The following is a 230686-nucleotide window of genomic DNA, read 5'->3' as shown; positions in this document are numbered from 1 at the left end:
GTTGGTCTTGTTGATGACGCCGGTGAGCTTGCGCAGCGCCTGACTCATCAGGCGTGCGTGAAGGCCCACAAAGCTGTCGCCCATCTCGCCCTCGATCTCAGCACGGGGCACCAGCGCGGCCACGGAGTCCACCACCACCACGTCGATGGCACCGGAGCGCACCAGCGCCTCTGTGATCTCCAGCGCCTGCTCGCCGGTGTCGGGCTGGGAGATGAGCATATCCTCCACGTTGACCCCCAGCGCTTTGGCATAGGTGGGGTCCAGCGCGTGCTCGGCGTCTACAAAGGCCACCTCGCCGCCCATCTTCTGGGCCTCCGCCAGCACATGGAGGGCCAGCGTGGTCTTACCGGAGGACTCCGGTCCGTAGATCTCCACGATACGGCCCCGGGGCAGACCGCCGATGCCCAGCGCCAGATCCAGCGACAGAGATCCGGTGGGGATAGCCTCCACGTTCAGGGCGCTCTCCGCGCCGTAGCGCATGATGGAGCCCTTGCCGTACATCTTCTCGATCTGCTGCATGGCGGTTTCCAGCGCCTTTTTCTTGTCGGACGCCGCCGCGGGCTGGACCGCAGGTTCTTTCTTCGCTGCCATTGTTCCGTCCTCCTCTGTTGGTTTATACCTATTTTATTGGAACTGCTGTCCCGAAAAACGGACAGTTCAGATCTCCGTATGCAGAATGCCCCAGACCACACGGGGGATGCCGTTGAGATCGGGGATCACCTCGATGTCGCCGAAGCCCACGGCACGCATAATGCGCAGCACGTCATCGGCCTGGCCGATACCCACCTCGAAGTACAGCCGTCCGCCGGGACGCAGGGCGCCGCGCCAGTTCTCGCAGATGGCGCGATAGAAGTCCAGGCCGTCGGCGCCGCCCTTCAGCGCCAGATGGGGCTCATAGTCCCGCACCGAGGGGTCCAGCCCCGCGATGTCGCCGTCAGGGATATAGGGTGGGTTGGACACGATGCAGTCGAACTCCCCCAGACGCGGAGGCGCTTTTTCCAGCGCGTTGAGCTGCATGGACACCACCTGACCGGACAGACCGGTACGGCGGATGTTCTGGCGGCAGACGCGCAGCGCGCCCTCGTCGATCTCCCCCAGCACCATATGGCTGCCGGAGACGTGCTTGGCCACGGCAAGACCGACGCAGCCGGAACCGGCGCACAGATCCAGTACACGGGGCGACTCAACGCCCTGCAGGCCCTCGATGGCGGCGGCGGCCAGCACCTCCGTGTCCGGGCGGGGGATCAGCACCCGCTCCGAGATGTCCAGCGGCAGGCCGTAAAACTCCCACTCGCCGATGAGATAGGCCACCGGCTCGCCCTCCAGATGGCGCTGCACCAGCGCTCTGGCCTGCTGCTCCACGGCATCGGGGACGTAGAGACGGCTGGCGCGGCTCAGTTCCTCCCTGCTCTTACCGGCGGCGCAGCACACCAGTTCACGGGCCTCCAGCGTGGCGGCGGGCAGGCCCGCCTGGTGGAGCTGCTGGCGAATATCCAAATACAGATTGTTATATGTAATTGCCATAATACGATGCGTTATCCCCTTTTACCACTGATCCTTGCCTTTTTCGGCAGGGATCACCAGCTTCATGGCCTCGATGGCTACCTCGATCATGGAGTCGTCGGGCTCGTTGGTGGTGAAGTTCTGCATCCACATGCCCGGGGCGGACAGAATGCGGGTCACGGCGTTGTCATGGGCCCCCACGAAGCGGTTGAACTCGTAGGTCACGCCCACTACGGGAATCAGCAGCAGCAGCTTGACGCCGATGCGGACCCAGATGTTCTGCCAGTTGATGTAGGGGAACACCAGACTGGACACCAGAATGGACACTATGATCACCACAAACAGAAAGCTGGTGCCGCAGCGGGGATGGTGCTTGGGCTGGGGACGGACGTTCTCCACCGTCAGGGGCAGGCCCGCCTCATAGCAGAAAATGGTCTTATGCTCCGCGCCGTGGTAGCAGAACACGCGGTGAACGTCCTTCTGCTTGGAGCAGAGGATCAGATAGCCCAGGAAGATGGCCACCTTCACCACGCCCTCGATGATGTTGTGGACCGCAGCGCTCTTAGCGTGAAACAGTCCGGCGATGAACGTGGGCAGCAGCATGAACAGCACCAATGTCAGGGCCAGGCTCAAAATCACGGAGAACGCCACCACCAGGGATTGCAGCTTCTCTGCGGGGATGTGCTTTTCCAGCCACTGGTCGAATTTGCCGGGCTGGGCATCCTCCTCATCAGGGAAATAGTCCGCCGAAAACATCAGCGCCTTGACGCCGGTGATCATGGAGCTGATGAACGTCACGGCGCCGCGGAGGATAGGCACGCCCAGAATGGGGTACTTGCTCCTGATGAACTTCCGCTCTGTGACCTTGGTGACCAGTCCCTCCGGAGAGCGGACCACGATGGCGTCCTTCTCCGGTCCGCGCATGAGGATACCTTCGATCAGCGCCTGCCCGCCGATAGTGGTGCGGAACGCGCCCTGTTTCTTTTCCATATGCCTGAATGATCCTTTCTGAAAGCAAGCATATCACAGCTTGCCGAAAAATGCAACAGTTGTTCGATTATTTACAGTTCTTTTTCTGTCTCCCGCTTCAGCGGCAGTCGGATAGTCACCACAGCGCCGCCTCCGGCGGCATTGGCGATGTCAAACTGGCCGCCGTGGAGGTGGACGATCTCATCGCAGACCGCCAGGCCGATGCCGCTGCCGCGGGCGCGGGAGGAGCCCTTGTAGAATTTCTGCTTCACGTAGGGCAGCTCCGCCTCGGGGATGCCGGGGCCGAAGTCGCGGATGGAGATGATATACTCCCCCTCCTGCTGGGTGAGGTGGACCACGATGCGCTTGCCGGAGCCGCCGTGCTTGGCGGCGTTGTCCAGCACGTTGCAGAACACCTGCTTCAGCCGCTCAGGGTCGCCGGTGATAGGCTCGTCGTACAGAGCCTTGTCGCTGCCGTACTCCAGGGAGATGCCGTCCTGGCGGAACAGCTCGCGGTAGGTGTAGACCGCGTCCTCCAGCTCTGCCTGTATGTCGGTGTCCTCTACCTGCAGGGTGAAGCGGCCATCGGTCATCTTGGAGAAGTCCAGCAGCTCCTCCACCATATTGGTCAGGCGGCGGGACTCCTTGAGGATGATCTGCACGCCGCGGCGCAGCTGCTGCACGTCGCCGGACTCGTCCTCCAGCAGCGTCTCACCCCAGCCATTGATGGCCGTCAGGGGCGTTCGCAGCTCGTGGGACACGGAGGAGATGAACTCCGACTCCATCTTCTCGCTCTGGCTGATCTTCAGGGACATGTCGTTGATGTTGTCCACCAGCACACCCATCTCATCGGTGTATTTGTTGGGGATCTGGATGCCGTAGCTGCCGGCGGAGATGCGCTTGGCCGTCTCCGACACGGCGGAGACAGGGGCCACCACGTTGTTGATGAAGATGGAGCTGGACAGGAAAATCAGGCAGATCACCGCGGTCATGACGCCGCAGACTACCAGCACCGTCAGAAACACCTGACGGTCCAGGTTCCCGATGGCGGTGACATAGCGCATGACGCCCACCACCTGCCCGTTGAACTTCAGCAGGCTGGAGGCGGCGATGATCCGCTCGCCGGTGGTCTCATCGCGGCCCACGTAATCCTGCACCGTGCCGCTCTCCACGGCGCGGGCCACCTCCGGTGTGCTGGGATAGGTGCCCGCCGTCAGGCCGCGGGTGGTGACCTCCACGCGGCCTGAGCTGTTGAGAAATTGCAGCTCGATGTGGTCTCTGTCGTCAAAGGTGGCGGCGTACAGTGTGGCGCTGCGGTAATACTCCTTGTAGCCGATCATGACATAGGTATTGAAGTAGTCGGCGCCGGCGGCCGCCTTGGCCCGCAGGGTGGAGCGGGCGCTGTTGTAGTAGTTGCTGGCGAAGCCCACAGAGATGAGGGCGCCCACCAGCAGCAATATGGCGGCCACGGGGCCGATGCTTCCGGCCAGCCAGCGGCGGCGCAGGCCCTGTACCCGCGGCAGCTTGGGGGACATGTTCCTCAGCTCCTTTCGTGGTAAAGTCAAAATAAGCGGCGCGGCCGATCCTCATCAGGACACTGACAGCAAAAGATTTTTTGTCAGGACGCGGCGCGGCGGCACAGCCGTACTTTGTGTACGGCACGCCGCCGCAACAAAGTACTGGCGAAAAAGATTTGCTGTCAGAAGCCCCACTTGTAGCCGTAGCCCCAGATCGTGGTAATGTACGTTGGATTCGTGGCGTTGTCCTCGATCTTGAGACGGAGGCGGCGGATGTTGACATCCACGATCTTCAGCTCGCCAAAGTAGTCGTGGCCCCAGACCATATCCAGGATCTCCTCGCGGGAGAGGGCCTTGCCGGGGTTCTCCATAAACATCTTCATGATGGAGTACTCCACCTGGGTGAGCTTAATGCGCTGGCCGTTCTTCTCCAGGGTGCGGTTGCGGGTGTTCAGCAGGAAGGGCGGCTGGTCGATCTCACCGGCATCCACGGCGGCGCCGCCGGAGCGGCGCATCAGGGCATCCACGCGGGCGGTAAGCTCGGCGGGTGAGAAGGGTTTGGTGACATAGTCGTCGGCGCCGGTCATAAGGCCGGTGACCTTATCCATCTCCTGGGAGCGGGCGGTGAGCATGATGATGCCGATGGTCGCATTGGTGGCGCGGATGCGGCGGCAGACCTCGAAGCCATCGATGCCGGGGAGCATGATGTCCAGAAGGGCCACGCGGACATCGGCGTGCTCCTTCAGCTTCTCCAGCGCCTCCTCGCCGGTCTCCGCCTCAATCACCTCGTAGCCGGCGCGGCGGAGATTGATGACGATAAAGCTGCGGATGCTGGATTCGTCCTCCAGGACCAGTACTTTTTTCATAGTGCGCTCCTTTCTGACGTCAGGAATTGTTCCAGGTACCCTGGATGAGACTGAAGCTGCGGCGCAGCAGGTCCTCATCCATGCCGTAATAGGGGGCGATCTCAAAGACCTCGCCGGCGTAGACTGTGGTAGTCTGTCGGCGGAGAACCAGCCGGCGGCCCATGCGGCTGCGGGAATCACGGTTCTCACCGGTGATGGTGTAGATGGACAGCACGGAGTCGCCGTTGATGCGGAGGGTCATCTGGTTCTCGTTGGAGATGGCGGTGACAAGAGCGTCCACGCCCCAGTTCCACCAGCTCAGAGGGATGGTGAAGTACCATCCGGCGGAGAGACAGTGGTAGGTCTTGGCGGACTGCTCAAAACGGCCGTCGGACTTCCAGCTCATCCAGGCCACGAAGCCGTCGGTCTGCTCGGCGGCGCTGTCGGCGTCGGGGCAGGGCAGCTCGATGATGCCGTCGCCGTCGATGTCCTGGGGGGAGAGCTGGCGGTAGGGGTAGACGGCGGCGGACACGCCGCTGTTTTTATCCAGCGCCACGTTGACAAGGCCCGCTTCCTGACGGTAGATAAGGATGTCGGTGACGGCCATGCTTGTGATATCCACGCCGGTGATGAACACGGCGGGGGTATCCTTATCCACCATACCGGTGACGACGCTGCCGCGGTTCAGGGCGGCCATGGAGGTGGACAGGCGGCAGCGGTAGGACACGCCCATCTGTTCCTCCTGCCAGCCGTAAAACTCCGCCACGGGACCCAGCTCGCCGTCGCTGCGGAGCACCAGCAGGCTGGGTACGCCGTCGCCGTTGAGGTCCTGGACGCTGAACTGGGTGTAGCCGCTGGACATCAGGGCTACCGGCTCCGACTCCACGGTGTAGGCGGCCAGAGTCTGAACATCGGCGCTGATGCGCCAGCCCACGATGATCTCGCGGCATCCGTCGCCGTTGAGGTCCTGATAATAGACGCTGTCCACGGCGGAGCCGCTGCTCTCAATGGTGCAGAAACAACGGTAGGTGTCGCCCTCCAGCCGGAACACCATGATCTTCAGGGGCTTTTCATCGCTGCTGCGGCGCAGGAACACCAGCGCCTCCTGGATGCCGTCATCCTCCAGATCCACCATCTGGACAGACTGGATGTTCCGGCCGCCGGAGGGCGAGGCGTACTCGTAGCCCTGGTCGATGAGGCTGTCGATCTGCTGGGACAGGCCGGTATACTCCTCTGCCATACGGGGCAGGGTGAACAGCTGCTCCACGGAGGAGTCGAAGAAGGTGCAGCCGGACAGCACGGCGGCCAGCGCCAGTCCTGCCAGCAGCAGGATACACTTTTTCGCGGTATGCTTCACAGCGGTCCCTCCGTTCGCCTATAATTGCATCCTATATCATACCACAGGGCGCGGCGTTTTGGTAGTGCTTTTTTGCGTTTTCCTGCGGAAAACGCAAAGTACGGACCGCCTTTCAGCGGTCCGTACAGAAATGGTGGGGGATGTGCCGCGTCAGCGGATGCGGATGATGGCCTTCACCGTGCCGCCGCCCACGGTGCCCACAATGGTGGCGTAGCGGCCGCTGCTGGTGCCGGTGACGGTGACCTTGGCGCCCTCCAGCTTGCAGACGCCGTTGCTGTCGCCGTCCATGGCCCAGGTCACGGAAGCGTCGGTGCCCTTGAGCCCCAGGGTCCAGACCTCGCCGGCCTTGGCGCTCATCTCGAATACGCCGGTCTCGCTGGTGGAGGCCAGATCGCCCTCGTAGCCGCCCTCAGACGTGGCGGTGATGGTCAGCTTGCTGATATCCACCGTGGCGGTAGTATTGCCGGTGGTGCTTCCGGTGGTGCTGCCAGTGGTGCTGCCGGTAGTGCTTCCGGTAGTGCTTCCGGTGGTGTCGCTGCCCTCGGCGGCCTTGACGGTGACGCTGCACGTGGCCTCGGCGCTGCCCACCTTGGCGGTGATAACAGCGCTGCCCGCGGCCACAGCCGTGACCTCGCCGGTATCGCTGACGGTGACGACGGCGGGATCGCTGCTGCTCCAGGCGCAGGTCTCCGTGGTCTCCTCATTGACCTTCAGCGTCTCCTTGCCGCCCACATCCAGCGCCAGCACCGCGCGGTTCAGGGTAATGGTATCGGCGGGCTTCACAGGGTCGGGATCCGGTGTGGGGGTAGGCTCGGGGATCACGTCCTCCACAGGCGGCTTCTGGCCGCCGATGGCGGTTTTGATCTGGTCGTCGAACAGCAGCCATACCACCAGCAGCACCAGCAGGATCAGCACCAGCACCACCACGGGGCCCAGGATGCTGGGCGCCTTGCGGCGGGGGGTCTCCGCTCTGCGGCGGCGCTTGGTGGCACGGCCGCCGTAATAAGCATCGTCTTCTTCGCAGAACGGGCAGGTCTTATAGCTATCGGAGAACATCTCTCCGCATTTCTTGCACTTGATGAGACTCATGTGGATACCTCCGAGAAAAAATCTATTTTACATAATACCCATTTCACCCCCTCACGTCAACCGTCTATCGCCGAAATTCATTCTTTTTTTACATGATGCGCCCTGTGCCGCTTGCTTTTCTCCGTCACATTTCCTATAATGGCGGCAGAGATCACTTGGGAGGACCCGTGACATGAACACCATTTTCATCGGCATCGCAGGCGGCACCGTCAGCGGCAAGACCACGCTGACGGAGCATCTGGCCGCCCGCTTCGGCAGTGACATCAGTGTGGTACACCACGACAACTACTACAAGCGGCAGGACCGCCCCTTTGAGGAGCGCTGCCAGCAGAACTACGATCACCCGGACGCCTATCTGATGATCGCGGACCTGAAGGCGCTGAAGCGGGGCGAGACCATCCACTGCCCCGTGTACGACTACGCCATCCACAACCGTACCGCGGAGACGGTGGAGGTGAAGCCCACCAAGGTGGTGATCGTGGAGGGCATCCTCATCTTCCAGAACAAGGAGCTGCGGGACCTGCTGGACATCAAAATTTTCGTGGAAACGGACGCCGACGTCCGCATCCTGCGCCGCGCCCTGCGGGACGTGGAGGAGCGGGGCCGGTCGCTGGAGTCGGTGGTGAACCAGTATCTCACCACGGTGAAGCCCATGCACGAGCAGTTCGTGGAGCCCACCCGCAAGTTCGCGGACATCATCGTGCTGGAGGGCGGCCACAATCTGGTGGCGCTGGACATGATCATGCAGCGCATCGCCAACCACATCGCGGAGAGCTGACATGAAACGCGCCCTTTTCCGTATCGCCGCCGTACTGTGCATCGCGCTGGCGGCGTTCTTCCTGATGCCGGTCTTTGGCGGCATCCTGCACTTCGGCATGATCTGGCCGGCGGCGGTACTGCTGTCGGCAGCGGCGGTGCTGCTGCGGCCGGACTTCTTCCGCCGCCTGCTGCGGCCCCGATGGCTGCGGCGGGCCGTGAGCCTGCTGGCGGCGGTGTGCGCCGCGGCGGTGCTGGTGACGCTGGGTATGATGGCCGGGGCGGCAGAGAATCGTCCGCCGGAGGACATGCCCTGCACCGTCATCGTGCTGGGCTGTCAGGTGCTGGAGGACGGGCGGCCCAGTCTGATGCTGCAAAAGCGCATCGACGCGGCCTACGGCTATCTCTCCGCCCACCCCGATGCGGCCTGCGTCGCCTCCGGAGGGCTGGACGACAGCGAGACGGTGACGGAAGCCCAGTGCATCCGCAGCACGCTGGTATCCATGGGCATCGACGAAGGCCGCATCTATCTGGAGGACCGGTCCCGCTCCACCGAGGAGAATCTGTCCTTCTCCGCCGCCATCATACGGGAGCAGGGCCTGCCGCAGCAGGCGGTCATCGCCTCCGACAACTTCCACCAGCTGCGCGCCGCCATCTGGGCAGAGCGGGACGGGCTGACGCCCTACGCCGCAGGCTGCGCCAGCCCCTGGTTCCTCACTGCGGGCTACTGGGCGCGGGAGGCGGCGGCGCTGCTCTGCATGGCGGTCACCGGCATGTAGAGCCATTGTTGCCAGATTTTAAACCTTTGGAAAATGTCCTTGCATTTTTCAATTTTCATGATAGAATAGGCTTACAAATCTTTATGGAGGTGCTACTATGGCTTATCAGATCGGTTCCGCTTGCGTCAGCTGCGGTGCTTGCGCGGACGCATGTCCCGTGGGTGCTATCTCTCAGGGCGATGATCGTTACGTCATCGACGCCGGTGCCTGCCTGGACTGCGGTTCTTGCAGCGATACCTGCCCCAATGGCGCTATCAGCCCCGCTGAGTAATTTACATACGAGCGGTAAAGTGACCGGCCTTCTGGCCGGTCACTTTTTTGTTGCGGACGGCGGCTGTTTATATTACAATAGGGGCAGTTTATGGCAGGAGGACATTGTATGGAGCGATGGGACACCCTGTGGGACGGCGGCTGGACGTTCTGCTTTGACGACGGCGCATTCAAGCCCTCCACAGACTCCTTCCTGCTGGGCAGCTTTCCGCCGCTGCGGCGGGGCTGGCGGGTCTGCGATCTGGGCTCCGGCACGGGGCTGCTGGGTCTGCTGCTTCTGGCGCGGGAGCCGTCCCTCACCGTCACGGGACTGGAGCTGTCCCCCGCCGCCTGCGCCCTGGCGCACCGCACCGCCGCAGCCAACGGCCTGACGGACCGGCTGATCACGCTGCCCTGCGACCTGCGGGACCGCAGACAACTGCCGTCGGCGGGACACTTCGATCTGGCGGTGTCCAACCCGCCCTACTTCCCTGCCGGAGGCGGGAAAACAGCGGCCGGCAGCCGCGGCATTCACCGTGCCGAGCTGGCATGCACCATGGAGCAGCTGTGTGCGGCGGCAGCGTACCTGCTGCGCAGCGGCGGGCAGTTCTGTCTTGTGTACCGCACGGAGCGGCTGGCGGAGCTGATGGAGACGCTGCGGCGGCACCGGCTGGAGCCGAAGGTACTGCGGTTCGTCCAGAAAAACGCCGCATCCGCGCCATCGCTGCTGCTGATGGCCTGCCGCAAGGACGGAGGCACCGGCCTGACGGTGCAGCCGCCCCTGCTGCTGCAAAACGACGATGGCACGGAGACGCCGGAGCTGCGGCGCATCTATTTTAAGGAGAAGGGATAACACTATGGCTGGTATGTTATATCTGGTGGCCACGCCCATCGGCAATCTGGGAGACTTTTCCCCCCGTGCCGTGGAGACGCTGGCCCGGGCGGATTTCATCGCCGCCGAGGACACCCGCGTGTCCGTAAAGCTGCTGAACCACTTCGACATCAGGAAGCCGCTGGTCAGCTACCACGAGCATAACCGCGCCGCCGCAGGGCAGGCCATTCTGGCCCGCCTGCTGGAGGGTGAGACCTGCGCACTGGTGACGGATGCGGGCACCCCCGCCATCAGCGACCCCGGCCAGGATCTGGTGGCCCTGTGCGCCGCTAACGGCGTGACGGTACAGGCCATCCCCGGCTGCTGCGCCGCCATCGCGGCCCTGGCTGTGTCGGGGCTGGACACGGGGCGGTTCACCTTCGAGGGCTTCCTGCCCTCCGGCAAAAAGGAGCGCCGCGCCGCGCTGGAGGAACTGACCGGCGAGGTACGGACCATGGTGTTCCACGAGGCGCCCCACCGGCTGCGGTCCGCGCTGGCGGACATGGCGGAGGTTCTGGGCGACCGCCCCGTGGCTCTGTGCCGCGAGTTGACGAAGCTCCATGAGGAGACGGTGCGTACCACGCTGGCTCAGGCCGCCGCCTACTACGCCGCCAATGAGCCTCGCGGCGAGTACGTGCTGGTGGTGGCGGGACGGCCCCGTCAGTATCTGCCCCAGCTGACGCTGGAGGAAGGCGTGGAGCGGGTGCTGCGCCTGCGGGAGGGCGGCATGAAGATGAAGGACGCCGTGCGGCAGGTGGCCGATGATACGGGCCTGAGCCGCAACGAACTGTACAACGCGGCGCTGCAGCGCTGAGCCTCCCCGAAAAAATGCAGAAATACCTGCGAAGCTTACGGCTTCGCAGGTATTTTTATATGTTTTTGCGTCATTTCATTTGTTTCAGCAGTAGAAAAGCGCCGGTATGGTCTCCGGCGCTTTTCGGCTGTCAGTTGTCCCCGCGAAGCTCCCTCAAACACTTCGCGCAGACATTTTTTCCGCGGAACACCGACACGTCCTTGACACCGTCACAGAAGATGCAGCTGGGCCGATATTTCTTGAGAATGACCGATGATCCCTCAACATATATCTCCAGCGCGTCCCTCTCCGTGATGTCCAGCGTCCGGCGCAGCTCGATGGGAAGTACGATCCTTCCCAGCTCGTCCACACGTCTGACGATCCCCGTCGCTTTCACTTGTGGTATCCCCCCTATTCAGTTGTCCCAAATATGCGGTTGACAGGCGGTTTCAGTATGACATATTTTGCAAATTCTGTCAACTGCTCTTCACCAAAAGCCCTGTCGTTTCCACAAATATTGCGCTGTGGCGGCGCATATTCTCCCTGCACAAGGAAAAATACGCCCCGCAGCGGGCGCGGGAGAGGAGGCACATCTCATGGCGATGGGTCTGGTGTGGACGCTGATGGTGACGGCGGCGCTGGTGTGCGGCGCGGTGCAGGGAATGCTGCCCGCTGTGACAGCGGCGGCCATGAAGGGTGCGTCCGCCGCCGTGGAGCTGACACTGTCCATGGCAGGGGCGCTGTGCCTGTGGTCGGGGGTCATGACGGTGATGGAGCGGGGCGGCCTGACGCGGGGGCTGGCCCGCCTGTTCCGCCCTCTGCTGCGTCGCATCCTCCCCCGCGCCAGCCGGGATGCCGACACGCTGGCGGCGGTATCCGCCAACGTATCCGCCAATCTGCTGGGACTGGGCAACGCCGCCACGCCGCTGGGTATCCGCGCCGCACAACGGATGGCAGCAGGCTGCGGCGGCACCGCCAGCGACGAGCTGTGCCGTCTGGTGGTGCTGAACACCGCGTCCATCCAACTGCTGCCCACCACCGTGGCCGCCGTCCGCAGTGCCCAGGGCTGCGCCGCGCCGCTGGACATCCTGCCGGCGGTCTGGCTGTCCTCGGCGCTGTCCGTCACGGCAGGGCTGCTGGCCGCCCGCCTTTTGCAGCGGGTCTGGAGGGCATGACCGTGGATATCGCCTCCCTCCTGATCCCTCTGCTGCTGACGGCGGCGGCCCTGTGGGCCCTGGGTCGTCGGGTAGACGTGTACGACGCTCTCACCGCCGGTGCATCGGAGGGACTGACGGTGCTGCTGCGCATCGTGCCGTCCCTCATCGCGCTTTTAACGGCGGTGTATATGTTCCGTGCCTCCGGTGCGCTGGACCTGCTGACGGAGCTGCTGGCGCCGGTGCTGGAGAAGCTGGGCATCCCGCCGGAGACGGCGGCGCTGCTGCTCATCCGGCCGGTGTCCGGCTCCGGCGCGCTGGCGGTGGGCAGCGAGCTGATGGCCGCCCACGGGCCGGACAGCTACATTGGCCGGTGCGCGGCGGTGATGCTGGGCTGTACGGAGACCACATTCTACACCATCGCCGTGTATTTCGGCGCGGCGGGCATCCGCCGCACCCGCTACACCATACCGGCGGCGCTGACCGCTGATCTGGCGGGCTTCATGGCGGCGGCGTGGAGTGTGCGTCTGTTCTTCGGAGCATAGAAAAAGCGCACCCCGCGGGGTGCGCTTTTCGCGGCTTTTTTACATCTTCTCCGGTGCGGAGCAGCCAATAAGGGTCATGCCGTTTTTCAGCACGGCCCGGGCGGTATCCGCCAGCTTCAGGCGGGCCAGCAGCACGTTCTTCTCCTCGCCCTTGATGCGGCAGGCGTTGTAGAACTTGTGGAACGCGGCGGCCAGCTCGGACAGATAGCGATTGATAAAGCTGGGGTCGTAGTCCCGGGCAGCCAGACGCACCACCACCGGGTACTGGGCCAGCTGCTTGATGAGCGCCTTCTCCTCGTCGGCGGTAAGCAGTGCCAGATCGGCCTGCGCCGCGGCGGGCACGTCGAAGCCCTCCGCCGCCAGCGCCTTCAGCAGGGTGCAGATGCGGGCATAGGCGTACTGCACGTAGTACACGGGGTTCTCGCTGTCCTCCCGCACGGCCAGGCCCAGGTCGAACTCCATCTGAGTGTCGGGCTTGGCGTTGAAGAACCAGCGGCAGGCATCCACAGGGATCTCGTCCAGCAGATCGGTAAGGCTGATGGCTTTGCCGGTGCGCTTGGACATACGCACTACCTCGCCGTCCCGCACCAGCTTCACCAGCTGCATCAGCACGATGTCCAGCCGGTGCTCACCGTCCAGCCCCAGCGCGTCCATGGCGCCCTTCAGACGGGCCACATGGCCGTGGTGGTCGGCGCCCCAGATGTTCACCACCTTGTCAAAGCCGCGGACGGCAAATTTGTTCCGGTGGTAGGCGATATCGGCGGCAAAATAGGTGTAGAAGCCGTTGGCGCGGCGGAGCACATCGTCCTTCAAGGCCAGCTTTTCGATGTCCTCGTCGGACTTGCCGACGGCGCGGAGCTTCTCCGCCAGGATCTCGGAGGTCTTGAGCCACAGGGCGCCGTCCTTCTCGTACGTCCAGCCCCGGTCGGTCAGCAGCTGCACGGAGTCGGCCACGTAGCCGCTCTCGTGAAGGCTGGACTCGAAGAACCACTGGTCGTACTGGATGCCGTAGCGGGCCAGATCGGTCTTCATCTTGGGGATGTTGCGGCTCAGGCCGAACTGGGCCAGCGCGTCGTGGCGTACCTGCTCCTCGCAGTTCAGGTACTTATCGCCTTCCTGCTCGTAGAACGCCTGGGCCAGCTCGCGGATATCGTCGCCGTGGTAGCCGTCCTCCGGGAATTCCACCGCGTCCTCGCCTTGGATGATCTGGAGATAGCGCGCCTCCAGACTCTTGGCGAACTTCTCGATCTGGTTGCCGGCGTCGTTGACGTAAAATTCGCGGGTCACATCGGCGCCGGACTTCTGCAGCACACTGGCCAGCGTGTCGCCCAGCACGCCGCCGCGGGCGTTGCCCATGTGCATGGGGCCGGTGGGGTTGGCGGACACGAACTCCACCATGTACTTCTTCCCCGCCAGCATATCGTTCTCACCATAATGCTCGCCGACGGACTCGATGCCGGAAACAGTGTCGGCATACCACTTGCCGCCCAGACGGAAGTTCAGGAAGCCGGGGCCCGCCAGCTCCACGGAGGTGAAATAGCTGCCCTCCAGTGCCATGTTGTCAATGAGGGTCTGGGCCACCTGACGGGGGTTCATCTTCATGGCCTTGGCCGCGGCCAGGCAAAACGTGGTGGTATAGTCGCCGTTGGCGGTGTCCTTGGGGATCTCCACCGCCGGGGTCACGGTAATGCCGGACGGTAAAACACCGGCGGCCGCCGCCTTCTCGTAGGCGGAAACGGTCAGCTGCAGCACCTGATCCTTGGCGCTCTGTATCATGTTCATGTTCTGTTCTCCTCTTTCGTTAAAGTCAGCTCCACCCGCAGCACCGACAGGGGCTGCGTGCCGATGAGCAGTGTATACGCCAGTGTAATAAAGCCGTGGCCCTGTCGGGACAGCTGCCACGCCACCTTCTGAGTGACGACATTCAGCGTCAGGCTGCCGCCGTCGCCGCCGTCGATGCGGGTGGCTGTGGGCGTCTTGGGGTCCAGCAGCAGGCCGTAGCCCCCGCCGTCCGCCTCGTTGATGACCACCGCGCGGTGGGTGGCCGTCTCCAGCTTCACATCGGAGACGATGGCACTGCCGTCGGCCTCGTTGGCCGCCTCATACCGCAGGTGCCACCCCTCCGGCAGCTTTTCCAGCGTGCCCGTGCCGCGGAAGATCAGCTGATCCTCCTGCCCGCCGAAGCGGCTGGTACTCCGGACCGTGATCTGTACATGCTCTGCCATGGCTCACCTCAATATTTCTCGATATCCACAGGCCGCACCGCCCCCTGCAGGGGCTGGCCCAGGAACATGCCCGCCAGCGCGCCGAAATCCTCCGGCCGGTCACTGGCGTACAGCGTCATCTCGCCGCCGCGCCGGTCTGCCAGCAGCTCCCGCTCCGTTAGCTGCCGCTTCAGGCTGCGGGCCGCCTCGGCGCCGGAGTCCACCAGCGTCACATCCGGCCCCATGATGCCGCCGATGACCTCCGCCAGCAGCGGATAGTGGGTGCAGCCCATGATGAGGGTGTCGATGCCGGTATCCCGCAGCGGTTCCAGATACTCCCGCGCCACCGTTTCAATGACGGTATCGCCCGGCTGGAACCGGCCGTTCTCCACCAACGGCACAAACAGGGGGCACGCCTTACTGATCACGGTGATATCCCCGTCCAGTCCGGCGATGGTGCGCTCATAGGCGCCGGAGCGCACGGAGGCGGCAGTGGCGATGAGCCCCACCCGCTTGTTCCGCGTGGACGCCGCGGCGCGGCGGCAGGACGGCTCCACCACACCCAGCATGGGCAGGTCGCCGTTCTCCGCCTGTAATTGGGGCAGCGCCGTGGTGGATACGGTGCCGCAGGCCACCACCAGCGCCTTGATGTCGAAGGTCCGCAGGAAGCGGACATCCTGCTTTGCAAAGTGCAGCAGGATTTCCGCCGAGCGGCTGCCATAGGGCACACGGGACGTGTCTCCGAAGTATATAATGTTCTCAGAGGGGAGGATGCTGCGGATCTCCCGCACGGCGGTGAGCCCGCCGCTGCCGGAGTCGAACACCCCGATCGGACGCAGATCCATAGAAACGCTCCTTCTCGCAGTTTTCAACTTTATACTGTAACCAATATATTCTACTATGAACCGCCGCCCGACACAAGCTAAATTTTGGCGGACCTTCCCACTTTTTCTATGGCATTCCGCGAAATGCCGTGTTATAATCAGGGAAACAAAGTGCTGACCGCGAAACGGAGGTGGCCTGATGGAACTGAAAATGACGGAGAAGCAGTTCCGGCGTCTGCTGGATCTGGTGTATATCGGCAACTGGGTGCTGAACTCCACCCGCGGTGATGACCGCATCAAGGAGTATGACCAGGTGGAGAGCCTGGTGTTTGCCCACTGTCTGGACCACGGCATGGCCCCGCTGACGGAGCTGTACCAGGGGGAGCTGATCCCCTCCCGTGCCTTTGCCGACGGCGGCATCCACGAGGCTATCATGGCCTACGAGGACACCACGTTCTTTGAGATACTGGCGCAGGAGCTGGCCCTGCGGGACATGGACGATCCCCCCATCACGCCGGAGAACTACGATGAGGTGATGGCGCGGATGGAGACGTATCTGGGAGAGTTCGAGCAGCACGGCACCGACAACATCACCGTGGATATGGACGAGTAAACGCGCGGAAGCGCTCCGGCAGTGCCGGAGCGCTTCTTTTTTTGTTACGCCTGCTCCGCCAGATAGCGGGCCACATAGACGCCGCTGGCGCTGGCATGGGACAGGGAGTGGGTGACGCCGCTGCCGTCGCCGATGACGAACAGGCCCTTGTGGGGCGTCTCCAGATTCTGGTCCAGCGCCACCTCCATGTTGTAGAACTTCACCTCCACGCCGTAGAGCAAGGTGTCGTCGCTGGCGGTGCCGGGGGCGATCTTGTCCAGCGCGTAGATCATCTCGATGATGCCGTCCAGGATACGCTTGGGCATCACCAGACTCAGATCGCCGGGGGTAGCCGCCAGCGTGGGGGTCATGAAGCCCTTTTCGATGCGCTTGGGGGTGGTGCGCTGGCCGCGGATCAGGTCGCCGAACCGCTGCACCATCACGCCGCCGCCCAGCATGTTGGAAAGGCGGGCGATGCTCTCGCCGTAGCCGTTGCTGTCGCGGAACGGCTCGGTAAAGTGCTTGGACACCAGCAGGGCGAAGTTGGTGTTCTCCGTATGCAGGGTGGGGTCCTCATAGCTGTGGCCGTTGACGGTGACAATGCCGTTGGTGTTCTCGTTCACCACCGCGCCCCGGGGGTTCATGCAGAACGTGCGCACCTTGTCCTGATACTTCTCGGTCTTATACACGATCTTGCTCTCGTACAGCTCGTCGGTGATGGGGGCGAACACCTCGGCAGGGAGCTCCACCCGGACGCCGATGTCCACGCGATTGGACTTGGTGGGGATATCCAGCGCCTCGCACACGGACTCCATCCACTTGCTGCCGCTGCGTCCCACGGAGATGATGCACTTGCTGCCGCAGAACGTGCCCTTATCTGTCTCCGCCTGATAGCTGCCGTCGTCCAGAATGGTCAGTGCCTTCACCGGCGTCAGGAAGTGGAAGTCGATATGCTCCTTCAGCTGGGCGTACAGGTTCTCCAGTACCTTGTAGTTGATATCCGTGCCCAGATGCCGCACGGAGGCGTCCAGCAGGTGGAGGTTGTTTTGCAGGCACAGACGCTTGAAGCCGCTGTCCGCCGTGGAGTACAGCTTGGTGCCGGCGCCGCCGCAGGCCACGTTGATCTCGTCCACGTAGCGCATGAGCTCCATGGCCTTCTGCTTGCCGATGTACTCATACAGTGTGCCGCCGAACTCGTTGGTCAGGTTATACTTGCCGTCGGAGAAGGCGCCGGCGCCGCCGAAGCCGTTCATGATGGCACAGGTCTTGCAGTGGATGCAGGACTTGACCTTATCACCGTCGATGGGACAGTGCCGCTTCTCCAGCGGGTTGCCCGCCTCCAGCACCGCCACCTTCCACTCGGGCTTACGCTGCATCAGCTCATAGGCGGAGAAGATGCCGCCGGGGCCCGCGCCGATAATCAGAACATCATATTTCATAATAGAAGAAACCCTCCTTCGTTTGGTATCATGTCACGTGGTAAACCATTGTACAGTATACCCGAAGCGGCGGCGGGACACAATTCTTTTTTCCTTATCTCTCCTATTATCCATCATATTTGCATTTTCAACTTTTCAATTCCGGCTGAATCTGGTACAATGGAAAAAAACTCTCAGGGGGTACAGCCATGAGCCGTGCAGACCAGATCTTCAAGCAGAATTGCCGCGACATCCTGCAAAACGGGGTGTGGGACACTGACCAGCAGGTACGTCCCCACTGGGATGACGGCACGCCTGCCCACACCGTGAAAAAGTTCGGTATCGTCAACCGCTACGACCTGCGTCAGGAGTTTCCCATCCTGACGCTGCGCCGCACCTACTTCAAGACCTGCATCGACGAGCTGCTGTGGATCTGGCAGCAGAAGTCCAACAATATCCACGACCTGCGTGGCCACATCTGGGACAGCTGGGCCGATGAGACCGGCTCCATCGGCAAGGCCTACGGCTATCAGCTGGCAGTAAAGCACCAGTACCCCGAGGGCGAGATGGATCAGGTAGACCGCGTGCTGTACGACCTGAAGCACAACCCCGCCAGCCGCCGCATCCTCACCAACATCTACAACTTTCAGGACCTCCACGAGATGGCCCTGTACCCCTGCGCTTACTCCATGACGTTCAACGTCTCCGGACATACCCTCAACGCCATCCTGAACCAGCGCAGCCAGGACATGCTGGCCGCCAACAACTGGAACGTGGTGCAGTACAGCGTGCTGGTCCACATGATGGCGCAGGTGTCCGGTCTGGAGGCTGGCGAGCTGGTCCACGTCATCGCCGACGCCCATATCTACGACCGCCACGTGCCCATCATCGAAAAGCTGCTGGAAAAGGACGAGCGTCCCGCTCCGCAGCTCGTGATGGACAAGTCCGTCACTGATTTCTACCGGTTCACACGGGACAGCTTCTCGCTGGAGGGCTACGATCCCCAGCCCTTTGACGACAAGATCCCCGTGGCCATTTAAGGAGGAGCGCCCATGTACGCCATTGCAGCCGTAGACCAGAACTGGGGCATCGGGCGGGACAACGCCCTGCTGTTCCATATCCCCGCCGACATGAAGCGCTTCCGCGCCCTGACGGAGGGCAAGACCGTCCTCATGGGCCGCAAGACCCTGCAATCCCTGCCCAATGGCAGGGGGCTGCCCCACCGCCGCAACATTGTCCTCACCGGCGACCGGGACTTTGCCGCGGAAAATGCGGAGATCGTCCACTTTCCCGTGGAGGCGGTGTTTCAGGCCGGAGAGGACGCATGGATCATCGGCGGTGAGAGCATCTACCGCCGGTTTCTGCCCCTGTGCGACCGCGTGTACCTTACCAAAATTTTCGCCGACGGTCACGCCGACGTTTTCTTCCCCGATCTGGACAGCGATCCCCACTGGCAGGTGGACACCGAGAGCGAGATCATGGAGGACAACGGCCTGCGCTACCAGTTCGTGGAGTACGTCCCCGCCGCGCCGGAGGAGGACGATCTTCTTCTATCAGAGGAGGAAGCCCCCCAGGAGCCGCCCCAGTTTGCGCCGCCTGCCGACTTCTCCGTGTTCAGTGGGTTTTAACGCCATGGCACATCCGGACACCGACATCCGCTATATCAAGGGCATTGGCGAGACCCGCGCCAATGCCCTGAACAAGCTGGGCATCCGCACACTGGAGGATCTGCTGTCCTACTTCCCCCGGCGCTGGGAGGACCGGACGCTGGAGCGCCCCATACGGGAGCTGGCCGTGGGCGAATACGCCTGTGTGCGGGCCATGCTGGCGGGTGACCCCACTGCCAGCCGCATCTCCGGCGGCCGCACACTGGTGAAGGTGCGTGCCGTGGACGACAGCGGCGCGCTGGATGTGGCCTTCTTCAATCAGGACTACCGCCGCACCAGTCTCCACAAGGGCGAGACCTATATCTTCTACGGTAAGGTGGAGGGCGACCTGCTGCGCCGCCGCATGACCAATCCGGTGGTGGAGCCGGAGGGTCGGCAGCTGCTGACGGGCCGCATCATGCCCATCTATCCCCTGGCCGCCGGTGTCAGCCAGACCCTGCTGGCCAAGGCCATGCGGCAGGGGCTGGACGCCTGCCGCGACCTGCTGCCGGACGTACTGCCGGATGAGGTGCGCCGCACCTACCACCTGTGCTACACCGGCTATGCCTATGAGAACATCCACTTCCCCGACTCGCCGGAGGCGCTGGACATCGCCCGCCGCCGTCTGGTGTTCGAGGAGCTTTTCGTGCTGGCCTGCGGCCTGCAGCTGCTGCGCTCCCGCCGGGAGACAGGCCGCGGCCCCGCCTGCAAAAATCTGAGCCTTACGCCCTTTTACGACGCCCTGCCCTTCGCCCTCACCGGCGCCCAGCGCCGCGCCGTGGAGCAGGCCGTCTCCGACATGACCTCCGGCCGCGTCATGAACCGCCTGTGTCAGGGCGACGTGGGCAGCGGCAAGACCATGGTGGCCGCGGCCTGCGTCTGGTTCGCCGCCCGGAACGGCTGGCAGTCGGCACTGATGGCTCCCACGGAGATCCTGGCCCGCCAGCACTACGAGAATCTGGCCCCCCTGTTCGCCCGCTTCGGGCTGCACTGTGCCCTGCTCACCGGCTCTACCCGCGTCAGGGAGCGCCGTGCCATTCTGGCAGGGCTGGCCGACGGTACCGTTGACCTGTGCATCGGTACCCATGCCCTGCTGACGGAGGACGTGCAGTACGCCCGTCTGGGACTGGTCATCACCGACGAGCAGCACCGCTTCGGCGTGGACCAGCGGGCCGCCCTGTCCAAAAAGGCGGACTCGCCCCACATGCTGGTGCTGTCCGCCACCCCCATCCCCCGCACGCTGGCCCTCATCATCTACGGCGATCTGGACGTGTCCATCATTGATGAACTGCCCCCGGGCCGCCAGAAGGTGGACACCTTCGCCGTGGGGGAGTCCTACCGTCAGCGGCTCAACGGCTTCATCCGCAAGCAGGTGGCCGAGGGCCATCAGGTATTCATCGTCTGCCCGCTGGTGGCGGAGGACGACCAGCTCCCCGATGAGCGGAAGGCGGTGACCGCCTATGCCCAAAAATTGCAGAACGAGGTGTTTCCTGACCTGCGTATCTCTGTGCTCCACGGACGCATGAAATCCAGGGAAAAGGAGTCCGTCATGGCCGCCTTCGCCGCAGGGGAAAGCGATATTCTGGTATCCACCACTGTCGTGGAGGTAGGCGTGGATGTGCCCAACGCCAATCTGATGGTGGTGGAGAACGCCGAACGCTTCGGCCTCAGCCAGCTCCACCAGCTGCGGGGCCGCGTAGGCCGCGGCAGCGCCAAGAGCTGGTGCATCCTGCTGTCCGACAGCGGCAGCGACGACACCCGCCGCCGTCTCAAAGTGCTGACGGAGACCAACGACGGCTTCCGCATCTCCGAGGAGGACCTGAAGCTCCGCGGCCCCGGCGACTTTTTCGGCCAGCGGCAGCACGGGCTGCCCACCCTGAAGGCTGCGGATCTCAGCTGCGACGTGCAGCTGCTGGACGAAGCCCAGTCCGCGGCCCGCGCCCTGCTGACGCAGGACCCCCAGCTGGCCGCACCGGCCCACGCTCCGCTGCTGCGCCGCATCCGGCGGCTGTTTGCCGCCAGTGAAGGCGGCCTCAACTGAATCGGCATAAAAAACGGGCGGAGCGCCTTTCGGCGCTCCGCCCATTTGAAAGTCGGGCAAAAGGGGGGTGCCCGACAGGGGGAAGAGCAATATCATCTGCATAGCGATCTTACGCGTGGCCACTATGCTGAGAGCATATGTATTCTACTGCACGGCTCATCCGTTGTCAATGTTTTTCTGCCGGTATTTTCTTGTATTTTCCACGGTTTTCCAGTCGCCGCTCCCTCTTGCCTGCCCTGCTGCGGCGTGCTATACTGAGGGAAAAACGCGCCGGAAAAGGAGGTGCCGCCATGACGAAGGATGAGCTGCGGGCCAAGGCCAATGAGCTGCCGCTGCTGCCCGGCGTCTATCTGATGATGGACAAAACGGGGCAGGTCATCTACGTGGGCAAGGCCATAAAACTGAAAAATCGGGTGAGCCAGTACTTTCAGGACACCGCCTCCCACAACGACAAGACCCGCCGCATGGTGTCCCAGGTGGACCGGTTCGACACCATCATCGTCCGCACCGAGTTTGAGGCTCTCATTCTGGAGAACTCCCTCATCAAGCGGCACATGCCCCGCTACAACATTCTGCTGAAGGACGACAAGGGCTACCCCTTCGTCCGGTTGGACGAAAAGGCCGACTACCCCCGCTTCACGCTGGTGACACGGCCTGCGGAGGACGGCGCCCGCTACTTCGGTCCCTTCGGCGGCCGCAGCGAGACGCGGCAGGCCATCGACGCGGTGTGCGCCGCCCTGCGCCTGCCTACCTGCTCCCGCCGGTTCCCGCGGGACATCGGCAAGGAGCGTCCCTGCCTCAACCACCACATCGGCCGGTGCGACGGCTTCTGCCGTCCTGACGGCCCCGATGCCGCCGAGTACCGTCGCCGCATCGCCCAGGCGGTGCGGCTGTTCGAGGGGCGGCTGCGGCAGGTGACGGCGGAGCTCACCGCACAGATGACCGCCGCCGCCGAAGCTCTGGACTTCGAGCAGGCCGCCGCCCTGCGTGACCGCATCCGCGCCCTGTCGGTGCTGTCCAAGAATCAGAAGGTCATCGCCGGCATCTGCGCCGACACCGATGTCTGGGGCGTATACACCGGCCCGGCCCGTGCCGGCTGCGCCGTGCTGCACATCGAAAACGGCGACCTGCTGGGCCGCCGCGTGGAGGTGCTGCCCGCCGCCGAGGACGATGCCGCCCTGCTGGGTGCCGTGGTGCCCCAGTACTATCTGGACCGCGAACTGCTGCCCCGTGAGATCCTGCTGCCTTTGCCGGTGGAGGATATGGACACCCTGTCCGCCCTGCTGACGGAGCGCTGCGGCCACACCGTCACCCTCCGCGTCCCACAGCGGGGCCAGCGGCGGGAGCTGCTGGACATCGCCTGCCGCAACGCCAAAGAAGAGGTGGAGCGCGTCACCTCCGACGCCGAGCGCACCGCCGGTATCCTCCGGCTTTTACAGGAGCTGGCCGGCCTGCCGGTGCTGCCCCGCCGCATGGAGAGCTACGACATCTCCCACACCGGCGGCGCCGATCAGGTGGCCAGCATGGTGGTATTCGTGGATGGACGGCCCCTGAAGCGGGACTACCGCCGCTTTCAGATCCAGAGCTGCGGCGGTCCCGATGACTACGGCGCCATGGCGGAGGTACTGGAGCGCCGGTTCCGCCGGTATCTGGACGGCGACGAAAAATTCTCCCCCCTCCCCGACCTGCTGCTCATCGACGGAGGCGTCCAGCACGCTCGGGTGGCCGAGGAGGTGGCGGCCAAGCTGCACCTCTCCGTGCCGGTTCTGGGCATGGTGAAGGACGACCGTCACCGCACCCGCGCGCTGGTAACGGCGCAGGGCATGGAGATCGGCATCCAGACGCCCCCCGCCCTGTTCGCCCTGATCGGTCGGGTGCAGGAGGAGGTCCACCGCTTCGCCATCGCCTACCACCACCAGAAGCACGCCAAAAACGCCTACCGCTCCCAGCTGGACGGCATCGCCGGCGTGGGCGAGGCCCGCAAGAGGCTGCTTTTGCAGCGGTTCGGCACCGTCAAGGCCATTCGCGCCGCAGAGCTCCTCCAGCTGGAGGAGGTGCTGCCCAAGCCCGCCGCCCGCGCCGTCTACGACCACTTCCATCCGGAAAATATGCCAAAGGAGAACACCCCATGAGATATTACGCCACACTGGGCCCCACCTGCTGCGAAGCGTCCGCGCTGGCCGCACTGCTGCGCCGCGGCGTCTCCGGCTTCCGGCTCAACGTGTCCCACACGATGCTGGCCGCCCGCCGCGACTGGATCGACGCCCTCCACGATGCGGAGCGCTCCACCGGTCTGTCCGCCCAGCTGATGATCGACCTCCGCGGGCCGGAGGTGCGCATCGGCGCTCTCCCCTCCCCGCTGACGCTGACGGTGGGCGAGGCCGTGACGCTGGGCGCGGATATCCCTGTGGAAAAAGATGTGCTGGCGGCGCTGGTGCCCGGCATGACCGTCCTGCTGGACGATGGAACTATGGCCCTGACCGTGCTGGACGGCGGGCGGTGCCGCGTCACCCGCGGCGGCGTCCTCACCGGCCACAAGAGCCTGACGCCGGAGGGCACGGAGCTGCACCGCCCCGCCCTGTGTGAGGCAGACCTCGCGGATCTGGCCCAGGCCGCGGCGCTGGGCGTCAGCGCCGTCATGCAGCCCTTCGTCCGCAGCGCCGATGACCTCCGCACTGTGCGGCAGGCCATGGCGGAGAACGGCCTTGCCCACGCGGAGCTGTTCGCCAAGGTGGAGGATCAGACGGGGCTGGACGCCCTTCCGGACTGGATGGACCTTTGCGACGTGGTCACCATCGCCCGGGGCGATCTGGGCAGCAGCCTTCCTCTGGAGCAGCTGCCCGCCGCCCAGAAGCACATCGCCGCCCTGTGCCGCAGCCGCCGCAAGCCGTTTCTGGTGGTGACTCAACTGCTTCACAGCATGATCGACCATCCCACCCCCACCCGCGCCGAGGTGCTGGACATCTACAACGCCGTACTGGACGGTGCGGACTGCCTGATGCTCACCGGCGAGACGGCCCAGGGCCGCTATCCGCTGGCGGCATTGGACTGGCTGATGCGCGTGGCCCAGGAGGCGCAGCGCGCCCGCTGACTTGAACTGAAAACACGCAAAGACCGCACCGGCCTCCTGCCGGTGCGGTCTTTGTTCTATCCCTCCCAATGGCTCGGTATCAAAATTTGCCGGGCGCTCACTCCGCGTGCCGCCGCCTGCGGCGGATGGCAGCGCCTGCCAGGGCCATCGCCGCGCCACTGGCCGCAGCGATCCACAGGCCCACGGCGCCCTCATCCGCGGTCCGCGCCGACCGCACGCCGCCGGAGGCGCCGGCAGCCTCTGCCTTACCGATGCTGGCGTCCTCCTTGCGGATCTCCTGGGTGCCCGCCGCGTCGCGGAAGTACCGGCCGCAGTCCTCACATGTCCAGCAGGTGACATATCCCACCTGTGTCGGCGTGGCCGGACGGCCGTTCACCTTCACCAGCGCCGTATGGTTCTTGCTGTCCACCGCGCCGTAGGCCGCCCCGCAGGCGGCGCACACCGCCCGCTCCACGCAGGTGGCCATACCGCCGCTGCACCTCGCCGTCTCCGACTGCCGGCAGCCGTTCACGGTACACCTGCGGGTGTGCCGGTCGTTCCCGTCGGATGTCCACGCGCCCCACGTATGGCCGCTCTTTGCCGCCGTGACGGTATCGCCGCACACGGCGCACACCACCGCCGTGGTGCAGTCGCCGTCATCCGCCGCGCCGCTGTGCAGGCAGGCGTAGCCGCAGTCGCGGCACGCGCCGCCGGCCCAGTCATGGCCGCTCTCCGCCACGGTCACAGCGCCGCAGCAGCTCCACTTCTTCAGATGGCTGTCCGCCGTGGTGATCCACTACTCCTCCCCGCCTGACGCATGGTTGTCGGGATCAATGTCGCCGTAGCTCCTGCCGCAGTAATCGCACGCCGCCGGCTCGAGGCAGGTGGCCGTACCGCCGGAATGCACCGTCTCCAGCCCCTGCCACGCCAGCACCGGAATGCGCATACCGTTCTCCGCCAGCCGCTTGCTGCCGCAGTCGGTGTCCCACGGGTGCACGTCGTCACCGCGCCCCGCGATCAGCGCCTGCAGCACCGTGCCGTCGGCAAAGGCCGCGGCGGCCTTGGCTGTACCGCTGCCGCTGCCGCCCGTCAGATACCAGCAGTTCTCCACGATGCCCTCATTGGAGATGCTGCCGCCGGTGATCTCACCCACGTTATAGCAGTTCCGGATGGTGGCCGTGGTAAAGCCGTCCCGCATGTCGCCGACGATGCCGCCCGCCACATTGACGCTGCTGCCGTACCGGTCCTCCTCCTGGATGCTGCCCGTGTTATAGCAGTCCTGGATCAGGGACGCGTCGAAGCTCACGCCCAGAATACCGCCCATGCCATGGCGGCCCTCCGGACCTCTGCTGATGCCGCCGCTGATCGTCCCGGTATTCACGCAGCCCCGTATCGTTCCCTTGTCGCTCATGCCCACGATGCCGCCCACGCGGCCCATGGTGCCGATGTCGTCGTTAGGCGCGATGGTGCGGAGGGTACCGTCATTCCGGCAATTCTCGATGGTCCCGCTGCTGGAACCGGCAATTCCTCCGGCATTGATCTGGACCCCGCCCAAGGAGCCGTCCACCTTATTGAGGAGAATATCGCAGAGGTTCCGGCAGTTCCGGATCGCCGCGCCATTGGCCTCGCCTGCGATACCGCCCACATTGCCTCCGCCGACACCGTGGACATAGATATAGCCCGTCACGGTGACGTTCTGCACAACGGCGCTGCCCGTCAGCTGGGCGAACAGCCCGCTTGCGTGGGTATTCTCGGCATTTGTCGATACATACAGCCCCTTGATGGTATGTCCCTGCCCGTCAAACGTGCCGCCGTAGCCTTCCGGCGCCGTGGATGTCCGCTCATACTGCCCCATGGGTGTCCACTCAGACAGCCACATGCCGCTCTCGCCCCTGGTATACCTGCCGTTTTCATCGAAGGTGCCGTCGTTCAGTACGATGTCCGCCGTCAGCACGGCGCAGGCATCGCTGTTCAGCTTCCGCCCGTTGGCGCCGTTGACGATATCCCTGAACACCACCAGCTCCTCCGCATTTCCGATCTGATAAGGCTCCTCCGCCGTACCGCTGCCGCTCAGGCTGCGGCCCCACCACGCCATTAGGATCAGATCCCCCATCACAGGGGCGGAGAAGTCATACACGTCGGCACCGTTCAGCCGCCAGCCCAGCAGCTCGTGTCCCTCGCTGGTAGGGTCGGCGGGACGGGAGACTGCCTGTCCCCGCAGCACCCGCCGCGTCCCATCGGTGCTGCCGTACATGGTCAGGAACGTGACCTGGCACTTGGCGCTGGCCTTGATGGTGCCTCCGCTGCTGACGCTGGTCAGGAACACCGTGCGCTCGGCGTTGTAGCTGGCGTCGATGGTGCCCTCGTTGACGACACCGGCGCTGCCGCCGCAGTCCCGAATGGTGCCGCCGTCGGCGTACATGGTTCCCTCGTTATACACGCCGCCCGCGCCCAGCAGACCTCCGGCCGAGCAGTCGCGGATGGTGCCGCCCTTCATGGTAAATATACCCCCGTTATACACGTACACGCCGCCCGCGTCTCTGGCGCCGTAGAAGGGGCTGGAGCAGCCCATGATGGTGCCGCCGTTCATGGTAAATCTGCCGCCGGCGTTCACCACCACGCCGCCGGCGAAGCCTCCGCTGCCCATGGCGGGGACCTTACCGCCGGTGATGATGCCGCCCTTGACGGAGAAGTCGCTGTGCGTGCTCTCCGGATCGCTGTCATTCAGCTCCAGATAGCCGCCGTTCCCGATCCAGAACACGATGTTGCTGCCGTCGCTCCGGAGCACGTGGCCGTTCAGGTCCACGGGCACGTACCGGCTGACATTCAGTCTACTTCCCGTGAGCTGCACGTCCGCCGTCAGGATCACCTTGCTCACCTCGCTGTCCGCCAGTGCGGCGGCCAGTCCCTGCGCCGTGGTGACCTCGCGGTCAGCAGTGCCGAGGAAATGCGCGCCGTCCTCCCTGGTCACGCTGTTCACGATGCTGTCCATCACGCTCACATGTCCCTCGGACTTGATGATCAGGCTGTCCACCGCGCCGCCCCGCAGCTGCAGCGTGCCGCCGGTCTCCACCGTGACCTTGCCGTACCGGCCGCCGGTGATGGTGACATTGGCGTCACCGGCGATGATAAGCTCGCTCACCCGTTTCCCGTCAACCGCGGTGATGCTTTTCGCCGCCTTGTGGATGGTCAGAGGCTTCGAGACGTTCTGATAGATGGTCAGATCGCCTCCCACGTATTTCCCACTGGTATCCGCCAGCACCACCGGCAAACGCTCCTCTGTGTGGATGTATACCGTGACGGTCCCATCGGCCAGTGTCAGCGTAGCGCAGTTCTCCTCCGGGATTAGGCTGCCGCTGTAAAGCCGGACCTTCGCCCGGGTGTCCTCGCCCACGGTGTAGGCGTCGTCCGCCGCCAGCGCCTGCACCGGCAGCAGGCTCACCGCCATGCACAGTGCCATCAGGATGCTTACCAATCGTTTCCTCATGTGTTCTCCTCCCTTTCGCCGCAGGACGCGGCCCCCAGTTGAAAGTCGTAGCGCATCTCCAGCGCGTGAAACAGTCTCTCTATGGTACGCTGGCCCACGGCCCGCAGATCCATGGTCCGCAGGAAGGCCAGCGCCTGCTGGATCTCCTGCTCCGGCACCCCGTAGCCCCGCAGGCTCAGTGTCAAAAAGCACTCCAGCTTCTTCTCCAGCGTCAGCGCCCCGCCGCAGGGCTGGGCCATATAGCCCCGCATCAGTCCCGCCGACCCCAGCTCCAGCATGTAGAAATCCTCTGCCGTCAGCTGCGGCTGGTACGGTCCGAAGATGTCGTACAGCTCTCGGGCTGTCTCGCGGAAGATGTACTCCGACGCCTCCTTCTGGGTATAGGCCTCGATGTAGATCTCCCGCAGGTTCTCGTTGAGCTCCGTCAGCGTCAGCTGGATGGCCGTCTCCGCCGCGTACACGAACACCGGCGGCAGCGTGCCGCCGGCCACGCTGCGGGCCGCCCCGAACTGGCCGGAAAACATGAACGCCACCAGCTCCGACAGTACGCCGTCCTTGGCGCGGAAGATGTTCTGGAAGCTGCTGTTGGAGACCCCTGCCTTCCGGACGATCTCCGCCACCGTGGTCCGTTTGTAGCCCTGTTCCAAAAACAGCTTGACACATACGGCCAGTATCCGGCGCTTGGCCGGCAGACTGGCGTTGGTCAGCGCCATGGAGACCACCCCCCCCTTCTATTTCTGGCATATATGCCATTATAGTAACATGCCGCCCCCCGCCTGCGCAAGCACTTTCTAATGGTTTTTTACTTTTCGGCAAAATCACGGTCCTTTTTTCAAAAATTGGATATCCGTCCCCTGTTCGCGCACAAAACGCTCTCCCCCCCCTGCGTAAAAAGAGTACCGGCGCACCCTGCGGTGCGCCGGTACTCTTTCCCTTTTTTCTCTCACTCGATCTCGAAATCGTCTGTCTCGATCACGTCCGGCTGCTGATGCCGCACCACCTTCACGGCGCACAGCGCCACGCTGAGGTTCAGTGCGCCGTCCAGCAGCAGCGACACGCCCATCAGCATCACCAGTGCCTGAGCCCCCTCGGTGGGCCGCAGCACCAGCAGCAGTCCGATGACGCCTGTGAGCACTGCCAGCGCCAGTACCAGCCACCACTGGGGAATACCGAATCGCCTGGCGTCCACGGCGATCTGGATCTTGAACAGGCCGTCCGCCAGCACGGGGATACCAAACATCACGCACAAAAAGCTCATGGCCTCCCCGGGGTGGCACAGGGCGATGATGCCCACAGCGATGAGCAGGCTCCCGAAGGCCAGGTCGTACTGAAACGCCAGCCGGAACAGATCCTTGGAGAAGTATCCGCCCAGCTTGATGGCCCCGCACACCACCATACCGATGCCCAGCGCCCTGCCGATCCACGGCACGCACCGCTCCGACATCACCAGCAGCACCGCGCCCAGCACGCAGAACAGCACCGACACCACGATATATCCGGTTTTCACGGCCCACAGCGGCCCCGTTGATCTCACATTCCGCACAACTTGCATCTCCCTTCGCGCGTTCCGCGCCTTTCTTTTTGTCATGCCCCATGATACCGCGCCGCCGCGCTCTGCGGTACGGGCAGAAAAAAGAGATGCCCGAAATTCGGACATCTCCCTGTATACGTCTGATTTTTGGGCAAAGCGGACCGTTTGTCTGTCGCCGCTCACAGCTGCCGGTTGTTGCTGTGAGCCACGATAAGCTCCGGCACGCCGCGGCACAGCTGGAGCATCCGCTGCAGGTCGCTCAATGACTCCTCCTTCATGCCGCCGCTGACCCAGTCGATCCACACGCCGAACAGCTGGCACTTCATGAACTGCACCACCACCCGCCGGTCGCCGCCGGAGATGCTGGCATCGGAGAACACGGTGGTGAGATACGTATCCACCACGTACTCGCACAGCCGCATGGTGTCCTGCAGGAACATATCCCGATTGGCGGAGTTGAAAATGTGCATCACAGCGCGGCGGTTCTCCCGTGCCGTGTGGAACGCCACGGAGAAGCATTCCTCCATGGAGGAGATGGTCGGGTACTGCCGGATCAGCTCATCGGTCTGCTCCGTCACGATCTCCCCCAGCAGGGAGGGAATATCCTGAAAGTGGTAGTAGAAGGAGTTGCGGTTGATACCGCAGTCCTCCACGATGTCGCGGACGCTGATCTTACTCAGCGGCTTCTGGTTCAGCAGCTTCATGAACGACGCCTTGATGGCCTGCTTCGTGAAATTCGCCACGGTGCTCCTCCTGTTCTCAGCGGTACAAAGCCCGCCCTACGGCTGTTCGCCGAGGGCGGGCCGTATGTAGTCCCTTTTATTTGGCGCTCAGGTACTCGTCGATGGACTTGGCGCCCAGCTTGCCTGCGCCCATGGCCAGAATGACGGTAGCCGCACCGGTGACGGCATCGCCGCCGGCGTACACGGCCTGACGGGAGGTAAGGCCCTCCTCGTTGACGATGATGCCGCCCTTCTTGTTGACCTCCAGGCCCTTGGTGGTGGACTTGATCAGCGGGTTGGGGCTGGTGCCCAGAGACATGATGACAGCGTCCACCGGCAGGTCGAACTCGCTGCCCTTCTTCTCCACGGGACGGCGGCGGCCGGAGGCATCCGGCTCACCCAGCTCCATCTCCACGCAGGTCATGGACTTCACGCAGTCCTGCTCATCGCCGTTGATCTGCACGGGATTGTTCAGCGTCTTGAAGATGACGCCCTCCTCGATGGCATGCTCCACCTCCTCATGACGGGCGGGAAGCTCCTCCATACCGCGGCGGTACACCACGTACACCTCGGCGCCCAGGCGCTTGGAGCAGCGGGCTGCGTCCATAGCCACGTTGCCGCCGCCCACCACGGCCACGGTCTTGCCCTTCAGATCCATGATGGGCGTGTCGCTGTCGGGCAGGTACGCCTTCATCAGGTTGATGCGGGTCAGGAATTCGTTGGCGGAGTAGACGCCCTTCAGGTTCTCGCCGGGGATGTTCATGAACATGGGCAGACCGGCGCCGGAGCCGATAAACACGGCCTCAAATCCGTTCTCCTCCATGAGCTCGTCGATGGTGATGGTGCGGCCCACCACGGTGTTGGTCTCCACCTTCACGCCCATGGCCTTCAGACCGTCCACTTCCTTCTGGACGATAGCCTTGGGCAGACGGAACTCGGGGATGCCGTACACCAGCACGCCGCCGGCCAGATGCAGTGCCTCAAATACCGTGACCTCATAGCCCTTCTTGGCCAGGTCGCCGGCGCAGGTCAGGCCCGCGGGGCCGGAGCCGATGACCGCCACCTTGTGGCCGTTGCTCTCGGGCTTGGCAGCGGCCTCGGTGCTGTGGGCGTTGTGCCAGTCAGCCACGAAGCGCTCCAGACGGCCGATGCCCACGGGATCGCCCTTCTTGCCGCGGACGCAGTGCATCTCGCACTGGCTCTCCTGGGGACATACACGGCCGCACACGGCGGGCAGGGAGCTGGTCTGATGGATGACCTGATATGCGCCCTCATAGTCCTTCTCCACGATCTTCTGAATAAACTCGGGGATGCGCACGTTGACGGGACAGCCGTCCACGCAGGGATGGTTCTTACAGTTCAGGCAGCGGGCGGCCTCGTCCAGCGCCTGCTCCTCAGTGTAGCCCAGCGCCACCTCGAGGAAGTTCTTGTTGCGGACCTGAGGGTCCTGAGAAGGCATCTCGTTCTTATCCAAACGCATGTTGATCTTGCCAGCCATCTTACTTTACCTCCTGCTTGAACAGATTGCAGACTTCCTCGTGCTTATGCACCTCGAAGTCGTGGTACATCTGGTTGCGCTTCACGGCCAGATCCCAGTCCACCTTGTGGCCGTCGAAGTCGGGGCCGTCCACGCAGGCGAAACGGGTCTCGCCGCCCACGGTAAGGCGGCAGCCGCCGCACATGCCGGTGCCGTCGATCATGATGGGGCTCATGGACACGGTGGTGGGCACGCCGTAGGGCTCGGTGGTCTTACAGACGAACTTCATCATGACCATGGGGCCGATGGCGAAGATCTCGTCATACTGATTGCCCTCGTCCAGCAGCTGCTTCAGCGCCTCGGTAACAAGGCCCTTCTGGCCGTAGGAGCCGTCGTCGGTGCAGACCTTCAGCACAGAGGAAACCGCCTTGAACTTATCCTCCAGAATGACCACGTCCTTGCTCTTGAAGCCCACCACAGCGTGGACCTCTGCGCCGCAGTCATGGTACTTCTTCAGCACGGGGTAGGCGATGGCGCAGCCCACGCCGCCGCCGACGACACAGACCTTCTTCTTGCCCTCCGTCTCGGTGGGGCGGCCCAGGGGACCCACGAAATCGTGGAGACAGTCGCCCTGCTGCTTGTGGCTCAGCTTCTCGGTGGTAGCGCCCACGGTCTGGACGATAATGGTCACGGTGCCCTTTTCGCGGTCATAGTCGTGGATCGTAATGGGGATGCGCTCGCCCTTCTCATCCACACGCAGGATAATGAACTGGCCCGGCTCCGCCTTCTTGGCGACCATAGGCGCTTCGATCTCGTACAGGATCACAGTGGGCTTCAGCGCTTCTTTTCTAACGATGCGATACATACATCACGGCTCCTTCTTCTCTAATGTTCGGTGTCCGGCATAGTGGATCACTGTCACGGCATACCCGTTCTCCGCTTTATTGTAACACCAACCGGCAGACCCGTCAATCTTCATTTGCCGGAAAACGGCTCAGACCCTCTGCTGCAGCAGGACTTTCCGGCCATGGACATCCACCAGTTCCTCCTGCCGCATCTTCTTCAGCTCCCGCATCATGGCGCTGCGGTCCGTGGAGATATAGTCCGCCAGCGCACTGAGGGAAAACGGCAGCAAGAACTCCCCGCTGCGGTTTTTGGCGGCCATCAGCGAGAAATAGCACATCAGCTTGTCCCGTATGCTGCGGCGGCTCAGCACCTCTACCCGCTCATACAGAGACGTGGCCTTCTCTGCCACCAGCTGGAACATGTTCTCCACCACCTGTGTGTGGTGGGTGCAGGCTTTTTCGCACCGCTTCGTCACCTGGTCGGCGGCCATGAACCACACGCGGCAGGCGGTCTCCGCCACCACGGTGATGCTGTCGCCGGCCACATTCTCGAACATCAGCATCTCCCCGAACACGCCGCCGCTCTCCAGCCGCTCCAGAATGGTGCGGCTTCCCTGCTGGTCGATGCGCTCGATGACCGCTGCGCCCTCCGCCAGCACGCCCACCATGTTCCGCCCCGCGCCAAAGTCGTATATCACCTCGTCGGCGCGGAAGCTGACCTCCCGCATGTCAAAGCAGGTACGCATGGCCTGCTGGGACTCCTCGCTGATCCCGCGGAACAGCGGGGATGCGCCGATCTCCATTGCTTTTACGCCTCCCTTCTCAGGCGGCGGGACCGCCGCCTGCCTATGATACCGTATACGATATAGTTGCCCAGAAATCCCACCACAAGGCCCGCCAGCACGTCGATGACCGCATGCTGCTTGATGAACACGGTGGATGCGATGATCAGAACGCCGTACACCGCAGTGCTCCACCGCCACGCCCGCTTCTTCAGCCCTCTGGTGTGCCATATGGCGAACCATGCGTCAATGACGCCCACCACGTGGACGCTGGGGAACACGTTGGTGTTGGTGTCCAGCGAGTAGGTGTAGGCCACCAGGTCGCAGAAGATGTTGTCCCTGGGCATCACAGCGGGCCGCAGGTCCTGCCCGTTGGGGATCAGGGCGCAGATGAGCGTGCTGAACAGAAACGTGATCATGATGCTCCACATGTACCGCCGGAAGCCCTCGCCATCCTTGAGGATGAGGTAGATTCCCAGAATAAACAGCAGTACGCTCCAGCTGGCGTAGATGGGGGCAAAGCCCTCCAGAAACGGGATCTTGTAGTCGATGGGCAGCTGGGTAGCCCAGTAGTTGTCGGTGATAAAGTGCTCAATGGTGAAGAATATGCCCAGATAGACAGGCAGAAACAGCCCCCACCATATGTGCGGATGGTCGTGGATAAACGTCTTGATGCGCTGCATAGAAACCTCCCACAGGATGATAGTCGTGTCCCGTATTGTAGCAGATGCCCCCGCCGCAGGCAACCGTTTTGTGATAAATGTCACAATAATTTTACAAATCCGTCATTCTCCCGGAAGTGTCTGACAGGCTTGCCATCCGCCGGTGGGTATAGTATACTGATGATAACAGGCAGCTTTTGCCGAAAGAAGGAGGACCTCCCATGGAGATCAAAAAACGCGAGAACATTCCGGAAAACCGCCAGGTGCGCCTGACCGTAGCCGTGGACCGCGGCACATGGCAGGACGCGCTGATGCACTGCTACAACGGCATCAAGGCCCTGTGCCCCGTGGAGGGCGAACCCACCCGCGAGAAGATCGAGGCCGTCTACGGCAGCGATTTCCTGTATCAGGAGGCCGTCAACGAGACGTATCCCCAGGCGCTGGTGGATGCCATCGGACAGGAGGACATCTCCATCGCCGGCACCCCCACCCTGACGGTGGAGGACATTGGCCCGGATGGCTTCACCTTTACCGCTCTCATCGACCTGTACCCCGAGGTAAAGCTGGGCCAGTACAAGGGCCTCAGCGCCGTGTACCCCCAGGCGGAGCTGTCCGAGGAGGACACCCAGGCCGCGCTGGAGGAGTACGCCCGCGCCCACATGACCGAGGAGCATCCCGACCGTGCCGCCATGGGCGACGAGGTGGTGCTGGACTTTGAGGGCTTCGTGGACGGTGTGGCCTTCGAGGGCGGCAAGGGTGAGAGCTATCCCCTGCTGCTGGGCAGCGGCTATTTCATCCCCGGCTTTGAGGAGCAGGTGGCCGGCGCCCGTACAGGCGAGGAGCGGGATATCCATGTGACCTTCCCCACCGCCTACACGCCGGAGCTGGCGGGCAAGGACGCCACGTTCCACATCAAGGTCCATGAGATCACCCGCCGCTCCATGCCCACGCTGGACGACGCATTTGCCAGGGCGCAGGGCTTTGAGGAGCTGTCCCACCTGCGCCGCAGCGTCATGGAGCAGGCGGTGGCCAAAAAGCAGTCGGAGGCCGCAGAGCAGTTCGCCAACGACCTGATCGGTCAGGTGCTGGCAGGCATGGAGGTCGAGCTGCCCGACGCCATGGTGGAAAACCAGCTGGACGGCCTTATTCAGGAGCTGCGCGGCCATCTGGAGAGTCAGGGTGTGCAGCTGGAGCAGTATCTGGAGTCCAGCGGCACCTCCATGGAGGACCTCCGCGCCCACGCGCGGGAGCAGGCCGCCGGCGCCGCCCGCTTTGAGCTGGCCATGACGGAGATCGCCCGTCTGGAGGGTATTGACGTCACCGACGACGACGTGGAGCAGAAGTACGCGGAGCTCTCCGCCCAGTACCAGCTGTCCCGCGACCTGCTGCGCCAGCAGCTGCCGCCCCTGCGCCTGCGCCACGACCTGAAGCTGGCCCGCGCCCAGGCTGTGGTGGTGGACTCCGCCCGCCGCAAATAACATCTCCGCCACACGCAAACAGCACCCCGCAGACACACGCATCATCCCGCACGAAGCAAGCACCCCGCAGGCAATGCCTGCGGGGTGCTTGCTTCTATCTTCCTTATGACGCGTGGGTCACGCCGCCGAAGTACCAGTTCCCCAGCCCGTCGGGCACCGCGCCCAGCACACCGTCGCGGATGACGCAGGGCTGCGTCCTGCCGTACAGCGGGATGACGTACCCCGTCTCCAGCAGCAGCTGCTCTGCATCCCGCAGGTAGGCGTCCTCCGCCTCCTGGGAATTGCTGGTGGCCGCGATCTTCATCAGAATGTCGTAGGCGTTGAGGTACAGCATGCCGTAGTTTCGCATGTCCGTACTGCGCCAGGGGTCCAGATAGGCAGCCGCATCGTTGTTGCAGGCCGTCATCTCCATCAGCGCGATCACGAACTCGCCGTTCGCCAGCCGCTGCTTCAGCTCGAAGCTCTCCAGCCCCACCAGCTGCACCTTGATGCCCAGCCGTGCCTCCCAGAGCTGCTGGAGCTGCTGGGCCGCCTGAGCCTGGGTCGATGTCCGGTCATATGCCAGCGTCACCGTGTCCAGCGCGCTGAGGCTCACGGCGTTGCTGTACCCCGCCTGCCGCAGCAGCGCCAGCGCACCCTGACACCGCTCCTCGTACTTGTCCGGATCGTTGTCGATCCGTGTGCCGTTGACCACGCGGAACTCCTCCCCGCTGGCGGTAAGGATGCCGTAGGGCACCAGTCCCTCCGCCGCCGTGTAGTCCTGCCCCATGGCCTCCGCCACCGCATTGCGGTCGATGACCAGACTCAGCGCCCGCCGCAGCTCACTGCGGCTCATGCTGGTGGCCATCTGGTTCAACAGCAGGATGCCCACCGTGGGGTCGCCGCCCTGCTGGGCGTCCTCCCCGCCGGCCCCGATGACGATATCCACCTTTCCGGCACTGGCGTCCGCCGCCTGCCGGTCCTTCAATTGGATGTCGATGCGATCCGGCCCCAGCCGCTTCACGTCGTAGTACGCCGCACGGGTGTGCAGCGTCAGCCGCGTACTGTCGCTCCAGTCGCCGGTGCGCTCGTAGGCGCCGTTGCCCATGAACCACAGGCTGCTGACGCTCCAGTTGTCGTGGCCCGTCACCGCCTTCTCCTGCACCGGCATGGTGACTGCCGACGTGCAGGTGCTCTCGATGAACGACGGGTAGCTGCCGCTGAGCACCACCACCAGCGTGTGGTCATCCGGTGCCGACACCTGCAGCGCCTCGGTATCGCCCAGCACCGCCTTGTCGTACCCCGCCACCATGGCCAGCGCATCGGCGTTGGGGCTGTTGGTCTCAGGGTCCACCAGCCGCCGCCAGGCGTACACGAAGTCGCCGGCCGTGACGGCGCTGCCGTCAGACCATTTCGCGTCGGTACGCAGCTGGAACGTATACGTCACCGTGCCGTCCAGCGCCGTCTCCTCGGTGTAGCTGCGGGCCACGGCGTGAACCGCGCCCTCGGCGCTGGGCCGCATCAGGTTCTCAAACACATGCTTGACCACGGTGCGCTCCGCCGGCGTCACCGCCTGAGCGGGGTCCATAGTCCGCACCGTGCCGGTCATCACCACCGACAGCTTCTCCTCATCGTTGGGGTCCTCGCCGCAGGCTGCCAGCAGCACCGTCATACAAAGGGCCAGCAGCAGCGCCGCCGCCCGTCTCCAATTTCTCATAGGCTGTTCCTCCGTGGGGTCGTTTTCTGCCATTATATCCGGTTTCGCCGAAAAAGTAAAGCTGTCCCCCCAAATGTGCATCCGGCCAGAGGTCTCGGAGGGAAGGATCGTGTGAAAGGGAACCGTCAGGGTTCCCTTTCGCGTTTCGTCACCCGCCGCAGCGACCAAAATCGCAAAATCAGCAATTGCCCTGATTTTGCGATTTTGCAAGCAGCAAGCCGGGAAGCCCATGCGGACTTTCCGGCTTGCTGAGCCGCCCGAAGGCGGCTTTACTTTCGATGTCCGATATTCCCTTACTCCTGCACCAGCAGCTGGGCGATCTGCACGGCGTTGGTGGCCGCGCCCTTGCGCACCTGATCGCCGCAGCACCAGATGTTCAGACCGTTGTCGCTGGTGAGGTCGTCGCGGATGCGGCCCACGAACACCAGATCCTGATCGCTGGTCTCCAGCGGCATGGGATAGCGCTTGTTGGCCAGATCGTCCACCAGACGGCACCCCGGTGCCGCCGCGATCAGCTGCCGCGCTCGCTCCACGGAGATCTTCTCTCTGGTCCGCACCACGATAGACACGCTGTGGCTCCGCACCACCGGCACCCGCACGCAGGTGCAGCTGACCTTCAGCTCCGGCAGGTGCATGATCTTGCGCCCCTCGTTCTGCATCTTCATCTCCTCGGAGGTGTAGCCCTCGAAGGCCTCGCCGCCGATCTGGGGAATGACGTTATAGGCGATCTGGTACTGGAACACCTTAGGCTCCACCGGCTCGCCCTGGCCCAGCCGCTCCACCTCGTTCAGCAGCTCGATGGGGCCGCCGGCTCCCGCACCGGACACCGCCTGATAGCTGGAGGCGATGATGCTCTCGATGGGGCTGTCCTGGTTCAGGGCGTTGATGGCCACCAGCGACACGATGGTGGTGCAGTTGGGGTTGGCGATGATGCCCTTATGCTTCCTGGCGTCCTCGGGGTTGATTTCAGGAATGACCAGCGGCACATCGGGGTCCATGCGGAACGCGCTGGAGTTGTCCACAAACACGGCCCCCGCCTTGACGATGGCCGGCGCAAACCTCTTGGCGATGTCGTTCTCCGCCGCGCCCAGCACGATGTCCATGCCCTTGAAGGCCTCATCGCAGGCCAGCTCCACGGCGATGTCCTGTCCCTTCCAGGGCAGCAGCTGCCCCACGGACCGTTCCGACGCCAGCAGGTGCAGCTCTGCCACGGGGAAATCCCGCTCCGCCAGGATCTTCATCATCTCGCGGCCCACCGCACCGGTGGCGCCCAGGATCGCAACTTTATACTGTTTCATGGATAGCTCCTCCTTTTTTATTTCACAAAGCTGTCGTACAGCGTGCGGATGGCCTTCTCAAAGTCAGCTCCGTCCACGCCCACGATAATGTTCAGTTCCTCCGGCCCCTGGGTGATCATGCGGATGTTGATGCCGTTTTCACCCAGCTTGCCGAAGATCTTGCCGGAAGAACCGGGCTGGAACGCCATCTTCCGGCCCACGGCCGCCACGATGGCCATGCCGTCGGTAAGGTGCAGGCTGTCGGGCTTTATCTCCTTCTCCAGGTCGCCCATGGCCTGATACAGATACGGTGAGGACTTGCCGGTCTCCACCACCAGCGACACGCTGTCGATGCCGGAGGGCAGATAGTCCACATTGATGTTGTACCGCTCCAGCACCTCCAGGATGCGGCGCACCGCCCCCAGCTCCGAGGACATGCCGTTCTTGGTGAGGGTGATGACGGAGAAGCCCTTCTTCCCGGCGATGCCGGTGATCATGCTGCCGGAGGTGCGCTCCGTCTCCGACTCCTCGAAGGTCTCCCGGATCATGGTGCCCGGATGCTCCGGCTGGTTGGTGTTGCGGATATTCAGGGGGATGTTCTTCTCCCGCACCGGCGACACCGTGCCTTCGTGGAGCACCTGTGCGCCGATATAGCTGAGCTCGCGGAGCTCGGCGTAGGTGATGCGCTCGATGGGCTTGGGGTCCTTGACGATCTTGGGGTCCGCCATCAGGAAGCCGGACACATCCGTCCAGTTCTCGTACACGTCGGCGTCCAGCGCCGCCGCGGCCAGTGCGCCGGTAATGTCGCTGCCGCCGCGGGAAAACGTGTGGACGCTGCCGTCGGGCATGGCCCCGTAGAATCCCGGAATGACCACCCTCCGGCCCGACGCGGCGCGGCGCAGGTTCTCATAGCTGGCCTCCTGGTCTACCGTGCCGTCCAGCTTGAACTTCAGCCACAGGGAGCTGTCCAGAAAATCAAAGCCCAGATAGTCCGCCATCAGCTCCGCCGCGAAGTACTCGCCGCGGGATACCAGCTCATCGGCGCTGATGCCCTTGTCCATCTTCTCCCGCAGGGCGGCAAACTCCGCCTCCAGCGGAGTCTTCAGCCCCAGCGCGTCGCGGATGGCCACATAGCGGGAGCGGATCATATCATAGATACCGTCGCAGCTGACGCCGTACTGCAAATGTGCGTGGCACAGATACAGCAGGTCCGTGATCTTGTGGTCGTTCTTCTCCCGCTTACCGGCGGCGCTGACCACCACCACGCGGCGGCTGTCGTCAGCCCTCACAATGTCCCGTACCTTGGCGAACTGTTTTTCGTCCGCCATGGACGAGCCGCCGAATTTCAATACTTTCAACATATTTTTGCCTCATACTTCCGGAATTTTTGCAGCAGCACTTTTATCATGGCGACAAATTGTTTGCATTTGTCCGCGAGATAAAAACACTTGCTTTTTTGTTGGCGACAGTGTATCATAGCGTCATCAGAAATGCAAGAGAAATTTTGGAGGACTTTTCCTATGCTGTACCATAGTACCCGTAACGCCGACCTGACCGCTCCCTCCACCCACGCGGTGCTGGAGGGCATCGCCCCCGACGGCGGCCTGTATATCTGTGATCCCGCCCAGCTGCACTTTGACTGGCAGGGCGCTCTGAAGCTGGACACCATGGACATGGCCGCGAAGATCCTGTCCGCACTGCTGCCGGACTTCTCCGATATGGATGACATTGTCCGTCGGAGCTATGCCGGCAAGTTCCCCACCATGGACCTGACCCCGCTGGTGCCCGTGGGCGGCAGCTATGTGCTGGAGCTGTACCACGGTCCCACCTCCGCCTTCAAGGATGTGGCCCTGTCGGTGCTGCCCCGCCTCATCGGCGCCGCCGCCAGGGCCGAGGGCATGACCGGCGACGTGGTCATCCTCACCGCCACCTCCGGCGACACCGGCAAGGCCGCGCTGGAGGGCTTCCACGACGTGAAGGGTACCCGCATCATCGTGTTCTACCCCGAGGGCGGCGTCTCCGCCGTCCAGCAGGCCCAGATGGCCACCCAGACAGGTGACAACGTGAAGGTCTGCGCCGTCCGCGGCAACTTCGACGACGCCCAGACCGGCGTGAAGCAGGTGTTTGCCGCCTGTCAGGGCAAGGACCTTCACGGAGCCATGCTCTCCTCCGCCAACTCCATCAACATCGGCCGTCTGGCCCCCCAGGTGGTGTACTATTTCCGCTCCTACGCGGATCTGGTCAAAAGCGGCCGCATCCGGGTGGGCGACAAGGTAAACTACGTGGTGCCCACCGGCAACTTCGGCGACATTCTGGCGGGTTATTTTGCCAAGTGCATGGGCCTGCCCGTGGGCCGTCTGGTCTGCGCCAGCAACGCCAACGATGTGCTGACGGAGTTCATCTCCACCGGCCGCTACGACCGCCGCCGCCCCTTCTACAAGACCACCTCCCCCTCCATGGACATTCTGGTGTCCAGCAATCTGGAGCGTCTGCTGTTCCTGCTGTCCCGCGACCCCGCCTATGTGGCGGAGCTGATGCGTCAGCTGCGGGAGGACGGCGTCTACCAGCTGTCTGACCGGCTGCTGGCCCAGCTGAAGCAGGACTTCTCCTGCGGCTGCTGCGACGACAAGGGCGCCGCCGATGTCATCGGCCGCCTGTGGCGGGAGCAGCACTATCTCTGCGACCCCCACACCGCCGTGGCCTGGTCCGTGGCGGAGCAGCTCAGCGAAGAACTGCATGATACCGGTGCCCCGACGGTGGTGCTGTCCACCGCCTCGCCCTACAAATTCCCTGCTGCGGTGCTGTCTGCGCTGGGCCGGGAGACGGGCGAAAATGAGTTCTTCATGATGAACGAGCTTTGCCGCATTTCCGGCGTCCCCATCCCCCGGAATCTGGCAGGGCTGGAGGGCCGTCCCGTGCTGCACAAGGACGTGATCGACAAGGATGCCATGCTGGACTATGTGCTGGCAGAGGTACTGAAAAAGTGAGAAAGGAGCCGCTTTTATGAATATTGTATGCTTGGATATGGAGGGCGTTCTGGTTCCCGAGCTCTGGATCGCCTTTGCTGAGGAGAGTGGCGTCCCCGAGCTGCGACGCACCACCCGCGACGAGCCGGATTATGACAAGCTCATGCGCTGGCGCATCAGTCTCTTGCGCGAAAAAGGTTTGAAATTGCATCAGATTCAGGACGTTATCGCCAAAATCGACCCCCTTCCCGGCGCAAAAGAGTTTCTGGACGAGCTGCGCAGCGTGGCCCAGGTGGTGATCCTCAGCGACACGTTCGATCAGTTCGCTATGCCCCTGATGAAGAAACTCGGATACCCCACTTTGTTGTGCAATACCCTGGAAATTGACGAAAACAGATACATTTCCCGTCATCTGATGCGGTGCGAGCACTCCAAGCTCACCACCGTCAGGGCCCTTCAGTCCATGGGCTACGACACCATCGCCAGCGGCGACAGCTACAACGATATGGAGATGATCCTCCACAGCAAGTACGGTTTCCTGTTCCGCACCACGGACAAGATCAAGGCTGAATATCCCCAGCTGCCCGCTTTTGAGCACTACGACGACCTGCTGGCCGCCATCAAAGCAGTCCTGTAACGCCCCCTGAAGCAAAAAGAAAGTCCTCCGCGCAGAGCGCGGAGGACTTTCTTTTTGTGATAGGTCACTTTTTCTCCGTAGGGGTCACATGGCCGTTTTCATCCACTGCGGCAGGCGTGATCTGGCTGCGGGTGTTGCGGGCGATGTCGTCCAGCCGCATACGGCTGGGGAAGTCGCTGAGCAGCGTGTACGCCACGCCGTGCTTTTTGGCGCGGCCCGTCCGGCCGATGCGGTGGACGTAGTACTCGTTCTCCTCCGGCACCTCGTAGTTGAACACGGCGTCCACATCGTCCACGTCGATGCCGCGGCTGGCCACATCCGTTGCCACGAACACCCGGAGCTTTCCGTCGCGGAACCGCTGCATGACCTCCTCCCGCTTGCGCTGGGGGATGTCGCCGTGGATGCACTGGGCGTCCACGCCCCGCATCTGCAGGAACTTGGTGAGCCGCTCGGTGCTGCCCTTGGTGTTGCAGAAGCAGATGACCCGCTCGTAATTCTCGCAGTTCAGGATACGCACGATGGCGTCCACCTTGCCGTCGGACGGCACCTCCAGCCGGTACTGGAGGATGTCGGGCTTATTCTCCTTGGTGGCCTGGACCGTGATCTCCTCGGGGTCCCGCTGGTACACCCAGGAGATGTCCATGACTTCCCGGGAGATGGTGGCGGAGAACATACCCAGATTCCTGCGGTTGGGGATCTTGTCCAGAATGCGGGTAACATCGTGGATAAAGCCCATATCCAGCATCCGGTCCGCCTCGTCCAGCACCACGGTAGTCACATCCTTCAGCGTCACGGTACGGCGCTTCATGTGGTCGCTGAGGCGGCCCGGGGTGGCCACCACGATCTGGGGACGGCGCTTCAGGGCGTCGATCTGCTTGCCGATGGGCTGGCCGCCGTAGAGGCAGACCAGGCGCACGCCCTCGTGGCACACGGCGATATCCCGCATCTCGTCGGTGATCTGCATGGCCAGCTCGCGGGTGGGGGCCAGGATGACGGCCTGCACCGCCTCGCTCTCGGGGTCGATGCGCTCAATGATGGGAATGCCGAAGGCCATGGTCTTACCGGTACCGGTGGGTGCTTTTGCGATGACGTCCTTCCCGGCCAGCATGGGCGGGATGCAGCCGGCCTGCACCGGCGTACTGACGGTATAGTGCTTATTGCGAATGGCGCGCATGGTGGCCTCTGACAGGCCAAAGCTCTCAAACGGTGCGCCCTGTGTGACTTCCATATCCGTATCCTCGTGTTTCCATATAATCTCCATGTTAGTATACCATGCCTGTCAAGTGACAGAAAAGAGGGGACCGCGGCGCGGTCCCCTCTCCGGGCTTTATTTCTTATACGGCACGTGCCAGATGGTATCGGCATACTGGGCGATGGCCCGATCGGCGGCGAAGATGCCGCTGCGGGCGATGTTCAGCAGGCTCATACGGTTCCACTGTGCGCGGTCGCCGTAGGTGCGGCTCATACGCTCCTCGGCGTCGCAGTAGGCGGCGAAATCCGCCAGCACCATATACTGGTCAGCGGGGCCGTCCCCGCCCATTACCAGCCGCTGCCAGATGTCCTCGTAGGTGACACCGTCGCCGAAGCCGGTCTTGAGCTGATCCACCACGCGGCGCAGCACAGGGTCCCGCTGGTACAGCAGCTGGGGATCATAGGTATGGCGCAGGTGGGCCACCTCATCGGCCTTCAGGCCGAACAGGAACATATTCTCATCTCCCAGCACCTCGTGCATCTCCACGTTGGCACCGTCCAGCGTACCCACAGTCAGGGCGCCGTTCATCATGAACTTCATATTTCCGGTGCCGCTGGCCTCCTTGCCGGCGGTGGATATCTGCTGGCTCACCTCGCTGGCGGGCATCAGCATCTCCGCCAGAGAGACGCGGTAGTTCTCCAGGAACACCACCTGCAGCTTGTCCTTGCAGATGGGATCGCGGTCGATCTGGGCGGCCAGGGAGTTGATAAGGTGGATGATGCGCTTAGCCACGGCGTAGCCCGGAGCGGCCTTGGCGCCAAACAGGAAGGTCTGGGGCCGCATATCCATGTTGGGATCATCCTGAAGCCGCTGGTACAGATAGATGATGTGCAGCACGTTCAGCAGCTGGCGCTTGTACTCGTGGAGCCGCTTCACCTGCACGTCGAAGATAGCGTCGGTGTTCAGCACCACGCCCTGCTGCTTCCTGGCGTAGGCGGCGAAGGCCAGCTTATTCTGGTGCTTGATCTCCTCCAGCCGCCGGAGCACCGATGCGTCGTCGGCATAAGCCTCCAGCTTTTTCAGCTCCTGAGGACGGGTGAGGTAGCCATCGCCGGTGAGGTCGCAGATCAGGTCGTTAAGGCCGCGGTTGATCTGGGGCAGCCAGCGGCGGTGGTCGATGCCGTTGGTGACGTTCTTGAACTTGTCGGGCATCATCTGGCAGGCTTCCTTGAACACGTCCTTGCGCAGGATCTCGGAGTGCAGGGCCGATACGCCGTTGACGGCCATAGTACCCGCCAGGCACAGGTTGGCCATGCGCACGTGGCCGTCCCAGATAATGGCCAGCTTGGCGGTCTTGGCGGGATCGTGGAAATAGTCCTCCACCTGCCGCTGCCAGCGGTGGGCGATCTCCTGCAGGATCTGCCAGATGCGGGGCAGCAGCGTCTCAAACAGCTGCTGCGGCCAGACCTCCAGCGCCTCGGCCATCACCGTATGGTTGGTGTAGGCCACGCAGTGGGTGACGATGTGCCACGCCTCGTCCCAGTCCAGGCCCGCGTCGTCCACCAGGATGCGCATCAGCTCAGGGATCACCAGCGCGGGGTGGGTGTCGTTGATCTGGATGACGTTCTTCTCGTGGAAGTTCTTCAGGGTGCCGTAGTTCTCGATGTGCTTGCGGGTGATGGACTGCATGGTAGCGGAGACGAAGAAATACTGCTGCTTCAGGCGCAGGGACTTGCCCTCGTAGTGGTTGTCCTCGGGATAGAGCACCTGGCTGATAGCGTCCGCCATGGCTCGCTCCTCCGACGCCTGCAGGTACTGGCCCTGACTGAACAGCTTCATGTCGATGGGCTTGGGGCTGCGGGCCTGCCACAGGCGCAGGGTGTCGACGTGGTCGGTGTCGTAGCCGGCGATCTCCATGTCGCAGGGCACGGCCATAACGCGGGTATAGTCCTCGTGGACCACCATCAGGTGGCCGTTATCCCAGCGGGTGCGGACCTTGCCGCCGAAGTGGACCTCCTCCGCCTCCTGGAGCTTGGGCAGGAGCCAGGCGTCGCCCAGCTGCATCCAGTCGTCCGGAAGCTCCACCTGCTGGCCCTCCACGATCTTCTGCTTGAAGATGCCCAGCTCGTAGCAGATGGAGTAGCCCGCGGCGGGGATCTCCAGCGTGGTCATGCTGTCCAGATAGCAGGCGGCCAGACGGCCCAGACCGCCGTTGCCCAGGCCGGCATCCGGCTCGATCTCGAAGATATCGGCGGCCTTGAAGCCCAGCTCGTCGATGGCGGCGGCCAAATCGTCCAGCAGCTCCAGATTGTAGGCGTTTTTCATGAGGCTGCGGCCCATCAGGAATTCCATGGACAGGTAGTGTACCTTCCGCTGGCCCTCATGGGCGGCCTTCTCGCGGGTCTGCACACCGTGCTCGGCCATAATGTCCCGCAGCACCATAGCGCAGGCCTTCATCATCTCGCCATCGGTGGCCTGCTTCTCGGTACAGCCGTAGTTCAGGCGCAGCTTCTGGATAATGGCTTCTTTCAGGGTATCTTTGGTATACGTCATAAACAATGATCCTCCGTATGAGCAGCCGGGCGTCAGCCCAGCAGTTTTTCGTAGATATGGCGGTATTCGCCGGCGCTGCGGGCCCAGCTGAAGTCCGCCGTCATGCCCCGCCGCCGCACGGTGTCGAAGCCGGCGCGGTCGCCGCGGTACAGGCCGGTGGCCTGCCCGATAACATCCAGCATGGCGCCGGCGTCATAGCGTTCGAACAGGTAGCCGGTGCCGTCCTCCTGCCCTACCTGACAGGATCTCACCGTGTCCGCCAGCCCGCCGGTGCGGCGGACGATGGGCACCGCGCCGTAGCGCATGGCGATCATCTGGCTCAGGCCGCAGGGCTCGCTGCGGGAGGGCATCAGGAACAGATCACAGCCCGCGTAGACGCGGCGGGCCAGATCCTCGGCGTAGGTGATCTGGGCCGACAGGCGGCCGCCGTACTCCCACGCCTTGCCGCGGAAGAAGTCCTCGTAGCGGCTCTCGCCCTTGCCCAGCACCACCAGCTGGCAGCCGGTGGCCATGATGCCGTCCAGCCCCTGCTCCACGATATCCAGGCCCTTGTGGCCCACCAGACGGCTGACGATGCCCATCAGCGGTGTGTCCGGCTCCTGCGCAAGGCCCAGCGATGCTTGCAGAGACGCCTTGCAGGCGGCCTTGCCCGCCATGTGGTCCACGCCGTAATTCTCCGGCAGGGCGGGATCATGGGCGGGGTCGTAGCCCGCCACGTCCAGCCCGTTCACCACGCCGGAGAACTTTCCGTCGATCATGCGCACCACACCCTCCATGCCCTCGGCATAGGCGGCGTCGTGAAGCTGGGCGGCGTAGGTGGGGCTGACGGTGGTAACAGCGTCGGACACCAGCATGGCGCCCTTCATCAGGTTCACATCGCCGTCCATCTGGAGGGTGCCGTCGTTGTACCAGCCGCGATCCAGCCCGAACAGCTGGTCCACGGTGTCCGCGCCGTAGCGTCCCTGATACTCGATGTTGTGGATCGTGAACACCGTGCGGATGCGGCGCACCGCCTCCCAGCGGGTGCAGACATCCTTAAGATAGATGGGCACCAGCGCCGTCTGCCAGTCGTTGCAGTGGAGGATGTCGGGCATCCAGTCCAGACTGGGCATCAGGTCGATGACCGCCTTGCAGAAAAAGGCGAAGCGCTCGCCGTCGTCGTACTCGCCGTACAGCGCGCCGCGGCAGAAATAGTGCTCGTTGTCCACGAAGTACCATGTCACGCCGTCCTTCTCCAGCGAGAACAGGCCGCAGTACTGATGGCGCCAGCCCAGGTCCACGTAGATGTAGCGGCGGAAGGTCATCTGCTGCCGCCACTGCTGGCCGATCTGGCCATACAGCGGCAGGATCACCGCCACCTGGTCGCCGTTTCGGGCCAGTGCAGGGGGCAGGCTGCCCGCCACGTCCGCCAGTCCGCCGGTCTTGCAGAAGGGGAATGCCTCGCTGGACACATACAGGATCTTCATACCGCAGCTCCTTTCTCCGGCAGCGCTCAGACTGTGCTGCCCTTGGCGATAACGATGGGATAGTGCTCGTGACCCATCAGCGTCACATTGTCGCTCACGGTCACGTGTTTGTCGGTGATGACGCTGCGCAGCACCGCGCCGCTTTTCACCACCGTATCCTTGAACAGGATACAGTTTTCCACGCTTGCCCCCTTTTCAATGCGCACATTCCGGAACAGAATGCAGTTTTTCACGCTGCCCTGAATGTCGCAGCCGTCGGCGATCAGGGAATTGACACAGGGGCCGCTGGGGTCGATATAGCTGGAGGGGGAGTCGTTTTCCTTGCCGTACACCGGACGCTCAGGGCAGAACAGGGCCTGCCGCAGGGTGGGGTCCAGCAGCTCCATGCTGCGCTGGTAATAGCTCTGGACGCTGTTGATGCGGGCGGCGTAGCCATCGTAGACATAAGCGTGGAAGTGATAGCGCTTCCCCATCTCCCGCAGGATGCTGCGGTGGAAGCTGAACTGATTGCGGCTGGCGCACTCCGTCACCATTTGCAGCAGCAGTTCCTTGCTGAGAACGAACATATTCAGGCAGCGGCAGCCCATGGGGGCGAACACGTCATAGACGGTGTCGGTGATGCGGCCGGAATCGTTCACCGTGAAGTAGGTGTCCGACACGTCGCCCGGAACGGTGGTACACACCGCCGTCATGTCCGCGCCGCTGTCGATATGGCGGCGCAGCACGTCCTCCAGCGGCAGGTTGATGACCAGATCGCTGTCCGACAGCAGCACGTAATCCTGCCGGATGCCCTTGAGGTAGTTCATGACGCCGGCCAGGGCCTCCACCTTGCCGCGGTACTGGCCGCCCGCGCCCCGCTTTTCGTTGTAGGCAAAGGCGGGCAGCAGCGTCAGGCCGCCGTGGTTGCGGCTGAGATCCCAGCTCTTGCCGGAGCCCAGATGATCCAGCATGGACTGGCACTTGCCGTGCATGATGACGCCCACGTCTGTGATACCGGCGTTGACCATGGCGGAGAGCACGAAGTCGATGACCCGATAGTCTCCGGCAAAGGGGATGGAGCCGTGGATGCGGTCGGCGATGAGCTCCCGCAGGTCCGTCCGCTTTTCATAGGAGAAGATGATCCCGTGCATACCTTTCATGGCCGTACCTCCTTGCCGTTGGCTCCCAGCATCATTTTCGGCTCCACCACGCCGCCGTCGGGGACGGCGGTGTGGGGTCCCAGCACGGCAATGCCCCAGCGGTCGAAGTCCACGCTGCCCGGGGTGCCGCCCACCACCGCATTCTTCCCCACATGGCAGCCCTCGCCCACGATGGCATAGGACACCCTGGCTCCCGCCTCGATGACGGCGTTGGGCATCACCACGGAGTAGGACACCTGCGCCCCCTCCGCCACGGAGGAGCCGTAGCTCAGGACGGTGTTCTTCACCTCGCCCAGAATGGTGCAGCCCTTGGCCACGGCGCTGTTGCCGATGTCGCCCTCCGGCCCCACGAACGTGGGCGGGCAGTTGGGGGTGCGGCCGTAGATGGGCCACTTTTTGTCCAGCAGGTTCAGGCCCGAGCCCGGGGACAGCATATCCATGTTGGCGTCCCACAGGGAGTCCAGCGTGCCCACATCCTTCCAGTAGCCCTCGAAGCGGTAGGCCGCCATGGTCTCTCCCGCCGAGAGCATGGCAGGGATGATATTCTTGCCGAAGTCGTTGTCGCTGTTGGGGTCCGCCTCATCGGCGGCGAGGTACGCCTTCAGCTTGCTCCAGGTGAAGATATAGATGCCCATGGACGCCAGATTACTCTTGGGCTCCTTGGGCTTTTCGGCGAATTCGGTGATGCGGTCCTGCTCGTCCACGGACATGATGCCGAAGCGGCTGGCCTCCTCCCAGGGCACCTCCATGACAGAGATGGTGCAGGCAGCTCCGGCCTCCTTGTGGCGGCGGAGCATGTCGGAATAGTCCATCTTATAGATGTGGTCGCCGGACAGCACCAGCACGTACTCCGGATCGTACAGGTCCACAAAGCCGCGGTTCTGGTAGATGGCGTTGGCCGTGCCCTTATACCAGACGGCGCCGGTGGCGGACTGGTAGGGCGGCAGGATGTGGACGCCGCCGGACATGCGGTCCAGCTCCCAGGGCTGGCCGCTGCCGATGTAGCTGTTCAGCTCCAGCGGGCGGTACTGGGTGAGCACGCCTACCGTGTCGATGCCGGAGTTGGTGCAGTTGGACAGAGGAAAGTCGATGATGCGGAACTTGCCGCCGAAGGGGACGGCGGGCTTGGCCATATTGCCGGTCAGGACGTAGAGTCTGCTTCCCTGTCCGCCGGCCAGCAGCATGGCCACACATTCTTTCTTCATGCTTGCGTACCTCCTGCTTCCTCTTTTTTCCGTTTCCGTTTGCCGTGGCCCCGCAGGATCACCGCGCCCAGCGGCGGGATGGTCAGAGCGATGGACTGCTCCCGCCCGTGGGACGGGACAGCCTCCACGGCGATGGGGCCGTCGGCGCAGACGCCGCTGCCGCCCCAGCGGATATCGTCCGTGTTGAAGATCTCCTCATAATACGCATGGTCCGGCACGCCGAAGCGGTAGTTTTCCCACGGCACCGGCGCGAAGTTCACCGCGCAGATCAGCTCGTGCCCCCTCCGGTCGCGGCGCAGGAACACCAGCACGTTGTTGTGATTATCGTCGGCCACCAGCCACTCAAAGCCCTCCCAGCTGCGGTCGTTCTCCCACAGGCTGCGGTTCCGGCGGTACAGCCGGTTCAGCTGGCGGATGCACTCGTGGGTGCCGCGGCAGGCGGGGTCGTCCAGCAGATACCAGTCCAGCTGGCCCTGAAACGCCCACTCGTGCCACTGGCCCAGCTCCGTGCCCATGAACAGCAGCTTCTTTCCCGGGTGGCACAGCATGTAGGCGTAGAATCCCCGCACGCCCGCCAGCTGCCGCCAGTCATCGCCGGGCATCTTGCCCCGCAGGGAGCCTTTCATGTGTACTACCTCGTCGTGGGACAGGGGCAGCACGTAGTTCTCGGAAAAGGCGTAGATCATGGAGAAGGTCACGTCCTTGTGGTGGAACTGGCGGAAATAGGGGTCCATCTTCAGATAGTGGCACAGGTCGTTCATCCAGCCCATGTTCCACTTCAGGTTGAAGCCCAGTCCCCCCTGCTCCGGCGGGTACGTCACCAGCGGCCAGGCCGTGGACTCCTCCGCCACCATCAGGGCGCTGCCATCTACGGCAAAGGCCGTGCGGTTCAGCGCCCGCAGGAACTCGATGGCTTCCAGATTCTCCCGCCCGCCATGGCAGTTGGGGCGCCACGCGCCGCCCTGCCGGTCGTAGTCCAGATACAGCATGGACGCCACCGCGTCCACCCGCAGGCCGTCGATGTGGTACTCCCGCAGCCAGTAGGCCGCGGAGGACAGCAGGAAGCTACACACCTCGGGCTTGCCGAAGTCAAACACCCGCGTGCCCCATCCGGCGTGCTCCCATTTCAGGGGATCGCCATACTCGTACAGGCAGGTGCCGTCGAACTCAATGAGCCCGTGGCTGTCCTTGCAGAAGTGGGCGGGCACCCAGTCCAGAATGACGCCCAGCCCCGCCTGATGCAGGGCATCCACCAGCGCCATGAAGTCGTGAGGCGTTCCGTAGCGGCTGGTGGGAGCGAAGTAGCCGGTACACTGATACCCCCAGCTGTCGTCCAGCGGGTACTCCGTCACCGGCAGCAGCTCCACAAAGTTGTAGCCCATGCTCCTGACGTAGGCGGGCAGCTGGCGGGCCAGCTCACGGTAACTGAGGCTGGTGCCGTCCTCATGGCGGCGCCAGGAGCCCAGATGCACCTCGTAGATCAGCAGCGGGCCGTTCACCGGCGGCTCCGCCGCGCGCTTCTCCCGCCACGCCCCGTCGTGCCAGCCGTAGTCCGACAGGTCGTACACCTTGCTGTCGGTGCCCGGGCGGGTCTGGGCGTGGAACGCGAAGGGGTCAGCCTTCCACACGGTGCGGCCATCCGCGCCGGTGACGACGTACTTATAGGCATCGTACACGGCGGCGTTCTCCGCCGTCAGGGACCACACGCCGTCCTCGTCGCGGTGCATGTCCGCGCCCTGCCAGCCGTTGAAGTCGCCGGCCAGCGCCACATGGCGGGCATGGGGCGCCCAGACGCGGAAGGTGTAGCCCTGCGGGGCGGGGTGCGCGCCCAGATATGTATACGCGCTGTCCCAGCTCCCGCCGCGGAAGCGCTCCATCTCCTTGGTCATGACCTCTCTCCTTTTCCCGCACCATATCACATCCGCCGCGCCGATGGCGGCGAAACAGGGCGGAGATGTCTCTCTGCTGTCTGCATTGTACCCTTTTTGTGTATCTCCGTCAATAAACACAGCCTGCCTTTTTGCGAAACCCGTTACCGGTAACCTCCGGAAAAGCGCGAAAGGGAGCGCAGTCCGCAGACTGCGTCTCCCCTGTGTATTATTCTTCCTCCGACTGGCGCTGCACGGCGGCGCCGCCCAGACCGAAGTCATCGGCTGCGCTGGCGGTGTCGCGGCGCAGCATGGTCTCCATGACGCGGATGTCGCTGTCCACGTCCATGGCATCGGTGCGGTACAGCTCGTCCAGCTGGTGCTCGAAGCCCGCCACGATATTGTCCATGGTGGCCGCGATACGGCTTTTGGCCTGGGACAGATTCTCGCCGCTGACCCCCGCCTCCTCAAAGTCGGCGTAGTTCTCCAGCAGCTTCAGCGTGGTGGGCAGGTAGTAGTTCAGGAACGTACCGGCGGCATCCTTTTTTCCGGGATCGTCCTCGATGGCCTTGAAGATGCGGCCGGATACCCGCTCGATCCGGTCGATCTTGAGACTGAGCGTCTCATCGGCGATGCGGTCGTTAAGCTGGCGGATCTGGCGCAGGATACCGGTGTAGCCCTCCGCCGCCTCCGGCTGCACCTGAGACTGCTCCTGTTCCTCCTTCTGCTGGCGGGTCCTGTCAAAATAGGCGGTGGCGGCGGCTTGAGACCGGAACAGCATGCCGCTGCCCATGTCGATGTACGCCTCGTCGCCCCACAGGCCCTTCTCCAGCATGAGGCTCAGGTCCTTCTCTACGCGGCGGCGGGATACGTCCGCCGCACGGGCCAGATAGTCCAGCGGCACGGCAGGCTTCTGCCCTGCGGTGCGCAGGTATGTGGCGAACCGGCGCTGACGGCGCTTCATGGCGCCGCTGCCCAGCAGCAGGGACACGCCGCCGGCCATCATGCCCATGGGATAGAACACCTGCCGCAGCAGGTCCATCCAGTCATGCCATTTGATGGCGTAGCGCAGTTCAAAGTAGTCCACCTGCTGCACCAGAAAAAACGCGCCCAGAATACCCACCACCGCGCCGATGATCTTCATGGTTTTGGCGCCCTTGTCGGAGTAGTCCGGCGTCTGCGTCACCTGCTTCACGGCGGTGCGGGCCTTCTCCGCCTGGGCGGTCTGCCCCACCCGCTGGGACGTGCGCTGTCCGCTCTGCCCCGTTGTCCGCTGGGCATTCTTCTTTTTGTTGCCGCTCTCGCTGAGCTTGATGAGCAGCAGGATCAGGCCGATGGGCCACGCCACGGTAAACATGACGGCGATGAAGATCCACGCGCCGATGTCGTTGTCCTTCTTAGGCGGCTGGGGCCGCTCCGGCCGGAATCCGTTGTCGTTGTCGTATTCGTATGCCATCAGGACTTGAACCCCTTTCCCTGCAGCTTCCGCTTGTTGCCGTGTTCGTCTACGATATAGGTGTTGTCCAGCTCCCGCCGCAGGTTACCCATGATCGCGTCCAGATACTCCTGGCGCAGCACCTCCCGTTCCTTCTGTTCCTCCTCGGTGAGGCCCTCGGCCTTGGCCTTGCGGGCCAGCTCGTTGATGCGGTCGATCTTCTTCTGATCCATAACAGCTACTCCTTATACAAAGCGCCGGATGACCACCGGCAGGCGTCCCTTTTTCGTGGGGCCGCCCACACTGTCCAGCACGCATTTTCCCAATCCGCGGCAAGTGATGGTATCCCCCGCCGCCACCGGCTTATCCGGCTTCTGGCAGACGGTCCAGTTCACCTGCGCCGCACCCTTTTCCACGGCCTCCGCCGCCTTGCCGCGGCTGATGGAGAATCCCGCCGCCAGCACGTTGTCCAGCCGCAGGGAGGACACGGTGTCCCGCACCTCTCTGCACTGCTGGGCAGGCGGCGTCAGCTCCTCCAGCGGCAGCGGCGACGTCTTCAGCTTCACGCGGCCCGCCGACTCCCAATCCGTCAGCAGAAAGGCCGCCGTTTTCGGCTGGGCCAGCACCTGGCACCCGCCGTCTGTCATCAGTATATCGCCGATAGTGCCGCGGGTCAATCCCAAGCCCATAAGGCTGCCCAAAATATCCCGATGGGTCAGGCTGTCGCCGCCGTACCACGATGCCGCTACCGCCATCACGGCGTCCGGCTCCGGCTCCTCCGCCCAGTCCGGCAGGAAGAACAGCCGCTGCCGCTCCGCCCCGTCGTAGCCGCCGAAGAACACATAGCCGTCCTGCACGCCAAGCATGTGCAGCAGCCGCTGGGCCGACGCCTGTTCCTGGGGCGACAGGAAGTCCGTGGCCGCCGGCACATTCCGCAGGCGGCACTGCTCCCATTTGTCCCACACGCGGCTCAGAAGCATCCGTTCCTCGGCGTCTCTGGCCGCCTTATCCAGCAATTCACGCCTGTCCATAAGCGCCTCCCCCAAGATCCTGGGTATGGTACAGCTTGGCGTAGGCGCCGTTCAGCGCCAGCAGCTGCGCGTGGCTGCCCTCCTCGGCGATACGGCCGTTCTGGATGACCAGGATGCGGTCCGCCGCGCGGATAGTGGACAGACGGTGGGCAATAATGAGGGTGGTGCGGCCCTGGGACAGCCGGTCGAAGGCCCCCTGTATCTTCGCCTCCGTCACGCTGTCCAGCGCCGAGGTGGCCTCGTCCAGAATGAGGATGGGCGGGTCCTTCAGGAAGATGCGGGCGATGGACACTCGCTGCTTCTGGCCGCCGGACAGCAGGGTGCCCCGCTCGCCCACGTAGGTGTCGAACCCGTCGGGCATAGCCATAATGTCGTCGTAGATCTCCGCCCGCTTCGCTGCGGCCTCCACCTCCTCATCGGAAGCCTCCGGCCGGCCGTAGCGGATGTTCTCGCGGATGGTATCGGCAAACAGGAACACGTCCTGCTGCACGATGCCGATGGTGCGGCGCAGGGAGCTTTGGGTCACATGCCGCACGTCCAGCCCGTCCACGCGGATGCTGCCCGCGTCCACGTCGTAAAAGCGGGGCAGCAGCTGGCACAGGGTGCTCTTGCCGCCGCCGGAGGGACCCACCAGCGCCACCGTCTCCCCTGCGGGGACGGACAGAGACACATCGTGGAGCACCTCCGTCTCGCCGGTGTAGGTGAAGGACACGTGGTCCACGTCCACCTGCCCCCGCACGTCCTTGAGCTCCACGGCGTCAGGCGCGTCCTGAATAGACGGCTCCGTGCGCATCAGCTCCACGAAGCGATTCAGGCCCGCGAAGCCGTTGGAAAACATCTCGGCGAAGTTGGCCAGCTTTCGGATGGGGCTGACAAAGGACGTGACGTACAGGGAGAATGTGATAAGGTCCACATAGTCCATGCGCTCCTCCATGATGAGCCAGCCGCCCACCGCGATCACCGCCACCGGCAGGATGTTGGTGAAAAACTCCATGACGGCGGTGAAGAAGCCCATCTCCTTATGGAAGCCGCGCTTGGCGGTCTTGAACACCTCGTTGGCCTCGTCGAACCGCTCCTGCTGGGCGTCCTCGTTGGCGAAGGCCTTGGTGGTGCGGACGCCGGACAGACCGGACTCGATGGCGGCATTGATGCTGCCGGTTTTCTGCTTGGCGGCGCGGGAGGCGGCGCTCATCTGCTTGCGGCGGCGCAGAGCCGCCAGCAGCAGCACCGGCAGCAATATCAGCAGCACCAGCGCCAGCTCCCACCGGATGCAGAACATTACGATCAGCGCGCCCACGATGGTCACCGCAGAGATGAACAGGTCCTCGGGGCCGTGGTGCGCCAGCTCCGTCACCTCAAAGAGGTCGCTGGTCAGGCGGCTCATCAGCTGGCCGGTGCGGTTCCGGTCGTAGAAATCGAAGCCCAGCTCCTGCATGTGGTGATAGAGGTCCCGCCGGATATCGGCCTCCACGCGGATGCCAAAGGTGTGGCCCCAGTAGGCCACCACGAAGTACAGCCCCGAGCGCACCGCGTAGGTCACTACCACCGCGGCCATGACGATGAAGAACACGCGAAACTGCTTTTCCGGCAGCCACGTATACATGGCGGTGCGGGACACCAGAGGAAACGCCAGGTCCACCAGCGCGATAAGGAACGCGCAGGTCATGTCCAGCGCAAACAGCCGCCGGTGCGGCTTGAAATAGGACAGGAAGATCCGCAGCAGGCTGCGCTCCTGGAATTCTTTTGTGGTCATGGTTCTCCTCGCTTGTTTCGATTATATTCTGACGGATAATTATACCACATTTTTGCCGCTGTTGCAAGAGTTCGGCGCCGGGAGTCCTTGACGATCCCCGTCCCGCCCGTTATGGTGGACACGCCGTCCGTCGCCGCCGGATAACGGGCCGGCGGCGACGCACCGGGTGCGGTGATCGCGGGCATCGCGGCGTTCCGCGAGCCGGTGGCGGCGGCGCGTCTCATCTTCGCGGGATTGCTCCCGGCGGGCATCATCGGCCCGAGTCTTACGGCACAAAAAGCAGCGGTGTGACGCGCGTCACACCGCTGTTTTTTTATGCTTTGGGCAGGCTCCAGCGGAACGCCGCGGCGCAGATGCGCAGCGCCAGCGTCACACCGCAGCCGGTCATCATGGCCGCTCCCGCACCCATAGGCCACAGCAGCAGACACACCGCCGCGCCGGCCAGCGACGCGCAGGCGTACACATGCTTGGTGAAGATATAGGGCCGCTCCGCGCTGCACACATCCCGCAGCACGCCGCCGCCCACGCCGGTGAGCATCCCCATGAACAGCACCAGGAACCAGTTAGCCCCGTACCCCGCCTGGATAGCGATGGCGGCGCCGTGGGCGGAGAAGATGCCCAGGCCCAGCGAGTCCGCCAGCAGCAGCACTGTCTCCGCATATCTGTTGTGCAGCTCCGCTTTCCGGCGGTGCCACACGAAAAACACCAATATGGACACTGCGATGGCTACCAGCGCCTGCACGGGGTCCCGCAGGGCCGTCGGCGGCGTCAGCCCCAGCATCGTATCCCGCAGCATACCGCCGCCCACCGCCGTGGTCATGCCCAGCATGGCCACACCAAACAGATCCATCTCCTTGCGGATACCCAGCGCCGCGCCGATCAGCTCGAAATAAAATTGGAACGTCTCCATGTCATCTCTCCTTCCCGCCCGCCACTATACACCATCCGCCCCGCTGCGGCAAGAGGCGGGTCGTTTTGCCGTCCCTCCCCTGCATACACATGAAGCGCCTTGCCTCCATTCTGCATGCAGCCCTTCCCTTCCCGCAGGCATAGAAAAAGGGCAGGGATCGCGCCCTGCCCTTTTTCTTGGGATTATTGGGGATTTGGGAGAGAAAAAAGAAAGAAAAGTAGAGAAATAGCATATCTCTGTACATCGGACGCCCCGCGACGGCGGTCTATCCTTTGTGATTTTTACTATACTGCAAAAATTCCTACTTGTAAAATTAAAATTATCCGCGTAAAATATAGTCAAATGCTGATATATTTTAGGAGTATTGCCATGACGAATCTGGACATCGAGACATTCTGGGCCGTGGTGCAGCACGGCACCATGACCGCGGCGGCAGAGGCGCTGTATATCACCCAGCCCACACTGTCCATGCGTATCCGCGCCCTGGAGGAGCGGGTGGGCACGCCGCTTTTCATCCGCGGCAAGGGCCAGCGCCGTATCCGGCTCACCGCCGCAGGCCAGAAGTTCCTGACGCTGGCGCGCCGGTGGCAGCGCCTGCTGTCAGAGACGGAGGCGCTTGCGGAGCTGGAGCAGCGCACCTACCTCCGCATCGCCGCCACCTACACCACCAACCAATACATCCTGCCGGCGGTGTACCAGAAGTTTCTGGCCATGCATCTGCCGGTATCCCTGTGGATACACACTCTGCGGGACGTGGACTCGGCCCAGGCCCTTCTGAACCACGAGCTGGACTTCGCCCTCATCGACAGCAACACCGTGTTCAACAGCCAGCTGGAGGTACGGCCCATCTGTCGGGAGCGGTTTCTGCTGCTGTCCGCGCCGGACAGCGATTACCCCGTAGAGGTGGACCCCTCCGCGCTGGACCCCGCCAATGAGATCCTGGTCACATGGGATCCCGAGTTCATCCGCTGGCACGACAGCGCCTTCGGCCCCGGTGCGCGGCCCCTGCTGTACGCCGACACTTTGCAGGCGGCGGACTTCTTCCCCCGCACGGAGGGGCGGTGGGTGGCGGCCCCCGCCATCGCCGCCGCGTCGCTGGACCGGACGCAGGCTCGAGTCAGCCGCCTCACCCAGGCGCCGCCGGATCGGGTGAACTATCTGGTGACGCGGCAGGGCGAGGAGCTGTCGGAGCACGCGCTCATCTTTCTGGACGGTCTGCGGAAGCACCTGCTGGGCCGCGACAATGTGCAGGTTTATTTGTAAAAAACCGGCGAAAGCGGGTTGACATCCCCTGCTTTTTGGCATAGGATAGGTGCATACAACAAAATCTGTCCGGTAGGTAAGGCTACCGCGAGGGATATGGGCTGCTGCCGCGAAATGGTGGAGACACCATAAGATGGTTTGAGCAGGTACTATCGAAACCAAGGTAGTATCTAACGCAGCTTCACCGCCCCGCGATGCTAAAGCTTGTTACGGTACGCAGGCCGCCATTTTTGCGGCCACATTATGGTACGCAGCAGGCATTTCCGCCGGCTGCGTGTTATTTTTTCCAGAAAGGAGGGACAGGCCGTGATCGACTATCAGGAGGAGCTGGACCGCTATTTAGAGCAGATCGGCGAGCTGGCGCACAACAAGGAATACGCCAGACTGCGGGACCTGTTCCTGCCCATGGAGCCTGCCGACGTCGCCCTGCTGCTGGAGGAATCCGGCCCTGAGCTGATGCCCCTGCTGTACCGTCTGCTGCCTAAGGAGACGGCGGCGGAGGTGTTCGTGGAGCTGGAGCCGGAAAGTCAGGAGATGCTCATCAACGGCTTTTCCAACACCGAGCTGAAGGAAGTTCTGGACGAGCTGTATCTGGACGATGCCGTGGACATCGTGGAGGAGATGCCCGCCAGCGTGGTCATCCGCATTCTGGATAAGGCCACGCCGGAGATGCGCAAATCTATCAACGAGATCCTGAAATATCCCGAGGATTCCGCCGGCTCCATCATGAACATGGAGTTCCTGTCCCTGAAGAAGGATATGACGGTGGAGGATGCCTTCAAGCGCATCCGCCGCATCGGCGGCGAGTTGGAGACCATCAACATCCTGTACGTCACCGACCCCACCCGCCGTCTGCTGGGTGTGCTGTCTGTCCGTGACCTGCTGCTGGCCAACGAGGACGACATCATTGAGGACATCATGGACCCCGACGTGGTCTGGGCCCGCACCATGGACGACAAGGAGGATGTGGCCCAGGCCCTGAACAAATACAACTTTCTGGCCCTGCCCATCGTGGACATGGAAAACCGTCTGGTGGGTATCGTCACCGTGGACGACGCTATGGACGTCATCGAGGAGGAGACCACGGAGGACTTCGAGAAGATGGCCGCCATGCTGCCGTCGGACAAGCCGTATCTCCGCACCGGCGTCATCGCCACGTGGAAGTCCCGCCTGCCATGGCTGATGATCCTGATGCTGTCCGCCACGTTCACCGGCATGATCCTGAACCACTACGAAAACGCACTGGCCGCGTGCCTGGTGCTGAACGCCTATATCCCCATGCTGTCCGGCACCGGCGGCAACTCCGGCACGCAGGCTTCCGTGGCCGTCATCCGTGCCCTGAGTCTGGACGAGGTGGACTTCTCCGACGTGCTGAAGGTGCTGTGGAAGGAGCTGCGGGTGTCGCTGCTGTGCGGCCTCTGCCTGGCAGGCGCCAACTTTGTGAAGATGCTGGTGGTGGACCGCACGCTGCTGGGCAACGCGGAGGTAACGCCCATGGTGTGTCTGGTGGTATGCCTGACGGTGCTGTTCGTGGTGGTCTTTGCCAAGTGCGTAGGCTGCTCCCTGCCGCTTCTGGCGGAAAAGGTGGGACTAGACCCCGCCGTCATGGCCAGTCCCTTCATCTCCACCGTCGTGGACGCCACCAGTCTGCTGATCTACTTCCGGTTTGCGTCATGGCTGCTGGGCATCTGAAAAAATCCCATTTCCGGCAGGCATAGCGCCGCGGTTTTCGGACAAGATAGAGTTGGGTCGTATGGCCTGACTCTATTTTTCTTTTACGGGAGGAAACGCCATGAATCGCGCTTGTACCAACGACGGGTGCAGCTGCACCCCCAATTCTTCCATCAAGTGTACCGTCACCAACTGCGCCCACCACTGCAAGGACGTGAACAACTGCGGTCTCAGCTCCATTCAGGTGGGCACCCATGAGAGCAACCCCTCCATGGACCAGTGTACCGACTGTCAGAGCTATCAGAAGTGCCAGTAAACCCCGCCGCCCCGCGTGCCCTGCGCGCGGGGTACATATCCCAAGGAGGTGACGCCCTTGCGCATGCCGGTAAAATACGCCGTGGCCTCTATCCTGGCCGGCGCCGCCAACGGCTGCTTCGGCGGAGGCGGCGGCATGGTGCTGCTGCCCCTGCTCACCCGCTGGTGCCGTGTGGAGGAAAAGACTGCCTTTGCCACCTGCGTGGCGGTGATCCTGCCCTTCTGCGTGGTATCCGCCGCCGTATACCTGCTGCGCACACCTTTTGACTTTACGCAGGCCCTGCCCTACCTGCTGGGCGGACTGGCCGGTGGATTCGTGGGCGGGAAGCTGTTCCCGCGGGTGCCCGCCCCGTGGCTGCGGTATCTGTTCGCTGCCTTCCTCGTGTACGGCGGCATCCGGTACCTTCTGTGACGGCGTGGCTCCTGCCGGTGCTGGCAGGCTTCTGCACCGGTATCCTGTCGGCCTGGGGCGTGGGCGGCGGCACCCTGCTGTTGCTGCTGATGACCCTGTTTTTCGGCGTGGCGCAGGCGGACGCCATGGCCATCAACCTATTGTACTTCCTGCCTACGGCGGCCATGGGTCTGCTGTACCACCGGAAAAACGGCCTGCTGGACCGCGCTGTTCTCCGCTCCGCTGTGCCCTGGGGCACGGCGGCAGCCGCCGCCGGCGCACTGGCCGCCACCGCCGTGGACACGGACCTGCTGCGCCGTCCCTTCGGCATCTATCTGCTGCTGGCCGCAGGGAGCCTGCTGCTCCGGACGAAAAAAACGGGAAAGACCTGAGCGGTCTTTCCCGTTTTCGCGTATGTCGTATCAGTCCGCGCTGGCGTACAGCGGCACGTCCACATCGAACGTCTGCCCGGCCCGCAGCACCGTCAGCGTGATGGTGTCGCCCACCAGATGGGTGCGCCGCACCGCCATCAGATCGTCGATACTGCCCAGTGCCTGCCCATCGGCCCGCAGCAGCACGTCATCGGGCCGGATGCCCGTCTCCGCCGCGCCGTAGCCGTCGCTGACGGTGTAGACCACCACGCGGCCGTCGTCGCTGTTCATCACGGTGATGCCCAGCACAGGGATGCCGCGGAACCGGCCGTTGGCGATGAGATCGTTCACCACGAAGCAGAAGCTGCTGCTGGGCAGAGCAAAGCCCAGGCCCTCCACCGTGGCCTCCTCCGCATTTCCGCTGCCGCTCATCTTCAGGGTATTGACGCCGATGACCTGCCCGTACTCATTGATGAGAGGACCGCCGGAGTTGCCGTTGTTCAGGGCGGCGGTGGTCTGGATGAGGGTCATGATGCGCCCCTCGATCTGCACGTCGCGGTTGATGGCGGAGATGATGCCCTCGGTCAGGGTACCCCGCAGCTCCACGCCCAGCGGGTTGCCGATGGCGTACACCGTGTCGCCCACGCGGCACTGGTCGCTGTCGCCGAACTCCGCCGTGGGCAGGTCCTCCGCGTCCACAGCCTTCAGTACCGCCAGATCCTGATCTTCATCATAGCCCACCAGCTCCGCATCGTAGGTGTAGCCGGTGTCCAGCGCGATCCAGCAGCTCCTGCCGCCGGAGATGACGTGGGCGTTGGTGACGATGTACCCATCGGAGGTCATGATGATGCCGGTACCCACGCTGGCGTTCTCGCCCTGATCCGCCACCACCAGCACCGTGGCAGGGTTCACCTTTGCGTAGACATCCTGAATGGTCAGCTTCTCGCCGCCGGCCTCCTCACAGACAAGGGACACGCCCGCCTCTCCCTTGACACGGGGGATGGTGGTCTTTTCCGTCTTGAAAATATTCACGATGCTGCTGGCGTCGCTGTCGCCGTCCCCGTCGCCGTCCAGCGGCGGCGTCTCGCCGCTGCCCTGCGTCAGAGACCAGATGACCCCTGCGGCCACCGCCAGCATCAGCATGCCCATGGCGATGAGGAATATCCACAGTCCCTTCCTGCTCCGCTTCCCGGGCGGAGGGGGCGGGGGCGCGGCGCCGGCGGGCATGGGGCGGGGCTGCACGTAGTAGTCCACCACCTCGCGTCCCTCGGGGCGGACGTACCACTGTACGACCTCCCGAGGCTCCTCTGTCAGCTTTTCTCTGTTTTCATCCTGCATACGGTGCTTCCTCTCTGCGCGGCTCAACGAGCCATCTGCATGGTAAACGTAAAGGCGGTGACGCCGTTTTCACTGGTGACGGTGATCTGCTCCTTGTGCTGGGCCAGAATGGTCTTGACGATGTACAGTCCCAGGCCGTAGCCGTCCTTGTCCTCGCTGCGGGACTTGTCCGACTTGTGGAACCGCTCGAAAAGCAGAGGGATCTCCTCGGCGGGGATGGTCTGCCCCTGATTGCGCACGGTGACGTAGGCCTTCTCGCCGTTGACGGCCAGTCCCAGATACAGGGTGGACTGGGGCGCGGCGAACTTGGCCGCGTTCTCCAGCAGGTTGTAGATCACCTGAGTGATGAGATCCCGGTCTCCCTGCACCATCACGGAGTCCTCGGGGATCTCCGCATCCACGTCCAGCCCGCGGATCATGATCTTCTGCTCCATGGACAGCAGGGCGATGCGGGCGGATTCGCACAGGTCGAACTCCTCCTTTTTCATCTCCTGGTTCTGGATCTGGGAGATGTCCAGCATACGCCGCACCAGACGGCTGAGCCGCCGGCTCTCGTCAGAGATGATCTGCAAATACTGCCGTTCCTTCTCCGGTGGGATGGTGCCGTCCAGAATGCCATCGGTATAACCGGCGATGGTAGTCATGGGCGTTTTCAGCTCGTGGGACACGTTGGCGATGAAGTCGCGGCGCTGCCGCTCCGTCTCCTGCAGCGAATCTGCCATGGCGTTGAATGCCGTGGCCAGCTCGCCGATCTCGCCGCCGCTGCTGGTCTCCTGCATCCGCACGTCAAAGTTGCCGCCGGCGTAGGCCCGGGTGGCCTGCACCATCTCGGTGATGGGCTTGATCTGCTGCATGGATGTAACGGAGCTGGTGACGAAGGCAATGAGCAGGATGATGGCGCTGAGCATGAAAAACAGGCCGATGAACGACCGCCACATCTCCATCAGCGCCGTGCCGTCCATGACGGCCAGCACCAGGCCCAGCACATTCCCGCTCTCGTCGGTCATGGGCACGCCCACCACGAACTTCTTCTGCTCGTAGACGCCCACGGTACTGCGCCCCTCGTAGCCGTTTTCGTTGGAGAACGTCGTTTCCACGATCTCCTCCGGCACCCGGACGGACTTGCCCACCAGCCCCGCATCGGATGTCAGGAGCACGTCGCCCTTCCTGTTGCAGATCAGGAAGTCCACGTCCGTCATGCGGGACGCCACGCCTGCCAGCGACCGCAGCGCGTCCTCCTGTGTATTCTCCGTGTCGTCGCCGGCCAGCAGGTAGTTCACCGACAGCTGAGAGATCAGGTTGGCCCGATCCCGCATCTCGCTGCGCTTTTCCTCCACGGTGTAGTTGTAGCTCAGGGCGTAGAACGATACGCCCAACAGTACCATGGTCAGCAGCACCATACCGGCGCTGAGCATGAACTGCCGCCAGTACAGGCTGTCCATGGCCCGCTTGATCCTCTCCCGCATGGCCTTACTTCACTTCGAACTTGTAGCCCACGCCCCACACGGTCTTGAGCTCCCACTGATCCGAAACGTTCTCGATCTTCTCCCGCAGGCGCTTGATGTGTACGTCCACGGTACGGCTGTCGCCAAAATAATCGAAGCCCCACACCTCGTCCAGCAGCTGATTGCGGGTGTAGACGCGGTTGGGCGTGGCCGCCAGGTGGTACAGCAGCTCCAGCTCCTTGGGAGGCGTGTCCACCTTCTTGCCGTCCACCAGCAGCTCATAGCTGTCCAGATTGATCTCCAGCTTGTCGAATACCAGCTTTTTCTTGGTGTCATCGGGGATCTCGCTGCGGCGCAGCACCGCGTTGATGCGGGCCATCAGCTCCTTCATCTCGAAGGGCTTCACCAGATAGTCGTCGGCTCCCATCTCCAGGCCGGTGATGCGGTCGCCCACGTCGCTCTTGGCCGTCAGCATGATGATGGGCGTCTTGCCCTTTTCGCGGATGTGGGCGCATACGGCCCAACCGTCCATGACGGGCAGCATGATGTCCAACAGCACCATGTCCGGCGCCCGCTTGTCGTACTCCTCCACGGCTTTGCCGCCGTCGTAGGCCAGCCGGACCTCGAAGCCCTCCTTCTCCAGATACATGCGGATCAGCTCCGATATGTTGCGGTCATCCTCCACCACCAGAATGTTGCGTGCCATGGCCGTCTCCTCCTAACGGTATATTCTTACCTGTCATTATACCGGCCAACCTTAATTTTTCCTGAACGTTTTGTAAATTCGCCGGTTATTCGATGCATTGTACCACATTTCACGACGTTTGTACAGTCTCCGGTACGGGCCCGATGGTGATGCCCGCGTAGTACCACGTCAGGATCTCCTGCCACGTTTTGCCCTGCCGCGCCAGCTCATTGGCGCCGTACTGGCTCATGCCCACGCCGTGGCCGTAGCCGGTGACGCGGAACGTTACCCCATCCGCCTGCGCGTCGATGGTAAAGCAGGCCGACCGCAGTGAGAAGATGCGCCGCACCTCCACGCCCCGCAGCGGCGTACCGCACACCTCCACGGCGCCGACCCGTCCCGACTCGTCCCGCTCCGCTTCGCCGAACCACTTGTCCGGCCCGCCGCTGTATGTCAGCTCCGGATGGGCCGCCGCCAGCAGGGCCTTTGCCTCTGCCGCCGTGAAGGACACCGTGCTGTAATAGTTGGGCACCGTCTCCTCCCCCTCGGGGCTGTCCACGCTCCGGAGATACGGCACATCGCCGCTCCACACGTCTCCGGCCTCCGCCGTCCGTCCCGAGGAGGAGGAATGGAACACCGCCAAAATAGGCTCTCCCCGGTACAGCGCTACCTGCCCGTCCGTGGCGGCCACTGCGTCCTCGATGCGCTCCTCCCACGCCGTAAAGTCATCGCCCCACTTCTCCTGCGCCGCCTCCTCAGAAAGCCACGCACTGCAGCAGCCGGGGTCAGTGCAGACGTCCGCGTCGAGGTGGGCCTCCTTCCGTCCCGCCGCCAGCTGATGGTACACATAGGTGCGCTCCGCCGCCGCCTGCGCCCGCAGGGCCTCTGTCTCGAAGCTGGCGGGCATCTCGCCCCGCACCACGCCCCGCAGATATGCGTCCAGCGCCATCTCCTCCGCCGTATCGCCGTCCTGCACCGTCAAAAGCACCGTACTGTCCCGCCTCCCCTGACCGGACGGCTCCTGTGCCGTGTCGTCCCCGCTCTCCGGCTCCTGCGCCGCGCTGCCGCCTGTCGTCAGATACGCACCGCCGAACAGCAGTGCCGTCAGGATCAGCGCTGCCGCCATGGATCGCCGCATACGATCACCTCCCGTCCCAGTCTATGCACGGGCCTGTCCGCCGTATGCGCGGAAATCGCCTGCGCCGCGTTTTCCGCTGCACCCTGACGGATACGCCCGTAGGGGACGGCGTCCCCGACGGCCCGTTCGTTTTTCCTCCAAAGGAAGGGATATTTCGCGCTCCGGCGCGACATCCTTTTGCCCACGGCGGCAAAAGGGTGCAAAAACGCCGCCAAAGACCCATGGTCTTTGGATTTCCCTTTGTTCCCCTGTGACCACGCCGCAAAAAGGCCCACAAGGAATTGCCTCCGCGTCCCATCCCCGCTGCCGCTCCCACGTCCCGCGTTGATAGTGCGCTGTTCTAAAAATGGCGGCCCAGCGGGCCGCACCTACACTTGCCGACGGTGGCGGCAAGTGCGCGATTTGATAATCGCCAAAATCGGTAGGCCCACCAATGTTCTCTGCCCACCACGTCAGCGGCAGCGAGGGCAGACCCATGGCCGATTCCCCGCGGAACCTTTTTCTGCCGCATCAAAATCGGCCCAAAGGAAATCCAAAAACCATTGGTTTTTGGCGGCGTTCTTTTCCCCATTTCTTCCGCTGTTGGAAGAAATGGGGCCGCCGGAGGCAAAAGCCCGAAAAAAGTGACCCGCGCTCGGAAGCGCGGAATATTCCTTTTGCCGCCGGAGGCATAAATCGCAAAATCGGCGGGGCAGAGCCCCGCCGATTTACCTCCTATTTCTCCCGCATGGCCGCGAAAAAAGCGCTCAGCAGTGCGCGGCTCTCCTGACCGCAGATGCCTCCCACCAACTGAGGCCGGTGGGGGAACGCCTCCATAAAGAGGTTCAGCACCCCGCCGCAGGCGCCCATGGCCGCGTCCCGTGCGCCGTAGAACACCCGCGCCACCCGCGCGTTGATAATGGCCCCTGCGCACATGGGGCAGGGCTCCAGCGTCACGTACAGGTCGCACCCCTCCAGCCGCCAGGAGTCCAGCGCCGCGTTGGCCTGGGCCATGGCCTCCATCTCCGCGTGGGAGTACACGGCCTGCTTCTCCTCCCGCCGGTTCCGGCCCCGTCCGATGACCTTACCGTCCTTCACAATGACGCAGCCCACCGGTACCTCGCCGTGGACCGCCGCCTCCCGTGCCAGGGCCAGCGCCTGCTCCATATAGTCCTGATGCTCCATGTCTGTCCTTTCCGGGGGAACGCTGTCGCCCCTGATTAACGCCGGTCATATTTGTCCAAACTATCCGTACACTGTACATGACGGGAGGAATCACCATGGCCAAACGACCCACCACCGATCCTGCGCTCCGCGATCTGAAGCAGGAGCTGCTCCGCACTACCGACGCTCTGAAGGACGCCTACACCCGCTTCAACTGCGTCTGCGACTCGGAGCTCATCGAAGCCAGTATCTACGAGATCAGCGCCCTGAAGGCCCGCTGCAACTACCTGCTGCGCCGCATCAAGGAGCTCAGCGGTGAGGCGGTGCCCTCCGCCATTCCCCGCGCCCGACCGGTACAGGCTGCTGCGGCGGCCGCCTCCGCGCCGGAGGAGGCCCCCTGCATGGCTGCCGGCGCCATGAAAGGAGGGGACACATGTCGCTCATAGAGAAATGCGCGCTGGGGCTGGTGCTGCTGTTTCTGCTGGTAGCCTGCCTGCGCCTGCTGCGTCAGCCGCTGAAGCTGGCGCTGCGTGTACTTATCAACAGCGCCCTGGGCTTCTGTGCCCTGTGGCTGCTGAATCTCACCACCGCCGTCACCGGCATGTCCCTGGGCCTGAACCTGTTCAACGTCCTGACCATCGGCGTACTGGGCGTCCCCGGGCTGGGCCTGCTGCTGCTTTTGAAGTGGGTGCTGATATAGCGCCCCCGTCAGAGCTTCAGCTTCCCGTTGATGCGCCGCATCCGGTCCGCGTCGGGCTTGCACACCCGCCGGTCGAACGTCAGAAGCCCGTTGACCTCATCCTCCACATCGCTGACCTGGGTATAGACTGCCGCTGACAGCCCCTGGGACGCGATGAGGGGGATGACTTCGTTTTCGTACAGCTTTTCCACCGCGTCCATCCAGCTATCCGCATCCTTATACGCCCGATAGCCGAAGGACTTCTCCGTGGTATAGTGCCCCGCCACCGGCAGGCTGTACCCGCCGAACTCCGTCAGCGCCAGAGCCCGGCGCCCGTCGTGCTTCATCCGCACAGGCTTGTAGTACACGTGATAGGAACGCAGGTCCCCCGCGCCCTGATCGTGCCAGCCGGAGGCGTGGTCGATGAGTCTCGTGGGGTCCAGTGCCCGCACCTTCTCCGCCATCTGCGCCGCGTTGAACTGGCCCCAGCCCTCGTTGAACGGTACCCACAGGCACAGGCTCACGCAGTTTCGCAGCAGCTCCACGGTGCCCTCCAGCTCCCGCTCGTACTGCCTCCGCCCCGCTTCACCGGCCCTGCCGAACCGGCGGGAGGGCGCGTCCTTAAGATGGACGCCGAGAAACGGCAGCACCTGGGTGTACAGCGGCTCAAAGCTCTCGAAGCCGGACACCATGTCCTGCCACACCAGCACCCCCAGTCGGTCGCAGTGGTAATACCACCGCAGCGGCTCGATCTTGATGTGCTTGCGCAGCATGTTGAAGCCCAGTTCCTTCATGGTGCGGATGTCGCAGACCATGGCCTCGTCCGATGGTGGGGTGTACAGTCCGTCGGACCAGTACCCCTGATCCAGCAGCCCCGTCTGGAAATACGGCTCGTTGTTCAGGGCCAGCACCTGCCGCCCCCGCTGCTCCACGAGGGAGAATTTCCGCATGCCGAAATAGCTGGCGACACGGTCCTCTCCCAGCGTGATGTCCACGTCGTACAAAAACGGGTCCTCCGGCGACCAGGGCCGCAGGTGCGCCGCCAGAATGACGGACACGCCATCGCCGTTTTCATCGGCCCGGCCCTCCGCGATCACCGTATCGCCGGCCCGCACCGTGACGCGGGCGCCCTCCGCCGCGTCCGCCTCGATGTGCCAGCGCAGCACCCCCGCGTCCAGATCCGGCGTCAGCCGGAGGCTTTTCACATAGTTCTCCGGTACGCTCTCCAGCCACACCGTCTGCCAGATGCCGCTGGTGGCGGTGTACCAGATGCCGCCCCGCTGATAGCGCTGCTTGCCCATGCCGTACACGCCGCCTGCGGCGTCGTCGGTGACGGCCGCCGTCAGCCGGTTCTCGCCGTCATTCAGCAGCGCCGTCACATCCAGGCAGAACGGCAGATAGCCGCCCTCATGGCAGCCCGCCTCCTGCCCGTTCACCAGCACGCGGCAGCACTGATCCACCGCGCCGAAGTGCAGCAGCACCCGGTTCCGCCGGAAGCCCTGCGGCAGGGTGAACGTCCGCTCGTACCGCAGCGTCTCACCGCTTCGCAGCTGGAAGCCGCAGCCGGACAGCAGGCTCTCCGGCGCAAAGGGCACCAGTATCTTTCCGGTGCCGCGGCGGGTATGCCCGTCCCCGTCCTCCACCGCGTAGTCCCACAGGCCATTGAGGCACAAATAGCTGCTGCGCACCAGCTGGGGCCGCGGGTACTCCGGCAGGGGGCACGTCTTATCCACCGTCTCGCCCCAGGGCGTATAGAGCCGCTTCATGTCACCGCTCCTCCTTCGTCAGATCCCAGCCGTACAGCGGATAGCGCTGCACCGCGCCGAACAGCTTCTTCTTCAGGTCGGGGTACCGCTCCTCCAGCGATGCGATAAGCTCCTTCACCTCCTGGCGACGGCTGTGCCCGTCCATAGGGCAGGTATTTTTCACCACCGGCAGACAGAGCTTTGCCGCCATGCGCCGAATGTCCGCCTCCTGGCAGTACAGCAGGGGCCGGATCTGGGTGATGCCCGTCCGGTCCAGATACGTCACCGGCTGGAAGCACCCCAGCCGTCCCTCGAACAGCAGGTTCATCAACAGGGTCTCCACCGCATCGTCGTAGTGGTGGCCCAGCGCGATCTTATGGATGCCCCGCTCCGTCAGGGCCGTATTCAGGCTGCCCCGCCGCAGCTTGGCGCACAGGGAGCAGGGGTTCTTCTCCTGCCGCTCCTGAAACACGATATCGTACACCGGCACCGCGATGCGGATGTACGGCACGTGCAGCTTTTCGCAGTAGTCCGCCACCGGCTCAAAGCTCATGCCCGGCATCCCCGTCTCCAGCGTGATGGCCTGCACCTCAAACGGCTTGGGGTAGAATTCCCGCAGCCGCGCCAGCGCCGCCAGCGTCAGCAGGCTGTCCTTGCCGCCGGATACGCCCACGGCCACGGTCTCTCCCGCCTCGATCATGTTGTAGTCCTCCACACAGCGCCGGACCAGGCCCAGGATATGCTGCACGCGGCATCCCTCCCGTAAAAAATGAATTTGCGTTTTAAGAAAACAAGAGAAAAGCGGAGCTATTAAGAGAAAACAGCAGATGTTCTCGCCGTAAATCAAATCAATATTGACATTCTCCCCGCGCTATGCTATAAATATCATTGCGCGTTCAGTGCGCTTTCTCTGTCCCGATTTTAGCAAGGGCACACGGAAATGTAAAGCATACATTATAATAAATTGGAGGAAGAAAACCATGTCCACTTTCATGGCAAACAAGGCCAACATCGAGCGCAAGTGGTACGTCGTTGACGCCGCCGGCAAGCCTCTGGGCAAGACCGCCGTCATCGTGGCCGACCTGCTGCGCGGTAAGGGCAAAGTCACCTATACCCCCCATGCCGACTGCGGCGACAACGTCATCGTCATCAACGCCGGCAAGGCCATCCTGACCGGCAACAAGATGGAGCAGAAGTACTATCGTACCCACTCCGGCTGGGTGGGCGGTCTGAAGGAGACCAAGTACCGCATCCTGATGCAGGACAAGCCCGAGCTGGCCATGCGCGTGGCCGTTCGCGGCATGATGCCCCGCAACATCGTCACCAAGGACTCTCTGAAGCGTCTGCACATCTATGCCGGCGAGCAGCACGATCATGCCGCTCAGAAGCCCGAGCTGGTCAAGTAAGGAGGAAAAAGAGAATGTATCAGTCCAAGAACCCCTACAAGTACGGCACTGGCCGCCGCAAGTCCTCCGTTGCCCGTGTGCACCTGTTTGAGAACGGCACCGGCTCCATCACCATCAACGGCCGCGACATCGATGAGTACTTCGGTCTGGAGACTCTGAAGATGGTGGTCCGTCAGCCCCTGAACGCCACCAACACCCTGGGCAAGGTGGACATCGTTGCCACCGTCGAGGGCGGCGGCGTGTCCGGCCAGGCCGGCGCTCTGCGTCACGGCATCAGCCGCGCCCTGCTGCTGGTGAATCCCGAGTACCGCGCCATCCTGAAGAAGGCCGGTTTCCTGACCCGCGATCCTCGTATGAAGGAGCGCAAGAAGTACGGCCTCAAGGCCGCCCGCCGCGCACCTCAGTTCAGCAAGCGCTGATCGAGTACGTTTTTACAACTCAAACGCTCAGAAAGCCCCGGAAAACTTCGTTTTTCCGGGGCTTTCTTATAACTTTTTCCTTTGATCGGCTTTGCTTTTTCACGAATTTTGGCCAAGTAAGCCGTGTTCTGCTCCTTTCAGGGAGACAAAACCCGGTTGAACCGCAGAAAAGGTACTCATCTCCGATGAAGCTTCGCTGATTGCCGCCCCGTTCTGACCTCTGTCTCTTTGTGCGCGCTTTGGCCAGCGCCGCAGAGCAGCGCGCAAGTACCTCTCCCGGTTTGGCCGTGATCAGATCCCCTGCCGGAAATACCGTCTTACTCCCTGCCGGCGTCCGCAGTCGGCGCGGACAACGGAAATGTTACGGCCAGTACGCTGCCGCTGTCAGTGCTTCTCTCCACCCAAACGCGGCCGCTGTGAAGCCGCGCGATCTCCCACACCAGCGGAAGGCCAAGCCCCGCTCCGCCAAGCTCGCGGCTGAGGGACTTGTCCACGCGGAAAAAGGGCTGGAAGATACTCTGCCAGAACTCCTGTGGGATGCCGCGGCCGGTATCCGCTACATGGATGACCACCTGCCCGTCCTGCTGCTGCACATCCACCTTCACCGTGCCGCCGGGACGGTTGTATTTGACGGCATTCTCCACCAGATTGAAGAACATACGGCAAAGCAGCATATCGCTGCCCACAACGGTAACATCCTCCCCCTCACGCAGGAGGGAAATCCCATTGCGTTCGGCCAGCGGGGCAAGGTCGGCAAAGACCTCATCGATCATGGGCGAGAGCAGAATGACATCATCGCGCGGAACGGACTGAAGATCGCTCATGTCCAGCAGCGCATGCGTGAGCCGGCTGAGCCGCTGGACTTTGTCCTGCAGGGAGGCGAGGAACGCCGCGCTTTCCGGCAGAATATCCGGATGCTCATCGGGGAAAAGCTCCAGTTGTATTTGCAGCAGCGTCAAAGGCGTGCGCAGTTCATGGGCGGCGTTGCCGACGAACTGCCGCTGAGCGTCAAAGCCGCGGCTCAGGCGCTCCAGCATTTCGTTGAGAGCGTGGGTGAGGGAGCGAAGCTCCGGCAGCGTCTCTTCGTCAAGCCGGATCTCGGAAAGGTTGCTTGTCTCCACCTGTTCTGCCTGCTGCGCAAAGCGGCGCAGCGGACGCAGCGCATGGCCGCTGACGAAATAGGCCACCATACCGCCGAGGAGCGCGATCGCCGCTGTGATGTACCAGTTCGTTGTGCGGAAACGCGCCTGCGCCCCGCTGACAACGATCGTCAAGCCTTCACCGGGCGGGATAAGCTGCGGGTCAAAGCCGGCAGTTTCTCCGCTCTCAACGGCAATGTGGTCGTAGTCCTGAAGCGAATCTGCAATGGAGTCCATATAATATACGCCGGATGAGCAGAGCAGCAGATTCATGGAAACGCAGGTAACACCGATAAGCAGGACGGTCATCAGCGTAATGCGCCATTGAAGCGACAGCACCTTCATTCTTCCGGCCCTCCCAGCAGATACCCTTCTCCGATGCGGTTATGAATAGGATCATAGCCCATCGCAGCGCGCAGCTTTTTCCGCAGCGCGGAGATGTGGACGCGGATAGAGTTGCTGAAGCCGTCCACGCTATTGTCCCAAACATGGTCGATCAGTTCCTCCTGACTGACCGGGCGGCCCTGATTGAGCAGCAAATACTCTAAAATACCGCTCTCTTTTTTGGTGAGAGAGACCGTCTTTCCATTCACCGCGGCGATGCGGCTTCTTGTGTCGAAGCGCAGCGTACCGAAGGAGAGACACACATCCGGCTGAATGAACTGCCGCTGGGTCAAGCTGCGGATCCGCGCCTCCAGCTCGGCCAGTGCAAAGGGCTTTGAGAGATAGTCGTTGGCGCCTGCGTCGAGGCCGTCCACCTTGTCGGCGGTGCCGCTGCGGGCGGAGAGGATCAGCACCCGCGTTTCGCGGTCGGTCTGCCGCAGTGTGCGCAGCACGCTCATGCCGTCCAGCTTGGGCAGGTTAAGATCCAGCAGCACCAGATCGTAGCGCTCCACCTCCAAAAGCTGCAATGCCCGCTCGCCGTCGTAGGCGAGATCTACGCTGTACCCTGACCGGCGCAGCCGGCGCGCAACGGCATCGCACAGTGTGCGTTCATCTTCAATGAGCAAAAGGCGCATGGTATGCCCTCCCTTTCCCGTGTAAGTTATCCGTAGTATAGCACATTGCAATAAAGTCTTTGTTAATTTTCCGTTCTCAACATCCGCCCCATGGCCGAAAGCGTGTCACAGGCCCCGTCCCGCTTTCGGTGCCGGATACCGGCGGCGGCAGGCTCGTCCAGATCCAGCTTCTTTTATTATACCACAGGTTTTCTCATTCTGCCGGCAATGATCGTGCTGCGTATCATATTTTTCCCTCCCTTTTGCAGGCGCTGTGCCCGCCGGCGCGTTTTACGCGCTGTTTCACAGAGTGTCCCCGTTCCGGATAACGTCGGGCCGGAACAACTGCGCCTGCGCCAAGACCCGCAAAATGGATGCGGACACGCCCAAAACGCCAAATTCGGAACACTCGATCGCCGGAATAGCTTGACTTTATGCGGATGATGTGTTAGAATTTTCCCGGCTTTTAAGGTGACTGTCTGCGGATAGTCCGCTGGGAAATCCATTAGAATTTAACAGATCGGAGATACATGTCATTATGGAAAGAATCAAGACTCTCGAGACTCGTAGCCTGTGCGACAGCGCCAAGAACGGCGGCTGCGGTGAGTGCCAGACTTCCTGCCAGTCTGCCTGCAAGACCAGCTGCGGTGTGGCAAACCAGAAGTGCGAGAACACCAGCAAGTAATCGAGCGCAATTTTCAAAAAGCTGCCGCCTGTTCAGGCGGCACTTTTTCTGTACGAGGAGAACGGAAGAATGGTACATCAGTATCAACTGAACGGCTACAACATTGTGCTGGACACCTGCTCCGGCGCCATTCATGCAGTGGACGAGGTAGCCTATGACATCATTGCACTTTACCCCGACCACACGGCGGATGAGATCGTATCGGCGATGATGGAGAAATACGGTGAGCGCGAGGATGTCACGGAGCAGGAGCTGCGGGACTGCATTGCCGATGTAGAGGCGCTGAAGCGCGCCGGGAAGCTCTATACCCCCGACACCTTCGCAGACATGGCCGGTACGTTCAAGGAGCGCTCCGGCGATGTGGTGAAGGCGCTGTGCCTGCATGTGGCGCACACCTGCAACCTGAACTGCTCCTACTGCTTTGCCAGTCAGGGCAAATACCACGGGGACCGCGCACTGATGAGCTTCGAGGTCGGCAGGCAGGCGCTGGACTTCCTGATGGATCACTCCGGCAGCCGCACCAATCTGGAAGTGGACTTCTTCGGCGGCGAGCCGCTGATGAACTGGGACGTGGTGAAGCAGCTGGTGGAGTATGCCCGCAGCGTGGAAAAGGAGCGGGGCAAAAATTTCCGTTTTACGCTGACCACCAACGGGATGCTCATCGATGATGACGTGATCGACTTCGCCAACCGTGAAATGAGCAATGTGGTGCTGTCGCTTGATGGCCGCAAGGAGATTCATGACCGGCTGCGGGTGGACTATGCAGGCAACGGCAGCTATGAGCGCATCGTGCCCAAGTTCCAGAAGCTGGTAGCGGCCAGAGGCAACAAGAACTATTACATGCGCGGCACCTTTACCCATGCCAATCCGGACTTCACGAAGGACCTGTTCCACATGGCGGATCTGGGCTTCACCGAGCTGAGCATGGAGCCGGTGGTGTGCGCGCCGGAGGACCCCGCCGCGCTGACGGCGGAGGATCTGGAGATCGTGAAGGATCAGTACGAGCTGCTGGCCAGGGATATGCTGCGTCGGGAAAAGGAAGGCAAGCCTATCACCTTCTACCACTATATGCTGGATCTGACGGGCGGCCCCTGCATTTATAAGCGGATCTCCGGCTGCGGCTCCGGCACGGAGTATATGGCCGTAACGCCGTGGGGCGACCTGTATCCCTGCCATCAGTTCGTGGGCGAGGAAGCCTACAAGCTGGGCGACATCTGGAACGGCGTGACCAATACGGCCCTGCGGGAGGAATTCCGCTCCTGCAATGCCTACGCCCGTCCTGAGTGCAATGACTGCTGGGCGAGATTCTACTGCTCCGGCGGCTGTGCGGCCAACGCCTTCCACGCTACGGGCTCGATCCGCGGCGTCTACGAGGCAGGCTGCGAATTGTTCCGTAAGCGTATAGAATGTGCCATCATGATGAAGGTGGCGGAGGATTCCTCCACGGCCAACAGCTGATGGAAACGCCCATTGCCGATTTTGTCCGGCGGTATGCGGATTCCGGGATGGTCCGTGCGCATGTGCCCGGTCACAAGGGGAAATCCCTTCTGGGCTGTGAGGCGCTGGATATCACCGAGATTCGGGGTGCAGACAGTCTGTATGAAGCGGACGGCATCATCCGGCGCAGTGAGTCCTGTGCGGGAGAGCTGTTCGGCTCCGGACGGACGGTGTACTCCACGGAGGGATCCAGCCAGTGTATCCGGGCGATGCTGTATCTGGCCCTGATCTGCGGAAACGGATCCCGGACGATCGTGGCCGCCCGGAACGTACACCGTGCGTTCCTGTACGCGGCGGCCCTGTTGGATTTTGAGATCGTCTGGCTGTGGCCGGAGCAAAGCACATCTCTCTGCAGCTGTCCCGTGTCGCCGGACGCATTGGAGCGGACGCTGACGGAGCTGCCTGCGCCGCCTGCGGCGGTCTATCTCACCAGTCCGGACTATCTGGGCGGCATGGCGGACATTTCCGCTCTGGCGGAGGTGTGCCGGAAGCACAGCACACCGCTGGCGGTGGATAACGCCCACGGCGCCTATCTGCGGTTTCTGGAGCCATCCCGCCACCCGCTGGATCTGGGTGCAGCTCTGTGCTGCGATTCGGCGCACAAGACGCTGCCGGTGCTGACCGGCGGCGCGTACCTGCACATCAGCCGTGCAGCGCCGGCGTCTCTGCGGGAGAACGCAAAAACGGCGATGGCCATGTTTGGCTCTACCAGCCCGTCCTATCTGACTCTGGCGTCGCTGGATCTGTGCAACCGCTATCTGTCGGATGGGTACCGGGAACGCCTGCGGGAGATGTGCGTGTATCTGGACGAAGCGCGGAAGGCGCTGACAGCTGCCGGATGGCAGATAGAGCCGTCAGACCCGCTGCGCCTGACTATCAAGGCGCCATCCGGTATGACCGGCGGACAGCTGGCAGACCGTCTGCGGGAGAATGGCGTAGAATGTGAATACGCCGATCTGGACTTTCTGGTGCTGATGCTGACGCCGGAGAATCGTGCCGCGGATATTGAACGGATCCTCCATGCTTTCGGAACAAACGATGCCGTTTATGTGCCGCAGCCGACGCTTCCGCCGGCCCGTGGGGAGCGGGTATGTTCCGTGCGGGAGGCACTGCTTGCCCCGCGGAAGACCATACCGGCGGCGCAGTCGCTGGGACGGGTCTGCGGTGCGCCTACCGTTGGATGTCCGCCTGCGATCCCCATCGCGGTGTCCGGTGAGCGAATTGGCCGGGAGGCTCTGGCGCTATTCCGCCGGTATGGCGTGGAGCAGGTGGAGGTCCTGTGCTGAAAACGTTTTTTGAAAGAAATCAAGACCGCAAATCTGAACACAGACAAACCGCAGACCCGGCAATTCTGTCGGATCTGCGGTTTTCCTTGATAGCGGGCCGCGCAGTAAAGAGGACGCTGACTTTTTGCAGCCTTACCCTCTTGAGCTTTCACGAACCTCGTCGTATTTTGTATTGTTCAGGGCCGTTATGTATGCATCGTAGGCATCTTCCAGTGTGAGATACTCCGTGCCGGCATCCAAAACCTTCTTATACTGGTCGGTGTACTGATTCACGAAGAGACTTTTTGAGATCGCAACATAACCGACTCCTTTTTTATCTGTTCGCTGACCCGTCGTGGTTTCGGAAACATAGTATTTTCCGTCACCGGTTTGAATGAGTACAGGGATCTGCTTTCCGGCGCCGACCTTGTTTGTGTTGAAGGAAGTCCAGAAAAGGTAACGCTTTGCATTCTGCCCCTCGCGCCCATCTCCCAAAAAGGCCCAGGTGCAGTCTCCCTGCTGCAGAAGGCTGTTATTCATCTTTGCAAGCTCAGCTTCAATGCCCGGGATATAGGCTGAGTTCGGGCAGCGGGAGTCCAGTTCAAAGTTCTTATTTTCGGCAAGCATGTCCGATTTCCAAAAATCCGTCGCATACAGTAACGGCGAAAAATAATCCCTTATGCTGGTATCAAACGGGTAATCCGGCTTGGACGGCGCTGCCGTGCCGCTCCATGTGAGCACCACGCCGCAGCTCTCATCGTAAGAAACGACACAGCTTCCTCCCGGCGTGGCCACGCCTATCCAGTTGTCCGTGTCGCCCTGCCCTCTGGAGTGAACGATGCCGCCGATGTTTACAGGGTCTACCGACTGCCAGTCGGCCTTTTTTTGCTTCAACTTGACTGTGACCGCAGCATCGGTGTCTCCCAACATAGCCTCTGCGGAGACCTGCGCATACGCGGCGCGCACATTGGCGAGGTCTGTCACTTCCCGGCCCTTTTCCAGTTGAGAGGAAAACATCGGGATCGCGATAGCGACCAGTACGGAAATAATCGCGATCACGATCAATAACTCCATCAAGGTAAATCCCCTGTCATTTTGCTTCATAGTACTCTTTGCCTTTCCCCAACGCATCGTACGGTATCCGATGCCGGCAAGGCGGGACGCCATGCCGGAGCAGCAGCCTGCGCCTTTATTCCGCGCGCAGCTCCTTCTTTTTCTCCGGCTTTTCCCGCAAATGCGCCGCCGTTCCGTTTTATAGATCTATAAACAACGATCCGTCCCGCCATTATAGTCGCTTTATCCGCAAATTTCAACGCATTTTCGAAATAGCTCGAACCCTTTTTCGCCGAATCGGGGAAATTCCGCGGCGATGGCCGCAGCAATATCGCGTAAATGGCACACCGAATATTGCTATTTGCCGGAATCAATGTATAATAACTTATGCAAATGATCGAAGGCGGAAATTGAGGGAATCGTACTGATGAAACACACCAAAACACTTATTTTACTTATTCTGTCCGTTCTGCTTGTGACCGGAGCGCTCTGCGGCTGCGCGGCGCAGACAGCAGGGCAGCCGGATGTATCGTCGCTGCCGCAGATCACCATCGGCAGCGACACCTATCCGCCCTTCGTCTATCTGGACAATAACGGCGATCCAACCGGTATCGATGTGGAGATCGCAGCCGAAGCTTTCCGGCGGATGGGCTATCAGGCGGTGTTTACGACCATTGACTGGGAGCAGAAAAGGGCGCTGCTGGATAGCGGGGAGATCGACTGCATTTGGGGCTGCTTCTCCATGGACGGGCGTGAGCAGGATTACCAATGGGCCGGCCCCTACATGGTCAGCCGGCAGGTCATCGCCGTCAATGCAGCAAGCGATATTTACGCCATGAGCGACTTGAATGGCAAGACCATTGCCGTACAATCCACCGGCAAGCCGGAGGAGATCTTTTTGGAAAGCGGAGAGCCGGATATCCCTCAATTCGAGGATATTATCAGTCTGGAAGATCGGAGCGTACAGTATGCGACGCTGGACTGCGGCTATGTGGATGCCATTGCCGCCCACGAAACAACCATTTTGCAGTATATGGCGGATTACGGCGCGGACTTCCGTATTCTGGAGGAGCCGCTGCTGATCACCGGAATCGGCGCGGCCTTTTCCGTCAACGATAACCGCGGTCTTGCGCAGGAGCTGACGGACACCTTTGCGCAGATGCGTCAGGATGGGACCATGCAGGAGATCGTCGGCAGATATCTGGAGCATCCCGAGACCTATCTGGAGGTGGAATGCCTTGAACAGTAATCATTTGCAGACTATTTTCGGCAAAAAATTCTGGCTCGTCTGCATTGCTGTGGGGATTTCCCTCTTTGGAGCCGTTTTCGCGCTTTCCAGGCGGGCGGATATGCAGAATTGCGAGCAGCGGCTGACGGGAGTAATGGAATTTATCAAGGCGCAGTCCGCCGACTATACGAAGTACAACGATACTGCCGTTGCGAAAAGCCTTGTGCGTGAGGCTGCCGCCATCAGCGCGCTGGAGGATCTCTCCCTCGACTGCGATGAGGCGGCGCTGTCGGAGTACGCCAGAATGCTGTGGCTTACGGGCATTTCTGTGCTGGACGCGCAGGGCGATCTGGTATGCGAGTACACGGAGAATGGCACCGGCTACGCGCAGCTTCAGTCCGGCATCAAATTGGAGCCGATCCTCAGCGTCATCGACTACCCGCAGAAGACCTATGTCAAGCGCGTGGAGCTGGGCGGGGACAATTTTGTCAATGTTGCTGTCCACGGCTGCGCTGACGGCACGGGTGTGGTGCTGGCCTATCGCTATATCCCGGCAGAGTTTTCAGAAAAATCCGTTCTGTCCATTCAGGACCTGTTAGATGGCTATGAGGTCAGCTCCACGGGGACTCTTCTGGTAGCGGAGGATAACCAGGCAGCGGCCTCCAACGATCCCACTCTGATCGGTATGAACATCTTTGAAAATGAACGGCTCATGTCGATCCGGAGAAGCGGCCATGCGGATAAGCTGATCCGCGTATACGCGCCGAAGGGCATCGAGCAATGCTATGGAATGTATAGCCACGGACAGGACTATTACCTCTATGCCTATGTTCCCGCCCGTCAGGTCTATACCCTCACCGTGATGAATCTGGTGATCACGCTGGTCATGTATATCCTGATCCTGGCGCTTGTGCAGGTCTTCCGCTGGAACTCCGCAAGGGATTTCTTTATACAGCAGGAGCACTCTGAGCAAGAATACAGGAAGTCTCTCGAACAGAAAAACATCGCACTCCAGCTTGCCGTTCAGCGTGAAACCAAGGCCAATCTCGCCAAGCGGGAGTTCCTGTTTAATATGTCCCACGACATCCGAACGCCCATGAATGCCATCATCGGCTTCACCGCGCTGGCGCAGACGCACATCGACGACCGCGGTCAGGTAGAGGACTATCTGAAAAAGATATCCGTTTCCAGCCAGCATCTTCTGTCCCTTATCAACGATGTGCTGGATATGAGCCGCATTGAGAGCGGAAAGGTCACGCTGGAAGCAAAGCCGGTGCATCTGCCGGAGCTGGTGCATGAGCTCAGGGATATCATACAGGCCGTTGTTTCCAAAAAGGATCTCTCCCTTACCCTCGATACCGTTGGCGTGGAAAATGAGGATGTCATTGCCGATCCGCTGCGGCTTGAACAGATCCTGATCAATGTTCTGGCAAACGCCGTGAAGTTCACGCCGGACGGCGGGCAGATCGGCCTGTGGATCGTGCAGAAGGATACGGCTCCGGCGGGCTATGCCGATTTTGAATTCCACATCAAGGATAACGGCATCGGCATGAGCGAGGAGTTCCAAAAGCACATTTTTGAGCAGTTTGCCAGAGAAAGGACCTCCACCGTCAGTAAGATACAGGGTACGGGGCTTGGCATGGCCATCACGAAAAGTCTGGTGGATATGATGGGCGGCAGGATCACGGTGAAAAGCGAACAGGGGAAGGGCTCGGAATTTACCATTTCTCTGCGCTTCCCCATCGGCGAGGCGAAAACAGGACAGACGCCGCCCGCCGCAAAAGCTTCCGCCTTTACCGGAAAGAAGCTTCTGGTGGTCGAGGATAACGAGCTGAATCTGGAGATCGCGTCAACGCTTCTTAAAGAAGCGGGCTTTGAGGTAGATACTGCGGAAAACGGAAAGATTGCCGTTGAAAAGGTCGAAGCAGCCTCTGCCGACCGGTATGATCTGGTCCTGATGGATATTCAGATGCCGGAGATGGATGGTTATGAAGCGACCCGCCGGATCCGTGCGCTTCCGGATGCGAAGAAGGCGGCGCTCCCCATTGTGGCCATGACCGCCAATGCGTTCGAGGATGATCGGAAAAACGCATTGCATGCCGGCATGAACGGCCATATTGCCAAACCGCTGGATATTCAAAAGCTGTTTCAGGTATTGTCGGAGCTGTTGAAATAAGCCATGGTCGGTATAGACGGCAAACCGAGCTATGCGGGCATGGGCAAAAAGGATAGGTGAACGAATGAAGATCATATATGAACTTTCCTGGCTGTGGGAAACGCTGGGCATCGCATTGATAGCGGCGGCTGTTTGTGTGGTCGGTGCTATGCTGATATGCAGGGCAAAAAAGAAAAAGCTCAGCAAGCGGAGCGCCGTAGTTATCGGAATTGCCGCCTTTATCATTGCCATCATAGCAGTTATTGAGATCGCCCGGATTCCGATGCCGCTTTGACGAAATGGGAGGCGTTGATATGGGCTATGCCGGCAGGGCGGGGTAAAATACCCCGCCCTGCCGGCATGTTATCCGATTTTCCCCGCGGGAGGGAATGGGTTATTCCTCTTCCTTCCGTCTGGCGCGGGTGGTGAGCATCACCAGAGCACTGCCGCTGACCAGCAGCGCCGCGGCCATGCCGCCCATGGGGAAGCCGTCGCCGGTAGCGGCGCTGGTCACGCCGGCCTTACCGCCGGAGGTAACGGCCCGGGCGCTGTCCCGTCGGAAGGAGACGGAGGCGCTGCCGTCGTCGGAGACGATGGTGATGGTGCGCTCGCCGAAGGCCAGCGTGCGCAGGAACTGTGCGCGGAACGTGACGATCAGCCTGCCGCCATCGGGATCAGCCGTCACCTCGTAGTTGGCGGGGTCCACCGTCACGCCGTCGATCTGCACGGTGAAGTCGCCATACTCCTGGCGGAAGGTAACGCCCAGCGTCTTGTCGCCGGGTCTCCATACCCTCACATCGCCCACGATGCGCAGACCGATGGCGGGCAGGATGGTGTCCCCACGGGTGATCTCTCTGCCGGCAGCGGCGTCCAGATAATACTTGCCGCAGCCGGAGCAGTACCAGTATTCGATGTTGCCGTCGGCGGTGGAGGTGGCGTTGACCTTGTCCACGCGGCGCAGCAGGCCGCCGTGGTTCCCGGGTGCCGGATCGCCGAAGCTTTCGCCGCAATATCTGCACACCGCAGGAGCCTTGCAGGAGGCGGGAGTGCCCACAGTGTGGCCGTTGTTGACCGTGATCTGCACCTGGGTGCTGTTGCCGGCCCGATCGGTGGCCACAATGGTGTGGAGCTGGCTGTCCGCCTCAATGATATAGGTACTCCCCGCGGCGCGGCCGGGGGCGCTGACAGCCGCTGTGCCGTCCACGGTGACGGTATCCAGATACGCATCGGTGACGGTGAAGGTCACGCTGCCGCAGTAGACCGCGCCGTCGTCCACACCGGCGATGACCGGCGCGGCGGCATCCAGCACCACGCCGTCGGACCGCAGATAGGTGACGTTGCCCGCCGCATCGGTGATCCGTGCATAGGCGATGAGCCTGTCATTGGGGGTGATGGCCACAGGCGCAGTGTAGGGCTGGAAGGTCATGCCGTCCAGCTGTGCCGCGGTATAGTCCTCCTCACTGAGCAGGTACTCGATGGCCGTCACACCGCTGGCCTCGTCCGCCGCCGTCATCGTCACGGTCTGCCGGCTCTTGTAGAACAGGTCAAAGCTGATGGTATTCCAGAAGCTCTGCCACGCGTTGCGCTGGTCAATGCGGATCTCGCCGGTGGGATCGGTCTTGTCGATCTTGTAGGTGAGGGTGACGGACTCGGAGATATAACCGTCCGCCGTGTTCTTCACATAGAAGGTCAGGCTGCCGGTGCCCGTCTCATCGGAGCGGGTCAGGCTGCCGCGCCAATCGCCGTTGGCGGTATTGGTGCCGGACACCTGCCAGCCGTCCGCCGCCGTCACCATGAAGTCCTGATTCGTCCACTGGCCGGTGCTGGCGGTATACTCCGCGCCGGTGGCGGTATACGCCTTGATGCTGGCGGTGATGCCGGCGGGCTGGGTCAGGCTGTAATTGCCGGCTTTGCCGTTGGCGCTGTCGGCGATGGTAAACTCGGTAAAGCTGACGGGAATGTTATCGCCCGCAGCCACCGTGTCGAAGGTCGGCGTGCCGCAGCGGAGCATCAGTGTCTCGCCGTCCGCCAGATTCACCAGCGTGGGCGTGCCCTCGATGGCGGCGGTGTTGAGCCCGTCATAGAGCTTGTCGCGGACGGTCAGACTGCCGATGCTCAGCGGACGCGCCGTGATGGCGGCGCTGCCGGAAATGGGCTGCGCGGCCAGACGATAGTTGGCCGCGTCGCTGCCCGCCAGAGCGAAGCCCGTAAAGGTCACGGTCCTTCTGCCCACGTCGGGACTGTCCGCCTTGGCCTGCCCCATCACCACGGACAGGTCGTCGCCGCTGATCTTGCCCACCATCGCCCTCTCGGGATAATAGTACATGCACACGATGGCCGTGCTGCCGTCGTAGGTCTTGTCCTCCAGTGCAGGGGTGTGGAGCTGTATATCCTTCTTGCTGATGGTAAAGGTCCCCGTCTTTTCAATACGGTCGTAGTGCTCCGTCTCCGCCACGGTCAGCCGCACGTTGTAGGTACCGGCGTCCTCGGGCGCTGCGGTGGTATAGGCGCCGGGGTCCGCGCCGTCGGGCTTGAACTCCCATGTCATGACGCCGTCGCTCTCCGTATTGGCGAAGGGCGTCACAGGCTCGCTGTCATAGATCTTGTCCATGGAGGCGATGTCAGCGTCCACAGTGGATCTGCCCACGGTCAGCACCACGGTGGTGGAGGCCGGCGCCTGATTGTCGCCGCCGGAGACATAGGTCTCGCCCAAGGGGTCATAGGACACGGTCAGGGTGTAGCTGCCCGCCGTCAGCGCCGTCAGGAAGCTGTTGGTCAGGGTGATGGCCAGCTGGCCGTTGGCGGATGCGCCGATCCGATACTCCGTATCCCTTACCAGCGCTCTGCTGCCCATGGTGATGCTTCTCACCGTGCTGCCGTTGTCCTTCACATGGAATACGCAGTCGTCCGCGGAGGCTTCAGCGAAGCTGACGCGCTCCGTGATCTGCTCCGCGTCGGTGTAGACCACCATGCCGTCGGCATTGACCACGGTAACGTTGCCCTCCCGGTCGATGGCCTTCACATAGAGAAAGCCCTTGCTGTTGGGAGCCACGGTAAAGCTGCCCCTGCCGTCGGTGTCCAGCGTCAGCGCCGTCCAGCCGTCGGCGGCTCCGGCGTCGGCTTCCTTGGTAAAAGCCGTGCCGCTCAGCAGGTACTCCGCCTTGTCCAGCCCCGCGCCCACATCGGCGGCGGTGACGCTGACCGTCTGTGTCTCCTTGAAGAACAGGCCGAAGGAAATACGGTTCAGGAAGTTCCTGAAGCTGCTGTTCCGGATGGTGATCTCCGCCGTGGGCGGCGTGTTGTCGTATGCGCCCACGATGCGCAGCAGGCTGTTGTTGAAGTCTGCCGTCACCTGAACGGTGTAGCCGGCGGCGTCGCTGCCGGTAAATCGCTGCTTTGTGGTCAGCGCACCCTGCTCCAGCTCCAGGCCGTCCTCGCCGGTGTAGCCCGGCAGCATGGTGACGCGGAGGGTGTAGGTCTGGCCGCTGCGCACCGCTCTTGTCAGGTCTGCCTCCTCCACGGCCACGCCCACATGGCTGGAAATACGCATATCTACCAGACGGTAGAGGGTGAACGTCACGGTGGCCACGTTGCCCGCTTCGTCGGCGGCGGTGATGGTCACCGGCTTGCCATCGCCCTCGCTCAAGGGCAGCTCATACCGGCCGCCCGCGTCGGGGCGCACCTCTGCGGCTGTGCCGCTGCCGTAGGACACGGTCACCTTTACCTCATTGGCGTCCGTCACGGTGTAGATCACGTTGTCCGTCACGTCCATGACCTGCCGTCCGTTCTCGGTCTTGAGCGCCGCGCCGTTCAGGAAGTCGATCACCGGCGCGGCAGTATCCGTTTCGCTGACGTCGCCGCAGCCGCACTTCTTCTCATGGGTAGCGGTGTCCCATTCATAGCTGTGGTTGGAATGGGGTCTCACCGTGTAGCCCTGGCTCATCAGGCTGTTCACATAACCGTTTTCCAGATGCTCGATCCCAAAGTAGGCATAGCCGGTCTTCAGCATATCCTTCAGCAGCTGGTCGCCGCCGCACTCGAGACCGCCATACTCGCCGCCGGACAGCTCACCCTTCGCGCCGATACCAAATTCCACGTTGCTGCGGAACTTACCGGCAGAGGCCACCAGCTTGCCGCCGTCCCCGACCATAACCGCATTTCGGAACTCAGGCTCGCCGCTCTGCGCAGTCACGGTGAGCACACCGCCGCTGAGCACTTCGGTCTGATTTTCAACGGTGACGCTGCCGGTCAGTCCGACCGTACCGGCTTGCATCGTTATACGGCTTATCGTACCGCCGGTCACCACCGCCGCCGGAGTGCCGTCCCTGGTCTGGAGATGCCCCATGGCCGCGCCGTTGGCGGTCAGCTTAGCGCTGCCGTACAGCTCCACATCGCGCAGCACGGTACCGTTGACGGTCAGGTCCGCCGTGTCCCTGACCTGCATATTGCAGGATACCTCGCCGCCCGAAAGGATCACCGCCGCGCTGCCGCCGGCTGTGAAGGCGGTATCGCCGGCCTTATGGCCGTTGAGGTCCAGCGTGAACTTGCCGCCGTTGATGCTTACATCCTCCGCCGCGTCCTGATACAGCCTGACGGTATACAGGGCGGCGTCCTGCACGCCGGCAGAGAGGGTCTTGACTGCGGCCAGCGCCTCGCTCAGTGTCTTGTACCAGTCAACGCTGGCGCCGCTGCTGACGGAGGCCGTGAAGCTCTCGCCGCAGGCGCAGGTGCCGTCGCCGCGGATGCTGTGGACGTGACTGATGACCTTGACGTTGGTCAAATTGTCGGTTTTCCCCTGAATGAACTCGCTTATGTCGGCCCTGTAATAGACATAACCGCTCTTCAGCAGCTCGCTCAGCGTGCGGCCGGCAGCGATGCCAAGCTTTTTGTATGTACCGCCTGCCAGCTCGCCGACGGCCTCCTCCGCAAATTCCAGCAGTCCGTTGAATTTGGCTGTGGAATTGGGAACGACCGTCATCCTGGCGCCGCCCCCGATGCGGACGTCCCCATCAAAGACGGGGGCCTCCCGCACGCTCAGCTCGCCGCCGTCCACGTTGACCTGACCGGTGACTTTCGCGTTGAAATGGACACGGACCTCACCGCCCGTCATATCGATGGTGCCCACGGTGCCGCCGTTCATGATCAGCAGCGCGTTGGCGCTCTCCACCTTGAAGGCCGACGCGCTGGCGTCGGGATAGAATTGCACGTTGGCGCTGCCCTGCAGCGTGATCCTGCCCAGCCCCTCCGCAGCGCTGACGGTCAGCGATGCACTGCTGACGGTCACGTCAGATACCAGCTTGCCGTTCTGGATGCCGATATCGGTCGTGCCGCTGATGGCCAGGCCGCTGGGCACGGTGGCCGTCTTGCCGTTGAGATCCAGCGTAAACTTGCCGCCGGTGATGCGCACATCCTCCGTCACATCCCGATGCAGCCTGACGGTGTAGCGGCTGGCGTTCTGCGCGTCGGCAGAGAGGGCCTTGACCTCGGCCAGCGCCCCGTTGAGCGTGTCGTATCCGGTGACCTCGCCCGCCGCGTCGGTCAGGGTAGCCACGAACTGGTACTGGCAGGTGCCGCATTTTCCGTTCGCATCGATGTCGGGGTGGCCGCAGGGCTCCAGCGTCACGTTGAAGACCCGGGACTCCGCCCGATAGCCGTGGAACGTCAGCTGGAGCTGGTACTGGCCGGTTTTCAGCGCGGTATTGCTGCTTACCGTAACGGTGCCGTTCCCGTCGCTGCTGACCTTAGGCGCATCCGCTGTCGACCACCCATCGATGGCGCTGGCGCGGTAATAGAGCTTGGCGTCGAATACCCAGCTCATGGCGCTGTCATACGCCGCCGTTACCTTCAGGCTGGGAATAGCGGGCGAGGTCTCGTAGACGGTCAGTGTGCCGCTCGCCGGTGTCTGCTGGATGATGCGCAGGGGCGCATCCACCACCTCGACCTCATGCAGCCGCTTCTGGCCGGCCACGGACGTCGTATCCGCGTTGCTGTCATCCTGCCAGGCATCTGTGCCCATCACCGACCGGTACGCTTTGCCCTCGCCCAGCAGATCCATCACGTTCTCATTCGGATCCATCAGGGTGATCATGCCGAAGTAGCCGCCGTTGAGCAGCAGCGTGCCGCCATCCCGCTGCACGATGCCGCCGCCGAATTTGCCGCTCTCAACGATGATCCTGCCGCCCTCTGCGGCGTTGGGCACGCACGGCTGCCCCACCTTGATGGACGCGCTGTCCGTCAGGGTCACCTCGGCGGTCTGTGCCGCGAAGAAGTTGTTCTCAGCCACCGTCAGCTTCCTGCCGTTGAAGTCGATGGTAAAGGTGCCCGCCGCGATGGTGTAGTTCGCTTCCACCGCCGCATCCGCCAGCATCCTCACGGTGCTGCCGTTCAGACGCGCCGCCGCGTTGACGGCTTCCTCGAAGGTCCCATAGCCGTGGTCACACCGGCGGCGTCCGTCACCGTTGCCGCCGCCACCTCCGCGCCGCAGTTGTTGCACTTGCCGTTGGTAACGCCCGCTCTGTGGTCGCAGACGGTGACCACCAGACTCTGCGCCGGAACGTCATTCCTGACATAGGTGCTGTTGAGGAACTTGTATCCATCGGTCACGTTGTCAAAGTCCCGATAGGCCTCGCTGCCCTTGATGGACACCGTGTCCGGTGTGAACGCCGCGCGGCTGGCAGCGGTGCCGCCGGCAGCCTTGAAGCTGGCGACTCCGCTGAGCCCGATGGTGAGCTCGCCCATGTCCGTATGGTTGACGCCGTAGCTTATGACCGTCCCACCGTCCAGCCGCTCGGGATTGCCGATAGCGGTCACGCGGCCCGTGCCGTTGACGAACAGATTCGCCTCGCTGGCGTCCATCATATTGATACCGGCGCTGAAGCCGTTGGTCTCATTGGCGGAGGACCCGTTTGTCAGCTGGCCGCCGTTGGCGTTCAGCACGCCGCCGCTGTTGACCGTCACCTCACTGCGGCTGGTCATCTGCAGGCCGACGCTGGCAAAGCTGTCGCCGCAGGGAGCCACGCCGCCGCTGGCGTTCACCGCGGCATTTTCAATGACCGCGTTATTGCCCAGATAGATACCGCCGCTGATGGGCTTGATGCTGGAATTGAGATCCTGCACCGCCGTGCCGCCGGTGGCGTTCAGCACGCCGCCGTCGGAGACGCTCACGCTGTTGCCGGACACGCCGTAGCTCTGGAGGCCGCGGCCGTCGGTGGCGGTGACGGTGCCGTTCTTCACGGTCACGTCGCCGAAGATGCCGTAGCTGATGCCGGCGCTTCCGGCGCTGCCGCCGTCCGCGACCAGCTCCGCGCCGCCGTCCACATAGACAGCACCCTTCACGCCGCAGCTGTCCTTGGCCTTTACGTTGCCGATGCCGCTGCCGTTGGCCGTCACCCTCGCGCCCTGCTCCACGCGCAGCGTATTGCCGCCCATGTAAATGGCCGCGCCGCTGGTGCCGTTGTCAGAGCTGGTACCGTAGTAGTTGACGGTCAGCTCGCCGCCCGTGTACGCATCATATGCATGCGCAACGGTCAAATTGCCTTCCGCGCGCCAGCCCAGACCGTTGACAGTCAGCGCGGCGTCCTGCCCCAGCCCCACCGTCACATCGCCCTTGGACCACACGGCGCACTCGTTGGCGCCGCCGCCTGTGATGCTGCACTCGCCCACCACCTCCACGGTGGCGCCGGCCGGCAGGATCAGCGCATTGGAGCCATCGGCCTCGATCTGCACCTTGTACAGATACAAATGGTTCGCGCCGGCGACCCATCGGTATCCGCCGTTGGCATCCAGGGAGACCTGGTTCTCTCCCGTGGTCAGGTCAAGGCAGGTGACCTTCTTCACCGCGCCTGTCTGCGCCGCCGCGACGCTTTTGACGTCCCGGGTCACGGTGTAGGTGTCGCTGCCGCCCCGCTTCTGCTCCGTCCGTGTCTGGCCGGACGCGGCGGGCAGGTTCTCCGCCATCGCCGCCCACGCCGTGGCGGGCAGCAGGGAAAATACCATCACCGCCGCCATCGCCACCGACAGGAGCCGTTTTTTCAAACTGCTGTTGTTCATCTCACTTCTCCTTCTTGCCCACTTGACTGCCTGCTCTTCACTTCTCTTTCTTGCTCATTTGGCTGCTTACGTCTCTCATCTGACCGATGCATCAGGTGCAAAATTTGTATCCGGCTGCCGGAAGGAATGATGATCGTCCAGATCGGTTAATTATCATTTTACCACGGGGATCGCGCAGAAGCAACATTTTTTAACGCATTATCTTCATAAACGGCAAAAAACCACGATAGATGCACATTTTTTAATGGCATTTAACGGCCCCCGCAAATCGCCCCTTGACATCCTCCGGCGCAGTCATGATAATATACATATTGCAGCTTTGCAGGATTTCTTTCGAAGACCGCGAGGAGGAACGGACCCCATGGAGAATTACAAATTTTCGACCTTACCCTATCAGCGCCCCGATCTGGAGGCCCGCCGCGCCCAGCTGGCCCGGTGGCAGGACGCCGTGGAGCAGGCGGAGAGCTTCGATGCGCTGCGTGCGCTGCTCTTTGAGATGGACCGCGCCAACGGTGAGCTGTCCACCCAGTGCGCCATCGCCCACATCCGCCACACTCTGGACACCCGCGACGCCTTCTATGAAGCGGAGATCCACTACCTGCAGGACACCCTGCCCACACTGGGCGCCGCCGAGGTGGCGCTGAGCGAGGCCATCGCCTCCAGCCCCTTCCGCCCCGACATCGAGCGGGAGTTCGGCAGGCAGTATTTCGTCGCCATCGACCTGCAGAAAAAGCAGTTCTGCGAGGCCAACGTCCCCCTGCGCCAGCAGGAGTCCCGCCTGACCAACGAGTATCAGAAGATCATGGCCGCCGCCGAGATCCCCTTCGACGGCAAGACCCTGAATCTCTACGGCGTGCAGAAGTACTTCGAGCACCCCGACCGCGCCGTCCGCGCCGCCGCGGTCAAGGCGTACTCCGCGTTCTACGAGGCCAACGAGCCCCGTCTGGAGGAGATCTGGGACGAGCTGATCCGCATCCGCAACCAGATGGGCAAAAACCTGGGCTATGAGAACTACATTCCCCTGGGCTACCTGGAGCAGGGCCGCACCGACTACGGCGAGAAGGAGGTGGCCTCCTTCCGTGAGCAGGTGCGCACCGTCCTCGTTCCGCTGTGTCAGAAGCTCTATGACGCGCAGGCCAAGCGTCTTGGCATCGACCATGTCATGTGGCACGATGAGAAAATGGTGTTCCCCGACGGCAACGCCGAGCCCGCCGGCGATGCAGAATTCATGGTCGAGACCGCCCGGAAGATGTACCACGAGATCAGCCCCGAGACCGGCGAGTTTATCGACTTCATGATCGACCACCAGCTGATGGACCTGGAGAACAAGCCCGGCAAGGCCTCCACCGGCTACATGACCAGCCTGCCCAGCCTGAAGGCCCCCTTCGTGTTCTCCTGCTTCAACCACACGATCTTCGACATGCAGGTCCTGACCCACGAGCTGGGCCACGCCTTCGCCGGCTACATGGCCATGCGCAGCCAGCCCATCTCGGACTATTACAGTGAGACCACCGACATCGCGGAGATCCACTCCATGTCCATGGAGCAGTTCGCCTACCCCTATGCCCAGTGGTTCTTCGGCGATCAGGCGGACAAGTTCCGCTTTGCCCATTTGCAGGAGGCGCTGACCTTTGTGCCCTTCGGCGTGGCTGTGGACGAGTTCCAGCACATCTGCTACGCCGATCCCCAGCTGACGCCCAAGGAGCGGACGTACCAGTGGCGCCTGCTGGAGGAGAAGTACATGCCCTGGCGCAGGTACGACAATGACGCCTTCATGGAGCGCGGCGGCTACTGGTATCACAAGCTGCACATCTACCTCTACCCGTTCTATTACATCAACTATACGCTCACCACCATGGGCGCCATGGAGTTCAAGAAGAAGTACGCCGAGGATAAGGCGGCGGCCTGGCAGGACTACCTGAAGCTCTGCAAGACCGGCGGCAGCCGCAGTTATCTGGAAACCCTGCGTTATGCGAATCTGGCAGATCCCTTTGAGGCTGGTTCCGTTGCGCGTGCCTGCGGCTACGCCGAGGACATCCTCCTCCGCCAGCTCGCAGAACAGGAGAAATAAGCGCTGTATCAACTGCAAAAGCTCCCCCTGCCGGCCTATGCCGGCAGGGGGAGCTTTTCATACGCTTCCGCCCAGCGGGGTCCTTATTCTTTCTTTCTGCGCTTGGACGCTGCGATCACCGCCGCACCGGCCGCCGCTGCGGCCGCCGCCACGACGATCCACACCACGGCGCCGTTCTGCGCCGCAGGCTCCTGCTCCTCCGCAGGCTCCTGCGCATCCGGCTCCGCCGGCGTGATGCCCGCGGCCAGGTCGGTCATGTCGTACAGTGCCGTCTGGCCGTTCAGCAGCCGCGCATAGGCCGTCAGGGCGCACAGTGCCTGCTCCGTGGCGATATCGTCCGCCGCGCCGTCCCGCGTGTGGCAGAATCCGCCGTCCTTATAGTAGGCGCACAGCGCATCCAGCAGGCTCAGGCCGTACTTGATGAACCGGCTGTCCTTGGCAGGATCGATGCCCAGCGTGGTCAGCGCGATGATGACTTGGGCGCAGGACTCGCTGTTCACCGTGCCCCAGCTGCTGTAACCGCCGTCAGAGAGCTGCATGTCGGACAGGGTCTGCACGGCCTTGTCCACCGCCGCCTGTACCGCCGCGTCGTCGCGGTACGCCGCCAGCGCCTGCACCGCCATGGCGGTCATATCGGGATCGGCGCTGTCACCGGACAGAGCCCAGCCGCCATCGGACAGCTGCTTGTCCAGAATGTAAGCCACCAGTGCCTCGCGGGAGGTCTGGTTGGCGTCCTCCGCCGCGGCGGGCACCTCATACCCGGCACTGTCCAGCGCGATCAGCGCGAAGATGGCGCCGTTAAGGCCCTGATACGTCACTTTGTCCATGTCTGCCAGCTTGGCCAGCAGATCATAGCCGCCCACGTCCGCAGGGTCCTTGCCGATGGCCGTCAGCGCCAGGATCACGCGGGAGTACTCGCTGAACTTCTTATCGCTGAGCTCGCCGCCCGCGTCCTGCACCGCCTTCACCACGCTGTCGTAGTAGCTGTCGGGCACCGTCCTGCCGCTGCGGGCCAGCGCGATGACCAGCCACTCGCTGCCGAAGGTCAGGTCGTTCTCGCCTGCCTTGTCCAGCGCCGTCTCATACTGGGTGCGCCACGCGGTGTTCTCCTTGACGCCGGAGGTCGCCTGCTGCGCCTTCACCAGCGCGGCATACGTCTCCTCCGCCGCCACCAACACCGCATAGTTGGTGACCAGCGCCTTCTCCTCTGCCGGCAGCCTGTTGTAGGCCGTCCGTGCCGCCGCGATGGCGCTGCCGCTGTCCAGCGTCACATTCCCGATGGCGTCGATGAGCTTGATGACATCCGCCGCCGTCAGGCTCTGGCCCGCCATGGCGCCGGCGTCGGGATCCTGCTTCCAGTCGGTGGTGTAGTACCACAGGATGTCGTCGCCGTCGGCCAGCTTCTTCTGGGTCAGCGCCACGTTGGGCAGCACACCGTTGACCTTGTACAGCCAGCCGGAGTTGTCGCCGTGGGTGAACTCGCCGTAGGTGACGCCTCCCTTGGTCATGGACCGGACGTAGCCGCTGGCCGCGCCGGACTGGGTGATGCCGCTGTCCCTCAGCGCCTCGATAAAGGCGTGGTACACGGTAGAGCCCTTCTTCACGGTGACGCTCTTACCGTCCATCCACATGCCCGCCGGCGTGCGGATAGACACGGTGACGGTAATATCCTCGTTCTCCTCGGGCGGGTTCACCGGCACATCCGGCTCACCGCTGCCGGTGGCGTGGCCCGGCTTCACCGCCGTCTTGCTGAAATTATAGATATTGTACGCCTTGCCGCCGTTGGCGCGGAACTGCGCCAACGCTACCAGGGCCCGGAAGCCCTGCTCCGTGGCCAGTGCGTTGTCCTCACCGGCGTACAGGAAGCCGTTGTTGGCGTCATTGGCATAGCGCAGCATGTCCTCCACCAGCGTGATGCCGCTGGCGCACAGCACCGTCTCGGGGTCCACGCCCGCGGCAATGAAGCCGATGATGAGCATGGCGTCGCTGTTGGCGTTGCTGTAATAGCCCGCGCCGGCCACATGGTTCGCCGCGCCCCGCACCAGCTTATCCAGCAGCGTCTTGGCGCTGCTGCGATCGGTGTAGGCGCTCAGCGCCGCCATGGCCGCACCCGTGGTATCGGGATCGGCGTAATACGCGCCGCCGTAGCTGCTGCCCAGAATGCCGTTGGACTCCGCCGCCGCGATGGTGGCGATCAGCGTCTCGATCTGCTGGTCAGTGAGCTTCACGCCGCCCTGCATATTGGCCAGCAGCACGTAGGGTGCCGCCCACACGGTGACGCTGCTCATATCCATGGCCTTCAGCAGTGCCCCGTTGTTCACGGCCTTGCCGCTGCCCTGAGGATACAGCTCCGTGCTGTCCACGCCCAGCGCCCGCAGCACCAGCTCGATGCGGCTTCTGGCGCCGGCGTCCGTCGTACCGGATGCCTCGGCGATCAGCAGATCCATGATGTTCTGCCGTGCCGCATCGGTGAGTCTGGCGGTCTTACCCGCCAGCTGGCCGTAGGCCGCCATGTCCATGGCGCTCCAGCCGTCCTTGGTCTCGGTGAGGGTAGCCGCGATGGAATCCATCAGGGCGGTATCATCCACGATCCACGGCAGAGATACGCCGAACAGCTCCATGAGCTTGTCGTTCACCTGCTGCCACGTGGTCAGCTTCATGCCCTCCACCGCGGCCTGCTCGCTGCTGCCGGTAAAGCTGTTGCCCGCGGCCTTCCACTGACCGTCCGGCTTCATGCAGTTTCCGTAGACATTCTTGACGGTGATCTGGTTGTCCAGACCCGCCAGCGTACCGCCCAGCCGTCCGGCGAAGCCGCCGGTATAGCCGTAGGTGGGCGTACCCGTCACCGACACCAGCCCGGCGCCCACAGCGTTCTCCGCCGCACTGATGCCTCCGGCGAAGCCGCCGGTGTAGTCCGTACCGGCAACGCTGCCCAGACTGTAACAATTCTTTACCGTGCCGTCGCTGATACCCACAAAGCCGCCGGCGTAGGACTTGCCCCGCACCTCGCCTTCGGCATGGCTGTCGTAGATGCCGCCGCTGTTGTCGCCGGCAAAGCCGCCCACCATCACGCCATCCGGCGCGGTGGCGCTGCCCTGCGCGGCACTCTTGGTGATGCTGCCGCTGTTCTCGCCCGCCAGGCCGCCCACCTTCTCCTTGCCGGAGACGCTGACCGCGGCGGTACACTTATCCACGGCGCTGGCCACGGAGAACATGGTCTCCTGATCGCTGAGCCCCTCGTTCAGGCCCACCAGACCGCCCACGGCGCGGCTGCCGCTGACCGTACCGGACACGGTGCAGCTGCCGACAAGGCCGGCCTTGCTGCCCGCCATATCCTGACGGTCCAGTTCTGCCCGGGCCCAGCCCACCAGACCGCCCACGCGGCTGCCGCCGGTGACGTTCACATCGCTGAGATGCAGGTTCTTGATGACCGCGCCCAGCGTCACATTGAAGAATCCGGCGTTGTCGCCGCCCTTCACCGTCACATGGGACACGGTGTGGCCCTGGCCGTCGAACATGCCCGTAAAGGGCGCGGACGCGCTGCCGATGCCGGAGAACGTCACGCCCGACAGGTCCAGATCCCTGGCCAGCTTGTAGTTCTTCGCCAGCACTGCGGGGTCCTTGGACGCCGCCAGCGCCTGAAGCTCCGCCACGGTGGAAATGGTCTCCCACTGGATGGTGCTGCCGTCCAGTTCCGCCCACAGCGGGCCCTGGAACTGGTTCTCGGTGGTGCCCTCGAACCACAGCACCCTGTCGCCGTCCTTCACCGACGCCGTGGAGGCGCTGACGTTGGACAGGGCGTCGTTGATGGTGAACATCCAGCCATCCGGCGCGTTGACTGCATGGCCGTTGATGGTGTGGATGAACCGTCCGAAGGTGGCGGTGGTGGAGTAGCTGTACGTCAGCTTGCCCTGCGCCTGAGCCGCGTCCATCACGTCCACCACGCGGGTGTTGCCCGTGCTCTCCACGGTGACATCCACCACGCTCTTGTGGTCGAAGTCGAAGGTGTACGTCTCCTTGTCATACGTCACCACGGCCACGTGTACGGTGATGTCCGCGGTTTTGGCCGTCTCCGGCGCCTTCACCGTGGTGAGATAGGGCAGGCCGCCGTTCACCGCGTCGTCGCGGGTCCAGATGCCGCTGCCCAGCTCCCGCACGAAGTCCGCCAGCCGCATCTGCATGCCGGTTCGCGGCTCCGCGCCGTAACCGTGAGCGCCGGTGTTCTCGCTGTTGTAGTAGCAGTTCCACACGCCCTCAGACTGGTCGTACTGGAAGCCGCTGTCCGGCTTGTTGCCGCCGATGAAGCCGTTGCCCTCTGCGCCCGTCACCGTGACGATACCCGCAGCGTAGCAGCTCTCATAGGCGTTGCCCTGGAATACGGAGCGTCCCACGAAGCCGCCGGAATAGCCGCGGCCCGACACGTTCCCCAGTGCGAAGCAGTTGCGGATGGTGCCGCCGTAGCCCAGACCCACAAAGCCGCCGGCGTAGTCGCTCTGGGTGCTGACGCTCATGGAGGTCCAGCACCGCTCGATGAGGCCGCCCTCCTCGTTGGCGCCCACGAAGCCCGCGTGGCCCGTGGAGGTAGTGGAGTTGGAGGTCAGCGTACCGCCCTCCACATAGCTGTCGCGGATGGTGCCGTAGTTCCGGCTGACCATGCCGCCCAGCACCGCGCCGGTGTCGGCGGTGATGTTGGTGTTCACCACGGCGCACTGCTCCATGAGGCCGTAGTTGTTGTGTACCAGCACCGCCGCGTTGTCGGAGAACAGCACGTTGGCGTTCTCCACCTTCAGATCGTAGATATAGCCGCTGGCCCCCACGTACCAGAACAGGCCGGAGTCATAGTTGCTCAATGTCAGGCCGCGGATGACGTATCCGTTGCCGTCCAGCACGCCGTTGAACCGGTTGGTGGTGTTGCCGATGGACTTGGTCTTGGTCTGATAGGCCGCCGACAGCTGGGAGAAATCCAGATCGTTGGCCAGATAGTATTTCTTGCTCCACTCCACCTTCTGCTGGCTGTCGGATCTGCTGTCTGCGGGATCGGAGGGCATATCCTCCACGTTGGCCAGGTCGATCCACTGCTGGGCGGAGGTGATGGCGACCCACGTGTCGTCGTGGTCGTCCGGTATCTCCGGCGTGCCGCTGCCGTCATAGATGACCGCCTGGGACGGGCGGCTGTCCGTCAGGCCCATTGTCTCCAGGATGTCCGCGTCGGAGTGGGCGATGACCTGCGCGGCATAGCGCCGCCCGGCGGCGAAGGTGTTGCCCAGATCCGCCATGCCCGCATTTCCCGACACCTCCACGGGGGTCAGGGTGCGATAGCTGCCATCGTCCTCTACAATGGACAGCAGGATGGTGTAGATCTGCTCGGCCGTGAAATAGGGCTTCTTGTCCCAGTGCAGGACCGTACCCTCCCACTTCACATTGGTGACGGTGGACATGCGGTCATAGGGCATCTGATAGCCCGCCACATGCTCGTCCACGTACTCCAGAGAGGGCTCGGTGTACGCGCCGTCCACCACTGCCGTCACCGTGGCGTAGTACACGCCCTCGCCCTGCTCCGCCAGCTCGGCGGCGCAGTCATAGTCGGTCTCAGTGCCGTTGGCGGTAAAGGCCGTGGCGCGGGCCAGCACCATCTGGGTGTAGTCCTCGCCCTCCACAAGCTCTGCGGTCTGCCGCCACAGGGTGATGACATACCCCTCCGCGCCGTCCACCGCGTCCCACGTCAGCCGGGAGGAAGCCAGCATGCCCACGCCATCCTCCACCTCCACGGCGGAGGAGCTGGTGAGATGCACCTGCTCCAGCCCGAACTCCACGTTCTGGGCCAGCACGGGCTCCTTGACCACCGGCGTCAGCTTCTGCCACTTCAGCACCGGCATGCCGCCGTTGCGGCCCGCCACATGCTCAAAGGCGTCGCTGATGGCCAGCTCCTGCAGCTGCTGGGCGGTCTGCGCCGCCGCGCCGCTGTTGCCGTCCGTGCCGCTGTCCAGATAGAAGCAGTTGCTGATTCTGCTGTTGGCGCCCGGGGCGATAGCGCCGGTATTGGTGCCGGTAACGGCGCCGCTGTTGTAGCAGTTGGCCACCGTGCCCTCGAAGCCGCCGTAATAGCCGCGGATACCGCCGCCTGCATAGCTGCCGCCGGTGATGCTGCCGGTGTTGTAGCAGTCGCTGATGTTTACCTCATGGGTGTTGCCGCCGCTGATGCCGCCGGCCCGCGCCTTGCCGCTGATGTCGCCGGTGTTGTAGCAGGCGCTGATGGTGACCACGGTGCTGCTGCTGGCGTTCTTGCCCAGGATGCCGCCGCCGTTGTTGCCGCCGCTGACGGCCACTTCGCTGCCGCACTCCGTGATGGTCACGGTGCTGCCCTTGGTGCGGGCCACAAGGCCCGCCGCGTCGCCGCTGCTGCTGTCGGTGCTGGCGGCGATGCCCTGCACCACCACGCCGCGGATCTCCGCGTCCTTCACCACGCCGAACAGGCCCGCGTACCGGGTCTCCGCCTTCATGCGGGACACCGTATGACCCTGGCCGTCAAAGCGGCCCGTGAACTCATGGGAATCTGCGCCGATAGGCGTCCAAACGCCATCGCCCAGGTCGATGTCCTCCGTCAGGACGGCGTATAGCCTGGTGCTGCCGTTCCCTGCGTTCACCGTCTGGGCCAGCCACGCCAGCTGCTCGCCGTTCTCGATCTCGTAGGGGCTGGCCTCCGTGCCGTCGCCCACCTCCGGCGCCGTGACGGTCTGACCGTCCCAGGCGGCGGAGGGCTCCAGCGTCACCGGCACCGTCACATCTCCGCTGACCTCCAGCGTCTGGCTGACCTTGGCGTAGCCCTTGGCCCGCACCGTGTAGGTGTAGGTGCCGTCGGGCAGCCGATAGCTGCCGTCCTGCTCCGCCGCCACGGTCTTGCCGTTCCACTGCACCGTCACCGCCGCGCCGGCGTCCTTGGGCGTCACGCTGAATCGGACGGTGCGCTTTTCCACCGGCGTCAGCGTGATATCCTTCCGGGCCGCGCCGCTGACCTCGATGTTGCCGCTCTCATCGGCATAGCCGAAGGCGAACGCCGTGTAGCTGTATGTACCCTCCGGCAGGCGGAACGTCCACACGTTTCCGTTCTGCTTGCCCTTTGCGCCGTCGATGCGTACCTCCGCGTCCTCCGGCATCACGGTAAATGTCACCTCATACGTGGTGATCTGCCACGTCAGGATGGGATAGCCCCCGTTGACGCTCTTGGCGTCCTGCATGAACGCCTCGCCCAGCGCCGCAGCGCTGTCCAGCGTTTTCAGCTGCTGCTCCGTCACCTTCACAGCCTTGCTGTCACTGACGCTCAGCGTGTCGGGGTAGTAGCAGTTGGCCACCACCGTCGAACTGTAGCTCACCTTGCCGAACACCGCGCCCGCACCGCTGCCGGTAACGCTGCCCGCGGCATAGCAGTTCTTCACCGATGCGTAGGAGCTGTCCACATACGCGCTGATGCCGCCGGAGTACCAGCCTCCGCCGGTGATGGTGCCGGTGCTGTAACAGTTCTCCACTGCCACCTGGCCGCTGATATTGGCCGCGATGCCCGCCGCGCGGTGGCCTTCGGAGGTCACATCCCCCACATTGCCGCAGTTCTTGATGAACTTTTCGTCGCTGCTGTACCCGCCGGCCACATAGCCCACGATGCCGCCCACATACTGGCCGCCCTTGACGGACGCCCTGTTCAGGCAGTTCTCCACGCCGCCCGTGGTGCCGTATAGCTGGCCCACGATGGCCGCGATGCCGTATCTGCTGGAATTGCTGGTGACCTCCACGCGGCCCTCCACCGTCACATTCCGGACGGTGCCGCCGTTGACGGTGCCGAACAGGCCGTAGTCCATGGGCGTACTGCCGGTGACGTACAGGTTCCGGATGGTGTACCCCTGCCCGTCAAAGGTACCCTTGTACGCTTTGCCGGTGCCATTTCCGATGGGCGTCCACGCCTCATCGCCCAGGTCGATGTCGTTGCACAGCACCGCGCTGAAGCCGGTGCCGTCGGACACACCGGCGTTCACCTGCTGGGCCAGCCACGCCAGCTCGCTGCCGCTGGTGATCTGGTACACGCCGTCCACTGCGGCGGGCTCGCTGATGTCGTCCGCGCCCTCCCAGGCGGACTTGGCCGTCATGGGGATGGTCACGGTCTGCGTCCCGCTCTCGCTGACGCCCGTCAGGTCCACGGTACCGCTCTGCTTGCCGTAGTTGGCGCTGCGGAAGCTCCAGTCGTAGGCGTAGCCTGCGGGCAGGCGGAACGCCATGCCGTCGGAGCCTTCCTCCGCCGCCATGTCCCGCTCACCGGTGCGCACCGTCAGCTTCCCGCCGTCCACATCGGTCTTGCCGTCCGCATAGGCGAACGTCACTGTGACCACCGGCTTCTCCGCCAGCACCACCGGCTCCTGTGCGTCGCCGCTGACGGTGACGCTGCCCTGCACCGCCGCGTAGCCGAAGGCGGAGACGCTGTAATAGTAGGTGCCCGCCGCCAGGGTATACGCCGTGCCGCTGTCCGCCGCGATCAGCGCCGTCCGCGCCTCATCGCCGTACAGCGAGAACTGTGCGTCCGCCGGCGTCAGCTGGAACGCCACACGGTACACCCGCGTCCACACGGCGTACAGGTCGGTATTCTCCGTAATGGTGATACTGTCCTTGTCGGCGTAGGCCACCGCGCCGTCCGGCGTCGTGGCCCAGCCCTCAAAGCGGTAGCCGTCCCGCTGGAACGTATTGGCCTGCAGCGTGCCGCTGCCGAACACGCCCTGCTGCACCGTGGTCTCCGTGCCGTCGTTGGCATGGAAGATCACCTGCGCCGGCAGCGAGGCCTTGAAATTGCTGAGCCACATGCAGTTGCTGCCTCTGCTGGCATAGCCGCGGTAATAGGAGATGGTGATGACGTCATCGGCGTTGGCCTGCACGGTGGCCGTGCCGCTGTCCTTCCCTTTGACGATCTCTGCCCCGCCGCCGCCGTAGCTGCTGTTCGTATACAGCGTCTTGCTGCCGTTCTTCACCTCCATACCGTTCTGGGTAGCGCCATCAAGCTGGTAATCGAAGGACAGTTCCGCCGCCTGCAGCATCGTCACCGTCAGGGTGGACCGCGTATACGTGTCGTCCCTCGCAGTGTTGCCAGACTTCAGCTTGTCGCCGTCCTTGACAAAGCCCAGCTTGGCCGCGTTGGCCACGGTGGCGATGCCCTCCCACTCGCCGAAAAAGCCCTCCAGCTCCGCGTCGGCGGCGCTGGCCAGCGTGGACACACCGTACCGTCCGGTGTCCTCGCTGCTGCGGTAGACGTCCTCCGCCCACACGCCGGTGGGCAGCATGCTGGTGAGCATCAGCACCACCAGCAGCCACGATACCACTCGTTTCTTCATGTCTCTGTCTCCTTTTATCTGTAAATTTTCTGTCTTATAAGAGAAGGAGGCGGAAGGGGTCGGCAAACCCCTCCCGCCCTTATGGAAAGCGGACGGCTTGCGCCGTCCCGACTTGACTGCGGGCGGATGACGCCCCTCCCGCGAAAAAACCGGCCTCCCTGACGGGACAGCCGGCGCATTTGCCGCAAAAAAAGGCCGGTCCGTCCCTGTCGGGATGGTCCGCGCCCACTTCTGCTCTCTGCCACAACGAAGAAGCGCCGCTGTGTACCTGTTCTCCGCCGTGCAATTCTCCTGCCCTAACGCCCCGAGGCTGCCGCCTCCCGTACATGACCTACCTTCTCAGGACATCCGTCCCAATGGCTGCTGTTCACCACACGGCGTCTCCGCCGCTTTGGTCACTTCCTTGCGTTTACAGTGCCGTCCGCAGAGGGTCTTGCCCCTATTTCTTCAAAACTGCCGCCTGACCGTTTCCGGCCGTTACGGCGCGCAGCCACACGTCGTCACAGAACACGTTATCCACTTGTCGGTCCGGCGTCTCCCGAACCATTTATACTATATACGGTTTTCCGCCTCTTGTCAACGGCGGCGCTCGCCAAAAGCTGCCAAAACCCGCGAAAAAACAGGACAGGGACGCACCTGCCGTGCGTCCCTGCCCTGTTTTCAGGAAGGAAACTTTTCGCTGTTATCTTATAATGTGGGCGCTCACTCCGCCAGGTACTTCAGCGCGATGGCGCTCATGGCCGCCGTGCCGGACTTGAGTACGTCCTCGTTGAACACGATCTTGCCATTGTGCAGGGAAACCATCTCCTTGCCGCAGCCCGCGTCGGTCATCATGAACGCCGACGGCGTATTGGTGAGCTTGCCGAAGAAGCTGAAGTCCTCGCTGCCGGAGAAGGGGCGGTCGAGGTGGGTCACCTTGTCCGCGCCCAGCTCCTCCGTGACCGCCTGCTCCACCAGATCGATCATGGCGCCGTCGTTGTACTGGAGGGCGTAGCCCTCCTCCAGCCGCACCTCGATGTCGCAGCCGAAGGCGAACCCGATGCCCTTGCAGATCCGGTCGATCTCCTCGATGGCGGTATCCCGTGCCGTGTCGCTGAAGCTGCGCAGCACCGCCACCATCCGCGCCTCGCCGGCGGTGATGTTCACCGCGTCGCCGCCGGACATGGTGCCCACCGTCAGCACGGCGGAGTCCATGGGGTCGATGCGGCGGGACACCACCGTTTGCAGCGCGGTGATGAGATATCCCGCGCAGGCAATGGCGTCGTGGGCGGTGTGGGGTGCGGAGCCGTGGCCGCTCTTGCCGTGTACGGCGATGTGGAACAGATCCACCGCACTGGTGAAGTACCCCTTATAGAGCTGCATCCGGCCCACCGTGTCATTCTCGGAGGGGCAGACGTGCTGGCCGAAGATGGCGTCCACGTGGGGGTTCTCCATGACGCCCGCCGCCACCAGCGCCCGTGCGCCGCCGGGCATGGTATCCTCGCTGGGCTCAAAGATGAACTTCACCGTACCCGCAAAGGAGTCCCGCATATGGCACAGGGTCTTGGCCGTGCCCAGCAGCATGGTGGTGTGCAGGTCGTGACCGCAGGCGTGCATGACGCCCTCCGTCTGGCTGGCAAAGGGCACGCCGGACTCCTCGTGGACCGGCAACGCGTCGATGTCGGCGCGGAGCGCCACGCACTTGCCGGGTCCCTTGCCGCCGTGGAGCAGACCCACCACTGCGGTGGGCAGGGGCTGCTGGATCTCGTCCATGCCCATCTTCTCCAGTTCCCGCCGGATCAGGGCGCTGGTGCGCACCTCCTGCATCCCCACCTCCGGATGGGCGTGGATGTCCCGTCGGATGGCCACCAGCTCGTCGAAAATACGATCTACATACGTCTTGATCTCAGACATCTTCACTACCTCACTTCTGAATATCCGCTTAGCTTACAGCCAGCCGCTCATCACGCCGGCCACCAGCACGGAGGTGATGGATACGGTGACCATACCGGCCACCAGCATCTTGGGCATGATCTGGGCGTTGATGGCCGCCCGTTCCTCGGCGTTGGCGCCGGTGGACTCGGACACCTCGTTGGAGATGATGACGGTTCCCGGGAAGCCGAACAGGCAGGAGCTGCCGATGGCCATGGACATCTGCCAGCTGTAACCGAAGATCTTGCCCACCAGAATAGACACGACGGAGAAGGCGATGGTGCCGATGACTACGCACACCAGCAGAGGCACCACCATGCCGCCCACCATCTCAGGGGTGGCGGAGGCCAGATTCGTGAAGATGGACAGGGTGATGATGGGCATCACGATGCCGGTGGCGTGGGCCTTGCCCAGCGCGTCCTCATCCAGGAAGCCCAGCTCCTTGCACAGCACGCCGAAGATCAGGCACCACACCAGCTTGTTGATGGCGTCGTGGAACAGGCCGGACACCCACACGGACAGCAGCGCCACCAGAATGACCTTGGCGATGATGGCGTTGGGGGTGTTGTACTTGTCGGGCAGCGCGGGGATCAGCTTCTTGCGGCCCGCAGCGGCAGCCTGCACGGCACCGGCGGCGGTGTCTACCTGCAGTTCACCGGCGTCGATCTGCGCCTTGATGCGCTTGGCCTCGCTCTTGAGGCACAGGGAGGCCACGGGGTAGCCCACGAAGCCCTGGGCGCACATGACCAGCGTGGCGAATACCGCCAGATCGGGGAGGTTTGCCTTGTTGGCCATATCCTGCATGGTCAGCGTGGCCACCACGCCGCCGGACAGAATGGGAGCGCCCACCAGCGCGAAGCCGCGGTCAACGATCAGCTGGCCCAGGAAGAATACCGCGGCGGAGATGGCGATGCAGGCCACGGCGGCAATGATGACGGTGCGCCACTGTGCGCCGAAGTCACGGAGCTTGATGGTGGTGCCCAGATGCACCAGCAGCATGGTCACCAGCAGGCCGGCCATGCTCAGCAGCGTGGAGTCGGCAAACATGGTGGTGGGGAAGATGCCTGTCCAGAAGCCGGCCAGGAACAATACGGACGCCACCAGCAGCATGGATACAATGGCTTTTGTTTTGGCGGAGATCATGTCTCCGATAGCGAACACCACGAAGATGACCGCCGCAGCTAAGATCGCATTCATTTTGATTTTCTCCTTTTCCGTTTGTGATTTCCGTTTATCTCTAAACTCTGCCAATAAAGAAAGCGGCCCCGCCTGAACGACGAAGCCGCTTATCGACCCTTGTGAGGAGATCGAACCACGTATGTCATTTCAGCCGGTATCCATTCTGGTCGCCGTAATAATAGGCGCACCAAAAGTAGCCCCGATAGCAGGAGCTGTTACCGGCATAGTTACAGGAGGCGGCCTGGATCTTGCCCATGCCGCTGCGGACCATATCCTGCTGCATCATGTGACGGGTCATGGCTGTCTCCTTTCCGCCGGCACCGGACCGGCATCACTCATTGTGCTGATTTTAGAACTTTAAAACGCAAAAGTCAATTGGGCACAGTCACAACATTCGCCCCCTATTTTTCGCCGTTTTTGTCGATACCGCACATAGACGCGCCGTGAATGGTCACGTATAATAATACGAAAGCGCGGACACCGTCAGGGCGAGGCTCTGTGTGTCCGCGGGAAGTGCCGAAGGAGAATCGTATGACCGTTCGCATCCAGACCAACTGTACCTGTTGTCTGCCCGCCTGCTGTGCGGGCCTGGTCTGCTGCGCCCATTTCCGTCATACGATCTCTGCCGAGTAACGCGGCTCCTGCCGCGGCCACACCGTATTCTTTGAGAACGGTGGGAGATGTGTGACATCTCCCACCGTCCTTTTTTATTTTGGAGGGTTCAACATGAGCAATACCGCAGAAATTGCACGCGCCATGGCAACGACCATGGAAAATGCGGCCATACCTATGTACGGGAAAAAGCTGCGTCTGCCGGACCGCAGCGCCATCATCGCCCTGCTCAAGGAGCTGCGGCGGCTGTTCTTCCCCGCCTATTTCGGCGACCCGCAGCTGATGGCCCTTCCTGCAGAGAACTATGCCGCGCTGCTGCTGGAACGCATCGAAACGGGGATGACGGCCCAGATCGCCCTGGCTCTGCCGGACGGCGAGGCGGCTCAGGCCGCCCAGATCACCGAGTCCATCATGGCGGAGCTGCCCCGCATCCAGCAGATGCTGCTGACGGACATCGAGGCCACGTTCGACGGCGACCCCGCCGCCGCCAACAAGGAGGAGATCATCTTTGCCTACCCCGGCCTGTTCGCCATCTTCGTCTATCGCATCGCCCACGAGCTGTACCTGCGCCACGTGCCCATGATCCCGCGGATCATGTCGGAGTACGCCCACAGCCGCACCGGCATCGACATCCACCCTGGCGCTCAGATCGGTCCCTGGTTCTTCATTGACCACGGCACCGGCATCGTCATCGGCGAGACCTCCGTCATCGGCAGCCACGTCAAGCTGTACCAGGGCGTGACGCTGGGCGCGCTGTCGCCTCGGGCGGGCCACGCCAGCCTGCCGGGCAAGCGGCACCCCACCGTCTGCGACGACGTGACCATCTACTCCGGCGCGTCTATTCTGGGCGGTCAGACCGTCATCGGCGAGCACACCGTGGTGGGGGGCAACGCCTTCCTTACCAGCTCTGTGGCCGACAACACCCACGTGGTCATCCATGCGCCGGAGATGGTTTTCAAGAACGCCTGAATGTATAACTATTCATTTTCCGCGCTTTTTCGTGCATAAATAATTTCCATCAGGAAGTATTTTACTTCCTGATGCGCCTCATCCGGAATTCATGAGGAAATCACCGGCGGACGCGGCCCTTTTGCGGGCGGTGCCCGCCGGTTTTCTGTCCATTTCGGCAAATCTGCTGCCGAATTTTTGTGTACTTCGCGGAGCGCCGGCGGACACACGTTTCTTGCCTTCGCCGCCGCATCTGTATTATAATGTGTACAGGAACATGTGAGGAGGCGCTTGTATGGAACGCATCAGTAAGGAAAACTACTATCTGGACATCGCCGAAACGGTACTGGAGCGGGCCACCTGTCTCCGGCGGGTGTACGGCGCCATCATCGTCAAGAACGACGAGATCATCTCCACGGGCTACAACGGCGCGCCGCGGGGCCGCCGGAACTGCGTGGACATGGGCTTCTGCACCCGCGAGGCCATGCAGGTACCCAGGGGGCAGCGGTACGAGCTGTGCCGCAGCGTCCACGCCGAGGCCAACGCCATTATCTCCGCCAGCCGGCGGGACATGGTGGGCAGCACCCTGTACCTGGTGGGCCGCGATGCCCGGACCGGCGCGCTGCTGGGAGACGCCACCAGCTGCGCCATGTGCCGCCGCCAGGTCATCAACGCCGGCATCAGCCGCGTCATCATCCGCCGGACGGAGGCGGAGTTTCAGGTGGTGGACGTGACGGACTGGGTCCGGCAGGAGGATGATGTGCCCGCTCTGTAAGGCGCGAAAAACCGTACATCCGGCCTGCGGCGCAAGTACCGCCTGGCCTGATCGCGCCAGTGCGCGGCGCGAAAGCGTCTGCGCTCCGGCGGCAAAATACAACTGAAAAAAGGAGAATGTGTGATGTTGAACGACTCTAAGATCGCCGCCTACACGGCGATCCTGCGGGAGGAGCTCCTGCTGGCTACCGGGTGTACAGAGCCCATCGCCGTCGCGTACTGTGCCGCAAAACTGCGCGAGGTGTTGGGCGGAAAACCGGAAAAAGTGCTGGCCGAGGTCAGCGGAAACATCCTGAAAAACGTGAAATCCGTGGTGGTTCCCAATACGGCGGGCCGCCGCGGCATCGACGCCGCCATCGCCGTGGGCATAGTGGCAGGCGACGCCGACGCGGAGCTTCAGGTCATCGCCAACGTGACGGAGGAGGACACGGCGGCCATCCAGGACTATCTGGACCGGACGCCCATGAAGATCACCTGTCCTGAAACGCCCTGCCTGCTGGACATCAAGCTGACAGGCTGGCTGGGCGGGCACAGCGCCTGCGTCCGCGTGGCCAACAATCACACCAATATCATTTACATGGCACGGGACGGGCAGGTCCTGAAGGAGCTGCCGGTGACCGGCAACGCCGAGGATCATCTTCAGGACAAGTCCGTGCTGAACGTCAAGGACATTATCACATTCGCTGAAACCATACCCATAGACGTGATACGGCCCACGGTGGGGCGGCAGATCGAGAAGAACACCGCCATCGCCGCCGAGGGCCTTCGAAACAGCTGGGGCGCTAACATCGGCTCCACCCTGCTGCAGGGCGGGACGGACTGGGCCACCCAGGCACGGGCCTGGGCCGCCGCAGGCTCCGACGCCCGCATGAACGGCTGCGAGATGCCGGTGGTCATCGTGTCCGGCTCCGGCAACCAGGGCATCACCGCCTCCGTACCCGTGTGGAAATACGGGCAGCTGATGGGGGCCGACGAGGAAAAGATCCTGCGGGCCGTGTGCCTCAGCGACCTCATCACCATCCACCAGAAAACCGGCATCGGACGGCTCAGCGCCTACTGCGGCGCGGTGTCTGCCGGTGTGGGCGCGGGCTGCGGCATCGCATGGCTGCGGGGCGCGGACTACGAGGGCATCTGCCACACGCTGGAAAACGCCGTGGCCATGATCTCCGGCTGCATCTGCGACGGGGCCAAGGCCAGCTGCGCCAGCAAGATCGCCATGGGCGTGGACTGCGGCATTCTGGGCTACGACATGTACCGCAACGGCGACAACTTCCGCTCCGGCGACGGCATCGTGGGCGACGATGTGGAGGACACCGTCCGCCACGTAGGTGTGCTGGCCGCGGAGGGTATGCGGGAGACGGACCGCGTGATCCTGAAGATCATGACGGAGTGAGGCCCGCCGCGCGGCGGCAGAAAGCGTGAAAAGGAGGACCACCCTGCGGGTGGTCCTCCTTTTTACCGGGGTGCGGGGGACGCGCCTGCGCAGCGCGGAATATTCCTTTTCCCCCGACGCGAGAAGAAAATTCCGTATCACCGGCGCAGAACGCTTTCCCAAGCCTTTTGCCTCCGGCGGCCCCATTTCTTTCAGCAGCGAAAGAAATGGGGGAAAGAACGCCGCCAAAAACCCGTGGTTTTTGGATTTCCTTTTGGTCGATTTCGATGCGGCAGAAAAAGGTTCCGCAGGGAATCGGCCATGGGCCTGCCCCCGCTGCCGCTGACGTGGCGGGCAGGGAACATTGGCAGTTCTACCGATATAGGCGATTATCAAATCGCGCACTTGCCTCCGGCGGCGGCATGTGCAGGTGCGGCCCGTTGGGCCGCGAAATTTGGCAGGCCAGCGCACCGCCGCGCGGTGCGTGGGAGCGGCAGCGATAAGAGGACAGCAAGCGATTCGTTGTACAGCGATGTGCGGCAAGTTGGGTTTCGCGGGGTACGCGGCGGCGCTTTATGGCGCAGTCAGCCGCGCAGGAAGTCTTGAAACCCGCGGTTTCAAGCAGACCTTTTGGTCACTTTTGGGGCTGCGGTCAAAAGTGGCCCGCGCTCGGGAGCGCGGAATATTCCCGCCGGAGGGAGCGATCCGAGCGCCGCCGGTGGCGGATACAGCGAGGTGAGCGAGTGGCCGCGGTCAAAATTTCAAGCGCCCGCCGTCAGGCAGCGCAGAAATTTCGGGCACCGCAGCAGTGTTCCTTTTCGAACATAAATCGGGCCGCCGGCCCCTACGGGGGGCGTCTATCTGGGTGCGCCAGTATTCGGGAAACCGCCGATATGGACGCAACAGTCCCGCTGCACGATAACAGACCGGCGCGTCTCCGCGCGGTACGCGGGAGCGGCAGCGATAAGAGGAGTACACGCGATTCGTTGTACGACGATCGGCATATATTTTGGTCTTCGCGGGGTACACGGCGGCGTTTTATGACGCGGCCAGCCGCGCAGGAAGTCTTGAAACCTGCGGTTTCAAGCAGCATTTTTGGTCACTTTTGGGGCTGCGGCCAAAAGTGACCCGCGCTCGGGGCGCGGAATACCCTTCGCCGGAAGCGTGGGGGAAAAGAAAAGCAACGGGCCGTCGGGGACGCCGGCACCTACGGGGTGCGTCTATCTGGGTGCGCCGGAAAATGCGGACGGGGTGCGGGACGAAAAAAGCGAGATCAGCCGTCGATAGAACGAGGTGCGCGATAGGCGTCGGGGGTGGTGAGAGCAGGAGATGCCATAGCGCGGGAACAAAATAGGAATATTCTGCTTTTCCACTTCTTTCATTCTCGGAAACGTTTTCGGCGCAAAGCACTATGTTTGCTGAAAAATGGCGATTTTTAACGGGTCTGTATGCGGCGTTAACGAAATCTGTACTTTTTAGAACGTTTATTAGCGCCAATTTTATGAAGATAGTGTTACCATATGAACATCAAGTTTCGACAATCCGGATGTCGAAAGGAAATCTCGTAAAGGAGTGTGTTTTTGTGACAACATTTATCATTGGTCTTGTCATCCTGCTGGGCGGCGCGGCCCTGTACGGCCGCTTCTGCGAAAAGGTTTTCGGACCGGATGACAGAAAGACTCCGGCGTACACCAAACAGGACGGCGTGGACTACGTGCCCATGCGCGGCTGGAAGAACAGCCTTATCAACCTGCTGAACATCGCTGGCACCGGCCCCATCCTCGGACCGATCCAGGGCATCCTGTTTGGGCCCATCGCGTTTTTGACCATCCCCATCGGCAACGTCATCGGCGGCGCCATGCACGACTATTTCTCCGGCATGATCTGCCTGCGCGACGGCGGCACCCAGATGCCCGAGATGATCCGCCGCTACTCCACCAAGGGTATCTATAAGTTCTACAACGTGTTCGTGTGCGTACTGCTGCTGCTGGTGGGCGCCGTGTTCATCTACACCCCCGGCGACATCGCCGCCACGCAGGTGTTCGGCTTTGACGGCAAGGCCACCTCTGTTTCCACGTGGGTCATCTACGGTGTCATCTTCCTGTACTATCTGATCGCCACCGTGTTCCCCATCGACGCCATCATCGGCAAGATCTACCCCATCTTCGGCGGTATCCTGCTGTTCTCCGCCATCGGTATCTTCATCGGCATCTTCGTCACCGGTATGCCCCTGATGAACATCTGGGACAGCTGGGCTGCTCCCGTGCTGAGCCTGACCGGCGCTGACGGCACCGTGGGTACCTTCACCTACGCGGACTACTTCGCCAACGGTCACTTCCTGCCCATCTTCTTCGTGACCGTGGCCTGCGGCATTCTGTCCGGCTTCCACTCCACCCAGACCGCTATCATCTCCCGTACCATGAAGAGCGAGCGTCAGGGCCGCAACACCTTCTACAACATGATGGTGCTGGAGGGCTTCATCGCCATGGTCTGGGCTGCCGGCGCTATGGGCGTGTACAATCTGGCTCTGCAGGAGCCCAAGGCTGCGCTGGCTACCGGCACCGTGGGCGTCGTCTGCAAGTACCTGCTGGGCCATGTCGGCGGCATCATCGCCCTGATCGGCGTGATCGTGCTGCCCATCACCTCCGGTGATACGGCACTGCGCGCTCTGCGTCTGAGCCTGTCCGAGACGCTGCACATCGACCAGTCCACCAACGGCAAGCGCATCAAGCTGGCTTTGCCCATCTTCGCACTGGTCATCGCCATCCTCGTGTTCGCCAAGGTCAACAACGACGGCTTCATGATCCTGTGGCGTTACTTCGCATGGGCCAACCAGACTCTGTCCCTGTTCGCCTTCCTGTGCATCACCGCGTGGATGTTTGAGAACGGCAAGGGTAAGTGGGCTTGGATCCCCATGATCCCCGGCTGCTTCTACGCCTTCATCTGCGTGACCTACATCGCCAACGCCCACATCGGCTTCAACATCCCCTGGACGCCGGCCTACATCATCGGTGTGGTGTGCGCCGCCGCCTATGTGGTGGGTTGCTGCGTGTACGGCAAGAAGCGCGCTGCCAAGCTGGCGCTGAAGTAACACATTTCCCCAGGCATTTCCGGATAAAGAGCAGCCCCGTCCATCGGACGGGGCTGCTTTTACGTCTGTGGAAAAGCTATGAAAACAGGCGGGTGAGGCGGGTCATGGGGATCTGGTCGGTGTCGTAGCCGTAGGTCCTGCCGCCGGGAAAGGTGCAGCGGAAAAATGGCCCTTCCGTCCAGTCGTTGGAGGGGTTTTCCAGCGGCACCTGCCAGATGTCCAGCACCGTGCCGTCGCCGTAGGTGATGGTGATGAGGGGCGGGTCGGTGGGAGCCGTCCCGGTACGGCCTGCGCCGGAGGCGGTGATGAGACGCAGCAGGTCGCTGAGATCATCGGCGCCGGCAGGGACGGCTGCGCCGTCCACGGTGACGGTGAAGTCACCGGCGCTGCGGGCGTGGCGGGTGGCGTCGGTGAGGGTGGAGACGCAGGAGCGGAATTGCAGCTGGTAGCGGCAGGCCCAGACGGCCAGCGCGATGACGGCGGCGATGATGGCCGCCGCGATGAGAAGCGGCTTGCGCAGCGTCTTTTCCTTTTTGCGGCCTACGCCGCCGCGGTCCACAGCGTCGTACAGTCCCATGGGAACACCTCCTGTTATCATTGTTACGTCTACCATCAGTTGACAAGGGCAGACACGGTTTTGACGGGCAGAAATGCGCCCATACTGCGTCAAGCCCCTTGGCAATACGGCAAGTATTCCCTGCGGGTCTTTTCTTGTCTGGACACATTTCTGCTCCGGCAAAACTGCTCCGCACCTGTCAGCGATGGATTTTCCAGGGATTTTTGGTTTTTGAGACGCAGGCGGGCGCGTGCCCGCCAAGGCGAAAAGGGCAAAAATCGCCGAAAAGGCGCGGTGACAGGCGTGTCTGCCCTTGTTAACTGATGGTATTATAGCAGGAGCTGCGGGGCGGCGTCCAGCAACTTCAGGTTGTCAGAGGGATATTTTTCTGCGCAACCTGAAGTTTACAAGGGCGAAAATGCGTGGTAAATGGAGGAAAAGGGGCGGTCGGGACGTAAAAAAAGACCTGCCTTACGGCAGGTCTTTTTGGTGCTGCAATGGCTTCGGGCCGGAATTACTCGGTCACGAAGGGCAGCAGCGCGATCTGACGGGCGCGCTTGATGGCCTCGGTCAGCTGACGCTGGTGCATGGCGCAGGTGCCGGTGGTGCGGCGGGGCAGGATCTTGGAGCGCTCGGAAATGAAGCGGCGCAGCTTGGCAGCGTCCTTGTAATCGATGCACTCGCACTTGTCCACGCAGAACTGGCAAACCTTCTTGCGACGCTTGCCGGCGCCGCGGGCGGGTCTATTTTCGCGTTCCATAGCCATGGAAGTATCCTCCTTTATAAAGTTTCATGTGCGCTGAGGGCACATCAGAACGGCAGGTCGCCGTCCTCCTCGTCGATCTCGGCAAAGCCGGAGGGACCGCCGCCCACAGGGGCGCTGTATCCGCCGGCGGGAGCGGTATAGGCCGGAGCCGCGTAGCTGCCGCCCATGTCGCCCGCGCTGTCGCGCTTGGAGTCGCCGAAATAAACGTTGTCCGCGATGACTTCCCAGGAAATGCGGTTCTGACCGTTGCGGTCCTGCCACTTGCGGGACTGCAGGCTGCCGGACACCACGATCATGCGACCCTTGGTGAAGTATTTGGACACGAACTCGCCGGTCTGACGCCACGCGACCACGTCGATGAAATCCGTCTCCTTCTCGCCGGACTGGGACTTGAAATCACGATCCACAGCCACAGAGAAAGAGCAGACCGCCGTGCCGCTCTGTGTGCGGCGCAGCTCAGGGTCACGGGTCAGCCGACCCATAATGATGATCTGATTCAGCATTGCTGTTCTCCCTTACTCGCCCTTGCAGACGATCATGGAACGCATAATACCCTCGGTAATGCCAAGGATACGATCCAGCTCCTTGGGGAACTCGGGGCCGCTGGTGAAGCTCATCAGCACGTAGTAGCCCTCGGTCTTGTAGTTGATCGCGTAGGCCAGACGACGCTTGCCCCACTCATCCACGACGACGTTGGACGCATGCTGCTCTGCCAGAGTCTGGAACTTTGCCACGGTGGCGGCAACTGCCTCCTCACCCTGTGCAGGGTCGATGATGTAGACGACCTCGTAGTTGGCGGAAATCTTTGCCATACTTTTGCACCTCCTTTTGGACAAATGGCCCTCATTCTCAGATGAGAGCAAGGATATGCCCGCAAATATGCGAGCCTATTTATTATACCGGTTTTTTCAAGTCAGTCAAGTACTTTTCCCGATATTTTTTCGGTTTTTTCCCGCATTCAGCGGTTTTGCAGGTAATTCTGCAGGGCCTTGCTCTTTTCCAGACGCCACAGCAGCAGCATGCCCAGGCCGTAGCAGGCCACGATCTCGCCGGCACCCACGGTCAGGGCGTTGAAGGCGTAGGTGGGCCAGAAGGCCGCGGTGGTACCGGCCTGCTCATAGGCCAGCACCAGACCCACCAGCACCATATTGGCCAGCACCGGCGGCAGCGGGGCCAGCCACTTCTTTTTACAGCGGGCGGTGAGCAGCGCGGCCAGCAGTGTGGCGGCGGAGCCCACCACGATGTCCAGCACGCCGTAGGGGCTGAGCAGGTTGGCGATGAGGCAGCCCACGCCCAGGCCCCAGGCCGTCTCCGGCAGCAGGAAGGGCAGGACGCACAGCGCCTCGGAAAAGCGGCACTGGATGGGGCCATAGGTGATGCCGAAGATGGAGCCGAAGATGCTCAGGACGGCATAGGCCGCGCCCACGATGGCGGCGCAGGTCAGTTGACGGGTGTGCAGTTTCACGAATCTGTTTCCTCCTTGGAATTCCCAAAAATATACCAATCGCCGGCGGCGGTGAAGCCCGCTGACTCCATGGTCTCGTCCAGCAGCGCCTGATCGCCGGATGCGCCGTCAGCGGCGGTGAGCGTCACCTGCACCGCATTGTCCTGACGATCCACCACGGTGAGGTCCCAGCCCTGCTCCCGCAGGGCTTCGGCGGCGCTGGTCAGCGCGTCCTCCATGGAAAGCGGATCGGACAGGGTCAAGTCCCCGCCGGCGTTATCCTGATCGCCGGCGTCCTCCCGCAGCTTCTGCTGGGTGTTGTCTCCGGCGGCCCCGTTATCGTCCGCAGAGGCGTCGGGCATGCTCTGCATGGAGAGTTCAAGGTTGGCGCTGCCCGCCACGGTATCGTTACCGGCGCTCCCCGCGCCGGTAACGCCGCCGCTGCGCGCCAGCGGGATCAGCGCCGCGGCCACCGCCAGGCAGGCCGCCGCCGATACCAGCCACTTGCGGTAGGGCGCAGGGGTCTTCTTCTGCTGCGGCGTCCGGGCCACGCGGGCCATGACGCGATCCGTGAAACCGGCGGAGGGCAGCGCCTCCAATGCCAGTGCTTCGCGCAGCTCCTGATCCAGTTCATCAAACATCGGGGTCATTGCTGTCCCTCCTTTCCTGTGGGTTTGACGGACGCGGCGGCGGAAAGGTTCCCGCCGGACAGCAGCTCCTTCAGGCGGGCCTTGGCCCGATTGATGCGGGATTTCACCGTGCCCTCGCTGATGCGCAGGGCGCGGGCGATCTCGCCGTAATCCAGCTCCTGCATATACCGCAGGAGCAGCACCTCCCGATGCTCGTCGGTAAGCTGGCACAGGGCGGCGCGGACGGCGTTCCGGGTCTCGCTGCGCTCCGCCGTCTCCTGAGGCGTGTCGCCGCCGTCCGGCAGATCCACGCCGTCCAAATCGTCTGTGCCCCGGTGGCGCTTCTCCCGCCGCAGGCAGTCGATGGCGGCGTTGGTGGTCAGGCGGTACAGCCATGTGGAGAACCGGCTGTCGCCGCGGAAGCGGGGCAGGCCCCTCCATGCGGCCAAGAACGCCTCCTGCGCCGCGTCCTCCGCCAGCGCCGCATCGCCGCCGCACATACGCAGCGCCAGACGGTACACCGGCGCCTGATAGGTTTCCACCAGCTGACGGAAGGCATCGCTGTCCCCCTGTCCGCCCCGGCGGATCAGGTCCTTTTCCTCTATCATCGCAAATCCCTCTTGACCCCCGCCGACACGCGGTAGACGTCCTCCAGCGTGTCCATGCGGACGATCTGCTCCTTATAATAATTGGCGTGACTCACGCCCTTGAGATACCAGCAAAGCTGCTTGCGGGCCTCCAGCACGGCGATGTGCTCGCCCTTATCCGCGGCGGCCAGTTCCACCTGACGCACCGCCGTGGCCCACCGCTCCGCCAGCGGCGGCAGGGGTGGGATGGGCTCCCCCTCCAGCGCGGCCCGGGCCTGTTGGAACAGCCACGGGTTTCCGAAGCAGCCGCGGCCGATCATGGCCATGTCGGCACCGGTGAACTCCAGGATGCGGACGGCGTCCTCCGGCGCAAACACGTCGCCGTTGGCGATGACCGGCACGGAGACGGCCTGCTTCACCTCGCGGATGGTGGTCCAATCCGCCTGACCGGCGTACATCTGGGTGCGGGTGCGGCCATGGACGGCGATGGCGCTGACGCCCGCCTGCTCCAGCATTTTCGCCAGCTCCACGGCGTTGATGCTGCCCTTGTCCCAGCCACGGCGCATCTTTACCGTCACCGGCACGGGGCTGGCCTTCACCACGGCCTCGGCGATGCGCGCGGCCTTCTCGGGGTCCTTCATCAGGGCGGAGCCGTCGCCGTTGGCCACCACCTTGCCCACGGGGCAGCCCATGTTGATATCGATGACCGCCGCGCCGGACACCTCCGCCGCGATCTGAGCGGCCTCGGCCATGCAGCCAGCGTCGCTGCCGAAGATCTGGGCGGCGGCAGGGCGCTCATTGTCCGCCAGCTTCAGAAGGCCGCGGCTCTTTTTATCCTGATAGCACAGGGCTTTGGCGCTGACCAGTTCGGTGCAGCTCATGTCAGCACCCAGCTCGCGGCAGATCTGGCGGAAGGCCAGATCCGTGACGCCGGCCATGGGAGCCAGGTACAGTTTTCCGTTGACGGTAACGCTGCCGATCTTCATGGCGCACCTCCCTATGGCAGTTTGACAGGGTATTATAGCACAGAAAACCGCGGTTGACAATCCGATTTGAGCGGCAATACGGCCCGGTCAAAAAAATGCGAAAAAGGTGTTGACATCCGCAAGCCTTCTTGCTATAATAATCACGCTTGAGTTCCAAGACGAAAGCGCACATGGCCAAGTAGTTCAGTTGGTTAGAACGCCAGCCTGTCACGCTGGAGGTCGAGGGTTCGAGCCCCTTCTTGGTCGCCACATTTGCTGCTGTAGCTCAGTAGGTAGAGCGCATCCTTGGTAAGGATGAGGTCGGCGGTTCGAATCCGCCCAGCAGCTCCAAAGAGCATCGAAAACTTCGGTTTTCGGTGCTTTTTTGTTGCATAAATGTTGAAAGAAGTGTGGGGCAAAATGTGGGGCAACCGCCTAACCTACACCGTGACCCACACGCGGGAAACATAGCCAAAACCTGCAGAGCCACCCGGCGGGAGCGTCGCCCTCCGCCCAGTGGCTCTATTTCTTCGTTTTGATACCTTTTTATTGTTTCCAGCAGCGCAAAATATGCGCCAATTTGCGTTGCCGCTTGGTATCTGCCGGGTTAATAGAACTTCATTGTAAATCATCCCGAAATGTGTTATCTTCTTCACGGAAATATACACGCGAAATTTTGCATTTTTCACGCGAAAGGGATTTTTTTATGCGCAAGATTCAATGCTGGTGCCGTACTAATGCTATGCTGGCCATTTCACTGCTGGCTGCGGCTGCAACGGCGTTCTTTGTTCCTCCCGACAGGGACTACTTAGGCTATTACGACCTCAAAACGCTTTCCTGTCTGTTTAGTGTTTTGGCGGTGGTAGGTGCTCTGCGAGACCTGCAGATCTTTTCTGCTCTTTCGCAGCGGATGGTGCGCACCTTTTCCACGGTTCGGGGCGTATGTACAGCACTGGTGGTCATCACCATGTTCGGGTCTATGCTTCTGACCAATGATACCGCCTTGCTGACATTTCTGCCGCTTGGCTGGTTTGTTCTTTCCTCTACCGGTCAGGAAAAGCACGCCGCACTCCTGTTCATTCTGCAAAACTGCGCCGCCAATCTCTGCGGAATGATCACGCCCTTCGGAAATCCGCAGAATCTTTATCTTTTCAGCTATTACGATCTTTCCGCAAGGATGTTCTTTTCGGCAATGCTGCCGCCCTTCATTCTGTCTACCGTTCTCATTCTCTTGTGTTGCCTGGCATTTCCCAAAGACCGTCTTTCCGTGCCGGAAGTGCAGGTCACAGTAGACTCCCGCCAGGCTGCCGTCTATGGCGGACTGTTCTGTTTAGCCGTTGCCGTGGTGCTGCGGCTGGTACCCTATGTTCTTGGCCTGACTGTCATTGTTCTGGCACTCTGGTTTCTGGATCGGCACGCATTGAAGACCGTAGACTGGGGACTGCTGGCTACCTTCGCCGCTTTCTTCACCTTTTCCGGCAATCTTGCCCGGATGGAATCGGTCCGGGCGCTGTTCGCCCGCCTTTTGTCCCACGGAACAATGCTGATCTCCGCGCTCACCTGCCAGATCATCACAATGTCCCTGCCGCCATTCTGCTCAGTCGCTTCACGCAGGATGCCCGCGCTCTTCTGGTTGGCGTCAATGTGGGCGGTGCAGGGACGCTGGTGGCTTCTCTTGCGAGCCTCATTACGTTTCGGGAATATACGCGCCGTGTTCCCAATGGCGGAAAGAGTTTTCTTCTCCTGTTTTCCGGGATCAGCTTTGCATTTCTGGCGATTCTTTTGACTGTCATGTCCATTCCGATGTAATAAGCCATTTCCAACAGAATGCGCTTTGGGAAAAGCTATGGGTGACGCCTGCCCCATTCCCGTTGTCAAGACGCTGCGCGCCCTGAAGGAGCTGAACGGCGCAGGTACGGTACAGACGCTGGTGGACAACAGGGCGGCTGTGGAGAATCTGACCCGGCTGGCTGAGAGCAAGGGCTGTGCCGTAGAAACGGAGCAGCTGGGCGAAAAGGAGTACCGCGTGACCATCACCGCAGGGGAGGACGCGGAGCTGCCGGACAGTGCCGATGGCATCTGCACTGTTCCCGCCGCGGCAGACAACACCGTGGTGGCCATATCTGCCGACCACATGGGCGAGGGCGACGAGGTGCTGGGCAAGATTTTGCTGAAGGGCTTCCTGTTCGCCCTGACCCAGCAGGAGACGCTACCCAGAACCATCCTGTTCTACAACGGCGGCGCGTTCGTTACCTGCGAGGGCTCCTCCTCACTGGAGGATCTGCGGAAGCTGGAATCGCTGGGCGTGGAGATCCTGACCTGCGGCACCTGCCTGAATCACTACGGCCTGACGGAGCAGCTGCGGGTAGGCGGCGTGACCAATATGTACGTCATCGTGGAAAAGCAGATGCAGGCCACGAAGGTCATCCGGCCTTGACGCGGCAGAAAAAGCCTGCGCTGGTCATCACCTTCCATGCCACATCGCAGGCGATGGCGGCGGAGGAGCTGTTCCGGCGTGCCGGTCTGCCGGGGCGGATGATCCCTGTTCCCTCTCAGATCGCGGCGGGCTGCGGTCTGGCGTGGAAGGCGCTGCCGCAGGAGCGGGACGCGCTCTGCACCGCATTGGACACAGCAGCCGTCGGTCATAACGGCTGCTTCCTATTGGAGATGTACTGATGGAAAAGCTCATCTATCTGGACAACGCGGCCACCACGCTCCGCAAGCCGCCCGGAGTGGCGGAAGCGGTGGCGCAGGCCATTCTGACGGCGGGCAACGCCGCCCGGGGCGCCCACGGCGCGTCCATGCAGGCGTCCCGCACGGTGTACGAGACGCGGCAAAAGCTGGCGCGGCTGCTGGGCTGCCCGCGCCCGGATCATGTGGTATTTACTTCCAACTCCACCACGGCGCTGAACATCTGCGATTGGGACTCCGCCGAGGTGTCGGACGTGCTTTATGCCGACTACGGTATTGCCACCCGCCCCGGCGCACACTGTGCGCCCCGTCTGCACGAAGCCCTCGGCACGGTGCGGCAGGGCGCGGTGCGGTTCAGCTTCTCCGTGTTCAACTCGGAGGACGAGGCGGACATGGCCATTCAGGCGGTAAAGGAACTGGCACAGAGCAAATAGGGAAAAGGCATCCCCGGCCGGGGATGCCTTTTCCCTACTCCTGCCGCCCCCGCTCCGTCACAACAGCGGGGACGCGGATGTCGTGTGTTTCCTGCGGAATATCCGGACACAAAAGCCTTTCCCGGCACAGCAGCAGCGCGTCGCCGGTATACCGGGCCAGAAATCGGTCGTAGTAACCGCCGCCGCGCCCAAGTCGGCGGCCATCCGCAGCCGCGCCTGCGCAGGGGATGATGGCCAGATCGACGCATTCCGGCGGTACTGCCGGTGCATTGTCCGGCGGCTCCGAAATGCCGTAAGCGCCGGGGCGAAGCACGGCCAAGTCAGGCACCTCACGACATTCCATGACGCCGGGAGAGGTACACAGCGGCACGCACAGCCGTTTACCGTCCGCCAATATCTGCTCCAGTAACGGCCGCGTGTCGATCTCATCGGCCCGTCCCACAAAGGCAAATACCGTGCGGGCGAGGCGGTATTCCTGCGTATTCAGTACATGGCGGAGAATAGCGCCGTCGGACAAGCGTTTTTCCTCCGGCATCATAGCCCGCTCCGCCGCTGCCAGCTCCCGCCGCAGCGCCTCCTTTTGCTGCTGTATCGTATCCATGAATGCCTCCTGCACAGCAGGCAGAGAAGCGCGGTGCATTCCTCTGCCTGCTTTGCTTTACGCTAATTTGGACGCCAAATTCTCCACAGCCTCGCCCAGCGCCTCCTCGAAGGAGGGGTGAGGACGCATGACAATCAGTAGCTGCTCCACCGTCAGGCGGTTCACCATGGCGGTACTCAGCTGGGAGATCATGTCGCTGGCGTGCTGGCACATGAGCTGTGCGCCGATAAGCTCGTGCGTGTCCGTGCGCGCCACCAGCTTCATGAAGCAGCGTCCCGGGTCTTCTATGATGGTGCGGGCGTTGCTGAACAGGGTACACTTGCCGGACACGGCGGGAATGCCCTGCTCCCTGGCCTCGGCCTCGGCGAGCCCCACTGCAGCGATTTCCGGGGCACTGTAAATGCAGCTGGGGATCACGTTCAGATCGATGCTGCCCCTACCGCCGCACATCCGCTCCACGCAGTCCACGCCCTGCGCCGCAGCCACATGGGCCAGCTGCACAGCGGCGGATGCGTCGCCGATGGCGTACACGCCGGGGATGCTGGTCTGATAGCTTTCGTCCACCAGCAGCCGTTTCCCGTTCAGCGCCGGGGTCAGCCCCGCGGCAAACAGGCCGTCGAAATACGCCCGGCGGCCAATGGCGCACAGCACCTTCTCACCGGTGACGGTCAGCTCCTTGCCCTTCTGCTCCAAATGGACGCAAAGTCCGCCCGCCGTCTGCTCCACAGACTGCACCATGGCGGAGGTCAGCACCTCCACGCCCTGCTTTTTCAGGATCTGCGCCAGATTCTGTCCCAGCTCACGATCCAGCTGGGGCAGCAGATTGGCCATGCCCTCCACCAGCGTTACCTGACAGCCAAGATGACTGTAAAACGTGGCGAATTCCACACCGATAACGCCGCCGCCGATGATGACGATGGACTGATACGGCGTGTCTGTGCCCTCCAGCAGCTCGTCGGAGGTCATAACGCCCGGCAGCTCCAGTCCGGGAATGGGCGGGCGGACGTTCACCGAGCCGGTGGCGGCCAGGATGCGTTCCGCGGTATACCGTGTCACGGCGCCGTCCGCGCCGGTGACATCCACCTGACCGGGAGCGGCGATCTGCGCCGTACCCTCGATGACGTCCACCTTTGTGCCCTTCAGCAGCGCGTGGATGCCGGAGCGCAGCTTCTCGCTGACGCTGCGCTTGAAATCGAACATCTCGCCGATGTCGTAGGAAAGGCTGCCGTGAACGCCCACACCCGCGCCGTTCACGGCGTCGTAGTAGACCTGAGAGGCGTGAAGCAGCGTCTTGGTAGGGATGCAGCCCCGGTTCAGGCAGGTGCCGCCCACCTCCCGGCACTCCACGATGGCGGTATGCAGTCCCAGCTTGGCGGCGCGCAGCGCGGCGGTGTACCCGCCGGGGCCCGCGCCGATGACGATCAGCTGATAGTCAGACATAGGAGTTCCTCCTGTGTTTTCAGATGTTTTGTGCGCAGATAAGGCGGCACAGGTCGTCTCTGATCTCCTCCGGCACCGCCGCGCCCTCTAAGGAGCGGCACAGAGCCCCGGCGGAGAACACACAGCCGTTGAGAGCGCCCTCCAGCACGGCGGACAGTCCCGCATCCATGGCGTCGGTATACACCGCCGCATCGCGGCAGGTGCCGCGCTCCACCCGCAGGTGCAGGCTCACCTCGCCCCAGGGGAACTTGTCCCCGCAGGCAAAGTCCAGCGGCGCACTGCGGCCGTAGACCCAATCCCGGCTGCTGAACTGCGCATACAGCGCGTCCAGCGCATGATGGTCGAAGTCCTGTTCTTGCAGGGGCGCAGCCGTCAGGCCGCAGACCTGCTCAAATGCCCGGTTCATGGCCTCCGCCACCTTTTCAATGGTCAGACCGGGGCACAGCTCCCGCAGGTTCACCACGCGGGAACGCACAGAATCCACGCCCTTGCTGGTGATCTTGGCGGTGGAGGGGCTGAGATACCGCCCCATCTTCGTCATGTCGGCATCCACCAGCAGTGTGCCGTTGTGGAATGCCCTGCCGTTGTGGGCGTAAAAGGAGTTGCCGGAGAACTTCCGCCCCTCGGCCAGCAGATCGTTGCGCCCGGACAGCTCCGCTCTGAGTCCCAGCAGGCGGCAGGCCGTGAGAATGACCTGCTGCTGCCGGTGAAGATCGTAGTTTTCCTCTGTGACGCTGAAGGTGAAGTTCAGGTTGCCCAAATCGTGGAACACCGCGCCGCCGCCGGAGAGCCGCCGCGCCAGCACACCGCCCTCCTGCTCCAGAAGGCCGGTGCGGCACTCCTTCCAGGCGTTCTGGTTGCGGCCAATGACCACCGTGTTCTGATTCTGCCACAGGTAGAGAACGCAGGCGTCCTCCGGCACAGTCTCCGTGAGATACCGCTCCAGCGCCAGATTGCGATAAGGGTCTGTGCCGCTGCCGGAGCAGGTGAAAAGTCTCCGTATCATGCGTTTCTCCAGCGCAGCACGGGCCTGCGCGCCGCCTGTACCTCGTCGGGCCGTCCGATGGGCATATTGTGGGGCGCGGTGTGCATGGACTCCGCATCCTCAAAGGCTTTGTGATACAGCTTGCGCAGCACCTCCGCCGCGTGATCCAGTGTCTCGGGGCCCTCCGTTTCCGTGGGTTCCAGCATCAGCGCCTCGTGGACGATCAGCGGGAAGTACATGGTGGGCGGATGGATGCCCTCGTCGATAAGGGATTTGGCCACATCCAGTGCGGATACGCCCGTTTCCTTCTTCAGGCCGCTGAGATCCAGCACGAACTCGTGCATACACAGCCGGTCATAGGCCGGGGTATACGTCCCCTTCAGCTTTGCCAGCAGATAGTTGGCGTTCAGCACGGCGTTCTCCGCCGCCTCGGGGATGCCCTCCCTGCCCAATGCCAGCAGGTAGGCCAGCGCCCGCACCACCACCAGGAAGTTGCCCTGGAAGCTGCGTACCTGGATATGTCCCGGCTCCTCCGCCAGCGCGCTGTGGGGCAGGTATTCCTTCAGAAATGCCTTGCAGCCCACCGCGCCCGCGCCGGGGCCGCCGCCGCCGTGAGGGGTGGCGAACGTCTTGTGCAGGTTCATGTGGATGCAGTCAAAGCCCATGTCGCCGGGACGCACCACGCCCATGACGGCGTTGAGGTTGGCGCCGTCATAATAGCACAGGCCGCCGGCCTCGTGGACAAGGCGCGTGATCTCCAGAATGTTCCTGTCGAAGATGCCAACGGTGTTGGGATTGGTGAGCATCAGCCCTGCGGTGTCCTCGCCCAGCGCGGCACGGAGGGCGTCCAGATCCACGCAGCCGTCCTCGCCGGAGGCGATGTTCACCACATCATAGCCGCACATGGCGGCGGTGGCAGGGTTGGTGCCGTGGGCGCTGTCGGGTACGATGATCTTCGTGCGCTTTTTGTCGCCCCGCGCATCGTGGTACTGCTTGATGAGCAGCACGCCGGTGAACTCACCGTGTGCGCCGGCGGCGGGCTGGAAGGTCATGGCGTTCATGCCCGTGATCTCACAGAGGTACTGCGCCGCGGTGTCCAGCACCTGTTGCATGCCCCGTCGATCCTCCGCCGGGGACAGGGGGTGTACGCCCGTGAAGCCGGGCAGCGCCGCCATCTCCTCATCGATACGGGGATTGTACTTCATGGTACAGGAGCCCAGAGGATAGAAGCCGCAGTTCACGCCGTGTACCTGCTTGCAAAGCTCCGTATAGTGGCGGGAGATGTCTGTTTCGCTCATCTCCGGCAGGGTGGGCTTCGTCTCCCGCCGCAGGGATGCGGGCAGGGAAACGCTCTCCACATCGCAGGCGGGCAGAATGGTGCAGCGGCGTCCGGAGACGCTTTTTTCAAAGATCAGCTTCATTTTGCCAGCACCTCCTTTACGATGGAAACGGCCTTGTCCAGTTGGGCGCGGGAGACCTTCTCCGTGGCGCACCACAGTACGCCGTCCTCACCGATGGGCAGACCGCCCAGAATATCGCCCTCCGCCAGCGCGGCCAGTACGTTTTCCCGCTCCGGCAGACGGGTGACGAACTCGTGGAAGAACGGCCCGTCATACACCAGCTCCACGCCGTCGACGGCGCACAGTGCCCCGGCCAGATAGTGGGCCTTGGCCATGGACTGCTCCGCCGCCTGCGCCATGCCGTCCGGTCCCATGGCGGCCATATACAGTCCCGCCGTCAGGGCGCACAGCGCCTCGTTGGAGCAGATGTTGCTGCTGGCCTTCTCCCGGCGGATGTGCTGCTCCCGGGCCTGCAGGCTCAGCACATAGGCGCGGCGTCCCTGAGCGTCTGCCGTCTCGCCTACGATACGGCCGGGCAGCTTGCGCATCAGCTTATCCGTAGTGGCCATGTAGCCCAGATACGGGCCGCCGCAGCCCATAGGCAGGCCCAGGGGCTGTCCCTCGCCTACGGCGATGTCCGCCCCACAGTCCCGAGGCGTTTTCATAACAGCCAGCGCGATGGGGTTGCAGCCCATGATGTACAGCGCGCCGGCTTCGTGGGTCAGCGCACCCAGCGCTTCCGCGTCCTCCAGCTGGCCGAAGAAGTTGGGCTGCTGCACATAAAAGCTGGCCACATCCGCTGTCAGCATCTCACGCAGGGCGTCCATATCGGTCTTGCCGTCTCTGGTGGGTACGATCCGCAGCTCATCGCCCGTACCGTAGCAGTAGGTATAGACGGTGTTGATGGTGTCGGGGTGCGCCGCACCGGAGATCAGCGTCACCCTGCGCTTGCGGTCGCGGCACATGGCGGCGGCTTCTGCCGCAGCGGTGGCGCCGTCGTATACGGAGGCATTGGACACGTCCATCCCCGTCAGCTCGCAGATCATGGTCTGGTACTCGAAAATAGATTGCAGAAGGCCCTGACTCATCTCCGCCTGATAGGGGGTATACGCCGTCAGGAACTCCTCCTTGGCGGGAATATATTTCACGATGGAGGGGATGTAGTGGTCATAGGCTCCCGCGCCCCGGAGGACCGTGCCGTATACGCGGTTCTCCGCCGCCATAGCGGTCATGGCGCGGCTGACCTCCAGCTCACTCATCCCGGCAGGGATATGCAGCGGCTCGGTGAGGAGCATCTGCTCCGGCACGTCCCGGAACAGGTCGCGGGTGCTGCTCACACCCACGGCACGGAGCATTTCCTCCCGCTGCGTCCCGGTAGAGGGAACGTAGCTGCCCATCGCTCAGCCCTCCTCGGTGCAGAAGGCTTCGTAGGCGGCGGCGTCCAGCAGCTCCTCACTGCCCTCCACGTTCTCCACCTTGATGAGCCATGCGCCGTAGGGATCGCTGTTCAGCTTCTCCGGCGCGTCCAGCAGCTCCTCGTTGACGGCGCACACCGTGCCGGTGACGGGGGACACCAGATCGGACACGGCCTTCACGGACTCCACGTCGCCAAAGGCATCGCCGGCGGTGACACCGTCGCCCTCAGCGGGCAGGTTCACGAACACCACGTCGCCCAGCGCGTTCTGCGCGAAATCGGAGATACCCACGACGGTGACGCCGTTCTCCACCTTCACCCACTCATGGGATTTGGAATACTGCAGTTCAACAGGATACAACATGATACTTTACCTCCATCAAAATATAAGTCGGGTCGTATTTTTTCCTGCCCCGCCCCGTCAGGGGCGGGGTATATTTCCGTTATGGCTCGCGAGGCAGACGCCTTACACCAGCTTGGCGGCCAGCTGCTCCAGCGCCTCGTCGATCTCGGCATCATCGAAGCAGTAACGCATCTCCAGATGCTCGCTCCGCAGCTTCTTTACGTCCTCCTTCACATCCTTGCCCCGAAGGATGCAGTCCGCCATCAGCCCGGCCAGCCTGTCAAAGTCCGCCGCCTCAAAGCCGAAGCGGGTCATCTCGCTGACGCCCATACGCAGCGCGCCGGAGGCGGTGAAGCCCTCCTCGTCGGGGGTGGCCTGATAGTTCACCACGATGTTGTTCCGCTCCAGCCGCTCGGCGATGTCCGGGCCCTCGCCGTAGCCCACGGACACGATGACCTGGTGGGTCTCGGTGTAGCCGATGGCCGGGTCGCCGGCCACGTCCAGGCCGTGGGCCTTCAGGCTGCGGGCGAAGGACTTGGCATTGTCGATGACCGCCTTCTGATACACGTCACGGAACTGGTTCATCTCGTAGGCGGCCATCAGCATGCCCAGTTGGGTACCCAGATGGTGATTGGACACGCTGCCGGGGAACGTGCGGCTCTCGATGGTCTTCCACAGGCCGTACTTCAGGTCATCCTCCTGATAGTTCACGCCGATGACGCCGCGCTGGGGGCCGAAGAACGTCTTATGGGTGGAGCCGGTGACGATCTCTGCTCCCTCGGCAAAGGGATTCTGGAAATGGTCGCCAATGAGTCCCAGCACATGCGCCATGTCGTACATGATGGTGGTGTGGATGTTCTGCTCATCCACGAACTTCCGGATCTCGGACACCGGCTCCCTGTGCAGCACCATGCTCTTGCCGAATACGATCAGCTCCGGACGGTAGCGGTCGAGGAGCCTCTTCGTCTCCTCCACATCCATCTTGTAGGGGTTGTCGGCGCAGACGGGGAAGTTCACCACGGCAGGCTTCTCCGTCACCGGGTCGATGGCGATATAGTCGTGGAGCGCACCCATGGGCTGGGCGGACAGATGGCCGCCCTTAATGATATGATTGTTCATCACGTAGCCCAGACGTTTGGCCTCGGATTTGCGGTCAACGCGGTTCTTCCAGTCCATCAGTGCGGAGAATACCGCCATATTGGACATCTGACCGCTGAGGGTACGCGTTTCCACCTCGGTGCAGCCGAAGTAGGCACGCATTTCCTCCACCAGCAGCCGCTCCACCTCGTCGATGAATTTCGTACCCTGGTAATAGAATACCTCCTTGTCGTAGAAGGCCAGCACCTTCTTGTGCTCGGCGTACCGGCAGGCAGGGTCGCTGCCGCTGAGCAGCCGCACGGCGCGGCTGGGGGTGTTCTCGGAGGGGATGAGGTTCACGCACTGCTCCTGCCGCCACTGGTGGTTCTCCAGTGCTTTTTTCAGCAGCTCCAGCGCCTTGGGTGCGCGATCGCCGCTGCCCACGCCGTGTGCGTCCTCCTCCGCGCCGTACAGCAGCGGGCGGGCAAAGGGAGGTGCGCCCACGCTCATGTGGCGGGCAGGGATGACGGCCTTCAGCCGCTTGCCCCGGACATCCACCTCCACGGTGTCGTCCTCCAGAATGTCGTTGTCGATATAGCACAGGCCGATGGCGCGCTTGCCGCTGGCCTCCAGAATGACGGTGGACAGGCCCTCACCCTCGGTCTTGAAGTAGGGCACCATGGTGCCGCTGGTGACCCATCCCACCAGCTTGCCGCCCTGATAGATCTCCATGCCCGCCCGCATAACGCCGCGATCCAGCAGCGCGATGGGAGCGATCTTCCTGGGCAGGCCGGACATATCGGAGAAGTCACGATCCATGTACTTTACAAAGCAGCTGTGCTGCTTTTCCAACGCGGCACGTCCGATGTAATCGCCCTTCTGCTCGGAGAAGCTGACGGCGAACTTGGCCAACGGCACGGCAAAGACGGGGATCTCGCTGCCGTCGGGAGCAGTGCCCATCTCATGACCGTACAGAGGCAGAGAAGCCTCCATGCGCAGCGTGTCCCGGGCGCCCAGACCGGCGGGACGTGCGCCCAGCTCCACCAGACGGTTCCACAGCCACTCCGCGTCCTCGCTGTGGACATAGACCTCGTAGCCCAGAGGTTCGCCGGTGTAGCCGGTCTTGGCGACGTGGGCGTAATGGCCCTCCAGCGATACTGAGCCCAGCGCGTTCTTCATAGGCTCTGTCAGCTGTGCGCCGCCGTTGAGCGCCGTCAGCATTTCCTTGCTCTTAGGCCCCTGCACGGCGATGGCCGCCCAGCCCTTCGATATGTCGGTGATGGTGCAGTCAAAGCCCTCCAAAGCCTTTCGCAGATGCACCAAGTCTTTTTCTGTATTGGCGGCGTTCACCACCAGCAGATAGTTGTCCTCCTCGAACATGTACAGGTACGCATCGTCCACAGCCCCGCCGTTCTCATTGGGGATGATGCAGTACTGCGCCAGATTCACGTCCAGCGCCGCCACGTTGCTGGTCAGCACGTGCTGCAGGAATTTCCTGCGATCCGGCCCTTCGATCAGCAGACGGCCCATGTGGGACACATCAAACAGGCTGCATACCTGCCGGGTGTAGAGGTGCTCGGCAATAATGCCGCTGGGGTACTGGATGGGCATTTCCCATCCGCCGAAGTCCACCATTTCCGCGCCGGCGGCCACATGGACGTCGTATAGCTGGGTACGCTTCAGTTCGCTCATGCGATTTTCCTCCTTAAAGATCGTTTCTTTTTGGCAGCAAAAAAGGACACAAAGCCGCTCTTTACGGCTTTGTGCCCCCGTTGAGTTACCTGAGAGATTCCCTCCGCTATGGGAGGTTGCACCTTCGGTGGTCGGGCGTTTCCGTCCGGCCTTTTCGGAGTATCGTCCGGAATCGGTCCTTTTGCCTGAGAGCTTCTGCGTTCCCCTTCGGCGCCGCCTAAGCGATCTCTCCCGATCCCATCGTCCGATCGATATGAAATTTCGGCAGAGGAAACTGTTTCCCCTGCCGTAATTGTATCATTCGAAAAACAAATTTGTCAAGACTGAATTCCCGCGGCGTGTCAGCGAAGATTTCCATGCTTGGAGCAGCCAGGCCAAGAGCGGAAAAAGGCATGTGACGGGGGAGCCATCACGCCGGAGGACCTCCGGCGTTGGCTGAGGGCGTGATAAAGAGCAGGGAGCCGGTCAGATGACCGGCTCCCTGCTTTCTTCAGGCTGCTGTCTGCCGCAGAGGCTGAAGCGGCATTTTTATCGCCGCGCGGGAGCTTCGTGCTATTTATACGTCCTGATCACGGATTCCGCCACCTCCCGCTTGGATATGCGCTGATCCATGGACTGCTTTTCGATATAGCGGTGCGCCTCCGGCTCTGTCATGCCAAGGCACTCGATCAGCAGCCATTTGGCGCGGTTGACCAGCCGGATCTCCTCGATCCTTTCCTCTACCGTGGCCTGCTTTGCCTCCATCTGGCGCATCCGCTCGCGGGTGGCGCAAAGGACCCGCAGGTTCTGCGCCACCATCTGCATACCGGTAGGCTTGGCCAGTGTGAGCACGCCATAGCTGACAACTCTGGCGTAGATGTCGTCGAACTGATCGTTCCGCACCAGCAGGAGGACTCCCGCACCGCTTCCGGTGCAAATGTCCACCGCCAGATGCAGCCCGAAGTCATCCGGCAGCGGCGCGTTGATCAGCACAATATCAAATGACGTCTCCGCGATCTTGCGGCGCGCTTCTCCCACGCTGTGTACCGTCGTCACCGGCCAGTAATCCGTCACGGGGAGCAGCGGCATGATCTTTGCGGTAAAGCTGTCCGAGGCTGTGACGAGCAGCACACTGTACGTCCGTTCCTGAAAGACCATGTTCTCCCCTCCTTTCATCTGCTTCCGGCAGATCGCTTATGGACGGCAATAGGCAGAGATCACGGCCTCCGGGAGATGCCGGCGGATAAATGCGCTTGCCTCTGCCAGCGCGGCAGCCTCCGGCAGAGAGGCGGGCAGCTTTTCCAGCCCGTCCAGCACCTCGGCCGGCGCGGTGTAAACGTTGAAATCAGAGGCGGGGCAGAGCTGCAGGTCGTGCTCAAGCCCATACATCCCGGCATAAATCAGGAGCGTGTAGGCAATATACGGGTTTGTCATCGGGTCGGCAGAGCGCAGCTCGGCGCGGCGGTATTCGCCCACCGCCGCCGGGATGCGGATCAGCTGGGAGCGGTTTTCCGCCGACCATGTCACGTAGAGTGGGGCTTTGTCGCTGCCAAGGCGGCAGTAGGACTCCTCGCAGGGGTTCAGAAACAGCGTCATCTCCCGGATGTTCTCCAGGATCCCCGCAATGACGCTGGGCAGCGGCTGGGCGTTCCCGTCGCATTTGACCGAGACGTTGATGTGCATCCCGTTCCCGTCACAGTCCGCCAGCGGCTTGGGGGAAAAGCTGGCGCAGAGCCCGTTCTGCGCCGCCACGGTGCGAACCATCGCGTGGAAGGTGACGGCGTTGTCGGCAGCCGCGAGGGGGTCCGAATACCGGAAGTCGATCTCGTTTTGTCCCGGGCCGCTCTCGTGGTGGGAGCTCTCCGGGCAAATGCCCATCCGCTCCAGCATCAGGCAGATCTCCCGGCGGATCGTTTCCCCCCTGTCATCCGGCGCGATGTCCATGTAGCCCGCCCGGTCATAGGGGATCCTGGTGGGCTCGCCGTATTCGTCCAGACGGAACAGATAGAACTCCATCTCCGCGCCAAATGCAAAGCGGAAGCCCTTGGCCTCGGCGGTCGCCGCCGCCCGCTTCAGGATGCTCCGCGTATCCCGTTCAAAGGGCCTGCCGTCCGGATAGGAGATGTCGCAGAACATCCGCACCACCTTGCCCTGCTCCGGCCGCCACGGAAGCTGGATCAGCGTGGAGGGGTCCGGGTGGAGCAGCAGATCGGAGCGGATCTCGCCGCCGAAGCCCTCCACCGCCGAGGCGTCGAAGGCGATCCCGTAGGTGAAGGCCCGCTTGAGCTCGGCGGGCATGATCGCCACGTTGTGCTGCTTTCCATAGACGTTGCAGAAGGCCAGACGGATAAACTTGACGTCCTCCTCCTGCACGAACTGCATTACTTCTTCCGGCGTGTACTTCATGTTCTCACCTGCTTTCCTCAATTCAAAACATACATCTGACGATAGGGATTTTTCGTGTCCGGTGTGATCACCGTAAAGGGCGCCGCCATGACGGCGTCCCGATCCCCTCCGAAAAACGCGCAGTAGTTCTCCACATATTTCCCGATCTCGGCGAGGTCGTCCTCTCCGGCAGGGCGCGCATCGACCTGCTCGGGCAGGCGCAAGCCCCTGCCGTCTGAGCGCAGATAGAGCTTTCCGCCGTACATGCCGGTGCAGGGGAAATTGCTCACAATGGGGCGGCGCGTTTGGGACAGTCCCAGAACAAGGATGATCCCGCCCGCCTGATATTCTCCTAAAAAGCTTCCCGCCTTACCGCCGATGACCAGCGCCGGCACTTTATCGCCGTAAGCCTTCATGTGGATGCCCGCGCGGTAGCCGGCATCCCCCTGCACGTAGATCTCACCGCCCCGCATGGCGTATCCGGCGGCGTCGCCGATGCTGCCGTGGACGATGATCCGCCCGTCGTTCATCGTATCGCCGACGGCGTCCTGGGCGTTGCCGCGCACCTCGATGCAGGCGCCGTCCAGATAGGCGCCCAGCGCATTTCCCGGCGTCCCCGTGATCTCCAGCCGTCCTTGCTCCGCCCCTGCGCCGATGAATCTCTGCCCAAGGCATCCGGTGATACGCAGCGTGCCGGGGCTGTGCCGGATCTGCTCATTCAGCCGGCGATGATCCAGCTGTGACGCATCGATATGAATCATGATACCACGCCTCCCGTCGATTTTCTATTCTAAATTATTCTCCGGCATGAGAAATTCCGAGAATTTTCAGCTCTCTGTCGGTCAAGCCGACGCCCCGCAGCATCAGGCGGTTTCCCCGCAGCGCCTCCACGGAGTTGATGCCCATGCCGCCCATCATCTCCTTGATCTCGTGCCGCCATGCGGTCATCAGGTTGACGAGCCGGCGGCTTCCCTCGTCAATGTCGAGACGCTTGACCAGCTCCGGTCTCTGGGTAGTGATCCCCCAGCTGCACAGCCCCGTCTGGCAGCTCCTGCACAGGTGGCAGCCCAAAGCCAGCAGGGCGGCGGTGCCGATGTAGCAGGCGTCCGCCCCCAGTGCGATGGCCTTGACCACATCGGCGGAGGAGCGAATGCTGCCGCCGGCGATCAGGGACACATGATTGCGTATCCCCTCCTCCCGCAGCCGCTGATCCACCGCGGCCAGCGCCAGTTCAATGGGTATTCCCACATTATCCCGGATGCGGGTGGGAGCCGCGCCGGTGCCGCCCCGGAAGCCGTCGATGGCGATGATATCCGCGCCGCTGCGGGCAATACCGCTGGCGATGGCCGCAATGTTGTGGACGGCTGCCACCTTGACGATGACAGGCTTTTGGTAAGCCGTCGTCTCCTTCAGGGAATAGACCAGCTGCCGCAGGTCCTCAATGGAGTAAATATCATGGTGGGGCGCGGGTGAGATGGCGTCCGTCCCCTCCGGCACCATTCTGGTGCGGGAAATGTCGCCGACGATCTTGGCTCCCGGCAGATGTCCGCCGATACCGGGCTTTGCGCCCTGACCCATTTTGATCTCGATGGCGGCGCCGGCATTCAGATACCGCTTATGTACGCCGAACCGTCCGGAGGCGACCTGCACGATGGTGTTCTCGCCGTAGGCGTAAAAATCCTCGTGGAGCCCGCCCTCGCCGGTATTGCAGCAGATGCCAAGCTCCTGCGCCGCTCTGGCAAGGCAGGCATGGGCGTTGTAGCTGATAGAGCCGTAGCTCATGGCGGAGAACAAAACCGGCATGGACAGTGAGAGCTGCGGCGGCAGGTCGCAGTTCAGCCGTCCGTCCGCCTCTCTCTGCATACGCTCCGGCTTCCTGCCCAGAAACACCCGCGTCTCCATAGGCTCCCGCAGGGGGTCAATGGGTGGGTTCGTCACCTGCGAGGCGTTGATCAGTATTTTGTCCCAGTAGACCGGAAAATGTCGGGGATTCCCCATGGAGGACAGCAGCACGCCGCCGCTCCCCGCCTGCCGGTAAAGCTCCTTGACGGTATCCTCGTCCCAGTTGTCGTTTTCCCGGAGGGCGCAGCTGCTCTTTTGTATCTTCAGTGCATGAGTGGGACAGAAGCAGACGCACCGCTGGCAATTGACGCATTTGCTCTCGTCGCTGACCATGATCTGCCTCTCCGCATCGAACCGGTGGACCCCGTTGGCGCACTGCCTCTCGCAGATACGGCAGTTGGTACACCGCTCCTCGCGGCGGATGACCTCAAATTGCGGGTAGATATAGTCGATCCCCATCAGTATCGTCCCTCCTTCACCCGAACGATCACCGGCTCGCCGCCGGCAGGGGCAAACAGGTTTTCCGCGTCCGGCTCCATAGCCCGGATCGCCGCCTCCTCACTGGCGATCAGCACCTTGTCGTCCTTTTCCGCCACCACCAGACTGCGCAGCTTCAGCCGGTCGTTCAGCGCCATCAAGCCGCCTGTAAAGCCCAGAATGATGGAAAAGGGTCCCGTGATCAGAAGGCTGGAGAATACAGTGCGGAGATACCGGAGCTTCGTCTGCTCCGCCTCGCCCTTCGTCTCGATGGTGGACCAGAAGGGGGCCGCGATCACGGCGGACAGCTCCTCCAGCGAAAGCTCCTGCCTGCGGAGAAGGTAATCCGCGATATAGGTGATGACCTCGGTATCCGTCTGCAAGGTGCAGCGGTAGCCGAACATTTCCATGAAGCGGCGATTGGCGTCGTAGGAGGATATTTCCCCGTTGTGGACGATGGAACGATCCAGCAGGGCGAACGGATGCGCGCCGCCCCACCAGCCCGGCGTATTGGTGGGATACCGCCCGTGCGCCGTCCAGCTGTAAGCCGCATAGTCCTCCAAACGGTAGAAATGCCCCACATCCTCTGGGAATCCCACCGCCTTGAACACCCCCATATTCTTCCCGCTGGAAAAAACGTACACGCCCTTCATCTGCGTGTTGATCGCCATGACGGTGCGCGCCACGCACTCCTCCTCGTCTATCTGCATGGAGGCCAGCACGCTGCGAAGCGGCGTCACAAAGAACCGCCAGATCAGCGGCTCATCCGTAATGGCAGGCGTTTTCCTTGTGGGGATACGCTCCTCGCGGACGATCTCCATCGTCTCCCGCAGGAAGGCTTCGCAGTTCTTTCTGGCGGCGCGATCCTCCAGAAACAGGTGCAGCGCAAAAAAGTCCCGATACTCCGGATAGATCCCGTAGGCGGCAAAGCCGCCGCCCAATCCGTTGGAGCGGTCGTGCATGGGCTTCATGCTTTCGATGATGGTCTCGCCGGTCATAAGACGCCCCTCTCTGGAGAGCACCGCGGCGATGGCGCAGCCGGACGGAATCCGGATCTGCCCCTCGATTTTACTCATATCACCAACCCCTAAATAAGAAAAAAGAACGAGGTGTGTTCGCAGAAAAAGCGCACTTTTTCCACAGAACATCCTCGTTCTTCTTTTAAGATACGAGAAAAGCCGCCGTTTTGCAAGATTACAATTTACCAAAATTTGTGTCCCTGCAAAAAACGATTTTCAACAAATCGACAGTTGACTTTCCGGGCGACGGGATGTATATTTTGCGTTGTTCAGAGACATTGGCGTCTCGGAGGCAGTACCTGCCGTGGCGCCAGTGGCTCTTTTTTTATTTTTCTGAAAGGATGACTCACTATGACGACCGTACCGGAAATATTTGGAAGCATGGTCTTTGACAGCCGCGTGATGAAGGCTCGCCTGTCCGGGGAAGTATATCATTCCCTGAAGCACACCATTCAAAAGGGAACGAAGCTGGACCCCTCCGTTGCCAACGCGGTGGCCGCCGCCATGAAGGACTGGGCAGTTGAGAACGGCGCGACCCACTTCACCCACTGGTTCCAGCCCCTGACCGGGATCACGGCGGAGAAGCACGACAGCTTTATCACTCCCGCGCCGGACGGCAGAGTGATCATGGAATTCTCCGGCAAGGAGCTGATCCGCGGCGAGCCGGACGCCTCCTCCTTCCCCTCCGGCGGTCTGCGCGCCACCTTCGAGGCGCGGGGCTACACGGCATGGGACCCCACCAGCTACGCTTTCATCAAGGGCAAAACGCTCTGCATCCCCACGGCGTTCTGCTCCTACGGCGGAGAGGCGCTGGATAAGAAAACGCCCCTCCTTCGCAGCATGGAGGCGCTGAACCGGCAGGCTCTCCGGGTGCTGAAGCTGTTCGGCAGCGAGGAGGTCAAGCACGTGACGCCTTCTGTCGGCCCGGAGCAGGAATACTTCCTGATCGACAAGGCGCTGTACGAGCAGCGCAGGGATCTGGTCTACACCGGCAGGACGCTGTTCGGTGCCAAGCCCCCCAAGGGGCAGGAGCTGGACGACCACTACTTCGGCTCCATCAAGCCCCGCGTCGCCGCCTTTATGGAGGAGCTGAACACCGAGCTGTGGAAGCTGGGCATCCTCGCCAAGACGGAACACAATGAGGTGGCTCCCGCCCAGCACGAGCTTGCCCCCATCTATACCACCACCAACCGCGCCACCGACCAGAACCAGCTGACCATGGAGATCATGCAGCGGGTAGCCGCCAAGCATGGCATGGTGTGCCTGCTCCACGAGAAGCCCTTCGCCGGCGTCAACGGCAGCGGTAAGCACAACAACTGGTCGCTCTCCACCGATACCGGCGTCAACCTGCTCTCCCCCGGCGAGACTCCCCACGAAAACGCCCAGTTCCTGCTGTTCCTTGCGGCGGTCATTCAGGCGGTGGACGACTATCAGGGGCTGCTGAGAGCCTCCGTTGCGACGGCCGGAAACGACCACCGGCTGGGCGCCAATGAGGCGCCTCCCGCCGTGATCTCCATATTCCTCGGCGATGAGCTGACCGCCGTGCTGGACGCCATCGAGACGGACTCCGCCTACGTCGGCGCGGAAAAGAAGAAAATGAAGCTGGGCGTCGATGTGCTCCCCCGCTTTATCCGGGACACCACGGACCGCAACCGTACCTCTCCCTTCGCCTTCACCGGCAACAAATTCGAGTTCCGGATGCTGGGCTCCTCTAACTCCATCGCCTGTGCCAACATCATGCTCAATGCCGCGGTAGCCCAGTCGCTGAAGCTCTACGCGGATGAGCTGGAGCAGGCGGAGGACTTCAACGCCGCCCTGCACGAGCTGATCAAGCGCACCATCAAGGCGCACAAGCGGATCATCTTCAACGGGAACGGCTACGATGACACGTGGATCCGGGAGGCCACGGAGAAGCGGGGCCTGCTCAACCTGCGTACCACGCCGGACGCGATCCCGGAGATCTTGAAGCCGAAGAATATCGAGATGCTGACAGCCCAGAGAGTCTATACCGAGGCGGAGCTGCGCTCCCGGTATGAGATCATGCTGGAAAACTACTGCAAAACGGTGTGCATCGAGGCACAGACCATGAGCGATATGGCGCGCAAGCAGATCCTGCCCGCCGTGGCGCACTACGCCGCGGACGTGGCGCGGGACGCTTCCGGCAAACAGGCATTGGATCCCGACATCCGCTGCGGCTATGAGACGAAGCTCGTCAAGAAGCTGACGGCAGTGGCTGAAAGCATCGACACGCGTGTCGATGCGCTGGACGGCGCGATCGCCAGGTTCAAGACTCTCAGCGATGTGACCGAGGGTGCAAATTTCATTCGGGATGAGATGCTCTCCCGTATGACGGAGCTGCGGGTCACCGCAGACGAAGCGGAAACGCTGACGGCGGAGAGCGCGTGGCCGTTCCCCACCTACGGTGATCTGCTGTTCAGCGTCAAGTGACCGCAGCAAAAAAGAGACGGCACCGCGAGCGCAGCACTCGCCCTGTTGCACACAGATACTATTTAGGAGGTCAATGCGATGTGTTCTATCATGGGCTACTGTGCCGAGGACGCAGATTACGCGCTGTTCAAAGAGTGCTTTGACAAAACCCTCTCCCGCGGCCCCGACGACAGCCGTATCGTGGACACGGGAAAAGGGCTGCTGGGCTTTCACCGGCTCGCCATCATGGGCTTGCAGCCAGAGGGGATGCAGCCCTTCCAGCTGGGTCACAGCTATGTGGTCTGCAACGGCGAGATCTACGGATTTGAACGGATCAGGGAGGCACTGCAGGAGAAGGGCTATACCTTTGAGAGCGGCTCCGACTGTGAGATCCTGCTCCCGCTGTATAAGGAGTACGGCGTGGAGATGTTCCGGATGCTGGACGCGGAATTTGCGCTGATCCTGTACGATGGAGACACGGAAAGCTATATCGCCGCCCGCGATCCCATCGGCATCCGCCCGCTCTACTACGGCTATGACGCCGCCGGCGCCACCGTCTTTGCCAGCGAGCCCAAAAACCTGGTGGGGCTTTGCGGAAAGATCATGCCGTTCCCGCCGGGACACTATTACAAGGATGGAAAATTCGTCTGCTACCGGGACATCACCGCCGTCAGGGAGATCTGCCGGGACGACATAGAGACCGTGTGTGCGTCCATCCGCGAGAAGCTCATCGCCGGCATCCGGAAGCGGCTGGTGTCCGACGCCAAGGTCGGCTTCCTCCTCAGCGGCGGTCTGGACTCCTCGCTGGTGTGCGCGGTGGCGCAGCGATGCTCTGACCAGCCGATCCGCACGTTTGCCATCGGCATGAGCGAGGACGCCATTGATCTGAAGTACGCCAGAGAGGTGGCGGACTACATCGGCAGCCAACAAACGGAGGTCTATATGACGCCGGAGGAGGTCATCGCCTCGCTGGAGACGGTGATCGCGCTGCTGGGCACCTACGACATCACCACCATCCGCGCCAGCATGGGGATGTATCTGGTCTGCAGGGCGATCCACCGGCAGACCGACATCCGGGTGCTGCTGACCGGCGAGATCAGCGATGAGCTGTTCGGCTATAAATACACCGACTTCGCCCCGTCGGCGGCGGAGTTCCAGGCAGAGGCGGTCAAGCGCATCCGGGAGCTGCACATGTACGATGTGCTGCGGGCTGACCGCTGCATCTCCGTGAACTCTCTGGAGGCGCGGGTACCCTTCGGCGATCTGGATTTTGTGGAATACGTGATGAGCATTGACCCGGAGTTGAAGCTGAATAAGTATGGAAAGGGGAAATACCTGCTTCGCCACGCCTTCGAGGGGGATTACCTCCCCCACGACATCCTCTATCGGGAAAAAGCCGCGTTTTCCGATGCGGTGGGTCATTCCATGGTGGATTACCTGAAGGACTACGCGGAGCATCGCTACACCGACAGCGAATTTGAGGAAAAGCGTCAGGCATATGCACACGCCCGACCCTTTACCAAGGAGTCCCTTTTGTACCGCGAGATTTTCGAGACGTATTACCCCGGTCAGAGCGAGATGGTCGCGGATTTCTGGATGCCCAACAGGGCGTGGAAGGGCTGCGATGTGAACGACCCCTCCGCGCGTGTGCTCGCCAACTACGGCGACAGCGGGAAATAACAGCAGGCGGGTGCGCCACAGCCGCCCATGGAAAACAGTCGGGCACCCGAAGATCCGTGACCGCGCCGCGCGGGTGCCGCTGGGGCATATCCTGCCGGGCGAGGCGATCCGCCAACCCTCGCTATCCAAACTGCGCCGCATCACCGTCAAATGAAACGGTGATGCGGCGCAGTCCCGCCTTTATGGCAGCTTCTTCCATCGCTTCTGTTCTGCTTTTAGTCATTCTTGAAGAACGCCACCACAACGGCGCCGGGACCTGCATGCGTCCCGATCACGCTGCCCACCGTTGTGTAACGGACTTCTTTCAGGTTACCCTCCCAGATATGGCGGCTATCCTCGATGTACTTTAATAGAAGCGCATCGGAAAGTCCGCTGTAACCAAGCAGCACCGGCTTGCTGAAATCAATGCCGCCCGCCTTGTCGATCTCCTGAACGAGCAGGTTGTTGCCCATTTTAGAGCCGCGCGCTTTTCCGAGTACGCGGATCTCCCCGTCAATAACGGAAAGCACGGGCTTGATGTTCAGTACCCCTCCGGCAAACGCGGCTGTCTTTGAAATGCGGCCGCCCCGCTTGAGGTATTCGAGGGTGTCCACCAGTGCCACAACGACGATTTTTTCCTTTTCCGTCTCCATAGCCTTCGCGATTTCCTGCGCGGAGGCTCCCGCGTCCAGAAGCCGGAACGCAAGCTCCACAAGGATACCGGTGCCCATGGCCGCGCTTGCGCCGTCCACAACATAGATATTCTCATAATCCTCCGCCGCGATCACGGCGCTTTGATAGGTGCCGGAGAATCTGGACGCGAGGGTGATGACAACGGCGGCCTCTCCCGCCTGCTTTGCCTTTTCAAACTCTTTGATAAAGTCGTGCGGCGCCGCCTGACTGGTAGTGGGCAGCACATCACTCTCGACCAGCTTCTCATAAAACGTTTTGTTGTCGATGGTCACGCCGTCGATGTATTCCTCCTGCCCGAAGTGAACGGTGAGGGGGACCGTATAGACCCGCTCCTTGATCTCGGGGACCAGATCTGCGGTAGAATCAACAATGATCCTTGTTTTCAATTACATCACATCTCCTTATTCTTCGCTGTTTTGGACGATAGCCTCAAGGCTTCTGCTGATGGTGGATAGGCTGCGGTAGAACTCGATCCTTTCCTCTTCCGTGAGCGCATGGCTGATCGTTTCCAGAACGCCGTCGATCTTCTCCGCAATTCTTTTGCCGGTGTCCCGCCCCTTCTCCGTCAGGAGCAGGGGACTTTTGTACCGCTTGGCGCCGGCATCGCGCAGGAGGAAGCCGTTGGTCTCCAGATAGTCCACCGCGCGGGAAATGGTGGCCTTGTCCTCCTCGCAATGCTCGCACAGCTCCGCCGAGGTCACGCTGCCCAACGAATAAATGTAGTACAGGCAGGACGCATGGATGCTTCTGAGATGATAGGCGGCCATCTCCTGATTTTTGATTTTCCGTATGTCGCGGCTGATCCTGTTGATCAAAACAGTAAAAGTCTCAAATCTCTCCTGCATGACGGTCCTCCACTCCTGCAAATGTTGAAGTTTCAACAAGCGGAGCTTATCACATAAATGTTGAAATGTCAACAACAAACTCTGCATCGCTTTCATTCTTTGATCGGCATCCCATGCCGCAGGATTTCTGCGCCCAATTCCGCGACGCAGGCGTGGATACGCCTGTCATCTACGAGGCGGCCGGCGGCGCCTTACCCTTTATGCGTACCGCTTTCGCAGGGTCAGATTCATGTAGTGCAGGTACAGCATCCCGAAGGGGTTTTTATAGTCCTCGTGCCACGGCTTGTTCCTGCCGCAGAAGTGCAGGACCGCCGTGTTCCGCATGACCCAGCTCAGGTCGTGCTTACCGGTACTGCGGATGAGATACTTGGAGTAGTTCCGCACATCGTAGTTCCAGAGGACGTCCTCCACCGGCCGGGTCTCCTTGCCGTAGAGGATGTTGAATACGTCCTGATCCGGCAGGATCAGTTCCTTTTCGTGCTCGCTGACGCAGGCAAAGACATCCTCCGCCGTCACCAGCTTGCGGGCAGCAGTCAGGTCGATGAGCATGACGCCGGAGTTGAAATACTCGTGCTCCGTGTCCAGCCGCATCTGATTGATGCCGTTGGCCATCTCGGTGAGCCCCGTGTGGGACGCCGCTGCAAAGGCTTTGCCGTACAGATCCAGCTCCCACAGGGGCCGCAGCGGGTTGATAATGAGCATATCCGGATCGAGGTACAGCACCCGCTCCACCTCCCGGGGCAGGATCAGCGGAGAGAGCAGCCGGTAGTACATCTCCTTAGGGTAGCGCTTGCTGGTGGGGGCGCTTTCAAAGAGCGCCGCGTCCACGGCGATGGGCTTCAGTGCCGCGCCGAAGGCAGCGCAGAACGACGCCAGCTCCTCCAGCTTCTCCGCAGGGATGGCGCTGTGGAGCAGGTACACGGTGACGTCCGTCTCCGCGGGGTTGCTGGCAAAAAAGGAATCCAGCATGACCTTACAGGGCAGCAGATAGTTTTCATCAAGCGTCAGCAGTATGTTCATCACGGTCTCCTCCGTTTCTGTTTTCAGCTCACCTCCCTCAATATAATGCAGATTTCAGGGCGTCCGCAAGGGGGCAGGGCCATTGTTCACACTTTGTTCAGAGAGGGGTCGCAGGATCGGTGGAAAGTTTTCTCTCCTTCTTCTCCCATAACGCAAACCCAGACGGCGCCGGCATGAGCCGGCGCCGTCTGGACCCTATTTCCGGTTTTGTCACGCCTTCCGCAGGAACAGCACGCCCAGCGTGCCCGGGCCGCAGTGGGAGGAAACCGTGCAGCCCGCCTGAGTGACGAATACCTCCTCGAAGGGGGCCAGCTCCCGCACCAGCGCCGTCAGCTGCGACAGCGTCTCCTCCGGCACCTCGCCGGAGTGGGTGATGAAGGCGTGGTCGGCTACCACCGCCTTCCCCGCCAGCCGCTCCGCGATGTACTGGCGGTACACCTTGTCCATGGAGCCGCGGTACTTTTTGCACACCACCAGCTTGCCCTCCCGCATCTCCAGGCAGGGCTTCAGCTTCAGCAGGTTGGCGCCCAGCGCCGCCACGCCGCTGCACCGACCGCCCTTCCACATGTACTCCAGCGTGTCCAGCACGAAGCTGGTGTCGCTGTGAGGGGCCAGACGACGCAGCTCTGCCGCGATATCCGCCGCCGCCATGCCGCCATCCCGCAGCTTGGCTCCCCGGAGGGCCAGCAGGCCGCCGGTGGACAGCTGGCGGCTGTCCACCACGTGGATCTCTCCCCGCTCCGTCAGCTCCTGCGCCGCCAGCACCGCGTTCTGGCAGGTGCAGGACAGCTCCGCGCTGATGTCGATATGTACGATGTCATAGCCCTCCGCCAGAATGGAGGCGAAAAATGACTTGAACTCCTCCGGACTCACCGCCGCCGTCTTGGGCAGGGTGCCGCGGCTGCGATAGTCTGCGTACAGGTCTGCCGAGGTGTAGCGCCCGTCGTCGGGAAACACCCGCTCCCCGCTCTGAATGGTCAGGGGCACCGTGCGGATCCGGAAACGCTCCAGCAGCTGGGGCGTCAGGTCGCAGGTACTGTCGTAGGTGATGCAGACAGGTCTGTGCATGGGGATCGTCCTCCTATTTTCTCCGATTGTAGGGGAAGTATACCGGAGAAACCTCAACGCAAGCTCAAAAAATCCTCGATTTTCGAGGGCAGATGTGATAAAATTCAGGAAAAACGCTGGAGGGATTGTCATGTTCCGTATTCTGGTAGTTGAGGACGACGACAGCGCCCGCTTTCTGATGTGCGAGGTGCTGCGGCGGGCGGGATACGAGCCCTGCCCCGCCCGGGACGGTGTGGAGGCGCTGGAGGTGATGGAGCACTACCAGTGCGATCTGGCGGTGGTGGACATCACCATGCCGCGGATGGACGGCATCACCTTCACCCAGACGCTGCGGGAGGGAAACTGTGACCTGCCGGTGCTGATGGTGACGGCCCGGGTGACGCAGGAGGACAAGCGCCGCGGCTTTCGGGCAGGCACCGATGACTACATGATAAAGCCCGTGGACGAGGAGGAGATTCTCTGGCGCATCGAGGCGCTGCTGCGGCGGTATTGCAGCCGCGCGGACCGCCGGCTGACGGTGGGAGCCACCGTTCTGGACCGCGGCTCCCTGCAGGTCGTTTCGCCTCAGGGCGCCCAGCAGCTCACCGCCAAGGAGTTCCTGCTTTTATACAAGCTGTTGTCCTACCCCCGCACACTGTTCACCAAGCGGCAGCTCATCGACGACATCTGGGATCTGGACAGCGAGGTGGACGAGCACACCGTGGAGGTCTACATCTCCCGCCTGCGGGAGAAATTCCGGGACAACGGGGATTTTGAGCTGCGGACCATCCGCGGCTTCGGCTACATGGGCATGCTGCGGGAGGATGAAGATGCGCAGAGCTAAGGTGAAAAAGGAGAACCCGCCGGTACGGCTGCTGGGCACTATGTTCCTGCTGGTGCTGGGACTGGTGGTGGTATACGTGGTGCTGGCGCTGGGCATTGTCGCGCTGGCACAGCGGCTGGTCCGTCTGGAGCTCACGGGCTATACTCTGCTGTGGCCCATCCTGATCCTGACCATCAGCGCCGTACTGGGCGTGGTGCTGGCCGTGTTCATCTTCCGCGGGTATCTGGCGCCGCTGTCCCGGCTGATGCAGGCCACGCAGGCCGTGGCCGCCGGAGATTACTCAGTGCGTGTGGAGATGCGGGGCGCACGGGGCGAGGTGGCGGAGTACATCCGCAGCTTCAACAAGATGGCGGAGGAGCTGTCCAGCGTGGCGCTGCTGCGGATGGACTTTGTGAACACCTTCTCCCACGAATTCAAGACGCCGCTGATCTCCATCCGCGGCTTCGCCAAGCTCCTGCAGAACGACGACCTGACGCCCCAGCAGCGGCGGGCCTATACGGACACCGTGGTGCAGCAGTCCCAGCGTCTGGCGGCCATGAGCACCCATATTCTGGAGCTTGCCCAGTATGAAAACACGGAGATCATCTCCGGCAAGACGCGGTACAGTCTGGACGAGCAGCTACGCCGCTGCGTCCGGCAGCAGGAGCGGGACTGGCTGAAAAAAGGGCTGACGGTGGAGGGCGATCTGGATCCCGTGGAATATTACGGCAGTGAGGAGCTGGTGGAGCACATCTGGTCCAACCTCCTGTCCAACGCCATCCGCTTCACCCCCGACGGCGGCCAGATCACCGTGGTGCTGCGGCAGGGCGAGGGCGCGGCCCACGTGTCCATTTCCGACACCGGCGTGGGTATGGATGAGGAGACTCAGCGCCACATTTTCGAGAAATTCTACTGCGCCGCCCCCTCCTCCGGCGACCACGGCAACGGCCTGGGTCTGTCCATCGTGCAGCGGGTGGTAAAGCTGTGCGGCGGACAGATCACGGTATTCTCCCGTCCGGGAAAGGGCTCCACCTTTACAGTGACGCTGCCCGTGGAGCAGCTATGACGGCGTTTGACACAAGATCACAAAGGACGGCCGGAGCGCTCCCACCATCATCGGCGGAGAGGGTATCGGGCCGACGCAAACGGGCGAAGGACCGGCGCTGCAGCTGCGCCGGTCCTTCGCCCAAAAGTACCAAAAGAGGAGAGAAATTAGCTTATTTGCTGCCGCAGGGGACCTTCTTCACCAGCCAGTCGTTGATCATGTCAGCGATCTGGTCGTTGTTGTCGTCCATCATCAGCATGTGGGAGTTTCCCTTGATGCCCATGGCCGGCAGGTTCATCCACGTGTGATCCGCGTGGAGCTCGTTGAGCTTGGCGTACCAGGCGGGCGCTGTCTTGCGGATGGAGTCCGCCCAGGAGTGAACGACCTTGTAGTCCTCGCTCATGAAGTCGCCGTACACGTACAGCTGGGGGATCTTGGCAAACGCCGTCAGGTCCTCGTCCAGTGCGGGCAGCGTCGCCGCCTCAACGAACACCACCGCCTTCACGAAGTCGGGGTACTTCTGCATGATCTTTTTGGTATACAGCGCACCCTGGCTATGGACCATGATGATGACGCCGTCCACATGCTGCTGCATGCGCTCGATGTACTTGCAGTAGGCGTCGATGGTCCACTCGTCGGAGGTGAGCCAGCGGGGAACGCCCTGCATCATCAGCTGGTCATAGTGGTCAATGGGGAAACGGTTGCCCTCGTAGGGGATGGGATACGTCTCGCCCATCTTCAGGTTCAGCCAGCGGGACTCGTAGGAGTGGAAGATGGGAGGCGTGGGGTTGATCTCGGGGAACTTGGCCCAGCTGGCGCGGCCGCGCTCCACGGCGTCGGACACGTAGACGTTGAAGCCATGGCGCAGGAACAGGGTGTCGAAGCCCTCGCGGCCATCGGGAGTGGTCTCCCAGGTAACGCCGGTGAGACCGCCGCCGTGCCACATCAGAATGGGGTAGGGGCACACAGGCTCGGCCAGCTCGGTGTACTGCACGTACATCTGTTTAGCCCAGTGGGTACCGTTGGGGTCAGAGTGGAAGGTGAACTTGCCCTGATAGGGGAAATCCTCCACAGGCGCATTCTCCAGCTTCACCTTTTCGCCGCCCACATGAAAGCTGCCGCGATGCTTGACCTTGATAATATCGTCCATTACACTACCTCCCGTTACAGAACCAAGATACTGATGATGCCGGAGGCCACGATAGCCAGGGTAACGGCCACCAGGACCACGATGCCCTTGGACAGCGCCCACTGCTGGCCATCATCCGCGAAGATGTCCGTACTCAGCATGATGGCGGACTGACCGGAGCCGGAGGGCAGTAGGCAGGCCGTCAGGGTACCCGTACCGATGAGGGCGGGGAACACGGAGACGTTAACGCCCTCCTGATACAACGCCACGGCCAGAGGGGCCAGGGCCGTCAGGAACAGGATCGCCGTGGCGGAGTTGGAGAAGAACTGAGTGATGATGCAGCTGAGCAGGCACACGATGATGACCACGGTGACGATGCTCATGCCGCCGAAGACGCCCTGGAAGATGCTGAGCAGCCAGGTAGCCACACCGCAGACATCCGCGGCCATGGCGCCGCCGATGGCAATAACAGAGCCGACAGCGAAAATGATCTGCCAGTTGGTACCGTTCTTGAACACATCGCCGATCTCAGCGATGGGCTCGCCGTCCACGTGGATCAGGCAGAGCAGGCAGATCACGAAGCCCATGAACAGGTTCTGGCCGATGTTGTTGAGGAACAGGTACACGCCGGACTCCTTAGGCAGGAGCATCAGGATGAACGGATAGAAGAAGGTGAGGATCACGGAGATCAGCACGATCACCTGCTTCTTGGACATCTTCTTGAACTCGGGAGTCTGCAGGACAGAAACGTCCAGTTCCTTCATACGCCTGAGGTCGAACTTGAACGCGAAACGGGCCAGGAGCATCAGGATCACGAAGGACAGGACGGCCATGATCGCGGCGGTTATCAGCCAAGTGTTGCCGTCGCAGGCGGCGCCGATGGTGTTGAGCTGGGCATCAAAGATGCTCATGTACAGAGCAGCGTAGGGCTTGAAGGGGAAGAACACCTCCGTGGTGCCGGAAAGGGCCACCGTAGCCAGCAGGAGGAAGCGGAACCAGTCATTCTTTTTGTCCATGCCTGTAACCTCCGCAAGGGCGTCCAGGATGGCGATGGCCAGCAGGATGATGCCGAAGGAGCCGATGACGGCACCGATGACAATGATGGCGATGAAGAAGAACGCGGTGAACAGATAGGGACGGCCATTGACGACCTTGCGGGACAGCAGCCAGCGCACCAGAAACTCACCGGTCTGGGTCTTCTGGAAGATGTACACCATGATGAAGATGAAAATCATCAGCAGGGTGATACTGTTGCCCAGGGTGGTAGATACAATGGAGGCTGCCGTGTAGTAGCCCGGGATCACGCAGGCTGTCAGCGCGATCACGGAGGACAGCAGCAGGCCGCCGGTGACGATGCTCATGTAGATCCAGCCGATCATAATGCACAGGTACTGAACGCCCATTCTGGTCACAGGGCCCCACGTGGGGATAAAGTAACCGGCGACGAACATGATCAGCAGTGAGATCACTGTCTGGATCATCTTAGATTTGCTCGTTTTCATGTGATTCCTCCTAAATACTTTGTGTGTCCGCGTCCCGCCGGGCGGGACACGTTTCGCTTACCGCAGCTTTTTGGCAACGCTGTCGAACCGGTTCTCCTCCAGTTCTCTCACAAGAGGCAGGCCGATGAGGTCGTTGAATTGGGTGAAGTTCACCATCTTTCCGGCGCTCAGATCTACGGTGCCGGTAGCCTTCAGCTCGCCGAGCACGTCCAGCACGGACTGCATGGCCGCATACAGGGTGGATACCGGAAACACCACCAGCCGATAGCCCAAGTCCTGCAGCTCCTGCGCAGTAAGGTAGGGAGTCCTGCCGCCCTCCACCATGTTGGCGATGGTGGGCTTGGCGATGGCCTCGTTGACCATGCGCATTTCCTCCACACTCTCCAGCGACTCCACGAAGATGATGTCGGCCCCAGCCTGCTCATAGAGCCTGGCCCGGCGAATGGCTTCCTCCACGCCATGGTTGGTACGTGCGTCGGTGCGGGCGATGATGAGGAAGTCGGGGTCCTGCCGCGCGGCTGCGGCGGCGCGGATCTTGTTGACCATTTCTTCCGCGTCCACCACCTGCCGGCCCAGCATGTGGCCGCATTTCTTGGGCGTGGTCTGGTCCTCCAGCTGGATGGCGGCAACTCCAGCTCTCTCATACTCCCGTACGGTACGCACCAGATTCACCACATTTCCGAAACCGGTGTCGCCATCGCAGATAACGGGAACGGACACGGCCGCACACATATCCTTGGCCCGCTCCACCATCTCGCTCATGGTCATCAGGCCCACATCCGGTGCGCCCAGCTTGCTGGCGGACTGTCCGTAGCCCGTCATGTACACGCAGGGAAAGCCCGCGGCTTCCGCCAGTCTGGCGCTGAGCGCGTCGTATGCGCCCGGCAGGACCAGGATCTCCTTGGCGTCCACCAGTTCTCGCAGTCGTTTTCTTGCCTCCATACACACTCCTTTCTCTAACTCTACACAGAGCGCCGGATCAGATCACGTGGTCCTCTGCCAGCGCCTCCAGCTGCTCTTTGTCCAGACCCAGCAGCTGGCCGTAGATCTCTTCATTATGCTGGCCCAGAGCCGGTGCGCAGGTCACGACCTCCGGCATCATATCCAGCAGCTTGACGGGGTTTCCGTTGACGCGCATATCGCCGATGACCGGATGCTTCACGGGGATGAACATCTGGCGGTCCTCCACGACATGAGGGTCATGGCTGATCTGGTGCAGATCGTTGATGGGGGACGCGGGGACGCCGGCGGCATTGATGGCGTCGTAGGCCTCCGCCGCCGTCACGGTGGTGCTCCACTTCTCGATCTCCACCTTCAGGGCGGCGTGGTTCTCGCAGCGCAGGGCGTTGTTCAGGAAGCGGGGGTCGGTCAGCAGGTCCTCGCGGTGCAGCACCCTGGTACACAGCAGGTTGAACAGCTTATCGTTGCCGCAGCCGATGACGAAGCTGCCGTCCTTGGCCTTGAAGGAATCATAGGGATAAGCGGAGGCGTAGCGATTGCCGATACGGCGGGGCAGCTTGCCGGAGGCGAAGTAGCGCTGAGTACCGGTCTCCAGACTGGAGATCACGCTGTCCACAAGGGCCACATCCACGCGCTGGCCCTTTCCGCTGAGTTCTCTGGCGTGCAGCGCCGTCAGGACGCCGATGGTCAGATTCATGCCGCCCAGCACATCGCCGATGGCGGTACCCACACGCAGAGGCTCGCCGTCCGGCTCGCCGGTGATGCTCATCAGGCCGCCGTAGGCCTGGGCGATAATGTCGTACCCGGGGCGGGCGGAGTTGCGGCCGTAGCTGCCGAAGCCGGAGACGGCGGCGTAGATGATGCGGTCATTGACCTCCTTCAGCACGTCGTAGCCCACACCCAGCTTGTCCATGACGCCGGGGCGGTAGTTCTCCACCACCACGTCAGCCTTCTTCACCATGGCCAGAAACAGCTCCTTGCCCTTGGGGTCCTTCAGGTTCAGCGTAACGCTCTTCTTGTTGCGGTTCACGTTGGCGTAGTAGAGACTGGAATTGTTGACGAACGGGCCCATGCCGCGGGTGTCGTCGCCCTTGACAGGGATCTCGATCTTGATCACGTCGGCGCCGAAATCCGCCAACATCATGGTGCAGTACGGACCGGCCAGCACACGGGTCAGGTCCAGTACCACAATATCCTGTAAAGCTTTCATGGTTCCTCCTGTCAGCAGCACGGGCTCTTGGCCGCGATGTTCATCTGATGTCCGCTGTAAATGCCATCGATCTCGGCGTGCTGCTCCTTGGACAGCGCCAGCAGCCGCTCAAAGTCGATGCCGGTATCGTAGCCCATTCGCTGGAGCATGTAGACCAGATCCTCCGTGGCGGTGTTGCCGGAGGCGCCGGGGGCAAAGGGGCAGCCGCCCAGCCCGCCCAGAGTGGACTGCACGGTGTCCACGCCGGCCTCAATGGCCGCCAGCGTGTTCACCAGCCCCATGCCGCGGGTGTCGTGGATGTGGACCTGCATTTTGGTGTCGGGGAAGCGCTCTATGATGCTCTTCACGGTGCGGCGCACCTGGGCGGGATCGGCGATGCCGATGGTGTCCGCCAGATAGACGGTGTCCACATCGCAGCTGCGGATGCGCTCCACGAAGCGCAGCACCTTGTCCAGGTCGGGAATACCCTCGAAGGGGCAGCCGAAGGTGGTGGCCATGCCGATGCACAGCTGCAGCTCAGGGAAGCTCTCGCGGATGCGGCGCAGTTCCTCGAAGGACTGGTCGTGGGTGCGGTTGATGTTGGCTTTGTTGTGGGACTCGCTGACGGAGATCACATATGTCAGATTCTTCAGGCCGGCAGCCTGGGCCAGCTCAGCGCCCTTGAAGTTGGGGATCAGTGCCACCAGCTCCTTGTCGGGGTACTTCTCCACGCAGTAGCGGGCCACCTCACCGGCGTCCACCATCTGAGGAATGGCCCGAGGGCTGACGAACGAGGTGATCTCCATGCTCCGGATACCGCAGGAGAACAGCCCGTCGATGTATTTGAGCTTCTCCTCCGTGGGCAATACCTTCTTGAGGTTCTGCCAGCCGTCACGCGGCCCGCACTCAAGAACTTTGATCTTTTGCATTTTCTGTATGCCTCCTGTACACTTTTGAAATACGGTTAGCTTATTGTTGCTTAATTTTAATTTAACTAATTAAAAGATAGCGTTTTCGCTTAAAGATGTCAAGATGTTTTGCGCAGAATCAGGAATTTCAACAGAATTTATCCTCCGTTTTTGTGCAGATTTTCACCGTTATCGGCAGAAATCGCGGCGCATCTTCCGGGCAATTTATTTAAGTATTGACATTTGCGGTTAAAAAACGTATAATTAAGCAAGAAATTAAGGAGGTACACGGCACATGGGCGTTAAGCTGAAGGATATTGCGGAGCAGTGTGGCACATCGGTGGCCACCGTCTCCTATGTGCTCAGCGGCAAGGGAGTGGAGAGCCGTATCTCTTCCGAGATGCAGGAGCTGATCTTCGACACGGCGGAGCGGCTGGGATACGCGCGGAAGGCCGCGCCGCCCAAGCCGAAAAAGCCCCGCATCGCCATCTACTGGCCAAAAAAGGGGTTGGAGACCACGCTGGTGAGCATCATGAACGGGGTAAACTCAGCCATCCTGTTCGACACCGTGCCCATCAGCCTGACCATCTGCCCCTACGAGGCCAATAATCTCTATCTGGAGGACGACCTCTGGTCCAGCCGCGTATACGACGCGGCCATCATCGTCTCCGCCGGCGCGGGGGATCTGGCCACGCTGGCCAAGCGAAAGACCAAGATCCCCGTGGTGCTGCACAACCGCGTGCTGGAAGGTTACCCCTGCGTGTCCATCGACCAGGATGCCTCCGGCCGCATTGCGGCGGAGCAGGCTGTGTGCAAGGCGGGAGCCAACATCGGACTGGTCATCAATCCCGCCCAGTACCTGGGCCTGAACCAGCGCGCCAGCGCCATCAGCCAGACCTGCCAGGAGTACGGCGTGGACATCCACTCCCGCACCTTCTACTGTGAGAACAACATCGACGCGGGCTACGAGCTGGGCATCAAGATGATCCGGAACCACAACGTGCCCAAGGCCATTATCTGCACCTACGACATTGTGAGCTTCGGCCTGATGCGGGCGCTGATCGAGGCCGACTATCGCGTGGGCAGTCAGGTGCAGATCATCACCACCTGTACCTCCCTGCCCCAGTTTTTCGCCAAATCCACGCCGCCCATGACGGTGGTGGACCTGAAAATGGAGGAGGTCACCCACCGCGCCGTGCGGCTGGCTATCGATCTGGCCCTCCAGCGGCTGGACGCGGCGGACATCCGTCCCACCATCGTGACCCCCCAAATCATCTATCGGGAATCCTGCCCCGTGCCCACCTTTGAGGAGGCGGAGCATCTGGAGCGCTGCAGGGCCGCCCACTCCACCGAGGTTTCGTAACACAAAGAACACCGGAGAAAGCGTACGCTTTCTCCGGTGTTTTTTGTGTTATATGGCGGTTCAGGGCGGCAGGCAAAGCAAGACGCCGGACAGGAGGAAAACCTCCCATCCGGCGGTCTTTTTCAGACAGAGCCTTTTACTTGGCGAACTCCTCCGCCAGCTCCTTGGTGATGCGCAGATACTCCTCAATATCCTCCACCGTGTGGCAGTGCATCGGGGAAACACGGATGGCGCCGGTGAGGCCCACACCCTCCACGATGCGCTTGGAATACACGCTGCTGTTCACGCGCTCGAACACGGTGACGCCGCGCTTCTGATACTCTTCCACACACTTGGTCATATCCACGCCGTCGATACCCATGGCCACGATCAGGTCACGGTGCGTCAGATCCTCGGTGTCCACATAGACGTGGACGCCCGGGATGTGGCGCAGGCCGGCGGCCTTGTCCGTACCCTCCAGCATGGTATACAGCAGAGCCCGCTCCTGCAGATGGATGTGCTCCATGCCCACCAGAAACAGCTTGCGGCGATCGGTTTCCTTGGTGAAGTGGCCGCCCAGCCAGCAAACATAGTCCACCACGGCACTCATGGCTGCGAAGTTGCCGGGGGTGGGAGAACCCAGCTCCCAGATCTCCTCGGGACGCTGCAGCACCTTGCGGTGGGGCAGCTTGGCCACACGGTCGGACACGTAGCCGTAGCCCATGCCGCGGGTGCCGAAGAACTTGTAGGGCGCGAAGTTCACGCCGTCGAAGCCCAGCTTGTCCACGTCCATGGGGGCGTGGGGCGCGTGCTGCACCGCATCGGTGACGATGTAGATGTCGGGGTTGATCTCACGGGCGGCGCGGACGATGCCCTCCATGTCCATGATGGTACCGGTGATGTTGGAGGCGTACATGACGCTCAGCAGGCAGGTGTCCTTGTCCACCACGCGGCGGATCTCCTCGGGGTCGATGCCGCCGGTTTTGGGATTGGCCTGAGCCACACGGAACTCCTTGCCAGTCTTTTCGCAGTAGTACTTCACGGCGTCGAAGGCGGAGGGATGCTCCAGCACGGAGGTGACGGCGTTGGTACCCGGGCAGTTCTCCAGAATGGCGCCCACCATCTGGAACATGCACTGGGAGGCGGTCATCTCCGTCAGCAGCGCGCCGCCGGAGGCGCCGAACACCACATGCATCACATCGTCGATGCCCCGCAGCTGGATACGCTTGAGCTCCTTGGAGCGGGCGTGTACGCGTTCCGGGCAATCGGGGAAGGCCTGGTACTTGGCCTGCTCCTCCACAGACGCCTTCAGGCGCAGGGAGCCGCCGGAGTTCTCAAAGAACAGACGCTTGCCGAACTCGGGGTCGGCATCCACATAGCAGAAGCGCTCCTTGATCTCCGCAGACAGGGCGGGGTCAAACAGCAGACCATGCTCATAGTTTTCCATAGGGATCTCCTTTTTCCATTCTATCTGTAAATGATTTGTTTACTTGGCAGCCTGGGGTTTGTCGAAGCGGCGGCCCACGCCGGTGATGGCGCTGAGGGTGAACAGGACGATCAGCATGATGCTCTGGAAGTTGTAGGGGATGAAGTCCAGGAAGGAGAAGGACTCACCCACCACACCGCTGGCGATGGCCAGACTCACCGCGTTCAGGCACACGGGGTTGTAGGGGACCAGACCGGCGAAGCCGGTGCTGATGCCGTCCATCAGGTTGGAGCCGCGGGTACGCTCGATGTTGTGAGTCTCCAGCAGCTTGCGGACCAGCGGGCCCACGAACAGGATGGTGATGGAAGCCGCGCCGATAGCCACGCTGCCCACGAAGCAGATCAGGATGGTGACCAGCTCCGCCTGACGCGGGGTCTTGCTGGCGTTATGCAGCTTGCCCAGCATGATGTCAAACACACCGCTGCGGGTGAGCATCTCCAGCAGGGCGAACATGAAGAAGCTGAAGCAGATGACGTTCAGCATGCCGGTGAGGCCGGCGCCGATGGGACCGGCGGCATCCACCATCTTGGCGGGCTCGATGAAGCCAAACACCAGGCACAGCACGAAGCCCACCAGGTCGCAGACGATCAGAGTGCCGATGAGGTTCCAGCCCTTGAGCATCAGGATGATCATGATGACGGGGATCACCAGCATGATCAGGGTCTTGGCGTAGGAGGCGTCCACCAGCTCCGGCAGGGTCACGGCCTCGGAGGTGCGGAAGCCGATGATGACGAACAGAACGGCGGAAACCACACCGGCGATCAGGGAGTAGGGCAGACGGGTGCGGACCACGTCGCGGACCTCAGCGCCCTGAGTCAGGGCAGAGGCGATGGTGGTATCGGAAATGGGGGCCAGGTTGTCGCCGAAGATGGCGCCGCTGACGATAGCGCCCACCACAACGGCAGGATTGGCGCCCACGGTGGTGGCCACGGGCAGCAGCACCGGCAGAACAGCCACAATGGCGCCGTTGGAGGTGCCGCAGGCCGTGGAGATCAGTGCGCAGATGATGAAGCCCACCAGCGGCAGGAAGCCGGCGCTGAGACCCAGCTCCGTCACCAGCCAGGTCAGGCCCTGGATCAGACCGCTCTGGCGCAGCTCCTGGGAGAGGACGCCGGCCAGCAGGAACGCGAAGATAATGACGCACAGGGTATCGTTCTTCAGGCCCGCGACCACCGCCTTCTCAAATTCCTTCTTGTCCTTGGCAAGCAGGAAGGCTGTGCACAGACCGGCGAAGCCCGCCATGCAGAACAGGACCAGAGAGACCTTCTGCAAGGCTGCAATGGTGATCATCAGTGCCATGAACACCAACAGCGGCAGGCACGCGCCGAAGGTGCCGCCATAGAACTGCATCTTCTTTTGATTTTCCATTTCTCATCTTCTCCTTTTTTTAGTGATTCCCGCCGAAAACGGTGGAGGATCATGGTCTCCGGCAGGTTTGTTCACATCTTATTCATATAAGACAGAAAGTCAATAGGTTTTCAACAATTTACATCGCTGCTGTTGCATTTTCTACAAAATATACAGTATAATGTTGTTGCAGCAACAACAATTGCCGCAGACTTTGTGACAGAAGGAGTTTTGCCCCATGAACACCAGCTTGCAGCAGCGCATTCAGAGCGCCGATCTCACCCGCACGGAAAAGCGCATCGCCGACTACTTTCTCGACCACAGTGAGTCGCTGTACTTCATGACCGCCCGAGACATCGCCCAGGAGCTGGGCGTCAGCGACACGTCCATCATCCGGCTGTGCCGCGCCCTGGGCTACCGCGGCTTCCGCGAATTGCAGGAGAGCCAACGGGCGGAGCTGGCTCAGGTCATGGAGAGCGGCCGCTACGTCATCCCACGGCAGCAGGTGGAGGGCAAGCTGGAGCAGTACCAGAACTGCAGCCCGTTCCAGTGCCTGCAGCTGGCCATGGAGACGCTGCAGGAGACGTACCGGAAGAACCGGCCGGAGAAATTTGAGCGGGCCGCCCAGCTCCTTTTGCAGAGCGAGCACATCTTCATCTCCGGCTTCCGCGGCTTTTCCGGCTCCGCCCGTTATATGGGGGTGCTGCTGTCCCAGTACATCAACCGCGTCACCTACTATTGCGATGCGGACACCCGCTGCGTGGAGGGCCTCATTGACTACGGCTCTCAGGACTGCGTAGTGGTTTTCGGCGCAGAGCGCTACTCCCGCATGTCCTGCGTGCTGGCCCAGATCGCCCGGGACGCCCACTGCCGTCTGATCGTTATCACCGACAAGCTCACCGCACCTCTGGCCGTGGGGGCGGACATCGTGCTGCTGGCGGATTTCACCAGTCCCACCGCCGTCAACTCCTATCTGGGTGTGAACTTTCTGGTGGAGGCCATCGCCTTCGAGGTCAGCCGCCAGCTGGGCGTCTTTCCCCAGCAGCGGCTGTCCCGCATGGACCACTACCTGTCGGAGCTGCGTCTGTATTGATGCGTGCCAAAAAATGAACAGCACCCCATTTGTTAGACAAGCATGGTAAAATACCTGTACTAAGAAATGGGGTGTTTTTCTATGTCAAGGGGAGCAGGGAGCACGCGGTATACACCGAAATTCAGGAAAATGGCCGCAGAGGCGATGCCGCAGGAGCCGCCGGTCCTGCGGCCGAAGGGGTAACGGCGCTTACCTCTCCACCAGATGGACGTTCAGGTGGTCGTAGGTCATCTCCACTCCCGCCGCGGCAAAGGCATCGCGCAGGTTCTCGTTCAGCGCGAAGAAAGCGTTCCAGTAGTCCTCCGCCCTGGTCCAGCAGCGGACGCTGTACTCAATGGCGCTGCTGCCGTACTCCGTCAGATACACCACCGGCGCAGGCTCCTGCAGCACATTGGGCGTGGCCGCCACCGCCGCCAGACAGGCGGCCTTCACCGTCTCGGTGGGCGCGTCGTAGGAGGCCGTCACGGTCCGCACCACCCGCCGCCGGCCCATGGCCGTGTAGTTGATGATGCGGCTGGAGGACAGCTCCTTGTTGGGCTGCATGACGAACTGGCCGTCCGGCGTCTCGATCTTCGTATGGTTCAGGGTGATCTCCCGCACCGTGCCCACGGTGTCCGCCACCTCGATGTCGTCGCCGATGTTGAAGGGGTGGGATGTCAGGATCACCAGACCGCCGGCCACGTTGCCCAGAATGTCCTCCGCCGCCAGAGTCACGCCCAGCGTCAGCACCGACACCAGCGCCGTCAGGGACGAGGTGTTCAGTCCCAGGGCCTCCGCCGTGATGATGCCCGTCAGCAGATAAAGTACCACCTTGGCCGATGTCAGGACGATCTGGCGCAGGCGGGCAGTCAGCTTTTTGCTGCGGTCCAGCAGCCGTTTGGCCAGCTTTAACAGCAGCCGCGACACGATGAGGCACACCAGCAGCGTCAGCACCGCCGACAGAATGCGGCTCAGGCTGTACCCTCCCAGCGATGTCTCCAGTATTTTCGAAAGCTCTTGCATCGGAATGTCTCCTTTCTCATGCTGACACCAGTATAGCAAATTCCCCGCCGCTGCGCAATCGCATTCATAAAGAGGGGGCGGAACACAGTGCGTTCCGTCCCCTCTTTATCCGCTCTGCACCCCGCCGAAAACATCCCTGTCTCCCCCGCCGGAGCTTGTCGCAGCTGCACAAAATATCTGCGTTTGCCAATTTTTACTTGCCAGGCAGGGCCGGCTCTGCTATGATAGACGCGAAAAATGCCAAAAAAGGGGGTACTGCCATGGGCATATCCTACAACAACCTGTTCAAGCTGCTCATCGACAGGGGCTGGTCCAAAACGGAGTTTGCCCGCAAGGTGGGCATCAGCTCCAACACGCTGGCCAAGCTGTCGAAAAACGAGCCGGTGTCGCTGGAGGTGCTGGTGCGCATCTGCCGGCGGCTGGAATGCACACTGGGCGACGTGGTGCAGATCCTGCCGCTGGCCGCTATGGAGAAGCTGCGCACCGCTGCGGAGGAGGGGATACACAGATCATGAGCCAGACCAACGCAAACGGCGCCACGTTCATGGAAAAGCTGTCCACGTTCATCGTGGATAAGCGGAATCTGATCTTTCTCATCACCATCATCGGCCTCATTTTCTCCGCCTTTGCCCGTAACTGGGTCCAGGTGGAGAATGACCTGACCTTCTACCTGCCGGACAGCTCTCAGACCAAGCAGGCGCTGGCCGTCATGGACGAGCAGTTCGTCACCTACGGCACGGCGGAGGTAATGGTGGCCAACGTCACACCGGCCCAGGCTCAGAAGCTGGCTGACAAGCTCCGGGACATCGAGGGTGTCCAGAGCCTGACCTACGACAAGACCACCGACCACTACAACGACATGTCCGCTCTGTTCTCCATCACCTTCGCCTACGACGAGGATGACGACGCCTGCCTGACGTCTCTGGATGCGGTGAAGGCAGCCCTCAGCGGCTATGACCTCTACGTCTCCACGGATCTGGGCAATACCCAGCAGGAGACTATTGAGCATGAGATCAGCGTCATTATGATCTACGTGGCCATCGTCATTGTCATCGTGCTGACCTTCACCTCCGAGACCTACGGCGAGGTGCCGGTGCTGATTTTGACCTTCGTGGTGGCGCTGGTGCTGAATCAGGGCACCAACTTCCTGATGGGCAAGATCTCCTTCGTGTCCAACTCCGTCACCAGTATTCTGCAGCTGGCGCTGTCTATCGACTACGCCATCATCTTCTGCAACCGCTTCAAGGAGGAACACCGGCTGCTGGACCTGCGGGAGGCCGTCATCGTCTCCCTGAGCAAATCCATCCCCGAGATCGGCGCCAGCAGCCTGACCACCATCGGCGGTCTGGTGGCCATGCTGTTCATGCAGTTCAAACTTGGCCCCGATATGGCCCTGTGCCTCATCAAATCCATCCTGTTCGCGCTGCTGTCCGCCTTCGTGGTGATGCCGGGCCTTCTGATGCTGTTCGGTCCCCTCATCGACCGGACGCAGCACCGCAGCTTCGTGCCCAAGATACCCTTCGTGGGCAATTTCGACTACGCCACGCGGCACGTGGTGCCCGTGATCTTCGCCCTGCTGATCACCGTGGGCTTCTTCCTGTCCTCCCGCTGCCCCTTCGCCTACGGGTACAGCCTGCTGACCACGCCCATCCAGAACGACAACCAGATCGCCGAGCAGATGATCGAGGACACCTTTACCTCCAGCAACATGCTGGCCCTGATGGTCCCCGCCGGCGACTACGACAAGGAGGCCGCCCTGCTGGCGGAGCTGGAGCAGTATGATGAGGTGGACCACACCATGGGCCTTGTGAACATCGAGGCCATGGACGGCTACACGCTGGCGGATAAGCTGACGCCCCGTCAGTTCGCGGAGCTGGCCGGTCTGGACTACGAGGCCGCGCAGGTGGTCTACGCCGCCTATGCCGCCAACAACGGCGACTACGGCCAGCTGGTGGGCCATCTCTCCACCTACAAGGTGCCGCTGCTGGATATGTTCCTGTTCGTCTGCGACCAGATCGACGCCGGTGTGGTGACGCTCAGCGACGACCAGACCGCCGCCCTGAAGGACGCCCAGACCCAGATGCTCAGCGCCAGGAACCAGCTGCGGGGCGAGGATCTCAGCCGTATGCTGGTATACCTGACCCTGCCGGAGAGCGGCGATGAGACGTACGCCTTCACCGACAAAATTCTGGACATCGCCCAGAAGTATTACCCCGACCAGAAGGTATATCTGGCCGGCGACTCCACCAACGAGTACGACTTCGAGAAGTCCTTTGCCATCGACAACAAGGTGGTGAGCATCGTGTCCATTCTGGTGGTCATGGTGGTGCTGCTGTTCACCTTCAAGTCCGCCGGTATGCCGGTGCTGCTGATTCTGGTGATCCAGGGCTGCATCTGGATCAATTTCTCCGTCCCCGCCGTCACCGGCAAGTACCTGTTCTATCTGAGCTACCTGATCGTCAGCTCCATCCAGATGGGTGCCAACATTGACTATGCCATCGTCATCGCCAGCCGCTATCAGGAGCTGAAGGCGAAGATGGCCCAGCGCAGCGCCATTGTAGAAACGCTGAACTTTGCCTTTCCCACCATCATCACCTCCGGCGCCATCATGTCCATCTGCGGCTTCCTCATCGGCAGTATGACCTCGGAGCCCGTCATCGCCGGCATCGGCGAGAGTCTGGGCCGCGGCACGGTGATCTCCATCATCATGGTCATGTTCGCCCTGCCCCAGATCCTGCTGATCGGCAGCCGCGTCATCGACAAGACTTCCTTCTCCGTGCCATCCGTGGTGGCCAAGAAGAACAGCCGCGGCCGCATGACGGTGAACGGTATGGTGTACGGCCACATCAACGGCACGGTCCGTGGCATGATCCACGCCACGGTGGAGGGCGATGTAGACCTGACCATGCTCTCCGGAGCGGAGGGAGAGGAGGTACCCGACGATGAGGAAGAAGATTGACATACGGCATCTGGCCGCGGCTCTGCTGGCAGCCCTGATGCTGCTGGCCTGCCTGCCCGTGACGCAGGCCGACGCTGCCGGCAATACCATCCACATCTCCTCGGAAGCGGAGCTGCGGGATCTGGCCGCCAGCTGCGCGCTGGACACCTGGTCCCGCGATAAAAACGTGGTGCTGGACAGCGACCTGACGCTGGCGGACCCGTCCTTCCTGCCCATCCCCACCTTCGGCGGCAGCTTTGACGGGCAGGGTCACACCATCCATAATGTCAGCATAACGGACAGTCTGTCCCCCGCCGGCCTGTTCGGCGTGGTACAGGCGGGCGGCTCCGTTCGCAGCCTCCATGTGGTGGGCACCGTCACCCCCTCCGGTGACGGCCGAAGCGTGGGCGGCATCGCCGGCGAGAACAACGGTGCCATCGAAAAGTGCAGCTTCACCGGCACGGTGTCCGGTCAGGTATACGTAGGCGGCATCGCCGGTCACACCGGCGCCTCCGGCAGTATCCTGGCCTGTGAGACCCGCGGCGCGGTCATCGGCGACAGCATGACCGGCGGCATCACAGGCTATAACGAGGGCCTGCTGGCCGACTGCACCAACAGCGCCTGCGTCAACGTGGAGAGCACCGATCCCCGTCTGGATCTGGAGGATCTGGATCTGACGCTGACGCCGGACCTGTCCAAGCTGGGGCAGGCCAACGCCGGCGCCTCCGCCGCTGATACCGGCGGCATCGCCGGATACAGCGCCGGTACGCTGTCCGATTGTGTGAACCACGGTGCCGTGGGCTACCAGCACATCGGCTATAACACCGGCGGCGTGGTGGGCCGCAGCTGCGGCCAGCTCCTGCGCTGCCGGAACGATGGCTCCATCGCCGGACGCAAGGACGTGGGCGGCGTGGCGGGCCAGATCGAGCCCTATATCCAGGTGGACGCCTCTCCCACCTATCTGTCGGAGCTGAACCGCCAGCTGTACGAGCTGAAGTCCCTGACCGATCAGGCCGCCAATGACGCCCAGGACGGCGCAGGCGGCGTGTCCGACCGGCTCAAAGACATGAACGACTACCTGAAGGACGCCCTCTCCGACCCGCAGGACCCCCTGGCCGCCATCACGGGCTTCGGCAGCCGCCTGAACGACCTGAACAACAGCGCCTCCGGCTCGGTGGACACCGTGGCGGACGACCTGCGGGACATCAACAGCAAGTTCAATGAGGTATCCAACACCGTGCTGGCCGCCATCTCCGCCGCCGGCGACCCCGCCTCCGTCATTTCTGACGGCTCGCAGGGGAACATCGACAAGATCACGCTGGGCAAGACCTCTGCCTGTACCAACAGCGGTACGGTCAGCGGCGATGTCAACACCGGCGGCATTGCCGGCTCCATCGCCATCGAGTACGAGCTGGACCCAGAGGATGACGTCAGTGCCAATCTGGACGGAGAATACCGCCGGCAGTACGAGTACCGCGCCGTAGTGCAGCAGTGCGCCAACACCGGTGCCGTCTCCGCCAAGCGCAGCAACACCGGCGGCATCGCCGGGCGCATGGACCTCGGCCTCATCATCTCCTGTGAGAGCTACGGCAGCGTGGAAAGTGACAGCGGCAGCTGCGTGGGCGGCATCGCCGGTCTCACCGCTGCCACCGTCCGCAGCAGCTATGCCAAGTGTACCCTCAGCGGCAAAAAATACGTGGGCGGTATCGTGGGTTCCGGTGTGGCGGAGAGATCCGACGGCAGCGCCAGCACCGTTACCGGCTGCTGGTCGCTGGTGGACATCACCGGCTGCCAGCAGTACGAGGGCGCCGTCTCCGGCGCGGACACCGGTACGTTCACCGATAACTATTTCGTCTCCGACACACTGGCGGGCATCAACCGCCAGAGCTTCGCGGGCCGCGCGGAGCCTGTGAGCTTCGACACCCTCGCCGCGGCGGAGGGTATGCCCGGCGGCATGACCACCTTTACCCTGTCCTTCGTCTCCGACGGCAAGGTGCTGACCAGCCGCACCTTCTCCTACGGCGCATCCTTTGACAGCAGCGTCTATCCGCCGCTTCCGGAAAAGGACGGCATCTACGCCCACTGGGATCGCACCGACCTCCACGGCCTGCATCTGGACACGGTGGTCACCGCCGTCTATGACGCGCTGCTGCCCACCCTGTCCTCGGAGCAGACCCGCGAGGACGGCCGTCCCGTCATTCTGGCCGGCGGTGACTTCAACGACGGCGACACCATGGCCGCCACAGCCCTGACTCTGACACCGGAGGAGTTCCACGCGGCAGACGGCAGCTTCGCAGACCGCGCTGCCAACTGGTTCTCCTACCTGAAGGAAGGGCAGCTGCCGCCCCTGACCGTGAACCGCCGCGTGGCGGAACAGTGGCGGGTATCCCTGCCCGATGACGGCCAGGAGACCCACACGCTGCGCTACCTGCCGTCTCAGGACGCATCGCATCTGCGGCTCTATGTCAACGACGGCGGCGGCTGGCAGGCCGTGTCCTACGACACCGTGGGCAGCTACCTCTCCTTCACCGCAGGCGGCGCCAGCCCCGAATTCGCCGTGGTCACCACCGCATCGGTGTGGTGGCCGCTGGCCGCGGCCATCGCCGTGTGCGTGGCCATCGTGCTGGCGATCCTGCTGGGACGGCGTCACCGCCGCCGGCGGAAGGCCGCCGCAGTCTCTGCCCCCGAGACGGTGGAGAATGCCGTTGAAAGCACGGGAACGCCCGCCCGCATCTCCCGCCCGGCCAAGAAGAAAAAGCGGCGCTGGTGGATCCCCGTCAGTATCGTTGCGGGCATCGCCGCTGCGGCAGCGGTGCTCCTGGCCGCCACTGGTCTGGGCCGCCAGCTCAACGCCTGGCGTCTGCTGCACCGCGCCCTGAACGCCGACTCGCTGGCCATGACCGTCTCCGTCCAGAGCGGCGAGACCTTCACCGCCAGCGCCGATGTCTGCCGCACCAGGGCCGACACCACCCGCATCGTCACCGTCCGGTGGCAGGGCGTGACCGTCTACTGCACCGGCGATGCGGTGTATCTGGAGAACGGCCGCGCCTACCGTCTGAGCAGCAGCATGACCCTCTCCGACCTGGCCGCTCTGTTCCGCAAGGCCCATGTGGACTGCGAAAAGACGGATGCGGACACCCTGTATACGGCGGCGCTGGCCGCCGCCGACGCGGACGCCCTGCTGACGCTGCTGGAGCCGGAGGTGGGCGACCTCACCGGCATCGACAGGCTCACCGCCGTGCTGACCGTGGCCGATGGCCGCGCCCGGTCCCTCCAGCTCACTGCCGGGCCGGAGGACGCCCCCGTTCTCACCGCTGTGATGGATTTCACCGCCAAGGTCACGGCGCCCCAGGTGCCGGAGGCGGTGACCGCCGCCATCGCCGGCGGTACGGAGCCGGAGAATACCGTGCTGCCCGCGGATACTCTGCGCCTGCTGCGGTCCTGGGCCGCCCTGCGCAGCAGGGAGGTACTGGCCGCCGACCTGACGCTGACGGCGGATTGCGGCCCTCTGGTGCTCCGCGACACCCTGCAATATGACCGCCGCACCGTGGACGGTCAGGATTTCACCGCCGTCCGCAAGGGCGCGCTGAGCCTGTACTTCTCCGGCGATAAGCTCTGCGATGCGGAAGGCCATGTTCTCACCACCGATGACGCTCTGGCCTCCCAGGCCCGGCTCCTTCAGCTGGCCTACCAGCTGGTGCTGAACGGCACCGCCGCCTGCACCCAGACCGGCGGCACAGATACCTATACTCTGACGCTGGACGAGGCGGGAGCTGCGGAGTTTGCCGCCGCCATCGCGCCGGATATCCAGTCCCAGCACGTCGCCTTCACCGGTGGCCGCGTCACCATGGAGGTGCAGGACACCCAGCTGTGCAGCGTCCGTATCACCTGCTCCGGCAGCATCAGTGTGGCGCTGACGGAGGCCAACGCCTCCCTGAGCGCCGATATCCGGTTCGTCTCCCGCAATTACCCGTTCCCCCGCGCGGTGCTGAATGCGCTGCAATAACAAAAGAGAGAAGGCAATAGCATGGGAAACCGCATCATCTGCATCAGCCGCCAGTTCGGCAGCGGCGGCCATGAGATCTCCGTCAAGACCGCGGACCTGCTGCGTCTGCGCGTCTATGAAAAGGAGCTGGTACATCTGGCCTGCGAATACGGCGAGCTATCGGAGTCCGTCATGAGCGATTCCGATGAAAAGGCCACCAACCCCTACCTGTTCCGCACCGTCCACGAGGGCAACTACCATGTCGTGCGGGGCAAGCCCACGTCCGAGGTGCTGTTCGCCCTGCAAAGCCACGAGATCCGCCGCATCGCCCGCAGGGAGGAGTGCGTGTTTGTGGGCCGCTGCGCCGACTATGTCCTGCGGGATGCGGATGTCCGCCTGCTGCGGGTATTCGTCTCCGCGCCGGAGGAACAGCGCATTGCCCGTAAGATGGAGCAGGAGCATCTGACCCAGCCTCAGGCGGTGCGGCTGCTGCGGAAAATGGACAAACAGCGCCGGAAATACTACGAGACCTACACCCACCATGTCTGGGGCGACAGCACCAACTACGACCTGTGCATCGACACATCCACCTGTACGCTGGACGAGGCGGCGTCCCGGATCGCCGACCGCTTCCGCGCCATGGCGTAGCGTCAGAAGGGCTTTTATGCAGCAAGACAAGACATTTCTCGGTACGGAGCCGGTAGGGCGGCTCCTGTTCCGGCTGGCGGTCCCCACGGTGACGGCCCAGCTGGTAAACATGCTCTACAACATCGTGGACCGCATCTACATTGGTCACATGCCCGGCGACGGAAGCCTGGCCCTCACCGGCGTGGGCGTGTGCATGCCCCTCATCATGATCGTCTCCGCCTTCGCGGCACTGGTGGCCTCCGGCGGTGCGCCCCGTGCCTCCATTGCCATGGGCCGCGGCGACCACGCCGGCGCGGAGCGGCTGCTGGGCGGCTGCGCTGCCCTGCTGCTCCTGTTGTCCCTGACCCTCACCGCCGTGCTGCTCCTGTGGGGCCGCGACCTCCTGCTGCTGTTCGGCGCCAGCGAGAACACCGTTGCCTACGCCGCCGACTACATGGGTGTCTATGCCGTCGGCACCGTGTTCGTCCAGCTGACGCTGGGCCTCAACGCCTTCGTGACGGCCCAGGGCTTCGCCCGGACCGGCATGCTGACGGTGCTCATCGGCGCGCTGGCCAATATCGCGCTGGACCCGCTGTTCATCTTCGCTCTGGACATGGGCGTGCGGGGCGCGGCGCTGGCCACCGTGCTGTCTCAGGCCCTGTCCTGCGTCTGGGTCACATCGTTCCTCTGCGGCAATAAGACGCTGCTGCGCCTGCGGCGGGAGAACCTGCTGTCCGGTCTGCGGCTGGTGCCGCCCTGCATCGCGCTGGGATCGTCCTCTTTTGTCATGCAGGCCAGTGAGAGCGTCATCTCCGTGTGCTTCAACTCCTCCCTGCTGAAATACGGCGGGGATCTGGCCGTGGGCGCCATGACCATCCTCACCAGCGTCATGCAGTTCGCCCTGCTGCCCCTGACCGGTCTGTCTCAGGGCGCTCAGCCCATCACCAGCTACAACTACGGCGCCCGGAACACAGACCGCGTCCGGCAGAGCTTCCGCCTGCTGCTGCGCGCCTGCCTCATCTACTCTATGATGCTGTGGGCCTTCGTGATGCTGTGCCCCCGGGTGTTCGCCGGTCTGTTCACCACCGACGCGGCCCTGCTGGCCTTCACCTCCAGGGCGCTGCGCATCTACTGCGGTGGGCTGGGCCTGTTCGGCATCCAGATCGCCTGCCAGATGACTCTGGTCTCCACCGGAAACGCTGTCTGCTCCATCATTGTAGCGGTGCTGCGGAAGTTCGTGCTGCTGATCCCCCTGATCTACATCCTGCCCTGCTTCCTGCCGGACCCCACAACAGCCGTCTATCTGGCGGAGCCCGTGGCTGACGTGCTGGCGGTGACGTTCACCGCCGTCCTGTTCTCGGTGCAGTTCAAAAAGTCCCTGCAAAAGCTGGAGACGCCCCTGCAATGATTTATACCCAAAAGCGCGCAAAAAAGCGCCCGTCCGGAAGGACGGGCGCTTCAGCTTGTCAAAAAAGTCCGAACGGACTTTTTTGACAAGCTGCCAGCAAAATCGCAAAATAAAAACAGTATTTTTTTGCGATTTTGGCCGCTGCGGCGGGTGATTGAACGCGAAAGGGAACCCTAACGGTTCCCTTTCACACTATCCTTCCCTCCGATACTTGTGCCCGGGCAGGTTTTTCGACAGACTCAAGCGCCCGTCCTTCCGGACGGGCGCTTTTCCGTTCTTGTCGCTTGTCGTATATCCCTTACTCGGCCTCGGCCAGCGCCTTGGCGGCGGCGATCGCCTTCTCCTGAGCTGCGGCGGGGCAGTCCTCGTAGCGGACGAAGTTGAAGGTGAACGTACCGCGGGACTGGGTCATGGACCGCAGATCAATGGCGTAGCTCATCATCTCGGCCATGGGCACCTCGGCCTCCAGTACGGTCTCGCCGTCTCCGGTGGGGTTCATGCCCATCACACGGCCGCGGCGCTTGTTCAGGTCGCCCATCACGTCGCCCACGTAGTTGTCGGGCACGGTGACCTTCAGCTCACCGATGGGCTCCATCAGCACGGGCTTGGCCTCGGGCAGAGCGGCCTTGAACGCCAGGTTGGCGGCCAGCTTGAACGCGATCTCGGAGGAGTCCACGGGGTGGTAGGAGCCGTCCACCAGGGTGGCCTTCAGGAACACCACGGGATAGCCGGCCAGCACGCCGTGCAGGCAGCTCTCGCGCAGGCCCTTTTCCACGGCGGGGAAGTAGTTCTTGGGCACGGAGCCGCCGAACACGTTCTCCTCAAAGATCATATCCTCCTGCTCGCTCTGGGGCTCGAAGATAATGTGAACATCGCCGAACTGGCCGCTGCCGCCGGTCTGCTTCTTATAGCGGCCCTGCTTGCGGACGGTGCTGCGGATCTTCTCACGATAGGCAACACGCGGGGTATCCAGCTCGGAATCCACGCCGAAGCGGGACTTCAGCTTGCTGCACAGCACGTCGATCTGGATGTCGCCGGCGCCGGAGATCACGGTCTGGTGGGTCTCGGCGTTGTTGGTGACGGAGAAGGTAGGATCCTCCTCGTTCAGCTTGTTCAGACCGGTACCCAGCTTCTCGATCTCCTGCTTGGTCTTGGGGGAGATCGCCCGCTCGTAGCAGGCGGGGGCAAAGGCCAGAGGTGCAAACTTCACATAGGTCTTGGGCTCGCACAGGCTGTCGCCGGTCTTGACCTTGTCCATCTTGCCGATGGCGCCGATGTCGCCGCAGCAGATCTCCTTGGTCTCCTCGGTCTTCTTGCCCTTCATGACGTACAGACGGCCCAGCTTCTCAGTGTTGCCGGTGGTCATGTTGTACAGGGACATATCGCTGGTGACCTTGCCGCGGATGACCTTGATCATGGAGAACTTGCCGTACTGGTCGGAGATGGTCTTGAACACGAAGGCAGCGGCGGAGCCGTTGGGATCGTGAGCCACCTCAATCGCGTTGCCGTCGTCGTCTTCAGCGGCCTCGGCGGGCATATCGGTAGCCACGGGCACCAGGTCCACGATGGTCTGCATCAGCATCTCCACGCCCATACCGGTGGCGGCGCTGCCGCACAGCACGGGGCACACGCTGCCCTCGCGCACGCCGATCTGCAGGCCCTTGGCCATGTCCTCGGCGGACAGCTCCATGGTCTCGAAGAACTTCTCCATCAGCTCCTCATCGGCGCCGGCGGCGGCCTCCATCAGCTCAGCGCGGAGGGCCTCCACCTCGTCGGCCATGTCGGCGGGAATAGCACACTCGCCCTTGGCGTCGTAGGCTTTGTTGTGCAGCAGGTCCACGATGACGGTGACGGCCTTGTTGCCGTCGGCCTTGGTGGCCACGATGGGGGCAATGGCGGTGCCGTACTTGGCCTTGACGGCCTCGATGCAGGATGCGTAGTCGGCGTTGGCCTCCTCCACGCGGTTGATGAACATCATGCGGGGCTTCTTGCCCAGCATCTTCCAGGTGCGCTCCATGCCCACGGACAGACCGTCCTTGGCGTTGCCCACGATGACGGCGCACTCGGCGGCGCGGATGGCGCACACCGCCTCGCCGGAGAAATCGAAGTTGCCGGGAGCGTCCATGACGTTGATCTTCTTGCCCTTATACATAACGGGGGCAAAGGCCAGGGAGATGGAGATCTGGCGCTTGATCTCCTCGGCGTCGTAGTCGCAGGTGGTGTTGCCGTCGGCGGTCTTGCCCAGACGGTCGATGCCCTTGGTCATAAACAGCATCTGCTCGACCAGCGAGGTCTTGCCGGACCCGCCGTGGCCCAGCAGCGCAATATTGCGAATGTCATTAGCAGTCATAGTGGTGATGTACTCCCTTCATTTTCTTCAAGTCCGCCGCCCACACGGCTGCGGACAGTAGCTCAATGAACCGATTATAGCTTATATTGCAGGACCTGACAACCATTATTTTGTGGATTTGTAGGAAAATTCCCTGTCCGCGCAGGCTTTTTCGGCAACTTATACAATTTCTCTTCCGCCGTACTGGGCAGGTCGACGAGGGCCGGCAGACATCCCTTGCGCCGCCGCAGAAAACGTGCTATAATGGCGAATGTATTTGCGGGCATGATGGAATTGGTAGACATGCGAGATTTAGGTTCTCGTGCTCACGCGTTGGGGTTCGAGTCCCCATGCCCGCACCAAAAATGTCCGCCCCTGCGGGCCGTCCCTTTTTGGTGCGCGCTTTTGCGCTGCAAAAGCGGTCGCCTGCGGGCGGATAACCGAACGCGCAAGGGAAACCCGATCAGGGTTTCCCTTGCATATCTTGAACAGAGGACGCCATGGCGCACACGCTGGATGACCGGCTGATCTGCGAGATCTTGTCGGTGTCGGAGGAGATACCCGCCGACCGCGTGGACATGAAGCGTTTTCAGCGGCCGGAGGGCTGTCGGACGAAACAGGAGGAGCTGCCATGAAACGTATCGCATCCATACAGGATATCTCCTGCCTGGGCCGCTGTTCCCTGACCGTGGCGCTGCCGGTGATCTCCGCTCTGGGCGTGGAGTGCGCCATCGTGCCCACCGCTGTCCTCAGCGCCCACACCGCCTTCCCCGGCTTTGTCAGCCGCGACCTGACGGACCAGCTTGACGCCATCGCCGCCCACTGGCAGGCCCAGCACGTCCACTTCGATGCGCTGTATACCGGCTACATCGCCTCCGTGCCCCAGGTGCAGCAGGTGCTGGACTTCTTTGACGCGGTGAAAAGCCCCGATACCATGATCTTTGTGGACCCCGCCATGGCGGACCACGGCAAGCTCTATTCCGGCTTTGGCCCCGACTTCCCCGCCGCCATGGCGCGGGTGGTGGCCCGGGCCGACGTGGCCATGCCCAACCTGACAGAGGCATGTCTCCTCACCGGTACGCCCTACCGCGAGGACATGGACGAGCCCATGACCCGTGAGCTGCTGCAAAAAGTAGCGGCGCTGGGTGCCGGAAAAGTGGTGCTCACCGGCGTGTCCTTCACGCCGGACAGGCTGGGCGCCATGGGCTACGACAGCGCCGACGGCCGGTTCTTCACGTGTCTGGACCGGCGGCAGACCGGCTCCTACCACGGCACCGGCGACATCTTCGCCGCCACGGTGGTGGGCGGCATGATGCGGGGCCTGCCGCTGGAAGGTGCCGTCTCTCTGGCGGTGCGCTTCACCCTCTCCTGCATTGATGTCACGGCTCAGGACCCCTGCGCCGCCTGGTACGGCGTGGAGTTCGAGAAGGCCCTGCCCCTGCTGTGCGACGCCGCCCGCGCCCTGCCTGAGAATTAAAAAGAATAAAAGAGCACCCGCGGCTATGCCGCGGGTGCTCTTTTATCATCGTCACCTGCTGCGGGGATAGGGCTTCTTCTCGTCGGTGAGCCCCGCGAGATAGTCCATGCTGGTGTTCAGTGCCAGTGCCACGCGGCGGCACTGTTCAAAGCTGAGATAGCGCTCGCCCCGCTCGATCTTGGAGTACGCGCTCTGGTCGATGCCGGTCAGCATCTGCATCTTGACCTGCGTAAATCCCCGCTCTTTTCTGAGTTCCCGTAATCTGCTCATCAAAAATCACCATAAATATTATGACAAATTGTCCTATTGCATTTAGGGTTAAATTGTCCTATAATTTTTGCAGGGGGTGATGTTATGACGGAAGTTGAAGCCTATCACGAAATGTATCTGACCATGGCTCGCGCCGCCGAACAGGCCATCCGCCTGTTGGTGGAGGCGCAGCAAGCCTGTGAAACGCTTTACATGGAGAGCACGGAACAGGCGCCGGCGAAATCCTGACCATAAAAAAAGCACCCGCGGCATGCCCGCGGGTGCTTTTTTTATTCTCCTTCGCCCTCCGGCTTCCCCTCTCCGGGAGCCTCCTCCGGCGCAGGGGGCTCCGACGCCTTCGCCGGTTCCTCCTCGGGTGCGTCGAAGTCCGGCATGGGTACCGGCTCGGACACCATGTTGATGTGCTTGGCGGGCGCCTCGATGGTCTCCGGCACACTGGGGCGGAACAGCTTCCGCTCCTGCTCTCTGGTGGCGCCGTAGTTGTCCACCGTCTCAGGGTCGCGGCCCTCGATAATGGCCATCATCTCCTGCCCGGTGATGGTCTCCTTCTTCAGCAGGTACGCGGCGATCTTGTCCAGCAGCTCCCGGTTGTCCTGCAAAATTCTCTTGGCCTCCTGATGGCACTGACGGATGATCTTGATGGTCTCGCGGTCCGCCGCGGCGTAGGTCTCCTGAGCGCAGGTCATGGAGTAACTGCCGTCCAGATACTGGCTCTGGATGGTGCCCAGCGCCATCATATCGAACTCGTCGCACATGCCGAACCGCGCCACCAGATTCCGCGCCAGCTCCGTGGCCCGCTCGATGTCGTTGGCCGCGCCGGATGTCATGGTGTTGCACACGATCTCCTCGCTGGAGCGGCCTGCCAGCAGCGTGCGGATCTCCGCCAGAATGTCCTCTCTGGACATGAGGAACTTCTCCTCCTCCGGCAGGTGCAGCGTATAGCCCAGCGCCCCTTGAGTGTGGGGCACGATGGTGATCTTACTCACCGGCTGGGCGTTCTTCTGCTTGGCCGCCACCAGCGCATGACCCACCTCGTGATAGGCGATGATGCGCTTTTCCTCCTCGGTGATGACGGTGCCCTTCTTCTCCGAGCCGGCGATGACCAGCTCAAAGGACACCAGCAGATCGTTCTGGTTCACAGCCTTGCGGCCCTTGCGGACGGCCCGCAGCGCCGCCTCGTTCACCAGATTGGCCAGATCCGCGCCCACGCATCCGGCGGTAGCCTGGGCGATCTTGTTCAGGTCCACATCCTCGGCCAGACGGATGTTGCGGGTGTGTACCTGCAGCGTGGCCAGGCGGCCCGCCAGATTGGGCCGATCCACGGTGATGCGCCGGTCGAAGCGTCCCGGGCGCAGCAGCGCCTTGTCCAGCACCTCGGGGCGGTTGGTAGCGCCCAGCACGATAACGCCCTTGCTGGGATCGAAGCCGTCCAACTCCGCCAGCAGCTGGTTCAGCGTCTGCTCGCGCTCGTCGTTGCCGCCGAACTTACCGCCGTCGCGGGACTTGCCGATGGTGTCGATCTCATCGATGAAAATGATGCACGGGGCCACCTTGGCAGCCTCCTTGAACAGGTCGCGGACACGGCTGGCGCCCACGCCCACGAACATTTCCACGAAGTCGGAACCGGAAATGGAGAAGAACGGCACCCCCGCCTCACCGGCCACAGCCTTGGCCAGCAGGGTCTTGCCGGTACCGGGTGAGCCCACCAGCAGCGCGCCCTTGGGCAGCTTGGCGCCGATGGCGGTGTACTTGCCGGGGTTGTGGAGGAAATCAATGATCTCCTCCAGCGACTCCTTGGCCTCGTCCTGACCGGCCACATCCTTGAACGTGACGCCGGTGGACTTCTCCATATACACCTTGGCGTTGGACTTGCCCACGCTGCCGATGCCGCCGAAGCCGCTGCCGCCGCTCTTGGCCAGCATCCGCAGCAGCAGCATGAGCAGTCCCACAAAAATGAGCGTGGGCAGGATGTAGCTGACCATGAACGCCAGCACCGGATTCATCTGCGCCTCGTAATAGCCGGTGTAGGCCACCTTGTGCTCCTTCAGCAGAGGCAGCAGGGACGTATCGTTGAGATACGCGGTATACAGCGTCAGCTTCGTGTCCTTGGACTGGGTGTAGGACTTGGCGGGCACGTTGCTGTCCTCGTCCTGTTCCTCTGTGTAGGTGTAGCCCTCCACCGGCGTGATGTAGATGGCGTCGTCCTTGAACAGGACCTCTTTCGCCTTATCGTTTTCGATAAGATCCAGCATCTCGCTGTACTTGATCTCGTGGCTGGTGGACTTGTTGGTGGCGTTGCGGTTGTAGGCGTTGAGGTAGTTGAATCCCACCGTCAGCACCAGTGCCCACGCCACCAGCGTCAGGATGCCCCGCAGGTTATTGCGTCCCTTTCCGTTTTTATTGTTGTTCTGATCGTTGTTGGCCATGTGTATCCTCCGTAAAAAACCGTCAGCCGGAGTGCCTCCGCTCTCGGCGGCGCATCCCTCCCGCGGTATACCTTCGCAGTATCGCACAGTATACCACACTTGTCCAAATGTCACAAGCGGCACATCGTCGGATTTTCTGTAAAATTTCTATGAATGGCGCTTTATCTCGCCGAAATATTGTGTTATACTGGTCAGTAATTCAAGAAAAATGAGGTCATACCCATGAAAGATATGAAGGATACCGAGCGCCGCCGTCCCCTGCCGGACGCGGAGGCCGACGGCGTCATCGAGGGCCGCAACGCGGTGATCGAAGCCCTGCGGGTGGGCACCGCCATCGACAAGATCTACATCGCCAAGGGCGAGACGGACAAGACCCTGGGCCACATCGCCTCCAGGGCCCGGGACGCGGGCATCGTGGTGGTGGAGGCCGATCGCCGCAAGCTGGACGGCATTTCCCGCACCCACGCCCACCAGGGTGTCATCGCTCTGGCCGCCGTGCGGGAGTATGTCACGGTGGAGAGCATCCTCTCCGCGGCAGCAGAGAGGGGGGAACCGCCCCTGCTGGTGGTGTGCGACGAGATCTCCGACCCCCACAATCTGGGCGCCATCCTCCGCACCGCCGAGTGTGCCGGCGCCCACGGCGTCATCATCCCCAAGCGCCGCTCCGCCGGTCTGACCGCCGTGGTGGCCAAGACCTCCGCCGGCGCGGTGAGCTATATCCCTGTGGCGCGGGTGGCCAACATCCCCTCCCTGCTGAAGGACCTGAAAAAGCAGGGGGTCTGGGTGTTCGGCACTGCCGCCGACGGCACTGCCGATCTCTATACCGCGGACCTGAAGGGCCCCGCCGCCATCGTCATCGGCTCTGAGGGCAGCGGCATGACCCGCCTTGTCTCCGAGAACTGTGATTTTCTGGTAAGCATCCCCATGAAAGGCCGCATCTCCTCTCTGAACGCCTCCGCCGCCGCAGCCATCCTGCTGTACGAGGCGGTGCGCCAGCGGAGCTGACGGCGTTGCATCGTACTATGAACAGGCGTGACGACCCACAACTGGATACGCCCGTCCCCCGGGACGAGCTCTCGCTGGACGCCATCCTTGCCGAATACGGCAGGGGTGGGCGTCAGCCTGCCCCTGCGCCGGAGACTCCCCCTGCACCGGAGGCTCCCCCTGCACCGACGCCCCCGCCCGAACCCGAACCCGTCCCCGTGCCTGACCCCGCTTCCATTCCCGAGCCGGAGCCCGTTCCCGCGCCCGATCCTGTGCCTGCACCTCTGTCCGACACACCGGACCGTGTCAGTCTGAAGGATGTCATGAGCCAGACGGTGGATGCCGTGCTGGAGGACGAGGAGGACGGCGTCATTGACGCTCCCGTGCCCCTGGGCCAGCGGCTCTCCGGCCTGCTGCACCGCTTCACGGACCGCCGCAGCGCCCGGCCCCGCGGCCTTTCTCAGGAAACGGAGCAGCTGTTCGACGACCCCGAGGACGAGCCGGAGCCGGAGGAACCGGAGGAGCCGGAGCCCCGCATGGACGACGCCCTGCGGGAGGAAAAGCGCCGCTGCAACCGGCTGCGCCGCGGTCTGGTGTTCGCCGCGCTGCCCGTACTTCTTCTGGTGGTGGCCGCCGTGCTGCAGGAGCTGGAAATGCTGCCGCCCGCATGGCTGGACGCCGCGCCGCTGCGGTGCATCGTGCTGGGCGGCGGCCTGCTGCTGACGGCGCTTCTGTGCCTGCCGGTATGGCAGACGGCCTTCCGCATGCTCCGCGACGGGCAGGTAGGCTGCGAGCTGTGCGCCGGCGTTGCGGTGCTGGCGGATCTTCTCTGCTGCGCCGCCGGCGCCGTCACCGGCAGCACCCTCTCCACCCCCTACGCCGCGGCCGGCGCTCTGCTGATCCTCACCTGCCAGCTGGGCCTGTACCTGACGGCGGAGACCCGCCGCATCGCCTTCCATCTGGCGGACCTCAACGGCGTACCGCCCTACGTGGTGTCCGTCCTGCCCGCCGGTGTCTGCAAGCAGCGGGGCGTGCTGGAGGGCTTCTACCACAGCACCATGCGCCCCGACCCCGCCCGCCGCTGGCAGAATTATGTACTGCCGCTGCTGCTCAGCGCGGCGGTGGTGCTGTCCGGCGTGGTGTGCTTCACCGCCCGCCCCATGGACGAGTTTCCCTGGGTGCTGGCCGCCCTCACCGGCGCCGGTGTCCAGCTGTCCCTGCCCCTGACCGGCTCCCTGCCCCTGTACTACCTGTCCCGCCGCCTGGAGCGCAGCGGCGCTGCCGCCGCCGGCTATGCCGGTGCCCGTGCCGTGGCCCGCTCCGGCCGCATGGTGCTCACCGATGACGATCTCTTCCCCGCCGGTACCGTGACCCTCAACGGCTACAAGGTCTACGGCGAGGAACGCAGCCGCGCCGTGGGCTACGCCGCTTCGGTGGCCCGTGCCGCCGGCAGCAGCCTTGCCCCCCTGCTGGACCGCCAGCTCACGGCGGAGGGCGGGTTCCACATTCGCGTGGACGACCTGCGTTACTGCGAGGAGGGCGGCGTGGAGGCCGCCATCCACGGCGAGACCGTGCTGATGGGCAGCGCCTACTTTATGAAAAAGCGCCATGTGGCCCTCCCCCACGACCTGAAGCTCCAGACCGGCCTCTTTCTGTCGGTGGACGGCGTGCTGACGGCGGTGTTTGCCGTGAAGTATCAGCCCTCCCGCAACGCGGAGTGGGCTCTGCGGGCCATGCGCCGCTGCCATATCACGCCGGTGCTGGCTGTCCGCAGCAGCAACGTCACCCCGGGGCTCATCAAGCGGAAGTTCGGCGTGGACGCCAAGGTGGTCTACCCCGACGTGTCCACCCGTCTGGCTCTGGCCCAGCTGGCCGCCCAGCAGGGCGAGACGCCCAACGTCATCGTCTGCCGTGAGGGCCTGCTGCCTCTGGCCGAGTCAGTGGTAGGCAGCCGCCGCATGGTGCGGGCCGTCCGCACCGCCACGGTGCTCAGCTATATCGGTGCCCTGTGCGGCGTGCTGCTGGCCTACTACCTCACCTCTGTGGGGAATTTCGCGGTGCTGACGCCGCTGGCCATGGTGGTGTTCCTGCTGCTATGGCTGCTGCCCACGCTGCTGATCGCCGGCCTTGTCCGCCACTTCTGACAAAAAAAGAACGGAAAGCTCTGCTTTCCGTTCTTTTTTTGTCTGTTTTCACGCCTCCGCCGGCGCGGGCTCCGGCAGCTTCTCCGGCCAGCCCGGCCAGCTCTGGCGGATGAGATCCGCCACGCCGCCCCGTTCCAGACCCAGCACGGCCGCCAGCTCGCCGTACAGCTGGTCCTCGGCCCGCTTGAGATAGCGCTCGTCCATCTGGCTCACCTTCTTGCCGTGGCGCAGGGCCCACGCCCGCTTGCGGCACACGTTGTGGATCATGGCGGCCAGCTCGCCGCACTGACAGCGCATCACCACCTGATGATAGAAATCCTTGGCAGCGCGGATACCCGGCTGCTCCGGCTTGCAGGGCGGCAGCGACGGGATGGACGCGATCAGCGCCAGCGCCTCCTCCCGGGTGATAACCGAGCGCATCAGCACTCCCGTGTCCACCGGTGTCATCACCGTACCGCTGCGGTACAGGGGCGTCAGGTGATAGTAAAGCCGTGTCCCGTCGTCATAGGCCAGGCCGGACGGTCCGATGCGCTCCACCCGACAAACGCCCTCGCCGCCGTACACTACCAGATCACCTGCTGCAAACATCTTGTCACTCTCCTTACACAAAACACTGTCCATACCGTTCTGCGCCGCGGTCCGCTCTCTCTTTCGTCCCCTCGGCGGCCTTTTTTCTGTATGATTATACCACACTTTGTCGAAAAATGGTAGGGCGATTTTTGGAAAATTCTGCGGGATTTTTCTTGCCGGACGGTGGATATACGGGAAAAATGTGGTACAATACGATATCGAAACTCAGCGAAAGGGGCATCTGCCTATGAAAAAGCCCGTCATCCACCCCACCGCCTTCGTGGCCCCCAACGCCACTCTCCGCGGTGACATCTCCCTTGCCGCAGACAGCAGTGTGTTTTACGGCGCGGTGCTGCGGGGCGACACCGCCTCCATCACCATCGGCGAGGGCAGCAATATTCAGGATAACTGTGTGGTCCACGTGGACCCCGGCCTGCCGGTAACGGTGGGCAAAAACGTCACCGTAGGCCACGGAGCCATCCTTCACGGCTGCACCGTCGGCGATGAGACGCTGATCGGCATGGGCGCCATCGTCCTCAACGGCGCCAAGATCGGCAGCCACTGTCTGATCGGCGCCGGTGCGCTGGTAACGCAGTCCACCGTCATCCCCGACGGCATGATGGCCCTTGGCTCTCCCGCCCGTGTGAAGTCTCCCCTGACGCCGGAGGCCATCGCCTCCCTGCACGAGACCGCTCTGCACTACCGGCAGGAGGCCCAGGAGCTCAAAGAGCAGGAAAACATATAACTCCCGCATAAACCGTGCATAAAAACACCGCATCCCCATGGGATGCGGTGTTTTTATGCAATTATGCAATGCTTTGCCGCTTACCCTGCGCGATCCGCCTGGATCAGCAGCTTCAGGGCCTCCACACCCACCTCCACGGCGGCAGTGGTGTCCTCGCTCATCTCCTGGTCCAGACCGGCGGCCTCCCGCTCCTGGTTCCACACCACATGGAAGCAGCTGCCGCAGCGGCACTTCAGCGCATCCGCCACCACGAACAGTGCGGCGGACTCCATCTCGCTGGCCTTGACGCCCAGCCGCTTCCACGCCTCCCACTTGTTCAGCAGCTCATAGGACACCGGCATCCGTGAGGGGCTGTGCTGGCCGTAGAACGCGTCCTTGCACTGCACCACGCCCACCTGCGTCCGCTTGCCCAGCGCTCTGGCAGCCTGCACCAGCGCGGTAGTCACCTCAAAGTTGGCCACCGCCGGATACTCGATGGGCGCATACTCCCGGCTGGTGTGTTCAAAGCGGATCGCGCCGGTGGCCACCACCACGTCGCCGGAGCGCACGTCCAGGTCGATGCCGCCGCAGGTGCCCACCCGCAGAAACGTGTCCGCGCCGATGTTGTGCAGCTCCTCCATGGCGATGGAGGCGGAAGGCCCGCCGATGCCGGTGGAACAGACGGACACCTTCTCCCCCAGCAGCGTGCCGGTATAGACGGTGTACTCCCGGTTCTGCGCCACGAAACGGGCGTCGTCGAACAGTGCGGCGATCTTCTCGCAGCGGCCCGGATCGCCGGGCAGGATCACATAGCGGCCCACGTCGCCCTCCACACAGTGGATGTGATATTGCTTTTCCAGATTTTGCATGGTCTGACCTCCCAGTATACGCGCAGTTGATTCTGCGCGGTAAAATACGTTTTGTATTTCCCGCCGTCTCAGGGGCAGGAACACACCGGCATATGTTTGAATAATAATTATAACGTATTCCGCCGCAAAACGCAACGTTGTTTCCTCAAAAGCCAGAAATTGCATGATACGCCAGAGATCCGCACGGCTACGATGGCCGCCGCAGGCAGATACTAACTGCGGCGCAGCGCGCACAACCAGGAAAGGAGAATTTCTTCATCATGAAGCAGCTTTCTGCGATTTTTCTGGTGCTGGCCATGGTGCTGGCACTGACGGCCTGCGGCAAGGACGATGACCGGAACAACGGCGGCAGTCCCAACCGCCCCGATACCAACCAGAGCCAGAACGCCCCACAGGATAACGGCAGCGGCGGCAGCTGGCAGAACGGCACCGACACGCCCACCCAGCCCGGCGCCGGAGAAAACCGGCGAAATGGGGAGGATACGCTGCCCGGCACGCAGGCGGAGGGACGTATGGACCGCGGCGTCCTGCGCCGCGGCGCGGAGCGCACCGCCACCTTCCGCCAGATGCTGGAAAACGGCTATGTCCACGACAGCGACGGCTTCCTCAACGACGGCGAAAACACCAGCTGGTAACATTTTTCGCAAAAACAGCGGCAGTTTCCGCAAAAAATGCAGATGGGCGCAGGGAAAACACATTTTTCGCCCTGTGCCCACTTGCATTTTTGAAAAAATGGGCTATGATATGGGGGAAAGAATATGTGCCGCCGCGGGCGGCAGAGAAAAGAAGGGTTTACTATGACAAAAATTGACATCGTATCCGGCTTTCTGGGCGCCGGCAAGACCACGCTCATCAAGAAGCTGCTGGCAGAGGCGTTTCAGGGTGAGAAGCTGGTGCTCATCGAAAACGAGTTCGGCGAGATCAGCATCGACGGCGGCTTCCTGAAGGAGTCCGGCGTCCAGATCAGCGAGATGTCCTCCGGCTGTATCTGCTGCTCTCTGGTAGGCGACTTCAACAAGGCGCTGAAGGATGTACATCAGCAGTTCGCCCCCGACCGCATTCTTATCGAGCCGTCCGGCGTGGGCAAGCTCAGTGACGTGATCGTGGCGGTGGAGAACACTGTCAAGGACGTGCCGGACATGAAGCTCAACAGCTTCGTCACCGTGGCCGACGCCACCAAGGTGAAGGTCTATATGAAGAACTTCGGCGAGTTCTACAACAACCAGATCGAGTCCGCCGGCACCATCATCCTCTCCCGCACCCAGAAGCTGACCCAGGAGAAGCTGGAAGCCGCCGTGGCCCTGCTGCGGGAAAAGAATCCCAACGCCGCCATCCTCACCACCCCCTGGGACGAGCTGGACGGCAAGACCATCCTCAGCGCCGTCGAGAAGGTGTCCCTGGCCGATGAGCTGCTGGAGCGCATGCAGGCTGAGCACGCGGCGGACGAGGCGGAGCACCACCACCATCATGACCACGACGAGGACGATGATCACGAGCACTGCTGCCACCATGACCACGAGGAGCATGACCACTGCCATCATGACCATGACGAGGACGAGCATTGCCACCATCACGAGCATGACCACGAGGATCACGACGAGCATGAGCATCACCATCACCACCACGACGGCGAGGAGTGCGACGATCCCCACTGCGGCTGCCACCATCACCACCATCACGCCGACGAGGTGTTCACCAGCTGGGGCGTGGAGACGGTGAAGGTATTCACCGAGAGCGAGCTGGAGACCATCCTCACCGCGCTGGACAGCGGCGACTACGGCGCGATCCTCCGCGCCAAGGGCATCGTCCACAGCGAGGACGGAAAGTGGCTGCACTTCGACTTCGTGCCGGAGGAGCATCAGGTACGCTTCGGCGCCGCCGACTACACCGGCCGTCTGTGCGTCATCGGCTCCCAGCTGAAGGAGGACAAGCTGGCTGAGCTGTTCGGCCTGTAATTTACGCGAGGTACACCGTATGGATATTCCTGTTTATCTCATCGCCGGTTTCCTGGATTCCGGCAAGACCAGCTTCATCAACGGCATCCTGCAGGACGGCTTTGCCGCTGAGGACCGGACGCTGCTGCTGTGCTGCGAGGAGGGCGAGACGGCCTACGACCCCAAGGTGCTGGGCAACGTGTTCACCTACACCATCGACGAGCCGGAGCAGATGACGCCGGAGCTTTTCAAGAAGCTGGAAAAGCAGTACCGTCCCAAGCAGGTCATCATCGAGTACAACGGCATGTGGGCCATCGAGCCCCTGTATCGGGAGGGTCTGCCCGCCAACTGGATCCTGTATCAGATCATGTGCCTGGTGGACGCCAACACCTTTGAGCCGTATGTGCGGAACATGGGCCAGCTGATGATGGAGAAGATCTCCAACGCGGACCTGCTGATTTTCAACCGCTGCAATGAGCAGCTCCGCGCCCAGCTCCGCAGCCGCAACCTGCGGATGGTGAACCGCCGTGCCGACATCTATCTGGAGAACACCGACGGCACCAGCGAGGAGTATGTGACGCCGGAGATGTCCCCCTTCGACCTGTCCGGCGGCAAGCTGGAGGTGCCCGACGACGACTACGGCATCTGGTACGTGGATATGATGGACAACCCCGACCGCTACGAGGGCGTGGAGGTGTCCTTCAAGGCCATTATGTGCCACTCCAAGAAATTTAAGGGCGTCCACTGCCCGGGCCGGTTCGCCATGGTCTGCTGCGACAAGGACATGCAGTTTCTGGCGCTGGTATGCCGCGGCGAGGGGCTGGAGAACTTCAAGGACAAGGAGTGGGTGAAGATCCACGCCACCGTGAAGAAGGAGAAGTGCGACGCCTATCAGGGCGACGGCCCTGTGCTGTACGTCAGCAGCATCGCCGCCACCACCAAGCCCGCCAACGAGATGGTGTCCTTCTGATAACAAATCGTATTATCAAAGAAAAAGATGACGTTCTGTACTCACAGAACGTCATCTTTTTCGTCTTGCAGCGTGTATAACGTGATGCGGCTGGCATCGGTGTCCCGCAGCGCGATCACGGTGTCCAGCACCTGATAGGCGGTGATCCCGCCGAAGGGCGGGGTGTGCAGCGCGGTGACCTGCTGCCCGGTGAGAAAGCCCAGATCCTCCATGCGGCGGGCCTTCCGGGGCGGGAAGTCCAGCGCGGCTACGCGGCCGCTTTCGCCAGGAGGCAGCTGCGCCAACGTATACGTCATGTGTCATATCCCCCTTACGCCCCAGCCTATGCCGCCGGTCACTTCAGGGTGATGCTGTTGTGGAGAACGGTGGCGCTGTATAAAAACAGCACATCGGCATCGTCGGGAAACTCCACAACGCGTCCCAGCCGGTCGGAGGCCAAATAACGGATATCCACGGCGTACACCGTGCGATAGCTCTCCGCCAGCAGCGGGATGATGCTGCTGCCGAAGGAGTCCCGGAACACCACCAGCGTCCTGTCCGACAGGGCGTCGGGGTTGTCGATACGCAGCAGGGAGCGGCTGCCGGACAGGAACAGGTCGTAGGGCGCGTCCTGCGCGGCGGCAAAATCGTACACGCCGCCGTCGGTGTCCGTCTCGTAGTTATGGACGGTGCAGCTCTCCAGCGTGGGGGAGGTCAGATAGGACAGCCTGTCCGGCTCCAGCGGCTCCTCGGTCTTTCCCCAGTAGCCGCCGTGAAACGCCCCCTCCAGCGCGCACAGCGTCTCGTCCCGCGTGCCGGGCGCCGGCGCACCCATGGCGGTCAGCAGTGCATCCGCCGCGGGGCGCAGCTGCTCCTGCCGCCAATGGGGGTCGGTGCGGTAGTAGTCCGTCAGCGTCAGACCTGCGGCGATATCCACCGGCGTCAAAAAGTCCAGCGCGCCGCAGAGGTAGTCCGCCGTCTCCGCCGCGCCAGCGGGGACGTAGCCCTCCGGCGGCACGGTGAACTGCGCCTTGTCCGGCACCACCGCCAGATAGACGGTGCGTCCGGTGAAGTACAGGTCGTACAGGTGCCGGAAGCGATAGGCGGCGCGGTCCAGCGAATCCGCATCGAAGGGAGCGTCCGTCTTGGCGGCGTAGCCCTCATAGACGTACACCGTGTCGGCGGGCGCGGAGGGCTGCGGCGTATGGGCGGGGAGCTTTGCCGCACCCAGCACCAGCGCCGCCGCCATCAGCAGGAACGCGCCCCGCTGCACCATCCTCCGTGTCACAGAATGTCCTCGTCGTAGGTGGCGCTGACGCCGTAGATGCCGTTCAGGTGGGTCATGAAGGTGTCCACCAGCTCATCCGCGCCGAAGACAGTGACCACATACTCGCCCACCTCGGCCACGACCAGCTTGTCGGGGAAGCCGCACATCCACTGGCGCTGCATGATGTTGTCACGCAGCTGCTGTGCCAGCTCAGCGGTGTCGCCGGTGGCGTGGTAGGCGGCGGCGGTGAAGGTGTTGGCGTTCATCATGTGGACAAGGGACGCGGCCTCATCCACCGCAGCGGTCTCCGGCAGACCCAGCTCGCTGTCCACCAGCGCACGATCCTTCAGGTCGAAGACGCCGGGAGCGTCCTCGCGGGCGTTGGTCTCGGAGAAATCGCCGCCGGCAACGGCAAACTTCTCGTCCTCACCGTAGGTGTTCCATACCGTCTCCAGTATGTTCAGGGCACTGGTGGGCGCTGCGGGCTTGTCGCCGCTGGTATTGTCCTTGCTGCCGCAGGCGGCCAGACTCAGCACCAGCAGGGCAGAAAGCATCATGGATACAAACTTTTTCATGGAAATATCCTCCAAATTTTCAGTGTTTCCGCGCAGGGAAAAGGAAGCGCGGCTGTGGATAGGACGCAGCCGCGCTCTCATTTGTTCCCGACGGGCGGGTCTTTTCCGTCCATACGTCGTTGCGCTCGCTTGCCATACACAAAGTATTGCCTGCGCTCCCGCGCCTCGTCTGAACGAAAAATCCCTCGCCCGTTAAGCGTTACAACCAACTTTGGTCAAACCCGTAGGGCAGCAGCTCCTTCAGGGCGAACTTCCTGCTCTCGCCCTTCTTATTCAGGCAGATGACGGTGAGATCGGGGGCGAACTCCATCATCACCTGGCGGCAGGTGCCGCAGGGTACGCAGTAGTCGTCGCTGCGTCCGGCGATGACGATAGTGTCAAAGTCGCGGTGCCCCTCGCTGACAGCCTTGAAGATGGCGGTGCGCTCGGCGCAGATGGTGGCGCCGTAGGCGGCGTTTTCGATGTTGCAGCCGGTGAACACCGTGCCGTCCCTGCACAGCAGGGCGGCGCCCACGGGGAAATGGGAATAGGGGACATAGGCCATATCCAGCATGTCGATGGCCTTCTGGCAAAGCGCCTGTTCGGTCATGAGTGATTCCTCCTTAGTATGGTGTATTCGGATAATTTAATTCAACTCAGTTCTGCCTGCCCGGTGTAGAGCTGGTAGTACTTGCCGTGCTGCGCCAGCAGCTGCTCGTGATTGCCGCGCTCGATGATGCGTCCCTGCTCCAGCACCAGAATGGCCTGGCTGTTGCGGACGGTGGACAGACGGTGGGCGATGACGAACACCGTGCGTCCCTCCATCAGGGAGTCCATGCCCCGCTCGATCAGGGTCTCGGTACGGGTGTCGATGGAGCTGGTGGCCTCATCCAGAATGAGTACCGGCGGGTCGGACACGGCGGCCCGTGCGATGTTCAGCAGCTGGCGCTCGCCCTGACTGAGGCTGCCGCCGTCGCCGGTGATGACGGTGTCGTAGCCCTGGGGCAGGTGGCGGATGAAGCTGTCGGCGTTGGCCAGCTTCGCTGCGGCGCGGATCTCCTCATCCGTGGCGTCCAGCTTGCCGTAGCGGATGTTGTCGGCCACGGTGCCGGTGAACAGATGGGTATCCTGCAGCACAATGCCCAGCGAACGGCGCAGGGAGTCCTTTGCGATGTCCTTCACGTCGATGCCGTCGTAGGTGATAATACCCTGCTGCACGTCGTAGAAGCGGTTGATGAGATTGGTGATGGTGGTCTTGCCCGCACCGGTAGAGCCCACGAAGGCGATCTTCTGCCCGGGCTCGGCGAACAGGGACACATCGTTGAGCACCGTCTTTTCCCCGTCGTAGGAGAAGGTCACGTGGTCAAAGCGCACGTCGCCCCGCAGCTCCACCAGCGTGCCGTCCGGCTTTTTCCAGGCCCAGTGGCCGGTGCGCCGCTTCGTCTCCGTCAGGGTATCGCCGTTTTTCTCCACGCGGACGATGACGGTCTTGCCCTCATCGGTCTCGGGCTGTTCGTCCATGACGGCGAAGATGCGCTCGGCGCCGGCCGCCGCGGCCAGCAGGGTGTTGATCTGCTGGCTGATCTGGCCCACAGGCTGGCTCACCTGCTTGACGTACAGCAGGTACGCGCCCAGAGAGCCGATGTCAAATACGCCGCCGATGGCCAGCAGGCCGCCGACGCAGCAGGTGACGGCGTAGTTGATCTTGCTGAGGTTGCCCATGGCGGGCATCATCATGCCGGCATAGGCCTGGGCAGCGGTGGCGGCGTCGCGGTAGTCGCCGTTGAGGGCGGTAAAGCGCTCCACGGCCTGGCCCTCGTGGTTGAATACCTTGATGACCTTCTGGCCTTCGATCATCTCCTCGATATAGCCGTTCAGCGCGCCCAGCGCCGCCTGCTGCCGCTGGAAATTGGCACGGCTGCGGCCGCCGATGACCTTCACCACCAGCCCCATCAGGCCCAGGAACAGGAAAGTGATCAGCGTCAGCCACGGGTTCAGCACGATCATCATCACCACGGTGCCCACAAAGGTCAGCACGTTGGAGATGATGCTGGCGAAGCTGCTGTTCAGCATCTCCGACACGGTGTCGATGTCGTTGGTGAAGCGGCTCATCAGGTCGCCGGACTGGTGGCGGTCATAGTAGCTGACGGGCAGCTGCTGCAGCCTGTTGAACAGGTCCTGCCGCAGGGCGGCCACCGTGTGCTGTGCCACGTGGACCATGATGCGGGCGTAGGCAAAGGAGCACAGTGAGCTCAGGAGATACATCCCGCCCATCACCAGCAGCATTTTGAAAAGTCCCGGGAAATCGCCGGGGATGATATAGTCGTTGAGCAGCGGCTTCAGCAGGTAGCTGGTGGCCACGCCGGCGGCGGAGCTGATGAGAAGGCATACCGCCACCAGCACCAGCGACCCCTTATACTTGCCCACGTAGCCCATGAGCTTTTTGAAGGTGCCCTTCATGTCCTTGGGCCGCTGATAGCCGTGATTGCGGCCATGGCCTCCGCCTGTGCGTTTCGTCTCAGCCATCGATGCTCACCCCTTCCTGCTGGGATTCATAGACCTCGCGGTAGATCTCGCAGCTGTCCATCAGCTGCTCATGGGTGCCCTGTCCCACCACGCGGCCGTCGTCCAGCACCAGGATCATATCCGCGTCCATGACGGAGGTGATGCGCTGGGCGATGATGAGCTTGGTAGCGCCGGGCAGCGCCGTTTTCAGAGCGCCGCGGATCTTGGCGTCGGTGGCGGTGTCCACCGCGCTGGTAGAGTCGTCCAGGATCAGTACCTTGGGCTGCCGCAGAATGGCCCGGGCGATGCACAGGCGCTGCTTCTGGCCGCCGGAGACGTTGGTGCCGCCCTGCTCGATATAGGTGTCGTAGCCGTCGGGCATCCGCTGAATGAATTCGTCGGCGCAGGCCATGCGGCAGGCCTCCTCGATCTCCTGATCGGTGGCGTCCTCACGGCCCCAGCGCAGGTTCTCCCGAATGGTACCGGAGAACAGGGTGTTCTTCTGCAGCACCATGGCGCAGCCGTCGCGCAGCGCCTCCATGGTGTAGTCCTTTACGTTGCGGCCGCCCACGGAGACGGCGCCCTCATTCACCTCGTACAGGCGGGGGATCATGCTGACCAGCGTGGTCTTGGCGCTGCCGGTGCCGCCCAGAATGCCCACAGTCATACCGCTTTCGATGTGCAGGTCGATGTCCGTCAGGTTCCAGCTCTCCGCCGTGGGGTGATACTTGAAATACACGTGATCGAACCGGATATCGCCGTTGTCCACAGTCAATGCGGCATCGGCCTGGGCATCGGTGATCTGGGGCTGTTCGTCCAGCACCTCCACGATGCGCCTGCCGCAGGCGATGGCACGGGTCAGGAACATCAGCACCATGGACACCATCATCAGGGACATCAGGATCTCGCTGGAATAGGTGAAGAACGCCATCAGGTCGCCGGAGAGCAGGGTGCCCTCCGCCACGTCGTGACCGCCCAGCCACATCAGCGCCACCGTGGTGCCGCCCATGATCATGATCATGATGGGCATGAACATCACCACGAACCCAAAGGCCCTCTCCGCCGTGTCGCGGAGCTTATTGCTGCGGCTCTGGAATTTTTGCTCCTCCCGCTCCTCGCGGACGAAGGATTTCACCACGCGGACGGCGTTCAGATTCTCCTGCACCACCAGATTCAGATCATCGGTGGCGTTCTGCAGCGCCGTGAAAAACGGCCCCACGTAGCGGATGACGATGACCACCGCGAGGATCAGCAGCGGCACTGCCACCAGGAACACCCGGCTCAGGTCCAGACTGATCTGCATGGTCTTTATCAGCGCCGTCACCAGCATCACCGGCGCACGCACACACATGCGCATGCCCATGAACATGGTCATCTGCACCGATGACACGTCGTTGGTCAGGCGGGTGATGAGGCTGGCGGTGGAGAAGCGCTCGATGTTGGCGAAGGAGAAGCGCTGCACCTGCTCATACTCCGCCTGGCGCAGGTTGGCGCCGAAACCCATGGCCGCTTTAGCGGCCAGCGCCGCCGCACCCACGCCGCACAGCAGCGCCGCCATGGCCATCAGGAACATTTTCAGGCCCGTCAGCAGGATATAGCCGCGGTCGCCGTTGGCGATGCCCACGTCCACGATCTCACTCATGGCACGGGGCAGCTCCAGCTCCAGCACAGACTCACCCACCGAGCACAATACGCCCAGCAGGATATACCACCGGTAGCCCCTTGTATACGGGGCAAGCTTTTTCAGCATACTTCGTCCTCCTCCGAGAGATTTTTTGCCACCCGCAGAAGAAGTGACGTCAGCAGCCGGATCTCCTCCGGCGAAAAGCCCTTTTCCAGTCGGTCGTTGACCTCATGCACGATGGCGATGAATCTGTCATAAAACTGCTTCCCCTGCGCCGTCAGCGCCAGAATACGGCAGCGCCCGTCGGTGCGGCTGGCGGTGCGGGTGACCATGCCCTTCTCCTCCAGCCGGTCCACGATGCCGTTGACCGTGCTGGGCTTCACCATCAGGTGCCGCTCCAGCTGCTTCTGGTTGACCTCGCCCTTCGCCTCGTGGAGGTAGGTCAGCGTCCGGCACTGCATGGGCGATACGTCGTATTGCCGCAGCCGCCGATCCAACAGCTTCTGCACCTGATGGTCGCAGTAGCCGAACAGCGGGCCGAAATGCTCCGGCCGTTCCGTGATACAGCGTTCCACAATGTGCCTCCTTTCGAATTGTTTCGCATACTAATTATTAGTGTGCTAAATAATAGCACGGTGCTTTTCCAATGTCAAGAGCGTATTTGCGCGGAGCTTATGAACAATTTGTGAATCTTCTCACAAAGCCGTTGACTTTCCGGAATGCCGTGTTATGATAGCATCAGAAAGCAAGTAAGTGACATTGTTATTCTCTCTCCTTTACCAAAAAGCAGTCGCGCACCCTCGGGTGCGCGGCTGCTTTTTTATGACATGTTCCGCAGTATCCCCGATTTTCGGAAAGGAAGAATGTGTGCAAGAAACCCATCCGGGGTGTCTTGCACGTTCAATTCCCGCCGCAGCGGCTGAAAGTAAAACCGCCTTCGGGCGGTTTTACTTTTCTGCGTTTGCCGGAAACCGGCAAACGCAGTCGCGCACCCTCGGGTGCGCGACTGCGTTTTCTATGGCGTGCCCCGCCGTCATGTCCTGCACCTGCCGCCCCGCCGCCGCATAGGATGGCCGGAAGCAGCCTGCAGAAGGAGGAGACAGTCAATGGAGCAGTACACAGCGGCGCTGGCGGGCAACCCCAACGTGGGAAAATCCACGGTGTTCAACACCCTGACGGGCATGCGCCAGCACACAGGCAACTGGCCCGGGAAAACGGTGGCGGTAGCGGAGGGCGCCTACACGTGGCAGGGCGCGGCCTTCCGGCTCATCGACCTGCCCGGGACCTACTCCCTGCGGGCAGACTCGCCGGAGGAGCAGATCGCCCGGGACTTCATCTGCGGCGGCGGTGCCGATGTCACCGTACTGGTGGCGGACGCCACCTGCCTCCGGCGAAATCTGCATCTGGCGGTGCAGCTGCGCTGCCGCACGCCGCGGCTGGTAGTGTGCGTGAATCTGATGGACGAGGCCCGCCGCAAGGGCGTCGCCGTGGACGTGGACGCCCTGTCCCGCGGGCTGGACGCACCGGTGGTGACGGCGACGGCACGGAGCGGACAGGGGATGGACGATCTGCGCACGGCGGTGCTGGACATGGCGCGGCGGGAGCCGTGGAAGGACACGTGGCCGCCGCTGGACGGGGACGACAGCGCCGCCGTGGCCCACCGGGCATTGGCCATCGCTGATGCCTGTCTCTCCCGCCGCCCCGAGGAGGTCCACACCCGTGACCGGCGGCTGGACCGCGTGCTCACCGGCTGGGGCGGCGTGCCGGTGATGCTGCTGCTGTTGGGTGCGGTGCTGTGGCTCACCATCTGGGGCGCCAACCGGCCCTCGGAGCTGCTGAGCCGGTGGCTCATGTCGGCGCAGGAGCCGCTGCGAGCCCTGCTGGGCGGCGCGCCATGGTGGCTGCGGGAATCGCTGGTGGACGGGGTATACCGCACGGCGGCGTGGGTGGTGGCGGTGATGCTGCCGCCCATGGCCATCTTCTTCCCGCTGTTCACCCTGCTGGAGGACGCGGGGTATCTGCCGCGGGTGGCCTTTCTCATGGACCGGTGCTTCCGCGCCGCCGGCGGCAGCGGCCGTCAGAGCCTCACCATGTGCATGGGGCTGGGGTGCAACGCCTGCGGCGTCACGGGCTGCCGCATCATCGACAGTCCGCGGGAACGGCTGGTAGCCATCCTCACCAACGCCTTCATCCCCTGCAATGGCCGGTTCCCCACGCTGATCGTCCTCATCAGTCTGTTCTTTCCGGGCGGCGCGGCCGGGGTGGGACGCTCTCTGTCGGCCGCCGCCATGCTGCTGGGGTGCCTGCTGTTCGCCGTGGCCATGTCGCTGCTGGCCTCCCGCCTGCTGACGGCCACCGTGCTGCGGGGCCAGCTGTCCGCCTTCTCGCTGGAGCTGCCGCCCTACCGCGTGCCCCAGGTGGGACAGGTGCTGGTGCGGTCGCTGCTGGACCGGACGCTGTTCGTACTGGGCCGCGCCGTGACGGTAGCAGCCCCTGCGGGACTGGTGATCTGGGTGCTGGGCCGCGTGCCGGCGGGCAGCGGCACGCTGCTGACGGCGCTGGCCGGCGCGCTGGACGGCCCCGGACGGCTGATGGGGCTGGACGGCATGGTGCTGCTGGCGTTTCTGCTGGGCTTTCCTGCCAATGAGATCGTGCTGCCGGTGCTGCTGATGGGCTATCTGCGGTCAGGAAGCCTGACGGCGGCGGGGCTGACGGAGCTGGGCCCCGTTCTCACCGCCCACGGCTGGACGGCGGAGACGGCATTGTGTATGCTGGTGCTGTGCCTGCTGCACTTCCCCTGCGGTACCACGTGCCTCACCATCCTCCGCGAGACGGGCAGCGCCCGCTGGACGGCGCTGGCGGCGGCGCTGCCCACAGCCATGGGTATGGCGCTGTGCATGCTCATCCACGGCGCGGTGACGCTGCTTGGATAGCGCCTCGACAAAAAACAGTTGCCAAGCGGCAACTTTTGTAGTAAAATAAGCGGGTGAACTTGTCCTCCGCCGATAGCTGCGGGGCCGGTCTCGCGCAATGGATACCCACGAATCATGTCAGGCGGGGAACCGAGCAGCATTAAGAGGGATCATCCATGTGCCGCGGGGAAGCCGGCTTCGCGGCTATGGGCGGAGGACGTTCTATTTTTGTTATGACAGGAGGTGTGCCCGTGTACCAGGCGCTGTACCGTAAATACCGTCCCAGAACCTTTTCCGAGGTGGTGGGCCAGTCCCATATCACCGACACCCTCCAGCGTCAGGTGGCGGAGGGCCGCGTGGGCCACGCCTACCTGTTTACCGGCACCCGCGGCACCGGCAAGACCACCTGCGCCCGCATCCTGGCCAAGGCGGTGAACTGCCAGCACCCCGTGGACGGCGCACCCTGCTGCCGGTGCGACAGCTGCCGCGGCATCGATGCAGGCACCCTGCTGGATGTGACGGAGCTGGACGCCGCCTCCAACGGCAGCGTCAACGACGCCCGCACCCTGCGGGAGGAGGCGGTGTATCCCCCCTCCGTGCTGAAAAAACGGGTGTACATCATCGACGAGGTCCACATGCTCTCGCGGGACGCCTTCAATGCCCTGCTGAAGATCATGGAGGAACCGCCGGAGCACCTGCTGTTCATTCTGGCCACCACGGAGCTGCACAAGGTCCCCGCCACCATCCTGTCCCGCTGCCAGCGGTTCTCCTTCAAGCGCATCCTGCCTCGTGACGCGGAGCAGCAGCTTTTGAAGATCGCGGCGGCGGAGGACATTGCCCTGACATCCGACGGCGCGGAGATCCTGGCCCGCATGGCCAACGGCGCTCTCCGCGACGCCCTGAGCCTGCTGGACCAGTGCCGTGCGGCGGACGGCGACATTGACAGCCGCACCGTGCTGGACACGCTGGGTCTGGCGGGCAGCACCCAGACGCTGCAATTGATGCGCTGCCTGCTGGCCCGGAACGCCGCCGATGCACTGGCCCTGTTTGACCAGCTGTATCGCAGCGGCAAGGATGTGGCCGCTCTGCTGGGTGAGCTGAGTGACCTCTCCCGTGATATGACGGTGCTGAAGGCCGCGCCGGAGGGCGGTGCGGCGCTGCTGTCCGGTGTCTACGACCGCAAGACCCTGACCGAGCTGGGCCGCGACCTGCCCATGAGCCGGTTTTTGTACATGGCAGACACGCTGCAAAGCTGCTGCGCCGCCCTGGCGGACAGCATCCGCCCCCGCACGGCGGCGGAGCTGTGCCTGCTGCGTCTGTGCGACGAGAGCCTGTCCGGCGACCTCACCGCCTTCGACCGGCGGCTGGCCTGTCTGGAGCAGGCGGTGCAGCAGGGCGTCATCGCCCCCCAGCGCCCCTCCCCGCGGCAGGAAGCGCCGGTACGTCCGGCTCCTGCGCCGCGTCCGGCCTGTCAGCCGCCGGTGATGGGGCAGCCGCCCCTGCCGGAAGAACCGCCTCTGCCGGAGGAACCGCCACTGCCGGAGGAACCGCCCCTGCCGGAGCAGGCGGTGCGGGACTTCGGCCTGCCGGAGGAGCCTCCGGTACGTCCCGGTCACCGGAATGATCCGCCTGTGCCCGCCGCCCCTGCGACAGCGGGAGACGACAGCGTGTGGCGGCGTCTGCTGGATCAGTACAAGGGCCGTCTGCCGGTGAATGCGCGGGTCATGCTGAGCATGGCCTCCGGCGTGCTGGACGGCGACTGCCTCACCGTACTGTGCCGCGACGACTTCACCCAGAAGCAGCTGGACAAGCCGGAGATCCTCACCGTCCTGCGGGACGTTACCGCCGCCGAGCTGGGCCGCGATATCCGCGTGATGCTGGCGGTGGGCAAGGCCCCTCCCGCATCCGGACGCAGCGTACCCCCTCCCCCGCCATCGCGGCAGGCCCCGCAGCCCGCGCCGCAGGCAGCGGCCCCTGTGCCGCCCTCCAACGATCCCCCGCCATGGGAGCCTCCCGCCTCTACCGGCGGCGACCGGCTGGACGAGCTGGCTCAGAACGGGCGGCAGCTGGACAACTTCAAGATCAAATAAACTGATGATACAAAGGAGAATAACGACATGGCAAAGGGTTATAGCGCCCGCAAGGGCTTTTCCGGCGGTGCCGGCATGATGCAGCAGCAGGCGCAGATGCAGCAGAAGCTGATGAAGATGCAGCAGGAGATGAGCAAAGCCCAGGAGGAGGTGGAGAACAGCTCCTTTACCGCCTCCGTAGGCGGCGGCGCCGTGACTGCCGCAGTCTCCGGCAAGAAGGAGCTCACCGCTCTGACCATCAAGCCCGACGTGGTGGACCCCGAGGATGTGGAGATGCTGCAGGATCTGGTCATTTCCGCCGTCAACGAGGCCCTGCGTCAGGCGGAGGAGGCCATGAGCTCCTCCATGAACGCCCTCACCGGCGGCCTGAACATCCCCGGTCTGGGCCTGTAAAAAGCATAAAAAAAGCAGCCCCGAAGCGGTGCTTCGGGGCTGCTTTTTTATGCCGCGGCATCGGCGAAATACGTCACCAGCAGATCCGTCACCATGCCGTAGCTGCGGATGCCGCTGGCGTCGCCGTTGGTCTTGAGGAACGCGTCGTACACGCTCTCCGACGCCTGGGACACCGGTCCCCGGAACGCCGCCCAGTAGGTGTTGTCCGCCCGCAGGTCTGCGATCACCGTCTCCGGCAGGGTCTCGCGGACGGCGCGGCTCCGGTCGGGGTCCGCGCGATACAGGGCATTGGAGAGATAGACGTATCCCTCCAGCCAGCCGGAGTAGCGGTACACCGGATCGGCGCATCTCGTGGCCGCCAGGATGCCGATGAAATTGCACTCCTGCTCAGAGATAACGCCCCGCTGGTGGGCCATCTCGTGGCACACCGTGGACGGCAGCCACGCCACAGGACTGTCCATGTTCACATTGGCCTCGCCGGTAAAGGGGAAATAGAAGCCGGTGAACCGCAGCACGCTGAGGGCGTTGGAGCAGGCGAAGGGCTTGACGCCGCCGGTCTCCACCCGCAGGAACGGGAACTCGTCGTACACCCCGTCGTAGGCGTCGCCCGCCGCGGCCAGAATGGTCTTTCGGTCGGCGGCGCAGACGCCGCTGTCGTCCCGCGGCACGCCGTCCGCCGCCGCGGTAAGCTCTGATGCGAAGTACCGCGTCACCTGCTCCAGCTCCTCCACTGACACGGGCTGGGCCACGATGCCGCTCCTGTCCTGAAAGCTGTCGGTGCTGTACGCCGTGCCCCACAGGAGGCAGAAGCCGCCGTACACCGTCAACATCAGGCAGGCGGCGGTCAGCACGAAATCCGCCAGCACCGCGCGCCGCCGCGGCCCCGCGATAAGCCGCCGCACCGTGCAGGCCAGCCAGATGATGCCCGCCCAGATCGCCGTCAATATCAGCACCTCGCCCACGGAGCCGTCGAACCCGTCGCACAGGCGGGCCACCTGCCGCATGGCGGGGAAAATGACGCTGCCGCACAGCCGGTTCATGGCGGTGCGGTCAGTGCGCAGGGCGAAATAGGCGGCGAAAAACAGAGCCAGCGCCGTCAGCCACCATAGCCGTTGGCGGCGCTGCCGCAGATACGTCCTCACAGTGGCAGCGGACGGCCGGTGAAGCTCATGACGCAGTGGGACTGCACGATGACCTTGCCGTTCTCGTCCGTGACCTCCGCCGAGCAGAAGGCCAGCTTGCCGCCCAGACGGTCCACCTTCCCCACAGCGGTAAGGGTGCTGTCCGCCGCCGCAGCGGACAGATAGTCGATGGTAGCGTTTACCGTCACTATCACCTCCTGCCGCAGGCTCATGATGGCCATGCCCATGGCCACGTCGCACAGGGCGAACAGGATACCGCCGTGAGCCCCTCCCCAGCGGTTCAGGCTGTCGCGGCACATGGGCAGCACCACGGCGGCGCTGCCGTCGCCAATGTCGGCGGTGTACATATGGTTATGCGTCAGAAACGGCTCGCGGCTGTTGCTGAAATCCAGCAGCTTCTTCTTGAGCTCCTCAGTCATGGTGTTCCTCCGATGTATCGTTCTGGGGCGCGGATGCCGGCTCCGACGCCGTTTCGCGGGCCCGCTCCACATAGGCGTAAGCCTCCGTGGGCATATTGCGCCGGCGCAGCCGCCGGTCCAGCAGGTACTTCACCAGCTCCTGCACGCAGGCGAAGATGGGTACGCCCAGGAACATACCCAGCACACCGCCGAAGCCGCCGCCCACCAGAATGGCCACGATGACCCAGAAGCTGGAGATGCCGGTGGCGTCGCCCAGGATCTTGGGGCCCAGGATATTCCCGTCAAACTGCTGAAGCACCAAGATAAAGATGATGAAGATGAGACACTGCTTGGGACTGACCAGCAGGATCAGGAAGGCCGATGGGATGGCGCCCAGGAACGGTCCGAAAAACGGGATGATGTTGGTAACACCCACCACCACGCTGACCAGCGGGGTATAGGGCAGCTTCAGGATGCTGCCTCCGAGGAAGCACAGCGCGCCGATGATGAGGGAGTCCAGCAGCTTGCCCCGCACGAAGCCGGAGAAGATGCGATCCACCTGGCGGGTACCGCGGATGACGGCACGGGCCTTCCGCTCGTCGAAGATGGCGAACACCGCCTTGCAGCAGCGGGCGAGGCTCTTTTCCTTCATGGTCATGAGGTAGATGGATACGATGATGCCCACGATCAGGTCGGTGGCCAGGTTGATGACGCCGCGGATACCGCTCCAGATGCCGCCTGTCAGGGTCCCCAGCGTTGTCTGCGCCCAGGGCAGGATGTGCTCCTTCAGCAGGGTCACGCCATCACTGTAATACTTTGTGACAAAGTCGGCGATCCACACCGCCACCTCGTTCTCGCTGTCCAGCAGACTGTCAGCCCAGTTATATACCTTGTAATAATACGACTCAGCGTTGTTGATGAGCATGGTCACGCTGTCGATGAGCTGGGGGATCAGCACGCTCATCAGCAGGTAGATCAGCAGGATAGCCACCGTCTCCGCCAGCAGAATGCTGAAAAACCGCAGGATGCCAGCGGCGTTCTTCGGGTGCTTTTTGGGAAAAACCCTCTGCCACGCAGCGTGGAGTACCCTCTCGATCCAGTTCATCACCGGCGTCAGCAGGTATGCGATGACCGCGCCGTATACCACCGGCGCCAGCACGGAGGCCAGCTTGCTCACGAACTGCTGCAGTGTACCGCCCATATAAAATGTGTCGTAAAAAACCAGCACGGCGCAGACGGTCAGAAACGCCGTCAGCCCCCACTTCAGATATTGTGTCCGGTTCTTCATGCACACCACTCCTTTTCCGGGCTTGCTCCCCCTATCATAGCCGACCAGACCCCGATTTGCAAGGGTTTTCTGCCCTTGCCGCCGCTGAGGGAGGGCTGTGCGCTGCGCACGGACAACGCCGTCACTCCTGTGCGTCTGACTGTTGCATTTCCCGTCGCGTTGTGGCATAATGGAGAGACACACTGCACTTACCGGCATATAGGAGGAGAGCCATGAAGAAGCTCCTGTTCATTGTCAATCCAAAGGCGGGCAAAACGAAATCCAACGCCCCCCTGTTCGATGCGGTGGCCGCCTTTTCCCGCGCTGGCTATCTGGTGCGGGTCTTTCTGACGGAGGCCGGCGGCGAAGCCCGGACCTACGCGGCCAAATGGGGTCCGCAGTACGATGTGGTAGTCTGCGCCGGCGGCGACGGCACCCTGAATGAGACCATCTCCGGTCTGATGGAGCTGGAGCGCCGCCCGCTGCTGGGCTACCTGCCCAACGGCAGCACCAACGATTTTGCTGCCAGCCTGCACCTGTCCTCCGATCCCCGCCACGCCGCCCAGGCCATCGCCAGCGGCCAGCCCCACGCCTTGGACATCGGGCGGCACAACGACCGTTATTTCGCCTATGTGGCATCCTTTGGCGCCTTCACCCGCTCCTCCTACTCCGCGTCCCAGGCGGCAAAAAACGCCCTGGGTCACTTCGCGTACATACTGGAGGGGCTGGGGGATCTGGACTCCCTGCGGCCCTACAACTGCCGCATTGAGGCGGACGGCGAGACGTTTGAGGGTGACTTCATCTTCGGCGCGGTGTGCAACAGCACTTCCCTGGGCGGACTGGTGAAGTTGGACCCCAGCCGCGTCAAGATGGACGACGGTCTGTTCGAGCTGCTGCTGCTGCGGATGCCCAAAACGGCCCTGGACCTGCAAAATCTCATCACCGCCATGACGCGGATGCAGTATGAGTACCCGGGCGTCATCTTCCGCCACGTGCAGCACGTGACCCTCACCACCCAGGCCCACATTCCCTGGTCGCTGGACGGCGAGTTCGCCCCCAGCGTGGAGCGTGTGGACATCGACAACCTGTCCGGCGCGGTGGAGCTGCTGCGCTGACTTTCCGAAATAGACGCAAAAAAGGACGCCGGAGCTGCGCTCCGGCGTCCTTTTCATGTGCTTTTAGAAGAAGAATTCCTTGATCTGGCCGTACAGCACCAGGATCATGCACAGCGGGGTGATGAACTTGATGCAGACCTTGAAGAAGCCATAGCCGCTCATGGGATGGCCGGACTGCTCGCACTCCTCCTTGACCACGTCGGGGCCCAGCTCCCAGCCGATCATGATCGACATCAGCAGCGCGCCCAGCGGCATCATGATGCCCTCGGACAGCATATCAAAGAAGTCCAGCCAGCAGTCGTTCCATGTCCGGATGTCCGCCTCCGGCAGGCCCAGGAACTTCCACGGGGTGAAGTCGGCGCCGCCCAGACTGTCGGCGCAGATGAGGATACAGCCCACACCCACGGCCGCCGCCGCGATGAGGGTGTACTTCTTGCGCTTGTCGCCCTTGCCGGAATCGCGGGCCTTATCCACAAAGTGAGCCACCACGGCCTCCAGCAGGGAGATAGACGAGGAGATCGCGGCGAACACCACCAGCAGGTAGAACAGGATGCCGAAGATGGGGCCCAGACCGCCCATACGGCTGAACACGTTCTGCATGGTGACAAACAGCAGCTTGGGGCCGCCCAGCGTGCCGGTGGGATCCAGGGCGAAACGGCCGGGGATGACGCACAGGCCGGCCATCAGCGCCACCAGCGTATCCATGACGATGATGAGAATGGCGTTTTTCTGGAGGTTCTCCTTCTTATCCAGATAGGAGCCGTAGGTGATCATAATGCCCATGCCCAGAGACAGGGAGAAGAACATCTGACCGCCGGCGGTGGAAAGCACGGTCAGGAAATTGGGGGCCTCTTCGATGATGCCGTTGGCCACAGCCCAGCCCGGAACGAACATGTACTTCAGGCCATTCACCGCGCCGGGCAGGGTGCAGGCGCGGACAATGCAGATCAGCAGCATCACGAACAGCGCGGGCATGCCCACGGAACAAACCTTCTCGATACCGCCGCTGACGCCGCCCATGACGATGAGCATGGTCAGCGCCACAAAGATGAGACCGTAGATAATAGCCTCAGTGGGATTGCCCATAAAAGCGTTGAATACCTCTGCGCCCAGCGAAGTACCGTTGGCCGCAGCCACCTCCGCAAAGGCGGCGGAGCCGAAGCTGGCGCCGAACAGATCGCCCACGTTCACCACCACGTACTTGATGCAGTAGCCGCCCAGTGCGCAGTAGAAGAACAGAATAAAGAACGGGGACAGGATGCCCAGCCAGCCCAGCCACTTAAAGCGCTTGCTCAGCACATGATACGCGCTGACCACGCCCTTGCCGGTCTTGCGGCCCAGCGCCAGCTCGCCCACCATGACGATAAAGCCGCACAGAACGGCCAGCACCAGATACACGACCAGGAAGGTAAAACCGCCGGAGGCGCCCATTTTATTGGGGAAGCCCCAGATGTTGCCCAGGCCGACTGCCGAACCGACAGACGCCATCAGGAATCCAAAATTGGACCCAAAGCCTTTTCTTTCTTCCATTGTTTTCTCTCCTTATAACAGAAATTTGCACCCGCTCCTTTGCCGAGTGCCCAAATTTTCTGTCTCCCATCTACTGACAGGAAACATCTTGAGGCGCCGCCACGCCCCTCAATGTGCCGTTGACGATAGTCCGCCAACGTCCCATGCAAAAAGTATACAGGATTCAAATTGCAACCGCAATTAGCAGTATTGATGAATTTTTCTCGTCCCATTGTACATTTTTAACATTCTATGAACAGATTTATTTTTGCAGTTTATAAAGATAAAGCATCCTTTTAGCACCCCTCAATGCACGGTTTCACGGGTTTTCCCTGACTTTTTTACCGCGATACTGCTATTTTCCTCTGGCGAAACCATCTGTGAAAGAATAAACAGGCATATCGCCCCCTCCCCGCCGCCTGTCCGCACCGCACCCATGCGCCGCAGCGGCGGTACAGAGCGCGCCTTTTCCACCCTTCAGTGCCGTGAACCGGCTATTGGGCCTGCTCTTTTCGCTTTTTCTCCGTCCCCGCGCGAGAGAATATCCCCGACGGCACTGCCGCCTGGGATATTCTCTCGCACGGATCTCCGCAGTCAAACAGCGCCCGCCGGAATGGCGGGCGCTGCTCTTTCTGTTATTTGGAGAGCATACCGGGATGGCGGTCCCAGTATGGATAACATACACGCTTGCTTAGAAGAAGAATTCCTTGATCTGGCCGTACAGCACCAGGATCATGCACAGCGGGGTGATGAACTTGATGCAGACCTTGAAGAAGCCGTAGCCGCTCATGGCATGGCCGGAGCGCTCGCACTCCTCCTTGACCACGTCGGGGCCCAGCTCCCAGCCGATCATGATCGACATCAGCAGCGCGCCCAGCGGCATCATGATGCCCTCGGACAGCATATCAAAGAAGTCCAGCCAGCAGTCGTTCCATGTCCGGATGTCCGCCTCCGGCAGGCCCAGGAACTTCCACGGGGTGAAGTCGGCGCCGCCCAGACTGTCGGCGCAGATGAGGATACAGCCCACACCCACGGCCGCCGCCGCGATGAGGGTGTACTTCTTGCGCTTGTCGCCCTTGCCGGAATCGCGGGCCTTATCCACAAAGTGAGCCACCACGGCCTCCAGCAGGGAGATAGACGAGGAGATCGCGGCGAACACCACCAGCAGGTAGAACAGGATGCCGAAGATGGGGCCCAGACCGCCCATACGGCTGAACACGTTCTGCATGGTGACAAACAGCAGCTTGGGGCCGCCCAGCGTGCCGGTGGGATCCAGGGCGAAACGGCCGGGGATGACGCACAGGCCGGCCATCAGCGCCACCAGCGTATCCATGACGATGATGAGAATGGCGTTTTTCTGGAGGTTCTCCTTCTTATCCAGATAGGAGCCGTAGGTGATCATAATGCCCATGCCCAGAGACAGGGAGAAGAACATCTGACCGCCGGCGGTGGAAAGCACGGTCAGGAAATTGGGGGCCTCTTCGATGATGCCGTTGGCCACAGCCCAGCCCGGAACGAACATGTACTTCAGGCCATTCACCGCGCCGGGCAGGGTGCAGGCGCGGACAATGCAGATCAGCAGCATCACGAACAGCGCGGGCATGCCCACGGAACAAACCTTCTCGATACCGCCGCTGACGCCGCCCATGACGATGAGCATGGTCAGCGCCACAAAGATGAGACCGTAGATAATAGCCTCAGTGGGATTGCCCATAAAAGCGTTGAATACCTCTGCGCCCAGCGAAGTACCGTTGGCCGCAGCCACCTCCGCAAAGGCGGCGGAGCCGAAGCTGGCGCCGAACAGATCGCCCACGTTCACCACCACGTACTTGATGCAGTAGCCGCCCAGTGCGCAGTAGAAGAACAGAATAAAGAACGGGGACAGGATGCCCAGCCAGCCCAGCCACTTAAAGCGCTTGCTCAGCACATGATACGCGCTGACCACGCCCTTGCCGGTCTTGCGGCCCAGCGCCAGCTCGCCCACCATGACGATAAAGCCGCACAGAACGGCCAGCACCAGATACACGACCAGGAAGGTAAAACCGCCGGAGGCGCCCATTTTATTGGGGAAGCCCCAGATGTTGCCCAGGCCGACTGCCGAACCGACAGACGCCATCAGGAATCCAAAATTGGTTCCAAAGCCTTTTCTTTCTTCCATTGTTTTCTCTCCTTACTAAATACTTTCCCTTAGCCTTCCCGTTCCGGTGCTCCCACACCGGAGCGGTTCCCTGCGCGAAAGTCTTTCGCGTCAGGTTACTTTGAAGTATAGCCCATCCCGCCGCTCCCCGCAATTAGCAATATTTATAAATTTTTAGCACAGTTTTCTGTTGTTTTAACATTTTCTTTATAGTAAACAGCCATTCCTTTGTGTGAAAAATATAACATTTCATGCGGTAAAAATGATATAATATGCGCTAATATCTCGTAAAATACATAATTTGTGCACGTATTTCTTATGAAGAAATGTGCGGGCGCTTTCTCTGTGCAAGTGTACGATTGTTAAATTTTCGCTAATCTGATGTTAAGACCCCGTTAATGCCGCGCTTGCCGGTATAGCGCCGCTCAAAAAAAGCAGTTGACAAACGCGGATTTTCTGCTATGATTTGAAAACGGTTTTCATTTTCAATTTCAGGAGGCATCCTATGACGTATATGACCAGACAGCAGCAGGCGATATTAACCTGCATCCAGTCCTGCGACGGCGGCATCGGCGCGGCGGAGCTGACGGAAACGCTGCACCGGCAGGGCGAGACGGTGGGGCTGACCACCGTGTACCGCCACTTGGAGCGGTTGGAAAAGGCAGGCAAAGTTCACAAAATCGTGACGGATTCCGGCGCAAAATACCAGTTCTGCACATGTAACGCATCGGGTCGCGACTGTTTTCTGCTGAAATGTGAAAAGTGCGGCGAGGTGTGCCATGTGGACTGCTCCCATCTGGCGCCGCTGTACCGCCATCTGGAGGAGGAGCACGGCTTCTCCATCGACCCGCGGCGGACGCTGTTTTACGGCGTGTGCCGCCGGTGCCGGGAGGCGGCGGAATGAGGCGGCTCCGGGCGTTTTTACTGGCGCTGACGGTGGCGGCGGGGCTGTGCGGCTGCGGCCAGAAGCCCTTGCAGGACAACGGAAAGCTCCGGGTGGTATGCACGCTGTTCCCCTACTACGACTTCGTGCGGCAGATCGGCGGGGACGACGTGGACGTGACGCTGGTGGTGCCCGCAGGGCGGGAGACACACAGCTTTGAGCCCACGCCGCTGGATGTCATCCGTATCAGCGAGGCAGACGTGTTCGTCTACAACGGCGGTGAGAGCGAGCAGTGGGTGGAGAACATTCTGGACGCCGCAGGGGAAAATATCCCGTATGTCCTGTCGATGATGGGGGCGGCGGAACTGCATGAGGAAGAATTTTCCGAGGGCATGCAGGGACAGGGCGCAAACGCCCACGAGCACAGCGATCACGACCACGGCCACGGCGAAAACGGCGGGGGCGATGATGCGGAAGATGAAGAAACCGAGTACGACGAGCACATCTGGACATCGCCGGTGACGGCCATGGCCCTGTGCCGCGCCATCGGGGAGACTCTGTGTCAGGCCGATCCCGACCACGCCGACAGCTACCGCCAGCGGCTGGCGGACTATCTGACGGAGCTGGAGTCGCTGGATCAGTCGTTCCGCGACGTGGTGGCCGGCGGCAGCCGGAAGCTGCTGGTGTTCGGCGACCGGTTCCCGCTTTTGTATTTCTGCCGCGAGTACGGGCTGGACTACCGCGCGGCGTTTCACGGCTGCGCCGGCGACACCGAGCCGTCGCTGGCCACATTGAAGTATCTCATCGATCTGGTAAACGAGGAGCACATCCCCGTGGTATACACCATCGAGCTCAGCAGCCGGAAGGTGGCGGAGGCCATCGCCGAGACCACCGGCGCGGCGGTGCGGACGTTCCAGTCCTGCCAGACGGTGAGCCGCACGGATTTTGATAACGGCGTCACGTATCTCCAGCTGATGGAGGCCAACGTGGACGCACTGAGGGAGGGGCTGGCCTGATGGAAAAGCCAACGGAAAAGAAAATATTGCTGGACTGCCGCGATGTGTCCCTGGGCTATGAGGGGCAGGCACTGTGGCGGGGGCTGACGTTCCAGGTGCGCAGCGGCGACTATCTCTGCGTGGTGGGCGAGAACGGCTCCGGCAAGTCCACGCTGCTGAAAAGCATGCTGGGCCTTCTGAAGCCCATGAAGGGAGAGATCGTGCTGGACCGGTCCCTGCGGGCGGGAGCCATCGGCTATCTGCCCCAGCAGACACAGGCCCAGAAGGACTTTCCCGCCACAGTGACGGAGGTGGTGCGCAGCGGCTTCCTCAACGGGTGGGGCGCTCACTTCTTCTACACGGCGCAGGAGAAATCCACGGCGCTGATGCACATGGGCAAGCTGGGCATTTTAGAGCTGAAGGACCGGTGCTACCGTGAGCTGTCCGGCGGGCAGCAGCAGCGGGTGCTGCTGGCAAGAGCGCTGTGCGCCGCCGGAGAGCTGCTGGTGCTGGATGAGCCGGTGACAGGGCTGGACCCCGCTGCGGCCCAGGACCTGTACCGCACGCTGGACTATCTCAATAAGAAAGAAGGGCTGGCCATCGTCATGGTGACCCACGACCTGCGCAGCGCCCTGCCCCATGCTACCGCCATCCTCCATGCGGGACACGGCGGCTGGTTCTACGGCGACACGGCGGCGTATCTGGCGTCGCCCTATGGAAAGCGATTCGGAGGTGACGGTATATGAGCCTGCTGCTGGAAATGTTCACCTACCCCTTTATCCTGCGGGCCTTTGTGGTGGGCATCCTGATCTCCCTGTGCGCGGCGCTGCTGGGCGTGCCGCTGGTGCTGAAGCGCTACTCCATGATCGGCGACGGACTGAGCCACGTGTCCTTCGGCGCACTGAGCGTTGCGCTGGCCTGCGGCTGGGCGCCGCTGCCGGTGTCCATCCCCGTGGTGGTACTGGCGGCGCTGGGCCTGCTGCGGATGACGGAGAGGAGCCGCATGGGCGCGGATGCGGCCATCGCCGTGGTCAGTGCCTCCTCCCTGGCCGCCGGTGTGGTGGTCACCAGCCTCACCACCGGCATGACCACCGATGTGGACAGCTTTATGTTCGGCTCCATCCTGGCGCTGGACCGCGCCGACGTGGCGCTGTCCGTAGGGGTGTCGGCGGCGGTGCTGGTGCTGTACGTGCTGTTTTACCACCGGCTGTTCGCCATCACCTTTGATGAGAGCTTTTCCCGCGCCACCGGCATGCGTGTGGAGCTTTACAACACGGTGCTGTCGGTACTGACAGCGCTGACCATCGTGCTGGGCATGCGGCTGATGGGCGCCATGCTCATCTCCAGTCTGGTCATCTTCCCCGCCCTGACGGCGATGCGGCTGCTCCGCAGCTTCCGCGGCGTGGTCATCTGCGCGGGGGTGCTCAGCGTGGTGTGCTTCTGCGCGGGGCTCACCGGCTCGTATCTGCTGAGCACCCCCGTGGGCGCTACGGTGGTGCTGGCGGATCTGGCGGCGTTCCTGCTGGCCTGCGGTGCGGCGGGGCTGAAAAAACGGGCATAACGGCGCGGCGGCGCGGGTCTACACCCGCACCGCCCTGTCTTTTTTTGCAAAACGCGCCTTTTCGACGGGTTTTTTGCAGAAAAATACTTGCGTTGTTCCCATTTTTATGGTATGCTACACACGTAAGTAAGGTATTGACTGGGAGTGGGCTTGACTGTCCGCTCTTTTTGTTGGGCATTTTTGATTTGTTAAAAGCAGGAGGATGCGCCGTGAAAAAGATCACAGACGTTGTCTGGGAGCTGGCGGAGCCGGTGGTACAGGAGCATGGCTGCCAGCTGTGGGACGTGGAATATGTACGGGAGGCGGGCCAGTGGTACCTGCGGCTGTATCTGGACAAGGACGGCGGCGTGGACATTCTGGACTGCGAGGCCATCAGCCGGAGGGTCAGCGACCTGCTGGACGAGGCCGACCCCATCGAGAGCAGCTACGTGTTCGAGGTGGGCTCCGCCGGTCTGGAGCGGCAGCTGAAGCGGCCCTCGGACTTTGCCCGTTTCATGGGCAGCCCCGTGCTGGTCAAGACCTACCAGAACAGGGACGGGCGCAAGGAGTTCGCCGGTAAGCTGGCGGGCTATGAGGACGGCGCGGTGCTGCTGGACATGGGCGGCGCGGAGCCGGTGCGGTTCGAAAAGAACGAGGTGGCGCTGGTGCGCCTGCGCGTGGAATTCTGATACGACTATCTGACGATGAATAGAAGGAGAAACAACCATGAAATGTGATGAGATCTTCGCCGCACTGGCGATGCTGGAAAAGGAACGCGGTATCCCCCAGAGCTTTATGATGGGCAAGATCATTCAGGCGCTGACCACCGCCTATAAGCGGGACCACGAGGGCGTGGAGAACGTCATCGTGGACGTGAACGAGGAGAAGAAGGATCTGAAGATGTTCGTCCAGAAGGAGATCGTGGAGGAGGTGGAGAACCCCGGCTCCCAGATCTCGCTGGAGGAGGCCAAGCACATGTCCGCCAAGAACGAGCTGGGCGGCATCGTCAACATCCCCGTGGAGAGCGTGGAGTTCGGCCGTATCGCCGCCGGCAACGGCAAGCAGGTCATCATCCAGGGCCTGCGGGAGGCCGAGCACGGCATGATCTATGATGAGTTCAACAGCAAGCAGCACGAGATCCTCACCGGCACCGTCAGCCGCATCGATCCCCGGACCGGCAACGTCAGCCTGCGTATCGGCACCGGCGCCGAGTCCACTGAGGCGGTGCTGACCATGAATGAGCAGGTCCCCGGCGAGGAGCTGCGTGAAGGCCAGATGGTCAAGGTGTATCTGGTGGAGGTCCGCCGCAGCACCCGCGGCCCGCAGGTGCTGATCTCCCGCACCCACCCCGGCCTTGTGAAGCGGCTGTTCGAGCTGGAGGTGCCGGAGATCTACGACGGCACCGTGGAGATCCGCTCCATCGCCCGTGAGGCGGGCAACCGCACCAAGATGGCGGTGTGGTCCGCCGACGAGAACGTGGACCCCATCGGCGCATGCGTCGGTCCCCGCGGTCAGCGCGTCAACGCCATCGTGGACGAGCTGCGGGGCGAGAAGATCGACATCATCAAGTACTCCGAGGACCCCGCGGAGTTTATCGCCGCCGCGCTGGCCCCTGCCGACGTGGTCAGCGTGCAGCTGGCCGACGAGGGCAAGAGCTGCCGCGTGGTCGTCCCCGACGACCAGCTGAGCCTCGCCATCGGCAAGGAGGGCCAGAACGCCCGTCTGGCCGCGCGGCTCACCGGCTATAAGATCGACATCAAGCCCGCCAGCTACACCGGCGAGTAAGATCGGACAGAAAGGAGCGGCAGAGATGCAGAAGCCCCGCAAAATACCGCAGCGGCAGTGCGTCGGCTGCCGCGAGATGAAGGAGAAGAAGGCGCTGCTGCGCATCGTCCGGACGCCGGAGGGCCAGATCCTGCTGGACGGCACCGGCAAAAAATCCGGACGCGGCGCCTATGTGTGCCCCGACCCCGCCTGCCTGAAGAAGGCACGGAAGAACCGGTCGCTGGAGCGGGCCTTTGACACCGCCATCCCGCCGGAGGTCTACGACGCGCTGGAAGCGCAGATGGAGGGCGGCCTATGACAGAACACATCCTATCCATGCTGGGTCTCGCCCTGAAGGCGGGCCGCGTGGAGGTGGGCGAGGAGCCGGTGGGCGCCGCCGCCCGCGCCAAGAAAGCCCGCGTCATCTTCGTGGCGCAGGACGCCGCGCCGTCATCCGTGCGGCGGGCCCAGTCCTTTGCCCGCGCCGGCAGCACGCTGTGCGTGACGCTGCCTGCGGACAAGGACGCGCTGGGACGCAGTCTGGGACGCAGCAGTGTGGCCATGTGCGCCGTCACCGACATCGGCTTTGCCGAGTCGCTGGTGAAGAAGCTGGCGGCGCTGGACGGCGGCGCCTACCAGGACGCCGCCGATACGCTGGCCGTCAAGGCCAGACGGGCGCGGGAGCGGAAAGAGGAACGGCTCCAGCATGAGAAAAACCTGCGGCAGGGCAAAAAGCGTGTCCATGCCGAGAAGCCCGCGGCACCGGAGCCTCCGGCACCGCAGGCGCCTGCCAGACCCGCGGCGAAGCGGACATCACGGCCCGGCAGCGCCCGCAGGCGGCAGGAACGGCCCCAGCGCCGGACAGAGACATCCAGTCAACGGTTCGCCGGCGCGCTGCCGGTGAAGAAGGGCAAAGGAAGCCGGAAGAAGTCCGGCAGATAAACAGCAGCAAACGGAACTTGCGCGGCCCGCCGAGGGGCGGACCGATCACTAAGATGGAGGTGGCTTTATTTGGGTAGTATCGTCAACAAATACAGAGTGCATGAGGTGGCCAAGGATTTCGGGGTCTCCACCAAGGAGATCACGGAGATCCTGGCCAAGTACGCCGAAACGCCCAAGAATCACATGCAGGTGCTGGAGGATCGGGAGCTCAGCCTCATCTTTGAGTATCTGACCCAGCACAACCCTGTCTCCAATATCGCGGTCATCTTCGCCGAGGGCGCCAAGCCCGCGGAGAAGAAGGCGGCCTCTGCCCCTGCCCAGAGCCAGCAGGCGGCCAGGCCCGCCGCGCCGCAGCAGGGCAACAGGCCCGCACAGGGTACGGCTCCCGCCGGTAAGGCTCCCGAGAAGGCCGCCGAGCCGGTGAAGCAGCCCATGTCCCGCGTGCCCCAGAAGCAGGTGGTGGATACCCGCAAGGCCACCAACGTGAATCTGGACAAGTACGACGAGAAGCTGCAGGATATGGCGGACGCCCGCGCCCGCGGCGGCAAGCGGGAGCAGCAGGCCCCTCAGGGCAAGGAGAAATTCCGCAATAACAAGCGCCGCGACAACAGCTTCGCCAGCAACAAGCGCAAGCAGGAGGAGGCCGACCGGCTCCGCAAGCTGCGTCTGGAGGTCATCAAAAAGACCCCCGTCACCGTGCAGATCCCCGATGAGATCTCCGTGGGCGAGCTGGCCAGCCGCATGAAGAAAACCGGCGCAGAGGTGGTCAAGTGCCTGATGAAGAACGGCGTTATGGCCTCTCTGAGCCAGATGATCGACTTCGACACCGCCGCCATCATCGCCGAGGAGATGGGCTGCAAGGTGGAGAAAGAGGTCGTCGTCACCATCGAGGAGCGCCTCATCGACGACCACCAGGACAAGGACGAAGATCTGGTGCCCCGGGCGCCTGTGGTGGTGGTCATGGGTCACGTGGACCACGGCAAGACCAGTCTGCTGGACTATATCCGCAACGCCCATGTGGCCTCCGGTGAGGCCGGCGGCATCACCCAGCACATCGGCGCATATCAGGTGGAGATCCACGGCAAGCCCATCACGTTCCTGGACACCCCCGGCCACGAGGCCTTTACCTCCATGCGCGCCCGCGGCGCCATGGTAACGGATATCGCCATTCTGGTGGTGGCCGCCGAGGACGGTATCATGCCCCAGACCGTAGAGTCCATCAACCACGCCAAGGCCGCCGGTATCCCCATCATCGTGGCCATCAACAAGATGGATAAGCCCGAGGCCAACCCCGAGCGTATCAAGCAGCAGCTCACCGAGTACGGTCTGGTGTGCGAGGAGTGGGGCGGCGACACCATCATCTGCCCCATCTCCGCCAAGACCGGCATGGGCATCGACAACCTGCTGGAGATGCTGACCCTTACCGCCGAGGTGGGCGAGCTGAAGGCCAACCCCCACCGCGCCGCACAGGGCACCGTCATCGAGGCCCGTCTGGACAAGGGCCGCGGCCCCGTGGCCACCCTGCTGGTCCAGAACGGCACCCTGCATCAGGGCGATATCATCATCGCGGGCACCTCCGTGGGCCGCGTCCGTGCCATGGTCAACGACAAGGGCCAGCGTATCACCGAGGCGGGCCCCAGCGTGCCCGTGGAGATCACCGGCCTCAGCGAGGCCCCCTCCGCCGGTGCTACGTTCAATGCCGTGGCCGACGAGAAGCTGGCCCGCGAGCTGGTGGAGCAGCGCAAGGCCGAGGAGAAGGCCAAGGCCAACGCCCCCGTCACCAAGGTGTCTCTGGAGGATCTGTTCAGTCAGATCCAGGCCGGTGAGATGAAGAACCTGAACCTCATCGTCAAGGCCGACGTGCAGGGCAGCGTGGAGGCCGTGAAGTCCTCTCTGGAGAAGCTGAGCAACGATGAGGTCCGCGTCCGCGTCATCCACGGCGGCGTGGGCGCCATCAACGAGTCCGACGTGATGCTGGCCTCCACGTCCCAGGCCATCATCGTGGGCTTCAACGTCCGTCCCGATGCCGCCGCCCGCGACAGCGCCGCCCGCGCCAACGTGGACATGCGGATGTACCGCGTCATCTACGATGCCATCAATGAGGTCGAGGCCGCCATGAAGGGCATGCTGGCCCCCAAATTCCGCGAGGTGCTGCTGGGCCACGCCGAGGTGCGCCAGACCTACAAGGTGTCCGGTGTGGGCACGGTGGCGGGCTGCTACGTGCTGGACGGCAAGCTGCAGCGCAAGGACTGCCAGGTTCGTCTGGTCCGCGACGGCATCGTTATCCACGAGGGCGTGCTGGCCTCCCTCCAGCGGTTCAAGGACTCCGTCAAGGAGGTCGTGGCCGGTTACGAGTGCGGTCTGAGCATTGAGAAGTTCAACGATATCAAGGAAGGCGACGTGGTGGAAGCCTTCACCATGGAGCAGATCCAAGTGTAACTGACGAGGGGGTGGGCCGACGCCCACCCCCTGTTTTTCGAAAGGAGCGATATTATGGCATCCAACCGTATCGGACGCATCAACGAGGCCATCCGCGAGGCGCTGGCCGGTCTGCTGCGCACCGTGAAGGACCCCCGCGTCACCGAGAGCATGCTGACCATCACCCATGTGGACACCACCAGTGACCTGCGGTACGCCCGGGTGTATATCAGCGCCCTGAACTGCCGGGATGAGAAGGGCCTGATGAAGGGCCTGAAGTCCGCGTCCGGTTATCTGCGCCATGAGCTGGGGCAGAAGGTGGACCTGCGGTACACGCCGGAGCTGCAGTTCATCATGGACGATTCCATCGCCCACGGCGCACACATTCTGGACCTTCTGAGCCACGTGAAGCCCGCCAACCCCGCCAACGCGGACATCGTGCTGCCGGAGGATCGGGAATGAGCGGGAACAGACTGACCGCGCGGGAGACGGCGGCGGCCCTGCGGGGCATGGACAACGTGCTGATCCTGACGCACGTGCGGCCCGACGGCGACACCATCGGCTGCGCCGCCGCGCTGTGTCAGGCTCTGCGGGACACGGGAAAGACGGCATACCTGCTGTATAACCCCGAGATCACCGCCACCTATGCGCCCTGCGCCGCCCCCTACTGGGCGCCGGAGGGCTTTGCACCGGAGCACGTAGTGTCCACCGACATCGCGGCGCTGAACCTGCTGCCGGACAACGCGGCCGCCTACGCGGACCGCATCGAGCTGGCCATCGATCACCATGGCTCCCACGGGTTCTTTGCGGAGCAGGTGTGTCTGGACGCGGACGCCGCCGCCTGCGGCGAGATCCTCTACGGCATCATCCGAGAGCTGACGGCGGTGACGCCGGATATCGCCATGCTGCTGTACGTGGCCATCGCCACGGACACCGGCTGCTTTGTATACAGCAACACCACCGCCCAGACCCACCGCATTGCATCGGAGCTGTTGGGCTGCGGCATCGACGTGGGGCCGGTGAACAAGGCGCTGTTCCGCACGAAAAGCCGGACGCGCCTTGCCATGGAGGCCCGGATGGTGGCGGACATGACGCTGTTCGACCAGGACCGCGTGGTGGTGATGACTATCCCCTTGTCCCTGCGGCAGGAGATGCACGCCACGGAGGCAGACATCGAAGAACTCAGTTCTCTTGCGGCGCTGGTGGAGGGCACAGACTGCGGCGTGACGCTGCGGGAGCTGCGGCCCGGGGTCATCAAGATCTCCCTGCGCACCGGCCCCCGTGTGGACGCCTGCGCCGTGTGCCAGAAGCTGGGCGGCGGCGGTCACAAGGCCGCGGCGGGCGCTACGGCGGACGGCACCATGGACGAGGTACGCAGCGCCGTGCTCCGCGCCTATCAGGAGGTCGTGGGGTAAGACATGGCAAACGGTATCGTGATCATCGACAAGCCCGCAGGCTGGACATCCATGGACGTGTGCGGCAAGCTGCGGAGCGTCCTGAAAACCCGCAAGGTGGGCCACGCCGGTACGCTGGACCCCATGGCCACCGGCGTACTGCCGGTGTTCGTGGGGCAGGCTACCCGCGCAGTGTCCTTCGCCGAGACCGGCGACAAGGAGTACGTGGCGGGGCTGCGCTTAGGCTGCGTCACCAATACGCAGGACACCTCCGGCGATGTGCTGGAGCAGCACCCCGTCCACGTGACGCGGCAGGAGCTGGAGGCGCTGCTGCCCCGCTTCACCGGCGAGGTGATGCAGGTGCCGCCCATGTACTCCGCGATCAAGGTCAATGGGCAGAAGCTGTACCAGCTGGCGCGGCAGGGCAAGGAAGTGGAGCGCCCCGCCCGCCCTGTGACCATCCATGAGCTGGAGGTGCTGGGACAGGACGAGAGCGGCGACTGGCTGCTGCGCATCCTGTGCTCCAAGGGCACCTACGTCCGGACGCTGTGCCACGACATGGGACAGGCTTTGGGCTGCTGCGGGTGCATGAGCTCCCTGCGGCGCACCATGGCCGCCGGCTTTACGCTGGCGGACAGCCATACCATCGAGGAGGTGCAGGAGCTGGGCGAGGCGCTGCTGGCCCCTGCCGACTCCCTGTTCCGGCAATACCCCGCCTACGTCATCCCCACGGAGGGGGCGGAGCGGCGGTGCCGCTGCGGCAATCCCCTGACGGCGGAGCTGCCGGACGGGCTGTACCGCGTGTACGGGCGGGACGGCAGCTTTCTGTGCCTGAGCCGCGGGGAGGGCGGCGTTTTGACCTCCCTGAAAAACTTTTTCGGAGCGTGAACACTTTGGAACGAACTGTGATAGCCCTTGGCTTTTTCGACGGCGTACACCGCGGTCACGGCGCCCTGCTGCAAAGGACAGCAGAGCGGGCCCGTGAGCTGGGCGCGGAGCCGGTCGTCTTTACCTTTGACCGGCCGCCCAAGGAGGTGGTCACCGGTCAGCCGGTGTACCTCATCAACTCGGCGGAGGACCGGCAGGGTCTCATCCGCCGCCTGTACGGCATCGATCGCATCATCCTGGCCCCCTTTGACCGCGAGATGATGACCATGTCCTGGGAGGACTTTGTAACGGAGCTGCTGGTGAAGCGCTGCGGCGCGGTGCATCTGGTGGCGGGCCATGACCACCGGTTCGGCCACAAAAACGCCGGAAACGCCCAGCTTCTGCGGGAAAAGTGCGCCCAGCTGGGACTGGGCTGCGACATCATCCCCGAGGTGGTGCATGACGGCATCACCGTCAGCTCCACCTACATCCGCAAGCTGGTGGCGGCGGGGGACGTGGAGCGGGCGGCAGAGTTTCTGGGCCACCGCCACTGTCTCAGCCGCACGGTGGAGCACGGTCAGCGCATCGGCCGCACCATCGGCATCCCCACAGTGAACCTGACGATGCCGGAGCATGTGCTGGCCCCGGCTCATGGCGTGTATATCACGCGGGTATACCTGCCGGACGGGCGGAGCTTCGCCGGTGTCACCAATGTGGGCACGCGTCCCACGGTGTCCGACAGCGGCGCGGTATCGGTGGAGACCTTCCTGCTGGACTTCGACGGCGACCTGTACGGCCAGACCATCCGCCTGGAGTTCTGCCGCCGCCTGCGGGGCGAGCGGAAATTCGACTCGCTGGAGGTCCTGCGGCAGGAGATCCAGCACAACATTGCGCAGACGCGGGACTATTTCTGCGGTGAGGCGTGAAATTGCGTAAAAAAGAGCCTGCGGCTGTGCCGCAGGCTCTTTTTTCGCCGTAGGGGCTGTTGCGCCGCAGGGGCTTATGGGAGGTCCTCCAGCTCCGGCTTACCAAGGCGCATCTCCCGCCAGCGGCGGGGCAGGCCCGGGGCGATCAGCGGAAACAGGTGCTCCGTGTCGCCGGTAGGCTGGATGTTGTAGGTGCCGTACATATTCACCAGGTCGAAGCAGCTCTCCGGCACGCCGCGGAACTGGTGGACATCCGGCGTGGCATCGTAGGGAAAGCCGCCGCTCTTTTTGGGCATGAAAAATCACCTCCAGCCTTAGTATGGCCGGAGGTGCGGGGTTTCTTTCGTATTCAGCGGTAGACCTCGGCGTCGAAGTCCCGCACGATCTCGTCCCGCTGGATGTCGCGGACGTAGACCAGATTCGTCTCATCAAAGGCCAGACGCATGGCGAAGTCCTTGGCCTCGTCAATATCGTTGGTCTCGAAAAAATCGCGGTAGGCCGACTCCGGCTCGTGGCTTTTACGCCAGACAACATGAAATCGCATGGGTGTTCCTCCTTTAGGGGTGTATTTTTTAGTATACCCCGTTCGCTGCGCCGGCGCAACAGTGGGTTTCGCCAAAAAAGCGAGGACAAGTTCGGCTATTTTTCCCTACCGGATTTGGTGATTTTCGCTTTCCTGCGGACACAGGATGTTGTATAATGAGTCGAGTTTTTGATGTAACGGGGGTCACGGAGATGAAGATCGGATTCGACAACGACAAGTACCTGCAGCTGCAGGCGGAGCATATCACGGCGCGGCGGGCCCAGTTTGGCGGCAAGCTGTATCTGGAGTTCGGCGGCAAGCTGTTTGACGACTACCACGCCTCCCGCGTGCTGCCGGGGTTTCAGCCGGACAGCAAGATCCGGATGCTGCGGACGCTGAAGGACGACGTGGAGATCGTGATGGCCATCTGCGCCGGCGATATTGAGAAGAACAAGATGCGGGGCGACCTGGGCATCAGCTACGACGCCGATGTGCTGCGGCTCATCGACGTGTTCCGCGATCTGGGGTTCTATGTGGGCTCCGTGGTCATCACCCAGTACGCCGGCCAGCCGGCGGCCGACGCCTTTATCAAGCGGCTGAGCCAGCTGGGGGTCAAGAGCTACAAGCACTATCCCATCGCCGGATACCCCTCTGACGTGGCTCACATCGTCTCCGACGAGGGGCTGGGCCGCAACGATTATATCGAGACCACGCGGCCCCTCATCGTGGTGACGGCCCCGGGCCCCGGCAGCGGCAAGATGGCCACCTGTCTGAGCCAGCTGTACCACGACAACCGCCGCGGCATCCCTGCGGGCTACGCCAAGTATGAGACGTTTCCCATCTGGAACCTGCCGCTGAAGCATCCGGTAAACCTGGCCTACGAGGCCGCCACCGCCGACCTCAACGATGTGAACATGATCGATCCGTTCCATCTGGACGCCTACGGCATCACCACCGTCAACTACAACCGCGATGTGGAGATCTTCCCCGTGCTGGCGGCCATGTTCAAAAAGATCCAGGGCGAGTGCCCCTACAAGTCCCCCACGGACATGGGCGTGAACATGGCGGGCTTCGCTATCGTGGACGACGAGGCGTGTCAGGAGGCCAGCCGCATGGAGATCCTGCGCCGCTACTATGCCGGCTGTGTGGAACGCGCCAAGGGACAGGCGGACGAGTGCGTGGTGCGGAAGCTGGAGCTGGTGATGCAGCAGGCCGGCGTCACGCCGGAGCTGTGCCCCGCCGTGGGCGCGGCGCTGGAGAAGGCGGCCCAGACCGGCAAGCCCGCCGGCGCCATGGTGCTGCCGGACGGCTGCGTCGTCACGGGCAAGACCTCCCCCCTGCTGGGCGCGTCGGCGGCGCTGCTGCTCAACGCTCTGAAGCACATGGCGGGCATCGACCACAAGCTGGACCTGATCCCCTCCTCCGTCATCGAGCCCATCAGCGCCATGAAGACCGGCTATCTGGGCCATCACAACCCTCGCCTGCACTCCGACGAGGTGCTGATCGCGCTGGCCATCTCGGGCCTGACCAACCCGCTGGCCGCCATGGTGCAGGAGCAGCTCAGGACCCTGCGGGGCTGCGATGCCCACTTCTCCGTCATTATCTCGGAGGAGGACGCCAAGCTCTATAAGCGGCTGGGCATCAACGTCAGCTGCCAGCCCAAGTATGAGGTCAAGTCCCTGTACCACAAAAAGTGACCCTCCCTTTGCCCGCGCTGTGCGCGGGCAAAGTCATTCCCGTACCGACATCTGCGTATTCTGAAAGGAGCCTTCATGCAGACCATTCCCCAGATACTGGCCAAGGAGCTGGGCAAGCCCCAGCAGGCCGTGGAAAACGTTATCGCCCTGCTGGATCAGGGCAACACCATCCCCTTCATCGCCCGCTACCGCAAGGAGCAGCACGGCTCCATGGACGACACCGCCCTGCGGAAGCTGGAGGACCGGCTGCGCTATCTGCGAAATCTGGAGACGCGGCGGCAGGAGGTGAAGTCCGCCATCGACGGGCAGGGCAAGCTGACGGAGGAGCTGTCCGCCTCCATCGACAACGCCGCCACGCTGGCGGAGGTAGAGGATCTGTACCGCCCCTATAAGCAGAAGCGCCGCACCCGCGCCACCATTGCCCGTGAGAAGGGGCTGGAGCCCCTGGCGCTGCTGCTGTTGGCCCAGGCGAAGAACGGCCCCGCGCCGGAGGACGCTGCCCAAGCCTATCTCGACCCGGAAAAGGGCGTGGAGACCGTGGCCGATGCCCTGCAGGGCGCCAACGACATCATCGCCGAGCTGCTCAGCGACGACGCCGACCTGCGCAAGGCGCTGCGCGGCCTCCTGTCGCGGCAGGGACACCTGCGCAGCGTGGCTGTCAAGGAGGAGGATAGCGTGTACCGGCTGTACTATGATTTCGACCAGCCGCTGCCCAGGCTGGCGGGTCACCAGATCCTGGCCGTCAACCGGGGCGAAAAGGAGGGCTTCCTCTCCGTGACGGTGCTGCTGGATCGGGAGGCGGCGCTGTACGCGCTGCGCACGGCAGTGGTCAAGCCCCGCACACCAGCGGCGGCGTTCGTCAGCGCCGCCTGCGAGGACGCCTACGACCGGCTCATCTACCCATCGCTGGAGCGGGAGGCCCGTGCCGACCTCACCGACCGCGCCAACGAAGGGGCCATCGGCCAGTTCGCCCTGAACCTGAAGCCCCTTCTGATGCATCCGCCGGTGAAGGGCCACGTCACCATGGGCCTGGACCCGGGCTATGCCCACGGCTGCAAGGTGGCGGTCATCGACGGCACCGGCAAGGTGCTGGACACCACCGTGGTGTATCCCACCTACGGTGAGCGCCAGAAAAAGGACGCCATCGCCAAGCTGACGGCCCTGTGCAAAAAGCACGGCGTCACCCACATCGCCATCGGCAACGGCACCGCCAGCCGCGAGACGGAGCAGATGACGGTGGAGATGCTCCGCGGCCTGCCCGGGGTCAGCTATATGATCGTCAACGAGGCGGGCGCCTCCGTGTACTCCGCCAGCAAACTGGCAGCGGAGGAGTTCCCCGACTACGATGTGAACCTGCGCAGCGCCGTATCTATCGCGCGGCGGATGCAGGACCCGCTGGCGGAGCTGGTGAAGATCGATCCCAAGGCCATCGGCGTGGGCCAGTACCAGCACGATATGCCCCAGAAGCGGCTGGACGAGGCGCTGTCCGGCGTGGTGGAGGACTGCGTCAACGCCGTGGGTGTGGACGTGAACACCGCGTCCGCCAGTCTTTTGAGCCGTGTGTCCGGTCTTACCGCCGCCACGGCGAAGAATATTGTGAAGTACCGCGAGGAGAACGGCGCATTCCCCGACCGGAAGCGGCTTTTGAAGGTGCCGAAGCTGGGGCCCAAGGCCTTTGAGCAGTGCGCCGGCTTCCTGCGGGTGCCGGAGAGCAGATCCATACTGGACAACACCGGCGTCCATCCCGAGAGCTACGGTGCGGCGCAGCAGCTGCTGGCCCTGTGCGGCTACACGCTGGAGGACGTGAAGAACGGTGACATCCCCCTGCTGGCCCAGAAAGTAAAGCTGCTGGGTGAGGAGAAGGCGGCGCAGCAGCTGGGCGTGGGCCTGCCCACCCTGCGTGACACGGTGAAGGAGCTGATGAAGCCCGGGCGGGACGTGCGCGACGACCTGCCGGCCCCTATCCTGCGCACTGACGTGCTGGAGCTGAAGGATCTGAAGGCAGGTATGGTGCTCACCGGCACCGTCCGCAATGTCATCGACTTCGGCGTGTTCGTGGACATCGGCGTCCATCAGGACGGTCTGGTCCACATCTCTCAGGTGTGCAGCAGGTTCATCAAGCACCCCTCCGAGATCGTGGCCGTGGGTGACGTGGTGAAGGTGGTGGTACTGGACGTGGACGAGAAGAAAAAACGCATCAGCCTGTCCATGAAGCAGGTGCCCAAGGACGCATAAAGATAGAGGGACTCCCCATCCGGTACGCCGGACGGGGAGCCTCTTTTTACGCGCCCTTGTATTTCTTCCGCGTAGCCAGACCGCCGCGGATGTGGCGCTGAGCCTTGTTCTCCTCCATCACCGCCTTGACCTGCAGATACAGCGGGCGGTCATACAGCGGCAGCCGCTCCGACAGGTCCTTGTGGACAGTGGACTTACTGACGCCGAACTTTTTGGCGGCGGCGCGGACCGTGGTCCGGTTTTCTATGAGGTAATGGGCCAGCTCCACGGCCCGCTGCTCCAGATTGTTGCGAATAGAGCACCACTCCTATACACGTTTGCTGCTGGTCTATGTCTATGCGGCGGCAGGGGCGGTTATGCAGTATGGATGCATAAAAAGGGGCGGTCTGCCCCCCCCTTTTCTCCGCCGTGCCGGGTGGAAACCCGACTGTCCGGCGGTCATGGCGGCAGCCAGGCGCACCGCCTCCGCCTGCTCTGTTGTGAAATTGCACGACAGGTCGGCTCCGCGCAGGGGAGGGTGTAAGTATATCCGACAAAAACGCTATTTTATGAATATTTATTCATATTATCCCTTGACTTTGTGAATAATCAGTGGTAGAGTATGCGGCATCAATGAAAGAGACACGCTCCCGCATCCCGAAAACTCCTGCGGGGACGGCAATACAGGAAGGATGGACAGACCCATGAAAAAAAATGATCTCGATGCTGCTGGCGCTGGTCATGGCGCTGAGCCTGGTGGCCTGCGGTGCGCAGCCCACGACGAACGATAACGACGATACCGCCTCCGGCGGCGACAGCGCCGCCGAACCGGCCAACGCACTGGAAAAGATCAAGGCCGACGGCATGCTGACCGTGGCCCTGAGCCCCGACTTCTCTCCCATGGTATGACCATGGTGGTGGTGACCCATGAGATGGCCTTTGCCCGCGAGGTGGGCAGCCGCGTACTGTTCATGGACGCCGGTAAGATCGGCGAGCAGGGCACGCCGGAGGAGATATTCGATCACCCCCAGAGCGTCAGATTGCAGGATTTCCTGAAAAAAGTGCTATAAAAAAAGGAGCTGGCTATGGATAACGCAAAAAAGGCGGCACTGGCTGCCATTGATGAAAAGAACGAGCTGATCGCGGAGGTGGCAGATTCCATCTGGGACTACGCGGAGCTGTCCATGCAGGAGGTAAAGTCCGCCGCCCTGTTCGTCAAGGTCCTGAAGGAGGAGGGCTTTCAGGTGGAGGAGGGCATCTGCGGCATCCCCACCGCCTTCTCCGCGTCCTACGGCAGCGGCAAGCCGGTCATCGGCTTTCTGGCGGAGTATGACGCCCTGTCAGGCCTGTCCCAGGAAGCGGGCAGCACCGAGTACCACGAGCTGGTGAAGGGCGGAAGCGGTCACGGCTGCGGCCACAATCTGCTGGGCGCCGGCGCCATGGCCGCCGCCATCGGTCTGAAGCACTACCTCACAGAGACCGGCAAAAGCGGCACCGTCATTCTATACGGCTGCCCCGGCGAGGAGGGCGTGGCCTCCAAGGCCTACATGGCCCGCGATGGCTTGTGGTACAATCTGGATGCGGCCCTGACCTGGCACGCCGGCGACTGCAACGAGGTGGCCACCGGCTCCACCAACTCCTGCATTCAGATGCTGTATACCTTCCACGGTCTGGCCTCTCAGGCGTCTACTGCCCCGGAGCGGGGGCGCAGCGCTCTGGACGCCGTGGAGCTGATGAACGTAGGCGTGCAGTTCCTGCGGGAGCACATGCCCCGGGACGCCCGGATACACTACTCCATTCTGGACGCCGGCGGCGCCAGCCCCAATGTGGTGCAGCATCAGGCCAGTGTCCTGTATATGATCCGGTCCAACTTCGTGAAGGACTGCATCACCCTGCACCAACGGGTGGACAAGATCGCCCAGGGTGCGGCGCTGATGACGGACACCACCATCGAGCGGCGGTTCGTGGACGGCCTGTCCGACACCGTGTGCAACCACGCGCTGGAAAAGGTGCTGTACGACAACTTCGCGGAGCTGGGCGTACCGGCGTGTACGCCGGAGGAGCACGCCTTCATGGAGAAGCTGTCCGCCACCTACGCCGGCAGCGACATCCCCAGCGGCGTAGGCGCGGAGAACGATCCCGCCTTCGCCGAGAAGGTGCAGGCTCTGCGGACCGGCCACTTCAACGACTTTCTGGTGCCGCTGTACCAGGGTCCCGCCTTCAACGCCGGCTCCACCGACGTGGGCGACGTCAGCTACCAGTGCCCCACGGCCCAGATCCATATGGCGGTGTGGCCCAACCACGTGCCCTGCCACAGCTGGCAGGTGGTGTCCTGCAACAAGACGCCGCTGGCCCATCGGGCCACCGTCCATGCAGGCAAGGTGCTGTGCGCCGCGGCCATTGACCTCATCCAGCAGCCGGAGCTGCTGGAGCAGGCCAAGGCGGAGTTCCGGAAGCGCACTGCCGGAGGCTACACCTGCCCCATCCCTGCCGACGCCGTACCGGCGCCGCTGGACTGAGCGCGACAGCAAAAAAAGAGCCGTATCCTTTCGGATACGGCTCTTTTTTGCTTATTTCTCCTGAGCTGCGGTCTGGTACTGACGCTTCAGGAAGGCCAGGAACAGCCGTGCCGGCGAGTTGGCCGCAGGCATGGACTTCACCGCCACGCCCAAACGGCGGGACAGGGGCCGGTCCAGCGGGATGACCCGCACCCGGTTCTCGTATCCCGCCAGAGAGAAGGCGGACAGCACCGACACGCCCAGTCCGCCGGCTACCATGGACAAAATGGCGCCATCGTCGGAGGCCGCTACCTCCAGACGCGGCGTGTCCGCCGGGAGATACTGTTCCACATACTGCTCAGGACAGGAGAGGAACGGCTCTTGCAGCAAGCGGGCCAGAGAGATGGTGCTCTCCGTCCACGGGAAGTCCTTGGGCGTCACCGCCACCAGAGGCGCGTCTGTCAGCGGGGTCCACTGGAAACCGCGGGCGCAGTTCTCGTCCACGATGGCCAGCTGGATACGGTCCTCCTCCAGGGCGGCGGCCAGCTCGCTGCCCTGCACCAGCACGTCCACCTTGATCTCGGGGTGGAGCTTCCGGAACTTCCGCAGCAGCTCCGGCAGGCTGGCCCTTGCGATGCTGGCAAAGCACCCGATGCGCAGGGCGCGGCCATAGACCTCTCCCTGTTCCTCTGCCTCCTGCCGCAGGGCGTCGCAGGCATTGATGACGCCGTGGATATAGGGCAGCAGGTGCTCCCCCTCCTCCGACAGGCAGACGCCCTTGCTGCTGCGCAGCAGCAGCGTACAGCCCAGCTCTGCCTCCAGCTTGCTGACCAGATGGGTCATGGCCGACTGGGTATACCCCAGCTGAACGGCAGCTTTGCCAAAGCTGCCGCACTGCACCGCGGTCAGCAGCGCCCGCAGCTTGCTATCATCCATAGGAACCTCGCTTTCGACGTTTTGCACAATTATTTCAAATTTATTTTTCAATATATCACAAAGTGCGTTGCTTTTCAATGGGATTTTTGTGAATTCCCCGTCAATTCTATGATATTTTCTGTCAATCCTCTTTCTACCATCACTTTTTTTAATGGGGTCATCAATAAGGGTCATTTCCGGAGTCATGAAAAAAATGATACCCTATATTTAAGTTTTGCATGACTTGCAAAATTCGGGAACAAAAGAGGAGAAAAGGAATTATGCAGAAAAAAACCAGTCTCGTCCGAGACATCATCGTGGTTGGCTTCGCGCTGTTTTCCATGTTTTTCGGCGCGGGCAACGTGATTTTCCCGCCCTATCTGGGCCTGGAGTCCGGTTCCCAGTGGGTGTCGGGCTTCGCTACCTATTTCATTGCCGACATCGGCCTGGCCATGCTGGCCATGTTCGCCCTGCTGCGGGTCGGCAGCAGTGAGGCTGTGGTCAGCCGCGTGGGCCAGATACCCGCAGCGGTACTGATGTCCGCCATTATCCTGTGCGTGGGTCCCATGGTGGCCATCCCCCGCACCTCCGCCACTACCTATGAGATGGCCATTGTCCCCAACCTGTCCGGCGTGAGCCCCGTGGTGTTTTCCATCCTGTTCTTCGCGCTGATCCTGGCGCTGTGCATCAAGGAATCCGCCGTGGTAGACATCGTGGGCAAGATCCTGACGCCGCTGCTGCTGCTGGGCCTGTTTGCCATCATCATCAAGGGCGTCATCACTCCGCTGGGTGAGCCCTCCGCCCTGCCCCAGATCGCCAACGTGGCCGTCACCGGCATCAAGGCCGGCTATCAGACCATGGATGCGCTGGCCGCCCTGCCCTTCGGCATCATCGTGCTGCAGAGCGTCACCGCCAAGGGCTATGACAGCGGCAGGAAGCAGTTCCGCGTGGTGGGCGGCTCCGCCGTGCTGGCGGGTATCCTGCTGCTGGTCGTGTACATGGGGCTGGCCTATCTGGGCGCCACCGTGTCCGCCCAGTATACCAACGATATCGGCCGCGCCCAGCTGATCATGGTCATCATTGAGGCCCTGATGGGCAAGGTGGGCATGGTGCTGTTCGGCGTGGTGGTGGGTCTGGCCTGCGTCACCACCGCCGTGGCCCTGACCAGCTCCGCCGCCGCCTATTTCACCGAGCTGTGCCGCGGCAAGGTGAGCTACAAGGTGTTCGTCATCGCCATCTGCGTGTTCAGCGCCGTGGTGTCCAATCTGGGTCTGGACCGCATCGTGGCCGTGGCCGCGCCGGTGCTGGATGTCATCTATCCTCCCACGCTGGTGCTGATCTTCATCTCCCTGCTGGCGCCCCATCTGCCGGACCGCATCAGCCGCGGCGCCGCCATCGGCGCCCTGCTGACCAGCGTACTGTGTACCCTCACCGCCAACGGCGTGGCCATTCCCCTGGTGGAGAGCCTGCCCCTGTACGATCTGGGCCTGAGCTGGCTGATCCCCGCCGCCGTGTTCGGTCTGGCCGCCTCCCTGCTGCGGAGCCATGCCCGCAAAGCGGAGAAGGTCTTTTCCAAGCCCAACGAAGAGCTTTGATCCGGCGCGAGCCGTCTCTCCTGAAGCAGGGGACCGTCCATCAGACGGTCCCCTGCTTTTCCGCGCTTTTCCACATCCTTAACGCTCTTTTAGCGCCCGTCTGGCATATAATCAGGGCATCAAAACGGTGAAATGGGGCGAACACATGGATATTTGGAAGGAATTGCAGGACGAGGGTATCGACGCGGCGCTGCTGGAGGAGATACGGCACTTCCGTGAGGCCCACCCTGTGCCGCCGGAGGCGCAGCCGCGCATTCCCGTACCCCAGTGCCTCTACTACGGCAAGGAGGTCTGGGAGAGCGCGGCGGCGGCCCTGCTGTGCGGACAGCACCTGCTGCTGGCGGGGCCAAAGGCCACCGGCAAGAACGTGCTGGCGGAGAACCTGGCCGCCGTGTTCGGCCGCCCCGTGTGGGATGTGTCCATGTACGTCAACGTGGACGCCGCCGCCCTCATCGGCGCGGATACCCTGCAAAAGGGTGAGGTGGTGTTCCGCGAGGGTCCCATCTGCCGCTGTGCGCGGCTGGGCGGCTTCGGTGTGCTGGACGAGGTGAATATGGCCAAGAACGAGGCACTGGCCGTGCTCCACGCCACGCTGGACCACCGCCGCGTCATCGATGTGCCCGGATATGAACGCATCACGCTGGACGATGCCGCCCGCTTTATCGGCACCATGAATTACGGCTACGCGGGGACCCGCGAGCTCAACGAGGCGCTGGTGTCCCGCTTCGTGGTGCTGGACATGCCGGTGATCTCCGATGCGGATCTGCAGAAGCTGCTGCGCCGCACGTTCCCCGACCTGACGCCCAGGTGGGCCGAGCAGTTCGCCCTGCTGTTTCACGACCTGCGGCAGAAGTGCGACAGCGGCGAGATCTCCACCAAGACGCTGGACCTGCGGGGCCTGCTGGCGGCGCTGCGGCTGATACGGGAGGGTATCCCCACGGGGCAGGCCCTGAAGCTGGGTATCATCAACAAAGCCTTCGAGCCCTTTGAGCGGCAGCTGGCGGCGGATACGGTGTGGGCCCGCATCCCCCAGGACGCCGGACGCGGCCAGCTGTTCGGAGTCTGATATGGACCGGCAGGAATTGCAGAGCCGCCGCGCCGCCAACCAGATCTGGAACGGTGCGGGCCGCTACGACGTGCCGCCGGAGCAGGCCGCCTTCGACGCCGACGGCGACCCCCGCCTGTATATGAACACCATCATCGGCCTTGCCAGCCGTGACTACGACTTCACCCGTTTCCAGCCCATGCTCCACACCTTTGAACAGCAGCCGCAGGGCGGCGTGTACGCCGATGTGTTCTGGATGGGGCTGGAAAACGCGCTGTATGAAAAGGAAGCGCCCCGACGTCCCGTGCTGACGGCCCTGCGGCAGGAGTACGCCCGCGCCCTGCTGGCGGAGGGCGGCGAGGGCGGGCCTCCCCTATCGCCGGAGGCGGTGCGCCGCGGCTGGGCCCAGCGGGTGCTGGGTCTGCCCCAGGACGGAGACGTGTCGCTTCGCGCCCTGCTGGACGGACTGGCCTTCTCCCCCGACTGGGACGAGCAGGCCGTGACCCGCCGGACGGAGGAGCTGCTGTACCAATACTTCCATCGGGCGCGGCGCAGCGTCACCGACCGCCAGTGGGCGGCATTTGCAGGCCGCTCCCTGACCAAGGGCGGCGGCATCCGGTTCGTGAAGCCCAACGCCCTGCGGGCCCTGTCCCATACCGAGGGCGGCGGCACAGGCGGCGTCCAGACGCCCCGCATCCTGTCGTTTCTGCAGGGCCGCACGCCGGAGCCTATCCTGCGGCGCTACGTGGAGGACTGCTTCGGCGTGTCCATGCTGACGCCATCGGAGCTGGCGGAGGCGGAGCGCCTATTGTGTACCGGCCCCCACCGGAACTGCCGCCTGCACTTCACCCGGGGCACGCCGCCGGACCGTCCCCCCAGCCCCGCCGCCGCGTGGGACGCGGAGCACTTCCGGCAGCAGCGGGCCAAAAACCGCGCCTACTACCAGGCCCATCTGGCTCAGAATCAGATGACGCTGCACCAGCTGACTCAGAAGCTCCAGAACGTCCTGCTGCTGCGGCAGGACGAGGATGGCGCAGCAGCCCGCAGCGGCCGCCTGCGGCCGGAGCTGACGTGGCGGGCCGCGGCGCTGGACGATGAGCAGGTGTTCCTGCGCCGCCAGCCGGACCAGCCGGACGAGCTGTCAGTGGACATCCTGCTGGACGCCTCCGCGTCCCAGAATCTCCAGCAGGAAAAGCTGGCCACCCAGGCATACCTCATCGCGGAGAGCCTGACGCGATGCCATATCCCCGTGCGGGTCAGCTTTTTCTGCTCCGTCAGCGGCTGCACCGTGCTGCGCATCCTGCGGGACTTCGGGCATCCCGAGGAGAACGACGCCTGCTTCGACTACACCGCCGCCGGATGGAACCGCGACGGACTGGCCCTGCGGGCCATGGGATGGCTCATGCGGCGCAGCACCGTGGAAAACCGGCTGCTTCTGCTGCTGTCCGATGCCAGCCCCAACGATGACCAGCGCATCCCCATGGGCGCCCTGCCGCTGGGTGGGCACAGTTACAGCGGCAAGCGGGGTGTGGAGGACACCGCCGGCGAGGCGGCGGTGCTGCGGCGGCAGGGTATCCGCCCTGTCTGCATCTTCACCGGCTCCGATCAGGAGCTGGACAGTGCCCGCCGGATCTACGGTGCAGCGGTGGAGCGCATTCCCACCGCCGGATGGCTGGCCGACGCTGTCAGCCGCCTGCTGTGCGCCCAGCTGACACGCACGTAAAACAGGACCTCCGGCACTGCCGGAGGTCCTGTTTTTCGCTCTTTTCAGTTTTCCCAGCGCACCTGCATCTCCGTCACCAGCGGATAGCTCACCGGTGCGTCGCCGTCCAGATCGGCGCGGTGCATGTCCACGGCGGTGATCTGCCCGTTGTCGTAGGTGGTGTAGTAGTACACGCCGCGGTCGGCGTTGCAGCAGCCGGTGTACAGCGTCAGCTCGCAGGCCCCGTCGTTCAGGCGGCAGCAGCCCCGCTGCTGCTCCACCGAGCCAAGGATGTGGAATAGCTGGCTCAGGCTCTCCGCCTCACCGTCGCCGGACACGGAATTGGCCCGCACAAAGGCAGCCCGCACGAACCGGGACTGGGAGGACAGATCTCCGGGCAGGCCCATGGCCCCCATGCCGCGGCTGTATGTCTCCAGCGGCAGGGCCGGCGCGAAGCGGTTCACCGGCGGCTCCGGCGACAGCTGTGCGTAGTTGTTCAGAGCGAACAGCTGCATGGGAAACGGCGGGTTGTTGGTCAGCACCCCCGCCGGATCGTCGTAGACACGGACGCCGTCGGCCACCGACTCCACCACGAGGCAGCCGGTCCGGTCCGCCACCATCCAGTGGAGCTGGGCGGCAGGCAGTCCGGCGCAGAAGGGCGTGTCGGTGATGTTCACCCGCTCCAGCAGCTGCCGCGCCTCCGCCAGCGTGGCGCAGCGCCCCAGCAGCCACGGGATCAGCTCGAACTGGGCCACATTCTCCCGCTCCGCCATGGGCGGATGGTACACCGCGTTGCCCACGAAGTTCAGTCCCGCGATGCACAGACCCTTCTCGTTCACCGCATCGTAGTACAGAGGGAAGCCATCCTGCATGTGGGCCATGCCGATCATGGCGTAGTGGGTCCCCAGCGCCGCGCCGTGCCGCAGGGGCAGGGGCCGGTTCCGGGGCATGATGACCACGCTCTCGCCGTAGGAGCGCTCATAGTCCAGGTTCCGCCCGAAGTAAAAATCCTTTGTCTGATATGTCGCCGCCGTACACATGGCGCCGCCTCCTTTGCTTTTTTCACAGTATGCCCTGCGGCGAGGGAAAAACGCGCCGCGGGGCATTTTTTCACATGCGCTTGTCCTTGTCCAGCACAGCCTGCACCGCCCCGTGAACGGCGGACTCAAAGCCGCCCTGCTGGAGCGCCAGCAGACCCTCTACCGTGGTGCCGCCCGGGGACGTGACCTGATCGATCAGCACCCAGGGCTGCTGGCCGGACAGACGCACCATGCGGCCGCTGCCCTCCGCCATGGCCGCGGCGATCTCCACCGCCATGCCCTTGGGCATACCGGCCCGCACCGCCGCCTCCGCCAGTGCGTTGATATAGAGGTATGTATAGGCCGGCGCGGCGCCGCCGATGGCGCCCACGATGCCCATAAACTTCTCCGGCACCTCCACCGCCGTGCCGAAGGTGCCCAGCAGCCGCGCCGCCAGAGCCTTCTGCTCCTCCGTCACCTGTTCGCCGGCGCACCAGCCGGTGACGGATGCGCCTACCACGGCGTTGATGTTGGGCATGGCGCGGACGATGCACCCATGGCCCAGCCGGGCCGACAGCCATGCCAGCTCCTTCCCCGCCGCCACGGACAGGAACAGCTTCCCCGCCGCCAGCGGCGCGATCTCCTCCAGCACCCCCTCCAATATCTGAGGCTTCACCGCCAGCACCACCACATCGCTGCGCTCCAGCACCTCCCGGTTGGACGCGCACAGCCGCAGGCCGCAGCTCTCCGCCAGCGCCTTTGCCTTTTCGGGATGGGGGTTGTGGCCGCAGAGGGCCACGCCCTCCAGCTGCGCCGCCGCGATGCCCCGCACCATGGCGGACGCCATGCTGCCAAGACCGATAAATCCGATGACCATATGCGTTCCCTCCTTACTGCGGCATGACCTGCACGATGCCCCGTGCGCAGTCCACGGACACCTGCACACCATCGCTGAGACGGCGGGTAGCGTGTACCGCGCCGATGATCACCGGCTTGTGCAGCAGCAGGCCCACCGTGGCCGTGTGGCCCTCGGGGCTGATCTCCTCGCTGATGACGGCCGCCGCCTCCTTCATATAGGGCAGCAGGTCGTTGTTGGTATAGGGCACCACCAGCACGTCACCGGTGCGGAACTTGTGGGGCACCTCCTCCGGCGTGCGGCAGACGCACAGGGGGCCGGACACCGTACCGTCGCCGATACCGGTGCCGTTGACCAGCGCACCGCCCACCTGCTCGATACGGATCATATTGGTGGTGCCGGACACGCCCACCGGCACGCCGGCGGTGATGACCACCAGATCACCGTGCTTCACAAGGCCGGCCCGCTGCGCCGTCTCCACGGCGGAGTGTACCAGCTCATCGCTGTTCTCGGCCCGCTTCATCATGATGGGCACCAGGCCCCAGTACAACGCCATCTGACGCCGGATCTGGGGGTCCAGCAGCAGGGCCACCACCGTGGCCTCCGGACGGAACCGGCTGACCATCTGGGCCGTGATGCCCCCCTGGCTGACGGTGAGGATGGCATCGGCGCCGATGTCCTCCGCCGTGGTACAGGCGGCATGGGCCGTGGCCGCCGTCACAGACAGGTGGGTATGGGCGGGCAGCACCGCCACGCGGGAACAGTCGATGCTGCTCTCGGTCTTGCGGGCGATGGCGTCCATGGTCTTGACGGCCTCCACCGGATACCTGCCCGCCGCCGTCTCGCCGGAGAGCATGATAGCGCTGGTGCCGTCATAGATGGCGTTGGCCACGTCGGTGATCTCGGCACGGGTGGGACGGGGATTTTCGATCATGGAGTCCAGCATCTGGGTGGCGGTGATGACCGGCTTGCCGCAGGCCACGCACTGGGCGATCATATTCTTCTGGATGGCGGGGATCTCCGTAAAGTCGATCTCCACGCCCATGTCGCCGCGGGCCACCATAACGCCATCCGCCTCCGCCAGGATCTCCCGCAGGTTGCTGACGCCCTCCTGATTCTCGATCTTGGCGATGATGCGGATGTGAGAGTGTACGCTGTCCAGCACCCGCCGGATCTCGCGGATGTCCGCGGCGCAGCGGACGAAGCTGGCGGCGATGAAGTCGAAGCCCTGCTCCACGCCGAACAGGATGTCGTCCCTGTCCTGCTGGCTCATGTAGGGCATGGACAGCGACACACCGGGCACGTTGACGCCCTTGTGGTTCTTCATGGTGCCGTCGTTCTCCACGCGGCAGCGGATGGTCTTACTGGTGGTCTCCAGCACCGTCAGCCGCACCAGTCCATCGTCCAGCAGGATGGTGTCGCCTACGGTGACATCCTGGGGCAGCGCGGCGTAGCTGATGGCGCAGCGGGTCTCGTCGCCCTCCACGTCCTCATCGGTGGTCAGGGTGAACTCCTGCCCCGCCGTCAGCTCCACGGAGCCGTTTTTGAAGTTGCGCAGCCGCACCTCCGGCCCCTTGGTGTCCAGCATGGCCGCCACCGGCAGGTCCAGCTCCTCCCGCAGGGCCTTGACGGCGTCCAGCCGCGCCTTGTGCTCGGGGTGGGTGCCGTGGGAGAAGTTGAAGCGGGCCACGTTCATACCGGCCAGCATCATCTCCCGCAGCACGCCCTCCCTGTCCGTGGCCGGACCCAGCGTACATACGATCTTGGTCTTTCTCATGTTTTATGTGCTCCTTTCCAACGCGGGAAAGCGTTTGGTCATGTGATCGTTCCCATTCTCTTTTTTCTGCTGCCTATTTTAACAGTATCTGCCGCTGTGGGCAAGAGGATTCCTGACGGACAAAAGGCGACATTTGTCCACCCCCAGCGTCTGCTCCACCGTCCGGCGGAACATCTCACGGCGGTCATCCGGCACGAAGGCCAGCGCCGTACCGGCGAAGCCGCCGCCGTGTACACGGACGGCACCCTGTCCGCCCAGGGCACGGCGGCACACGGCCAGCGTCACCGCCAGCGCCTGCTGCCGCGGGTCCCCCGATGTCACGTTCTGGAGATACTGCCATGACGACGCGCCGGAGGCGTTGACCAGCGCCAGAAACGCCGGAAAATCCCGTTTTCGCAGTGCCTCCGCCTCTGCGGCGGCGCGGCGGTTCTCGTCAAATACGTGGATGGCACGCAGCGCCGCCCGGTCTCCCGCGGCGGCCCGCACCGCCGGCAGGCGGCGGTAAAACTCCGTCTCGTCTACCTGCCGCAGCACCTCCGCGCCAAAGACGCGGCACACCTGCTCCAGCTCCGCGGGAATGGCGGCGTAGTCCGCCGTCAGGTCCGCATGGTCTGCGCCGCTGTCCACGATGAACAGGCCGTATCCGCTGGCGCCGAGATCGCAGTCGATACGCTCCGTCGCCGGATGGACAGGGTCCGCAAAGTCCATATACACCAGCCCGCCCACGCTGGAGGCCATCTGGTCCATCAGGCCGCAGGGCTTGCCGAAATAGTCTCTCTCCGCCGTCTGGCCCATGCGGGCGATGTCCTCCGGTGATACGCTCCCGCCGCAGCACAGGCCGCTGAACACCCTGCCCAGCAGCACCTCGAAGGCGGCGGAGCTGGAGAGCCCCGATCCCACCGGTACCTGAGACGTGACGCGCATGTCCAGCCCCGTCAGGGCCGCGCCCCGCCGGATGAACTGGGCCGCCATGCCCCGCACCAGCGCCGCCGTGGTGTTCCGCTCCTCCGGCCGGGGCGTCCAGTCCCCCAGCGCCACCTCCACCGGTGCAAAGCCCTGGGAAAAGACGCGGATCACACCGTCATGGTTGGGCGTCACCGCCGCCCGCATCTCCAGATCCACGGCGGCGGCCAGCACGCAGCCGTGCTGGTGGTCGGTGTGGTTGCCGCCCAGCTCCACCCGTCCGGGTGCGGAAAAATACTGCTCCATCTCGGTCCCTCCCGTCTCGTTCTCCCTGCATCATAGCCCGCCGTTCCGCCGCTGTCAACCGCTCTTGCATTTCCTACCATATCGGTATATAATAGGGGCATCTTATGACAAGGGGGCGTTCCCATGATCTCCACCAAGGGCCGCTACTCCGTCCGCATCCTGCTGGATCTGGCGGAGCACCACAACGGCGGCTATATTCCCATGAAGGAAGTGGCCGCGCGGCAGGACATCTCCCTGAAATACATTGAGCGCCTGATGCCCGCCCTGAAATCGGCAGGGCTCATCGACAGCGTCCACGGCGCAGGCGGCGGCTACCGCCTGACCCGCCCGCCGGAGGAGTACAGCCTCTGGGAAATTCTGACGCTGGCGGAGGGCGACCTGGCGCCGGTGTCCTGTCTCCAGCGGAACGCCGCACCCTGCCGGCAGGCGGCGGAGTGCCGCACCCTGCCGGTGTGGCGGGGATACTACGACATGACGCGGCAGTACTTCTCCGACATCACGCTGGCGGACCTGATGAACACGCCTCAGGGCGACAACTACGTCATCTGAAAAAACCTCCCACGGCGGGGCCGTGGGAGGTTTTTTGCGCCGCAAAAGGCAGAGTGCCGAAGCACTCCGCCTTTCTATATCGCTGCGTTATCAGTCCGCGAACAGCGGCGTGGACAGGTAGCGGTCGCCGGTATCCGGCAGCAGGGCCACGATGGTCTTACCCTCGTTCTCGGGGCGCTTGGCCAGCTCGATGGCCGCCCACAGCGCCGCGCCGGAGGAGATACCCACCAGCACGCCCTCGCTGTGACCTACCTCCTTACCCAGCTTGAAGGCGTCATCGTTGTCCACAGGGATGATCTCGTCATACACCTTGGTATCCAGCACGTCGGGCACGAAGCCGGCGCCGATGCCCTGGATCTTGTGGGAACCGGCCACGCCGGTGGACAGCACGGCGGAGGACTTGGGCTCCACCGCCACCACCTTTACGGCGGGGTTCCGGGACTTCAGGTACTGGCCCACGCCGGTGACGGTGCCGCCGGTGCCGACGCCGGCCACGAAGTAGTCCACCTTGCCGTCGGTATCGGCCCAGATCTCGGGGCCGGTGGTCTCAAAATGGGCCTTGGGGTTGGCGGGGTTCACGAACTGGCCGGGCACGAAGCTGTTGGGTATCTCCCTGGCCAGCTCGTCGGCCTTGGCAATGGCGCCCTTCATGCCCTTGGCGCCCTCGGTCAGCACCAGCTCCGCGCCGTAGGCCTTCATCAGCTGGCGGCGCTCCACGCTCATGGTCTCCGGCATCACGATGATGATCCGGTAGCCCCGGGCGGCGGCCACGGAGGCCAGACCGATGCCGGTGTTGCCGGAGGTAGGCTCAATAATGACGCTGCCCTCCTTCAGCAGGCCCTTGGCCTCGGCGTCGTCGATCATGGCCTTGGCGATACGGTCCTTGACGCTGCCGGCGGGGTTAAAGTACTCCAGCTTGGCCAGCACCTTGGCCTTCAGGCCGAACTTCTTCTCAATATGGGTCAGCTCCAGCAGGGGGGTCTTACCGATCAGCTGGTCAGCGGAAGTGTAAATGTTAGACATAACGATTCTCCTTTTCGATATCACATATGTTGTCTATTCAGATGGTCTGCGGTGCGCTCCGGCGCGGAAAACAGCTGCCGCCGCAACATCGGAGATACGTATGCCCTTTCCGGCGTCTCATGGCCCGCCCTCCCTTTTCTTTCGTAATTACTACCTATCCGGTAGGTTGGTTACGTTATACCACGCCTGCCGGTATTTGTCAACGGGGAATTTGTATTTCGCGGAAAATCTTTTCACCCGCCGCGGCGCAGGGCATAGAATGAGAACGGAGAGGCTCTCTCCGTATTTTTTGTGACAGGAGGTCACAGGTTTTATGAGCATACATCTCCGTCATGCTGCCGCCTGCTATCAGGCTCCCGACGGGGAGGTGGAGGCGGTACGCGACGTATCCTTTGACGTGGCGCAGGGGGAGTTCGTCAGTCTGGTGGGGCCCTCCGGCTGCGGCAAGTCCACGCTGCTGAGCGCCATCGCCGGGCTGGAGCCTCTGACCGGCGGTACCGTCAACGTGGCGGGTCAGCCGGTGACGGGCCCCTCCCGCCGCGTGGGGTTCATGCCCCAGCGGGATCAGCTGTTTGAGTGGAAGAGCATCTGGGACAACGTAACGCTGGGTCTGGCGGTGCAGCGCGAGAGAGGGAGCGCCGCCTATGACCACGTGCGGGAGCTGCTGGACCGCTACGAGCTGTCGGGCTTTGCGGGAAAGCGGCCCTGCCAGCTGTCCGGCGGCATGCGGCAGCGCTGTGCGCTGATCCGGACACTGGCCTCAGATCCGGAGATCCTGCTGCTGGATGAGCCGTTTTCCGCGCTGGACTATCAGACGCGCCTTGCGGTATCGGCGGACATCTGGCGTATCATCCGCCAGGAGGGCAAGACGGCTCTGCTGGTGACTCACGACATCGCGGAGGCGGTGAGCATGTCCGACCGCGTGGTGGTGCTGTCCGCCCGCCCCGCCGTGGTGAAAACCGTTCTGGACATGGGCGCGCTGCGTGGCCTGCCGCCGCTGGAGCGGCGAAGCACAGCGGAGTTCCACCGCTATTTCGACTTGATATGGAAGGAGCTGGACGTTCATGGCTGACGCTTCCCTGTCGCCCCGCCGTCTGGCCTATCTGGCCGGTGTACGGCGGCAGAAGCGGCGGGTCCGCATCTGGCAGCTCGCGCTGCTCATCGGCCTGTTCGGCTTTTGGGAGCTGAGCTGCCGCACCGGCCTGTCCGATGGCTTTCTGGTCAGCTGCCCCAGCCGCATGGCCGCCACATTCTGGTCGCTGTGCCGCTCCGGCCAGCTGCTGCACCACATCGGCGTATCGTGTCTGGAGACGGTGCTGGGCTTCACCGCCGGCACCCTGCTGGGCACGGCGGCAGCCATCCTCATGTGGTGGTCGGACACGGCGGCCCGCATTTTAGACCCGTATCTGGTAGTGCTGAACGCCCTGCCCAAGACGGCACTGGGCCCCATCTTCATCGTCTGGATGGGCGCCGGGGCGGGGGCCATCGTCACCATGACGCTGGCCATCTCGCTGATCGTGACGATTCTGAACATGTATACCGGCTTTCGGGCCACCGATCCGGAAAAGGTGCGCCTGATGCGCACGCTGGGAGCCACACGGCATCAGATCCTGTGGATGCTGGTGTTTCCCGCCAACTGCCCCACCCTGTTTTCCACGCTGAAGGTCAACGTGGGCCTGTCGTGGGTGGGCGTCATCATGGGTGAGTTTCTGGTCTCGCGGGCCGGTCTGGGCTATCTCATCGTCTACGGCTCTCAGGTATTCAACATGGATCTGGTGATGACCAGCGTGCTGATCCTGGCGGCTGCGGCGGTGCTGATGTACCTGCTGGTGCTGCGTGCGGAAAATATCCTGAATCACTATTGGGGGGTACGATCATGAAGAAACTGTTGACATTTTTCTGCGTCGCCGCCCTGCTGCTTCCGGTGCTGCTCACCGGCTGCGGCAGCGGCGGTGCCACCACGGTGCGGCTCAACGAGGTGACACACTCCGTGTTCTACGCGCCGCAGTACGTGGCCATGAGCCTGGGCTTCTTCGCCGACGAGGGGCTGAACGTGGAGCTGACCAACGGCGGCGGGGCGGATAAGGTCATGACCGCCGTGGTGTCCGGCAGCGCCGACATCGGTCTGGCGGGGCCGGAGAGCTGCATCTATATCTACAATCAGGGCAAGGACGACCACCCCGTGATCTTTGCCCAACTCACCAAGCGGGACGGCTCGTTCCTGGTGGGCCGCACCGGCGGCAGCTTCTCCTGGGAGGACCTGCGGGGCACCACGGTCATCGGCGGCCGCAAGGGCGGTGTGCCGGAGATGACGCTGGAGTACGTCATGAAGCAGAACGGCGTGGTGCCGCAGGTGGACGCGGTGGTGGACACCTCCGTGCAGTTCAACATGATGGCCGGTGCCTTCACCGGTGGTCAGGGGGACTATGTGACGCTGTTTGAGCCCACCGCCACCGAGGTGGAGCGGGCCGGTCACGGCTACGTCCTGTGTTCCATCGGCGAAGCCTCCGGCGAGATCCCCTACACTGCCTATTTCGCCAGTCAGAGCTATATGGCCGCGCATCCCGACGTGGTGCAGGGCTTCACCAACGCCATTGCCCGGGCCCAGCGCTGGATCGCGGAGCACACGGACCGCGAGGTGGCGGAGGCCATCTGCGATCAGTTCCCCGACACCAGCCTTGACGTGCTGGAGGCCGTCACGGCCCGTCACCGGCAGATCGACGCCTGGAACGAGGTACCCCGCATGGAGCAGTCCGCGCTGGAGCGTCTGGAGACGGTGATGACCGAGGCCGGTGAGCTGCAGAAGGAGGACTGGGTGGACTTCACCCAGCTGGTAGACAACAGCTACGCGGACAAAGCCGCCGCACAGCTGGGCTAACCCGTCTGCGTCAGGCGTAGCGTGTCACGAAAAAAGAGGGAGAACGCTCCGCGTTCTCCCTCTTTTTTATTTACGCATCGTCCGTCTCCTCCGCAGGCCGCGCCGCCTGCGGCCAGAGCGGTGCTCCTTCCCCGCTGCTGGCCACGTACAGGTCCTCGCACCTCTGCTGGGCCGCTGTCAGTGTCTCGATGGCCCGCTCCATGGCATCCATGGCCGCCAGATACATCGCCTTGTAGTCCGCCATTTTCGTCCTCCCTTTCTTATTTGATATTTTTTTGATATCATTTTGAATTCTTATTATACAGCATCGGAATGATATCATCAAGCCATCAAATTGAAGTGGGTGATGTCATGGCAAACTACTATACGCCGTTTTCGCTGCGGGTCTCCGAGGAGCTGCTGGACAAGGTGAAGCAGCTCGCGGCCGCGCACAAGCGCTCCGCCAACAAGGAGATAGAGTTCGCGCTGGAGCAATACGTGGCCGCCTACGAACAGGAGCACGGGAGCATCCGCCTGCCGCCGCAGGCGTAACACATCATGAAAAAAGAGGGAGAACGCTCCGCGTTCTCCCTCTTTTTTCAGCTCAGTGCGCTGATGATGCTCTGGTACTTGTTGATGTCCGAGCCGCCGTTCCACGTCATAAAGCCGCCGCTGCAGCCGGTGTCCCGCAGAGCTCGGACCTCCGCCGCCACCTCCGCCGCGCCGTAGGTGTTGTACGGCTCGCGGATGGCGTTGTAGGCCTGTATCCATGTGCGCACCGCCGCCGGAGAGGCTGTCTCCGCCTGCCGCGCCGCCGCGGCCGCGCCGAACATGTGTACCGTGTCGTAGGGGTGTTCCCAGGGCTTGTAGTCCCCCTGGGCGCTGTAATGGTCGGGATAGGGCATGCCGGAGATGGCGTCCACCGCCGCGCTGATGGCCGGCCAGTACTGGCCGCAGGCGGTGACGTAGGGATTGGCGCACTCGCCGAACACGTCGCCGGACAGATAGTACCC

At 62.8% G+C, this 230686-nt stretch carries 201 protein-coding genes, 3 tRNA genes, 1 other RNA gene, 1 pseudogene and 3 riboswitches (2 of these 209 running past the window's edge); of the genes and pseudogenes, 95 read left to right on the top strand and 111 right to left on the bottom strand.

Features of this window, described 5'->3' with window-relative positions; translation table 11 throughout:
* The 7 genes from recA to ACZM22_RS02050 all read right to left on the bottom strand — a co-directional run.
* Positions 1-591, bottom strand: partial view of a recombinase RecA gene (recA, locus tag ACZM22_RS02080; protein WP_489542952.1) — the 5' portion only. Its footprint begins 516 nt before the window's first position; 591 of the gene's 1107 nt are visible here — the first part of the coding sequence; the start codon lies at positions 589-591; the stop codon falls past the left edge of the window.
* Positions 592-657: 66 nt separating this feature from the next.
* Positions 658-1524, bottom strand: a complete 867-nt coding sequence (prmC, locus tag ACZM22_RS02075; protein ID WP_489542951.1) for a peptide chain release factor N(5)-glutamine methyltransferase — start codon at positions 1522-1524, stop codon at positions 658-660.
* A 21-nt stretch (positions 1525-1545) separates the two neighbouring features.
* Positions 1546-2493: a DUF1385 domain-containing protein gene (locus tag ACZM22_RS02070; RefSeq protein WP_489542950.1), complete on the bottom strand. Its 948-nt coding sequence runs from the start codon at positions 2491-2493 to the stop codon at positions 1546-1548.
* 71 nt (positions 2494-2564) lie between these two features.
* Positions 2565-4007, bottom strand: coding sequence for a sensor histidine kinase (locus ACZM22_RS02065; protein WP_489542949.1), 1443 nt, complete (start codon positions 4005-4007; stop codon positions 2565-2567).
* A gap of 164 nt (positions 4008-4171) precedes the next feature.
* A complete protein-coding gene (locus ACZM22_RS02060; RefSeq protein ID WP_483267843.1) occupies positions 4172-4855 on the bottom strand; it encodes a response regulator transcription factor in 684 nt (227 codons plus the stop codon).
* A gap of 19 nt (positions 4856-4874) precedes the next feature.
* A complete protein-coding gene (locus tag ACZM22_RS02055) occupies positions 4875-6191 on the bottom strand; it encodes a hypothetical protein (RefSeq protein WP_489542948.1) in 1317 nt (438 codons plus the stop codon).
* A gap of 150 nt (positions 6192-6341) precedes the next feature.
* On the bottom strand, positions 6342-7280 hold the full coding sequence (locus tag ACZM22_RS02050; protein ID WP_489542947.1) for an Ig-like domain-containing protein: 939 nt from the start codon (positions 7278-7280) through the stop codon (positions 6342-6344).
* A 172-nt stretch (positions 7281-7452) separates the two neighbouring features.
* Here ACZM22_RS02050 and udk point away from each other — a divergent pair, with 172 nt between their 5' ends.
* The 5 genes from udk to rsmI all read left to right on the top strand — a co-directional run bounded on the left by udk (position 7453) and on the right by rsmI (position 10749).
* On the top strand, positions 7453-8058 hold the full coding sequence (gene udk / locus ACZM22_RS02045) for a uridine kinase (protein WP_489542946.1): 606 nt from the start codon (positions 7453-7455) through the stop codon (positions 8056-8058).
* 1 nt (position 8059) lies between these two features.
* Entirely contained in the window at positions 8060-8815 is a 756-nt protein-coding gene (locus ACZM22_RS02040; RefSeq protein ID WP_489542945.1) for a YdcF family protein, read from the top strand.
* Positions 8816-8912: 97 nt separating this feature from the next.
* Positions 8913-9086 (top strand): 4Fe-4S ferredoxin, encoded by a 174-nt coding sequence (gene fdxA / locus ACZM22_RS02035; RefSeq protein WP_482680911.1) that lies wholly within the window; start codon positions 8913-8915, stop codon positions 9084-9086.
* Between the two features lie 108 nt (positions 9087-9194).
* On the top strand, positions 9195-9917 hold the full coding sequence (locus tag ACZM22_RS02030) for a tRNA1(Val) (adenine(37)-N6)-methyltransferase (protein WP_489542944.1): 723 nt from the start codon (positions 9195-9197) through the stop codon (positions 9915-9917).
* Between the two features lie 4 nt (positions 9918-9921).
* Positions 9922-10749, top strand: coding sequence for a 16S rRNA (cytidine(1402)-2'-O)-methyltransferase (rsmI, locus tag ACZM22_RS02025; protein ID WP_483267838.1), 828 nt, complete (start codon positions 9922-9924; stop codon positions 10747-10749).
* A gap of 130 nt (positions 10750-10879) precedes the next feature.
* On the opposite strand, the gene ACZM22_RS02020 is transcribed toward rsmI, so the two are convergent.
* Positions 10880-11125, bottom strand: a complete 246-nt coding sequence (locus ACZM22_RS02020) for an AbrB/MazE/SpoVT family DNA-binding domain-containing protein (RefSeq protein ID WP_483267837.1) — start codon at positions 11123-11125, stop codon at positions 10880-10882.
* 199 nt (positions 11126-11324) lie between these two features.
* On the opposite strand from ACZM22_RS02020, the gene ACZM22_RS02015 reads away from it, so the two are divergent.
* Positions 11325-11903: a spore maturation protein A gene (locus ACZM22_RS02015; protein ID WP_484437221.1), complete on the top strand. Its 579-nt coding sequence runs from the start codon at positions 11325-11327 to the stop codon at positions 11901-11903.
* Positions 11900-12427, top strand: coding sequence for a spore maturation protein (locus ACZM22_RS02010; protein ID WP_484437222.1), 528 nt, complete (start codon positions 11900-11902; stop codon positions 12425-12427). The genes ACZM22_RS02015 and ACZM22_RS02010 overlap by 4 nt, the downstream gene beginning before the upstream one ends.
* A 39-nt stretch (positions 12428-12466) precedes the next feature.
* Here ACZM22_RS02010 and argS read toward each other — a convergent pair whose 3' ends face one another.
* Genes argS through murI form a run of 3 tightly spaced genes read right to left on the bottom strand, consistent with a single transcriptional unit; the run spans position 12467 to position 15476 of the window.
* A complete protein-coding gene (gene argS, locus ACZM22_RS02005; protein WP_489542943.1) occupies positions 12467-14209 on the bottom strand; it encodes an arginine--tRNA ligase in 1743 nt (580 codons plus the stop codon).
* Positions 14206-14652 carry a YwiB family protein gene (locus ACZM22_RS02000; protein ID WP_489542942.1) on the bottom strand — a complete coding sequence of 149 codons (447 nt, stop codon included), beginning with the start codon at positions 14650-14652 and terminating at the stop codon, positions 14206-14208. Before ACZM22_RS02000 ends, argS begins: the two co-directional genes overlap by 4 nt.
* Positions 14653-14660: 8 nt before the next feature.
* Complete coding sequence (gene murI, locus ACZM22_RS01995) at positions 14661-15476, bottom strand: glutamate racemase (protein ID WP_489542941.1); 816 nt, start codon at positions 15474-15476, stop codon at positions 14661-14663.
* 178 nt (positions 15477-15654) lie between these two features.
* Here murI and ACZM22_RS01990 point away from each other — a divergent pair, with 178 nt between their 5' ends.
* Positions 15655-16068, top strand: a complete 414-nt coding sequence (locus ACZM22_RS01990) for a hypothetical protein (RefSeq protein WP_482680923.1) — start codon at positions 15655-15657, stop codon at positions 16066-16068.
* Positions 16069-16112: 44 nt separating this feature from the next.
* Here ACZM22_RS01990 and ACZM22_RS01985 read toward each other — a convergent pair whose 3' ends face one another.
* A complete protein-coding gene (locus ACZM22_RS01985; RefSeq protein ID WP_489542940.1) occupies positions 16113-17486 on the bottom strand; it encodes an NAD(P)/FAD-dependent oxidoreductase in 1374 nt (457 codons plus the stop codon).
* Between the two features lie 188 nt (positions 17487-17674).
* Between ACZM22_RS01985 and thyA the strand changes: the two genes are divergently transcribed.
* From thyA to ACZM22_RS01960, 5 genes are all read left to right on the top strand, one after another.
* Positions 17675-18505: a thymidylate synthase gene (gene thyA, locus ACZM22_RS01980; protein WP_483267829.1), complete on the top strand. Its 831-nt coding sequence runs from the start codon at positions 17675-17677 to the stop codon at positions 18503-18505.
* 12 nt (positions 18506-18517) lie between these two features.
* Positions 18518-19093, top strand: a complete 576-nt coding sequence (locus ACZM22_RS01975) for a dihydrofolate reductase (protein WP_489542939.1) — start codon at positions 18518-18520, stop codon at positions 19091-19093.
* Positions 19094-19097: 4 nt separating this feature from the next.
* Positions 19098-21152: an ATP-dependent DNA helicase RecG gene (gene recG, locus ACZM22_RS01970; RefSeq protein ID WP_489542938.1), complete on the top strand. Its 2055-nt coding sequence runs from the start codon at positions 19098-19100 to the stop codon at positions 21150-21152.
* Between the two features lie 290 nt (positions 21153-21442).
* A complete protein-coding gene (gene uvrC, locus ACZM22_RS01965; RefSeq protein WP_489542937.1) occupies positions 21443-23284 on the top strand; it encodes an excinuclease ABC subunit UvrC in 1842 nt (613 codons plus the stop codon).
* The gene (locus ACZM22_RS01960; RefSeq protein ID WP_489542936.1) at positions 23281-24243 is read left to right on the top strand and encodes a pyruvate kinase; all 963 of its coding nucleotides are present in this window, start codon (positions 23281-23283) and stop codon (positions 24241-24243) included. Before uvrC ends, ACZM22_RS01960 begins: the two co-directional genes overlap by 4 nt.
* A 97-nt stretch (positions 24244-24340) precedes the next feature.
* Here the strand turns inward: ACZM22_RS01960 and ACZM22_RS01955 are convergent, their stop codons facing one another.
* From ACZM22_RS01955 to ACZM22_RS01915, 9 genes are all read right to left on the bottom strand, one after another.
* Positions 24341-24967 carry a hypothetical protein gene (locus ACZM22_RS01955; protein WP_489542935.1) on the bottom strand — a complete coding sequence of 209 codons (627 nt, stop codon included), beginning with the start codon at positions 24965-24967 and terminating at the stop codon, positions 24341-24343.
* A gap of 51 nt (positions 24968-25018) precedes the next feature.
* Positions 25019-27709 carry a hypothetical protein gene (locus ACZM22_RS01950; RefSeq protein ID WP_489542934.1) on the bottom strand — a complete coding sequence of 897 codons (2691 nt, stop codon included), beginning with the start codon at positions 27707-27709 and terminating at the stop codon, positions 25019-25021.
* The gene (locus tag ACZM22_RS01945) at positions 27706-28422 is read right to left on the bottom strand and encodes a TetR/AcrR family transcriptional regulator (protein ID WP_489542933.1); all 717 of its coding nucleotides are present in this window, start codon (positions 28420-28422) and stop codon (positions 27706-27708) included. Before ACZM22_RS01945 ends, ACZM22_RS01950 begins: the two co-directional genes overlap by 4 nt.
* 230 nt (positions 28423-28652) lie before the next feature.
* Complete coding sequence (locus ACZM22_RS01940; RefSeq protein WP_489542932.1) at positions 28653-29216, bottom strand: HdeD family acid-resistance protein; 564 nt, start codon at positions 29214-29216, stop codon at positions 28653-28655.
* 203 nt (positions 29217-29419) lie between these two features.
* Positions 29420-29983: a TetR/AcrR family transcriptional regulator C-terminal domain-containing protein gene (locus tag ACZM22_RS01935; protein ID WP_483267821.1), complete on the bottom strand. Its 564-nt coding sequence runs from the start codon at positions 29981-29983 to the stop codon at positions 29420-29422.
* A 76-nt stretch (positions 29984-30059) separates the two neighbouring features.
* Entirely contained in the window at positions 30060-31460 is a 1401-nt protein-coding gene (gltA, locus tag ACZM22_RS01930) for an NADPH-dependent glutamate synthase (RefSeq protein ID WP_483267820.1), read from the bottom strand.
* 1 nt (position 31461) lies between these two features.
* Positions 31462-32304: a sulfide/dihydroorotate dehydrogenase-like FAD/NAD-binding protein gene (locus ACZM22_RS01925; RefSeq protein WP_489542931.1), complete on the bottom strand. Its 843-nt coding sequence runs from the start codon at positions 32302-32304 to the stop codon at positions 31462-31464.
* 129 nt (positions 32305-32433) lie between these two features.
* Entirely contained in the window at positions 32434-33087 is a 654-nt protein-coding gene (locus ACZM22_RS01920) for a Crp/Fnr family transcriptional regulator (protein ID WP_489542930.1), read from the bottom strand.
* Positions 33088-33092: 5 nt separating this feature from the next.
* Positions 33093-33749: a phosphatase PAP2 family protein gene (locus ACZM22_RS01915; protein ID WP_489542929.1), complete on the bottom strand. Its 657-nt coding sequence runs from the start codon at positions 33747-33749 to the stop codon at positions 33093-33095.
* A 200-nt stretch (positions 33750-33949) separates the two neighbouring features.
* Here ACZM22_RS01915 and tig point away from each other — a divergent pair, with 200 nt between their 5' ends.
* Positions 33950-35206, top strand: a complete 1257-nt coding sequence (gene tig / locus ACZM22_RS01910; protein WP_489542928.1) for a trigger factor — start codon at positions 33950-33952, stop codon at positions 35204-35206.
* 103 nt (positions 35207-35309) lie between these two features.
* On the opposite strand, the gene ACZM22_RS01905 is transcribed toward tig, so the two are convergent.
* From ACZM22_RS01905 to ACZM22_RS01895, 3 genes are all read right to left on the bottom strand, one after another.
* Positions 35310-36902: a peptide ABC transporter substrate-binding protein gene (locus ACZM22_RS01905; RefSeq protein WP_489542927.1), complete on the bottom strand. Its 1593-nt coding sequence runs from the start codon at positions 36900-36902 to the stop codon at positions 35310-35312.
* A 293-nt stretch (positions 36903-37195) separates the two neighbouring features.
* Positions 37196-38200, bottom strand: coding sequence for an aspartate-semialdehyde dehydrogenase (locus ACZM22_RS01900; protein ID WP_483268213.1), 1005 nt, complete (start codon positions 38198-38200; stop codon positions 37196-37198).
* Between the two features lie 17 nt (positions 38201-38217).
* Positions 38218-39540: an aspartate kinase gene (locus ACZM22_RS01895; protein ID WP_489542926.1), complete on the bottom strand. Its 1323-nt coding sequence runs from the start codon at positions 39538-39540 to the stop codon at positions 38218-38220.
* Between the two features lie 159 nt (positions 39541-39699).
* Here ACZM22_RS01895 and thrC point away from each other — a divergent pair, with 159 nt between their 5' ends.
* A complete protein-coding gene (gene thrC, locus ACZM22_RS01890; protein ID WP_489542925.1) occupies positions 39700-41166 on the top strand; it encodes a threonine synthase in 1467 nt (488 codons plus the stop codon).
* Positions 41167-41182: 16 nt separating this feature from the next.
* Positions 41183-41782: a bifunctional phosphoserine phosphatase/homoserine phosphotransferase ThrH gene (thrH, locus tag ACZM22_RS01885; RefSeq protein WP_489542924.1), complete on the top strand. Its 600-nt coding sequence runs from the start codon at positions 41183-41185 to the stop codon at positions 41780-41782.
* A 64-nt stretch (positions 41783-41846) separates the two neighbouring features.
* On the opposite strand, the gene ACZM22_RS01880 is transcribed toward thrH, so the two are convergent.
* The 11 genes from ACZM22_RS01880 to ACZM22_RS01830 form a co-directional block, all read right to left on the bottom strand.
* On the bottom strand, positions 41847-43010 hold the full coding sequence (locus ACZM22_RS01880) for a DEAD/DEAH box helicase (RefSeq protein WP_483268209.1): 1164 nt from the start codon (positions 43008-43010) through the stop codon (positions 41847-41849).
* A gap of 99 nt (positions 43011-43109) precedes the next feature.
* Positions 43110-45527: a glycogen/starch/alpha-glucan phosphorylase gene (locus ACZM22_RS01875; RefSeq protein WP_489542923.1), complete on the bottom strand. Its 2418-nt coding sequence runs from the start codon at positions 45525-45527 to the stop codon at positions 43110-43112.
* 32 nt (positions 45528-45559) lie between these two features.
* Positions 45560-46993, bottom strand: a complete 1434-nt coding sequence (gene glgA, locus ACZM22_RS01870; RefSeq protein WP_489542922.1) for a glycogen synthase GlgA — start codon at positions 46991-46993, stop codon at positions 45560-45562.
* Positions 46994-47019: 26 nt separating this feature from the next.
* Entirely contained in the window at positions 47020-48132 is a 1113-nt protein-coding gene (gene glgD, locus ACZM22_RS01865; protein ID WP_489542921.1) for a glucose-1-phosphate adenylyltransferase subunit GlgD, read from the bottom strand.
* Positions 48129-49337, bottom strand: a complete 1209-nt coding sequence (locus tag ACZM22_RS01860) for a glucose-1-phosphate adenylyltransferase (protein WP_489542920.1) — start codon at positions 49335-49337, stop codon at positions 48129-48131. The genes glgD and ACZM22_RS01860 overlap by 4 nt, the downstream gene beginning before the upstream one ends.
* A complete protein-coding gene (gene glgB / locus ACZM22_RS01855; protein ID WP_489542919.1) occupies positions 49334-51226 on the bottom strand; it encodes a 1,4-alpha-glucan branching protein GlgB in 1893 nt (630 codons plus the stop codon). Before glgB ends, ACZM22_RS01860 begins: the two co-directional genes overlap by 4 nt.
* A 208-nt stretch (positions 51227-51434) precedes the next feature.
* On the bottom strand, positions 51435-52661 hold the full coding sequence (locus tag ACZM22_RS01850) for a 5-bromo-4-chloroindolyl phosphate hydrolysis family protein (RefSeq protein ID WP_489542918.1): 1227 nt from the start codon (positions 52659-52661) through the stop codon (positions 51435-51437).
* On the bottom strand, positions 52661-52873 hold the full coding sequence (locus ACZM22_RS01845) for a DUF896 domain-containing protein (RefSeq protein WP_483268202.1): 213 nt from the start codon (positions 52871-52873) through the stop codon (positions 52661-52663). The genes ACZM22_RS01850 and ACZM22_RS01845 overlap by 1 nt, the downstream gene beginning before the upstream one ends.
* Positions 52874-52885: 12 nt before the next feature.
* Positions 52886-53671, bottom strand: coding sequence for a YlmH family RNA-binding protein (locus ACZM22_RS01840; protein WP_489542917.1), 786 nt, complete (start codon positions 53669-53671; stop codon positions 52886-52888).
* Positions 53658-55424, bottom strand: coding sequence for an ABC transporter ATP-binding protein (locus tag ACZM22_RS01835; protein WP_489542916.1), 1767 nt, complete (start codon positions 55422-55424; stop codon positions 53658-53660). The genes ACZM22_RS01840 and ACZM22_RS01835 overlap by 14 nt, the downstream gene beginning before the upstream one ends.
* Positions 55425-55737: 313 nt before the next feature.
* Positions 55738-56334, bottom strand: coding sequence for a trimeric intracellular cation channel family protein (locus ACZM22_RS01830; RefSeq protein WP_489542915.1), 597 nt, complete (start codon positions 56332-56334; stop codon positions 55738-55740).
* Between the two features lie 369 nt (positions 56335-56703).
* Here ACZM22_RS01830 and ACZM22_RS01825 point away from each other — a divergent pair, with 369 nt between their 5' ends.
* From ACZM22_RS01825 to ACZM22_RS01805, 5 genes are all read left to right on the top strand, one after another.
* Positions 56704-57597, top strand: coding sequence for a LysR family transcriptional regulator (locus ACZM22_RS01825; protein WP_489542914.1), 894 nt, complete (start codon positions 56704-56706; stop codon positions 57595-57597).
* A gap of 61 nt (positions 57598-57658) precedes the next feature.
* A riboswitch (M-box (ykoK) riboswitch) is annotated at positions 57659-57821 on the top strand.
* Between the two features lie 82 nt (positions 57822-57903).
* Positions 57904-59289 carry a magnesium transporter gene (mgtE, locus tag ACZM22_RS01820; RefSeq protein WP_489542913.1) on the top strand — a complete coding sequence of 462 codons (1386 nt, stop codon included), beginning with the start codon at positions 57904-57906 and terminating at the stop codon, positions 59287-59289.
* 100 nt (positions 59290-59389) lie between these two features.
* Positions 59390-59584, top strand: a complete 195-nt coding sequence (locus tag ACZM22_RS01815; protein ID WP_483267055.1) for a DUF1540 domain-containing protein — start codon at positions 59390-59392, stop codon at positions 59582-59584.
* 63 nt (positions 59585-59647) lie between these two features.
* A complete protein-coding gene (locus ACZM22_RS01810; protein WP_489543043.1) occupies positions 59648-59995 on the top strand; it encodes a TSUP family transporter in 348 nt (115 codons plus the stop codon).
* Positions 59992-60366, top strand: coding sequence for a TSUP family transporter (locus ACZM22_RS01805; RefSeq protein ID WP_483267057.1), 375 nt, complete (start codon positions 59992-59994; stop codon positions 60364-60366). Before ACZM22_RS01810 ends, ACZM22_RS01805 begins: the two co-directional genes overlap by 4 nt.
* Before the next feature lie 30 nt (positions 60367-60396).
* Here the strand turns inward: ACZM22_RS01805 and ACZM22_RS01800 are convergent, their stop codons facing one another.
* From ACZM22_RS01800 to ACZM22_RS01780, 5 genes are all read right to left on the bottom strand, one after another.
* The gene (locus ACZM22_RS01800) at positions 60397-61683 is read right to left on the bottom strand and encodes a S1C family serine protease (protein WP_489542912.1); all 1287 of its coding nucleotides are present in this window, start codon (positions 61681-61683) and stop codon (positions 60397-60399) included.
* A 23-nt stretch (positions 61684-61706) separates the two neighbouring features.
* Positions 61707-63149 carry a sensor histidine kinase gene (locus ACZM22_RS01795; RefSeq protein WP_489542911.1) on the bottom strand — a complete coding sequence of 481 codons (1443 nt, stop codon included), beginning with the start codon at positions 63147-63149 and terminating at the stop codon, positions 61707-61709.
* Between the two features lie 4 nt (positions 63150-63153).
* Entirely contained in the window at positions 63154-63834 is a 681-nt protein-coding gene (locus tag ACZM22_RS01790; protein ID WP_484423971.1) for a response regulator transcription factor, read from the bottom strand.
* Positions 63835-63943: 109 nt separating this feature from the next.
* A complete protein-coding gene (gene spoIID, locus ACZM22_RS01785; RefSeq protein ID WP_489542910.1) occupies positions 63944-64951 on the bottom strand; it encodes a stage II sporulation protein D in 1008 nt (335 codons plus the stop codon).
* A 714-nt stretch (positions 64952-65665) separates the two neighbouring features.
* Positions 65666-66115 carry a nucleoside deaminase gene (locus ACZM22_RS01780; RefSeq protein ID WP_489542909.1) on the bottom strand — a complete coding sequence of 150 codons (450 nt, stop codon included), beginning with the start codon at positions 66113-66115 and terminating at the stop codon, positions 65666-65668.
* 95 nt (positions 66116-66210) lie between these two features.
* Between ACZM22_RS01780 and ACZM22_RS01775 the strand changes: the two genes are divergently transcribed.
* Together ACZM22_RS01775 and ACZM22_RS01770 are read left to right on the top strand one after the other, a co-directional pair.
* A complete protein-coding gene (locus ACZM22_RS01775) occupies positions 66211-66540 on the top strand; it encodes a hypothetical protein (RefSeq protein WP_484423968.1) in 330 nt (109 codons plus the stop codon).
* Positions 66528-66794, top strand: coding sequence for a pro-sigmaK processing inhibitor BofA family protein (locus tag ACZM22_RS01770; protein ID WP_489542908.1), 267 nt, complete (start codon positions 66528-66530; stop codon positions 66792-66794). Before ACZM22_RS01775 ends, ACZM22_RS01770 begins: the two co-directional genes overlap by 13 nt.
* 8 nt (positions 66795-66802) lie before the next feature.
* Here the strand turns inward: ACZM22_RS01770 and ACZM22_RS01765 are convergent, their stop codons facing one another.
* The gene (locus tag ACZM22_RS01765; RefSeq protein ID WP_489542907.1) at positions 66803-68539 is read right to left on the bottom strand and encodes a glycoside hydrolase family 2 protein; all 1737 of its coding nucleotides are present in this window, start codon (positions 68537-68539) and stop codon (positions 66803-66805) included.
* A 1-nt stretch (position 68540) separates the two neighbouring features.
* Positions 68541-69266, bottom strand: a complete 726-nt coding sequence (locus ACZM22_RS01760) for a tRNA 2-thiocytidine biosynthesis TtcA family protein (protein ID WP_483267066.1) — start codon at positions 69264-69266, stop codon at positions 68541-68543.
* A 232-nt stretch (positions 69267-69498) separates the two neighbouring features.
* On the opposite strand from ACZM22_RS01760, the gene rplM reads away from it, so the two are divergent.
* A complete protein-coding gene (gene rplM, locus ACZM22_RS01755; RefSeq protein WP_483267067.1) occupies positions 69499-69924 on the top strand; it encodes a 50S ribosomal protein L13 in 426 nt (141 codons plus the stop codon).
* Positions 69925-69938: 14 nt separating this feature from the next.
* Positions 69939-70343 carry a 30S ribosomal protein S9 gene (gene rpsI, locus ACZM22_RS01750; RefSeq protein ID WP_483267068.1) on the top strand — a complete coding sequence of 135 codons (405 nt, stop codon included), beginning with the start codon at positions 69939-69941 and terminating at the stop codon, positions 70341-70343.
* 317 nt (positions 70344-70660) lie between these two features.
* Here rpsI and ACZM22_RS01745 read toward each other — a convergent pair whose 3' ends face one another.
* Both ACZM22_RS01745 and ACZM22_RS01740 read right to left on the bottom strand, forming a co-directional pair.
* Positions 70661-71827: a sensor histidine kinase gene (locus tag ACZM22_RS01745; protein WP_489542906.1), complete on the bottom strand. Its 1167-nt coding sequence runs from the start codon at positions 71825-71827 to the stop codon at positions 70661-70663.
* Positions 71824-72501 (bottom strand): response regulator transcription factor, encoded by a 678-nt coding sequence (locus ACZM22_RS01740; protein ID WP_484423962.1) that lies wholly within the window; start codon positions 72499-72501, stop codon positions 71824-71826. The genes ACZM22_RS01745 and ACZM22_RS01740 overlap by 4 nt, the downstream gene beginning before the upstream one ends.
* Before the next feature lie 517 nt (positions 72502-73018).
* Between ACZM22_RS01740 and scfA the strand changes: the two genes are divergently transcribed.
* From scfA to ACZM22_RS01725, 3 genes are all read left to right on the top strand, one after another.
* The gene (gene scfA / locus ACZM22_RS01735) at positions 73019-73165 is read left to right on the top strand and encodes a six-cysteine ranthipeptide SCIFF (protein WP_215688665.1); all 147 of its coding nucleotides are present in this window, start codon (positions 73019-73021) and stop codon (positions 73163-73165) included.
* Positions 73166-73234: 69 nt separating this feature from the next.
* A complete protein-coding gene (gene scfB / locus ACZM22_RS01730; protein ID WP_489542905.1) occupies positions 73235-74623 on the top strand; it encodes a thioether cross-link-forming SCIFF peptide maturase in 1389 nt (462 codons plus the stop codon).
* 47 nt (positions 74624-74670) lie between these two features.
* Entirely contained in the window at positions 74671-75948 is a 1278-nt protein-coding gene (locus ACZM22_RS01725; protein WP_489542904.1) for an aminotransferase class I/II-fold pyridoxal phosphate-dependent enzyme, read from the top strand.
* 132 nt (positions 75949-76080) lie between these two features.
* Here ACZM22_RS01725 and ACZM22_RS01720 read toward each other — a convergent pair whose 3' ends face one another.
* On the bottom strand, positions 76081-77031 hold the full coding sequence (locus ACZM22_RS01720) for a pilus assembly FimT family protein (protein ID WP_489542903.1): 951 nt from the start codon (positions 77029-77031) through the stop codon (positions 76081-76083).
* A gap of 376 nt (positions 77032-77407) precedes the next feature.
* On the opposite strand from ACZM22_RS01720, the gene ACZM22_RS01715 reads away from it, so the two are divergent.
* From ACZM22_RS01715 to ACZM22_RS01705, 3 genes are all read left to right on the top strand, one after another.
* Entirely contained in the window at positions 77408-78229 is an 822-nt protein-coding gene (locus ACZM22_RS01715) for a substrate-binding periplasmic protein (RefSeq protein ID WP_489542902.1), read from the top strand.
* A gap of 100 nt (positions 78230-78329) precedes the next feature.
* On the top strand, positions 78330-80384 hold the full coding sequence (locus ACZM22_RS01710) for a response regulator (RefSeq protein ID WP_489542901.1): 2055 nt from the start codon (positions 78330-78332) through the stop codon (positions 80382-80384).
* A 64-nt stretch (positions 80385-80448) separates the two neighbouring features.
* A complete protein-coding gene (locus tag ACZM22_RS01705) occupies positions 80449-80658 on the top strand; it encodes a hypothetical protein (protein ID WP_489542900.1) in 210 nt (69 codons plus the stop codon).
* A 99-nt stretch (positions 80659-80757) separates the two neighbouring features.
* Here the strand turns inward: ACZM22_RS01705 and ACZM22_RS01700 are convergent, their stop codons facing one another.
* Together ACZM22_RS01700 and ACZM22_RS01695 are read right to left on the bottom strand one after the other, a co-directional pair.
* Positions 80758-86856 carry a YDG domain-containing protein gene (locus tag ACZM22_RS01700; RefSeq protein WP_489542899.1) on the bottom strand — a complete coding sequence of 2033 codons (6099 nt, stop codon included), beginning with the start codon at positions 86854-86856 and terminating at the stop codon, positions 80758-80760.
* Positions 86748-88412, bottom strand: a complete 1665-nt coding sequence (locus ACZM22_RS01695) for an autotransporter outer membrane beta-barrel domain-containing protein (protein ID WP_489542898.1) — start codon at positions 88410-88412, stop codon at positions 86748-86750. Before ACZM22_RS01695 ends, ACZM22_RS01700 begins: the two co-directional genes overlap by 109 nt.
* Positions 88413-88773: 361 nt before the next feature.
* Between ACZM22_RS01695 and ACZM22_RS01690 the strand changes: the two genes are divergently transcribed.
* The gene (locus tag ACZM22_RS01690; protein WP_489542897.1) at positions 88774-90483 is read left to right on the top strand and encodes a M3 family oligoendopeptidase; all 1710 of its coding nucleotides are present in this window, start codon (positions 88774-88776) and stop codon (positions 90481-90483) included.
* Between the two features lie 83 nt (positions 90484-90566).
* Here ACZM22_RS01690 and ACZM22_RS01685 read toward each other — a convergent pair whose 3' ends face one another.
* The 4 genes from ACZM22_RS01685 to ACZM22_RS01670 all read right to left on the bottom strand — a co-directional run bounded on the left by ACZM22_RS01685 (position 90567) and on the right by ACZM22_RS01670 (position 103236).
* The gene (locus tag ACZM22_RS01685; protein ID WP_489542896.1) at positions 90567-99848 is read right to left on the bottom strand and encodes a DUF4430 domain-containing protein; all 9282 of its coding nucleotides are present in this window, start codon (positions 99846-99848) and stop codon (positions 90567-90569) included.
* A gap of 702 nt (positions 99849-100550) precedes the next feature.
* Positions 100551-101741, bottom strand: a complete 1191-nt coding sequence (locus ACZM22_RS01680; protein ID WP_484423951.1) for a M20 metallopeptidase family protein — start codon at positions 101739-101741, stop codon at positions 100551-100553.
* 33 nt (positions 101742-101774) lie between these two features.
* The gene (locus tag ACZM22_RS01675) at positions 101775-102956 is read right to left on the bottom strand and encodes a hypothetical protein (protein ID WP_489542895.1); all 1182 of its coding nucleotides are present in this window, start codon (positions 102954-102956) and stop codon (positions 101775-101777) included.
* A gap of 124 nt (positions 102957-103080) precedes the next feature.
* Complete coding sequence (locus tag ACZM22_RS01670) at positions 103081-103236, bottom strand: hypothetical protein (protein WP_489542894.1); 156 nt, start codon at positions 103234-103236, stop codon at positions 103081-103083.
* A 428-nt stretch (positions 103237-103664) separates the two neighbouring features.
* On the opposite strand from ACZM22_RS01670, the gene epsC reads away from it, so the two are divergent.
* The 5 genes from epsC (at position 103665) to ACZM22_RS01645 (ending at position 109735) form a co-directional block, all read left to right on the top strand.
* The gene (epsC, locus tag ACZM22_RS01665; protein ID WP_489542893.1) at positions 103665-104519 is read left to right on the top strand and encodes a serine O-acetyltransferase EpsC; all 855 of its coding nucleotides are present in this window, start codon (positions 103665-103667) and stop codon (positions 104517-104519) included.
* Between the two features lie 274 nt (positions 104520-104793).
* Entirely contained in the window at positions 104794-105273 is a 480-nt protein-coding gene (locus tag ACZM22_RS01660; protein WP_483267086.1) for a deoxycytidylate deaminase, read from the top strand.
* A gap of 120 nt (positions 105274-105393) precedes the next feature.
* Complete coding sequence (locus ACZM22_RS01655; protein ID WP_489542892.1) at positions 105394-106665, top strand: L-cysteine desulfidase family protein; 1272 nt, start codon at positions 105394-105396, stop codon at positions 106663-106665.
* A gap of 25 nt (positions 106666-106690) precedes the next feature.
* Positions 106691-106990, top strand: coding sequence for a hypothetical protein (locus tag ACZM22_RS01650; protein ID WP_489542891.1), 300 nt, complete (start codon positions 106691-106693; stop codon positions 106988-106990).
* Between the two features lie 1236 nt (positions 106991-108226).
* Positions 108227-109735 (top strand): carbon starvation CstA family protein, encoded by a 1509-nt coding sequence (locus ACZM22_RS01645; protein WP_484437269.1) that lies wholly within the window; start codon positions 108227-108229, stop codon positions 109733-109735.
* A gap of 76 nt (positions 109736-109811) precedes the next feature.
* Here the strand turns inward: ACZM22_RS01645 and ACZM22_RS01640 are convergent, their stop codons facing one another.
* From ACZM22_RS01640 to dusB, 8 genes are all read right to left on the bottom strand, one after another.
* Positions 109812-110312, bottom strand: coding sequence for a hypothetical protein (locus ACZM22_RS01640; RefSeq protein ID WP_489542890.1), 501 nt, complete (start codon positions 110310-110312; stop codon positions 109812-109814).
* Positions 110313-110805: 493 nt separating this feature from the next.
* Positions 110806-111057, bottom strand: a complete 252-nt coding sequence (gene rpsR / locus ACZM22_RS01635) for a 30S ribosomal protein S18 (protein WP_482681278.1) — start codon at positions 111055-111057, stop codon at positions 110806-110808.
* 44 nt (positions 111058-111101) lie between these two features.
* Positions 111102-111560, bottom strand: coding sequence for a single-stranded DNA-binding protein (locus tag ACZM22_RS01630; protein ID WP_483267091.1), 459 nt, complete (start codon positions 111558-111560; stop codon positions 111102-111104).
* Positions 111561-111572: 12 nt separating this feature from the next.
* Positions 111573-111869, bottom strand: coding sequence for a 30S ribosomal protein S6 (gene rpsF, locus ACZM22_RS01625; RefSeq protein ID WP_483267092.1), 297 nt, complete (start codon positions 111867-111869; stop codon positions 111573-111575).
* 146 nt (positions 111870-112015) lie between these two features.
* Positions 112016-112522 carry a QueT transporter family protein gene (locus tag ACZM22_RS01620; RefSeq protein WP_483267093.1) on the bottom strand — a complete coding sequence of 169 codons (507 nt, stop codon included), beginning with the start codon at positions 112520-112522 and terminating at the stop codon, positions 112016-112018.
* Entirely contained in the window at positions 112519-113151 is a 633-nt protein-coding gene (locus ACZM22_RS01615) for a hypothetical protein (protein WP_489542889.1), read from the bottom strand. Before ACZM22_RS01615 ends, ACZM22_RS01620 begins: the two co-directional genes overlap by 4 nt.
* Positions 113148-113738 carry an RNA polymerase sigma factor gene (locus tag ACZM22_RS01610; RefSeq protein ID WP_489542888.1) on the bottom strand — a complete coding sequence of 197 codons (591 nt, stop codon included), beginning with the start codon at positions 113736-113738 and terminating at the stop codon, positions 113148-113150. Before ACZM22_RS01610 ends, ACZM22_RS01615 begins: the two co-directional genes overlap by 4 nt.
* A complete protein-coding gene (gene dusB / locus ACZM22_RS01605; RefSeq protein WP_484424300.1) occupies positions 113735-114703 on the bottom strand; it encodes a tRNA dihydrouridine synthase DusB in 969 nt (322 codons plus the stop codon). The genes ACZM22_RS01610 and dusB overlap by 4 nt, the downstream gene beginning before the upstream one ends.
* Before the next feature lie 172 nt (positions 114704-114875).
* On the opposite strand from dusB, the gene ACZM22_RS01600 reads away from it, so the two are divergent.
* The 6 genes from ACZM22_RS01600 (at position 114876) to ACZM22_RS01575 (ending at position 117807) form a co-directional block, all read left to right on the top strand.
* Positions 114876-114952, top strand: a tRNA-Asp gene (locus ACZM22_RS01600).
* A 5-nt stretch (positions 114953-114957) separates the two neighbouring features.
* Positions 114958-115033: transfer RNA gene (locus tag ACZM22_RS01595), tRNA-Thr, on the top strand.
* 355 nt (positions 115034-115388) lie between these two features.
* A complete protein-coding gene (locus ACZM22_RS01590; RefSeq protein ID WP_489542887.1) occupies positions 115389-116468 on the top strand; it encodes an SLC13 family permease in 1080 nt (359 codons plus the stop codon).
* 60 nt (positions 116469-116528) lie between these two features.
* On the top strand, positions 116529-117119 hold the full coding sequence (gene yedF, locus ACZM22_RS01585) for a sulfurtransferase-like selenium metabolism protein YedF (protein ID WP_489542886.1): 591 nt from the start codon (positions 116529-116531) through the stop codon (positions 117117-117119).
* A complete protein-coding gene (locus ACZM22_RS01580) occupies positions 117116-117358 on the top strand; it encodes a putative Se/S carrier protein (RefSeq protein ID WP_489542885.1) in 243 nt (80 codons plus the stop codon). The genes yedF and ACZM22_RS01580 overlap by 4 nt, the downstream gene beginning before the upstream one ends.
* Entirely contained in the window at positions 117358-117807 is a 450-nt protein-coding gene (locus ACZM22_RS01575; protein WP_489542884.1) for an aminotransferase class V-fold PLP-dependent enzyme, read from the top strand. The genes ACZM22_RS01580 and ACZM22_RS01575 overlap by 1 nt, the downstream gene beginning before the upstream one ends.
* Positions 117808-117841: 34 nt before the next feature.
* Here the strand turns inward: ACZM22_RS01575 and ACZM22_RS01570 are convergent, their stop codons facing one another.
* The 12 genes from ACZM22_RS01570 to ACZM22_RS01515 form a co-directional block, all read right to left on the bottom strand.
* Positions 117842-118408 carry a 5-formyltetrahydrofolate cyclo-ligase gene (locus ACZM22_RS01570; protein ID WP_489542883.1) on the bottom strand — a complete coding sequence of 189 codons (567 nt, stop codon included), beginning with the start codon at positions 118406-118408 and terminating at the stop codon, positions 117842-117844.
* Positions 118409-118465: 57 nt separating this feature from the next.
* Positions 118466-119848 (bottom strand): dihydrolipoyl dehydrogenase, encoded by a 1383-nt coding sequence (gene lpdA / locus ACZM22_RS01565; RefSeq protein WP_489542882.1) that lies wholly within the window; start codon positions 119846-119848, stop codon positions 118466-118468.
* Positions 119849-119867: 19 nt separating this feature from the next.
* A complete protein-coding gene (lplA, locus tag ACZM22_RS01560) occupies positions 119868-120854 on the bottom strand; it encodes a lipoate--protein ligase (protein WP_489542881.1) in 987 nt (328 codons plus the stop codon).
* Positions 120851-122254 carry an aminomethyl-transferring glycine dehydrogenase subunit GcvPB gene (gene gcvPB, locus ACZM22_RS01555; RefSeq protein WP_489542880.1) on the bottom strand — a complete coding sequence of 468 codons (1404 nt, stop codon included), beginning with the start codon at positions 122252-122254 and terminating at the stop codon, positions 120851-120853. The genes lplA and gcvPB overlap by 4 nt, the downstream gene beginning before the upstream one ends.
* Positions 122251-123570, bottom strand: a complete 1320-nt coding sequence (gcvPA, locus tag ACZM22_RS01550; protein ID WP_483268571.1) for an aminomethyl-transferring glycine dehydrogenase subunit GcvPA — start codon at positions 123568-123570, stop codon at positions 122251-122253. Before gcvPA ends, gcvPB begins: the two co-directional genes overlap by 4 nt.
* 3 nt (positions 123571-123573) lie before the next feature.
* On the bottom strand, positions 123574-123951 hold the full coding sequence (gene gcvH, locus ACZM22_RS01545) for a glycine cleavage system protein GcvH (protein WP_489542879.1): 378 nt from the start codon (positions 123949-123951) through the stop codon (positions 123574-123576).
* A 102-nt stretch (positions 123952-124053) separates the two neighbouring features.
* Positions 124054-126699 (bottom strand): glycine cleavage system aminomethyltransferase GcvT, encoded by a 2646-nt coding sequence (gene gcvT / locus ACZM22_RS01540; RefSeq protein ID WP_489542878.1) that lies wholly within the window; start codon positions 126697-126699, stop codon positions 124054-124056.
* A 75-nt stretch (positions 126700-126774) separates the two neighbouring features.
* Positions 126775-126859: riboswitch (glycine riboswitch) on the bottom strand.
* A gap of 3 nt (positions 126860-126862) precedes the next feature.
* A riboswitch (glycine riboswitch) is annotated at positions 126863-126943 on the bottom strand.
* A gap of 308 nt (positions 126944-127251) precedes the next feature.
* Positions 127252-127836 carry an ANTAR domain-containing response regulator gene (locus ACZM22_RS01535; RefSeq protein WP_489542877.1) on the bottom strand — a complete coding sequence of 195 codons (585 nt, stop codon included), beginning with the start codon at positions 127834-127836 and terminating at the stop codon, positions 127252-127254.
* A gap of 36 nt (positions 127837-127872) precedes the next feature.
* A complete protein-coding gene (locus ACZM22_RS01530) occupies positions 127873-129084 on the bottom strand; it encodes a glutamine synthetase family protein (RefSeq protein ID WP_489542876.1) in 1212 nt (403 codons plus the stop codon).
* Between the two features lie 17 nt (positions 129085-129101).
* Positions 129102-129824: a GltB/FmdC/FwdC-like GXGXG domain-containing protein gene (locus ACZM22_RS01525; RefSeq protein ID WP_489542875.1), complete on the bottom strand. Its 723-nt coding sequence runs from the start codon at positions 129822-129824 to the stop codon at positions 129102-129104.
* A gap of 34 nt (positions 129825-129858) precedes the next feature.
* Positions 129859-131364 carry a glutamate synthase-related protein gene (locus ACZM22_RS01520; protein WP_483268565.1) on the bottom strand — a complete coding sequence of 502 codons (1506 nt, stop codon included), beginning with the start codon at positions 131362-131364 and terminating at the stop codon, positions 129859-129861.
* The gene (locus tag ACZM22_RS01515; RefSeq protein WP_489542874.1) at positions 131364-132458 is read right to left on the bottom strand and encodes a class II glutamine amidotransferase; all 1095 of its coding nucleotides are present in this window, start codon (positions 132456-132458) and stop codon (positions 131364-131366) included. Before ACZM22_RS01515 ends, ACZM22_RS01520 begins: the two co-directional genes overlap by 1 nt.
* A gap of 294 nt (positions 132459-132752) precedes the next feature.
* Between ACZM22_RS01515 and ACZM22_RS01510 the strand changes: the two genes are divergently transcribed.
* Both ACZM22_RS01510 and asnB read left to right on the top strand, forming a co-directional pair.
* Positions 132753-134849, top strand: coding sequence for a glutamine synthetase III family protein (locus ACZM22_RS01510; RefSeq protein WP_489542873.1), 2097 nt, complete (start codon positions 132753-132755; stop codon positions 134847-134849).
* 78 nt (positions 134850-134927) lie between these two features.
* The gene (gene asnB / locus ACZM22_RS01505) at positions 134928-136508 is read left to right on the top strand and encodes an asparagine synthase B (protein ID WP_489542872.1); all 1581 of its coding nucleotides are present in this window, start codon (positions 134928-134930) and stop codon (positions 136506-136508) included.
* A 215-nt stretch (positions 136509-136723) separates the two neighbouring features.
* On the opposite strand, the gene ACZM22_RS01500 is transcribed toward asnB, so the two are convergent.
* The 4 genes from ACZM22_RS01500 to ACZM22_RS01485 all read right to left on the bottom strand — a co-directional run bounded on the left by ACZM22_RS01500 (position 136724) and on the right by ACZM22_RS01485 (position 140113).
* Positions 136724-137566 carry a DegV family protein gene (locus tag ACZM22_RS01500; protein ID WP_489542871.1) on the bottom strand — a complete coding sequence of 281 codons (843 nt, stop codon included), beginning with the start codon at positions 137564-137566 and terminating at the stop codon, positions 136724-136726.
* A 15-nt stretch (positions 137567-137581) separates the two neighbouring features.
* Entirely contained in the window at positions 137582-138025 is a 444-nt protein-coding gene (locus tag ACZM22_RS01495; RefSeq protein ID WP_417047515.1) for a MarR family winged helix-turn-helix transcriptional regulator, read from the bottom strand.
* Between the two features lie 198 nt (positions 138026-138223).
* Positions 138224-139045, bottom strand: a complete 822-nt coding sequence (locus ACZM22_RS01490) for a glycosyltransferase family 8 protein (RefSeq protein ID WP_489542870.1) — start codon at positions 139043-139045, stop codon at positions 138224-138226.
* 210 nt (positions 139046-139255) lie between these two features.
* Complete coding sequence (locus ACZM22_RS01485; RefSeq protein WP_489542869.1) at positions 139256-140113, bottom strand: DegV family protein; 858 nt, start codon at positions 140111-140113, stop codon at positions 139256-139258.
* Between the two features lie 130 nt (positions 140114-140243).
* Between ACZM22_RS01485 and ACZM22_RS01480 the strand changes: the two genes are divergently transcribed.
* Both ACZM22_RS01480 and ACZM22_RS01475 read left to right on the top strand, forming a co-directional pair.
* Positions 140244-140936, top strand: a complete 693-nt coding sequence (locus ACZM22_RS01480; protein WP_489542868.1) for a response regulator transcription factor — start codon at positions 140244-140246, stop codon at positions 140934-140936.
* Complete coding sequence (locus tag ACZM22_RS01475) at positions 140923-141981, top strand: HAMP domain-containing sensor histidine kinase (protein ID WP_489542867.1); 1059 nt, start codon at positions 140923-140925, stop codon at positions 141979-141981. Before ACZM22_RS01480 ends, ACZM22_RS01475 begins: the two co-directional genes overlap by 14 nt.
* 151 nt (positions 141982-142132) lie before the next feature.
* On the opposite strand, the gene ACZM22_RS01470 is transcribed toward ACZM22_RS01475, so the two are convergent.
* Genes ACZM22_RS01470 through ACZM22_RS01450 form a run of 5 tightly spaced genes read right to left on the bottom strand, consistent with a single transcriptional unit; the run spans position 142133 to position 147669 of the window.
* Positions 142133-143110 (bottom strand): alpha/beta hydrolase family protein, encoded by a 978-nt coding sequence (locus tag ACZM22_RS01470; RefSeq protein ID WP_489542866.1) that lies wholly within the window; start codon positions 143108-143110, stop codon positions 142133-142135.
* A 14-nt stretch (positions 143111-143124) separates the two neighbouring features.
* Positions 143125-144591: an SLC13 family permease gene (locus ACZM22_RS01465; RefSeq protein WP_489542865.1), complete on the bottom strand. Its 1467-nt coding sequence runs from the start codon at positions 144589-144591 to the stop codon at positions 143125-143127.
* A 57-nt stretch (positions 144592-144648) separates the two neighbouring features.
* Positions 144649-145533, bottom strand: coding sequence for an isocitrate lyase/PEP mutase family protein (locus tag ACZM22_RS01460; protein ID WP_489542864.1), 885 nt, complete (start codon positions 145531-145533; stop codon positions 144649-144651).
* A gap of 37 nt (positions 145534-145570) precedes the next feature.
* Positions 145571-146761 (bottom strand): CaiB/BaiF CoA transferase family protein, encoded by a 1191-nt coding sequence (locus ACZM22_RS01455; protein WP_489542863.1) that lies wholly within the window; start codon positions 146759-146761, stop codon positions 145571-145573.
* 11 nt (positions 146762-146772) lie between these two features.
* Positions 146773-147669 (bottom strand): hydroxymethylglutaryl-CoA lyase, encoded by an 897-nt coding sequence (locus ACZM22_RS01450; protein WP_489542862.1) that lies wholly within the window; start codon positions 147667-147669, stop codon positions 146773-146775.
* A 274-nt stretch (positions 147670-147943) separates the two neighbouring features.
* Between ACZM22_RS01450 and ACZM22_RS01445 the strand changes: the two genes are divergently transcribed.
* Positions 147944-149011: a LacI family DNA-binding transcriptional regulator gene (locus tag ACZM22_RS01445; protein ID WP_489542861.1), complete on the top strand. Its 1068-nt coding sequence runs from the start codon at positions 147944-147946 to the stop codon at positions 149009-149011.
* Positions 149012-149147: 136 nt separating this feature from the next.
* On the opposite strand, the gene ACZM22_RS01440 is transcribed toward ACZM22_RS01445, so the two are convergent.
* Positions 149148-150437 carry an aminotransferase class V-fold PLP-dependent enzyme gene (locus tag ACZM22_RS01440; RefSeq protein ID WP_489542860.1) on the bottom strand — a complete coding sequence of 430 codons (1290 nt, stop codon included), beginning with the start codon at positions 150435-150437 and terminating at the stop codon, positions 149148-149150.
* Between the two features lie 39 nt (positions 150438-150476).
* Positions 150477-151844, bottom strand: a complete 1368-nt coding sequence (locus tag ACZM22_RS01435; RefSeq protein ID WP_483268811.1) for a Na+/H+ antiporter NhaC family protein — start codon at positions 151842-151844, stop codon at positions 150477-150479.
* A gap of 217 nt (positions 151845-152061) precedes the next feature.
* On the opposite strand from ACZM22_RS01435, the gene ACZM22_RS01430 reads away from it, so the two are divergent.
* Positions 152062-152916, top strand: a complete 855-nt coding sequence (locus tag ACZM22_RS01430; RefSeq protein WP_489542859.1) for a MurR/RpiR family transcriptional regulator — start codon at positions 152062-152064, stop codon at positions 152914-152916.
* Positions 152917-153105: 189 nt separating this feature from the next.
* Here the strand turns inward: ACZM22_RS01430 and ACZM22_RS01425 are convergent, their stop codons facing one another.
* Positions 153106-153918, bottom strand: coding sequence for a mechanosensitive ion channel family protein (locus tag ACZM22_RS01425; RefSeq protein ID WP_489542858.1), 813 nt, complete (start codon positions 153916-153918; stop codon positions 153106-153108).
* Between the two features lie 260 nt (positions 153919-154178).
* On the opposite strand from ACZM22_RS01425, the gene ACZM22_RS01420 reads away from it, so the two are divergent.
* The 5 genes from ACZM22_RS01420 to ACZM22_RS01400 are packed head-to-tail and all read left to right on the top strand — an operon-like array spanning position 154179 to position 162876.
* Complete coding sequence (locus tag ACZM22_RS01420; RefSeq protein WP_489542857.1) at positions 154179-154433, top strand: helix-turn-helix domain-containing protein; 255 nt, start codon at positions 154179-154181, stop codon at positions 154431-154433.
* A complete protein-coding gene (locus tag ACZM22_RS01415) occupies positions 154430-156877 on the top strand; it encodes an MMPL family transporter (protein ID WP_489542856.1) in 2448 nt (815 codons plus the stop codon). The genes ACZM22_RS01420 and ACZM22_RS01415 overlap by 4 nt, the downstream gene beginning before the upstream one ends.
* Positions 156861-160862, top strand: coding sequence for a hypothetical protein (locus ACZM22_RS01410; RefSeq protein WP_489542855.1), 4002 nt, complete (start codon positions 156861-156863; stop codon positions 160860-160862). Before ACZM22_RS01415 ends, ACZM22_RS01410 begins: the two co-directional genes overlap by 17 nt.
* Positions 160863-160883: 21 nt before the next feature.
* Positions 160884-161489, top strand: coding sequence for a cytidylate kinase-like family protein (locus ACZM22_RS01405; RefSeq protein WP_489542854.1), 606 nt, complete (start codon positions 160884-160886; stop codon positions 161487-161489).
* Positions 161490-161505: 16 nt separating this feature from the next.
* The gene (locus ACZM22_RS01400; protein ID WP_489542853.1) at positions 161506-162876 is read left to right on the top strand and encodes an MATE family efflux transporter; all 1371 of its coding nucleotides are present in this window, start codon (positions 161506-161508) and stop codon (positions 162874-162876) included.
* A 298-nt stretch (positions 162877-163174) separates the two neighbouring features.
* On the opposite strand, the gene ACZM22_RS01395 is transcribed toward ACZM22_RS01400, so the two are convergent.
* A complete protein-coding gene (locus ACZM22_RS01395) occupies positions 163175-165226 on the bottom strand; it encodes an elongation factor G (RefSeq protein ID WP_484424344.1) in 2052 nt (683 codons plus the stop codon).
* Positions 165227-165484: 258 nt separating this feature from the next.
* On the opposite strand from ACZM22_RS01395, the gene ACZM22_RS01390 reads away from it, so the two are divergent.
* The 3 genes from ACZM22_RS01390 (at position 165485) to ACZM22_RS01380 (ending at position 166682) form a co-directional block, all read left to right on the top strand.
* Positions 165485-165567 (top strand) — tRNA-Leu (locus ACZM22_RS01390).
* A 138-nt stretch (positions 165568-165705) separates the two neighbouring features.
* Complete coding sequence (locus ACZM22_RS01385) at positions 165706-165840, top strand: hypothetical protein (RefSeq protein ID WP_484437869.1); 135 nt, start codon at positions 165706-165708, stop codon at positions 165838-165840.
* A complete protein-coding gene (locus ACZM22_RS01380; RefSeq protein ID WP_444029679.1) occupies positions 165837-166682 on the top strand; it encodes a pyridoxamine kinase in 846 nt (281 codons plus the stop codon). The genes ACZM22_RS01385 and ACZM22_RS01380 overlap by 4 nt, the downstream gene beginning before the upstream one ends.
* Before the next feature lie 51 nt (positions 166683-166733).
* On the opposite strand, the gene ACZM22_RS01375 is transcribed toward ACZM22_RS01380, so the two are convergent.
* Positions 166734-166952, bottom strand: coding sequence for a helix-turn-helix domain-containing protein (locus ACZM22_RS01375; RefSeq protein WP_444029678.1), 219 nt, complete (start codon positions 166950-166952; stop codon positions 166734-166736).
* A gap of 84 nt (positions 166953-167036) precedes the next feature.
* Here ACZM22_RS01375 and ACZM22_RS01370 point away from each other — a divergent pair, with 84 nt between their 5' ends.
* On the top strand, positions 167037-167180 hold the full coding sequence (locus ACZM22_RS01370) for a hypothetical protein (RefSeq protein WP_489542852.1): 144 nt from the start codon (positions 167037-167039) through the stop codon (positions 167178-167180).
* A 41-nt stretch (positions 167181-167221) separates the two neighbouring features.
* Here ACZM22_RS01370 and ftsH read toward each other — a convergent pair whose 3' ends face one another.
* On the bottom strand, positions 167222-169378 hold the full coding sequence (ftsH, locus tag ACZM22_RS01365) for an ATP-dependent zinc metalloprotease FtsH (protein WP_483267219.1): 2157 nt from the start codon (positions 169376-169378) through the stop codon (positions 167222-167224).
* Positions 169379-169600: 222 nt separating this feature from the next.
* Here ftsH and rlmB point away from each other — a divergent pair, with 222 nt between their 5' ends.
* Both rlmB and ACZM22_RS01355 read left to right on the top strand, forming a co-directional pair.
* On the top strand, positions 169601-170383 hold the full coding sequence (gene rlmB, locus ACZM22_RS01360; RefSeq protein WP_489542851.1) for a 23S rRNA (guanosine(2251)-2'-O)-methyltransferase RlmB: 783 nt from the start codon (positions 169601-169603) through the stop codon (positions 170381-170383).
* A 17-nt stretch (positions 170384-170400) separates the two neighbouring features.
* On the top strand, positions 170401-172506 hold the full coding sequence (locus tag ACZM22_RS01355; protein WP_489542850.1) for a hypothetical protein: 2106 nt from the start codon (positions 170401-170403) through the stop codon (positions 172504-172506).
* A gap of 48 nt (positions 172507-172554) precedes the next feature.
* Here ACZM22_RS01355 and ACZM22_RS01350 read toward each other — a convergent pair whose 3' ends face one another.
* A complete protein-coding gene (locus tag ACZM22_RS01350) occupies positions 172555-173094 on the bottom strand; it encodes a CarD family transcriptional regulator (protein ID WP_489542849.1) in 540 nt (179 codons plus the stop codon).
* A 229-nt stretch (positions 173095-173323) separates the two neighbouring features.
* Between ACZM22_RS01350 and ACZM22_RS01345 the strand changes: the two genes are divergently transcribed.
* Entirely contained in the window at positions 173324-173821 is a 498-nt protein-coding gene (locus tag ACZM22_RS01345; RefSeq protein WP_489542848.1) for a gamma carbonic anhydrase family protein, read from the top strand.
* Positions 173822-173901: 80 nt separating this feature from the next.
* Here the strand turns inward: ACZM22_RS01345 and udp are convergent, their stop codons facing one another.
* Positions 173902-174669 carry a uridine phosphorylase gene (gene udp, locus ACZM22_RS01340; protein WP_483267224.1) on the bottom strand — a complete coding sequence of 256 codons (768 nt, stop codon included), beginning with the start codon at positions 174667-174669 and terminating at the stop codon, positions 173902-173904.
* 260 nt (positions 174670-174929) lie between these two features.
* Between udp and ACZM22_RS01335 the strand changes: the two genes are divergently transcribed.
* The 3 genes from ACZM22_RS01335 (at position 174930) to ACZM22_RS01325 (ending at position 177573) form a co-directional block, all read left to right on the top strand.
* Positions 174930-175304 carry a hypothetical protein gene (locus tag ACZM22_RS01335; RefSeq protein ID WP_483267225.1) on the top strand — a complete coding sequence of 125 codons (375 nt, stop codon included), beginning with the start codon at positions 174930-174932 and terminating at the stop codon, positions 175302-175304.
* A 162-nt stretch (positions 175305-175466) separates the two neighbouring features.
* Entirely contained in the window at positions 175467-176624 is a 1158-nt protein-coding gene (locus tag ACZM22_RS01330) for a CobW family GTP-binding protein (RefSeq protein WP_489542847.1), read from the top strand.
* A gap of 19 nt (positions 176625-176643) precedes the next feature.
* A complete protein-coding gene (locus ACZM22_RS01325; protein ID WP_489542846.1) occupies positions 176644-177573 on the top strand; it encodes a TIGR03943 family putative permease subunit in 930 nt (309 codons plus the stop codon).
* A gap of 41 nt (positions 177574-177614) precedes the next feature.
* Here ACZM22_RS01325 and ACZM22_RS01320 read toward each other — a convergent pair whose 3' ends face one another.
* The 7 genes from ACZM22_RS01320 to ACZM22_RS01290 all read right to left on the bottom strand — a co-directional run bounded on the left by ACZM22_RS01320 (position 177615) and on the right by ACZM22_RS01290 (position 184077).
* On the bottom strand, positions 177615-177869 hold the full coding sequence (locus tag ACZM22_RS01320; protein ID WP_489542845.1) for a FeoA family protein: 255 nt from the start codon (positions 177867-177869) through the stop codon (positions 177615-177617).
* A 38-nt stretch (positions 177870-177907) separates the two neighbouring features.
* Positions 177908-178840 carry a DHHW family protein gene (locus ACZM22_RS01315; protein ID WP_489542844.1) on the bottom strand — a complete coding sequence of 311 codons (933 nt, stop codon included), beginning with the start codon at positions 178838-178840 and terminating at the stop codon, positions 177908-177910.
* Positions 178837-179394, bottom strand: a complete 558-nt coding sequence (locus ACZM22_RS01310) for a hypothetical protein (protein WP_489542843.1) — start codon at positions 179392-179394, stop codon at positions 178837-178839. Before ACZM22_RS01310 ends, ACZM22_RS01315 begins: the two co-directional genes overlap by 4 nt.
* Positions 179395-179593: 199 nt before the next feature.
* Positions 179594-179983 (bottom strand): cytidine deaminase, encoded by a 390-nt coding sequence (cdd, locus tag ACZM22_RS01305; RefSeq protein WP_483267231.1) that lies wholly within the window; start codon positions 179981-179983, stop codon positions 179594-179596.
* Positions 179984-180024: 41 nt separating this feature from the next.
* Positions 180025-181899 carry an ABC transporter ATP-binding protein gene (locus ACZM22_RS01300; protein WP_489542842.1) on the bottom strand — a complete coding sequence of 625 codons (1875 nt, stop codon included), beginning with the start codon at positions 181897-181899 and terminating at the stop codon, positions 180025-180027.
* On the bottom strand, positions 181892-183628 hold the full coding sequence (locus ACZM22_RS01295) for an ABC transporter ATP-binding protein (RefSeq protein WP_489542841.1): 1737 nt from the start codon (positions 183626-183628) through the stop codon (positions 181892-181894). The genes ACZM22_RS01300 and ACZM22_RS01295 overlap by 8 nt, the downstream gene beginning before the upstream one ends.
* Positions 183622-184077, bottom strand: coding sequence for a MarR family winged helix-turn-helix transcriptional regulator (locus ACZM22_RS01290; protein WP_483267234.1), 456 nt, complete (start codon positions 184075-184077; stop codon positions 183622-183624). Before ACZM22_RS01290 ends, ACZM22_RS01295 begins: the two co-directional genes overlap by 7 nt.
* Positions 184078-184608: 531 nt before the next feature.
* On the opposite strand from ACZM22_RS01290, the gene feoB reads away from it, so the two are divergent.
* From feoB to ACZM22_RS01270, 4 genes are all read left to right on the top strand, one after another.
* Positions 184609-186435, top strand: coding sequence for a ferrous iron transporter B (gene feoB / locus ACZM22_RS01285; RefSeq protein WP_489542840.1), 1827 nt, complete (start codon positions 184609-184611; stop codon positions 186433-186435).
* A gap of 81 nt (positions 186436-186516) precedes the next feature.
* An RNA gene (ffs, locus tag ACZM22_RS01280) (signal recognition particle sRNA small type) lies at positions 186517-186616 on the top strand.
* Between the two features lie 49 nt (positions 186617-186665).
* Positions 186666-188504 carry a DNA polymerase III subunit gamma/tau gene (gene dnaX / locus ACZM22_RS01275; protein ID WP_489542839.1) on the top strand — a complete coding sequence of 613 codons (1839 nt, stop codon included), beginning with the start codon at positions 186666-186668 and terminating at the stop codon, positions 188502-188504.
* 27 nt (positions 188505-188531) lie between these two features.
* Positions 188532-188897, top strand: a complete 366-nt coding sequence (locus tag ACZM22_RS01270; protein ID WP_484424463.1) for a YbaB/EbfC family nucleoid-associated protein — start codon at positions 188532-188534, stop codon at positions 188895-188897.
* A 47-nt stretch (positions 188898-188944) separates the two neighbouring features.
* Here ACZM22_RS01270 and ACZM22_RS01265 read toward each other — a convergent pair whose 3' ends face one another.
* The 3 genes from ACZM22_RS01265 to ACZM22_RS01255 are packed head-to-tail and all read right to left on the bottom strand — an operon-like array spanning position 188945 to position 191725.
* The gene (locus ACZM22_RS01265) at positions 188945-190039 is read right to left on the bottom strand and encodes a DUF3810 domain-containing protein (protein ID WP_489542838.1); all 1095 of its coding nucleotides are present in this window, start codon (positions 190037-190039) and stop codon (positions 188945-188947) included.
* Positions 190036-190458, bottom strand: coding sequence for a PaaI family thioesterase (locus ACZM22_RS01260; RefSeq protein ID WP_483267239.1), 423 nt, complete (start codon positions 190456-190458; stop codon positions 190036-190038). The genes ACZM22_RS01265 and ACZM22_RS01260 overlap by 4 nt, the downstream gene beginning before the upstream one ends.
* The gene (locus ACZM22_RS01255) at positions 190451-191725 is read right to left on the bottom strand and encodes an AI-2E family transporter (protein WP_484424461.1); all 1275 of its coding nucleotides are present in this window, start codon (positions 191723-191725) and stop codon (positions 190451-190453) included. The genes ACZM22_RS01260 and ACZM22_RS01255 overlap by 8 nt, the downstream gene beginning before the upstream one ends.
* Positions 191726-191937: 212 nt before the next feature.
* On the opposite strand from ACZM22_RS01255, the gene ACZM22_RS01250 reads away from it, so the two are divergent.
* Entirely contained in the window at positions 191938-192819 is an 882-nt protein-coding gene (locus tag ACZM22_RS01250) for a diacylglycerol/lipid kinase family protein (protein WP_484424460.1), read from the top strand.
* Between the two features lie 63 nt (positions 192820-192882).
* Here ACZM22_RS01250 and ACZM22_RS01245 read toward each other — a convergent pair whose 3' ends face one another.
* Both ACZM22_RS01245 and ACZM22_RS01240 read right to left on the bottom strand, forming a co-directional pair.
* Positions 192883-194349, bottom strand: a complete 1467-nt coding sequence (locus ACZM22_RS01245; RefSeq protein ID WP_489542837.1) for a sodium-dependent transporter — start codon at positions 194347-194349, stop codon at positions 192883-192885.
* A 670-nt stretch (positions 194350-195019) separates the two neighbouring features.
* A complete protein-coding gene (locus tag ACZM22_RS01240) occupies positions 195020-196486 on the bottom strand; it encodes a sodium-dependent transporter (RefSeq protein ID WP_489542836.1) in 1467 nt (488 codons plus the stop codon).
* Between the two features lie 484 nt (positions 196487-196970).
* Here ACZM22_RS01240 and ACZM22_RS01235 point away from each other — a divergent pair, with 484 nt between their 5' ends.
* From ACZM22_RS01235 to ACZM22_RS01175, 13 genes are all read left to right on the top strand, one after another.
* Complete coding sequence (locus tag ACZM22_RS01235) at positions 196971-197369, top strand: Fur family transcriptional regulator (protein ID WP_483267126.1); 399 nt, start codon at positions 196971-196973, stop codon at positions 197367-197369.
* Positions 197366-198364: a metal ABC transporter substrate-binding protein gene (locus tag ACZM22_RS01230; protein ID WP_489542835.1), complete on the top strand. Its 999-nt coding sequence runs from the start codon at positions 197366-197368 to the stop codon at positions 198362-198364. The genes ACZM22_RS01235 and ACZM22_RS01230 overlap by 4 nt, the downstream gene beginning before the upstream one ends.
* Complete coding sequence (locus ACZM22_RS01225; protein WP_489542834.1) at positions 198364-199089, top strand: metal ABC transporter ATP-binding protein; 726 nt, start codon at positions 198364-198366, stop codon at positions 199087-199089. Before ACZM22_RS01230 ends, ACZM22_RS01225 begins: the two co-directional genes overlap by 1 nt.
* Positions 199086-199904 (top strand): metal ABC transporter permease, encoded by an 819-nt coding sequence (locus ACZM22_RS01220; protein WP_484424454.1) that lies wholly within the window; start codon positions 199086-199088, stop codon positions 199902-199904. Before ACZM22_RS01225 ends, ACZM22_RS01220 begins: the two co-directional genes overlap by 4 nt.
* Before the next feature lie 209 nt (positions 199905-200113).
* Positions 200114-200572: a ribosome maturation factor RimP gene (gene rimP, locus ACZM22_RS01215; protein WP_483267130.1), complete on the top strand. Its 459-nt coding sequence runs from the start codon at positions 200114-200116 to the stop codon at positions 200570-200572.
* Positions 200573-200609: 37 nt separating this feature from the next.
* Positions 200610-201668 (top strand): transcription termination factor NusA, encoded by a 1059-nt coding sequence (nusA, locus tag ACZM22_RS01210; protein ID WP_489542833.1) that lies wholly within the window; start codon positions 200610-200612, stop codon positions 201666-201668.
* 25 nt (positions 201669-201693) lie between these two features.
* Positions 201694-201966, top strand: a complete 273-nt coding sequence (gene rnpM, locus ACZM22_RS01205) for an RNase P modulator RnpM (protein ID WP_483267132.1) — start codon at positions 201694-201696, stop codon at positions 201964-201966.
* On the top strand, positions 201963-202589 hold the full coding sequence (locus ACZM22_RS01200; protein WP_489542832.1) for a L7Ae/L30e/S12e/Gadd45 family ribosomal protein: 627 nt from the start codon (positions 201963-201965) through the stop codon (positions 202587-202589). Before rnpM ends, ACZM22_RS01200 begins: the two co-directional genes overlap by 4 nt.
* 78 nt (positions 202590-202667) lie before the next feature.
* Complete coding sequence (infB, locus tag ACZM22_RS01195) at positions 202668-205028, top strand: translation initiation factor IF-2 (RefSeq protein ID WP_489543042.1); 2361 nt, start codon at positions 202668-202670, stop codon at positions 205026-205028.
* A 54-nt stretch (positions 205029-205082) separates the two neighbouring features.
* Entirely contained in the window at positions 205083-205469 is a 387-nt protein-coding gene (rbfA, locus tag ACZM22_RS01190) for a 30S ribosome-binding factor RbfA (protein ID WP_483267134.1), read from the top strand.
* Complete coding sequence (locus ACZM22_RS01185) at positions 205466-206422, top strand: DHH family phosphoesterase (protein ID WP_489542831.1); 957 nt, start codon at positions 205466-205468, stop codon at positions 206420-206422. The genes rbfA and ACZM22_RS01185 overlap by 4 nt, the downstream gene beginning before the upstream one ends.
* A 3-nt stretch (positions 206423-206425) precedes the next feature.
* Positions 206426-207289 (top strand): tRNA pseudouridine(55) synthase TruB, encoded by an 864-nt coding sequence (truB, locus tag ACZM22_RS01180; RefSeq protein WP_489542830.1) that lies wholly within the window; start codon positions 206426-206428, stop codon positions 207287-207289.
* Positions 207286-208194, top strand: a complete 909-nt coding sequence (locus ACZM22_RS01175) for a bifunctional riboflavin kinase/FAD synthetase (protein ID WP_484424449.1) — start codon at positions 207286-207288, stop codon at positions 208192-208194. Before truB ends, ACZM22_RS01175 begins: the two co-directional genes overlap by 4 nt.
* 74 nt (positions 208195-208268) lie before the next feature.
* Here ACZM22_RS01175 and ACZM22_RS01170 read toward each other — a convergent pair whose 3' ends face one another.
* The gene (locus ACZM22_RS01170; protein WP_483267138.1) at positions 208269-208490 is read right to left on the bottom strand and encodes a hypothetical protein; all 222 of its coding nucleotides are present in this window, start codon (positions 208488-208490) and stop codon (positions 208269-208271) included.
* 53 nt (positions 208491-208543) lie between these two features.
* A complete protein-coding gene (locus tag ACZM22_RS01165; protein ID WP_483267139.1) occupies positions 208544-208738 on the bottom strand; it encodes a hypothetical protein in 195 nt (64 codons plus the stop codon).
* Positions 208739-208929: 191 nt separating this feature from the next.
* Between ACZM22_RS01165 and ACZM22_RS01160 the strand changes: the two genes are divergently transcribed.
* The gene (locus tag ACZM22_RS01160; RefSeq protein WP_489543041.1) at positions 208930-210414 is read left to right on the top strand and encodes a DUF1846 domain-containing protein; all 1485 of its coding nucleotides are present in this window, start codon (positions 208930-208932) and stop codon (positions 210412-210414) included.
* Positions 210415-210489: 75 nt separating this feature from the next.
* On the top strand, positions 210490-212649 hold the full coding sequence (locus ACZM22_RS01155; protein WP_489542829.1) for a Tex family protein: 2160 nt from the start codon (positions 210490-210492) through the stop codon (positions 212647-212649).
* 46 nt (positions 212650-212695) lie between these two features.
* Here the strand turns inward: ACZM22_RS01155 and ACZM22_RS01150 are convergent, their stop codons facing one another.
* Positions 212696-212944, bottom strand: a complete 249-nt coding sequence (locus ACZM22_RS01150; protein ID WP_483267187.1) for a sporulation transcriptional regulator SpoIIID — start codon at positions 212942-212944, stop codon at positions 212696-212698.
* 398 nt (positions 212945-213342) lie between these two features.
* On the opposite strand from ACZM22_RS01150, the gene ACZM22_RS01145 reads away from it, so the two are divergent.
* From ACZM22_RS01145 to ACZM22_RS01135, 3 genes and pseudogenes are all read left to right on the top strand, one after another.
* On the top strand, positions 213343-213537 hold the full coding sequence (locus ACZM22_RS01145; protein ID WP_489542828.1) for a hypothetical protein: 195 nt from the start codon (positions 213343-213345) through the stop codon (positions 213535-213537).
* Positions 213519-213698: pseudogene (locus ACZM22_RS01140) on the top strand (peptide ABC transporter ATP-binding protein); the annotation flags it as partial. The gene ACZM22_RS01145 and the pseudogene ACZM22_RS01140, both read left to right, overlap by 19 nt.
* Positions 213699-213713: 15 nt before the next feature.
* Entirely contained in the window at positions 213714-215147 is a 1434-nt protein-coding gene (locus ACZM22_RS01135; protein ID WP_489542827.1) for an amidohydrolase, read from the top strand.
* A gap of 51 nt (positions 215148-215198) precedes the next feature.
* Here ACZM22_RS01135 and ACZM22_RS01130 read toward each other — a convergent pair whose 3' ends face one another.
* Positions 215199-216062, bottom strand: coding sequence for a LysR family transcriptional regulator (locus ACZM22_RS01130; protein ID WP_483267143.1), 864 nt, complete (start codon positions 216060-216062; stop codon positions 215199-215201).
* 260 nt (positions 216063-216322) lie between these two features.
* On the opposite strand from ACZM22_RS01130, the gene brnQ reads away from it, so the two are divergent.
* From brnQ to ACZM22_RS01115, 3 genes are all read left to right on the top strand, one after another.
* On the top strand, positions 216323-217636 hold the full coding sequence (gene brnQ, locus ACZM22_RS01125; RefSeq protein ID WP_489542826.1) for a branched-chain amino acid transport system II carrier protein: 1314 nt from the start codon (positions 216323-216325) through the stop codon (positions 217634-217636).
* A 145-nt stretch (positions 217637-217781) separates the two neighbouring features.
* On the top strand, positions 217782-218702 hold the full coding sequence (locus tag ACZM22_RS01120; protein ID WP_489542825.1) for an AAA family ATPase: 921 nt from the start codon (positions 217782-217784) through the stop codon (positions 218700-218702).
* A gap of 1 nt (position 218703) precedes the next feature.
* A complete protein-coding gene (locus ACZM22_RS01115) occupies positions 218704-220404 on the top strand; it encodes a hypothetical protein (RefSeq protein WP_489542824.1) in 1701 nt (566 codons plus the stop codon).
* Positions 220405-220448: 44 nt separating this feature from the next.
* Here ACZM22_RS01115 and bsh read toward each other — a convergent pair whose 3' ends face one another.
* The 4 genes from bsh to ACZM22_RS01095 all read right to left on the bottom strand — a co-directional run bounded on the left by bsh (position 220449) and on the right by ACZM22_RS01095 (position 225244).
* The gene (bsh, locus tag ACZM22_RS01110; RefSeq protein WP_489542823.1) at positions 220449-221423 is read right to left on the bottom strand and encodes a choloylglycine hydrolase; all 975 of its coding nucleotides are present in this window, start codon (positions 221421-221423) and stop codon (positions 220449-220451) included.
* Between the two features lie 70 nt (positions 221424-221493).
* On the bottom strand, positions 221494-222279 hold the full coding sequence (proC, locus tag ACZM22_RS01105; RefSeq protein WP_489542822.1) for a pyrroline-5-carboxylate reductase: 786 nt from the start codon (positions 222277-222279) through the stop codon (positions 221494-221496).
* A gap of 13 nt (positions 222280-222292) precedes the next feature.
* Positions 222293-224035, bottom strand: coding sequence for a pyruvate kinase (gene pyk / locus ACZM22_RS01100; RefSeq protein ID WP_489542821.1), 1743 nt, complete (start codon positions 224033-224035; stop codon positions 222293-222295).
* A gap of 78 nt (positions 224036-224113) precedes the next feature.
* Positions 224114-225244 carry a galactokinase gene (locus ACZM22_RS01095; RefSeq protein ID WP_489542820.1) on the bottom strand — a complete coding sequence of 377 codons (1131 nt, stop codon included), beginning with the start codon at positions 225242-225244 and terminating at the stop codon, positions 224114-224116.
* Positions 225245-225367: 123 nt separating this feature from the next.
* On the opposite strand from ACZM22_RS01095, the gene ACZM22_RS01090 reads away from it, so the two are divergent.
* Positions 225368-225793 (top strand): RrF2 family transcriptional regulator, encoded by a 426-nt coding sequence (locus ACZM22_RS01090; RefSeq protein WP_483267151.1) that lies wholly within the window; start codon positions 225368-225370, stop codon positions 225791-225793.
* 90 nt (positions 225794-225883) lie between these two features.
* Here ACZM22_RS01090 and cysK read toward each other — a convergent pair whose 3' ends face one another.
* A complete protein-coding gene (gene cysK / locus ACZM22_RS01085) occupies positions 225884-226816 on the bottom strand; it encodes a cysteine synthase A (RefSeq protein ID WP_489542819.1) in 933 nt (310 codons plus the stop codon).
* Between the two features lie 313 nt (positions 226817-227129).
* Between cysK and ACZM22_RS01080 the strand changes: the two genes are divergently transcribed.
* From ACZM22_RS01080 to ACZM22_RS01070, 3 genes are read left to right on the top strand one after another with little or no spacing between them, the layout of a single operon-like run.
* Complete coding sequence (locus tag ACZM22_RS01080; RefSeq protein WP_483267153.1) at positions 227130-227888, top strand: ABC transporter ATP-binding protein; 759 nt, start codon at positions 227130-227132, stop codon at positions 227886-227888.
* A complete protein-coding gene (locus ACZM22_RS01075) occupies positions 227881-228696 on the top strand; it encodes an ABC transporter permease (protein WP_489542818.1) in 816 nt (271 codons plus the stop codon). The genes ACZM22_RS01080 and ACZM22_RS01075 overlap by 8 nt, the downstream gene beginning before the upstream one ends.
* Positions 228693-229694 carry an ABC transporter substrate-binding protein gene (locus ACZM22_RS01070; RefSeq protein WP_489542817.1) on the top strand — a complete coding sequence of 334 codons (1002 nt, stop codon included), beginning with the start codon at positions 228693-228695 and terminating at the stop codon, positions 229692-229694. The genes ACZM22_RS01075 and ACZM22_RS01070 overlap by 4 nt, the downstream gene beginning before the upstream one ends.
* 70 nt (positions 229695-229764) lie before the next feature.
* Here the strand turns inward: ACZM22_RS01070 and ACZM22_RS01065 are convergent, their stop codons facing one another.
* Entirely contained in the window at positions 229765-229938 is a 174-nt protein-coding gene (locus tag ACZM22_RS01065) for a hypothetical protein (protein ID WP_489542816.1), read from the bottom strand.
* 107 nt (positions 229939-230045) lie between these two features.
* Here ACZM22_RS01065 and ACZM22_RS01060 point away from each other — a divergent pair, with 107 nt between their 5' ends.
* Complete coding sequence (locus ACZM22_RS01060; protein WP_483267157.1) at positions 230046-230225, top strand: CopG family ribbon-helix-helix protein; 180 nt, start codon at positions 230046-230048, stop codon at positions 230223-230225.
* Positions 230226-230272: 47 nt separating this feature from the next.
* Here ACZM22_RS01060 and ACZM22_RS01055 read toward each other — a convergent pair whose 3' ends face one another.
* Positions 230273-230686 carry the end of a putative glycoside hydrolase gene (locus ACZM22_RS01055; protein WP_489542815.1) on the bottom strand. 1266 nt of this gene lie beyond the right edge of the window, so 414 of the gene's 1680 nt are visible here — the last part of the coding sequence; its start codon lies beyond the right edge, outside the window; the stop codon is at positions 230273-230275.

The organism is Vescimonas sp. (genome assembly GCF_057856985.1).
The sequence above is the reverse complement of the archived record's forward strand: the minus strand, read 5'-3'. Positions and strand labels throughout refer to the sequence as shown.

Coding starts and splice junctions, on each gene's coding strand:
- prmC (WP_489542951.1), bottom strand. CDS start 1,524: ATGGCAATTACATATAACAATCTGTATTTGGATATTCGCCAGCAGCTC.
- ACZM22_RS02070 (WP_489542950.1), bottom strand. CDS start 2,493: ATGGAAAAGAAACAGGGCGCGTTCCGCACCACTATCGGCGGGCAGGCG.
- ACZM22_RS02065 (WP_489542949.1), bottom strand. CDS start 4,007: ATGTCCCCCAAGCTGCCGCGGGTACAGGGCCTGCGCCGCCGCTGGCTG.
- ACZM22_RS02060 (WP_483267843.1), bottom strand. CDS start 4,855: ATGAAAAAAGTACTGGTCCTGGAGGACGAATCCAGCATCCGCAGCTTT.
- ACZM22_RS02050 (WP_489542947.1), bottom strand. CDS start 7,280: ATGAGTCTCATCAAGTGCAAGAAATGCGGAGAGATGTTCTCCGATAGC.
- udk (WP_489542946.1), top strand. CDS start 7,453: ATGAACACCATTTTCATCGGCATCGCAGGCGGCACCGTCAGCGGCAAG.
- ACZM22_RS02040 (WP_489542945.1), top strand. CDS start 8,060: ATGAAACGCGCCCTTTTCCGTATCGCCGCCGTACTGTGCATCGCGCTG.
- fdxA (WP_482680911.1), top strand. CDS start 8,913: ATGGCTTATCAGATCGGTTCCGCTTGCGTCAGCTGCGGTGCTTGCGCG.
- ACZM22_RS02030 (WP_489542944.1), top strand. CDS start 9,195: ATGGAGCGATGGGACACCCTGTGGGACGGCGGCTGGACGTTCTGCTTT.
- rsmI (WP_483267838.1), top strand. CDS start 9,922: ATGGCTGGTATGTTATATCTGGTGGCCACGCCCATCGGCAATCTGGGA.
- ACZM22_RS02015 (WP_484437221.1), top strand. CDS start 11,325: ATGGCGATGGGTCTGGTGTGGACGCTGATGGTGACGGCGGCGCTGGTG.
- ACZM22_RS02010 (WP_484437222.1), top strand. CDS start 11,900: ATGACCGTGGATATCGCCTCCCTCCTGATCCCTCTGCTGCTGACGGCG.
- argS (WP_489542943.1), bottom strand. CDS start 14,209: ATGAACATGATACAGAGCGCCAAGGATCAGGTGCTGCAGCTGACCGTT.
- ACZM22_RS02000 (WP_489542942.1), bottom strand. CDS start 14,652: ATGGCAGAGCATGTACAGATCACGGTCCGGAGTACCAGCCGCTTCGGC.
- murI (WP_489542941.1), bottom strand. CDS start 15,476: ATGGATCTGCGTCCGATCGGGGTGTTCGACTCCGGCAGCGGCGGGCTC.
- ACZM22_RS01990 (WP_482680923.1), top strand. CDS start 15,655: ATGGAACTGAAAATGACGGAGAAGCAGTTCCGGCGTCTGCTGGATCTG.
- ACZM22_RS01985 (WP_489542940.1), bottom strand. CDS start 17,486: ATGAAATATGATGTTCTGATTATCGGCGCGGGCCCCGGCGGCATCTTC.
- thyA (WP_483267829.1), top strand. CDS start 17,675: ATGAGCCGTGCAGACCAGATCTTCAAGCAGAATTGCCGCGACATCCTG.
- ACZM22_RS01975 (WP_489542939.1), top strand. CDS start 18,518: ATGTACGCCATTGCAGCCGTAGACCAGAACTGGGGCATCGGGCGGGAC.
- recG (WP_489542938.1), top strand. CDS start 19,098: ATGGCACATCCGGACACCGACATCCGCTATATCAAGGGCATTGGCGAG.
- uvrC (WP_489542937.1), top strand. CDS start 21,443: ATGACGAAGGATGAGCTGCGGGCCAAGGCCAATGAGCTGCCGCTGCTG.
- ACZM22_RS01960 (WP_489542936.1), top strand. CDS start 23,281: ATGAGATATTACGCCACACTGGGCCCCACCTGCTGCGAAGCGTCCGCG.
- ACZM22_RS01950 (WP_489542934.1), bottom strand. CDS start 27,709: ATGAGGAAACGATTGGTAAGCATCCTGATGGCACTGTGCATGGCGGTG.
- ACZM22_RS01945 (WP_489542933.1), bottom strand. CDS start 28,422: ATGGCGCTGACCAACGCCAGTCTGCCGGCCAAGCGCCGGATACTGGCC.
- gltA (WP_483267820.1), bottom strand. CDS start 31,460: ATGGCTGGCAAGATCAACATGCGTTTGGATAAGAACGAGATGCCTTCT.
- ACZM22_RS01925 (WP_489542931.1), bottom strand. CDS start 32,304: ATGTATCGCATCGTTAGAAAAGAAGCGCTGAAGCCCACTGTGATCCTG.
- ACZM22_RS01920 (WP_489542930.1), bottom strand. CDS start 33,087: ATGGAGATCGGCGCATCCCCGCTGTTCCGCGGGATCAGCGAGGAGTCC.
- ACZM22_RS01915 (WP_489542929.1), bottom strand. CDS start 33,749: ATGCAGCGCATCAAGACGTTTATCCACGACCATCCGCACATATGGTGG.
- tig (WP_489542928.1), top strand. CDS start 33,950: ATGGAGATCAAAAAACGCGAGAACATTCCGGAAAACCGCCAGGTGCGC.
- ACZM22_RS01905 (WP_489542927.1), bottom strand. CDS start 36,902: ATGAGAAATTGGAGACGGGCGGCGGCGCTGCTGCTGGCCCTTTGTATG.
- ACZM22_RS01900 (WP_483268213.1), bottom strand. CDS start 38,200: ATGAAACAGTATAAAGTTGCGATCCTGGGCGCCACCGGTGCGGTGGGC.
- ACZM22_RS01895 (WP_489542926.1), bottom strand. CDS start 39,540: ATGTTGAAAGTATTGAAATTCGGCGGCTCGTCCATGGCGGACGAAAAA.
- thrC (WP_489542925.1), top strand. CDS start 39,700: ATGCTGTACCATAGTACCCGTAACGCCGACCTGACCGCTCCCTCCACC.
- thrH (WP_489542924.1), top strand. CDS start 41,183: ATGAATATTGTATGCTTGGATATGGAGGGCGTTCTGGTTCCCGAGCTC.
- ACZM22_RS01880 (WP_483268209.1), bottom strand. CDS start 43,010: ATGGAAGTCACACAGGGCGCACCGTTTGAGAGCTTTGGCCTGTCAGAG.
- ACZM22_RS01875 (WP_489542923.1), bottom strand. CDS start 45,527: ATGACGTATACCAAAGATACCCTGAAAGAAGCCATTATCCAGAAGCTG.
- glgA (WP_489542922.1), bottom strand. CDS start 46,993: ATGAAGATCCTGTATGTGTCCAGCGAGGCATTCCCCTTCTGCAAGACC.
- glgD (WP_489542921.1), bottom strand. CDS start 48,132: ATGAAAGGTATGCACGGGATCATCTTCTCCTATGAAAAGCGGACGGAC.
- ACZM22_RS01860 (WP_489542920.1), bottom strand. CDS start 49,337: ATGAAGAAAGAATGTGTGGCCATGCTGCTGGCCGGCGGACAGGGAAGC.
- glgB (WP_489542919.1), bottom strand. CDS start 51,226: ATGACCAAGGAGATGGAGCGCTTCCGCGGCGGGAGCTGGGACAGCGCG.
- ACZM22_RS01850 (WP_489542918.1), bottom strand. CDS start 52,661: ATGGCATACGAATACGACAACGACAACGGATTCCGGCCGGAGCGGCCC.
- ACZM22_RS01845 (WP_483268202.1), bottom strand. CDS start 52,873: ATGGATCAGAAGAAGATCGACCGCATCAACGAGCTGGCCCGCAAGGCC.
- ACZM22_RS01840 (WP_489542917.1), bottom strand. CDS start 53,671: ATGGACAGGCGTGAATTGCTGGATAAGGCGGCCAGAGACGCCGAGGAA.
- ACZM22_RS01835 (WP_489542916.1), bottom strand. CDS start 55,424: ATGACCACAAAAGAATTCCAGGAGCGCAGCCTGCTGCGGATCTTCCTG.
- ACZM22_RS01830 (WP_489542915.1), bottom strand. CDS start 56,334: ATGGAGACGTTCCAATTTTATTTCGAGCTGATCGGCGCGGCGCTGGGT.
- ACZM22_RS01825 (WP_489542914.1), top strand. CDS start 56,704: ATGACGAATCTGGACATCGAGACATTCTGGGCCGTGGTGCAGCACGGC.
- ACZM22_RS01815 (WP_483267055.1), top strand. CDS start 59,390: ATGAATCGCGCTTGTACCAACGACGGGTGCAGCTGCACCCCCAATTCT.
- ACZM22_RS01810 (WP_489543043.1), top strand. CDS start 59,648: ATGCCGGTAAAATACGCCGTGGCCTCTATCCTGGCCGGCGCCGCCAAC.
- ACZM22_RS01800 (WP_489542912.1), bottom strand. CDS start 61,683: ATGCAGGATGAAAACAGAGAAAAGCTGACAGAGGAGCCTCGGGAGGTC.
- ACZM22_RS01795 (WP_489542911.1), bottom strand. CDS start 63,149: ATGCGGGAGAGGATCAAGCGGGCCATGGACAGCCTGTACTGGCGGCAG.
- ACZM22_RS01790 (WP_484423971.1), bottom strand. CDS start 63,834: ATGGCACGCAACATTCTGGTGGTGGAGGATGACCGCAACATATCGGAG.
- spoIID (WP_489542910.1), bottom strand. CDS start 64,951: ATGCGGCGATCCATGGCGGCAGCGCTGATCCTGACGGCACTGCTGTTC.
- ACZM22_RS01780 (WP_489542909.1), bottom strand. CDS start 66,115: ATGGAGCATCAGGACTATATGGAGCAGGCGCTGGCCCTGGCACGGGAG.
- ACZM22_RS01775 (WP_484423968.1), top strand. CDS start 66,211: ATGGCCAAACGACCCACCACCGATCCTGCGCTCCGCGATCTGAAGCAG.
- ACZM22_RS01770 (WP_489542908.1), top strand. CDS start 66,528: ATGTCGCTCATAGAGAAATGCGCGCTGGGGCTGGTGCTGCTGTTTCTG.
- ACZM22_RS01765 (WP_489542907.1), bottom strand. CDS start 68,539: ATGAAGCGGCTCTATACGCCCTGGGGCGAGACGGTGGATAAGACGTGC.
- rplM (WP_483267067.1), top strand. CDS start 69,499: ATGTCCACTTTCATGGCAAACAAGGCCAACATCGAGCGCAAGTGGTAC.
- rpsI (WP_483267068.1), top strand. CDS start 69,939: ATGTATCAGTCCAAGAACCCCTACAAGTACGGCACTGGCCGCCGCAAG.
- ACZM22_RS01745 (WP_489542906.1), bottom strand. CDS start 71,827: ATGAAGGTGCTGTCGCTTCAATGGCGCATTACGCTGATGACCGTCCTG.
- ACZM22_RS01740 (WP_484423962.1), bottom strand. CDS start 72,501: ATGCGCCTTTTGCTCATTGAAGATGAACGCACACTGTGCGATGCCGTT.
- scfA (WP_215688665.1), top strand. CDS start 73,019: ATGGAAAGAATCAAGACTCTCGAGACTCGTAGCCTGTGCGACAGCGCC.
- scfB (WP_489542905.1), top strand. CDS start 73,235: ATGGTACATCAGTATCAACTGAACGGCTACAACATTGTGCTGGACACC.
- ACZM22_RS01725 (WP_489542904.1), top strand. CDS start 74,671: ATGGTCCGTGCGCATGTGCCCGGTCACAAGGGGAAATCCCTTCTGGGC.
- ACZM22_RS01720 (WP_489542903.1), bottom strand. CDS start 77,031: ATGAAGCAAAATGACAGGGGATTTACCTTGATGGAGTTATTGATCGTG.
- ACZM22_RS01715 (WP_489542902.1), top strand. CDS start 77,408: ATGAAACACACCAAAACACTTATTTTACTTATTCTGTCCGTTCTGCTT.
- ACZM22_RS01710 (WP_489542901.1), top strand. CDS start 78,330: ATGCAGAATTGCGAGCAGCGGCTGACGGGAGTAATGGAATTTATCAAG.
- ACZM22_RS01705 (WP_489542900.1), top strand. CDS start 80,449: ATGAAGATCATATATGAACTTTCCTGGCTGTGGGAAACGCTGGGCATC.
- ACZM22_RS01695 (WP_489542898.1), bottom strand. CDS start 88,412: ATGAACAACAGCAGTTTGAAAAAACGGCTCCTGTCGGTGGCGATGGCG.
- ACZM22_RS01690 (WP_489542897.1), top strand. CDS start 88,774: ATGGAGAATTACAAATTTTCGACCTTACCCTATCAGCGCCCCGATCTG.
- ACZM22_RS01685 (WP_489542896.1), bottom strand. CDS start 99,848: ATGAAGAAACGAGTGGTATCGTGGCTGCTGGTGGTGCTGATGCTCACC.
- ACZM22_RS01680 (WP_484423951.1), bottom strand. CDS start 101,741: ATGTCTGAGATCAAGACGTATGTAGATCGTATTTTCGACGAGCTGGTG.
- ACZM22_RS01675 (WP_489542895.1), bottom strand. CDS start 102,956: ATGAATGCGATCTTAGCTGCGGCGGTCATCTTCGTGGTGTTCGCTATC.
- ACZM22_RS01670 (WP_489542894.1), bottom strand. CDS start 103,236: ATGACCCGTCACATGATGCAGCAGGATATGGTCCGCAGCGGCATGGGC.
- epsC (WP_489542893.1), top strand. CDS start 103,665: ATGAGCAATACCGCAGAAATTGCACGCGCCATGGCAACGACCATGGAA.
- ACZM22_RS01660 (WP_483267086.1), top strand. CDS start 104,794: ATGGAACGCATCAGTAAGGAAAACTACTATCTGGACATCGCCGAAACG.
- ACZM22_RS01640 (WP_489542890.1), bottom strand. CDS start 110,312: ATGGGACTGTACGACGCTGTGGACCGCGGCGGCGTAGGCCGCAAAAAG.
- rpsR (WP_482681278.1), bottom strand. CDS start 111,057: ATGGCTATGGAACGCGAAAATAGACCCGCCCGCGGCGCCGGCAAGCGT.
- ACZM22_RS01630 (WP_483267091.1), bottom strand. CDS start 111,560: ATGCTGAATCAGATCATCATTATGGGTCGGCTGACCCGTGACCCTGAG.
- rpsF (WP_483267092.1), bottom strand. CDS start 111,869: ATGGCAAAGATTTCCGCCAACTACGAGGTCGTCTACATCATCGACCCT.
- ACZM22_RS01615 (WP_489542889.1), bottom strand. CDS start 113,151: ATGACCCCGATGTTTGATGAACTGGATCAGGAGCTGCGCGAAGCACTG.
- ACZM22_RS01610 (WP_489542888.1), bottom strand. CDS start 113,738: ATGATAGAGGAAAAGGACCTGATCCGCCGGGGCGGACAGGGGGACAGC.
- dusB (WP_484424300.1), bottom strand. CDS start 114,703: ATGAAGATCGGCAGCGTTACCGTCAACGGAAAACTGTACCTGGCTCCC.
- ACZM22_RS01590 (WP_489542887.1), top strand. CDS start 115,389: ATGCGCAAGATTCAATGCTGGTGCCGTACTAATGCTATGCTGGCCATT.
- yedF (WP_489542886.1), top strand. CDS start 116,529: ATGGGTGACGCCTGCCCCATTCCCGTTGTCAAGACGCTGCGCGCCCTG.
- ACZM22_RS01575 (WP_489542884.1), top strand. CDS start 117,358: ATGGAAAAGCTCATCTATCTGGACAACGCGGCCACCACGCTCCGCAAG.
- ACZM22_RS01570 (WP_489542883.1), bottom strand. CDS start 118,408: ATGGATACGATACAGCAGCAAAAGGAGGCGCTGCGGCGGGAGCTGGCA.
- lpdA (WP_489542882.1), bottom strand. CDS start 119,848: ATGTCTGACTATCAGCTGATCGTCATCGGCGCGGGCCCCGGCGGGTAC.
- lplA (WP_489542881.1), bottom strand. CDS start 120,854: ATGATACGGAGACTTTTCACCTGCTCCGGCAGCGGCACAGACCCTTAT.
- gcvPB (WP_489542880.1), bottom strand. CDS start 122,254: ATGAAGCTGATCTTTGAAAAAAGCGTCTCCGGACGCCGCTGCACCATT.
- gcvPA (WP_483268571.1), bottom strand. CDS start 123,570: ATGGGCAGCTACGTTCCCTCTACCGGGACGCAGCGGGAGGAAATGCTC.
- gcvH (WP_489542879.1), bottom strand. CDS start 123,951: ATGTTGTATCCTGTTGAACTGCAGTATTCCAAATCCCATGAGTGGGTG.
- gcvT (WP_489542878.1), bottom strand. CDS start 126,699: ATGAGCGAACTGAAGCGTACCCAGCTATACGACGTCCATGTGGCCGCC.
- ACZM22_RS01535 (WP_489542877.1), bottom strand. CDS start 127,836: ATGGTCTTTCAGGAACGGACGTACAGTGTGCTGCTCGTCACAGCCTCG.
- ACZM22_RS01530 (WP_489542876.1), bottom strand. CDS start 129,084: ATGAAGTACACGCCGGAAGAAGTAATGCAGTTCGTGCAGGAGGAGGAC.
- ACZM22_RS01525 (WP_489542875.1), bottom strand. CDS start 129,824: ATGATTCATATCGATGCGTCACAGCTGGATCATCGCCGGCTGAATGAG.
- ACZM22_RS01520 (WP_483268565.1), bottom strand. CDS start 131,364: ATGGGGATCGACTATATCTACCCGCAATTTGAGGTCATCCGCCGCGAG.
- ACZM22_RS01515 (WP_489542874.1), bottom strand. CDS start 132,458: ATGAGTAAAATCGAGGGGCAGATCCGGATTCCGTCCGGCTGCGCCATC.
- ACZM22_RS01510 (WP_489542873.1), top strand. CDS start 132,753: ATGACGACCGTACCGGAAATATTTGGAAGCATGGTCTTTGACAGCCGC.
- asnB (WP_489542872.1), top strand. CDS start 134,928: ATGTGTTCTATCATGGGCTACTGTGCCGAGGACGCAGATTACGCGCTG.
- ACZM22_RS01495 (WP_417047515.1), bottom strand. CDS start 138,025: ATGCAGGAGAGATTTGAGACTTTTACTGTTTTGATCAACAGGATCAGC.
- ACZM22_RS01490 (WP_489542870.1), bottom strand. CDS start 139,045: ATGAACATACTGCTGACGCTTGATGAAAACTATCTGCTGCCCTGTAAG.
- ACZM22_RS01485 (WP_489542869.1), bottom strand. CDS start 140,113: ATGCACAGACCTGTCTGCATCACCTACGACAGTACCTGCGACCTGACG.
- ACZM22_RS01480 (WP_489542868.1), top strand. CDS start 140,244: ATGTTCCGTATTCTGGTAGTTGAGGACGACGACAGCGCCCGCTTTCTG.
- ACZM22_RS01475 (WP_489542867.1), top strand. CDS start 140,923: ATGCGCAGAGCTAAGGTGAAAAAGGAGAACCCGCCGGTACGGCTGCTG.
- ACZM22_RS01470 (WP_489542866.1), bottom strand. CDS start 143,110: ATGGACGATATTATCAAGGTCAAGCATCGCGGCAGCTTTCATGTGGGC.
- ACZM22_RS01465 (WP_489542865.1), bottom strand. CDS start 144,591: ATGAAAACGAGCAAATCTAAGATGATCCAGACAGTGATCTCACTGCTG.
- ACZM22_RS01460 (WP_489542864.1), bottom strand. CDS start 145,533: ATGGAGGCAAGAAAACGACTGCGAGAACTGGTGGACGCCAAGGAGATC.
- ACZM22_RS01455 (WP_489542863.1), bottom strand. CDS start 146,761: ATGAAAGCTTTACAGGATATTGTGGTACTGGACCTGACCCGTGTGCTG.
- ACZM22_RS01450 (WP_489542862.1), bottom strand. CDS start 147,669: ATGCAAAAGATCAAAGTTCTTGAGTGCGGGCCGCGTGACGGCTGGCAG.
- ACZM22_RS01445 (WP_489542861.1), top strand. CDS start 147,944: ATGGGCGTTAAGCTGAAGGATATTGCGGAGCAGTGTGGCACATCGGTG.
- ACZM22_RS01440 (WP_489542860.1), bottom strand. CDS start 150,437: ATGGAAAACTATGAGCATGGTCTGCTGTTTGACCCCGCCCTGTCTGCG.
- ACZM22_RS01435 (WP_483268811.1), bottom strand. CDS start 151,844: ATGGAAAATCAAAAGAAGATGCAGTTCTATGGCGGCACCTTCGGCGCG.
- ACZM22_RS01430 (WP_489542859.1), top strand. CDS start 152,062: ATGAACACCAGCTTGCAGCAGCGCATTCAGAGCGCCGATCTCACCCGC.
- ACZM22_RS01425 (WP_489542858.1), bottom strand. CDS start 153,918: ATGCAAGAGCTTTCGAAAATACTGGAGACATCGCTGGGAGGGTACAGC.
- ACZM22_RS01420 (WP_489542857.1), top strand. CDS start 154,179: ATGGGCATATCCTACAACAACCTGTTCAAGCTGCTCATCGACAGGGGC.
- ACZM22_RS01415 (WP_489542856.1), top strand. CDS start 154,430: ATGAGCCAGACCAACGCAAACGGCGCCACGTTCATGGAAAAGCTGTCC.
- ACZM22_RS01410 (WP_489542855.1), top strand. CDS start 156,861: ATGAGGAAGAAGATTGACATACGGCATCTGGCCGCGGCTCTGCTGGCA.
- ACZM22_RS01405 (WP_489542854.1), top strand. CDS start 160,884: ATGGGAAACCGCATCATCTGCATCAGCCGCCAGTTCGGCAGCGGCGGC.
- ACZM22_RS01400 (WP_489542853.1), top strand. CDS start 161,506: ATGCAGCAAGACAAGACATTTCTCGGTACGGAGCCGGTAGGGCGGCTC.
- ACZM22_RS01395 (WP_484424344.1), bottom strand. CDS start 165,226: ATGACTGCTAATGACATTCGCAATATTGCGCTGCTGGGCCACGGCGGG.
- ACZM22_RS01385 (WP_484437869.1), top strand. CDS start 165,706: ATGGCGCACACGCTGGATGACCGGCTGATCTGCGAGATCTTGTCGGTG.
- ACZM22_RS01380 (WP_444029679.1), top strand. CDS start 165,837: ATGAAACGTATCGCATCCATACAGGATATCTCCTGCCTGGGCCGCTGT.
- ACZM22_RS01375 (WP_444029678.1), bottom strand. CDS start 166,952: ATGAGCAGATTACGGGAACTCAGAAAAGAGCGGGGATTTACGCAGGTC.
- ACZM22_RS01370 (WP_489542852.1), top strand. CDS start 167,037: ATGACGGAAGTTGAAGCCTATCACGAAATGTATCTGACCATGGCTCGC.
- ftsH (WP_483267219.1), bottom strand. CDS start 169,378: ATGGCCAACAACGATCAGAACAACAATAAAAACGGAAAGGGACGCAAT.
- rlmB (WP_489542851.1), top strand. CDS start 169,601: ATGAAAGATATGAAGGATACCGAGCGCCGCCGTCCCCTGCCGGACGCG.
- ACZM22_RS01355 (WP_489542850.1), top strand. CDS start 170,401: ATGAACAGGCGTGACGACCCACAACTGGATACGCCCGTCCCCCGGGAC.
- ACZM22_RS01350 (WP_489542849.1), bottom strand. CDS start 173,094: ATGTTTGCAGCAGGTGATCTGGTAGTGTACGGCGGCGAGGGCGTTTGT.
- ACZM22_RS01345 (WP_489542848.1), top strand. CDS start 173,324: ATGAAAAAGCCCGTCATCCACCCCACCGCCTTCGTGGCCCCCAACGCC.
- udp (WP_483267224.1), bottom strand. CDS start 174,669: ATGCAAAATCTGGAAAAGCAATATCACATCCACTGTGTGGAGGGCGAC.
- ACZM22_RS01335 (WP_483267225.1), top strand. CDS start 174,930: ATGAAGCAGCTTTCTGCGATTTTTCTGGTGCTGGCCATGGTGCTGGCA.
- ACZM22_RS01330 (WP_489542847.1), top strand. CDS start 175,467: ATGACAAAAATTGACATCGTATCCGGCTTTCTGGGCGCCGGCAAGACC.
- ACZM22_RS01325 (WP_489542846.1), top strand. CDS start 176,644: ATGGATATTCCTGTTTATCTCATCGCCGGTTTCCTGGATTCCGGCAAG.
- ACZM22_RS01320 (WP_489542845.1), bottom strand. CDS start 177,869: ATGACGTATACGTTGGCGCAGCTGCCTCCTGGCGAAAGCGGCCGCGTA.
- ACZM22_RS01310 (WP_489542843.1), bottom strand. CDS start 179,394: ATGAAAAAGTTTGTATCCATGATGCTTTCTGCCCTGCTGGTGCTGAGT.
- cdd (WP_483267231.1), bottom strand. CDS start 179,983: ATGACCGAACAGGCGCTTTGCCAGAAGGCCATCGACATGCTGGATATG.
- ACZM22_RS01300 (WP_489542842.1), bottom strand. CDS start 181,899: ATGGCTGAGACGAAACGCACAGGCGGAGGCCATGGCCGCAATCACGGC.
- ACZM22_RS01295 (WP_489542841.1), bottom strand. CDS start 183,628: ATGCTGAAAAAGCTTGCCCCGTATACAAGGGGCTACCGGTGGTATATC.
- feoB (WP_489542840.1), top strand. CDS start 184,609: ATGGAGCAGTACACAGCGGCGCTGGCGGGCAACCCCAACGTGGGAAAA.
- ACZM22_RS01270 (WP_484424463.1), top strand. CDS start 188,532: ATGGCAAAGGGTTATAGCGCCCGCAAGGGCTTTTCCGGCGGTGCCGGC.
- ACZM22_RS01260 (WP_483267239.1), bottom strand. CDS start 190,458: ATGACTGAGGAGCTCAAGAAGAAGCTGCTGGATTTCAGCAACAGCCGC.
- ACZM22_RS01255 (WP_484424461.1), bottom strand. CDS start 191,725: ATGAAGAACCGGACACAATATCTGAAGTGGGGGCTGACGGCGTTTCTG.
- ACZM22_RS01250 (WP_484424460.1), top strand. CDS start 191,938: ATGAAGAAGCTCCTGTTCATTGTCAATCCAAAGGCGGGCAAAACGAAA.
- ACZM22_RS01245 (WP_489542837.1), bottom strand. CDS start 194,349: ATGGAAGAAAGAAAAGGCTTTGGGTCCAATTTTGGATTCCTGATGGCG.
- ACZM22_RS01240 (WP_489542836.1), bottom strand. CDS start 196,486: ATGGAAGAAAGAAAAGGCTTTGGAACCAATTTTGGATTCCTGATGGCG.
- ACZM22_RS01235 (WP_483267126.1), top strand. CDS start 196,971: ATGACGTATATGACCAGACAGCAGCAGGCGATATTAACCTGCATCCAG.
- ACZM22_RS01230 (WP_489542835.1), top strand. CDS start 197,366: ATGAGGCGGCTCCGGGCGTTTTTACTGGCGCTGACGGTGGCGGCGGGG.
- ACZM22_RS01225 (WP_489542834.1), top strand. CDS start 198,364: ATGGAAAAGCCAACGGAAAAGAAAATATTGCTGGACTGCCGCGATGTG.
- ACZM22_RS01220 (WP_484424454.1), top strand. CDS start 199,086: ATGAGCCTGCTGCTGGAAATGTTCACCTACCCCTTTATCCTGCGGGCC.
- nusA (WP_489542833.1), top strand. CDS start 200,610: ATGAAATGTGATGAGATCTTCGCCGCACTGGCGATGCTGGAAAAGGAA.
- rnpM (WP_483267132.1), top strand. CDS start 201,694: ATGCAGAAGCCCCGCAAAATACCGCAGCGGCAGTGCGTCGGCTGCCGC.
- ACZM22_RS01200 (WP_489542832.1), top strand. CDS start 201,963: ATGACAGAACACATCCTATCCATGCTGGGTCTCGCCCTGAAGGCGGGC.
- rbfA (WP_483267134.1), top strand. CDS start 205,083: ATGGCATCCAACCGTATCGGACGCATCAACGAGGCCATCCGCGAGGCG.
- ACZM22_RS01185 (WP_489542831.1), top strand. CDS start 205,466: ATGAGCGGGAACAGACTGACCGCGCGGGAGACGGCGGCGGCCCTGCGG.
- truB (WP_489542830.1), top strand. CDS start 206,426: ATGGCAAACGGTATCGTGATCATCGACAAGCCCGCAGGCTGGACATCC.
- ACZM22_RS01170 (WP_483267138.1), bottom strand. CDS start 208,490: ATGCCCAAAAAGAGCGGCGGCTTTCCCTACGATGCCACGCCGGATGTC.
- ACZM22_RS01165 (WP_483267139.1), bottom strand. CDS start 208,738: ATGCGATTTCATGTTGTCTGGCGTAAAAGCCACGAGCCGGAGTCGGCC.
- ACZM22_RS01160 (WP_489543041.1), top strand. CDS start 208,930: ATGAAGATCGGATTCGACAACGACAAGTACCTGCAGCTGCAGGCGGAG.
- ACZM22_RS01155 (WP_489542829.1), top strand. CDS start 210,490: ATGCAGACCATTCCCCAGATACTGGCCAAGGAGCTGGGCAAGCCCCAG.
- ACZM22_RS01145 (WP_489542828.1), top strand. CDS start 213,343: ATGATCTCGATGCTGCTGGCGCTGGTCATGGCGCTGAGCCTGGTGGCC.
- ACZM22_RS01135 (WP_489542827.1), top strand. CDS start 213,714: ATGGATAACGCAAAAAAGGCGGCACTGGCTGCCATTGATGAAAAGAAC.
- ACZM22_RS01130 (WP_483267143.1), bottom strand. CDS start 216,062: ATGGATGATAGCAAGCTGCGGGCGCTGCTGACCGCGGTGCAGTGCGGC.
- brnQ (WP_489542826.1), top strand. CDS start 216,323: ATGCAGAAAAAAACCAGTCTCGTCCGAGACATCATCGTGGTTGGCTTC.
- ACZM22_RS01120 (WP_489542825.1), top strand. CDS start 217,782: ATGGATATTTGGAAGGAATTGCAGGACGAGGGTATCGACGCGGCGCTG.
- ACZM22_RS01115 (WP_489542824.1), top strand. CDS start 218,704: ATGGACCGGCAGGAATTGCAGAGCCGCCGCGCCGCCAACCAGATCTGG.
- bsh (WP_489542823.1), bottom strand. CDS start 221,423: ATGTGTACGGCGGCGACATATCAGACAAAGGATTTTTACTTCGGGCGG.
- proC (WP_489542822.1), bottom strand. CDS start 222,279: ATGGTCATCGGATTTATCGGTCTTGGCAGCATGGCGTCCGCCATGGTG.
- pyk (WP_489542821.1), bottom strand. CDS start 224,035: ATGAGAAAGACCAAGATCGTATGTACGCTGGGTCCGGCCACGGACAGG.
- ACZM22_RS01095 (WP_489542820.1), bottom strand. CDS start 225,244: ATGGAGCAGTATTTTTCCGCACCCGGACGGGTGGAGCTGGGCGGCAAC.
- ACZM22_RS01090 (WP_483267151.1), top strand. CDS start 225,368: ATGATCTCCACCAAGGGCCGCTACTCCGTCCGCATCCTGCTGGATCTG.
- cysK (WP_489542819.1), bottom strand. CDS start 226,816: ATGTCTAACATTTACACTTCCGCTGACCAGCTGATCGGTAAGACCCCC.
- ACZM22_RS01080 (WP_483267153.1), top strand. CDS start 227,130: ATGAGCATACATCTCCGTCATGCTGCCGCCTGCTATCAGGCTCCCGAC.
- ACZM22_RS01075 (WP_489542818.1), top strand. CDS start 227,881: ATGGCTGACGCTTCCCTGTCGCCCCGCCGTCTGGCCTATCTGGCCGGT.
- ACZM22_RS01070 (WP_489542817.1), top strand. CDS start 228,693: ATGAAGAAACTGTTGACATTTTTCTGCGTCGCCGCCCTGCTGCTTCCG.
- ACZM22_RS01065 (WP_489542816.1), bottom strand. CDS start 229,938: ATGGCGGACTACAAGGCGATGTATCTGGCGGCCATGGATGCCATGGAG.
- ACZM22_RS01060 (WP_483267157.1), top strand. CDS start 230,046: ATGGCAAACTACTATACGCCGTTTTCGCTGCGGGTCTCCGAGGAGCTG.